Source organism: Nonomuraea sp. NPDC050451 (assembly GCF_044458585.1).
Genome location: NZ_JBITHZ010000008.1, coordinates 152,946 through 378,866, shown reverse-complemented (window position 1 = coordinate 378,866; position 225,921 = coordinate 152,946). Strand labels below are relative to the sequence as shown.

Sequence of the window (225,921 nt, the reverse complement as noted above, 5' to 3'; positions counted from 1 at the left end):
CGGCGTGCTCGGTCCCACGCTGCTCATCGCGGTCGGCATCGGGCTGACCTTCCCCACGCTCATGGCCGTGGCGACCGCCGACGTACCCGAGGGTGACGCGGGGATCGTCGGCGGCCTGGCCAACACCGCCAGCCAGGTAGGCGGATCGATCGGGCTGGCGGTGCTCGCGACGGCCGCCGGCACCAGAGCCGCGTCGGAGGCCGCCGGGAGTTCCCCGGCCGACGCCCTCGCCGCCGGCTACGACCTGGTCTTCCTCCTGGCGGCCGGGCTCGGGCTGGCCATCGCGGTGGTCAGCTTGCTGCTGCCACGGCACCGGCGCAGCTGACCGCCGATGCTGTCGCGGGCGATCGAGATCCGCGCCGGGGCCGCATGGGCATGCTTGCGCGCCCTGGACAGACGTCGAGATCGGCTGATGCCGTGCAGCCGGCGGTGCAGCGCCGCGGGATGACTGGAATGCGTGTGGGCGGAAGCGGAGTTAACGTGTAATCCTGTAAGCAAAGGAGTGCACGATGGCGGATCCACTCGACGCTTACTCGCGCGTCGTCTCGTCCGTGGCGGCCGAGTTGCTGCCGAAAGTGGCCAGCGTGCGGGCCGGCCAGGGCAGCGGTTCCGCGGTGGTGTTCACCGCCGACGGGTTCCTGCTGACCAACGCGCATGTGATCGGCAACTCCCGGGCCGGCACCGTGGCCTTCGCCGACGGGAGCTCGGGAGACTTCACCGTGGTGGGCCGGGATCCGCTGTCGGATCTGGCAGTGATCAGGGCCCAGACGGCCACGCCCGCGACGGCGACGCTCGGTGACAGCGACGAACTGGTCGTGGGGCAGCTCGTCGTGGCCGTGGGCAATCCGCTCGGGCTGGCCGGTTCGGTGACGGCCGGGGTGGTGTCGGGGCTCGGACGGTCGTTGCCCGCGCGCAGCGGCTCGGCCGTACGGCTCATCGAGGACGTGATCCAGACCGACGCCGCGCTCAATCCGGGGAACTCCGGCGGCGCCCTGGCCGACTCGCAGGCGCGGGTGGTCGGGATCAACACCGCGGTGGCCGGGGTGGGCGTGGGGCTCGCCGTGCCCATGAACGCCACGACCCGATCCATCATCGCCGCCCTGATCAGGGACGGGCGGGTACGGCGGGCGTTCCTGGGGCTGGTGACCTCGCCCGCGCCGCTGCCCGAGTCGCTGCGACAGCGGACCGGGCAGGCGGGAGCGCTGCGCGTGGTGGAGGTGGTGCCGGGCTCGCCCGCCCAGCGGGCCGGGTTGCGCTCCGGCGACCTGGTGTTGAGCGCGGGGCGCCACCCGGTGGGGGACGCGCAGAGCCTGCAGCGGCTGATGTTCGCCGACGCCATCGGGCAGCCGTTACCGATCACCGTCCATAGGAATGGCGCGTTGGTCGATGTCATCGCGGAGCCGGTGGAGCTCACCGGCTCCGGTGTCTGACCCCGCCAACGGAGGTCAGGGAGCCCAGCGGTGCGCCCGGAGGCACCGACCAGCGCGGGTGCGGCGGGCGGCGCCACCGGGTCGAGGCGCGGCCGGAGCCGGCCCGCCCGAGACCGGAGCCGGGGCGGGCTAGCTGGGGGTCGGGTCCGGCGGGAGGGCGGCTGAGGCCGGCGGCGGTCCGTCCGGTGCCGGGGAGGGCGAGTCGGCGGGTGGGCGTTGGGGGCGGACGTAGGTGCCGTCGCGGCGGGCCAGGAGTTCGGCGAGGAGAGCGTCCCACTTCTCCCCCACCGCGTCCACGTCGTACGTGAGCGCCGTCTCCAGCGCCCCCGCCGCCAGGTCCCGCCTCAGCTGCTCGTCCTCGATCACCCGGATGATCGAGGAGGCCAGGTTGGCGTTGGTCCGCGGCTTGACCAGCAGCCCGTCGACCTCGTTGGTGATCATCTCCTTGGGCCCGTGCGGGCTGTTGAAGCTGACGATCGCCAGCCCTTTGCCCATCGCCTCCAGGATCGTCATCGGGAAGCCCTCGTGACGCGAGCTGAGCACGAAGACGGACGCCTTCTCCAGCTCCGCCCCCACGTCGGACGTGGGTCCGGGCAGCTCGACCTTGCCCTGCAGCCCCGCCTCCACGATCTGCTGGGCGAGGTTCTCCTCCTGGGGCCCCGCGCCGAAGATGCGCAGCGTCCAGTCGGGATGGGCGGCGGCGACCGTCTCCCAGGCGGTGATGAGCCGGTGGAAGCCCTTGATGCGCGTCATCCGGCCGACCGCGATGGCGACCTTGGCGTCCAGCTTGGAGATGCCGCCCGTCATCGGCGGCACGGCGTTGGGGATGCGCGCCAGCTTCTTCGGCTTCTTCGGCAGCGTCTCACGGTAGTCGCGCAGGTCGGCCTTGGTGAGCGTGACCAGGGCGTCGAGGCGGCGGTAGCGCCACTTGATCAGCTCCTGCATCGGCTCGGCCTGGGTGCGGAGCGCCACGTGTTCCTGCCCGATCGTGATGACGTTGGGCAGCGCTAACTGGGCCACCGCCAGGTTGAGCCCGGGGCGGGTGGCCATCAGCACGCCGGTGTCGAGCGAGCGGATGTAGCGGGCCAGCTTGAGGTCGGTCCACAGGTTGAAGCGGTGGTAGGCCGACTCCTCCTTGGGGATGATCCGGCTCGGCATCTTCGACAGCATCGCGCGCAGCGGATCGGCGCTGGGGTTGAGCCGGTCGTCGAGGAAACGGAACTTCACCCGCGGGTCGATGGGGAAGAACGGCTCCTCGGCCTCCTTCAGGATGCTCACGATCTCGACGTCGTGCTCCTTGGCCAGGTAGCTGGCCAGGTTGAACACGGTCCGGATCGTGCCTCCCATCCCGTACGCGTGCAGCAGCAGAATGCGGATCTGCCGCGTCGAAGGCGGCGGCGCGTTGAGCATTTTGCGCCGGTTGTACCCCCGATACAGCCGGCGCACCGCCGACTTGCCCTTGCGTGCCAATGCGCGCACCTGACAGATCCCCCTTTGTCGCCCGGAAGAAGTCTCAACACACATGGCCGGTGACGAGGAATCTCGCCACCGGCCTATTGTCCCGCTTCGGTGGAGTGCACGTGTTCATCCCCAATGCGCTTTCCCCACCTATGATCCTTAGACGCCCGTAACCTCACTAAGGTTGCATGCGCGGCCGATGCCGGGGATCGGGAGTGTGCGGCGGACGCTCGGCCAGCAGCTCCAGCGCGGCGTCGATGGCCCGCTCGAGCTGCGTGTCCACGCCTCTGGCGTAGTCCTGCGGAGTGATGTCGACCTCGATGTCGGGATCGGTGCCGTAGTTCTCGACCTGCCAGCCGACGTCGTCGAAGGCGAAGGAGAATTCGGGCTGCGTCGTCACCGTGCCGTCGGCGAGCTGGTGACGCGGCCAGATGCCGATGACGCCGCCCCAGGTGCGCTTGCCGACCAGCGGCCCCAGCTTCAGCACCTTGAAGGTGTGGCTGAAGATGTCGCCGTCGGAGCCCGCCCACTCGTTGGCGATCGCCACCAGCGGCCCGCGCGGCGACTCCGGCGGGTAGGGCTCCGGGTCGCCCCACCGCGGGTAGTCGTAGCCGAGCCGCCGCCTGGCCAGCTTCTCCATCAGCAGCGCCGACACGTGACCGCCGCCGTTGAAGCGCACGTCCACGATGAGCGCCTGCCGGTCGTACTCGGCCAGGAGCCCGCGGTGGAACTCCCCGAACCCGTCGGGCCCCATGTCGGGCACGTGCAGGTAGCCCACCCGGCCGCCGGAGCGCTGGTGGCACTCGGCGCGGTTGAGGTTGACCCAGTCGCGGTAGCGGGCCGGCCGCTCGTCGGAGAGGGCGCGCACGGTGACGGTGAACACCTGATCCTCCCGCCGCAGCGTCAGCTCGACCTCCTCGCCGGCCTGGTTGACCAGGCGCTCGTTCGGGGTCGCGGCCGCGCCTATGGGGGCGCCGTTGATGGCCAGGACCGCGTCCCCCGTACATACGTCGACACCGAGCCGGTTCAGCGGCGAGGTCGCCTCCGGATCCCACGGGTCACCGGTCACGATGGAGCGGATGTGGTAGACGCCGTCGCGGTAGTCCCAGTCGATGCCCAGCTTGCCCTGGGTGTAGTCGGGCCCTGGACGGTATTCGCCGCCGCTCTCGAAGGCGTGGCTCGTGGCGAGCTCGCCGTGCAGCTCCCACAGCAGGTCGGAGAACTCGCCCCGGGTCGTGACCCGCTCGACCAGCGGCCGGTAGCGGTCGTAGACGGCCGGCCAGTCGATGCCTGCCATGTCCTCGCTCCAGAAGTTCTCCAGCTGCAGCCGCCACGCCTCCCGGAACATCTGCCGCCACTCCGCCTCGGGGCAGACCGACACCTTGATCCGCGACAGGTCGATCCACCCGCTCTCGCGCCCCGGCGCCTCCTCGTCCTCGGGCGGCTCGTTCGCCTTGACCACGCGCAGCCTGGAGTCCGCGCGGTAGAGCAGCGTCTTGTGGTCGCGGCCCAGCTCGAAGTCGGTGACGCCGTCGGCGAAGTGCACCTTCTTGCCCTTGGCGAAGTCGAACAGGTGCAGCGAGCTCTCGCCTTCGAGCGGGCTGGTCAGGATCAGCGCCTTGCCCTTGAGCCCGGCCACCCTCTCGTAGCGGCCCTCGGGCAGCGGGAACTGGGTGACGCGCCGGGTCAGCCCGTCGACGTCGACCTGCAGCTGCTCCGGCTCGTCGCCGTCCTCCTCGTCCTCCCCCAGGGGTCGTTGCACGGGAACGAACGGGTCGGGCGCGTCGGCCTGCAGCGCCACCGCGTACGGGCGCGTGCCCAGCGGGAAGCCCAGGTCGTGCTGGAGCTGGTCGTAGACCGGCGAGAAGGTGCGCTGGCCGATGAAGTAGAGGTAGCGGCCCTGCGGGTCGAACGCCGGCATCGAGTCCTGCAGCACCGGCTCCGTGGCCTGCAGCGTCCGCCCGGTCTCGGGGTGGTGCAGCTTGATCGCGCTGGACTGCGCGTTGAGCGGGCTCGAGTACGCCAGCCACCGGCCGTCGTGCGACCAGGCCGGGTCCTCGGGCGAGCCGTGCGGGTTGGCCTCCACCAGCACCGGCCGCCCGGTGGCCAGGTCGAGCAGGTGCAGCTCGTGGCGGTGGTTGACGACGGCCACCCGGTCGTGGGCCGGGTCGGGGACGAGCGCGATGATCCGCCCCAGCCTGGCCACCTCCGTGCCGCCGCCGCCCTCGTGGCCTTCGAGGACGACCAGCCGCTCCTCGTCGCGGTCGTCGCTGGCCGCCGCGATCAGCCGGGTGCCGTCGTTGAGCCAGGTCAGGAACCGGTAGCGGACGCCGTCGGGCGAGCCGTGCTGGGTCACCGGCCCCTCCCAGTCGGCCATCGCGTACGCCTTGCCGCGCGCGGTGACGGCCAGCGCGCTGCCGTCGGGGCTGAGCGTGGCGCCGTCGAGGTAGTCGGCGGGGTCGACGAACCTGCGGTTGCGCTGCGTCCTGGAGCTGGCCAGCACCACGTCCAGCTTGCGGGCGGGCTCGCCGGGGTCGAGCAGGTAGAGGTCGGCGCCGGCGTGGTAGACCAGCCGGTGCCCGTCGCCCGACAGGTTGCGCGCGTAGTAGTCGTCGTGGTGGGTGTGCTTGCGCAGGTCCTGGCCGTCGGGGGCGCACGAGTAGACGTTGCCGACGCCCTCGTGGTCGGAGATGAAGCAGACCCGGCCGCCGCTCCAGCAGGGCGAGGCCAGATTTCCCGGCAGCCTGATCAGCCGCCGGAACTCGCCGTCGCCGCGCGGGTCGATCCACAGGTCGCCGACGGTGCCGCCGCGGTAGCGCTTCCACCGCGCCGGGTCGGCGGTGTTGCGGCCGAGCACGATCATGCCTTCGGGCCCGTACGCGATCGAGTTGGCCGGCCCGTACGGGAGCCGCTCCGGGACCCCGCCGGGCGCGACGCGGTGCAGCCAATTGCGGTGCTCGAACGGCTGGGCCGCGTCGCTGGCGTACAGGATGCGGCCTTCGGGGTCCCAGCCGGTGACCGTGCAGCGCGCGCCGTGGAAGGTGACCCGGCGGGCGGCGCCGCCGTCGGACGGCATGACGTACACCTCTTCCGGGCCCTCCTCGCTGCCGACGAACGCGAGCTGGTCGCCGCGCGGCGAGATGCGCGGATAGCCCGCCTCGGCGAGCCCCGCGGTCAGCCGGAAGGCCCGCCCGCCCTTGGCGGACACCATCCACAGGTCGTCCTCGGCCGCGAAGACGACCACGTCCTGGAAGACGGCGGGAAAGCGCAGGTAGCCGGACATGAGAGCCACTCCTGGTCGAGCCGACAGCCGAGGGCGCGCGCCCCCGGCTGTCAGATCACATCACCCGGGTCAGACAATTCGCCACAGCTGCCCGGCCGTCCCGACCGGCGGTCAGAATTCTCCCCCCGCGACCGCCCGGTCGTCCGCCCGGGCAACCGGACCACCGCTGCCCCGTCCGGGTCATTCCTCGTCAGAGGTCGACTTGCGGGTCTCCCGCTTCGTCTCCTTGGCCTGCCTGCTGGTCTTGATGGACTGCTTCTTCGACTTGCCGGACTTGGCGGCGGGTTTCTTCTTCGTGTCTGCCATGGGATTCCCCCCTGTACGGACATGCACCCCGGAATGGTGCACTGTGCCACTTAATACCCACCTAAGGCAGAAATCCGACATTCCACCTATCGAGCGGGCCGATCACCGGCCGGCGCGGACCACCAGACGCCTTCCCCGTGCGACAGCCCCGGCAGCCGCCGCTCGAACTCGTGCACCGCCGCCGCCGGGATCTCCCCCTCCAGCACCCAGGTGTCGCCGCGCCTGGCGGTGTCGTGCAGCTCACCGCCCAGCGCGGCGAGCCTGGCGGTGACCGCGCTGAACGTCTCCAGCGGCACCTCCAGCTCGAACCGGTGGCACGGCTCGTACACGGTCGTGCCCGCCAGGCGCAGCGCCCGCATGAGCACGATCGGGGCACGGCCGCGGAAGTCGGCCGCGACCGTGATGGGCGGGGCGTAGCCGGTCCTGGTCACCGTGACGAGCACGTCGGTGACCGGCCAGCCGTGCGGGCCCTCGCCCAGGGCCTGGCGCACGCTCTCCTCGATGGCCCGGTGGTAGGCCAGCGGCAGCGAGCCGAGATCGACCTCCAGCCGGTAGCCGACGCCGGAGCCCTTCGGGCCCGGCTCGACGCGCAGGCCCACGGTGGCCATGAACTCGTTGCGGCCCTGGCGCTGGATCTCCTCGACGACCTCCGCGGCGCCCGACGGGCGCTCGAAGTAGACGGGCCGGCTCGGCTCGAAGAGCGACTCGACGCCGAAGTCCCTGGCCAGGGTCTCGCCGATGACCTCTTTCTGCACCTCCCCGTACAGCAGGACCGAGGTCTCGCCGCCGGCCAGGGTCCGGGTGGCGATCAGCGGATCCTGCTCGGCCAGCGTGAGCAGCGCGGCGTGCAGGCGCGGCTCCTGGCCGGGGACGCGGGGCCGTACCACGGTCTCCAGGCTGGGCGGGGTGAAATGGGCCTGGTGCGCCGGCCCGGGCTCCCCCAGGTGGTCGCCGACGCGGATCTCGGGCACGCCCCAGACCTTGACGATGTCGCCGGCCACCGCCTGCCGCCGTTCGGGGGAGCCCGCGACGGCCAGCGCGGTCAGCCTGCCGTCGTAGGAGTGCCGCCCCCGGTGGAAGGCGAGGTGCTCGCGCGCCCGCAGCGCGCCCGCGCGTACCCGCAGGTAGGCCGCCTTCTCCCCGGACGGGGCACGCTCGATCGCGAACACCGTCGCCCGCGCCCCCTCCCCCGGGTCCCCTGCCGGCTGGGTCACGGCGGGCAGCAGGTGGACGGCGTCGAGCAGCTCGCCGACGCCCTGCCCGGTCAGCGCCGAGCCGAACAGCACCGGATGCGCTTCCCCGGCGGCGCACTGCCGCGCCAGCGCCGCGCGTACCTGGCCGGAGTCGGGCGTCTTGCCCTCGACGAGCAGCTCCAGCAGCCCGTCGTCCCGCTCGGCCAGCACCTCGGCCGCCGCCTCTGGCGAGGCGACGCCGGCGGTGACGGCCGCCTTGGAGCCGAGGTACCGCACGGTGTTGAGGGCGACGCAGTACGGCGAGAGCCGCCGCCGCATGTCGGCCAGCAGCTCCCGCTCCCTGGCCCCCGTCCGGTCGATCTTGTTGACGAAGATCAGCGTGGGCAGGCGCAGCTTGCGCAGCGTCTTCATCAGGACCCGCGTGTGCGGCTGCACGCCCTCGACGGCCGACAGCACCAGCACGGCGCCGTCGAGCACGCCGAGCGCGCGCATGGACGGGAACAAGCTGCGGCAGGGCACTCCGCTCGGGTAGGGTGAGTCGCGGTCGAACATGTGAGTGACAACCAAGCTCACGAGTGAGGCCAAGGTACTCACCGCCGGAAGGGCGGAGCTCGCGTCACCCAGAACGGGTTTGCGGGCCGGGGCGTGGAAACCCGCGAACGCGGGGCCGGAAGGTGAACCGCCAAGCAACAGCGTCGCGACCGTGCGCATAGCCGCACGGTTGGGACGGCTGGAATCCCCCGGATTCATCCGTGGGGAGCGCTTCAAGTTCAGGATGTGCACGGTGCTGGAAGTCCTCGGGAACTCTCGTGCCAATGGGGCGCTGGGAGATTCCGGGGCACCGCATCTCATGCTCCTGATCGTCGGCGGGCAGTTGCCGGGCCATCCTGCCATCGCGGGAGCGGCACCGGCGAACCATTTACAGAGCCTGTGCCAGGGCCACCCCGCAGTAGGCCGCGCCCAGCCCGGCCACCACGCTGGCCGCCGCATTGGCCACCGCGTGGAAGCGCGCGCCCTCCTCCATCAATCGCACCGTCTCGTACCCGAACGTCGAGTACGTGGTCAGCGCCCCGCAGAACCCGGTGCCCGCCAGCGCCATCACCCCGCCGGCGGCGGGCAGCGCGGCCAGGAAGCCCAGCAGCGCCGAGCCGGCCACGTTCACGGTCAGCGTCCCCCACGGGAACACCGTGTCGTGCCGCGCCTGCACGGCCCGGTCCGCGAGATAGCGCAGCGGCGCGCCGAGCGCCGCCCCGAGGACGATGAGCAGCACCGTCATCGCACGCCCGCCAGCATCCTGGCGATCCGCCTGGTCAGCCACATGCCCGTCACCACGGCGGCCAGCGCCGCCACCAGCGTGACCGCCAGGTAGACCAGCCCCGTCAGCGCCGCCCCCGCCGCGACCGCCCGCTGGATGTCCACCGCGTACGTGGAGAACGTCGTGTACCCGCCCAGCACCCCCACCCCCAGGAACGGCCGCGCGAGGCGGTGCGCCGGCCGCACCTCCGTGATCACCACCATGAGCACGCCGATCAGCAGGCACCCGGACACGTTGACGAGGAACGTCGCCCAGGGGAAGTCCGCCGGCCCGGACGGCAGCGCCGACTGCAGGCCGTAGCGCCCGAGCGCGCCCAGTGCGCCCCCGGCCGCGATCGCGGCGAGCACGGGCCAGTGCAGCTCAGCGCGCTGTGCCGGGATGTGGAGATCGACGTCCGGGTCGATCGGACGATCAGTCACATAACCCTCCCCGTGTCAAAACACCGGATGCCGGGAATTTCTCTAGACAACCTTTGATGTTCGGAGGCCTGCTTGAGTACGAAGGACGCCATCGCCCTTCTAGCGGGAGCCATCATCGTCGTTTCCTTCGTCGGGGGCGCCAAGACCTCTCCGGCCACCGCCACCAGCCCCCTGGGCAACGCCAGCGGGACCCGGCCCGGCCTGGCACCCATCATCTCGAACGCCGACAAGGCCAGAGCACGCGACCTCATCAAACGCGTGCGCGTCAAGGGGCTCGGCCCCAACACCGGCTACGAGCGCACCCGGTACGGCGACAACTGGGCCGACACCGCGACCGGGGTGCCGTACGCGCGCAACGGCTGCCGCACCCGCGACGACCTGCTGGCCCGCGACGGCAGGAACGTGAAGTACCGGGCGGGCTCCAGTTGCGAGGTCGTCTCCATGGAGCTGAGCGACCCCTATACCGGCAGGACCATCCACTGGCACAAGGACAACCCGGACGAGGTGCAGGTCGACCACGTGGTGCCGCTGAACTACGCCTGGCGCATGGGGGCGCCGCGCTGGCGGATGTCCAAGCGGCTCGACTTCGCCAACGACCCGCTGAACCTGCTGCCCGTGGCCGGCTACGCCAACGAGCAGAAGGACGCCTCCGGCCCGGCGAGCTGGTTACCGTCGCAGCGGCGCGTCCGCTGCGCGTACGTCACCCGCTTCGCGCAGGTCGCGCTCAAGTACAACGTGCCCGTCACCCCGGCGGACAAGAGGATGATGCTGACCCAGTGCCGCTGACCGGGCCGCTGAGGGGGCGGGCTAGCGCGGGTCGGCCCAGGTGAAGCCGTGCTCGAACGTCTGCTCGGCCAGGACCTGCTGTCCGTCGATGTTCGGGTGGAAGTAGTCCCACTTGCTGACGTGGTCGAGCGTGAACGGGTAGGAGAACACCGCGCCCCCGTCGGTGCGGCACCCGGGCCCGAAGCCGGCGCACGCCTGGGCCGCCGCGCGGTTGTAGGCCATGACCCGCGCCCGCACCCGCTGGCGGCGTTCGACGTCGGCGCGCTTGGTCGAGGTCGGCTTGGCGAGCATGGTCTGGCAGATGTGGCCGGCCGTCCAGAACGTGCGGGCGAGCGGGGTGGTCCTGCCCACCTGCCACAGCCGCCGCAGGTCGGGGATGCTGGCGATGAACACCCGGGCCGCGGGCATGCCGGCCCGCAGTTCGGCAAGGGCCGCGTCGATCCGCTGCCGGTACGTCTCGACGGGCGTCATGGCCTGCTCGGTGCGCACGCACGCGTCCTGGGCGCCGATCAGGATCGTGACGTAGTCGGCCTTGGCCTCGACGGCCTTGCGCACCTGGCCGAGCAGGTCGGCGCTGGTGGCGCCGGGGACGGCGAAGGTGAGGTTGTGCTTCTGGAGCGTTCCAGACATGGCCGACAGGCGGAGGTAGTGGCTGTTCACCTCGCGGTTGTCGCCGGAGGACCACGAGCGTGGGGTGCAGGAGACGTAAAAGCCGCAGGCGTTGAAGCCGGTGGAGATGGAGTCGCCGAGCGCGGCCATGATCTCGGGGACGGACTGGGGCGCGGCGGCCTGCGCCGGACCTGTGGCGGAGACGAGGAGCATTGCGGCGAGGACTGAGCCCAGGCGACCGATCATGGACCCAAGGTAGGAAGCGGATCGGCGACCGGCCATGACGTACGCGCCAGGTCTGTGATTTCAGGACCGACTTCATATCGCCGCTTGACAGCCCGGACCCGATCGGGATGGGGTAAATGCAGCTCAACGTCTGGTTTTATCCGGGTTCGTTGACCGTAACCTCGCATTCACGGGGGTCTGAGTCGAACGTGTTCAGTTCCCGCATAGAGTGTCTTGGGTGAGTGTCGCGCTCGGAACAACCCGCCCGCTACCGGTTCGCACCACCCCTGTCGGCGACCCGGGCGACCTGCTGGCATCCCTGCCCAGGACCGCTCCCTACGCCTGGGTCAGGAACGGCGAGGGCCTCGTCGGCTGGGGACAGGCCGCGCGGGTGGCCGTACCCCCGGGCCCGGGCCGGTTCGCCTGGGCCCGCCAGTGGCTGGCCACGGTGTTCGGCGACGCCCACGTCGACGACGCCGTCCGCACCCCCGGCTCCGGCCCGGTCGCGTTCGGCAGCTTCACCTTCGACGAGGACGCCCACGGCTCCGTCCTCGTCGTCCCGCGCGCCGTGCTGGCCCGCCGCGACGGCCACGCCTGGCTCACCACGATCGGCGACGCGCCGCTGGAGACGTTCTCCCCCATCCGCGACCCGGGCCGCATCAGCTACGGCGACGGCAGCCTGAGCGCCCCCGAGTGGGAGCACGTCGTGGCCAGCGCCGCCAAGCGCATCCGCGAGGGCGAGCTGGAGAAGGTCGTGCTGGCGCGCGACCTGGTCGCCACCGCCGAGCGGCCCATCGACGTGCGCCTGCTGCTCACGCGGCTGGCCCAGCGCTATCCCGAGTGCTACACGTTCTCGGTCGCGGGGCTGGTGGGGGCCACGCCCGAGCTGCTGATCAGGCGTACGGGCCAGGAGATCGAGTCGCTCGTGCTGGCCGGCACCACCCCGCGCGGCACCGGCCCGGCCGACGACCTCGCCCGCGGGGCCGCGCTGCTCGCCTCGCCGAAGGACCGGCACGAGCACGAGTGCGCCATCGCCTCGGTCCGCCAGACGCTCGCCCCGCTCTGCGCCTCGCTGGAGACGCCGGACGAACCCGAGCTGCTGATGCTGCCCAACGTCCAGCACCTGGCCAGCCACGTCACCGGGCGGCTGGCCGACGGGGCCTCCGTCCTCGACGTGGTCGCCGCCATGCACCCGACGGCCGCCGTCGGCGGCACCCCCACCCCCACCGCGATCAAGGTCATCCGCGAGCTGGAGGGCATGGACCGGGCCGGCTACGCCGGGCCCGTCGGGTGGATCGACGCCCACGGCGACGGCGAGTGGGGCATCGCGCTGCGCTCGGGGCTCGTGCAGGGCCGCCGGGCCCGCCTGTTCGCGGGCGGCGGCATCATGGGCGACTCCGACCCGGCGGCCGAGCTGGCCGAGGCCCAGGCCAAGTTCAGGGTCATGCAGTACGCGCTGGAGGGCTGATCAGCCGGGGACGTGGATCTCCTCGCCCACGTCCACGCGCGCCCGCCCGGCCGTCAGCGTCGCCAACCAGTCCGCGAACGGCGCCACCTCGTCCTCGCCCACGGAGACGGCGAAGGTGACCTCGCCCGCGTACGTCACCTCGCGCACCGGGTGGCGCGAGGCCCGCAGGTCGTTCTCCACCCGCCCGGCCTGGTCGTGGGCCACCGCGACGCGCACGACCCTGGCCGGCACCATCCGCACCGGCTCGGCCCGGTCGAGCGTCTCGGTCACGGCGGAACCGTAGGCGCGTACCAGCCCGCCCGCCCCCAGCAGGGTGCCGCCGAAATAGCGGGTCACCACCGCCACCACGTCGCTGAACCCCCTGCCCACCAGGGCCTGCACCATCGGCGTGCCCGCCGTGCCGCCCGGCTCGCCGTCGTCGTCGCCCTTCTGGACGCGCTGCCCGATGACGTATGCGGTGCAGTTGTGGGTGGCGCCGGGATGCTTCTGCCGCCGCTCGCCGATGAACGCGACCGCCTCCTCGACGCTGCGCGCGGGCGCCAGCGCGCAGATGAACCGGGAGCGCTTCGCCTCCGTCTCGTGCTCGACGACGGAGGTGAGGGTCAGGTACGGCGCAGGCACATTCGACAGGTTATGCCCTTGCCGGACGAACTCCGGAAGCTACCATCTCGTCATTCCATCAGGACCTACGGGAGGGTCTCATGGACACTGTGAACCACCTCATGCCCTTCGTCTCCTCGGCGATCGACGCCTACGGCGTGAGCGTGCTGGCCAAGACCCGCGAGCTGGCCGCCGACACGGCCGTGGCCCGGGGCACCCGCATCCTGCAACGGGTCTTCGGTCGCGGTGACGCCGCGTCCAGACAGGTGATCGAGACGGTGGCGAGCGCCAAGCCGGACGACGAGCCGAGCCGCGCGGCGTTGAGAATGGCCATCATGGAGGCGTTCCGTGCCGACCCGCACCTGGCGCGCGAGGTCGCGGCCATGTTGCCCAGGATGGCGGGTGGCATGATCGTCACAGGGGACAACGCCCCCGTCCTCTAGCGTGAAGGAGGGACGTCCTTGCCCAGCGAAGGCGGGAGCAGGCTGCTGGCCGTCAGCGATCTGCACGTCGGCTACGAGGACAATCGGGCCATCGTCCAGGAGCTGAAACCGGCCGACCCCGGAGACTGGCTGCTGGTCGCGGGCGACGTCGGCGAACGGCTGGAGGACATCGCCTGGGCGCTGGGCCTGCTGGCCGCGCGGTTCGAGCGGGTCGTATGGGTGCCGGGCAACCACGAGCTGTGGACCCCGCCGGGGGACCCGCCGGAGCTGCGGGGCGCGGCCCGCTACGACCACCTCGTCGCCATGTGCCGCGACCTGGGCGTTGTGACGCCGGAGGACGACTATCCGGTGTGGGAGGGAGCCGGCGGGCCGGTCCGGATCGTGCCCCTGTTCCTGCTCTACGACTACACGTTCCTGCCGGCGGGCCACCGCACCAAGGCGAGCGCGCTCGCGTACGCGCACAGCACCGGCGTGGTCTGCACCGACGAGTATCTTCTGCACCCCGACCCGTACCCGAGCCGCGAGGCGTGGTGCCGGGCCCGGGTGGAGCTGACCAGGAGGCGGCTGGCCGGGCTGGACGACGTGCCGCTGGTCTTCGTGAACCACTATCCGCTGGTACGCGAGCCGACCGACATCCTGCGCTACCCGGAGTTCGCCCAGTGGTGCGGCACGACCGCCACCAGGGACTGGCACACCCGTTACCCGACCGCGGCCATGATCTACGGCCACCTCCACATCCCCCGCGTCACCTGGTACGACGGCGTGCGCTTCGAGGAGGTGTCGCTCGGCTACCCCAGGGAGTGGCGGCGCAGGCCGGGCGGCCGCAAGCTCCTGCGCGATGTGATCGTCACCTGAAGGCGCCCGCCCGCGCGGGCAGGCGCCTCCCCCGGTCACCAGCCGCGGGTGAGCCTCACCCCGGAGCCGGCCTTGCGCGGCACCCCGATGGCGTCGATCAGGTTGCCGCCGGTGACGACGGACATCGACTTACCGTCGCCGTCGCCCTTGTTCAGCAGCATCCCGGTCTCCTGCTTGGTGCCGTGGCCCAGGATGGTGTTGCCGGTGACCGCCGCGTGCCCGGCGCCGTAGTTGACGGCGTCCAGCGCGAGGTAGACGAAGCTCACGTCGGCAGGCAGCGGGCCGGTGGCGGCGTACTTGCGCTCCGGCGGCGGCGAGCCCTGCCGGCGGGCCTCGCGCAGCTCGGCCAGCGCGTTCGGCGGCGGCAGGAACTTGTGGATCCGGTTGTCGGTGATCGTCGTGTTGGCGTCGCCCTGCAGGTCGCAGCGGATGCCGTAGTACGTCTGCTTCGCGGTGCTCTCGGCGCCGAAGTCCTCGATGTAGTTGTTGTCGATCGAGGTGCCGAAGCAGCGGTGGGCGTCGATGGCGTTCTTCGGCGTCGCGTACAGGTGCAGGTCGCTGAACGTCCATCCGGCGGCGTTGTCGCTCTCGATGGCGTTCGTGCCGCTGAAGCCGATCCAGGAGCGCTGCAGCGTCCAGTCGGTGACGGAGTTGCCCGGGTCGACGACGCGCAGCCCGGCCTCGGCGGCGCCCTCGATGTAGACGTCGCTGATGACGCTGTTGACCATCGTGTTCTTGAGCAGCGTGCCGTTCTGCGACGGGTTGCTGATGCGGATGCCGTCGGACGGCGTGCCGTAGATGTCGACGTCGTACACGCGGGTGTTCCAGGAGCGCAGCAGCAGCCCCACGGTGCCCTTGTTGTTGTCGCGGTTGCCGTCGATCGTGAGCCGCTCGACGCGGACCGTCTCGCCGCTCGTGTCGGTGTTCTTCACCCAGCCCTCGGAGGCGAGCACCGCGGGCAGGTTGGCGCCGTCCGCCTGCTTGAGCACCGCCCCGGCCTTGGCGTCGCCACGGTACGTGCGCCGGTCGAGGAGGCTGATCGTGGCGTTGATCAGGCACGGGCCCTTGATGACGATCTCGTCGCCCTCGTGGGAGGAGTCGATCGCGGCCTGCAGCGTCTTGGCGTCGTCGGCGCTGTTGGCACAGGTCGCCTCGACCCGGGCGGCCTCGGCGGGCGTCACCGGCATGAGCACGGCGGCCCCGGCGGCGGTCGCGGCGAGCGCGGCGCCGCCGGCGAGCAGGCGAATAGGTAAATGACGCAATGTAGTTCCCCTTGTCAGAACAGTGGCACATGAGCCACTGCAGCCCCGTTCGTCCCGTGACGATCATTGTCACCGACCGAGGCCTCGTCGGCGGTCTTTTTCCGTGAACCGGAAACCGCAAACACTTCTTCGCGAAGAAGTGTTTGCGAAGAAGTGTTTGCGGTTTAGGCTTCGTGCCATGACGCCATCCCCCGACAACGTGGTCGTCCTCGACGCCAAGGGCCTGCGCGCGCTCGCCCACCCCCTGCGGGTGCAGCTCGTCGACCTGCTGCGCAAGCATGGCCCGTCCACCGCCACCCGCCTGGCCGAACGCCTGGGGGTGAACTCGGGCACGGCCAGCTACCACCTGCGCAGGCTCGGCGCCGCCGGGTTCGTGGAGGAGGACACCGAACGCGGCAACGCGCGGGAGCGCTGGTGGCGCTCGGTCCACCGGACGACCCGGCTCACCGACGACGACGGGCTGTCCGAGCGCGAGCCGGAGGCGGTGCTGACGTACATGCAGTCCATCGCCGCCCTCTACAACCTGCGCACCCAGCAGGCGCTCAACGAGCTGCAGACCATGCCGACGCCGTGGCGCGGCGTGTTCGACCTCAGCTCCATCCCGTTCCGCCTCACCGTGGAGGAGGCGCGGCGGCTGCGCGCGGACCTGACGGAGCTCTTCGCGCGCTACCGGCGCGACGGCGACGAGGCGCCGGCGGACGCGGTCCGGGTCTACCTGATGACGCAGGTCATCCCCGAGCTGGACACCCCCGAGGAGCCGTGATGGAGCCGCGCAGGTCCTTACGGCCGATGGCCGGGGTGCTGACGGCCATCGCCGTGTCGATGACGGGGACGCGGGTGTCGGCCATCGCGCTGCCCTGGTTCGTGCTGACGACCACCGGCAGCGCGGTGTGGACGGGGCTGGTGGCGTTCGCGGAGATGGCTCCGTACGTGCTGGTCAAGGCCCTGACGGGACCGCTCGTGGACCGGGCGGGGCCGCGCCGGATCTCGTGGGTCGCCGACGTCGTGAGCGCCTCGGCCGCCGCCGCGATGGTCGTGCTGCACGCGCTCGGCCTGCTCGCGCTGGGCGTGATCGTCGCGCTGGTGGCGGTGATCGGCGCGGCCCGCGGGCCGGGCGACCTGGCCAAGGAGATCATGATCCCGGAGGCGGCCGAACGTGGGCGGGTGCCGCTGGAGCGGGCCACCGGGCTGATGGGCGTGACGGAGCGGCTGGCCACGACCGTGGGACCGGGGGCGGGCGGCGCGATGGTGGCGCTGCTCGGCCCGCTGTCCGGCCTGGGCGTCAGCGCCGGCCTGTTCGCGCTCGGATCGGCGGTCGTGGCCGTGGCGCTGCCGCGCGGCCTCGGGCACCGCGCCCCCGCGCACGAAGAGGAGGAGGGCTACTGGCGGCGGTTCGGCCAGGGCTTCACGTTCCTGCGCGGCGAGCCGCTGCTGCTCGCGATGATCGTCATGGTCACCGCCACGAACCTGCTGGACGCGGCCTGGAGCCAGGTGCTCGCTCCCGTGTGGGCCAAGGAGTCCGGCCACGGCCCCGCCGTCCTCGGGCTGATCGTCAGCGTGATAGGGCTGACCGCCGTCGGGGGCAGCCTGGTGGCCGCCGCGGCGGCGCACCGGATGCGGCGCAGGCCGGTGTTCTTCGTGGCGTTCCTGCTCGGCGGGCCGCCGAAGTTCCTCATCCTGGCCGTGGACGTGCCGGTGTGGGGGCTGGTGGCCGCGTCCGTGGTGATCGGGTTCAGCGCCGGCTTCCTGAACCCGATCCTGGGCGCGATCTCGTACGAGCGCGTGCCCCGGCACCTCCTGGGCCGGGTGGGCGCCATTCAGGGCGCGGTGATGTGGGCCGGCATCCCGCTGGGCGGGCTGCTGGGCGGGGCGGCGGTGACGGCGGCCGGCCTGGCGCCGGTGCTGCTGTCGTGCGGGATCGCCTACGCGCTCGTCACGAGCCTGACCGGGCTGCGTCCCGAGTGGCGCGAGATGGACCGGCTGCGCGGCCACGGCCCGCCCGCCGTACCGGCGCCAGAGGGCAGCGCCGGTACGGCGGGCCGTTCAAGCGGGTGATCAGCGGGTGATCAGCGGGTGATCAGGCCCTGGGTCAGGTCGGTGGCCGTGGCCGCGTGGGAGCGGCGGTCGGCGGGGCCGTAGCCGCCGCCACCGCCCGACTCGCAGCGCAGCACGTCCCCCGCCGTGACCGGCAGCGCGTTCGCCTTGAGCATCTCGCGGGCGTCCGGGGTGCCCGGGTTGAGGGTGACGCGCGGCGGCACGCCCGGCTCGCCGCCGGCCAGGCCCCAGGCCGGGGTGACCGAGCGCTCGAACCAGAGCGACAGCGAGGTGTCCCCGCAGAACTCGTACTCGCGCACCACCCCGTTCCCGCCCCGCCACTGCCCGGCCCCGCCGGTGTCGGGGCGGATCTCGTAGCGGCGCACCCGGACCGGGAACAGCGTCTCCAGCACCTCGATGGGCATGTCCCGCAGCGCGCCGTTGACGTTGTTGATCAGGCACGTCTCGCCGTCGCCGCCGTCCCAGGCGCCCCAGCCGCCGACCGTGGCCTCCTGGGAGACGTACAGCTTGCCGGTACGCGGGTCCGTGCCGGTGAACTGCACGATCATCGAGTCCCCGTACGAGGCCGCGGCCGCCTTGTCCGGCAGCACCGGCGCCAGCGCCTTGACCACCAGGTCGATGAGCAGCCCCAGGTGCGAGTAGTAGTACTGGCAGGCGGCGGGCGACTCGGCGGCCAGCATGGAGCCGGGCCGGGTCTCGACCGACAGCGGGCGGAACGAGCCGCCGTTCAGCGGCACGTCGCCCGAGACCAGCAGCTTGTAGCCGACGCGTACGGCGGCCACGGCCTGCGCCGCGCCGCAGTTGACCGGGCCGAGCGCCTGGTCGGCGCAGTCGGTCAGGTCGACGTGCATCGACTCGCCCGACACCGCGACCGTGACGCTGACCGGCAGCGGGGTGCCGAGGTCGATGCCGTCGTTGTCGAGGAAGCCGGAGGCCTCGTAGACGCCGTCGGGGATGGCCGCGATGGCCGCGCGTTCCATGCGCTCGGTCTGGGCGAAGATCTCGTCGCGGGCGGCCAGCACCGTGTCCAGGCCCCACCGGGACACGATCTCCTTCAGCCGCCGCTGGCCCGTCATGGCGCAGCTCACCTGGGCGCGCAGGTCGCCGAGTGTGGCGTGCGGGAAGCGTACGTTGCGGGCGATCACCTCGTGCAGGTCGCGGCAGGGCGCGCCGCCCGCGTACACCTTGGCCGGGCCCATCCGCAGGCCCTCCTGGAAGATCGACGTGGAGTCCATGGAGCCGCCGGGGTCCTTGGAGCCGACGTCCAGCCAGTGCGCCCGCGACGCCGCGAACCCGGCCAGCTCCCCCTCCACGAAGATCGGCCCGTAGACCGTGACGTCGTTGAGATGGGTGCCGCCGATGTAGGAGTCGTTGAGCACCCACACGTCGCCCTCCTGCCAGGCCTCCCGCCCGTACAGGCGCTCGGTCTCGCGGGTGCACACCTCCAGGTTGCCCAGGAAGATCGGCAGCCCGGACGACTGGCCGAGCACGTTGTGGTCACGGTCCAGCAGCGCGACCGCGCAGTCCTTGGCCTCGTAGATGACGGGGGTGTAGGAGCTGCGGATGAGGGTGGTGTTCATGTCCTCGGCCGCCTGCAGCAGCGCGCAGCGGATGATCTCCGTGGTGACGGGGTCGATCAAAGGTTCACCTTCACGATGAGAAAGCCGTTGGGGTCCACAGTGGCCACGCAGCCGGGCGGGATGACCGTCGTCGCGGTCTCCTCGACCACGATCGCGGGCCCGGCCAGCTCGCCGTCGAGGCTGGAGCGCCGCAGCACCGGGGTGCTGTGCACGGCCCCGTCGAAGATCACATCCCGTACGTACGCCGCCCGCTCCCCGGGGCCCTCCTGCGCGGTCGGGGCGGTGCGCGGGAACGAGCCGAGCCCGGTGCTGCGCAGCATGACGAACTCCACCGGCGCCTCCGGGGTGGCGTGCCCGTAGCGGCTGGTGTGCGCCTCGGCGTAGCGGGCCGCGATCGTCTCGAGGAATCCGGGCTCGGCGGGCTCGGCGGCGTCGCGCAGCGGGATGGTCAGCGTGTAGTCCTGGCCCTCGTAGCGCATGTCCACGGCGTGCTCGACCCGGCGCCGGTCGTCGGGAACGCCCTGGGTGGAGAGCGCCGCCAGGGCGTCTTCCTCCAAGGTCACGAAATTTTGGGACATGTCGGGGGCGTCGAGCGTGTCCTGCGACCGGAAGTACGGATGCGTCAGATCCCGGCGTACGTCGGCCTCCAGCATCCCCCACGCCGAGAACGCCCCGGGGAAGCGCGGCACCACCACCTCGGAGATCCCCAGCTCGCGCGCGATGAACACGGCGTGCATCGCCCCCGCGCCCCCGAACGCCACCAGCGCGAACTCCCGCGGCTCGATCCCGTGCTCCACGGTCAGCGTGCGGATCGCCTGCGCCATCTTGGCGTTGGCCACGTCGCAGATCCCCTCGGCCAGCAGCAGCGGGTCCATGTCCAGCTCGTCGGCCAGCGTGGCCACCGCCGTACCGGCCGCCTCCACGTCCAGCGCCATCAGCCCGCCCGCGAACCAGGCCGGGTCCACCCGGCCGAGCGCCACGTTCGCGTCGGTCACCGTGGCCCGGGTGCCGCCCCTGCCGTAGCAGGCCGGTCCGGGCACGGCCCCGGCCGACTCGGGCCCGACCCGCAGCGCGCCCGCCTCGGCGTACGCGATCGAGCCGCCGCCCGCGCCGATCGTGTGCAGGTTCACGATGGGCATGAGGACCGGGTAGCCCTCGATGCGGGCCTCGGCGCTGACGTCCGGCCGCCCGTTCACCACGAGCGACACGTCGAACGACGTCCCGCCCATGTCGATGCAGATCGCGTTCTCCCTGTCCATGAACCGGGCCGCCGCGACCCCGCCCATCGTGCCGCCCACCGGCCCGGACAGCAGCGTCTGCAACGGCCTGCGCATCGCGTACGAGGCGTTCACCAGCCCGCCCGACGACTGCATCACGTGCACCGGCACCGCCAGGCCCCGCTCGGCGAAGCGCCGCTCGATCCTGGCCAGGTAGCGTCGCACCACGGGCCCGGTGTACGCCTCCAGCACCGCCGACGAGGTCCGCTCGTACTCGCGCCACTCCCGCGCCACCTCATGGGAGAGCACGACCAGCACGTCGTCGCCCAGCTCCTCGCGCAGGATCTCGCCGGCCCGCAGCTCGTGCGCCGGGTTCGCGTAGGAGAACAGCAGGCACACGGCCACCGCGTCGAACCCCTCCTCCCGCGCGCGCCGCCCCGCCGCCCGCACCGACTCCTCGTCGAGCGGCACGAGTTCGCGCCCCAGGTAGTCGAGCCGGCCGCCGGCCTCCATGACGTCCTCGCGCGGGACCAGCGGCGCGGGCTTGCGGTAACGCAGGTCGAACATGCGGTCGCGGTTGCCCCTGGCGATCTGGTAGACGTCCCTGCCGCCCTGACCGGCCAGCAGCAGCACCCGGGCGCCCTTGCGCTCCAGCAGCGCGTTGAGCCCCTGCGTGGTGCCGTGCACGAAGAACGAGATCTCGGCCGGGTCGTCGACGACCCGGCCCAGCGCGGCGAACACCCCCTCGGCCAGGTCTCCCGGAGTGGTGGGCGCCTTCGAGGCGGTGACCGTCCCGCTGCGTTCGTCGTAGCAGACGACGTCGGTGAAGGTGCCGCCGATGTCCATGGCGACGCGATAGCTCATGCGCTGCACCGTACGCCGACGGGACCACCGCCCGCATGTGCGGCCCGCACAGGGCAGGACCCCTTCCAGTGCATCCCGCACGCCCGGCGGGCTGTAAGAGTGGGGCGGCGGCAGGATCAGCGGAGGAGGACGTGGCAGGCGAGTTGCAGAGCCAGGCGGGTGGCGGGGTCGTCCAGCTCGAAGCCCGCGGACTTGATGCGCTCCAGGCGGGTCGTGATCGTGTTGCGGTGCACGCCCAGCCGTTCGGCCGCCTTCAGCGCGCCGCCCTCGTCCAGGACCGCGGCCAGCGTCTCCAGCAGCGTGCCGTCCTTGTCGACCGCCAGCAGCGGCCGCAGCACGACGGTGGCCGGGGTGCGCAGGACGCCGGTGGGCAGCGCGCCCAGCAGCTCGGCGGGCCCCATCCGATCCGCGCGCGCCACCGTGCCCGGTCCCGCCACGAACGCCGCCGCCTCGGCTCCCAGCAGCGACTCCTCCACCGACCGCAGTCCCTCCACGGGCGCGCCCACCCCGGCGGCGCACGGCCAGGGCATCGTCCGCAGGCAGCGATGGAGGCGTTCGGCGAGCTCGCCGGGGTCCAGCGCCGACCATCCCGCCCAGCCCTCGCCGCGCGGCAGCACGGGCACCCGGCCCACGGCCGCGGCGATGAGCGTCCCGGCCAGCGCGGCGTCGCCCGCCTCCGCCGTCGGCCGGACCTGATAGGCGGTCAGCGCGCCCTCGACGGGCCAGCCCAGCGCGATCGCCTCCGCCCTCGCCCCGCCCTCCTCCGGCTCCCCTGGCTCCCGGGGCTCCCGGGGCTCCTGCTCGGCGTCGGCGAGCAGGCGTTCGGCGAGGGCGCGTTGAAGGGCGAAGTCGCGGGAGGCCCGCAGCCGATCCTGCGCGGCCCAGGCGGCCAGCGGGGCCACCGCCAGCCTCAGCACGGTACGCACGGCCGCCGGCCATCCTGGCGACCGGGACGACCCGCCGGCCACGAGCGTGCCCAGCACGCCGCCGTCCAGATCGGGCACCTCCACCTCGGCCGACCACCGAGCCCCCGCCCCACCACCGGCCCGGGCACTCCCCTCGGACCGGGCGCTCACGTCCGGCCGGGATCCCGCGTCGGACCGGGCACTGACGTCCGACCGGGGCCCGGCGTCGGACCGGGTGCCGACGTCGGACCGGGCGCCGGCCAGGTGGCGGCCGTACCGGTCGATGAGGGTGACCGAGGTGCCGGGCAGCTCGGCGTTCAGGACACCCAGCACGCGACGGGCCGAGGGCCCCGCCTCGGCCAGGCGGGTGGCGCAGCGGGCCACGAGCTGGGTGCGGGCCGCCTCCGGGCGGGCGGCCGCCGAGGCGACCCGGACCGCGACGATCAGCGGATCCTCGTCCACGAAGATCAGCGTGACGCCGAGCCGTTCCGCCAGCACCTCGCCGGAGCCCTCGCTCAGCCCGCCCGCCGGCGCGATCACGCACGCCGCCGCCTGCTCCCACGCCCGGCGGGTGGCCATCTCGACCGCCCACCCGCCGCTGGCCGCCGTCCCGATCAGGACCACCGCCGTGTGCGGCGCCACGGTCCCGAACACCGACAGCTCGTCCACGATCCGCACCTGGTGCACGGGGTTCTCGCCCGAGCCGTACATCCTGGCACCGGCCAGCGGCCCGGCGTTGACCAGCTCGGCCACCGTGACCGGCGCCTCCCACCCCGCGCGCGGCCCCGTCACAGCGGGATCCCGAACGCGTGCAGCCCGCCCAACCTCTGCCCCCGATCCGTGTGCCACACCGGCGCGGCCTTCACGACCATGACGTCCACCTCCAGGCCGGGCACCGCCTTGTCGACGTCCACGACCATCCCGTCGGCCGTGGAGATCATGCAGATCTGGTCCGGCGTCATCGCCACCGCGGCCCCGTCGGCCAGCGCGAGCACGATCTCGTTGTGGGCCTCCAGCCGTACCAGCCGGCGCAGCCCCTCCGTCTCCTGCACCACGATGCTCGACGGCAGCGACGGCAGCGACACGTCGGCGCCGTGCCCGGTGCTGCCCTCCACCGCCAGGATCCGCCCCCTGCACAGGGTGCGCACGCCGAACGGCGCCGCGGCCGAGCGGGGCGCCCCGGGCTCGCCCGCCCGCAGCAGCAGGCTCACCGTCCCGGGCACGAGCACCCGCGCCAGGTCGCCGGCCGCCATCGGGTAGCAGGCCGCCACCGCCCATCCGCCGACCGACAGCACGACGGGGCGCATCAGCTCCTCAACCCGGTCGCCGGCCGTCTCCAGCAGCACCAGCTCGCCCGATCCGCCCGCCAGCGCCACTGGCGCCGGGCTCATCCCGCCCAGCGCGTACGTCGTCTGCTCCAGCAGCGGGAACACCCGCCCCGTGCCGTCGCCGTCCACCAGCGGCACGCCCAGCTGGGCCGCCGCGATGAGCGGGACGAGGGCGTTCTCGGCGGCCAGGTTGAGCGCGACCACGGCCCCGGCCCGCTCCCCCAGCCTGCGCTCCAGCGCCCGCACGGCACGGGCGGGCTCGTCGCCCCTGGGCAGCTGCTCCCCCAGCGCGGTCGTGGACCCGACCAGGCTGACGGCCACGCACAACGTTTCCGGCGCCAGTTCCTCGGCCGTCACCAGCTCGACGCCCGGCCCGATCAGCGAGCCCGCCCAGTCGAGGGTGAGGGTGTGCGCCGACTCCGCCGCCCCGGTCGCGAACATCCGCGCCCCGGCCGAAAGCCGCGCGAGGCCGTCCTCGTCGATCACCACGGCTCGCCTCCCCACCGGCTCATGGCATCGTCCCCTCGGCCTTCACCCGCACCCGGTAGAGCCCGTCCGGCAGGTACGACAGCGGGTTCACGGTCGTCTCCGCGATCCTGGCCGACCCCGGCAGGGCGCCCGCGCTGACCACGCGGGTGAGCGCCTCGTCCCTGGCGTCCTGGAGCACCCGGTCCAGCTCCGCCCGCCCCCGCGCCTGCACGATCCGCTCCACCTGCGCCTCCGGCCGCCCGATCGCCGCCCCGTACGCCGCCGCCACCTCCTCGGGCACGCCGGGGAGCACCACCCGCCCGCGCGCCAGGCTCGCCGTCCCGCCCAGGTCGCAGGCCAGCGGGTAGCGCCGGAAGTAGTGGGCCGACACCAGCCCGCCGCCCGACCTGGCGAAGAACACCGGCACCCCCGGCAGCTCCCTGGCCGCCTCGTCGGCGATCCGCACCGCCTCGGGGCCGAGCGCCGCGTTGCGGATCGTGGCCTCCTCGCGCTCGCGCAGCCCCGGATGGCCGAACTCGTACGACAGCGTGATCCGCGCCTCCGGCACCTCGGCCGCGATGATCGCCGCCACGGCCAGCTCGTGGTCGGCCAGCATGGGGGAGCCGGTCGCGGTCACCGCGAAATCGGTCAGCCCGCACGTGGCGGCGAAGCGCCGGACCGCCTCGGTGTCCAGCGGCGCCAGCACGCGCCCGGTGAGGCTGTGGCCGCCGCGCACGATCGTGGCCGTCCCGGAGCCGACGCGCGGGCGCAGCGCCTCGGGGCACGGCCCGCCCACCCGGATCGCCGCCACCGGAGCGGTGGGCACGTCGCCCAGGTCCACGGCCACGCAGGCGCGCGCCGCCGCGCGGGCGGCGACGCGGGTCACCGGCCACTCGGGCGCGCCGTCCCTGACGGCCACCAGCACCGGCGACGGCCGTACGAGGGCGACGCCGAGGATCACTCCAGCTCGCGTCCTTCGGTCTCCGGCAGCGGCACGGCCAGCAGCGCCGTGGCCACCATGAACGCGTTGATGATCAGCATGGTAGCGGTGAACCCGGTGGCGTGGGCCAGCAGCGCCCCCACCGCCGACGGCGCCACCGTGGTGGCCACGAGCTGCGCGGCCGTGGCCCACGAGTAGCCGGTGCCGCGCAGGGCGGTCGGGTAGAACTCGCCGTTCCAGGTGTTCCAGACGCCCCAGGCGCCGAGGCTGAAGAACGACAGCACGAAGTTGCCGAGGTACAGGCCGGTGGTCGAGGAGGCGGTGGCGAACCAGAGCCCGCCGAGCACCGCCGCCACGACGTAGACGAGGAACACCTTCTTGCGGCCGAACCGGCCGGTCAGCAGCGAGGCGCTCACGTACCCGGGGATCATCATCAGCGCGCTCAGCGCCGCGAAGCCGAGCGAGGCCGACAGCGTCAGCCCCTTCTGCTGCAGCAGCGTCGGCAGCCACGTCTGCAGGCCCCAGTAGCCCCAGTTGAAGACGAAGTTCAGCAGCAGCATGACCACGGTGATCCGGGCGAGGCCGCCGCGGAACAGATCGAGCGGCCGTCCCACCCGCTCGCTCGCCACGGTGAACCTGGCGTCGGCGTCGGGGCTGCCCAGCGCGCGCAGCACCGCGCGCGCCTCCTCCTGGCGGCCCCGGGCGGCCAGCCAGTACGGCGACTCCGGCACCCACGCCCGGATCGCGAACGCCCACAGTCCCGCCGCCGCGCTGGCGATCACCACGACGTGCCAGCCCAGGCCGCCCAGCGTCATCGACGCCCCGATCGCGGCCAGCATGCCGATCGGCCACCCGATCGACAGGTAGACCGCCGCCCGCCCGCGCGAGCGGGTCGGCAGCAGCTCCAGGAAGTAGGGGAAGGTGATCGTGTAGACGCCGGCCAGCGCCAGCCCGGAGGCCACCCGCAGCGTCACCAGCACCGCCATGTTCGGCGCGAACGCCGAGGCGAGCGCGATCACCCCGTAGGCCAGCAGCGACCAGAACGCGACCGGCTTGCGCCCGGCGCGGTCGGCCACCGGCCCCCACACCAGCACGCCGGGGATCATGCCGAAGGCGACCGCCGACAGCACGACGCCGACGCCGGCCTCGTCGATCCCGAAGGCGGTGCCGAGGTCGCCGGAGACGTAGACGAGGGCGAGCTGCTCCCACGACTCGATGACGAACGCGATGAACAGCGCGAGCGCGATGAGCACGTGCCTGCGGGTGAACGGCATCCGATCGAATGCCGCGCCGATGGGGATCGTTCGGGAGTCGACGGCGGTCATGGAAGCTCCTCGGAGGGGGGCGCTGAATATGGCCGCACCATAAAGCCGCCCTCGTCCGGCGGCCCTGTGCATGCCGCACTGGCGGGCCGCACGATCTGTGCGGCCCGCCCTGCGTCACGGGCTGGCTGCGTAATAACGGCCCAGGGGGAACCGCCGCGGGCGCGTAGATCAAGACTCGATCCACCGCCGCAGCATGCTCGTGGCCAGTGTCATGGCCGTCTTGCAGGCGTTCGTGTCGCGCAGCTTGTCGAGCATGACGAAGTCGTGCACGATGCCGGCCATCCGCACCGCCGTCACGTCGATGCCCAGCTCGCGCAGCCGCGCCGCGTACAGCTCGCCCTCGTCGCGCAGCACGTCGGCCTCGCCCGTGATGATCAGCGCGGGCGGCATGCCGCGCAGCTCCTCCGAGCGGGCCCGCAGCGGCGAGGCGTGACTCTCGGCCCGCTGGGAGGGCTCGGGTGTGTACTGGTCCCAGAACCATTTCATGCCGTCGCGGTTGAGGTAGTAGCCGGAGGCGAACTGCCGGTACGACTCGGTGTCGAAGCTCGCGTCCGTGACCGGGTAGAACAGGCACTGCCCGCGCAGCTGCACGAAATTGAGCTTCCTGGCCATCATGGTCAGCACGGTCGCCATGTTGCCGCCGACCGAGTCCCCGCACACCGCCATCCGTGTCGGGTCCAGCTCCTTCTCCTTGCCGTGCTCCGACACCCAGCGGGCCGCGACGTAGTTCTGCTGGATCTGCGTGGGGTACTTCGCCTCGGGAGCGCGGTCGTACTCCGGGAAGACGACGGCGGCGCCGCAGCGCACGGACAGCTCCCGCACCAGCCGGTCATGGGTGTGGGCGGAGCCGAACACCCAGCCCGCGCCGTGGATGTAGAAGATGACGGGCATGGTCCCCGTGGCGCCCTTGGGCTTGACGATCCGTACCGGCACCAGGCCGGTCGGGCCGCCCTGGACCTGGATCCACTCCTCGTCGATCTCCGGCTTGGGCACGTCCGGGCCGGACTGGAGCCGCTCCAGCGCCTCGCGACCCTCCTCGGGCGGCAGCTCGTAGATGAACGGGCGCCGGGCGGTGGCGTCGGCGAACTCCTGCGCCGCCGGCTCCAGGACGACCCGCTTGATCATTGTGGTCACGATGACCCCCAGGTGAATGTCACGCCGAGGGATTTGTGCCTATTCGCACCTCCAGCCCACCGCCCAAAATCGTCAAATTCCCCCCAAAACGGTTACTCCCGTTGCAGCTCGTGCGCCAGCTCCTCCAGCTCCGCCCCGCCCGCCATGAGCGCGGTCAGCTCCTGCGTGGTGATGTCGGCCTTGCCGTACTCGCCCAGGCTGGCGCCCCGGTTGAGCAGCAGGAACCGGTCGCCCACCGGGTAGGCGTGGTGGGGGTTGTGGGTGATGAAGACCACGCCGAGCCCCCGGTCGCGGGCCCTGGCGATGTACCGCAGCACCACCCCGGCCTGCTTGACCCCCAGCGCGGAGGTGGGCTCGTCGAGGATGAGGACGCGGGCGCCGAAGTAGACGGCCCTGGCGATGGCCACCGACTGCCGCTCGCCGCCGGACAGCGTGCCGACCGGCTGGTCCACGTCGCGGATGTCGATGCCCATGGCCCGCAGCTCCTCGCGGGCGACCTTCCTGGCCTTGGCCACGTCGAAGGCCAGGCCCTTCTTCGGCTCAGAGCCGAGGAAGAAGTTCCGCCAGACCGACATGAGCGGGATCATCGCCAGGTCCTGGTAGACGGTCGCGATGCCGCGGTCGAGCGCGTCGCGGGGGCTGGCGAAGCGCACCTCCTGGCCGTCCACCAGCAGCGTGCCGACGTCGTGCTGGTGCACCCCGGCGAGGATCTTGATGAGCGTGGACTTGCCGGCGCCGTTGTCGCCGAGCACGCAGGTCACCTGGCCGGCCCGCACGCCCAGCGACACGTCGCGCAGCGCCAGCACCGAACCGAACGTCTTGCCGATGCCCCTGGTCTCCAGGATCAATGCTTCACCTCCTCGGCGTACCGCCTGACCAGGCGGTTGGCCAGCGTCGCCAGCAGCAGCATCGCGCCCAGGAAGAACTTGAACCAGTCGGCGTTCCAGCCCAGGAACACGATGCCCTTGTCGGCCATGCCGAAGATGACCGCTCCGATGGCGGCCCCGATCGCGGAGCCGTACCCGCCGGTGAGCAGGCAGCCGCCGATGACGGCGGCGATGATGTAGATGAACTCCTGGCCGATGCCGATGTTGGCCTGCACGGAGGTGTAGCGCAGCGCGAGGATCGAGCCGACCAGCCACGCGGCGAACGCCGTCGTCATGAACAGCGCGATCTTCGTACGGGCGGCGGCCACGCCGACCGCGCGGGCGGCCTGCTCGTTGCCGCCCACCGCGAAGATCCAGTTTCCGGCCCTGGAACGCATGAGCACCCAGGTCGCCACGGCGGTCACCAGGATCCACCACAGGATCGCCACCCGGAACGAGGTCCCGCCGATCTGGATCGTCCCGGCGAAGATCGCGTTCGCGGCCTCGAAGCCGGAGGCCCTGCGCAGGCCGCTGACCTGCACCGTCCCGGTGATGGCCTTGGTGACGCCGAGGTTGACGCCCTGCAGCATGAGGAACGTGCCCAGCGTGACGATGAAGCTGGGCAGCCTGGTCCTGGTGACGACCAGGCCGTTGGCGAACCCGATGGCCAGCGCCACGACCAGCCCGACGAGCATCGCCGCCCACACGCTGAACCCGTAGCGGGTGGCCAGCGTGACCAGGATCAGCCCGCTCGTACCGGTCAGCACACCGGCCGACAGGTCGAACTCGCCGCCGATCATGAGCAGCGCCACGGCGACGGCCATGATGCCGAGCGTGGCGGCCGGGTCGAGCCAGTTCGCGATGCCGTCCAGCGACCGGAACACCGGCGACTGGGAGGCGAAGAACACGAACACCACGACCAGCCCGACCACCGCGCCCAGCTCGGGCCGGATCAGCAGCCGGCGGGCCAGGCCGACGTCGGCGACCCGCTCGTCGGCCGCCAGGGTCATCGAGTGCCCGCCTCGGCCAGCTTGGCCACCTGCTCGGCGTTGTCCTTGGTCACGAAGCCCGGCCCGGTGTTGACGGGCAGGCCGCCGCCGACGGTGTTGAGGTTGTTCTTGTACAGGTTGAGGAACGTGATCGGCAGGTAGCCCTGCAGGTACTGCTGCTGGTCCACGGCGAACAGGATCTCCCCGTCCTTGATCGCGCTCACCACGTCGCCCGACAGGTCGAACGTGGCCAGCTTGGCCTGCGAGCCCGAGTCCTTGATGGCGTCCCTGGCGGCGATCGCGACGGCCGGGTTGAGCGCCAGCACGCCGTTGACCTGCTTGTCCGACTGCAGCTTGGCGGTGACCTTGGAGGTGACGTCGGCCAGGTTGCTCACGTCGACCTGCAGCCGCTCGACCGTGCCGCCCAGCGTCTGCTCGGCGCCCTTGCAGCGCTGGTCGAGGCCGACGTTGCCGGCCTCGTGGATGACGCACAGCAGCTTGGTGACGCCGGCGGCCTTGAGCTGCTCGCCCGCGCCGCGCCCGGCCACGTCCTCCGACTGCCCGACGTGCGTGATGGCGCCCAACGCCTTGGAGGAGTCGGCGCCCGAGTTGATGGTGACCACCGGGATCTTCGCCGCGACGGCCTTGCCGATGGCCTCCTTGAGCGCGTCGGGGTTGGCCATGGAGACCACGATGCCGTCCACCTTCTCCGAGACGGCCTGGTCGATGAGCTGCGACTGCTTGGCGGGGTCACCGTCGCCCTGGTAGGTGACCTTCACGCCGTACTGTTTGCCCGCGGCCTCGGCGCCGTTCTTGACCACGTCCCAGAAGGAGTCGCCGGCGGCTCCGTGGGTGATGACGGCGAAGCCGGCGCTCGCGGCGGCCGGGGCGGCGGCGGAGCTCGCGCCCGAGCTCGCGGCTGTGGCGCTCTGCGCGCTCTGCCCTCCGGAGGAGGAGCATCCGGTCACGGCGAGCGCGCCCAGCAGGGCCAGCACGATCGGGGTACGTCTCATAGGACACCTCCAAGACCAACGGGCTCGCCCTGGTTCTACCTCAATATCATTTCTATGTATAGACATGCGGACTTGTTCCACAGTAGAACGGAACCTTACGTTCCGATATACTGAAGGGTATGACGAGCGCACCCATGAGTGGCCGCAAGGCGCAGGCCGCCCGCAACGACGAGTTGATCCTGCTGGCGGCGCGGGCGGTCTTCACCGCCGACCCCGGCGCCCCCATCGCGGCCGTGGCCGAGAAGGCGGGCGTCGGGATCAGCGCGCTTTACCGCCGCTATCCCAGCAAGGAGGCGCTGCTGCAGAAGCTGTGCGGCGACGGTCTCAAGCTCTACATCGAGATAACCGAGCGGTCGATGGCCCAGGAAGGCGACCCGTGGGAGGCGTTCGCCGCCTACATGCGCGGCATCGTGGACGCCGACACCAACTCCCTGACGATCAAGCTGGCGGGCACGTTCACGCCGACCGAGGAGCTGGGCCGAGACGCGGTCCGGGCCTCGTCCCTGGCCACCGAGGCGCACCGCCGCGCGGTGGAGGCCGGCGTGCTGCGGCCGGACGTGACCACGGCGGACATCGCGCTGCTGTTCGAGCAGCTGGCCTCGATCAAGCTCGGCGACGAGGAGCGCACCGCGCAGCTGCGCCACCGCTACCTGGCGCTCGTGATGGACTCGCTGCGGATGCCGCCGGCGCACCGGGAGCTGCCGGGCCCTCCCCCCGTGGACGAGGAGCTGTCGGTGCGCTGGTACCCGTCCTAGTCCTCCGGGCCGGCCAGGCGGCGGGCCAGCGCCACGGTGCGGCGGGCCCGGGCGACGATGGGGGCGTCCACGAAGCGGCCGTCGGGCAGCGCGACCGCCCCGAGGCCCGCGCGCTCGGCCCGCTCGGCCGCCTCGACGATCTCCGCGGCCCTGGCCGTCTCCTCCTCCGAGGGGCGGAACGCCCGCCTGATCACGGGGATCTGGCGGGGGTGGATGGCGGTCCTGCCGAACATGCCGAGCCCGCGGCCCGCCAGGCAGGAGGCCAGGAGGCCGGCCTCGTCCTTGACGTTCGGGTAGACGGCCATGGGCACCGGCGGCAGGCCGGCCGCCGCCGCGGCCAGCACCACCTGGAGCCGCAGGTGGTCCATGGCCCGCTCGTCGGTGATGGCCAGCTCGGCGGCCAGGTCCTGCTCGCCGAGCGCGACGCCGGCGACCTTCGGGTGCGCCGCGATCTCGCGCGCCGCGACGATCCCGGCCGCCGACTCCAGCAGCGCGTACGCCGGAGCGCCGGCGATCGCGTCGAGCACGGCCACGGACTCGACCTTGGGCAGCCGCACGGCGTCGGCGAGCTCCCCGACGGCTTCGAGGTCGGCCAGCCCGCGCCCGGTGGCCAGGTCGTTGACCCGCACGTGCACGTGCGCCGCCCCCTCGGCGTCCCGGCGGGCGCGCAGGTAGGCGACGGCGTTGGCGCGGGCCTCGTTCTTGCGGGCGGGCACGACCGCGTCCTCGAGGTCGATGATGACGACGTCCGCCCCGGAGGCGACGGCCTTGTCGAAGCGCTCGGGCCGGTCGCCGGGCACGTACAGCCAGGTGACGGTCACGCGATCACGCCCTCTTCGCGCAGGGCGGCGATCGCCTCGCCGGAGTAGTCGAGCTCCGCCAGCACCTCGTCGGTGTCGCGCCCGAGCCGCCGTCCCGGCCAGCGGATCTCGCCGGGCGTGTCCGACAGGCGGAACAGCACGTTCTGCAGGGTGACCGAGCCGAGCTCCTCGTCCGGCACCTCCACGAACGTCTGCAGCGCCGCGTACTGCGGGTCCTCGGCGATGTCGGAGACGTCGTAGATGGGAGCGACCGCGGCCTGCGCCTCCTCGAAGCGGGCGATGACCTCGTCGGCGTCCCGCTCGGCGATCCAGGACGCGACGGCCTCGTCCAGCTCGTCCACGTGCTGCACGCGCCCGCTCCCGCTGGCGAACCACGGCTGCTCCACCAGGTCGGGCCGCCCCACCAGGGTGACCACCCGCTCGGCGACGGGCTGGGCGCTGGTGGAGATGGCCAGCCACCGCCCGTCACGCGTCCGGTACGTGTTGCGCGGCGCGTTGCTGCTGGAGCGGTTGCCGGTGCGGCGCGGCACGACGCCCAGCGCCTTGTACGCGGTCATCTGCGGCCCCAGGATGCCCAGGATCGGCTCGATGATCGCCAGGTCGATGACCTGCCCCCGCCCGCTCTGCTCCCTGGCGCGCAGGGCCACCATGATCGCGTACGACATGGCCAGGCCCGCGATGCCGTCGGCGAGGGCCAGCGGCGGCAGCGTGGGCGGCCCGTCGGGCTGCCCGGTCATGGCCGCGAACCCGCTCATGGCCTCGGCCAGCGTCCCGAACCCCGGCTGCTTGGCCATCGGCCCGAACTGCCCGAACCCGGTCATCCGCGCCACGATCAGCCGCGGGTTGAGCTCGAGCAGGTCTTCGGGGGCGAGGTTCCAGCGTTCGAGGGTGCCGGGGCGGAAGTTCTCGATCAGCACGTCGGACCGCTCGACCAGGCGGCGCAGGATCTCCTGGCCCTCGGCCCGCGACAGGTCCACGGCCGCGGTGCGCTTGTTGCGCGCGAGCGTCTTCCACCACAGCCCCACGCCGTCCAGGGACGCGCCGTGTCCCCGCGAGGGGTCGCCGCGCCGGGGGTGCTCGATCTTGATCACGTCGGCGCCGAAGTCGCCCAGCATCATCGCGGCGGAGGGACCGGCGAACAGGGTCGCCGCGTCGATGACCCGCAGGTCGGCGAGGCTCGTCATAGGTATGTAACTTATAAGAAATATGTCATAGGTCAATCTATAGAAAAATGGTGACATGTCGCCTACGGAGCCGCGGCCGCCGATGAGCAAGGCCGAGTACGTCTACAGCGTGCTGCTCGACGAGATCCGCACCGCGCGGATCCCGGGCGGCACGGCGCTGCGGGCCGGGGAGGTGGCCCGCCGGCTGGGCGTGTCGGTCACCCCGGTGCGCGAGGCGCTGCGCAGGCTGGAGAAGGACCGGCTGATCAGCTACGAGGCGCATCACGGCGCGACCGTCGTCGACCTGGGCGACGAGGCCCTGGCCGAGTACTACGGCCTGCGCGCGGTGGTCGAGGGCCTCGGCGCGCGGCTGGCTGCGGGCAGGATCACCCCGGAGGAGCTGGCCGGGCTGCGCGAGCTGCACGCGTCGATGGCCGAGGACGCCGCGCACGGCAGGCACGAGCGGCTCGGGGAGCAGAGCAGGCGATTCCACCTGCGCATCGTGGACATCGGCGGCCCGGCCTTCCTGGGCGCGCACGCCAGGTCGGTGCGCAACAGCTTCCCGGTGCCCGCCGAGGCGTCGCTGTGGCTGGACGAGGCCCAGGTGCGGGCCCAGCTCGAAGCGCACGAGGGCATCCTGGCCGCGCTGGCGTCCGGCGACGCCGAGGCCGCGGAACGCATCATGATCGACCACGTGCGCCAGGCCGGGGATTACCGGCAACAGCACTGACCAAATACGTACGTCACGGTCGCCGATGACAAAAATCAGCGTTCGGCCCTGCTCTATTGCAACTCGATTACAGCTGTTGCACGATGGCCACTCAAGTGGTCTGGCACCTGAGGGGGCAGGGACTGTGGCGGACGCGTGGATACTGCATCCCGACTACCGGACCCCTCCGGTCCCCACAGGCGCAGGCCTCGTCCCGGGTCCCTGGCGGCATCCCGACGGCGGCCAGATCATGAACGGCACCTACGAGCGGCCTCTCCCCCGCCGGCAGGTCGAGGTCGTCACCATCTGGTACGGCTACGCGCTCAGCCACTGGAGCGGGCCGCGCATGCCGCGTTTCAGCAGCCCGCTGGTCTCGGCCTGGAACCCCGTGCTGGCCCAGGGGCTGGCCGTGGACCCGGACTCCCCCTCGCCGTACCACGACGAGCTGTGGTGTGACCGGTGGATCGCCGACGCCCTGCTGTACGGGCGCAAGCCGTACGGGGCGTTCACGCTGCCCGCGACCGAGGCGCTGCGCTGGTTCGCCAAGAGCGGCGGCACCGGCCTCGTCTACCACGCGGAGCCTGTGGGCGGGCTGATCAGGGTCGTGGCCGGCACGGCGGAGCGCTACGCGCAGCTGTTCGACCTGGACGCGCTGATCTCCGACTACCGCGGCGCACTGCCGCCCGAGCTGGCCGAGCGGGAGGTCGCGGCGCTGGAGGCGCACCGCGGCCACTCCCCCGCGCTGCACTACATCCTCAGCGAGAACGGCGAGGCCCGCTTCGCCCAGGCGCCGCTGGCGGTCCGCGGCCTCACCCTCGGATACCCTCCACGGGAGACCGCCGCCCGCATCGCCGCCGCGGCCCTGTCGTGACCGCACCCACCGCCGGAGCCACCCTGTGACCGCGAGACCCATGCCGGGCGTCAAAGGCGTCCTGTTCGACCTGGACGGCACGCTGCTCGACCACCGGAGCGCCGCCGACGCCGCGATCACGGCCTGGGTGACGGCGTACTCTCCCGGCCACCCGCGCCTGGACGAGGTGGCCGCGCTCTGGGCCGCCCTGGAGGGTCCGCACCTGGCGATGTGGCAGGCGGGCGAGTGCACCGTGCAGGAGCAGCGGCGCCGCCGCCTGAGCGCGCTCTGCCTGGAGCTGGCCGTGCCGGCGCCCGGCGACCTCGACTCGGCCTACGCCGACTTCGGCGAACGCTACCGGCAGGGCTGGACCGCCTACCCGGACGCGGCGGGGGCGGTGGCGGAGCTGGGCGGGTTCGCGCTCGGGGTGCTGACGAACGGCGCGCAGCCGATGCAGGAGGCGAAGGTCCGCGCGATCGGGCTGGCCGACCTGGTCGGGCCGGTGCTGACGGGCGAGGTGCTGGGCGGCCACTTCAAGCCGTCACCCGCCTCCTACACCGGTGCCGCCGCGGCGCTCGGGCTGGCACCGGAGCAGGTGCTGCTGGTGGGCGACGACGTCGACAAGGACGTGACGGGGCCGGCGGCGACCGGGATGCGCTCGGTCTGGCTCGACCGGCTCGGGGTCGAGCCGCCACCCGCCGGCTTCCCGCGCATCACCTCACTGACCGAGCTCCCGCGGCTGCTCCGCTAGCGCCCCTATCGGGGCGCCAGCTCGGCCAGCACCGAGCCGTCCAGGTCGAAACCGCCCACATGCGCCAGGTAGGACCCCTGCGCCAGCGGGTCGCCGAGGTAGACCCCGCCCGCCTGGCGCACCAGCAGCGCCCCCGCGGCCACGTCCCAAGGATGGGCGCGGGTGCCGTAGGCGGCGTCCGACCACCCGGCGGCGACGTGCGCGAGCTTGAGCGCGGCGCTGCCCGGCTTGCGCACGGCCGAGAAGGACTCCAGGAACCGGCCGTAGCGGCGCAGCGCCTCCTCACCGTCCGCCTCCAGGTCCGCGGGCGTCGGATAGCTCGACAGCAGCATCGCCTCCCGGTCTCTCGTGGCTCCGGCGCTCTTCAGCGGCGTGCCGTTGCACCAGGCGCCCTCGGTGGAGGCGCTGAACTCGTCCTCGCGCACGGGGTCGTACACCACGCCGGCGACCAGTTCGCCGCGCGCGGCGACGGCGATGGACACGCAGAAGAACGGCAGCCCGGCGGCGAAGTTGGCGGTGCCGTCGATGGGGTCGATGTACCAGACGAGGTCGCCGGAGCCGGTCGTGCCGCCCTCCTCACCAACGATCACGCTCTCGGGCACGCGGGCGGTGATGACCGCGCGGATGGTCTCCTCGGCGGCGCGGTCGTGCTCGGTCACCGGGTCGTGGAAGTCGCGTTTGGTGGACACCTCGGGCCGGGACCTGAAGGCCTTGCGCAGCCGGGGCCCCACGGCTCTGGCCGCCTCGGTGGCGATGTCCAGCAGGTGCGTCACGTCCATCTTCACTCCAGAAGCAGGGGAAAGGGCATCATGACCCTCTATGCCCACTTCCTCCGCCCTCAGTTGTTTGTCAGGACATTCTGACCTGCGTTAAGCTGATCAGCATGACCGCGAATCTCGCCATCGACCTGGACCGATCCAGTCCCGTGCCGCTCTACTTCCAGGTGGCCGAGCAGATCGCCGAGGCCATCCGGCGAGGGGACCTGGCGCCCGGCTCCCGGCTGGACAACGAGATCCTACTGGCCGACAAGCTGGGCCTGTCGCGGCCCACGATCCGCCAGGCCATCCAGTATCTCGTGGACAAGGGCCTGCTGGTGCGCAAGCGCGGCGTCGGCACCCAGGTCGTCCACGGGCAGGTCAAGCGCTCGGTGGAGCTGACGAGCCTCTACGACGACCTGCGCAGGGCGGGCCAGGAGCCGGCCACGCAGGTGCTGGCGCTGGAGCCGCGCCCCGTCGAGGAGGAGGTCGCCGGCATCCTGGGCGTGGAGGCGGGCACGGAGATCCTCTATCTCGAGCGCCTGCGGTTCGCCGCCGGGGAGCCCCTGGCGGTGCTGCACAACTGGCTTCCGCTCGGCCTGGCCCAGCTCACCGCCGCCGACCTTGAGGGCCGCGGCCTGTACGAGCTGCTGCGCGCCGCGGGCGTGCGGATGCGGGTCGCCAACCAGCGGATCGGCGCGCGGGCCGCCACCCAGGCCGAGGCCAGGCTCCTGGAGGAGCGCCGCGGCGCGCCGCTGCTGACCATGATCCGCACCACCTACGACGACCAGGGCCGGGCCGTCGAGCACGGCTCACACGTCTACCGGGCCTCGCACTACTCCCTCGAGGTCACCCTCATCGAGCGCTGAGGCGGCCCGCCGCTTCAGATAGAGCGTGGTGCAGATCCCGAACACCACGGCCACCACGAGCCCCACCCACGAAAAGCCCTTCAGCCACTTCTCGGCGACGAGCCCGAGATAGAAGATCACCGTGGTGGTGCCGCCCGCCCAAACGATCCCGCCGAGCACGTTGGCGACGGCGAACTTCCAGTACGGCATGCGCAGCGCCCCCGCCAGCGGCCCGGCCAGGATGCGCAGCAGCGCGATGAACCGCCCGACGAAGACCGTCCACACCCCGAACCGCTGGAAATACCCTTCGGCCTTGGCGACGTGCCGCGGCCCGAAATGTTTGGGGAAGCGCCGTCCGAGCCGGTCGAACAGGGGCGCGCCGCCCCTGCGCCCGATCGCGTACCCGGCGGAGTCCCCCAGGATGGCCCCGGCGCTCGCGCACGCACCGACCCAGAAGGGGTGCACCACGCCCTTGGAGGCCAGGATCGAGGCGCTGACCAGGACGATCTCGCCGGGGAGCGGGATGCCGAGGCTCTCGAACCCGATCACCAACGCGACCATGGCGTAGAGCCAGCCGGCCGGGATCGCCTGCAACCATTCGTCGATATGCACGCGCGCAACCCTAGCGCCGTCACATCACCACAAGACCCGCGATCGAGGACCTTCCTTCCGCCCCGGACGGTCAGCGTTCGCTGTCGAGCATGGACATCTGCGCCTCGGCGTACCGCGAGCCGGCGGCGGCGCCCTCGGGGACGGCCGCCTCGATGGCCGCCAGGTCCTCGGCGGTCAGTTTCACGTCCAGGGCACCCAGGGCCTCGGCCAGCCGCTCGCGCCGCCGCGCCCCGATGAGCGGGACGATCTCCTCGCCCCGGGCCAGCACCCAGGCGATGGCCAGCTGCGCGACCGTGACCCCCTTGGCCTCGGCGAGCCTGCGCAGCGCCGCCACCAGCGTGAGGTTGTGCGCCAGGTTGTCGCCGGAGAAGCGCGGGCTGACGGCGCGGAAGTCGCCGGCGCCCAGCTCGCGGTCCTCGGACCAGTGCCCGCTGAGCAGCCCCCTGGACAGCACCCCGTACGCGGTCACGCCGATGCCCAGCTCACGGCAGGCGGGCAGGATGTCCCGCTCGATCCCCCTGGACAGCAGCGAGTATTCGAGCTGAACGTCGGCGATCGGGTGGACGGCGTGGGCCCGCCGGATGGTCTCGGCCCCGGCCTCGGACAGCCCGACGTGCCGCACGCGCCCCTTCGCGACCTCCTCGGCGATGGCGCCGACGGTCTCCTCGATCGGCACGTGCGGGTCGACCCGAGCGATCCGGTAGACGTCCACGTGGTCGGTGCCGAGGCGGCGCAGGGTGTAGGCGAGCGAGGTCTTGACGGCCGCGGGGCTGCCGTCGTAGCCGAGCCAGTTGCCGTCGTAGTCGCGCTGCGCCCCGAACTTCACGCTGATCCGCACGTCGTCCCGCGAGCGGCCGTCGAGCGCCTGGCGGATGAGCAGCTCGTTGTGGCCCATGCCGTAGAAGTCGCCGGTGTCGAGCAGCGTGATGCCGGCGTCGAGGGCGGCGTGGATGGTGGCGATGGACTCGGACGTGTCGGCCGGCCCGTAGAAGTCGGACATGCCCATGCAGCCCAGCCCGAGGTCGGACACGACGGGTCCGCCGGTTCCCAGAGTTCTCATACAGCCAGTATGCCTATTGGGCTGACAGATTTCAATTTTTGTCAGCCCGTACGAGTCGCTCGGCGTCGGCCCGCGAGGCCACGCGGACGAAGTCGAGGTGCGCGTTGGCCGGATCGGCGGCGGCCCGCCGGTAGCGCTCCCGCAGGACGGCGTGCTGGTGCCAGGCGAACCGGACGACCGATTCGTCCTTGTCGAGGAGGAAGCGGAAGGATTCCCTGTTGCCGTTCCACAGCTCGGCGCCGGTGGCCATCCGGCGCAGGGTCCTGGCCAGGAGCCGGCGCATGACCACCGGCCTGGGCAGGTCGATCCAGACCACGGTGTCGGCCCGCGACCACACCAGGTCGCGCACGGCGGAGTAGTTGCCGTCGACCACCCACCCGTCGCCCGCCGTGAACGCGTCGACCTCGGCCCTGAACTCCTCCGGCGGGCGCGGCGTCCACCCGGCCATGTGGAAGACGGAGTCGAGCTCCAGCCACGGCACCCCCAGCCGCCCGGACAGCGCCGCCGCCAGCGTCGACTTCCCCGACCCGGAGTTGCCCACCACGGACACACGTTTCATCCGCCACAATCTAAGCGCACCTGGGGCTGGCCGCAGCGCTTCGACGGGCTTGTTACATGCTGAGGTCCCCCGTCTCCATATAGATCTCATCGACCACCTCCACCTGGGCGTGGAATCCGTGCTCCCCGGTACGGGAGACACCCAGGTCGAAGGCCCCCTCCGCCGTGTCGCCCGCCACGAGCCGCCGCCGGGGCGTGTCCACCCGGCCGAACGTCACCGGCACCGGACGCTCGAAGTCCGCGGGCGGCTCTCCGGTGACGCCGGGCTCGTGGCGCACGGTCCCGGTGACCAGGCGGACGGCGAGGATCTGGTCGAAGTCGGGGCGGGCGGTGATCTCGTGAGCGAGGTGCAGTCCGCCCGCACGGCCGAAGCACAGGTAGCTCAGCGGCGCCTTGTCGTCGTGCCGCGCGGCCGGGTCGAGCCGCCGGAAGAAGAAGACCCGCTTGATCCGCGCCGTGACGTCCTCGGCGATCGGGGTGCCGCCGCGCTCGAAGTGCCCCCGGAAGACGGTGCCCCGCACCGAGGTCCGCACCGGGCCGCCGTGGGGGTCGAGCTCCAGGATGTCGAACGGGTCCGGCACGAACGTGCGCAGGTCGTCGACCTTACGCACCACCTCGCGCACGTCGTCGCGGAAGTCGACCTGCATGAGCACCTGGAAGCGGTGCGCCGGGATGTTGAACATCGGCAGGTGCGAGAAGTAGAGCGGGTCGTCGCCGAAGAGCAGCATTCCGTGGACGTCGAACGTCTCGGGCTGGTCCCGGTCGTGGCCCTGGTCATGGCCCTGGTCATGGTGCGCGTGCATCGTCGCCTCCGGTTCTCCGCTGGGACACCCAGTACAGCCCCGGCGGTGCGATGAACGCCTGAGTACGTGCTACTCAATTCCCCGCGTGTAATCGGCGCTCAAGTGGCGTGCAATCCGCCCGGCGTACAACGGCATCCGGCAGATCGGCAGACACGCCTGCGGCGGGCGGGAAGAGGGCAGGAAACGATGGGCACGGGACTGTGGATGTCGATGGCGATCACGGGGGCGACGATGCTGATCCTGGCGTGCGTCGGGCTGCCGTTCCTGATCGCCTCCTGGAACGGCCGGCAGCTCCTGGCCACCGGCATCGCCGCGCAGGCGGTGATCGAGTCGATGACCGACACCGGCGTGACGGTCAACGGGCAGCCGCTCGTCAGCTTCGTCCTGGGGGTGCGGATGCAGGACGGGCAGGTGCACCAGGTCACGCACCGGCAGTCGCTGCCGCGCCTGCCCATGGGCATGATCGTGCCCGGCGCGGTGGTGCCGGTCAAGGTGGATCCGCAGCGGCTCGACCGGGTGCGCATCGACTGGGCGTCCTGGCGCCCCGCCCCCTACGGCGCGTAGGCGCCGAGCACCAGAGCGACCCGTCCGGTGGTTTCCGGACGGGTTACGTTCTTTTTTCCATCCGGTCCTAACCCTTGGCAACTTACCTCCCAGACACCTAAGGTTCAGTGCAATGCCACACATTACTGGGAAGGTTCATGACGTCCAAGCAGGTCAGGCCCCTGGCCGGCGCCGTACGCACCACCGCAGGGGCCGTTCGGCCGCTGTCCGGAGTACGCATCACCGGCGGACTGCTGCATGACTGGCAGCGCCGCAACCGCAGGGCCACAATCCCCCACACCATCGAACAGCTCCGCGCGGCGGGCAACGTCGCCAACCTGAGCCGCCTCCTGGAGGACGACCCCGCCCCCTACCGGGGCCGGTACCCGTTCCTCGACACCGACCTGTACAAGACCCTCGAAGGTCTGGCGTACGAGCTCGGCGACGGAGACACCTCGGCCGGGGAGTTCTTCGACGAGGTGGTCGGCCTGCTGGAACGCGTCCAGGCCGCCGACGGCTACCTCAACTCCTTCTTCCAGGACCCCGCTGCCGCCAAGAAGCCGTGGGAGGACCTGGCCTGGGGGCACGAGCTGTACAACCTGGGCCACCTCATCCAGGCGGCCGTGGCCGCCAACCGGCGGATGGGCGACGACCGGCTGCTGCGCGTGGCCTCGCGCTTCGCCGACCTGGCGGCGGACCGGTTCAGGGAGACGGGTGTCTGCGGCCATCCCGAGGTGGAGATGGCGCTGGTCGAGCTGTACAGGGAGACGGGCGAGCGCCGCTACCTGACGCTGGCGGCGACGTTCGTCGACCGCAGGGGCACGGGGCAGATGGAGCACCGCATCTTCCCCGGCGAGTACTTCCAGGACCACGTGCCCTTCCGCGAGCTCCCGTCGGTGACCGGCCACGCGGTGCGCATGGCCTACCTGGCGGCCGGCGCGGCCGACGTCTTCCTGGAGACCGGCGACCTCTCGCTGTTCGAGGCGCTGGAGCGGCTCTGGGACGACATGGTGGCGACCAAGCTGTACGTCAGCGGCGGCCTGGGCAGCCGCCACTCCGACGAGGCGATCGGCGACCGGTACGAGCTGCCGTCCGAGCGCGCCTACAGCGAGACCTGCGCGGCCATCGGCGTCATGCAGTGGGCGTGGCGGATGTTCCTGGCCGGCGGCGACGCGAAATACCTCGACGTGTTCGAGCGCGTGCTCTACAACGCCTACGCCGTGGGCCTGTCGGCCGACGGCACGGCGTTCTTCTACGACAACCCGCTGCAGCGCCGCCCCGACCACGCGCAGCGCAGCGGTTCGGAGGCGGGCGGCGAGCCGCTGCGCCGCGCCTGGTTCACCTGCCCGTGCTGCCCGCCCAACATCGTGCGGTGGATGGCCCAGCTCGCCGACTATGTGGCGGCCGAGCGGGACGGCGCCGTGCTGATCGCCTCCTACACGCAGGCCACGATCCGGACCGCCGAGCTGGAGCTGGCGATGGAGACGGCCTACCCGTGGGACGGTGACGTGCGCATCGCCGTCGAGCGGGCGCCGGACGGCCCGTACGGGCTGGTGCTGCGCGTCCCCGGCTGGGCCCGGGACGTGACGGTCACCGTCAACGGCGAGCCCTGTGACGCGGCGCCGCAGTCCGGCGGCTGGGTCACCCTGCACCGCGCGTGGTCGCCGGGCGACGAGGTGCGCCTCACCCTGCCCATGCCGGTCCGGGCGCACGGCTCGCACCCCTACCTGGACGCCACCAGGAGCGCTCTCAGCCTGGCCCGGGGGCCGCTCGTGTACTGCGTCGAGCAGCACGACAGCCCGCAGGCCGCCGTCGACGACCTGCTCGTCGGGGCCCACGACGTTCTCAACGCGCACATCGAGCGCCGCGACGCGGCCGTCGTGCTGCGTCTGGAGGCGGACGCGGCTCCCCCGCCCTCCGCCGAGCTCTATCCCGAGCTCCCTCTGCACGAGGCGCTCCCGGAGACGAGGGTCGTGGCGACCTTCGTCCCCTACTTCCTGTGGGGCAACCGCGGCCCCCAAGCCATGCGGGTCTGGGTCAGGACCCCCTGGACCAACGGAAAGAAGGCATCATGATGAGGAGATCGGCGGCGCTCGCGAGCGTCACCATGACCACCGTGCTGGCGCTCACCGCATGTGGCGGGGGCGGCGGCGCGGCGACCCCCGGCACGGGCTCGGGCACGGGAGCGTCGGGCGGGCCGGGCGCGCCCGCCGCGACGGGCGGCACCGTGCACATCCTGAACAAGGCGGACTTCTCCCATCTGGACCCGGTGCGCGGCTTCGACGGTGGAGTGAACAACTTCTACCGGCTCATCTACCGAGGGCTGACGATGTTCGGCGCGGGTCCGGGCGCCGAGGGCACGAAGATCGTGCCCGACCTGGCGACCGACACGGGCACGCCGTCGGACGGCGGCAAGACGTGGACGTTCAAGCTCAAGGACAACCTGTTCTTCGAGGACGGTTCGCCGATCAACAGCGAGGCCGTGAAGTTCGGCTTCTCGCGCACGTTCGACCCGGAGGCCGGGATCGGCTCGCCGTACGGGAAGCTGCTGCTGGACGCGCCGAAGGACTACAAGGGCCCGTACCTGGACGGCGACCTGAAGACCATCGAGACGCCCGACGACAAGACGGTCGTCTTCCACCTGAAGAAGCCCTTCGCCGACTTCCCGAGCGCGCTGGCGCTGGCCAACTTCACGCCCTTCCCCAAGGGCACGGGGGCGGGCGCGGCGTTCGACACCAAGCCGATCGCGAGCGGGCCGTACAAGGTGGCGAGCTACCAGCGCGGCGTGTCGCTGAAGCTGGAGCGCAACCCGCAGTGGAAGCGTGAGACCGACAGCGTCCGGGCGGCCAAGCCGGACGCGTTCGAGTGGACGTTCGGCCTCGACGCGGCCACCATCGACGAGCGCATGCTGGCCGGGCAGGGCACCGACGCCGACGCCATCGGCCCGTCGATCCAGGCGGCGACCGTGGCGCGGGTGCAGGCGCCGCAGATCAAGCAGCGCACGCTGTCCGGGCTCAACGGCTGCACCACGTACATGGGCCTGAACACCACCAAGAAGCCCCTGGACGACGTGCGGGTGCGCCAGGCGATCAACTACGCGATCAACAAGGACACCGTGGTCGCGGGCATGGGCGGTGGCGCCCTGGCCGCCAAGGGCACCTCGATCCAGCCGCCCACGGTCGCGGGCCGGGTGGACTACGACCCGTACCCGTACAACCCCGAGCAGGCCAAGAAGCTGCTGGCCGAGGCCGGCCAGGCGGACGGGTTCACCCTGACGCTCGACACCCGGCCGGACCCGAAGATGGCGGCGGTGGCCGTGGCGATCCAGGACGCGCTCAAGCAGGTGAAGATCGAAGTCAAGATCAACAACATCGACACCTCGACGTACTACGAGGTCATCGGCACGCCGGCGCAGCAGCACGACGCCGCCGTCACCGGCTGGTGCCCCGACTGGGCCTCCGGCGCGACGTTCCTGCCCCCGCTGTTCGACGGCCGCAACATCACCGCCAAGGGCAACGCCAACCTCGCGCAGATCAACGACAAGGGCATCAACCAGCGGATCGACGAGATCGCCGCGATGACGGACGTGCAGGCGGCCAACGCGGCCTACGGCGAGCTGGACAAGCAGATCATGAAGGAGGCGCCGGTCGTCCCGCTGGCCTACGAGAAGCTCATCCTCCTGGTCGGCTCGAACATCGCGGGCGCCTACCAGTCCAACTCCTTCTCCGGCGGCATCGACCTGATCTCCGTCGGCCTGGCGAAGCCGACGAAGTAGATGGCCGTCGTCGCTTACTCCCCGAGCTCGTCGAGGGCGCGGGTCACGAGCGCGCTGCTGCGCGACAAGGGCGCGGTGCTGAGCACCGCGTTCCTCGCGCTGATCGTGCTGATGGCGATCTGCGCGCCGCTGATCAGCGCGATCACCGGCCACGGCCCGAACGACTTCGACACCGCCGCCGTCGACACCGACCTGGGCGGGGTGCCGCGCGGGTCGCTCGGCGGCATCAGCGCCGACCACCTGCTGGGCGTCGAGCCGCAGAACGGCCGCGACATCCTGGCCCGCATCGCGTACGGGGCGCGCGTCTCGCTGCTGATCGCGGCCTCCGCCACGGCACTGACGACCCTGCTGGGCGTGGTGCTGGGCATGCTGGCCGGGTTCTACCAGGGCTGGGTGGACCAGGTGATCTGCCGGGTCATGGACTTCCTCATGGCCTTCCCGGCGCTCATCTTCATGATCGCGATCCTGTCGTCGCTGCCGCAGGGGAACCGGCCGGTGCTGCTGGTCCTGGTGATCAGCTTCTTCGGCTGGCCGTACCTGGCGCGGGTGGTGCGCGGGCAGACGATGACGCTGGTGAACAGGGAGTTCGTGGAGGCCGCCCGCGCGTCGGGCGCCTCCACGGGCGCGCTGGTGTTCAAGGAGATCCTGCCGAACCTGCGCAGCTCGCTGATCGTGATGACCACCCTGGCCGTGCCCGGCTACGTCGGCACCGAGGCGGGGCTGTCGTTCCTCGGCGTCGGCGTGACGCCGCCGACGCCGTCGTGGGGCCAGATGATCGCGAGTTCGGTCGGCTGGTACGCCGTCGATCCGATGTACTTCGTGATCCCCGGCAGCCTCCTGTTCCTCACCGTGCTGTCGCTGACGGTGCTCGGCGACCGGCTGCGCGCCACGCTCGATGCCGGGGAGGCCTCATGATGGCGCGTTACATCGCCGGGCGGCTCGGCGGGGTGCTGCTGATCCTCTTCCTGGTGTGCCTGTTCACGTTCATCATCTTCTTCACGCTCCAGCCCGACCCGGCGGTGATGATCTGCGGGAAGACGTGCACGCAGGAGCGCATCGACCAGATCCACGCCGTGCTGGGCCTGGACGAGCCGTTGCTGACGCAGTTCTTCGGCTTCCTCTTCGGCATCTTCGCCGGACGCGACTACGGCGAGGGCGCGAACCTGGTGCACTGCGCCGCCCCGTGCCTGGGCTACAGCTTCCAGACCGGCCAGTCCGTGTGGGACATGGTGGTCGAGCGGCTGCCGGTCAGCGCCACGGTCGCGATCGGGGCCGCGGTGCTGTGGCTGCTCATCGGGATCGTCGCCGGCCTGGTCAGCGCGGTGAAGGAGGGCACCTGGTGGGACCGCACGGCCATGGGCCTGGCGCTGGGCGGCTCCAGCGTCCCCAACTACGTGCTGGCGCTGGCGCTGCAGTACGTGCTGGTCGTGCAACTGCAGGTGCTGCCGTTCCCGCAGGCCGTGGCGTTCGCCGACGATCCGGTGGTGTGGTTCCAGTCGTACCTGATGCCATGGGTCGTGCTGGCCACCGTCTACGCCTGCCTCTACGCCCGGCTCACCAGGGCGAACGTGATCGACACCCTCGCCGAGAACTTCATGCGCACGGCCCGGTCCAAGGGACTGAGCCCGGCCCTGACCCTGCGCAGGCACGCCCTGCGCCCGGCGCTGACGCCCATCGCCACCATCTTCGGCATGGACTTCGCCGCGCTGCTGGGCGGCGCGCTGATCACCGAGACGGTGTTCGGGCTGAACGGGGTCGGCAAGATGGCCGCCGACTCCATCACCAAGAACGACCAGCCGGTGATCATGGCGGTGACGCTGCTGGCGGCGTTCTTCGTGGTGGTCGGGAACGTGGTGATCGACCTCGTCTACACGAGGCTGGACCCGAGAGTGAGGATCACGGCGAAATGAGCGACCTGCTTGTCGTGGAGGACCTCACCGTCACCTTCCCCACCACGCGCGGTCCGGTGGACGTGGTCAAGGGCGTGTCCTTCACGATCGGACGGGACGAGACGGTCGGGATCGTCGGCGAGTCCGGATCGGGCAAGTCCATGACCAGCCTGGCGGTCATGGGGCTGCTGCCCAAGGGCGCCAGGACCAGCGGGAGCATCCGGCTGGACGGCACGGAGCTGCTCGGCCGGCCCGACCGGGACCTGCGGCGGTTGCGCGGCGACCAGATGTCGATGATCTTCCAGGACCCGCTGTCGTCCCTGAACCCGTACTACACGGTCGGCCTGCAGATCGAGGAGATGTACCGCGCCCACCGCGGCGGCTCGCGCGGCGCGGCCAGGAAGGTCGCGATCGAGGCGCTCGATCAGGTGGGCCTGCCGGAGCCGGAGCGGCGGGTGGACTACTACCCGCACCAGTTCTCCGGCGGGCAGCGGCAGCGCATCATGATCGCCATGGCTCTGGTGTGCTCCCCCGCGCTGCTGATCGCCGACGAGCCGACCACGGCCCTGGACGTGACCGTGCAGGCGCAGATCCTGAAGCTGCTGGCCGGCCTGCGGCAGGAGCGCGGCATGGGCATGGTGTTCATCACGCACGACCTGGCCGTGATCAGCTCGATCGCGACCCGCGTGCTGGTGATGCGGCAGGGCGAGCAGGTCGAGTACGGCACGGCCGAGCAGGTCTTCGCCGAGCCGCGCCACGACTACACCCGGATGCTGCTGGAGAGCATCCCGCGCATCGACGATCCAGTAGACGGTGAGGTGATCGCATGACGCTGCTGCGGGCCAAGGACCTGACCAAGCGGTTCGTCTCGCGCGGCCCGCTGGGCGCCAAGGCCGAGTTCACGGCGGTCGACCAGGTCAGCTTCGAGGTGCGGCTCGGCGAGACGCTGGCCGTGGTCGGCGAGTCCGGCAGCGGCAAGTCGACGACCGCCCGCATGATCGCCAAGCTGATGGACCCGAGCGAGGGCACGCTGGAGTTCGACGGCGAGGACGTCACCCACGCCAAGGGGGCGGCGCTGGCCCGCTTCCGCGCCAACGTCCAGGTCGTCTTCCAGGACCCGTTCTCCTCGCTCAACCCCCGCCACACGGTGGAGCGGATCCTGATGGCGCCGCTCGACTACCAGGGCATCGCGCCCGACGGCGGCCGGCGGGCGCACGCCAAGGAGCTGATGGAGCGGGTCGGGCTGAACCCCGACCACTCGCTGCGCTACCCCGCTCAGTTCTCCGGCGGGCAGGCGCAGCGCATCGGCATCGCCCGCGCGCTGGCCGTCAACCCCAAGCTGGTGATCTGCGACGAGGCCGTCTCGGCGCTGGACGTCTCGGTGCAGGCTCAGGTGATCGAGCTGCTGCGGCGGCTGCAGCGCGAGAGCGGCTTCAGCTACGTGTTCATCGCCCACGACCTGGCCGTCGTCCGGCAGATCGCGCAGCGGGTCGCGGTGATGAGCAAGGGGAAGATCGTCGAACTGGGGGACGCCGAGCAGGTCTTCGGCGAGCCCCGGCATGATTACACGCGTACGCTGCTGGCGGCCATCCCGCGCATCAACCCGGAGTGGGACCGCCGCAGGAGGGAGAAGCTGTGATCACCGCGACCTACACGATCCCCGGGATGCGGGTACGCGACCACGTCGTGGAGGTGCCGCTCGACTGGTCGGACCCCGAGGCCACGATCAGGGTCTTCGCCAGGGAGCTCGTGGACCCCACCCGGGACGGCGACGACCTGCCGTGCCTGCTCTACCTGCAGGGCGGCCCCGGCGGCAAGGGGCCGCGCCCCGTCGGCACGTCGGGCTGGCTCGGCAGGGCGCTGGAGACGTACCGGGTGATCCTGCTCGACCAGCGGGGCACCGGCCGCAGCTCGCGGATCGACGGGCGGGTGATGAGCGCGCTCGACGCGCAGGAGGGCGCCGACTACCTGGCCCGCTTCCGCGCGGACTCGATCGTGGCCGACGCCGAGCACCTGCGCAAGACCGTCTTCGGCGGGCGGCGCTGGTCGACGCTCGGGCAGAGCTACGGCGGCTTCCTGACGATGACGTACCTGTCGCAGGCGCCCGAGGGCCTGAGCGCCTGCTACGTGGCGGGCGGGCTGCCCTCCCTGGACCCCGACGCGTCGGAGGTCTACCGGCGCACCTATCCCCGGGTCGCGGCCAAGAACGCCGAGTTCTACCGCCGCTACCCGCACCACGCCGAGACGGCGGCCCGGCTGGCCGACCGGCTGGCCTACGGCGACGTGCTGCTGCCCGACGGCGACACGCTCACCGTGCGGCGGCTGCAGTCGCTGGGGATCGACTTCGGCATGAAGCCGGGCTACGAGCGCATGCACTGGCTGCTCGACGAATCCGCCGAGCTGCCGGAGACGTTCCTGCACCAGGTGCTGGCCCGCTCCTCCTACGCCGACAACCCGCTGTTCGCCGCGCTGCAGGAGAGCATCTATGGCTCCGGTCCCGGCGCGACCGCCTGGGCGGCGCAGCGCGAGCGCGCCAACCACCCCGCCTTCGCCGAGGACGCCCGGCCGCTGCTGTTCACCGGCGAGATGATCTACCCCTGGATGTTCGCGGAGATCCGCGCGCTGCGCCCCTTCCGCGCCGCCGTCGACCTGCTCGCCGAGCGGGCCGAGTGGCCGGCGCTGTACGACCTGGACCGCCTGGCCGCCAACGAGGTGCCGGTGGCGGCGGCCGTCTACTTCGACGACATGTACGTCGACTCGGGGCTGCAGCTGGACACCGCCTCCAGGGTGGGCAACACGCAGGCCTGGGTCACCAACGAGTACGAGCACGACGGCATCGGCGAGGAACGCGTCTTCGCCCGCCTGACCGGACTGGTGCGCGACATAGGAGGAGGAATCACCAGTGAGTGACGGCAAACCCCCCAAGCTGACAGAGGTCCCCGCGTTCCTCGAGTTCATCGCCCAGGGCTGGGACGCCCCCGCCCGCACCCCCGACCTCGTGCCCGGGGCGGTCGAGGCGGCCGCCGCGCACCGCGAGCGCCTGGCCGCCGCGCTGCCCGGCAGGACCGTGGTGGTGAAGGCGGGCCGGGCGCCGGTACGCAGCAACGACACCGCCTACGACTTCCGCGTCGACAGCGACTTCTACTGGCTCACCGGCTGCGCCGTGGAGAACGCCGTGGCCGTGATCGCGGACGGCGCCGCCACCCTCTACCTGCCGCCGCCCGCCCGCCCCGGCGAGCTCGGCTTCTTCGCCGACGCCGCGTACGGGGAGCTGTGGGTGGGCCCGTCCCCGTCCCTCGCCGAGTGGTCGGCGGCGCTCGGGGTCGCGGTGCGGCCGCTGTCGGAGTTCACGGACACGTCCGAACCGGTGGAGGAGCTCCCCCGGGTGCTGGCCGAGCTGCGCATGATCAAGGACGAGTGGGAGATCGGCCAGCTGCGCGAATCCGTGGACCGTACGGTCGAGGGCTTCGCGGCCGTGCTGGCCGAGGTCCCGACGGCGATCGAGGGGGCGGGCGAGCGGTGGCTGCAGGGCACGTTCGACCGCTACGCCAGGGCGTACGGCAACGGCCCCGGCTACGCCACCATCGTCGGCAGCGGCCCCCACGCCCCCACCCTGCACTGGGTGCGCTGCGACGGGCCCGTCCTGCCGGACCAGCTGCTGCTGCTCGACATGGGCGTGGAGGTCCGCAGCCACTACACCGCCGACGTCACCCGCACCTTCCCCACCTCCGGCGCCTTCTCCCCCGCCCAGCGGCAGGTGCACGACCTGGTGGAGAAGGCGCACCGGGCGGGTCTGGCGGCGGTCGGCCCCGGCCGGCGCTTCACCGACTTCCACCACGCGGCGATGGAGGTCATCGCGCGCGGGCTGGACGACTGGGGCCTGCTGCCGGTCTCGGTGGACGAGGCCCTGTCCGACGCCGGCCAGCACCACCGCCGCTACCTGATCTGCGGCATCGGCCACCACCTGGGCCTGGACGTGCACGACTGCGCCCAGTCCCGCCCGGAGGCCTACCAGGGGGCCGTCATGGCACCGGGCATGGTGCTCACCGTCGAGCCCGGCCTGTACTTCCACGCCCACGACCTCACGGTCCCGCCGGAGCTGCGCGGGGTGGGGGTGCGGATCGAGGACGACCTGCTGGTGACGCCGTCCGGCGCCGAGGTCCTCTCGGACGCCCTCCCCATCGACGCCCCGGGCCTGGAACGCTGGGCCAAGGAGCACACGGCCTGACCCACACGGGTTCTTCCGGCACCACCCCACACAGCGCCGGAAGAACCCGCCCGGCCCGCCTCCCAAGACCCAGGGGCGGGCCACCCAAGCACTCACCACCCGACCACGGGCGCCCCAGGTGCGCGCCTCCCGGTGCCATCCGTTGAGCGCCCCTCCAGACCCCGGCCTCGCGCCGGCCAAGAAGGGGCGCGCCGTCATGAGCCGCCCCTCCAAGCGCCGCGTCGGCGAGGCGTGGTGCGGCGCAGCCCGGCGCAACACGCGCGCCCGAGGAGCCGATCCGCCCACCGCCCAGGCGTGGTGCCGGTGCGGGGTCAGCCCAAGCAGCTGTACCGGGGCGGCGGGATCGTCCCAAGCCGCTGTAGCGGGCGAGCGGGTCAGGGTGAGCTGCTGTAGCGGGCCTGGCGGGCGGTGGCGGTGAGGGCCGCTGCCCGGGCCGCCTCCGTAGGCGTGAACGGCAGCTCCGGACGCCGGACCAGCAGCGCCCGATCCGGATTCACCGAGATCACCATCGTCGTGTTCAGCTCGGCCCCCTCGTCCACCGTGTCACCCGGCCGCCGCCACTCCACCTCCGGCACCCGCAACAGCTCCGCCATGGCCTCAGGCAGCCGGTCCGGATCCGCGCTCACCCGCTGAGCCAGCACCAGAGCCTGAACCCCGGGATCGGTGAGGTCCTTGACCTGCGCGGGCACGATCACGACGTCATGCCCGCCCGCCTCCGCCAGCGCCCCCGCCAGCGCCTCCAGCGCCAGCCCCGGCGGCGCCTCGATGACGAACTCGTCCAGCGCGTCACACCCCGCGGGCGTGATCGCGCTGCTCCCGGTCGGCGCGATGTGCAGCGCCAGGATGTTGCAGCCCAGCCGCCCGAACGCCCCCGCCACCGCGGCCAGCCGCCCCGGCCGCTCCACCACCCGCATGCGGATGCGCCACAGCACCATGGCCGCCCCCGCGCCCTCCTCCACGGGCAGCGCGGGGACCTTGCGTACGGGGCGGTGGCCCATCCGCTTGTGGACCGCCGCCCCCACGATCAACGCCGCCCCCAGCCCGACCATCACCACCGGACCCGGTTCGCGGTGGCCGAGCAGGGTCGCGAGCAGGTGCGCCAGGCCGACCGCGAGGAACAGCGCGGCCAGCTCGACGATCTCTCTCCGCCAGGAGCGCCGATTGCCGTTGATCACCTTGGGTGCTTGAGTCTGGGGCGTATCGCTCATGCACCCAAGTGTGTGCGGGGCGTGTTTCGTGATCACGAACGCCACGGTTGCGGCGGCATTAAACCGCTCTAACCGCATGACCCGTTCATGACAGGGGCCTTACACCCGTTCGACCTCGAAGACCAGCGCCGACTCGGCCCGCAGCACGGGAGCGGGCAGCCCCAGCTCGCCCAGGACCGCGCCGCTCAGCCGTACCGGACTCGAGGTCCATTCCGGCAGCCCGGCCGCGCGGGGCTTGGGGCCCGCGACCCGCACCTCGTACGTCGCCGCCGGGTCGAGCCCGGGCAGCCGCAGCGGCGCGGGCCCGATCGAGACCCTGGAGGTGAGCTGGACGAACGCGAACACCCCGCGCTCGGGCAGCACCGCCCCGTGCAGCAGCGCCGACGGGTCCGGGTGGTCGGCCCGCACCACCCGTCCGGCGTGCAGCGTCGGCCGCAACCGCTTGTGCAGGGCGATCCACTCGGCCAGCTCCTCCAGCTCCGCCTGGCTCGCCGAGGTCAGGTCCCACTCCACGCCCATGTGCCCGAACAGCGCCGTCGCCGCGCGGAAGGCCAGCGGCAGCGACCGGCCCGTGCTGTGGTCCTGCGGCGCGCCGACGTGGCTGCCCATCCGCTCCGGCGGCACGAGCAGCCCGGTCCAGCGCTGGATCGCCTGCCGGTCGAGCGCGTCGTTGCAGTCGGACGTCCACACCCGGTCGGTACGCGCCAGGACGCCGTAGTCGATGCGGGCGCCGCCCGACGAGCACGACTCGATCTCCAGCTCGGGGTGGCGGGCCCGCAGCTCGTCCAGCAGCCGGTACGCGGCCAGCGTCTGCGCGTGCACCCCGGGCACCCCGTCGTGCACCGGCTCGGCGATGTCACGGTTGTGGTCCCACTTGATGTAGTCGAGCTCGTACTCGCTCACCAGGCTGTCCAGGCGCTCCAGCAGATAGTCGTACGCCTCGGGCCTGGCCAGGTCGAGCACCTGCTGGTTGCGCTGCGGCGGCGGCATGCGCCCGGCCTGCCCGAGGACCCAGTCGGGGTGCGCGCGCAGCAGGTCGGAGTCCGGGTTGACCATCTCCGGCTCGAACCACAGCCCGAACTGCATGCCGAGCTTGCGCACGTGCTCGGCGAGGGGGTTCAGGCCGTCCGGCCAGACGCCCTCGTCGACGTACCAGTCGCCGAGCCCGGCCCGGTCGTGGCGGCGGTGGCGGAACCAGCCGTCGTCGAGCACGAACCGCTCGATCCCCGCCGCCGCGGCCTTGTCGGCCAGCTCCAGCAGCCGGTCGAGGCCGTGGTCGAAGTAGGTGGCCTCCCAGTTGTTCAGCGTGACCGGGCGTACCCCCAGCGGGAGGGCGGCGCGCAGGTGGTCGTGCAGCCGCGTGCTCGCCTCGTCCAGCCCGCCGCCCGACCAGGTGAAGTACACCAGCGGCGTGCGGTAGCTCTCCCCCTCGGCCAGCACGATCTCGCCGGGCTCCAGCAGCTCGCCCGCCGCCACCAGCGCCGGGCCCTCCGCCAGCCGCTCGGCGTAGTGGACGTGGTTGCCGCTCCAGCCCGCGTGCACCCCCCACACCTCGCCGCCCCGGAACCCGAATCCCGCGGTCCCGGCCACCAGCAGCCCCGTGCCGTCGTGCCCGGTCCGGCCGCGCCGGTTCTCCCGCGACCACACGCCGTACCCGAACTCCGTGCGCTGCGGCACCTTCTCCAGCGCCCACCGCCCGGTGAAGTCCAGCAGCTCGCCGGCGCGCGCCGGCACCGGCAGCGCGCAGATCAGCCCCTCCAGCCGGTACGGGGTGACGGCGGCGTTCGTGAGCGTGTGCCGCATCGTCACCAGGCCGCCGGCGTCCATGGCCAGCTCGCTGACCAGCTCCAGACCGGCGCGGGCGTCGGAGGCCGCAAGGGTGATCGTGCCGCCCTGGCCGGGCGTCGCGTCCGCGTCGATCCGGTCGAGCGTCCAGCGCACCGGCCAGTGTTCGCCGTCCCGGCCGCCCGACAGGCCCGGCCTGCCGTACCAGCTGTCCCCCTGGGCGGGCAGCAGCGGCGGCGCGGCGGTGAGGGAGGCCAGCGCGGGCGTCAGGTCGGCGCCGGTCGCGGACCCGAGGTCGGCGCCGAAGTGGCGCACGCGCGGCAGCCCGGGTCCCGCGGCGTCCAGCACCAGGGCGGCCCCCGCGGCGGAGAGGATGAGGGGTGACAAGTCAGGCTCCTCGTTCAGCTCAGCGTTACGACGCGAACCTACAGGAACAGGACACTTGCCTCGATCATGGGGCGGCCCCTCCGGGGCGGGAGCCGGAGGGGCCGCGAGGGGGGTGGGCGTCAGACGGAGATCCGTCCGGCGCCGGCGCCCGCGGTGACGACGGACTTGACGTTGGAGGCGGTGTCGAGCGAGTAGGAGTAGGGGATCGAGCCGACGCTGCCGCCGCTCTGGCCGCTGCCGGAGTTGACGAAGTGGTTGTTGCGCGCGACCAGCGTGCCGGGGCCGGAGTCACCCTCGCCCAGGTGGAACGGGTCCTCGGTGTTCTCGAAGTAGTTGCCCTCGACGAGCACGCCCGCGCCCTCGGTGGAGGCCACGCCGTAGCTGCCGACGCTGCCGTAGTAGTTGTTGTAGACGTGCACCGGGTTGCCGAACCGCACGCGCGGGTGACGCTGGTTGGTGCCGTCGAACCAGTTGTGGTGGTACGTCACGCGCAGGTGACCGCGGTCCTCGCCGCCGTTGTCGTCGCTGTGACCGAGCAGCATGGTCTTGTCGTGGTTGAAGAACTTGTTCCACGAGACGGTGACGTAGTCGCTGGCCCGCTTGATGTCGATGGCGCCGTCGTTGCCGTGGCTCAACGAGTTGTGGTCGAGCCACACCCGGGTCGAGTACTGGACGTTGATGGCGTCGTCGCCCCAGTCACGGAAGGTGAGGTTGCGGACGATCACGTTCGAGGCCTGGGAGATGTTGAACCCGCAGCCCACGATCGTCGCGCCCGAGTTGCCGAGCACGGTCTTGTTGGAGGTCACCTTCAGCATGCCCGAGCAGGAGATCGTGCCCGACACCCGGATCACCGAGGCGCCGCTCGCCGACAGCGCGCTGGTCAGGGAGGAGGCGCTGTTGACGGTGACCGGCGAGGCGTTGCCGCCGCCCGTCGTGCCGCCGCCCTGCGTGGCCCAGCCGACCAGCCCGTTCGCGTTGCCCGGGGGCGTCGTCGGCGGCGGGTCGGTGGGCGGGTTGGTCGGGTTGCTGCCGGCGGGGACGAGCCGCCACTGCTTGGTGGCCACGGAGTCGCAGGAGTTCTGCTGTACCAGGGCGCCGGAGGCGGTCGAGTTGTCCTTGATGTTGAGGCACTTGCCGCCGTTGGCGTTGACGATCCTGACGGTGGCGCCCGACTCGGGCAGCGTCCACGTCTGCGACGAGGCGCCCGAGCAGCTCTCCTGCTGCACGGCCTTGCCCGCGGAGGTGCTGGCGTCCTGCACGCCCGCGCACTTGCCGCTGTGGGCGGCCTTGAGGGTGTAGCCGCTGCCGCCGGCGGCCAGGTTCCAGGTCTGAGCGGCGCTGCCGCAGCCGCTCTGGGTGAGCTGGACCCCGTCGGACGTGCTGGATCCCGGCACGGTGAGGCACAGGCCGCTGCCGTTGTTCACCACCGTGTACGCCCCCGGCGCGGGGGCCGCTGCCGCCGCGGAGGCCACCGCGACGACTGCCGTGCCCGTCAGGCCGATGACGCCCGCGATGACCGCCGCCGTTCTGCCGTTGATTCTCTGTCGCACGATTCAGCTCCTTGCTGGCCCGGCAGGCCGCTCACGGCCTGCGACGTGTCCCCCCAGCGAGAATCCGTTCACATATGTGGCTGCCATACGTGTGACCGAACACGCCACAACATAGGTAAGCGCTTTCCCACTGTCAATCGGCGCTGAAACTTTCACATAGTGGGACACTGACCTGCGGATACGTGCCGGGTCGTGCGTTCCCGGCGACTCCGCGTAGCGGGCCGTCAGGCGGGCTCGGGCGCGCCGCCGAGCACGATGCGCAGGTCCTCCTGCGTGGGCGGCTTCGTCCAGGTGAGCCCCGGCCCGCCGGCGGCGATCAGGCGTGGCGCGACCTCGCTCAGCAACTCCCCGGCCGTCGCCTCGGGCCGCTCCCCCCGGGCCTCCCGGTACAGCTCGAGCACCCTGGCCAGGTCGAGCATCATCGTGTTGGACTCACGCACGGTGACCTGCAACGCTCCAATGACCGGGTCGGCCGACCAGGGGCACTCGCCGGACACGGCCTCGCGCACCGCCTCGGCGAAGGCGGCCCGGTCCATGCCGTCCACCTCGCCGTCCAGCCAGTCCTCGCGCAGGTGCAGCACCCCCGGCCGCTCCACCGCCCCGAGGTGCGCGATCAGGGCCACGACGGTGCCCTGCGGATCGTGCAGCGCGGCGTCCCCCCGGGCCGCGAAGGCGTCGGCGAGCAGGTGCAGCGAGATCAGCCGGGGCGGCTCGTACGTCGTGAGCACCCCCAGCCTGCCGCCCACCCGCAGCGGGTAGGCCCGCAGACCTTCCATGAACGCGGGCTCGGCCTCCGCCGGAATCCCCAGATCCATGTCCGCCTCGACCGTATTGCCGGCGACACGGCCGACCGGGTCACGGCGGAACCACCAGACCATCGCCCCCACGACAATGGCGGCCAGCACTGCGACTGCGATCCACACGATGTTGTTTGCTTTCCCCTCGTACCTGACAGCGGTAGCAGCGTAGTGTGCTCCGACCGGATGAATGCACAAATTTCTGCAAATGTGTCAGCCGCCTCCGCAGGATCGTGTATACCCGGGCGGCTGACAGAATTGGAAAGGTGACAGATGGCATCCTGACACCGGACCAGATCCTCGCCGCGGCCCAGGACGTCCTGCGCCGATACGGTCCGGCCAAGGCCACGGTCGTCGACGTCGCCCGTGCGCTCGGCGTCAGCCATGGCAGCGTCTACCGGCACTTCCCCAGCAAGACGGCCCTGCGCGAGGCCGTCACCCAGCGCTGGCTCGACGAGGCGCACGCCGAGCTGGCCACCGTGCCGGCCTCCGAGGCCCCGGCGAGCGTGCGGCTGCGCGAATGGCTGGGCGCGTTGTTCCGCTCCAAGCGCAGGCGGGCGCTGGACGACCCCGAGCTGTTCGCCACGTACGTGGCGCTGGTGAGCGAGTCCAGCCAGGTCGTCGAGCGGCACGTCGCCGACCTGGTCGGCCAGATCAGGCAGATCGTGGACGCCGGGCTCGCGCGGGGCGAGTTCGCCGCCCCCGACCCCGCCGCCGCGGCCCGAGCCGTCTTCGACGCCGCGGTACGCTTCCACAACCCCGCGCACGCCGCCGAATGGAGCCGGCCGGGTATCGAGGATGACTTCACCGCTTTGTGTGATCTCATCCTTCGCGGGCTGGAAGTCCGCTGATGGTGTGATGTTTTTACATCTGGTAACCGGAATTGTTATCCCGGTGGATTAGTACTGTCCACCCGCATCACCGTTCAGCCCTGAACAGACATGTACACTCGGTGCCGAACACTGTCGCTCTCAGTGACGCCGTCATGGCAACAGGTGCCCAACGCAAGGGCTGGCCCGCGCAACTGGCAGGAGGTTCCCGGCCCTGACAGAGCGCGGAGCCGATTCATGGAGCCACTACACCTGATCACCACCCGCCGCAACGGAACCCTGACCGTCAGCGTGTCCGGCGAGCTCGACATCGCCACCACAGAGCTCCTGCGCGCCCACCTGCTCGACCTGCTGCAGGAGGCGGGACGCGCCCGGCACAAGCAGGGCGCGCTGGTCATCGAGGTGAGCCGGCTGTCCTTCATCGACGCCGCCGGGCTCGGCATCCTCGTCTGCGCCCACAACCAGGCCCGGGCCCAGCAGACCCCGCTGCGCCTCACGGGCGTCCCGCCCGCCCTGCGGCGGCTGCTGCGCATCACCGGCCTGGAGGGGCGCCTCACCTGAACCCCCGCCACCTGTAGGTTGGCAGGCGTGATTCAGGTTCCCGATCAGATACCCCTGAAGCTGGAGGACGGGTTCGAACGCGTCAGGCGGGAGCTCGACCTGCCGGACGACTTCCCCCGCGCCGTGCTCGACGAGGCCGCGTGGGTGGCGCGGGTGCCGCGGCTCGACGCCGAGGACCTGTCCGACGTGCCGTTCGTCACCATCGACCCGCCCGGCTCGATGGACCTCGACCAGGCCGTCCACCTCGAGCGGCTGCGCGCCGGCTACCGCGTCTGGTACGCGATCGCCGACGTCGGCGCGTTCGTACGGCCGGGCGGCCCCATCGACGCCGAGGCCCGCACCAGGGGCGAGACCGTCTACCTGCCCGCGGGCAAGGTGCCGCTGCACCCCAAGGTCCTGTCGGAGGACGCGGCCAGCCTGCTGCCCGGCGCGCTGCGGCCGGCCGCGGTCTGGCGCATCGACCTCGACGCCGATGGCCGCATGGTCGGCGCCGACGTGCAGCGCGCGCTCGTCCGCAGCCGCGAGCGCCTCGACTACGCCTATGTGCAGGCGGCCGTCGACACCGGCACCGCCGACGGCGTCCTGGGGCTGCTGGCCGAGATCGGCCGCCTGCGGCTGGCCCTCGAACGCGAGCGCGGCGGCGTCACCCTGCCCACCCCCGAGCAGGAGGTGGTCGCCGACGGCGACGGCGCCTACCGGCTGGAGTTCCGGCTGCCGCTGCCCGCCGAGGCGTGGAACGCGCAGATCTCCCTGCTGACCGGCATGGCCGCGGCCTCGATGATGCTCGACGCCGAGATCGGCATCCTGCGCGTGCTGCCCCGGCCGCACGCCGACGACCTGGCGAAGGTCCGCAGGGTGGCCCAGGCGCTGGAGGTCCCCTGGCCCGACGGGGCCGCCTACGGCGCCGTGGTGCACGACCTGGACCCCAAGAACCCGCAGCAGGCGGCGTTCCTGCACGAGTCGAAGGTGCTGCTGCGCGGCGCGGGCTACGTGGCCTTCGACGGCGCGCCGCCCAAGCTGGCCGAGCACGCGGCGGTGGCGGCGCCGTACGCGCACGTCACGGCGCCCCTGCGGCGCCTGGTCGACCGGTACGCGACCGAGGTGTGCCTGGCGGTCGCGGCGGGCGTGCCGGTGCCGTTCGACATCCGGGCGGGCCTGGCGGCCCTGCCCGCCATCATGGGCTCGACCGGACGGCGCGCCGGGGCGGTGGAGCGGGCGTGCGTGGACCTGGTGGAGGCGTTCCTGCTGCGGGAGCGGATCGGGCAGGCGTTCGACGCGGTGGTGATCGACGTGGACGAGCGCCGCGGGGGCGGCCAGGTGCAGCTCGTCGACCCGGCCGTGATCGCCCGCTGCGACGGCCCGCTCCCCCTCGGCGAGCAGGTCACGGTACGCCTGACGCAGGCGGACCCCGCCACCCGCGAGGTCCGCTTCAGCCTGGCGACGTGAACCCCGGGCAACGTGAACCCCGGGCGACGTGAACCCCGGGCGACCTGCGGGGCCGCGCACGGCATGCTCCGTGCGCGGCCCCGCAGTGGCGTCATTTCTTCAGCAGACTCCACCCGGCGCCCACACCCATGAGGTGGAGCGCGACGCAGAGCAGCCCGGCGGTGCCGAGCGTGGCGACCGTGACTACGCTGCCGACCGCGAGGCCGGCGATCTCGAAGACGAGGGCGAGCACGAACAGCAGTGCGGCGACAAGGGCGAACATGTGGTGGCTACCTCCGAACGGGGCCGGCCGGACTACCGAGGGGCGGGCCTCGGCGAGTGCGTCCGAGGATGTCTCTGACATGGGGATTTCCAGCACGATCGGCTGAAAAACTGCCCCTAAGGTGACGTTCCGTGAACGAATGACGACACCGCTTTGACCGGCCGGTCAGTCTCTCGTCATGGGGCTCAGGCCGCTTTCACCCGCATCCCGTCGCAGATCACGTCCACCATGCGCACCGCCGCCCCTCTGGCCCGCGCCCTGCGCTCGGCCACCAGGCACCCGCGCAGCAGATCCAGCACGTCCTCCCCTGACAGATCCCCGCGCGCCGCCCCGGCCCGCTGCGCCCTGACCAGTAATCGGGCGACGGCCCTGCCGAGATCGTCCTGCAACGAGACCCTCATCCCGGCCCCGCTGTCCAGCATGTCGCACAATGCCTGGTTACTCGACGCCTGCTCGACCACCTTGGCGAACCAGGCGAAGAACGCCTTCCCAGGGTCCTCCGCCGTGGCCAGCGCGCGGGCGTCGGCCACGAACCGCTCGATCCGGCCCAGCAGCACCGCCTCGAACAGCGCCTCCTTGGTCGGGAAGTGCCGGTAGACGGTGCCCACCCCGAACCCGGCCCGCCGCGCGATCTCGTCGAAGGAGATCGTCAGGCCGTCACTGGCCAGGGCCTCCTGCGCGATCTGCAGCACCCGCTCCCGGTTCCGCCGGGCGTCGGCCCGCAACGGCCGGGCCGAGCTGTGGTCGTCGCCCATGAACGAACCTGCCTTCAACAACCGGAGGGATCTCTCCGATTCTATCGACCACCCCTCCGCCCCCGCACCCCTCCCGATCACTCTCACCCGCCCGGCGAGCACGGGCGGGCGCACCCGGCGACGGCCCGCACGGACACGAGGCGAGCGGCCCCCTCCCCCGATCGTCGGTCGTATGGTGCGCCACCGTCCGCCCGCTCCAACAGCCGGCGCCGCCGGCACCGGACAGCAGAACACCCGCCCCCGAAAGGGCGGGTGCTCAAGGGCGGGGCGGTCAGGGGGGTGTGGTTCGGCGGTCGGTCAGGGAGGGGTGGTCCGGGGTCAGTGGGCGCGGGTGGGCGTGGGCGAAGCGCTTGAGGCGGATGCGCTCCTCCCTCGGCACGGGCGACAGCTCCACGATGCGCGCCCCCTCCGGCACGAACCGCAGGTCGTGCGTGATGAGGAGCGTCGTCCGTCCGGCCATGAGCCGCAGGAGCGGCTTCATCACCTGCGCGGCCGTGGCCTCGTCCAGCCCCGTCATGGGCTCGTCGAGCACCAGCACCGGCGCGTCCCGCAGGACCGCCCTGGCGATGGCGATCCGCTGCCGCTGGCCGCCGGACAGGAGCCGCCCCCGCTGCCCCACCGGCGTGTCGTAGCCCTGCGGCAGGAGTTCGGCGAACTCGTGCACCCCCGCCGCCTCCGCCGCCTTGATGATCTCCTCCGGTGAGGCGTCGGGGCGGCCGTAGGCGATGTTGTCGCGTACGGACGCCGAGAACAGCAGCGTCTCCTGGTGCAGGATCGTGATGTTCTCGCGCAGCGACTGCCGCGTCAGGCGCCGGATGTCGGCCCCGTCCAGCAGGATGCGGCCCGCTTCCGGGTCGTAGAACCGCAGCATCAGCTTGGCCAGCGTGGACTTGCCCACCCCACTGGGCCCCGTGAGGACGATGACCTTGCCGGGCGAGGCGGTGAACGTCACGTCCCGCAGCACCTGCCGCCCCCGCCTCGGGTACGTGAAGGTGACCCGGTCGAACTCGACCAGACCCCGGCTCCTCCCGGCGGGCACGGCGTCCTGAGCGTCGGTGACGGCGGGCCTGACCTTCAGGATCTCGACGACCCGGTCGGACCCGGCCGCCGCCTCGGACACCGTCAGCATCAGCTCTCCCAGCGCCTGGACCGCCGGATACAGCAGTGCCAGGTACGCGGCGAAGGCCAGCAGGCCGCCCAGGGTCAGCCGGCCCGCGGCGATCTCCCACGCGCCGAACCCGAGGATGACGATCAGGCAGACGGTCTCGATGACCTGGACGGTGGGCCCGTACAGGCCGGACAGCCAGGCCTGCGCCATGTTGGCGCGCAGCCACATGCCGCCCTCGCGGTGCAGGCGGCCCGACTCGGCCTCCTGCCGGTTGTAGGCCTGCACGAGCGGCTGGTTGGCCAGCCCCTCCTCCAGGACGCTGTTCATGGCGCCGTTGCTGTAGCGCTCCCGGGCCGCGGCGGTTCTGAACCTGCCCGCGAACACCTTGGACACCACCAGGAACAGCGGGATCAGCGCCATCGTGACCAGGGCGAGGTCCCAGCGGATGAAGAAGGCCGCCCCGGCGAAGAACACCACGCTGGCCGCCGTGGTGAGCGCCTTGACCAGCCCGGATCCCACGAGTTCCTCGATGGCCTCGATGTCGTCGGTCAGCCGGGCCATCAGGTCGCCGAGGCGCCGGTTCTCCGAGAAGTCCGGCGCGAGCGTCTGCAGGTGCGCGTAGACGCGGTCGCGCAGGGCCAGCAGGAACCGTTCGGCGCCCAGCGCGGTGGCGTACGTCGCCGCGAAGGACGTCACCCCAGCGATCGCGGCGAGCCCGAGCCAGGTGACCGCCGGGACCCAGAACTCGCCCAACTGCCGGGTGGTCAGCACCTCGTCGGTGATGTGGCCGAACAGGCGGATCGCGGCGACCTCGCAGAGCGCGGCCACGACGGCGAACACGACGCCGGCCGCGAATAGGCGGCGCAACCCGCGGGTGTCCGGCCAGAACTCGCGAAAAGTGCGGCGAATGGAAATCGCCGGGGCGAGTTCGCGGCCGGAGACAGTCAATGAGAGCCGGCGGCCAGGCCACCGGCTCTCACGGGAGCGGTTTACCACCCCCACCACCAGCGCCGGGAGCGGCAGCGCCAACCGCGCCAACCACAACGCCAGCGCCTACGGCGTCGGCAGCAACCCTGCTGGAAGTCCATCCTGGTGAGCTGAGTACCAGCCATGATTCCTCCCCCGTTTGCTGACTTGCACAAATCGCACGTTAGCACCCGAAATACGACAAAGCACGAGATATCGCCCAATTTAAAAGGAACTTGACCGGCGACACCGCCCGACAAAGGCCGTTGCTCGCGGCCGTTAAATCAAGCGTAAATAAAAAGAACCGCTAATTCGGGTAACGGCAATCCCAAAGGATGCTGCTCAGAACTGGTTCCAAGGTGTAGGCCACCCGATACTTTGGTCCGATGGATCGGACGTCTGCGCCGGGGACCATGGGCGCATGGCATTCATCGGCGTCATCCTCATGATCCAGGGCTTCGGCGGCCTCATCGCCGATCACTTCTTCGGCAAGAACTTCGGCCTGCTGCACCTGGTGCTCGACGGCACCGCCCTGACCGTCGTGAGCGCCGTGGTGGGCGTCGCGGGCCTGTTCCTGACGATCGGCGCGATCAGCAAGGACTCCTAGCGGCCGCACCCCCGGGACCCGCCCTCCGAAGAGGGCGGGTCGGACCTTTCGGACAGGTCAGGTGAGCGAGGAGTAGGCCACCACGCCGCGCCGCATCGCGTCGACCGCCTTGCCGGCCGTCTGCTTGATCTTGCTGCCGGGCGGGGCCGCGTTACCGAGCTGACCGAGCAGGTCCATCAGCTGCTTGACCCACCGTACGAAGTCACCGGCCGCCAGCTCGTTGCCGTTAACCCCGTCCCGCAGGACGGCGTCCAGGCTGTGCCCCTTCGTCCACCGGAACGCCGCCCACGCGAACGCCAGATCCGGCTCCCTGATCGTGGACAGCCCATGGTCGGACTCGATGCCCTCCAGCTCCCCCCACAGCCGGATCATCGACGTCAGCGCCTCCTGCGTCCGCCCGGCGGGCACCTTCGGGCGGCGCGCGTCATCGGAGACCCGCGACTCGAACACCAGCGCCGACACGCACGCCGCCAGCTCGGCCGGGTCGAGCTCCTCCCACAGCCCCTTGCGTAGCGACTCGGCGGTCAGCAGGTCAAGCTCGGTGTAGATGCGGCCCAGCCGGCGGCCCTCGTCGGTGACGGCCTCGCCCTCGAGGTAGCCGAGCTGCTCCAGCACCGAGCAGATGCGGTCGAACGTGCGCGAGATGACGTGCGAGCGCCCCTCGACCCGGCGGCGCAGCCCCTCGGTCTCGCGCAGCAGCTTGTAGTAGCGCTCCGCCCAGCGGGCGTGGTCCTCACGCTCGTCGCAGCCGTGGCACGGGTGCTGGCGGATGAGCCGGCGCAGCTCGTTGACCTCGTCGTCCTCCACCGTGTGGTCGCGCGCCCTGGCCGGCTTGCCCAGATCGCGGTCGCCGAGCTTGGCCAGCAGCGTGGAGACGAGGTTGGCGCGCTCCTTGGGCGAGCGGCCGTTGAAGTTCTTCGGGATGCGCAGCTTCTCCAGCGGCTCGACCGGCACGGGGAAGTCCGCCGGGTCGAGCTTCTTGACCTGCTTACCGATCGTCAGCACCAGCGGGCTCGGCCCTTGACCGCGCGGGTTGCGGCCGGGATCGAGCACGATCGCCAGCCCCGCACGGCGCCCGCCCGGCACCCGGATGACGTCACCCGGCTGCAGCGCCTCCAGCGACCGCACGGCGGCCGCACGGCGCGCGGCGCCGCGCTGCCTGGCCAGCTCGGCCTCACGATCGGAGAGCCTGCGGCGTAGCGCCGCGTATTCGGGGAAGTCTCCCAGGTGGCACGTCATGGCCTCCTGGTAGCCCTCCAGCGCCTCCTCGTGCTTGCGCAGCTGCTTGGCCAGACCGACGACCGCCCGGTCTGCCTGGAACTGCGCGAACGACTCCTCCAGCAGCGTCCGGGCCCGCTCCCGGCCGAACTGCCCGACGAGGTTGACCGCCATGTTGTACGACGGCTGGAAGCTCGACCGCAGCGGATACGTACGCGTGCCGGCCAGCCCCGCCACCGACAGCGGATCCATGCCCTGCTGCCACAGCACCACCGCATGACCCTCGACGTCGATGCCGCGCCGCCCCGCCCGCCCGGTCAGCTGGGTGTACTCGCCCGGCGTGAGGTCGGCGTGGGTCTCGCCGTTCCACTTGTCGAGCTTCTCGATCACCACGCTGCGGGCCGGCATGTTGATGCCCAGGGCGAGCGTCTCCGTCGCGAACACGGCCTTGACCAGCCCGCGCGTGAACAGCTCCTCCACGACCTCCTTGAAGGCCGGCAGCATGCCCGCGTGGTGCGAGGCCAGCCCGCGCTCCAGGCAGTCACGCCACTCCAGGTAGCCCAGGACGGCCAGGTCCTCGTCCGGGAGGTGCGCCGTGCGCTCGTCGACGAGCTGCCTGATCTCGTGCCGCTCGCGGTCCGTCGTAAGCCGGATCCCGGCGTACAGGCACTGCTGGACGGCGGCGTCGCACCCGGCGCGGGAGAAGATGAACGTGATCGCCGGCAGCAGCCCCTCGGCGTCGAGCTTCTCGATCACCTGCACCCGGTCCGGCGGGCGCGAACGCTGCGGCCTGCCGTAGCCGCGCCTGCCCCGCCCCGCCGTCAGCCGCTCGGCGTCGCGCGTCACCCGCATCAGCGTGGGGTTGACGCGCGGGGTCAGGTCGTCGTTCACGAACATGTCGTAGAGGCGGTTGCCGACCATCATGTGCTGCCACAGCGGCACCGGACGGTGCTCGTCCACGATCACCGTGGTGTCGCCGCGCACCTCGCCCAGCCACTCGCCGAACTCCTCGGCGTTGCTGACCGTCGCCGACAGCGCCACCAGCCGCACCGACTCCGGCAGATGGATGATCACCTCTTCCCACACCGCGCCACGGAAGCGGTCGGCGAGGTAGTGGACCTCGTCCATGACCACGAACCCGAGCCCCGCCAGGGTCGCCGACCCGGCGTAGAGCATGTTGCGCAGCACCTCGGTGGTCATGACGACGATGGGGGCCTCGCCGTTGACGCTGTTGTCGCCGGTCAGCAGGCCGACCTTGGCGGTGCCGTAGCGCTTGACCAGGTCGTTGTACTTCTGGTTGGACAGCGCCTTGATGGGGGTGGTGTAGAAGCATTTCTGGCCCTGCTCCAAGGCCAGGTGGACGGCGAACTCGCCCACCACCGTCTTGCCCGACCCCGTGGGCGCCGCCACCAGCACGCCGTCTCCGGCCTCCAGGGCGCGGCAGGCGTCTAGCTGGAAGTCGTCCAGCTCGAAGTCGTAGAGACCTCGGAACGATCTCACCGCGGCCCCGTCGTCCCCATGTCTCTGACGGAAGGCCGCATAGCGTTCCGCTGGCGTTGTCATACCCGCCAGCCTACCGAAATCGCCTTTCCGGTCGGTCCCACAGTAGTCCGGCCGGTCCTTTCCGGAGCCGCCGTCGCTCTCGACGGGAGCTCAGCAGGCGGCCGACCGGGCGCCTTTACATTGTAGATTTCAAACGATGACCCGTAACGCCCCCGGGCGCACCTCGCAGTGGACCGGCGCCGGGCCCACGCGTTCGCCGTCGGCGTAGGCGACGACGTCCGTGTCGCCCGGCATGGCCTCCAGCCGCACGCTCCGCACCCGCCGTACCGACACCGCCGGATGCCCGACGTGCGTCCCCCGGTAGACGCTCGGGAAGACCCGCAGGAACTCGGCCTTGGACACCGCGTCCAGCATCATCACGTCCAGCAGCCCGTCGTCGGGCCGCGCGTCGGGGCACACCCGCATCCCCGCCCCGTACGAGTGCGTGTTGGCCACCGCCACCAGCATGGCCTCGCGTTCGATCACTTCCCCGTCGTCGAGGGTCACCCGGAACGGGATCGGCCGGAACGAGCGCAGCTCCTCCACCGTCGCCACCACGTACCGGGCCATCCCCGGCGGCCACGTCTTCCGGTTGGCCCGCTCGTTGACCCGCGAGTCGAACCCGCAGCACATCACCCCCGCGAACAGCTCGTCCGCCTGCCCGGCCCGGATCCGGGCGACGTCCACGAGGCGCGACTTCATGCGCAGCACGGCGCGGGCGGCCGCGACGGGGTCGCCGCAGGGCACGCCGAGCGCGGCCGCGATGTCGTTGCCGGTGCCGGCGGGGATGATGCCGAGCGGCACGTCGGTGCCGGCCACGGCCTGCACGGCCAGGTGCACGAGCCCGTCGCCGCCGAAGGCCACGAGCGCGTCGGGGCGCTCGGCCACGGCGGTGCAGGCACGTGCGAGGGCGTCGGCGGCGTCGTCGCCGACGATCACCGACAGCTCGGCCCCGCCGGCACGCAGCCGGCGCGCCACGGGCTCGAGCAGGCGCAGCGTACGGCCGCCGCGGGCGGCGGGGTTGACGAGCAGGGCGAGTTGAGGGGACACGCCCGGAACTTATCGCCTATCGCGTGGAACCGGAATCCTCCCCGGGGCGCTCGTCGTCGAGCGGAGCGGAGTCCTCCAGCAGCGGGGAGGCCTCGTCGTCGGACAGGTGGGAGAAGTCCTCGGTGGCGGGCATGCGCTTCTCGCGTACGTACATGAAGAACTCGGCCAGGAAGTACAGCACGATCATGGGTGCGGCCAGCGCCATCATCGTCACCGGATCGCCGCCGGGCGTGATGATCGCGCCGAAGACGAACATGGCGAAGACCACCCAGCGGCGGTTCTTCTTGACCGTGGCGTGGGAGAGCACGCCGATGACGTTCAGGAACACGAGCAGCAGCGGCAACTCGAACGAGATGCCGAAGATCACGAGCATGATCAGCACGTAGCTGACGTACTCGTCGATCTGGATGATGGCCACGGTGTCGCTCGGCGCGAACCCGAGCAGGATGGCCAGACTGGTGTCCATGATCACGTACGCCAGGACGGCGCCGATCAGGAACAGCGGGATCGCCAGCCCGAGGAAGGCGATCGAATAGCGCTTCTCGTTGCGGTAGAGGGCGGGGGTGACGAAGGCCCAGACCTGGTAGAGCCAGACGGGCGAGGCCACGACGACGCCCACCATCGCCGAGACCTTCAACGTCAGGAAGAACGACTGGAAGATGCCGCCATAGGTCAGCGTGCACTCGCCGACACGCAGCTGCTGGGCCTGCGGCGTCTCGCAGAAGGGCTCCTTGATGAACGCCCAGACCGGATCGAAGAAGATCCATCCGATGATGATGCCCACGACGACGGCGGCGGCCGCGATGAGCAACCTGTTGCGCAGCTCGCGCAGGTGCTCCATGAGGGGCATGCGGCCCTCGGGGTCGTGGTCGGGTGCCGGCTGGCTCGACCGTTTGAGCAGCGCCATCTAGCAGTCCAGGTGAGAAGGAGGGATGGGGTCAGACGCGCTTGTCCGCCTGGGGGGCGGCGCTGGCGCGCAGCCTGGCGGCCTGCTCCTCGAGCTGCCTGGCCTGCTCCTCCGCGGAGAGCGGGGCGGCCTGGATCTGCGGGGGCTGCGCCGGCTGCTGGGGCTGCGGCTGAGCCGGGGCCTGCGCCTGCACCGTGAGGGAGTCGTCGTCGTCCTCACGAAGCTTGGCCGTCTCGGACTTGAAGATGCGCAGAGACCTGCCGACGCCGCGGGCCATCTCGGGGAGCTTCTTCGCACCGAACAGCATGACGAGCACCAGTGCGATGATCAGAATTTCGCCGATTCCGAGTTGCGACATGAAATGCCCTTTTCTAGCGAGTGCCTGTTTCAGCCACGATCGTACGCTGCCTGGGGCGTGGTCTCACCCCCCTGGCCCGCCAATCTGGCCCGCCGCGGCTCAAGCTGGGCCGTCGCCTCGGCGATTTCCCTCTTCAGAGTACGTGCCGCCACGACGACGCGGGCACCCGCGACCCCGACCACACCGAGCCCCGCCACGCACAGCCCGCCCGCCACGTAGATCCACGTCATGACCGGTGAGCGTACAGGGCCAGGGCCCGCTCGGCCTCCTGCCGGACGGTCTCGGCCATCTCAGGAGGTGAGACGACCCGGCCGGTGTCGCCCAGGCGCAGCGCCAGCTTGAGGATCCAGTCCTCGTCGCGGGCCCGCAGCGACACCCGCAGCCGCCCCTCGCCCAGCTCGGTGACCTGCTCGCACGGGTAGTACTCGGCCACCCACCGCCCGGCGGCGCTGAGCTCCAGCTCGACCAGCTCGTCGGTGGGCGAGGGCCGGAAGACGCCCCGGGTGACGTCGATGGGCTCGGCCTCGGCCGGCGGGTCGGCGGGCACGTCGAGCACCTCCACGCCGAGCATCCGATCCAGCCTGAACAGCCGCATCGCCTCGGCCCGGTAGCACCAGCCCTCCAGGTAGGTGCGGCCGTCGACGACCACGACCCGCATGGGGTCGACCTCGCGCGGCGTCACCTCGTCGCGCCCGGGCACGTAGTAGCGCAGCGACAGCCGGCGGCCCCTGGTGAGCCCCTCGCGCACGCGCGGCAGCGCGTCGGGGGCGGCGTCCACGTCGACCGCGAGCTGGCTGCTGAGGGTGGCGGCGCCCTCTCCGGCGGCCTGCTCGAGCTTGGCCGTCACGCGGGGCAGCGCGTCGCCCGGCACCTCGTTGGCCGGCAGGGCCAGCTCGGGGGTCGCGGCCAGCATGCGCAGGGCGACCAGCAGCGCGCTGGCCTCGTCGATGCCCAGCCGCAGCGGCCTGGCGATGGTCTCGGCGTTGTCGATGATGATCTCGCCGCCGTCCCAGGAGACGTCGATGAGGTCGCCGGGGGTGTGGCCGGGCAGGCCGCACATCCACACCAGCTGCAGGTCGTCGATGAGCTGCTTCTCGCTCAGCCCGAACACCGCGGCCACCTCGTCGACCTGCGCCCCCGGGTGGGACATCAGGTACGGCACCAGCGCCAGCAGCCTGGGCAGCCGGTCGGCCGACCCGCTCATCGCCGCTCCTCGCCGCGTCCCGTGCTCACCGCTGTCATGCCATTGCCCCCTTCAGTCGGCGGATGACGGCCTCGCGGGCGTCCGGCGGCTCGACGACCTCCACGTCGGCGCCGAGGCTGGCCATCCAGCCGGCCAGGCGTTCGGGGTCGGTGAAGGGCAGCTCGGCCTCGTCCCACCCGCCGTCGCCCGTGCGCACGGCCGAGGCAAGCTGCCGCAGCCCCTCGCACGTGCCCTGGCGTACGCGCACGACGGCCATCCGCTCGTCCGTCGAGTCGTCGGGAAAGCCGACCATACCCCGAAGATCGACCCCTTCGGGCACCTCGACCGCGCCGGGCCTGCCGATGACGGTGACCTGGCCGGTGACGCGGCTGAGCCGGAAGACGCGCGGCGCCTGCCGGTCGCGGTCGAACCCGGCCACGTACCAGCGGCCGTTGCGGCTGACCACGCCCCACGGCTCGACGGTGCGGGCGCGCACGCTCTCGCTGCCGGCGCTGCGGTAGTCGAAGCGCACCACGCGCCGGTCGCGCACGGCGTCCCACAGCGCGGGGAAGGCCGGGTCGCGGGTGTCCACGCGCAGCTCCAGAGCGCCCCCGCCCATGGACGCGCCTACGGGCCGGTCGGTGGCCACGCCGCCGGCGCGCAGCTTCAGCAGCGCCCCCGAGGCGGCCTCGGCCAGGCTGGCCCGCTGCCACACCTGCGCGGCCAGGCCGAGCACGGCGGCCTCGTCGGGCTCCAGGGTGATCTCCGGCAGCTCGTACGACTCGCGCTCGATCCGGTAGCCCGGCTCGTCCTCCCAGGGGTCGCGCACCACGTCGATGGGGATGCCGATCTCGCGGAGCTCGTTCTTGTCACGCTCGAACATGCGCTGGAACGCCTCGTCGCCATCGCGGTCGTAGCCGGGGACGGCCTGGCGGATCTGCTCGGCCGACAATGGCCGCCGGGTGGCGAGCAGGCAGATCACGAGATTGAGCAACCGTTCGGTCTTCCGGCGCGACATCTGCCTCACTCCTCCTCCATCGACGCTACCCTGCCCCCGTGATCAGATGGCGCAAGGGCGAGGTTGTACGGATCCGACGCGAGTGGCCGGGAGCGGTGGAGCTGGACGTCGCCGTCCCCGAGGGGGAGTGCCGGGCGCTGGCCTATCCGCCGTTGGTCGGGCGCCCGGAACCCGGCGACGAGGTGCTGCTCAACACGACGGCACTCGCGATGGGTCTCGGTACGGGAGGTTACGCCATGGTGGTGGCCGTCCCGAACCGTTTGCCGCAAGATCCCGCCGGTCCGGGCCACCTGGTGAAGGCCCGCTACACGCCGCTGCAGGCCACGGTGCTGGGCGCCGACGAGCAGGACTCCCCGCATCATGACAGATTGCGCGAGGCCGACTCCCTCGACGGGATGCCGGTGGTGGTGGCCGACCTGCACTCGGCGCTGGCGCCGATCCTGTGCGGCCTGTACGCCGACCGGCCCGGCACGCGGGTGGCGTACGTGATGCAGGACGGCGGCGCGCTGCCGGTGTGGTTCTCGATGGCGGCGGCCCGGCTGCGGGAGATCGGCTGGCTGGCGGGCGTGGTGACGGTCGGGCAGTCGTTCGGCGGCGACGTGGAGGCGGTCACCGTCCACACCGGGCTGCTGGCGGCCCGGCACGTGCTGGAGGCCGACGTGGCGATCGTCGCCCAGGGCCCCGGCAACCTGGGCACGGGCACCAGATGGGGCTTCTCCGGGGTGTCGGCCGGCGAGGCGGTGAACGCGGCGGGCGTGCTCCGCGGCCGTCCGGTGGCGGCGCTGCGGGTCAGCGAGGGCGACCGGCGCGAGCGCCACTACGGGGTCTCGCACCACTCGCTGACCGCCTACGGCCGGGTCGCCCTGACGCCCGCCGACGTGCCGGTGCCGCAGCTGCCCGGGGAGTTCGGCGAGCGGGTCAGGGACCAGTCCGAGCTGCTGGCCGTCCGGCACCGCCTGGTGCCGGTGCCGGTGGAGGGCCTGCACGAGGCGCTGCGCGGGTCACCGGTGCGCCTGTCGACGATGGGCAGGGGCCTGGAGGAGGACCTGGCCTACTTCGTGGCCTCGGCGGCGGCGGGCAGGCTGGCGGCCTCGCTGCTGTCGTAGGAGTCCTTGAACGTGAACGCCTCGGGGCTGGGCCCCTCCGCCCTGAGGCGCTCCAGCCGCGCCATGCCCTCGGCCAGCGACGGGATGTGACCCTCGGGGATCCACCACATCACCATGTACGGCTCCGCCATGCGCAGGAACCACTCCCTGCGCCGGCGCAGCACGTCCAGATGGGCGCTGCGGTAGACGTAGTTCCACAGGGTGTCCAGCGACTCCCACACCGAGAAGTTGATCAGCAGGTGGTCGCCGTAGTCGTGGATGACGGTGGCGGTGGGGTCGGCCTCGCTCTCCTTGAGCCGCCACACGAACCCGGGGGCCTCGTCGGCGAGGGTGTTGACGGGCTCGAGGAGGGCGACGAACTCGGCGAGCTCCTGACTGTCGATGGGCGCGCGCAGATGGGCGATGTTCAGCTCAGCGAGATGCATGACGCTCAGCACACCACCCCTTCGCCTTCTATGTCAATCCTCATTTGTTTTAGAGAGGGAGACGCAGCACTCCCCCGGCCGCGGATCGAGCCTGGCCCTGCCCGGCTCGTCGCCGAGCCCTTCGAGCAGCCCCTGGCACAGGGCCAGGTTCATGGAGCACACCAGCAGCGGCTGCTCCTCGGCCAGCACGTGGAAGGGGCAGTTGCGCAACCGCAGCGCGCCGCCCTCCTCATAAGGCTCGTAGCCGCGCTCCTTGAGCACCTGCTCGACGGGCTCGCCGGCGTGCCCCTTGGCCAGCCGGGCCCCGGCCTCGCGCGCCGCCCGCTCGGCCCGCTCCTCGGCGCCGAGCGCGTCGACGACCTCGGCCAGGACGGAGGCGAGCGCGGCGTAGTCGCGCGGCGGCAGGCTCACCGCCCGCTCGCCCCTGGCGCGGCGGTAGACCTTGGCGGGCCGGCCGCTGCCCGGCCCCTTCTTCTCCTGCTGCCGGAAGCTGCTCTCGAGCAGCCCGGCCTCGACGAGCTTGTCGAGGTGGTGGCCGGCGAGGGTCCTGGAGACGCCCGCGGCCTCGGCCGCCTCTCCCCTGCCCACGTCGCCGCCGCGGGCCGCGACGGCCGCGTACAGGCTGCGGCGTACGGGGTCGTGCAGGAGGGCCAGCGCGTCGAGGTCGTCGCTACTCACAACGGGAGTCTATGAAAGCTTCCGCTCCACGTGCTTGTACGTGCACGCGCGGCTGGCGTTGGACGGGACGTTGCCGTACCTGCGCCAGCACGCCCCCTTCTTGATCACCCAGATGTCGACCGACTCGGGCGCGTGGTAACGGCGGTAGGCGGCCTTGGCGTTCTTCAGCACGCGGGCGGCCACGGCCTTCGCCTCGGTCTTGTTGGAGGCGGAGGTGTTCACCCACGTCGCGCCGGCGTCGCCGCCGACCACGCAGGGCTTCTTGACGCCCTTGCAGAAGGGCGGGTCATCGGCGGCGGAGGCGGCCGTGGCCCCGCCGAGGAGGACGGCTAAGGCGGAGGCGATGACCAGGAAAGTGCGGATCATGAGGAACATCCTGCCTCAATACGCGGCGATGACATCCACGACGTAGACGAGCGTGTCGGTGCCCGTGATGGCGTGGGCGGGGTCACCGGCGGGGCCGTACCCGTACGAGGGCGGGACGACCATCAGGACCCGGCTGCCGACGGGCACCCCGACCAGCGCCGCCTCCCAGCCCTTGGGCACGCCGCCGTCGCCGATCCTGAACGCCTTCGGGCGGCCGCTCGTCCAGGTGGCCTCGAAGACACGGCGGCGGCCCCAGATCGCGCCCTCGTACTGGGCGACCACGAGCTGCCCCGCCCGCGTGGGGCGCCCCTTGCCCCTGGCCAGCACCTTGGCCTCGAACGCGGCCGGCGGGGCGGTGGCGGGCACCCGCAGCCCGGGCGGGGAACCGGCGGTGACGGCCACGCCCGCCAGCGAGCCGCCGCCCGCCTCGACGGAGGCGCCCTTGGGGTGGGCGGCGAGGATGTCGACGACGTAGACCAGCTCGTCGCCGGGGCCGACGCCGGGCGGCAGGCGGGCGCCACGGCGCCGCTCGGGCGGCACGGCGGCCAGGACCCTGCTGCCGACCCTGCGGCCCCGCAGCGCTTCGTCCAGCCCCGGCGGCAGCTCCCCCAGCGGGAACGCGGCCGGGGTGCCGCGGTCGAAGGTGGAGTCGACCACGCGGTTGTCCCTGCCGTCCCAGACGTGCGCGGTGTACTGGACGATCACCGTGTCGTCCGCGCCGAGCCGGGCGCCGTCGCCGGTCGCCAGCTCCTCCACCCGCAGCCCGGCCGCGGGGCCGCCCGTGAAGGTGATCGTCGGCCTGGCCCCGAACGGGCCGTCCACCGTCATGCCGAGGTCGCGCGCCACACCGCCCGAGCAGCCGGCCAGCAGGACGAGGACCGGCAGTAACGCGGCGGTACGGCGGCGCATCGGTCCTCCCATGCGGCGGGACTGGGCGTGGCGATGCTACCGCGCCCAGCCCTGGGCCCGGTCCGCGGGCGGACCGGGCGCGGGTGGCTCAGGAGGCGCCGAGGATGTCCACCACGAACACGAGGGTGCTCTTGGCGGGGATGCCCTGCTGCGCCTGGTCCCCGTAGGCCAGGTCCGGCGGGATGCTCATCACGACGCGGCTGCCGACGGGCACCCCGGCCAGGCCCTGCTGCCAGCCCTTGATGACCCCCGACAGCGGGAACTCGGCCGGCTGGCCCCGCTCCCAGCTGGAGTCGAACTGCTTGTCGGTGCCCCACAGCTTGCCCGTGTAGTGGACGGTGAGCGTCTGGCTCGCCTCCACCTTCGGGCCGGTGCCCTCGATGAGGGTCTTGACGACGAGCTTGTCCGACGGCTTGTCGTCGGTCTTCGTGGTCAGCGTGGGCGCCTTGTCGCCGCCCGGGCTGACGACCTTGACGCCCTTGAGGCTCTCGCCGGTCTCCTTGCCGGTGGCGGCCTTCAGCGGCGGCGGCTGGGTGCCGACGATGTCGATCACGAACACCTTGGTCGGCTCGGCCGGCTGCTGCGTGGCCTGCTGCTGGGGAACGGTGTCGTTGGCGAGCACGGCCAGCAGCCGCCCGCCGTGCTTGACCTTGGTGAAGCCCTCCTGCAGCACCTGCGGGATCTGCTGGTCGACCGCGATCGTCTCCGGCTTCTTGGTGTCGTAGGAGGAGCCCTGGACCGCGTTGCCCTTGCCGTCCCAGTTGTAGACGGTGAGGTTGACGATCACGCGGTCACCGGCCTTGATCCCGTCACCGGTGCCCGGCTGGATCACCTCGTACGACGACTTGGCGGCGGGCGTGCCGGAGGGGAAGGTCACCGTGGGCTTGGCGCCCACGTCACCGGTGACCTTGACCCCCGACCCGGCGCCGGTGGCGCCGGTGCTCGCACCGTTGTCGGAGCCGCAGGCGGCGGCGAACAGGATCAGTGGCACGGCGGCCATTACGGCCAGAGCGCGGCGCATGGGTTTCCCTCGGGAAGACGGCAGATTCGCGTCACCCTACCCGAGATCCAGGTAGGCCCGAGGTAAACGACGCGCTACATCCCGGCTATGAGCTTGTCCACCCTCTCGTCCACACTGCGGAACGGGTCCTTGCACAGCACCGTGCGCTGCGCCTGGTCGTTCAGCTTGAGATGCACCCAGTCGACGGTGAAGTCGCGCCGCTTCTCCTGCGCCTTGCGGATGAACTCGCCACGCAGCCGCGCCCTGGTCGTCTGCGGCGGCACCGACTTGGCCTCGAAGATCTTCAGGTCGGACGCCACCCGCTCCACCGAGCCGCGCTTCTGCAGCAGGTAGAACAGGCCGCGCTTACGGTGCACGTCGTGGTAGGCCAGGTCGAGCTGGGCCACCCTGGGCGAGGACAGCGGCAGGTCGTACTTCTTCCGGTAACGCTCGATGAGCTGGTATTTCGTCACCCAGTCGATCTCCCGCGAGACCAGGTCGAGGTTGCCGGTGTCGACCGCGTTCAGCGTGCGCTCCCACAGCTCCAGCACCCGGTGGGCGATGGCGTCGCCGCCGCGGCGGTCGACGAAGTCCTTCGCCTTGGACAGGTATTCCTGCTGGATCTCCAGGCTGGAGGCCTCGCGCCCGTTGGCCAGGCGCACCCTGCGGCGGCCGGTCATGTCGTGGGAGACCTCGCGGATGGCCCTGATCGGGTTTTCCAGCGACAGGTCCCGCATCACCGTGCCCGACTCGATCATGCGCAGCACCAGGTCGGTGGCGCCGACCTTGAGCAGCATCGTGGTCTCGCTCATGTTGGAGTCGCCGACGATGACGTGCAGGCGGCGGAACCGCTCGGCGTCGGCGTGCGGCTCGTCGCGGGTGTTGATGATGGGCCGCGACCGGGTCGTGGCGCTGGAGACGCCCTCCCAGATGTGCTCGGCCCGCTGAGAGACGCAATAGACGGCGCCGCGCGGCGTCTGCAGGACCTTGCCGGCCCCGCAGACGATCTGCCGCGTCACCAGGAACGGGATCAGCACGTCCGCCAGCCGCCCGAACTCCCCGTGCCTGCCGACCAGGTAGTTCTCGTGGCAGCCGTAGGAGTTGCCGGCTGAGTCCGTGTTGTTCTTGAACAGATAGATGTCACCCGCGATGCCCTCTTCGCGAAGCCGTTTCTCGGCGTCGACCAGCAGGCCCTCGAGTATGCGCTCGCCCGCCTTGTCGTGGGTGACGAGCTCGATGACGTTGTCACACTCGGGTGTTGCGTATTCAGGATGGCTGCCTACGTCGAGGTAGAGACGCGCGCCGTTGCGGAGGAAGACGTTGCTCGATCGGCCCCAGGACACGACCCGCCGGAACAAGTAGCGCGCGACCTCGTCGGGCGACAGCCTGCGCTGCCCCCTGAACGTGCAGGTCACGCCGTACTCGTTCTCCAGCCCGAAGATGCGACGATCCATCACCTCACACTATGCCCATGGATCCGCGAGCGGGAGAGATCTTCCAGGTGTTTTCCCACCCGGCCCTCTGCGATCTCTCCTTCATCCCCTTTGTCCCGCGCCCGCCCCCACGGGGCGCGGGTCCCGTTTTCCCGCGTTTCCAGGGGCTGTAGCGTCAGGGCGTCCAGATCTCCTGGACCTGGACGATCTTCCCCTTGTAGACGGTGATGAGCGCGGGCTTGCCGTCCCGCTTCATCAGCACCGACCTGGGGCAGCGCTTGTTGCCCAGCCCGGTGCTCCGGTTGATCGTCATGGCGCCCTCGGACTTCGCGCAGCCGACCGCCGACAGGTAGACCACGTCCTTGGCGACGGGCGAGGCGTACGCCATGGCGTCGCCCTCGGGCGGGCTCACGAAGTAGCCCTCCGTCTCGGTGCCCTTCTTCCACTTGATCGGCTCGTACTCGGCCACGTCACCGCGGATCTCGGTGATCCGGCCGCGCAGGATGCCGTCGTGGCGGGAGTGGATGCCCTTGGTGAAGTCGTGCTTCGGGTCGGCCTGGAAGCTCGTGCCGAAGGGCTTGGGCGCCTTGAACTTGGGGAACGCGGCGGCGTACCCGGAGGACGCGCCGGCCGCCGCGGGGGCGGCGTGGGCGGCCACGCCGGAGCTCAGCACCACGGCCGCGGCGGCACCGGCCACCAGGAGGCCACGCATGGGAATGTTCACGGATTTTGAGATCCGAGATCACCCCCTGAAGTTCACTCCAACCCCAGTGATACAAATCACACCCCCCCTACACCACACTTTCCTCACCACCCCTAAACCCCCTCAGCCACCCCTCATCCGCACGACCGCCGCCCACGCAGCACCGCAGGCCCGCCCACCGCAGCACGGCAGGCCCGCCGCCCATGCACCCGCCCACGCCCTCCCCGCCACGCCAACGGCCACACGCCCTCGCCGCCCGCGCCCACGCCATCGCTGCGCCGCCACCCGCCGGGCTCCTCGCCATCCACCGCCACACGCCCGCTGCCGTGTCGCGCGACCGCCGCACGCCCACAGTCGAAGAGCGCGGCGCCTGAGGCCCGGAAGGCGACGCCGGGCCCGCAGTGGGAAACCGAGATGACGGCCGAGCCCCCCGTAGGGTGCCTTCCGCGTGGCGAGCCCCCGTACCGGGCAGACGAAAAACCCGCCAGGCGCCGCCGTAGCGGCCCCTGGCGGGTTCGAAAAGGGTGGACGGCTACAGCGGCGACGAGCCGTCGTCCACGTCGCCTTCAGGCCCCGTGGGAGGCGGGGTGTCCTCGGAGGAGGGCTTGGCCGCGGGCGGCGGGGTGGTGGACGGGGGCGGGGTGGTGGTCTGGGCCAGCAGGCGCTCCAGGCGGGCGCCCGTGAGCCGCAGGAACTTGCGGTGCTCCCGGTTGCGGTCGAGGACCGCCACCTCGAGCTGCGCCACCGGCGGCCGCTCGCCGCCCGGCTCGGTGAGCGCCGTCAGCGCCACCTCCAGCGCGTCGGCCAGCGACATCGACTCGCGGTAGCGCTCCTTGAGCCGCGTGGACACCGCGTCCGCCTGGCCGCCCATGGCCGCGAAGCCGTGCTCGTCGAAGACCGACCCGTCGAAGGTGAGCCGGTAGATCGCGTCGCCGTCCTTGGTCTCGCCGACCTCGGCGACCACGACCTCCACCTCCAGCGACTTGATCGACTCGGTGAAGATGCGGCCCAGGTTGGAGGCGTACAGGTTGGCCAGGCCGCGCCCGGTCACGTCGGAGCGGTCGTAGGTGTAGCCGTTGATGTCGGCGTAGCGGATGCCGCCGAGCCGCAGCTCCTCGAACTCGTTGTAACGGCCCACGGCCGCGAACCCGATGCGGTCGTAGATCTCGCTGATCTTGTGCAGTGCCCGCGACGGGTTGGGCGCGACGAACAGGATGCCGTCGACGTACTGCAGCACGACGACGGAGCGGCCCCGCGCGATGCCCTTGCGCGCGTAGTCGGCCTTGTCCCGCATGATCTGCTCAGGGGACGCATATCCAAAAGGCATGGACACGTGCGGTGGTCCTTTCTAGCGCAGCGGGGCGATGGGGCCGTCGGGCGAGATCAGGCGGGCTTCGAGCATCTGCTCCACGTAGTCGGAGACCTGCTCCTCGCTCAGCCTGCGGAAGCCGTCGGCGTCGATCACCGAGACGATCGGCCAGATCTTCCTGGTGACGTCGGGCCCGCCGGTCGCCGAGTCGTCGTCGGCGGCGTCGTAAAGGGCCTGGATGAGGGTCATCACCATGTCGTCGGCCGACGCGCTGTCGCGGTAGAGCTTCTTCAGCGACCCGCGCGCGAAGATCGAGCCGGAGCCGATCGCGTCGAACCTCTCCCGCTCGTACGGCCCGCCCGCGACGTCGTAGCTGAAGATGCGCCCCTCGTCCTTGTCGGGGTCGTAGGCGGAGAACAGCGGCACCACCACCAGCCCCTGCATCGCCATCGGGAGGTTGCCCCTGATCATGGTGGCCAGCCGGTTGGCCTTGCCCGCCACCGACATGGTGCGGCCCTCGAGCTTCTCGTAGTGCTCCAGCTCCACCCGGAACAGCCGGGCGAACTCGATGCCGGTGCTGGCCGTGCCCGCGATGCCCATGCACGAGTAGTCGTCGGTGCGGAAGACCTTCTCCACATCGCGCTGGGAGATGATGTTGCCCGACGTCGCCCGCCGGTCGCCCGCCATGATCACGCCACCGGCGAAGGTGGCGGCCACGATCGTCGTCGCGTGCGGGACCTGGTCGCCGATCGGCGTGGCCAGCACCTCATTCCGCTGCGGCAGCAAATCAGGCGCATACGAGCTGACAAACTCCGTGAACGAGGAACTTCCGGTGTTGCGGAAAAGCTGGTTGACCAAGCCGGCGGGCAGATCCCTGTGCGATGCCACGCGACTCCCTCCAAACGTCAGTGTTCCTAGGGCGACCCTACTCATGTTGCGTTGTTGTCTGCACTTCCCACGATCAGCTCACGGCGAACCCGCGTGATCACACGCCGCCCCGTTCCGTGTTCAGATCGTTTCTTTACGGCTCCCTGCGGCCATGCGACCGTCGGTATGTCTGCACGTCCTGAACAGGAGGCCGACATGCGATTCCCCAGCCGACCTGCGGTGATCGCCACCCTGGCCGCCCTCGCCCTCACGTCCTGCGGCACCGGCGCGGACTCCGGCGCGGGCAGCGTCTCCCTGACGATCGCCGCCAACTCCATCTCCGGCGGCAAGAACTCCGAGTCCGCCGACTGGATCAAGCGGTGGGTCATCCCCGAGTTCGAGAGGACGCACCGCGACGTCAAGGTGCTCTTCCAGCCCAGCGGCGTCGACGACGAGCAGTACAAGACCAAGATCGCGCTCGACCTCAAGTCCAGGACGGGCGCCGACGTGATCGACATCGACGGCATCTGGGTCGGCGAGTTCGCCCAGGCCGGCTACATCAAGCCGCTGCCGGAGGTCGGCGGCGCCACCGTCGAGCAGTGGGAGGGCTGGTCGCAGATCCCGCAGGCCGTGCAGAGCCTGGGCATCTTCGACGGCAGGAAGTACGGCCTGCCGCAGGGCACCGACGGCCGCGTCCTGTTCTACAACAAGACCCTGTTCGCCAAGGCCGGCCTGCCCGACCCGTGGCAGCCCAAGAGCTGGCAGGACATCATCGACGCCGGCACCAGGCTCAAGGCCGCCGGCGTGCCCGTCCCCATCCAGATCGACGCCGGCACCGCCATGGGCGAGGCCACGACCATGCAGGGCGTGCTCCCCCTGCTCGCCGGCGCCGGATCCGAGATCTACGCCGGCGACGAGTGGACCGGCGCCTCCCGGTCGCTCAAGGACGTGCTCGGCTTCTACCGGCAGATCTACGGCGGCAGCGGCCTCGGCGACCCCAGACTCCAGCAGGAGGCCAAGGGCCGCGACAAGTCCTTCGCCCAGTTCGCCGCCGGCAAGATCGGCATCCTGGCCGAGAGCGACTACTTCTGGCGCTCCGTCGTCGAACCCCGGGCCGGCGTCGCCCCCATGAAGGACCGCGACCAGGTCGTCGGCTACGCCAAGATCCCCGCCGAGCGGCCCGGCGCCGGCATCCGCGGCCAGGACTTCGTCAGCATGTCCGGCGGCGCCGTCCGCGTGCTCAACCCGTACTCCAAGAACCCCAGGCTCGCCTGGGACCTGCTCGCCTTCATGCACTCGGCGGCGGCCACGAAGTCGCAGCTGGCCGGGCAGGCGCGCATCAGCTCGCGCGCCGACGTCAACGACGAGGTGCTCACCGCCGACCCGATGCTGAAGTTCGTCGCCGACGAGGTGCTGCCCATCACCGCCTACCGCCCCGGCCTGGCCGTCTACCCGCAGGTGTCGGCCGCGCTCCAGGAGGCCACCGCCGCCGTCGTCAGCGGCAAGAGCCCCGACGAGGCCGCCGCCGCGTACCAGGCGAAGCTGGAGGGCCTCGTCGGCGGCCCGTCGCACGTCGGCGGCTGAATCCATGGGCCGTGAGGGAGCGCCTGTGTCTGGACCCCGGCGACCGAACCGCGATCCGAAGGATCGCCATGAACACTGACGCCGCGGGGCTGGGCAAGAGCCGGGCGGTCGCGTTCGTGCTGCCCGCCCTCGTCCTCATCGCCGTCTTCCTGATCTTCCCCGCGCTGTGGACCGTCTACCTCGGGCTCACCGACTACCGCCTCACCGGCCTGGCCGCCGCCGAACCGCGGGTCGTCGGGCTCGGCAACTACGCCGCCGCGCTGTCCGACCCCCGCTTCCTCACCTCGCTGTGGCTCACCGTCCTGTACGTGGGAGGCTCGGCGATCATCGGCCAGGCGGGGCTCGGCTTCGCCCTGGCCTGGATCCTGCGCACCCGCGGCGGCCCCCTGCGCCGGGCCGTCGAGGGCGTGGTGCTGCTGTCGTGGATCCTGCCCAGCGCCGTCGTCGGATTCCTGTGGTTCGCGCTGCTCGACCGCGACGACGGCACCCTGAACGCGCTGCTGCACACTCCCGGGTTCGCCTGGCTGCTGGACTATCCGCTGCTGTCGATCATCGTCTTCAACGTGTGGCGCGGCACCGCGTTCTCCATGATGCTGTACGCGGCCGCCCTCGAGAACGTGCCGCCCTCCCACCTCGAGACCGCCCGGCTGGCCGGGGCGAGCGTCCCCCAGCAGCTGCGCGACGTCGTACTCCCCCGCATCAGACGCCACATCCTGACGAACCTGCTGCTCATCAGCCTGTGGACGTTCAACGACTTCACGCCGTTCGTGCTCACCGGCGGCGGCCCCGAAGGGCGATCGGAGATCCTGCCCCTGTACGTCTACCGCGTCGCGCTGCGCGACGGCCAGCTCGGCGCCGGGGCGGCCATCTCGTTCCTCATCCTGCTGGTCAACCTCGTCTTCGCGCTGGCGTACCTGCGGCTGCTGCGCGGCCGGCGGCGCGAGGCCCCGGCGGCGGGAGGGCCGCACGCATGATCCGCCACACCCTCGGCAGGCTCGCGGCCACCGTCTTCATCGCCGTCGTGCTGGCCTTCTTCACGCTCCCCATGCTCTGGCTGGCCGGCGCCCCGTTCGACGACACCCCGACGATCACCACCTCCGTCCCCGAGTTCACGCTGCGCAACTTCGCCGCCATCCTCGACAACCCGTACGCGCTCGGCTCCATCCGCAACTCCCTCATCCAGGCGGGCGGCGCCGCCGCGCTCGTCGTCGTCCTGGCCGCGCTGGCCGCCTACGCCCTGTCGCGCGTCCGCGTGCCCGGCCGGGACGCGCTGCTCTACCTGCTCCTGCTGCTGTCGTCGGTCGTCACCGGCACCGCCGCCATGGTGCCCATCTTCGAACTGGCCACCCGGCTCGGCCTCATCGACACCCACCTCGGGGTCGTCCTCGTCGTCTCCAGCGGGCTGCTGCCCGCCGCGATCTTCATCCTCAAGGACTTCATGGACGAGACGCCCACCTCGTACGAGGAGTCCGCCCGCGTCTTCGGCGCCTCTCCCCTGCAGATCCTGCGCCACATCGTGATCCCGCTCGTCCGCCCCGGCCTGGCCACCATCGCCGTGTGGGCGCTGGCCGGTGTCTGGGGCGGCTTCCTGTTCCAGTTCATCCTGCTGCGCGACCCCGAGAAGGCGCCCGGCTCGGTCATCCTCTACACCCTCTACACCGAGGGCGGCGCGCCCAGGCTCGACCTGATCTCCACCTTCTCGCTGCTGTACTCGCTGCCGGTGGTGGCGATGTACCTGTTCGTCTCCCAGCGGTACGGCTTCCGCTTCCACGGAGGGATCAAGGCATGACCGAGGACGTCCTGTGATCCGCCTGCAGGGGCTGACGAAGGTCTTCCCCGGCGGGGTACGCGCCCTGGACGGCATCGACCTGACCGTCGCGGACGGCGAGTTCTTCGCCCTGCTGGGCCCGTCCGGCTGCGGCAAGACCACGCTGCTGCGCACCATCGCCGGCCTAGAAACCCCCACATCCGGAAATATCAGGATCGGCGAGACGGACGTCACCCGCCTCCCCCCAGGCTCCCGCGACCTCGCCATGGTCTTCCAGGACTACGCGATCTTCCCCCACATGGACGTCACCGCCAACATCGCCTACCCCCTCCGCATCAAGAAAGTCCCCCGCGCCCGGCGCACCGCCAAAGCCGCCGACGTCGCCGCCCGCCTCAGCCTCACCGAACTCCTCCACCGCCGCCCCTCCGAACTCTCCGGCGGCCAGCAGCAACGCGTCGCCCTCGCCCGCGCCATCGCCTGCCACCCCAGCGCCTTCCTCTTCGACGAACCCCTCTCCAACCTCGACGCCCGCCTCAGACTCGAAGCCCGCACCTTCCTCAAACGCCTCCAGCGCGACCTCGCCGTCACCACCGTCTTCGTCACCCACGACCAGGCCGAAGCCCTCGCACTCGCCGACCGCGTCGCCGTCATGTCCCACGGCCGCATGATCCAGATCGCCACCCCCGCCGAGATCTTCCACCGCCCCGCCACCACCTTCGTCGCCTCCTTCATCGGCTCCACCCCCATGAACCTCCTCCCCGCCGAGATCACCCCCACCGGACTCCACGTCGCCGGCGCCACCCTCCCCACCCCACCCGGCCTCACCCCCGGCGACCACATCACCTACGGCGTCCGCCCCGAATACACCGAACTGACCCCCGCCCACCGCCCCGACGCCTTCCCCGGAACCGTCTCCGTCCTGGAGAACCTCGGCACCCACACCCTCGTCACCCTCGAAACCCCCGGCACCCCCGCCGCCCTCATCCAAGCCGTCGTCCAAGAAGGCGAAGAACCACCCATCGGCACCCCCGCCTGGGCCGTCCCCCGCCGCGCCCTCATCTACCGCGACGACCGCCTCCACACCACCTCACGACATACTTGAGACCATGAGGGACTGGATCCTCCACGTCGACCTCGACCAGTTCATCGCCGCCGTCGAGATCCTGCGCCACCCCGAACTCCGCGGCAAACCCGTCGTCGTCGGCGGCTCAGGAGACCCCACCCAACCCCGCACCGTGGCCGCCACCGCCACCTACGAAGCCCGCGAACACGGCATCCACTCCGGCATGCCACTGCGCACCGCACTCAAACGCTGCCCCGAAGCGATCTTCCTGCCCAGCGACCCACCCGCCTACGAAGCCGCCTCCGCCCGCGTCATGGCCGTACTCCGCGAATTCCCCGTACGCGTCGAAATCTGGGGCTGGGACGAAGCCTTCCTCGGCGCCACCACCGACGACCCCGAAACCCTCGCCGCCACCATCCGCCAGACCGTACGCGAGCGCACCCAGCTGTCCTGCTCCATCGGCATCGGCGACAACAAACACCAGGCCAAACTCGCCTCCGGCCTCGCCAAACCCGCCGGGATCTACCGCCTCACCAGCGACAACTGGGCCGAGATCATGAACGACCGCCCCACCGACGCGCTCTGGGGCATCGGCGCCAAGATCTCCAAAAAACTCGCCGCCCTCGGCCTCCACACCGTCGCCCAACTAGCCGCCGCCGACCCAGCCCACCTCGCCCGCCACTTCGGCCCCACCAACGGCCCCTGGTACCGCTACCTCGCCCTCGGCAAAGGCGAAGCCGAAGTCGTCACCACACCCTGGATCGCCCGCGGCCACAGCCGCGAAACCACCTTCCAGCACGACCTCACCGACGAAACCGACATCGCCCACCACGTCGCCACCCTCGCCGCCCAGGTCGCCCACGACGCCCGCGAAGCCGGCCGCGACATCACCCGGGTATCGGTCAAGGTCCGCTTCACCCCGTTCCTCACCCGAACCCGCCAGTCAAAACTCCCCGCCCCCACCACGGACCCGGCCACCATCCAGCAGGCGGCCCTCACCGTCCTCACCCGCTTCGATCTCAACCGCCCGGTCCGCCTCCTGGGCGTCGCCGTCGACTACACCCTCCCCAACCCCGATCAGCCCACCCTCGACACCGTCGAATAGAACTCGCCCCGAAGCCTTTCCTCGGCCTCGACCAACTCCCGAAGCTCCTCCTCCGAAACCTCGACCTCGTCGAACTCCTCGACGGTCGCCTCCACATAAGAAAGCGCCCGCCACACCACACCGGGATCGTCCCTGAACTGCCCGATCCCCGTATTGCACGGCAGACACAGCGCATACCGCACATCCCCGGTGCGATGACAATGGTCCACATGCTCGGGCGGCCGATCCCAGCACACCACACAAAGGCCATGCTGAGCCGAGATCATCCGCTCGACATCCTCATGCCGCACCTGATAACGCCGCGTCAGGTGATAACTCCGCGTCCGCGCCACGTCATCGGAGGCACGCTGCCGCGGGAGGACCACGAACTCGGGCCAGAGAATCTCCCCGTCCAGATAAAGGGCCGCCAACTCCAGCAACACCAGATTGTCGCCGAAGTGGCCGAGCCCGTTGTTGCAGTTGAAACAGAGAATGCCCCGGACCTGGCCGGTCGCGTGGCTGTGGTCGACGAACATGCCGGGGACGGCCCTGCAGATGGCGCAGAGCCCGCCCTGGTGGGCGAGCATGCGCTCGAAGTCGTCCTCGGTGATGCCATAACGGCGCTTCAGGTGGTAGTTGCGAGTGCTGCCATGATTCTTGATCCGCTCCTCCCGCATCACCGTGTTGTGACACGGCTTGCAGTAATTAGTGAGGCCCGACTTCAGCGCCCGGTTGCGCCCGAACTCCGTAACCGGCTTCACTTTCTCGCAACGAGGGCAGTATTTGTGCCCCTCGGGGACGTCCCTCACCTCTCGCACCGTTTTGCCTTGCTCGGCCATGCGCTTGCGATAGCTCTGAGTGGAACGCTTCCGGAAGCAGACCTTGCAATATCGCGCCAGCCCATCGGCCATGCGCTTATTGCGCCCGAACTCGGCGACCAGCTTGACCTCGCCGCAGTCCGGGCATCGCTTCATTCCGTCCGGCGTTTCCACCCGATTTACCCCCTTTGCGTGTCCGTTTTGCCCTACTCTCCGCCCTTTTGTACATAAGAGCGCACGAATTCCTCTGCGTTCTCTTCGAGAACTTCGTCGATTTCGTCCAGAATCGCGTCGACATCGTCCGTGAGCTTCTCCTGGCGCTCCTGAACGTCGGGCGTCGCCGAGGCCTCGGTCTCCTCGACTTCGCTCTCGCGCCGACCGGCCTGCTTCTGGCCTCCGGTGTCCTTGGTTGCCATGTCCTACCTCCGGTTGGGGGACTGCCTCTAGGCATATCTTCCCCGAACCGGGCGACATTTCGCGCCGATCGCCCAGCGATCTTGTCGGCTTGACTAGATAGCCAAACTATCCAACAATGGATCCACCTACACACGAGGAGGTTCCGATGTCCCCCGCATCCCTGAGCACGGCCGGTGTGCTCCTCATCACAGTCCCCGGGGTGGCCTTCGGCGGCGTCACCCTGTTGAAGTTCCTGATGCGCAACGTCCCCGGCTACCTGGACAACCCGGTCCGGCGTGGCCTGTGGCGGGCCGGGCACGCGCATGCGGGCGTGCTGGTGCTGTTCTCCCTGGTGGCGATGCTCTACGTGGACCAGGCGAGTCTGCCGGAGGGTGTGAAGGCCCTGACGCGGGGGTTGATCGTGGCCGCGCCGATCCTGATGCCGCTGGGTTTCTTCCTGTCGGTGGTGCGTCCGGGTGACACGAAGCCGAGCAGGTTGATCTGGTTGACGGTGGCGGGCGGGGCGTGCTTGGCGGTGGGCACGCTGACGCTGGGTGTGGGCCTGTTGTAGGGAGTGGACCGGTCCGCGGGGCCGGTCTGCTCCAAAAGGAGGTCAGTCGCCGCCGGTGAGGGCGGCGACGAGGTCGGCGGCGGTGCGGCAGCGGTCGAAGAGTTCGCCGACGTGGGCTTTGGTGCCGCGCAGTGGTTCGAGGGTGGGTACGCGCTGGAGTGATTCGCGGCCGGGGATGTCGAAGATGACGGAGTCCCAGGAGGCGGCGGCGACGGATTCGCTGTATTGGCGCAGGCAGCGGCCGCGGAAGTAGGCGCGGGTGTCGTTGGGCGGGTGTTCGACGGCGCGCTGGACTTCGTCTTCGGTGACGAGGCGTTGCATGCGTCCGCGGGCGACGAGGCGGTTGTAGAGGCCGCGGTCGGGGCGGATGTCGGAGTATTGGAGGTCGACGAGCTGGAGCCTGGGGTGGGACCAGGACAGGCCGTCGCGGGTGCGGTAGCCCTCGAGGAGTTCGAGTTTGGCGACCCAGTCGAGTTCGCGGGAGAGCTGCATGGGGTCTTCGGCGAGCCGGGTGAGGACGGACTCCCAGCGGTCGAGGATGTCCTTGTTCATCTCCTCTTGGGCGGTGCCTCGCTCTTCGACGTATTTGCGCGCTTGTTCGAGGTATTCCATCTGGAGCTGGATGGCGGTGAGCTTGCGGCCGTCGCGCATGGCGATCTCGTAGCGGCAGGTGGGGTCGTGGGAGACGGCCCGGAGGGCTTGTACGGGGTTTTCGACGGCGAGGTCGCGGGTGAGGAAGCCTTCTTCGATCATGGCGAGGACGAGGGCGGTGGAGCCCAGCTTCAAATATGTCGAGATTTCCGACATGTTGGCGTCGCCGATGATCACGTGCAGCCGCCGGTACTTCTCCGGGTCGGCGTGCGGCTCGTCGCGGGTGTTGATGATGGGCCGCTTGAGCGTGGTCTCGAGGCCGACCTCGACCTCGAAGAAGTCGGCGCGCTGGCTGATCTGGAAGCCTTCGCCGCGGGAGTCCTGGCCGATGCCGACCTTGCCGGCGCCGACGACGACCTGGCGGGAGACGAAGAAGGGCGTCAGGTGCCGGACGATGTCGGCGAAGGGGGTGGCGCGCCGCATGAGGTAGTTCTCGTGGCAGCCGTAGGAGGCGCCCTTGGCGTCGGTGTTGTTCTTGTAGAGCTGGATGGGCGCGTTGGAGGGGATGGCGGAGGCCCGGGTGGCGGCGTCGTACATGACGCGTTCGCCGGCCTTGTCCCAGATGACGGCTGCCCGGGGGTTGGTGCATTCGGGCGAGCTGTATTCGGGATGGGCGTGGTCGACGTAGAGCCGGGCGCCGTTGGTGAGGATGACGTTGGCGAGGCCGAGGTCCTCGTCGGTCAGCTGGCTGGGGTCGGCGACCTCTCTGGCCAGGTCGAAGCCGCGCGCGTCACGCAGTGGGTTCTCCTCCTCGAAGTCCCACCGGGCTCTGCGCGCCCGGGCCGCCGAGGCGGCCAGGTAGGCGTTCACGACCTGTGAGGAGGTCACCATCGCGTTGGCGCCTGGCTGGCCGGGTACGGAGATGCCGTACTCGGTCTCGATGCCCATCACCCGACGCACCGTCATGCAACACCCTCTGTTCGTCCGGATCTGCCTATCCGCCGTTTATATGCCCGAGCCTATGCCCTTCACAGTGCCCCAGGGTCACAGAGTTATGGCACCGACGCCTTTTCAACCTGTACGGCCGGAGCTGATGGGGTTTGCGTGGGTCTGCGGGGCTTGAGTAGCCGCTGGATGGGCCGTTCGGCAAAGGAGTACACGACATACGACAGCGCCACGGCCGTCAGGACGGTCGTGGTGGCGATGGCCCAGGGGGGCATGTGGCCGGTGAGCGCTGGGATGAGGGCCACCGCGACGACGCCATGGAACAGGTAAAGCGGGTATGTGATGCCGCCGAGCGCGGTGAGCGTCCTGGACGGTTTGAGCCGGATCAGCCCGAGGGCGGCGACGGCCATCACGGCGAAGATCAGCGTGATGGTGATGATCACGCTGACGTCGGTGACGGGCATGTTCTTGAACCCGACGTTGTCGACGCGCCGGTGGACCCGGTCGAGCGCGGAGCCGATCGACAGGGCGTACCCGCCGGCCACATAGAGCCACGGGAGCCAGGCGCTGCCGCGTTTGTGGATGAGGTAGAGGGACATGCCGGCGATGAAGTAGGGCGCGTAGTCGGGCATGACGATCTCGTTGACGATCTCGTTGCCGAGCCGGTCGGCGCCGAAGGCGGCCACCAGCCAGACGCCGGAGAAGATCAGGACGCGCCCGTACGTGACCCCGATGATCACGAGGATGGCCATCAGCAGGTAGAAGCGGAGCTCGGCCCAGAGCGACCAGTAGACCTGGCTGGCGTCGGTGACCTTGAACAACCGCTGGAACATGGTGGCGTTCACCAGGTAGTCGCCTGGTGAAAGTTTTGGGTCGAGCGCCTTGGCGCCGGTCAGCCCGTAGAGCGCCGCGGTGGCGCCGAGGCTGAGCCAGTACGCGGGATAGAGGCGGATCAGCCTGGAGTGGGCGAACCCGCCGAGACCGCGCCCCCACACGGTCATGAGGATGACGAACCCGCTGATGATGAAGAACAGCTCGACACCGAGGATGCCTAACCCCGCGAAGGGCGCCAGCGGCGGGAACAGCGCGGCGGGCCTGGCCCCCCAGACGGACGCGTACGCCACCAGGTAGTGGAAGGCGACGACGGCCAGGGCGGCGACGAAACGCAGGAGGTCGAGCTCGGCCAACCGGCCGTCCCCCCGAGCATGCTTGGGCCGGTTAGGTGCGTGCACGCCCTTTTGACGTCACCTGGATCACTTTGGTTCCACGGGTCCCTCCGTTCCCACCACCAGCGGGCGGGCGGCGTCGTCGAGCCCGAGCGCGTCGCGGGCCGCGGGCGTGAGGGCGAGCAGCCCGGCGGCTCCGGCGGCGCCGCACTCCGACAGGTGGACGCCGTGCCCGGCGAGGAGGCGGGCGGCGTCGGCCGCCTGGTCGTCGGTGATCGTCATGTAGAGGTCGGCGAGGTGGTTGAGCAGGTGGTGGGCGATGATGGAAGGCTCCAGGCAGTCGAGGCGGCCGAGGGTGGTGCGGCCGCCCTGGACACGTACGGGCTCGCCGGCCCGGGCGCTTTCGAGCAGGCAGGGCGCGCCTTCGGGCTCGACCACGACGATCTTGGGCTGCTCTCCCCAGCGGTCGCGCACGTAGGCGGCCCCGGCGGCGGCGAGCCCGCCGACGCCCGCCTGGACGAACACGTGGGTGGGCGCGCCCCCGCTGCCATGGGTCGCGCCGTGGGCCGCGCTGTGGCCGCCGGTCGCGGCCGAGGAGCCGTTGAGGCTGCCCGAATACGCCTCGAGGCCGGCGGGCGCTCCTGGGGGCGTGGCGGGGCCGACGGCGTGGGCGGTCTCCGAGAGGCCGGGGGGCAGGGCGCCGGGATCGGTGAGTTCGTCGAACAGGACGGTGTAGCCGCGCATGACGTCGAGCGGGATGCCGGTGTAGCCGTTCCAGGAGCTGTCGGAGACGAGCCGCCAGCCGTTCTGCTCGGCGGCCCGGATCGCGGCGGCCATGCTGGCCTCGTAGTCCTCGCCGCTGCGCCGCACCTCGGCGCCGAGCCCGCGCAGCCGCTGCGCGAACGCCTCGGGGACGCCTTCGCTGAGGTACACGACGCAGTCCACGCCGACCTCGGCGGCCCCGGAGGCGACGGAGATGCCGTGGTTGCCCGCGCTGGCGCACACGAACGGCGTGCCGCCGCCCTCGTGCTCGGCGAGCAGGTGCACGGCGTACGCGCCCCCGAGCGCCTTGAAGCTGCCGAGCCCCATGCGTTCGCTCTCGTCCTTGACGTGGACGGCTTCGGTCCCGGCCAGTCCGGGGACGGTGCGGACCGGCGTGGGCCGGTAGGAGGGGTGCCGGGCGAAGTGGGCGCGGGCCTGGCGGGCGTGCTCGGTCCCGATGAGCGCGCGGTCGTGCGCGGTGTACGGGGCGCGGGCGGCGTTGAGGTACTCCATGATCGCCATGCTAGGCGGGGCCGCCGCTCTCCCCCGGCCCGCCACTCCGCCACGATGAGAGCGCGATAAGAGCACGGTGGCAGGCGGTCAGGCGCGGTCGCGGGCGGCGGCGACGGCGGCCTGGCCGAGGCTGACGCCGCCGTCGCCGGGTGGCACGCGCACGTGCTTGAGCACCCGGAACCCGGCCGCGCGCAGCCGGGTCACGGTGCCCTCCAGCAGCAGCGCGTTCTGGAACATGCCGCCCGACAGCGCCACCGCCGTCAGCCCGGTGGCGTGGCGGAGGGTGTCGCAGGCGCGGGTGACGGCGTCGGCGAGGCCGTTGTGGAAGCGGCCGGCGATCGCGCGGGTGCAGGTCCCGGCCGCCAGGTCCGCGGCGGCGGCCCGGACGAGGTCGGCGCCGTCCACGACGAGCAGGTCCCCGTGGGTGATCCCGGCCTCGTACGTGCCGCGCTCGGCCGGGTCGGCGTGCTGTTCGAGCTCGATGGCGGCCTGCCCCGCGTAGGTGATCTTGTCGCGGACGCCGAGCAGCGCCGCGACGGCGTCGAAGAGGCGGGCCGCGCTGGAGGTCAGCGGGGAGCCGGGGGCGAGCCGGAGGGCGTCGGCCCAGGGGTTGCGGCGGGCCACGTCGAGGCCGGGGTGTTCGTCGCCGAGGTAGGCGGCGGTCATGCGCCAGGGCTGCCGGATCGCGGCGCTGCCGCCGGGCATGGGGACGTGGGCGAGGTGGCCGAGGCGTTCGAAGGAGGTCAGGTCGGCGCGCAGGAACTCGCCGCCCCACAGGGTGCCGTCGGGTCCGTGGCCGAGCCCGTCGAGGGCCACGCCGAGCACGGGCCCGGGGTCGCCGTTGTCGGCCAGGCAGGAGGCGATGTGGGCGTGGTGGTGCTGGACGCCGAGGAGTTCGGCGCCGTGGATCTCCATGGCGTGCCGGGTGGACAGGTAGCCGGGGTGCAGGTCGTGCGCCACGACCTCGGGCCGGATGCCGAACAGGCCGCAGAAGTGGTCGATGCTCTCGACGAACGACCGCAGCGTCTCGTGGTTCTCCAGGTTGCCGATGTGCTGGGAGACGAACGCGCGCCGTCCTTCGGCCAGGCAGAAGGTGCTTCTCAGCTCGGCGCCGCAGGCGAGCACCGGGCGGGGCGCGGGCCAGCGCATCGCGAGCGGTTCGGGGGCGTACCCGCGGGCCCGGCGCAGCACGGTCACCTCGCCCGCCATGGGCCGTACGACCGAGTCGTCGGCGCGTACGTGGATCGGGCGGTCGTGGATGAGGAAGGCGTCGGCGATGCCACTCAGGCGGGTCAGCGCGTCGTCGTCCTCGTAGGCGATGGGCTCGCCGGAGACGTTGCCGCCGGTGAGGACCATGGGTTCGGCGAGTTCGGCGAGCAGGAGGTGGTGCAGGGCCGTGTAGGGCAGCATGAGGCCGAGGCTGCGGGTGGCGGGCGCCACGGAGGCGGCGACGGGGGCGCCGGGCAGGCGGGGCAGCAGCACGATGGGCCGGGCGCGGCCGGTGAGCAGCCCGGCGGCGTGCTCGTCGATCTCGCACAGCCGCCGCGCCTGCGCCAGGTCGGCCGCCATGACGGCGAACGGCTGCTCCTCGCGGTGCTTGCGGCCGCGCAGCAGGGCGGCGGCCCGCTCGTCGGCGGCGGGCACGGCGAGGTGGAAGCCGCCGAGGCCCTTGACGGCGACGACGCGCCCGGCGCGCAGCAGGGTGACGGCGCCGGCGATGGGGTCGCCGCACAGCTCGGTGCCGCGGGCGTCGCGCAGCCGCAGCCGGGGCCCGCAGTCGGGGCAGCAGGTGGGCTGGGCGCGGTGGCGGCGGTTGCCGGGGTCGTGGTACTCGGCGGCGCACGCCTGGCACATGCCGAAGCCGGCCATGGTGGTCAGCGGCCGGTCGTACGGGACGCCGCGCACGATCGTGAAGCGGGGCCCGCAGTTGGCGCAGTTGATGAACGGGTAGCCGTGGCGGCGGTCGGCGGGATCGGCCAGCTCGCGCAGGCAGTCGTCGCAGGTGGCCCCGTCGGCGCGGACAAGGGGGCGCAGCGGGCCCGACGGGATGCCGGCGGCGATGGTGAAGCCGCTGTGGCCGGTGGGGCGGGCGCTGACGACGGTGACGCGTTCGATCTCGGACAGGGCGGGCGCGTCGCGTTCGAGCGCGGTCAGGAACTCCTCGACGCCCGCCAGGGCGCCTTCGACCTCGATGTGCACGCCGTCGACGTCGTTGTGCACCCGCCCGGCCAGGCCGAGGCGGCGGGCGAGCGAGTGGACGAAGGGACGGAAGCCGACGCCCTGGACGACGCCTTCGACGTGCACGTCTACTCGTTTGAGCGTGGTCATCAGCCCAGTGTGCGCCTGATCGGGCCGGCGTGCATGCGTATCGGCCGTGTCGCCCGCGGCGTGGTGCCGGCATGCGAACGGGAGGGCCGCGGCGGCCCTCCCGTCCGGGGGTTCTACAGGTACTGGCCGGTGTTGGCGACGGTGTCGATGGACCGGCCGGCTTCGGTGCCCTGCTTGCCGGAGACGAGCGTACGGATGTAGACGATCCGCTCACCCTTCTTGCCGGAGATGCGGGCCCAGTCGTCGGGGTTGGTGGTGTTGGGCAGGTCCTCGTTCTCGGAGAACTCGTCCACGCAGGCCGTGAGCAGGTGCTGCACCCGCAGGCCCTTCTGGCCGGTTTCGAGGAACTGCTTGATGGCCATCTTCTTGCCGCGGTCGACGATGTTCTGGATCATCGCGCCGGAGTTGAAGTCCTTGAAGTAGAGGACTTCCTTGTCGCCGTTGGCGTAGGTCACCTCGAGGAAGCGGTTTTCCTCGCTCTCGGTGTACATGCGCTCGACGACGCTCTGGATCATGCCCTGGATGGTGCCCTCGCGGGAGTCGGCGTGCTCCGTCAGGTCGTCCGGGTGCAGCGGCAGGTCGGCGATGAGGTACTTGGAGAAGATGTCCTTGGCCGCCTCGGCGTCCGGCCGCTCGATCTTGATCTTGACGTCCAGGCGGCCGGGCCGCAGGATCGCCGGGTCGATCATGTCCTCGCGGTTGGAGGCGCCGATGACGATGACGTTCTCCAGGCCCTCGACGCCGTCGATCTCCGACAGCAGCTGAGGGACGATGGTGTTCTCCACGTCGGAGGACACGCCGGAGCCTCGGGTGCGGAAGATCGAGTCCATCTCGTCGAAGAACACGATCACCGGGGTGCCCTCGGAGGCCTTCTCCCGGGCCCGCTGGAAGACCAGGCGGATGTGCCGCTCGGTCTCGCCGACGTACTTGTTGAGCAGCTCGGGGCCCTTGATGTTGAGGAAGAAGCTCTTGCCCGACTGGCCGGTCTTCTCCGCGACCTGCTTGGCCAGGGAGTTGGCGACCGCCTTGGCGATGAGCGTCTTGCCGCATCCGGGCGGCCCGTACAGCAGCACGCCCTTGGGGGGCCGGAGCTTGTGCTCGCGGAACAGGTCGGCGTGCAGGTAGGGCAGCTCGATGGCGTCCCTGATCTGCTCGATCTGCCTGCCGAGGCCGCCGATCTCCTCGTAGGAGATGTCGGGGACCTCCTCGAGGACGAGCTCTTCGACTTCGGACTTGGGTATGCGCTCGTAGACGTAGCCGGAGCGCGGCTCGAGCAGGAGCGAGTCGCCGGCCCTGATGGGCTGGCCGACCAGCGACTCGGCCAGTCGCACGACGCGCTCTTCGTCGGCGTGCGAGATGACCAGGGCGCGCTTGCCCTCGTCGAGCAGTTCTTTGAGCATGACGATCTCGCCGACCTCTTCGTAGCCGAGGGCTTCGACCACGTTGAGCGCTTCGTTGAGCATGACCTCCTGGCCACGCCGCAGCGAGTCGATGTCGACGGCAGGGCTGACGTTCACGCGGAGCTTGCGGCCGCCGGTGAACACCTCGATGGTGCCGTCTTCTCTGGCCTCGAGGAAGGTGCCGAAACCGGATGGCGGCTGCGCCAGCCGGTCGACCTCCTCCTTGAGGGCGACGATTTGGTCCCGGGCCTCCTTCAGTGTGGCGACCAGGCGTTCGTTCTGGCCGGTCACGGCCGCGAGATTCGCCTGTGCCTCATGGAGACGCTCTTCGAGGACCCTGGCCTGACGGGGTGACTCGGCCAGCTTCCGCCTCAGCGCGGTGATCTCCTCCTGGAGGAAGGAGACCTGTGTTGAAAGATCAGCGACCTCCCGTTCGCGCTGCGCGGCTCGAGCCTCAGCATCATCGCGAGCTGCCACGCCCCGTCACCTCCTTCCCAGTCGAGGGCGACTACTAAGGACCTTACCTATCTCGGGCCCCTCCGTAACCTGGCCGGGCAGTGTTCGTAGAGTGACATTCAGTATTCGGTGAATAATCCTCAATAGTGCGTTTAATACTCCCAGCACATGAACACGGCAATCTGTTCCCGTGTCACGCACCAACGCACCCTCGTGGCCAAATTGTCATAGTTCCTCGGTGGTCCCCTTCGGTCGACGGCGTCTCGGCGGGGGCGTCACTCCGTCCGCCATGCGGCGGGCGGAGACGAGGAATCCCGTGTGGCCGATCATCCGATGATCCGGTCTCACCGCGAGTCCTTCGACGTGCCAGTCGCGAACCAGGGTCTCCCACGCATGCGGCTCCGTGAAACACCCGTGATCGCGAATCGTCTCGACCGTCTTGGACAACTGCGTGGTCGTGGCGACGTAACAGCAGATCACGCCGCCCGGCGTGAGCGCCTTGGCGGCGGCGTCGACGCACTCCCACGGGGCGAGCATGTCGAGGATCACCCGGTCGACGTCGGCCTCGTCGATGGAGGCGACCAGGTCTCCGACGACCAGGCGCCAGTTGTCGTCCATGGGGCCGCCGAAGAACTTCTCCACGTTCTTGCTCGCCACGTCGGCGAACTCCTGGCGCCGCTCGTAGGAGGTGACGTGCCCGTCGGGGCCGACGGCTCGCAGCAGGAAGCACGTCAGCGCGCCGGAGCCGACGCCGGCCTCGATCACCCGCGCGCCCGGGAAGATGTCGGCCATGCCGACGATCATCGAGGCGTCCTTGGGGTAGATGACGGCCGCGCCGCGCGGCATGGCCAGCGTGTAGTCCTGCAGCAGGTGGCGGAAGGCGAGGTACTGGGTGCCTCCGGAGGAGCGCACGACGGAGCCCTCAGGCTGCCCGATCAGCTCGCTGTGCGGGATGGCGCCCTTGTGGGTGTGGAAGACGCCATCCTCTTTGAGCGTGATCGTGTGGCGTTTGTTCTTGGGGTCGGTGAGCTGCACCTGATCCCCCGCCCGGAAAGGCCCATGCCTGCGGAAACCCATGGCCGCAAGGTTATAGGGCTTTCGAGGGCGTCCGGACGCACGGTATCTATGGGGGATGCTTCCGCGCGACGTGATCTCCACCGGTCCCCTGATTCTCCGGCCTCCCGCGGAGGAGGACGTCGAGTCGATCGTGAAGGTGTGCAACGACCCGGTGACCGCCCGGTTCCTGCCGGCGTTGCCGTCGCCGTACCGGGTGGAGGACGCGCACGGCTTCCTGGAGAAGGCGGCGGCGAAGTGGGCGGGCGGCGGCGCGGAGTTCGTGATCACGCAGGACGGCGGCTACGTGGGCTCCATCGGGGTCGTGCAGCCCGATCAGTGGGGCGTGGCCTCGATCGGCTACATGGTGGCGCCGTGGGCCCGGGGCAGGAGCGTCGCGGCGACGGCGGCCAGGGCGGTCACCGACTGGCTGTTCGACCACGGGGTGCGCAGGGTGGAGCTGCAGGCCGCGGTGGAGAACGTGGCGAGCCTGCGGGTGGCCGTCAAGGCGGGCTTCCTCGAGGAGGGGCGCCGGCGGGACGCCAAGCGGCTGCGCGACGGCCGCTACGTCGACATGGTCACCTTCGCCCGGCTGGCGGGTGACGCGGTGGCGGCGGAGCCGTACCTGCCGTTCTTCGCCGACGGGGAGCTGTGCGACGGCGTGGTGCGGCTGGTGCCGCTGGCCGTGGAGGACGCCGGCGACTTCCACCGGATGCTGGCCGACCCGACCGTGGCGGCCTATCACTTCGGGCCGATGGGCACGCTGGAGGAGCACGAGCGGCGCTGCCGCTACACCGGCTACTGGTGGGTGTCGGGGCAGCGGATCGAGCTGGCCGTCAGGGACGCGGCCTCGGGGGCGTTCGCCGGGCACATCCAGCTGGCGCACGTCGTCCCTTCGCTGGGGCAGGCCATGGTGGGCTACTCGCTGGTGCCCGGGTTCCGGGGCAAGGGGTTCATGACGCGGGCGGTCAGGCTGCTGGTGGACTGGGCGTTCGCGAACACGGCGCTGCACCGGATCGTGGCCGGCACCGACGCGGGCAACGCGGCCTCGCACGCGGTGCTGGAGCGGGCCGGGTTCAGCCGGGAGGGCGTGCACCGGGGGCTGTTCGTCAAGGCGGACGGGACGCGGGTGGACGACGTGGCATGGTCGGTCCTGCGTCCCACGTGACGCCTGCGCGCCGGGAGGGGCCAGAAATCCCGATTTCCTGTTGAGGGCTAGTCAGGAGCCGCGTCGGGGGTGATAGTCAGGGCACCGCACTTCAGTTTCGCGCGATAGGGCCGCGCGATCTCTCCTCCCCCCGAGGGACCACCGCGATGTCATACAACCATGCCGATGCCGCCATGCGTGAACTCATCGCCTCGTTCTCCTGCCTGGAGGCCGCCGACCTGCTCGACCGGCTGGCGCGTACCGCCGCCGCCGTCACGGGCACGGCCTACGCGGGATTCGTGCGCGTGGACGCCCTGCGGCTCGAGGCCGACGCGATCCACACCCACGCCCCTCCCGGCGACCCCCAGCGCGTGCGCCGGTGGCTGGCCGAGTCGGGGGTGCTGAAGGAGCTGGCGACCGTGCCGGCGACGGTCCGGCTGGCGCGCGACGCCGCGGTGGGCGAGCCGGGCTTCCTGGCCACTCCCCTGCCGCTGGCGACGCGGGACCACACGTTCGTGTGGGTCGCCGGGCGGGGGTTCGGCGACGGGGACGAGCATCTGCTGAGCCGTTTCGCGACCGCCGCCGGGCGGGCGCTGGAGGCGGCGAGCGGGCTGGAGGCCGCGGTACGGCTGTTGCGGGGGGTACGGGCGTTCTGCCCGGCCCAGCCGCCGGGCCTCCCGGTTGGAGGCGACCGGATCCCTCGGTAAGGGACGACCAGTTGTCCGGCCGGATCGGGCGGGTAATGGCCGCTTCCCGCCCGCCCCATTTGTCGAAGATTTTGCTGATATTTGACTATTTATCAATAAATCATGGGCCTTTGCGGCCCATGGGAATCCGCACCGACCGCCCCTGCCGCCGGGAGCGGCCCGGGGTGCGGTCCCTGCCGCCGGACACGCGCTCCCGCGAACCGCCCTGGACGCGTTCCGACCGGAGGTGACGGCCGACGCGGCGTACCGGAAGGCCGACTGAGCGGCCCCCGCGGACGGCGCCGCGGCCGTCGCGCGCCTGGCGCACGTCTTGAGCGACGCCGGGTTCTGCGGCCCCCAGCGCGCCTCGATCGGCCCGTACGGGGCGGCTACGGCGACGTGCAGCGATGGCGGCTGGCACGGCGGTACGGGGCGCCCTCGGCGACCCGGTGGCGGCTGGCACGGCGGGACGCGGCGGCCACGGCGACGCGGTAGCGGCTGGCACGGCGGGACGCGGCGGCCTCGGCGACCCGGTGGCGGGCTGACGGCGGGACGCGGCGTCCTGCCGGGCCCGGCGATCGCGAGGACGTCCCTGATCGTCGGGAACGGCGGCTCCCCCGCACGTGCCGCTGACGCGTTCACCGGGCCGGGCGCCCGCAGCCGCACCGGCGGCGGCGTGCTGTTCACGGACGTCGTGAAGTGCCCCGCCGACGTCGGCGCCCTCGCGGCGGCGGCTCATGGAGACGGCCACGCGGCGGCGGCTCATGGAGACGGCCACGCGGCGGCGGCGCAGGGACCAGGCTGGGCGGCGCGCCCGCAGGTTCCTGGCGCTCCTGGGCGGCGCACGGGAACGCCCGCGGCCCCGGACCGGGGACGCGGGCGTTTCGGCGGACGGGTTATCCCCGGTGCGCCTCGAAGCGGAGCGTGCGGGAGACGCCGACCCGGACCGTCGTCCCGGGGGCGATGGTGACCGGCTCGTTCGGCGGGATGTCGTAGAAGTTGGGGTCACCCGGCGGCTGGATCTGGGTGCCGTTGACCGAGCCCAGGTCGACCAGGTTGACGTCCCACCCGTCGAGCGCCACCCGCAGGTGGCGGCGCGACACCGAGCCGTCCGGGCTGGTCACCTTGGCGGGCCTGGCGGTGCCGCCGGCCACCTCGGGCGCCCGCTCGGGGTCGCGGCCCAGCAGGTAGTCGCTCTCCAGCGGCAGCGCGGTGCCGTCGTCGAGGATGAGCACCCCGAGCGACGGGCGCGGCCCCTTGTAGGGGACGAGGGTGCGCTGCACCAGCGCGATGCCGCAGACCGCGCAGTAGGGCGAGCGGGGGTCGTTGAAGTGGTCGTTCTTGCAGTCGACGCCGTAGACCAGGGGCCGGTCGCCGTGGTCCTGCTGCTGCTCCTGCGGCGGCGGGCCCGGGTGGTCGAAGTGGTCGGGCGGGCCGAGCAGGGGCGGCGCGGGCTGGTCGAAGTGGTCGGACGGGCCGCCCAGGTGCTGCGGCATCGGCTGGTCGGCCACACCGTTGCCGGGGGGCGGCGGCTCGTCGTAGGAGGGGAACTGCTGCTGCTCCGGCAGCGGCGGCGGCTGCTCCTGCGGCGGCGGGAAGAAGGGAGCCGGCTGCTCCTGCGGCGTGTGGTAGGGCGGCGGGTCCTGGGGCGGGACGTACGGCGGCTGCTCCACCGGCGCGGGCTGCGGGCCCGACGGCGGCCCAGGCACGACCGGCGGCTGGTCGGCCAGCGGGTACGGCGGCCGCTCCACCGGCGCGGGCGGCTGCTGGACCAGGTCGGCCTCGAGGTGGAAGGCCGTGGCGGGCATCTCGCTGGTGAGCGGCCTGGACGGGGCGGGCGCCGAGGGCTGATCGGTGAGGTCGCCCACGAGGCCGCCGCCGTGCACCACGCCGCCGTCGAAGCGGACCGCGGGGTGCGGGGTGCCGGCGCCGGGCAGGCTCAGCTCGACCCGCTCGACGGGTCCGGTGACGAGCCGGTCGGCCCAGGTCAACGAGTCACTGCCGGCCAGCCGCGTCTCACCGCCCGGGGTGGCGATGGTGGCCGCGGCCGAGCCGCTGACCAGGACGGCCACGCCTTCTCCCACCCGGCCGGCGACGGCGCAGGTGGCGGGGTCGCCCGCCATGTTGGCCGCGAGCACCTGCGCGGCGCGGCGAGCCAGCGCCCTGCCGTCGCCGCCGGACGCGGCCGTCTCGCGCAGCGCGTCGAGCAGGTCGTCGGCGGCGGCCTCGCCGGCGTCGCACACCAGCAGCAGCCCGCCCGCGTAGGCGACCAGCCCGTTACCGGGAAGCGGACGCACCACTCCGAAGCCTTGGTCGGTCATGCGTCCTCCCTCATGACGACGGCGCTGCGCTGCTCATCGGTGCCCTCGCTGCGCTCGGTCACTCATTTCTCCTCCCCGGAAGCCGGCGAAATTACGGCACCCGCACTGCCGTGCTGGCCACCAGCCATACGCATACCCAGACGAAGAGGCCGTGTCGCGGCCGCGTCGTCTCGATTCGATGAACCGGTGGACCGCAACAAGCCCCTTAACTGTGCAAGTTTGGCCAAACAGAACACTATCGGCCAGTCGTCACATCGCAGTAACTGGCCGGAGTCGGCTCCTGCCGCCCGAAACTGCTGGACACGACCCTATCCATGGCCCGCCGCTTAAACGAGTGGGACAAATCAGACGCCCGTGAAAACCCGGTTCACGTCGGCCGTGGCGAGCACCCCGTAGATGTCGCCGCCCCGCTCCACCAGGAGATACTCGCTGCCCGGGGCCTCGCGCATGGCGTCGATGAGCGGCTCTCCCGTCAGGTCGGCCGCGAGCACCATGGCGGGCTCCAGGGACTTGGCGACCGAGCCGACGTTCACCCAGGGGCGGCGGTGCTCGGGGGTGGCCTGGACGGCGGCCTCGTTCACGATCGCCAGGGGCTCGCCGTCGTGGCCGACCACGACGAGGGCGCCCGCGTTGCGCTCGGCGGCCTGCCGCAGCGCCTCGGACAGCGGCGTCTCGGCGGTCACCGGGATCGCCCTGCGCGCCAGCGCGCGGGCGTTGACCTGCGGGATCCTGGCGCGGATCTTGGCCACGCGCAGCGACTGGCTCGCGCCGAGCCAGATGAACGACGCCAGCACGAACGGCCACAGCAGGTCCGTCGGGTCGATGTCCTGGCCGCTCTGCAGGGCCGTGGCGATCGGGAACACGACGAGCAGCACGGCCAGCACGCGGCCGCCCCAGGCGGCGACGATGGTGCCGGAGCTGGGGTTCTTGGTCAGCTTCCAGACGCCGGCGCGCAGCATCCGGCCGCCGTCCAGGGGCAGGCCGGGCAGCAGGTTGAACACGCCGACGATGAGGTTGGCCACCCAGAGCTGCCAGATGAGGACCTCGGGGATGCCGCCGCCGTTGATCACGTAGGTGTCGGCGGCCAGGCCGAGCCCGGCCAGGCCCAGCGACAGCGCCGGCCCCGCCGCGGCGACCAGGAACTCCTTGGCCGGCGTGGGCGGCTCCTTCTCGATCTCCGACACGCCGCCGAGCAGGTAGAGGGTGATCCTGCGCACCGGCAGGCCGTAGGCCTTGGCCAGCACGCTGTGGGCCAGCTCGTGCAGCAGCACCGACACGTACAGGAGCACCGCGAACACGAACGCGACCGCGTAGGCGGCGGCGCTGTCGAGTTCGGGCAGCATCTGGCGCACCCGGGGCCCGAACATCATGGTGATGAACGCGGCCACGATGAACCATGTCCATGAGACGTACACCGGAATGCCGAACGGCTTCCCCATCCGAAGACCGGAGAACTCCTGCCGCGGGCTCTGCTCGCTCACCGCACTCCTTGAACGTCCATTACGTGCTGTTGCTGCCTTGATGCTACGCGCCGGATCGGGTGATCCTCGTGGCGCGAGGGCTATTCTGTCGGGGTCTTGACCTAGAGTGCGGTGCATGACGTTGACCGAACCGGTGATCATCGGAGCTCTCTCCCCGTCCCGGGCGGGCGATTTCATGACATGTCCGCTGCTCTACCGCTTCCGGGTGATCGACCAGCTCCCCGAGAAGCCTTCGCAGGCGGCGGTGCGGGGCACGGTGGTGCACGCGGTCCTGGAGCGCCTCTACGACCTCCCGGCGCCGCGGCGCTCGGTCCAGGCGGCGCTGGAGCTCTTAGAGCCGCAGTGGCAGCGGCTGCTGGACGAGGATCCGCAGTACGCGCAGATGTTCGCCGACGAGGGCGAGCAGGCCGAGTGGCTGACGCAGGCGCGCGGCATGCTGGAGCGCTACTTCACGCTGGAGGACCCGACGCGGCTGGAGCCCGCCGAGCGCGAGCTCTACGTGGAGGCGGTCCTCGACGGTGGGCTGATGCTGCGCGGCTACGTCGACCGGCTCGACGTGGCGCCGACCGGCGAGGTCCGGGTGGTCGACTACAAGACGGGCAGCGCGCCGGGGCGCGACTTCGAGGCCAAGGCGCTGTTCCAGATGAAGTTCTACGCGCTGGTGCTGTGGCGGCTGCGCGGCCAGGTGCCTCGCCTGCTGCAGCTGGTCTACCTGGGCGGGCAGGGCGAGGTGCTGCGCTACGCCCCGGACGAGGCCGACCTGCTGGCCACCGAGCGCAAGGTGATGGCGCTGTGGACGGCGATCGAGCGGTCGCTGGAGTCCGGCGAGTGGCGTGCCCGCCGCAGCCGCCTGTGCGACTGGTGCGACCACCAGGCCCTGTGCCCGGAGTTCGGCGGCACCCCGCCACCGGTCCCCGCCCGCCAGCCGGGCGACACCACCCGCACCCACCGCCGCGCCGCCACCGACGAACTCTGACCCACCACCCAACGCACGCACCCGGGCGGGACACCGCGCAGCGCAGTGCCAACCCGGCGTTGGGTTGGGGGTGGGTTGCGGCCCTCGGCGAGCGCACCCGACACACGAGCCCGCAAGGCGGTGCCGGTGCCCTCGACAACAGGATGCCCAGCACGTGGACCGCGCAGACGATCGGCCGCATGCCCGGGATCGCGCCGCCCAGGGTCGCGCCATCACGGGATTCCCACGCGCGACGGCCCAGCCGCACGCACGGGGTCGCGCCGTCACGGAGTCGCCGAGCGCCGGTGCGGCGGCACGGTGTACGGCGCGACCCGGCGCTACGTGCACGGCGCTCAGCTCGGCACAGCGACGCGGGGCGGGGAGCCGGTGCGCTCTAAGCCGGCGAGCACACCGCCGGCCCCGCAGGCACGGGCGCACCACCAGCAACCCCGGCAGGCACGCGGGCACACCACTACTGGCCCCGCAGGTGCGCGGGCGCGGGCGCACCGCCGCCGACCCCCGCTCGGGCCGGGCGGCGGCGCTGTGCGGGGTTTGAGGTTGTATGGGCGGTAATCCTCCCGAGGGAGGAGGTTACGGGCTTTCACCTGGGCCTACAGTGAAGCGGTGCGCATAGACCGGACCACGTTCCACGACACGGTGCTCGCCGGGGTGGTGGCCGCGGCTTCGGTGGCGATGTTCGTGCTCTACGGCCCCGAGCACCTGGAGGCGCAGGGCGTGGCGGTGGACGGCATGCGCGCCCCCGACCCGCTGGGCGGGGTTCTGGTGGTGCTGGCGTGCGTGCCCGTGGCGGCGCGCAGGCGGTGGCCGCTGGCGGCGATGTGCGCCGAGCTGGTGCCCGAGACGCTGCTGACCGTGCTCGGCTACGGGACCGGGATCTCGGGGCTGGCCGGGCTGGTGCTGCTCTACTCGGTGGCCTCCTACCGCGGGCTGGCGATGGCGCTGGCGGGGCTGCTGATCTCGCTGGTGATGTACGTGCTGGGCGCCCTGGCGGGCCCGGTCAGGGCGACGAGTTGGAGCGAGCACGTCGTGGTGGCCGTGGTGCTGGTGGCGGTGTGGGGCGCGGGGCGGAGCCTGCGGTTGCGCCGGGCGTACCTGGATGAGCTCAAGGATCGGGCGGAGCGGCTGGAGCGGGCGCGCGCGGCCGACACGAGGGCGGCCCGCGCCGAGGAGCGCTCGAGGATCGCCCGCGAGCTGCACGACGTGGTGGCCCACCACGTCAGCGTGATGACCGTGCAGGCGGCCGCGGCGCGCAGGGTGCTGGCCTCCGATCCCGACCTGGCGCGCGAGGCGCTGTCGGCGATCGAGCACACCGGCCGGATGGCGATGACGGAGATGCGCAACATCGTCGGCGTCCTGCGTACCGACGCCCGCGCCGAGCTGGGCCCGCAGCCCGGCGTGCAGGATCTGCCCGCGCTGGTGGAGCAGATGCGCGAGGCGGGGCTGCCGACCCGGCTGATCGTGGAGGGCGAGCCGCGGCCGCTGCCCGCCGGGGTCGACCTGGCCGCCTTCAGGCTGGCCCAGGAGGGGCTGACGAACAGCCTGCGGCACGCCGGGGTGGGGGCCAAGGCCGTGGTGACGGTCCGCCACGACCCCCGCGAGCTGGACGTACGGGTGGAGGACGACGGGCTGGGCGCGGCCGAGGTGTCCGCGCGGTCAGGGCACGGTTTGGTGGGCATTCGCGAACGGGTCGCACTCTATGGTGGAATCCTCAACATCGGTCCGCTACCGGGGGGCGGTTTCGAAGTGCGGGCGAGGTTCCCGTTGAAGGACGGCCAATGACGATCAGAGTGCTGCTGGTGGACGACCAGCCGCTGCTGCGTACGGGATTCCGCCTGATTCTGGAGGCCGAGTCCGACATCACGGTGGTGGGGCAGGCGGGCGACGGCAAGGACGCCATGGAGCAGACGCGGGCGCTGCTGCCCGACGTGGTGCTGATGGACATTCGCATGCCGGGCGTCGACGGCATCGAGGCGACCCGCAGGATCGTGCGGGAGGCGGCGCCGACGGCGCACGTGCCGAAGGTGCTGGTGCTGACGACGTTCGACCTGGACGAGTACATCGTGGAGGCGCTGCGTTCGGGCGCGTCGGGGTTCCTGCTGAAGGATGTGCCGCCCGACGAGCTGGTGCAGGCGATCCGGGTGGTGGCGGCCGGCGACGCGATCGTGGCGCCGAGCGTGACGCGGCGGCTGCTCGACAGGTTCGCCAAGCGGCTGCCGTCGGCGTACGAGCAGCCCGCTCCGGCGCGGCTGGACCGGCTGACGGAGCGGGAGCTGGAGGTGCTGCGGCTGATCGCCAAGGGCATGTCCAACGCGGAGATCGCGGCCAAGCTCGTGGTCAGCGAGACGACGGTCAAGACCCACGTCGGCAACGTGCTGACCAAGCTGGGGCTGCGCGACCGCGTGCAGGCCGTGGTGCTGGCCTACGAGACCGGGCTGATCACGCCGGGCACGTACTCCTGAGACTGTGGGCGCGCCCGGCGGGCACGCCCACGGTCAGGACGCGGCGGCGGGGGTGGCCTCGACGGCCGAGGCGGGCGCGTTCTCCGGGAAGTGGCAGGCGACGCGGTGGCCGCTGGCCAGCTCCTCCAGCGGCGGCTCGACCGTCTTGCAGATCTCCTGCGCCTTCCAGCAGCGGGTGTGGAAGCGGCAGGCGGGCGGCGGGTTGAGCGGGCTGGGCACGTCGCCGGTCAGCCGGATGCGCTCGCGCTCCTTGCGCGCCTTGGGGTCGGGCACGGGCACGGCCGACAGCAGGGCGTTGGTGTACGGGTGCATCGGCGCGCTGTAGAGCCGCTTGCGGTCGCCGATCTCCACGATCTTGCCCAGGTACATGACGGCCACCCGGTCGCTGATGTGCCGCACGACCGACAGGTCGTGGGCGATCACGACGTAGGTGAGGTCCAGCTCGTTCTGCAGGTCTTCGAGCAGGTTGACGACCTGGGCCTGGATGGAGACGTCGAGCGCGGAGACCGGCTCGTCGGCGATGATCAGCTTGGGCTTGAGCGCGAGGGTGCGGGCGATGCCGATGCGCTGCCGCTGCCCGCCGGAGAACTCGTGCGGGTAGCGGTTGTAGTGCTCGGGGTTGAGCCCGACCAGGGCGAGGATGTCCTGGACGGCCCGCTTGACGCCGTGCTCGGTCTTGACGCCCTGGATGCGGAACGGCGCGCCGACGATGGTGCCGACCGTGTGGCGGGGGTTGAGCGACGAGTACGGGTCCTGGAAGATCATCTGCATGTCGCGGCGGAGCGGCCTCAGCTTGCCCTGCCCCATGTGCGTGATGTCCTCGCCCTCGAAGACCACCTTGCCGGCGGTGGGCTCGAGGAGCCGGGTGACCAGCCGGCCGGTGGTGGACTTGCCGCAGCCGGACTCCCCCACCAGGCCGAGCGTCTCGCCCTTGAACACGTCGAAGCTGATCCCGTCGACCGCCTTGACGGCGCCGACCTGCCGCTTGAGCAGGCCCTTCGTCACGGGGAAGTGCTTCTCCAGGCCCTGTACGGAAAGAAGCGGCTCGTTCTTGGGCTCGGTCACTGGGTCTCCAGCAGTGGCTTGATCTCGTTCTCCCACAGCTCCCGCCGCTCCGTCCGGTCCATGTGGCAGCGCACCAGGTGGCCGCCCTGGGTCTGGAGCAGGTCCGGGACCTCGGACTTGGCCTTGCCTCCGGTCCGCTCCACGTAGGGGCAGCGGGGGTGGAAGGCGCAGCCTCGCGGCACGTTGATCAGCGACGGCGGGGAGCCCTTGATCGGCAGCAGCCGTTCGGTGGGCTCCCGGTCGAGCCGGGGCATCGATCCCAGTAGACCCCATGTGTAGGGATGCTCGGGACGGTAGAAGATGTCGTCGGTGCTGCCGTACTCGATGCACTTGCCCGCGTACATGACCAGGATGTCGTTGGACAGCTCGGCCACCACGCCCAGGTCGTGGGTGATGATGATCAGCGCGGAGTTGAACTCGCGCTGCAGGTCGACCATGAGGTCGAGGATCTGGGCCTGCACGGTCACGTCGAGCGCGGTGGTGGGCTCGTCGGCGATGAGCAACTCGGGGTCGCACGACAGCGCCATGGCGATCATGGCGCGCTGGCGCATGCCGCCGGAGAACTCGTGCGGGTAGGAGTCGACGCGGCGCTGCGGCTCGGGGATGCCGACCCGGCCGAGCATGTCGATGGCGTGCTTCTTCGCCACGGCCTTGGTGACCTTGTGGTGGATGCGGTACGCCTCGATGATCTGGTCGCCGACCGTGTAGAAGGGGTGCATCGACGACAGCGGATCCTGGAAGATCATCGACATCTTCTTGCCGCGCAGCCCCCGCACGTGCTCCTGGGAGGCGCCGACGAGTTCCTCGCCGTCGAGCCAGATCTCCCCGGAGACGTTGGCGCCCTTGCCCTTGTGCAGGCCGAGGATGCCGAGGCTGGTGACCGACTTGCCGGAGCCGGACTCGCCGACGATGCCGAGCGTCTTGCCGCGTTCGAGGTCGAACGTCAGCCCGTCGACGGACTTGACCAGGCCGTCGTCGGTCGGGAAGTGGATCTTGAGGTCCTTGACCTGCAGGAAAGCGCTGCTGTGCTTGATGGTTCGCTCGCTCACGCCAGCCTCACCCTCGGGTCCACGACCGCGTAGAGCAGGTCGACGATCAGGTTGGCCACGATGATGAAGGCCGCCGCCACCAGGGTGACGCCCATGACCTGGGGCAGGTCGTTGCGCTCGATGGCGTCCCTGGCGTACTTGCCGATGCCGGGCAGCGAGAACGTGCTCTCGGTCAGCACCGCGCCGCCGAGCAGCAGGCCCAGGTCGAGGCCGAACATGGTCAGCACCGGGGTGAGCGTGGCTCTCAGCCCGTGTTTGAGCACCACGGCCCGCTCGGGCAGGCCCTTGGCTCTGGCCGTGCGTATGTAGTCCTCGGACATGGTTTCCAGCATGCCCGCCCTGGTGAGCCGGGCGTAGCCGGCGGCGTACAGGAAGGCGAGCGTGATCCAGGGCAGCATCAGGTTGTTGGCCCAGGTGAACGGGTCCTCGCTGAACGGCACCCAGTCGGCGACGTCGCCGACGAGGCCGAGCTGGTCGCGGAAGATGGCCAGCGACACGATGCCGGTGAAGAAGATCGGCAGCGACACGCCGGCCAGGGCGACGCCCATGGAGAGGCGGTCGAAGAAGCTGCCGCGCCGCAGCGCGGACACCACGCCGGTGGACACGCCGAAGACGACCCACACCACGGCCGCGCCGAGCGCCAATGACAGCGTGATCGGTATGCGGTCGAGCAGGTCGGGCAGGACGGGGTTCTGCGTGACGTACGAGTAGCCGAGGCAGGGCGCCGGGCACAGCTCGACGCCGGGACCGTAGTTGCGCTCCACGCCGACGAAGATGCCCTTGACGAACCGCCCGTACTGGACCAGGAGCGGGTCGTAGAACCCCAGCCGGATCGCCGTGTCGTGGATGACCTGCTCATTGGCGGCCTTGCCGACGTACCGAGAGGCGAGGTCGTCAGCGGACATCCCAGCGAGCCGAGGCACGAGGAAGAAGATGGCGAACGTCGTGATGCTCACCACGAAGAGCAGCATGACGGCCGCTATCAACCGTCTGAGAATGTATGTGAACACTGATCTCGGCCATGGCGGCCGGGCCTCGTGAGCCCGGCCGCCGGAGCCTTCACCTGCTTTCGACGTACGTGTCCGGCGGGGTCGCCTGACCGATTACTGGGTGCTCAGCGTGAGGTACTCGTACATGCCCCAGTTCTGGCTGACGAAGACGTTCTTCAGCGTCGGCGGCCGGTAGAACAGGCCGTGCGCCCAGACGTAGGGCAGGATGAACGCCGAGTCCATGACCTGCTTGTCGACCTGCGCCCAGATGGCGTTGCGCTTGGCGGCGTCGGTCTCAGCGGCCGCCTGGTCGATGAGCTCGTCGATCTTCGGGTCCTTGACGCTGAGGTTGGTGTTACCGGCGTCGCGGATGACACGGCTGTCGACGATCTGCTGGAAGAAGCCGAAGCCCTCGGGGTAGTCGGCGCCCCAGCCGTAGACCATGAGGCCGAGGTTGTTCTTCTTGGCGAAGTCGGGCTTGCCGGCGTACAGCTTGAAGTAGTCGCCCTGCGGGTAACCCTTGATCTCCAGCTTGATGCCGACGCGGCCGAGCGACTGCTGCAGCGACTCGGCGGTCAGCTTCTCGGCGGCGCGCTCGTTGCGGTAGGAGATGGTGGTGCTGAAGCCGTTGGGCTGGCCACAGGCCGCCAGCTCCTCCTTGGCCTTGGCGACGTCGCCGGTCGGGTTGGCCTCGACGCCGTACGGGTCGATCTTCTGGTAGCCGGTCATCTTCGACGGCATGAGGCTGAGCGCGACGTCTCCACCGGCGTCGGGGCCGCCGTAGGCGCCCTGGAGCGCGGAGCGGTCGGCCGCGTACATCACGGCCTTGCGGCAGTGGATGTTGTCGAACGGCTTGACGTCACCGTTGATGTTGGTGAACCAGGTCCGGTCGATCGCGGCCGAGTCGGCGTACTGCTTGACCTTCGGGTCCGTCAGAACCGTCTTGCGGGCGTTGGCCGCCACGCCGGTGCTGTTGATCTTGACGTCGATCTTGCCGGACAGCAGACGCTGGTCGAGGTCGTCCTCGTTCTGGCCGAGCAGCACCTCGACGGAGTCGTTGAGCTGCTTGCGGTTGGGGTCGGTGGCCGGGTCCCAGTTGGGGTTCTTGACGAGCTCGATGCGCTTGGTGAGCTCGTGCGACTTGAACATGTAGGGACCGGTCGAGACCGGGTGCTCCTTGTACTTCGAGCCGGTGTCCTTGGCCTCGGGCACGGGGGCCGTCTGCGGGAGCATGGCGAAGTAGTCGAAACCGCCGTACGCCTTCTTCAGGTGGAAGACGATGGTGGAGTCGTCGGGCGTCTCGACGGCCTTGAAGTCGTCAAGCTTGCCCTTCATCTTGTACGGGCCGGTGTAGCCCTGCACGTCGAGCCAGTCGTTGAAGTAGGTCGGGCCGCTGGGCAGGATGTCCTTGTCCAGCGAACGGGCCACGGCGTACTTGACGTCCTTCGACGTCACCGGGGTGCCGTCCTCGAACTTGATGCCCTTGCGCAGCTTGTACGTCCACGTCTTGCCGCCGTCGCTGGGCTTGCCCAGGTCCTCGGCCAGGTCGCCGACGAGCTGCAGGCCCTCCTCGCCCGGCACCGGCTTGAACATGGTCAGCGCGCGCGTGTAGAGGCGCGAGAAGTTCCACGCGTAGCCGTAGTACTGGTCACCCGGGTCGACGGAGTCGAAGTCGCCCGGCATGCCCATGTGCAGGGTGCCGCCGGTCTTCTCCGACGGGTTGACGACCTGCGTGACGCCCGCGTTGTACTGGCTCGCGGGCTTGTCGTCACTGCCGGTGCCGCTGGTGCTCTTGGCACCGCCACCGCCGCCACACGCCGAGACGACCACGGCGAGAGCGGCGGTCATCGCCACTGCCGACGCCTTTGATCTTGTCTTCATCGACCTGACACACCCCTTGTATCTAGGAGTTGAGAACTTGCTGAAAACTCACGAGGGCTATCGGGCCTTGGGGTCGAAGGCGTCCCTGAGGCCGTCACCGAGCAGGTTGAACGCCAGCACGGTGATGAAGATCGCGAGACCGGGGAAGATCATGAAGTTGGGCGCCACCTGGTAGTTGTGGACGGCGTCCGACAGCATGCCTCCCCACGTGGGAGTCGGCGGCCGCACACCCACGCCGAGGAACGACAGCGCGGCCTCGAACAGGATGTTCGAGGGGATCAGCAGCGTCGAGTAGACGAGGATCGGCGCCAGGAGGTTGGGCAGGACCTCCTTGAACAGGATGGTGTGGTTGCGCGCGCCCAGGCTCCTGGACGCGTCGACGAACTCCCGTTCGCGGAGGGACAGCGTCTGACCTCGGATGATGCGGCCGATATAGGGCCAGTTGAAGAACCCGATGATGAACACCAGCAGGCTGATCCTCAGCGTGTCGCCCGACAGGCCGAACGCCTTGTCGGGGATGACGCCGGCCAGCGCCAGCGCGAACACCAGCAGCGGGAAGGCCAGGAAGATGTCCATGAGGCGGCTGATGACGGTGTCGACCCAGCCGCCGAAGAAGCCGGCGATCATCCCGAGGACGGTGCCGAGGAACACGCACAGCAGGGTCGCGAAGAACGCGATCAGCAGCGAGATGCGGGCACCGTACAGGACGCGGCTGAACAGGTCGCGGCCCGAGTCGGGCTCCACGCCGAACAGGAAGTCGCTGCTGATGCCGCCGAAGGCGCCCAGCGGGGCCCCGATGGAGGGGTCGAGCTTCTCCCGGTGCCACTCGCCCGGCGGGTGCCCGAACCACGACACCAGAAGCGGGGCGAAGACGGCGATCAGGATGAGCAGCACGATGACGATGCCACCGGTCATCGCGATGCGGTCGCGCTTGAGGCGCATCCACGCGATCTGCCCCAGGGAACGTCCCCTGATGACCGAGGTCTCCGCCCCCTCAAGAACGGTCTCCGGCCCTGCTTCGATGGCCGATCCCGGAACATCGAGCGGTGCGGTCATGCCAGTAGCCCCCTGGATTCCAGACGACATCGTCCGTGTCGGCGCGGTCCCGGTCAGGGTAGTGCGCCCATGAGTGCGGGGTCCGCGCGTCGCGGCCCCAGGAGGCAGAATCTATGGCCTGAGCTGGTGTGACTAGTCCCTCTGTGCTCTATGTGGCTCAACTGTGATTGACCAGAAACTCATTCGTATCGATCTTGAGGAGAATGTCTACGAGTCGTCCCGGTTGCGTCTCGGAACTGTGACACAGCCGATTTCGGCCGTGGATTCAGCTGATGCCACGCTTTTTGAGCAGCGCCTCGATATCGGAGAAATCGTCCTCGGCCTTGGGAGTTTGCTTCGGAGCGACGGCGGGCTGCTGTGGTTTGGGGGCGGTTTTGTTCGCTGAGGGCTTAATCTCGGGAGCCTCTCCGGGGTTCTTCTTCCTGAAGCTCGCCAGCTTCCGCCCGCGCATGACACCCGAGGCGACGAACAGCACCGCCGACAGCCCCGCCACGGCGACACCCGCCCAGACGAAGGGGTTGAACACCAGGCCGGTGACGAACCCCACGATGGTCGTGCCCACGGTCCACAACATCTGCAGCGCGCCTGTCAGATAGGCCGCCGCCGGCAGCAGTGCCCATGCCGCGACCCGCATGCCCGAGGCCGCTCCCCTGCGCCTGAAGGCCAGGAAACTGAGCACCAGGCCCAGCAGGGTCAGTCCGGCGCACAACGGCAGCCAAACGGTCGGATTGAGCATCGCGCCACCCCTCGTATCGACTACATCTCCATCCTGGCACGCGAAACGCCACCCGCCCCTCCTCCGCAAGAACCACTTGCCCCTTAGGGGTCGGGGCCTCACCCCGGGGCCGACGGTCGCGGGCGGTCGCCGTGGTCAGCAACGTCCCGGCAGGACGGCATCACCACGGCCCGTCCCCGCCTCCCGGGGCTGATCGCACCGCGCCCCTGCAAGCCGAAGTACGGACGTCGCTGCCGCCACCCTTGCGCGGCTCGCGGATGGGCGGGTCAGCAGGATGTGCGAGGACCGGAGGCCGCTCCCTGGGACGCGGCGTTCGTCGCCCTGCCGACCGTAGAAGCGCCCTCTACCGGCATGACGTCGCCCTCGGGCCCTGGCTGGGCCTCAACGCTGCCGGACCGAACCCGGTGACGCGGAGCCCCCACCTCCCATACGGAGTTCGCCGTACGTTGCCCGATCTAGGCGCTTCCCACAGGAGATGAGGCGTCGCCAGCCTGCTTGGCGCACAGGTCCCGGATGGCGGTGACGTTCGGATGCCAGGGCCGAGCTCTCGGGCCGGTCAGGACGAGCCGGCGTTCCAGACTGGGTCTCGCAGCCGGAGGTGGTGGCCGGCAGCGGGTCTACCAGCAGATCAGCCAGCTCCTGATCTCGACAGGGGGAAGCTGCTCGCGGTCCTCGTCTCCCTGGGTCTTTCGCCCACACCGCCGCCGCCAGAGAGCCCATGCGCACGCTGGCCACGTGACCCACCACGCTTGCTCACTGGGCGGTGCCGCTGGCTTCGCAGGTTCTGTGCCGCCTCTCAGCACCGTGATGGACGCCCTCGCCGACAGCGCCTATGTCCGGCGCCGGTCTGCTGCCTACGGACTCGAAGCCATCGCGCGATCCGATCCGGAAGTCGCCCACGCGGCGCTTGAGGCCGCCCACACGAGCGCCGCAGTTGCAGGGCAGATCTGGGTGACCGTTCCGCCGACGACCGGGCACGGGTGTTGTCCGGTCTGTTGCGGCTGTGGTCAGGCTTGGGAGGGTGAGGGCGTATGGGGCGGGGTCAGAGCGTGATGAGGGCGCGGAGGTCGGCGACGGTGATGTGCTCCAGGGACGAGACCACCAGTCGGCCGGGGGCAGGGTCGATGGCCAGCAGGCTCGGAACGGCCACCACCGCGCAGCCCGCCGCCGTCGCGGCCGCCACGCCGTTGGGAGAGTCCTCCAGCACCACGCACCGCACCGGCTCCACCCCGAGCAGCCGCGCAGCCGTCAGGTAAGGCTCAGGGTCAGGCTTGGTACGCGTGACGTCGTCCGCCGTGACCACGACGTCGAACCGGTCACGCCCCACGCTCTTGAGCACCGCCTCCGCGATCTCCTTCAGCGACGAGGTGACCAGCCCCACGGGCACCCCCTCGTCCCGCAGCGCCTCGAGCAGCTCCAAGGCGCCCGGCATGACGTGGACGCCCGCCGTCAGCCGCCGCACCATCCCGCCGGTCATCCACTCCCGCACCATCTCGGCGGGTACGTCGGACCCCGACACGGCCAGCATGTAGTCGACCGTTCGCTCCATTGACCCGCCCACCAGGTGGACCTGGTGCTCGGGCGTCCACTGGGCGCCGAGCCTGGCCATCACGTCGGTCTCGATCTCCAGCCAGACCCGCTCGCTGTCGACCAGCAGGCCGTCCATGTCGAAGAAGACCGCTTCCATGCATCCCCCGATCGGTAGTGTTTGCCCGCCATTGTCCCTGTCCCGCCTGGCGCGCGGACAGGCCGCCCCCGGCACTGCCCTGTCCACTCGCCCAAGCCGCCCGCGTCACCCAGGCCGAAGCGACCTCCCGCAGGCATCGCCAGCCCTCAGCTCGCTTCCGGCCCAGCGCTACGGCAGCGCCGCACGAGTCACCTCGGCCAGGTGGCCTGTCCTGCCTCCCGTCCGGTGGGCGGCGGGTCGCTGGGAGCCAGGCGCTGGGCGTCCGTCCGCTGGTCGTCCGTCCACGGTCGTCCGTCCGCTGGGCAGTGAACGGCGAACCGGCTCGGTGCCGGGCGCCCCTCCCCGCCGCCAGTGAGCGCCGGTGGGATGGCGGGCCGGGGAGCCACCGTCCGCCCGCCGGGCGTGAGCGGCCGACGAGCGGGCGTGACCGACGAACGGGGTGCGGCCGGCACCCGGGTGCGGCCGACACCCAGGTGCGGCCAGCAGGCGGGTGCGGCCGACGAGCGGGTACGGGCAGCAGGCGGGCACGGGCAGGCGGGCGGATGTGGGTCAGACGTTGAAGTATTTGGCCTCGGGGTGGTGGGCGACCAGGGCCGAGGTGGCCTGCTCCGGGTGGAGCTGGAACTCCTCCGACAGCGACACCCCGATGCGCTCGGGATTGAGCAGCTCGAACAGCTGCTTCTGGTCCTCCAGGTTGGGGCAGGCCGGGTAGCCGAACGAGTAGCGGCAGCCCTGGATGTTGACCTTGAGCATGTCGTCGAGCGACTCCTCGCCGCCGATCGCCCACTCCGAGCGCACCCTGGCGTGCCAGTATTCGGCCAGCGCCTCGGTGAGCTGCACCGACAGGCCGTGGAGCTCGAGGTAGTCGCGGTAGGCGTCCTTGGCGAACAGCTCGGCCGTGGCCTCGGAGATCTTCGAGCCCATGGTGGCCACCTGGAAGCCGACCACGTCGACCTCGCCGGAGTCCTTGGCGCGGAAGAAGTCGGACAGGCACAGGTGGCGGTCGCGGCGTTGGCGCGGGAACGTGAAGCGGGTGCGCTCGCTGCCGTCGTCGTCGAGGATGATCAGCGAGTCGCCGTCGGAGACGCACGGGAAGTGGCCGTAGACGACGGCCGCCTCCAGCAGGCCCTCGGTCTGGATGCGGTCGAGCCACATGCGCAGCCGCGGCCGCCCCTCGAGCTCGACGAGCTCGTCGTAGTCGGGCCCCGAGCCGCCCCTGGTGGGCTTGAGCCCCCACTGGCCGAGGAACAGGGCGCGCTCGTCGAGGAAGGCGGCGTACTCGGTCAGGGAGATGCCCTTGACCACGCGGTCGCCGTAGAAGGGCACCGCGGGGATGGGGTTGTCGGCGGCCACGTCGGAGCGAGCGGGCAGCTCCTCGACGGGCGTGCGCTGCAGCACCGCGCCGGTCTTGACGCGCCGCTCGCGCAGCGGCGGCAGCGTCGCGCCTGCCACGCCGCGCTTGACGGCCATGAACGAGTCCATCAGCCGCAGCCCCTCGAACGCGTCGCGCGCGTAGCGCACCTCGCCCTCGAACAGCTCGGCCAGGTCCTGCTCGACGTAGGCGCGGGTCAGGGCGGCGCCGCCGAGCAGGACGGGGTATCTCTCGGACAGGCCCCTGGAGTTCATCTCCTCCAGGTTTTCCTTCATGATGACCGTCGACTTCACCAGCAGCCCCGACATGCCGATGACGTCGGCCTTCTGCTCGTCGGCGGCCTCGAGGATGGCCGAGACCGGCTGCTTGATGCCGAGGTTGACGACCTGGTAGCCGTTGTTGGACAGGATGATGTCGACGAGGTTCTTGCCGATGTCGTGCACGTCGCCCTTGACGGTGGCCAGCACGATGCGGCCCTTCGACTCGCCCTCGACCCGGTCCATGTGCGGCTCGAGGTGGGCGACGGCGGCCTTCATGACCTCGGCCGACTGCAGCACGAACGGCAGCTGCATCTGCCCGGACCCGAACAGCTCGCCGACCGTCTTCATGCCGTCGAGCAGCACGTCGTTGATGATCTCGAGGGCGGGCCGCTGCTCCAGCGCGGTGTCGAGGTCGGCCTCCAGGCCCTTGCGCTCGCCGTCGATGATGCGCCGCTTGAGCCGCTCCCACAGCGGCAGCGCGGCCAGCTCCTCGGCCTTGCCGGCGCGCAGGGCGGCCGCGTCGACGCCCTCGAACAGCTCCATGAACCGCTGCAGCGGGTCGTAGCCCTCGCGGCGGCGGTCGTAGACCATGTCGAGCGCGACCTGGCGCTGCTCGTCGGGGATGCGGGCCATCGGCAGGATCTTGGAGGCGTGCACGATGGCGGAGTCGAGCCCGGCGTTGACGCACTCGTTGAGGAACACCGAGTTGAGCACCATGCGGGCGGCCGGGTTGAGGCCGAAGCTGATGTTGGACAGGCCCAGCGTGGTCTGCACGCCCGGGTAGCGGCGCTTGAGCTCGCGGATGGCCTCGATGGTCTCCAGGCCGTCGCGCCTGGTCTCCTCCTGGCCGGTGGCGATGGGGAAGGTCAGGCAGTCGACGATGATGTCCTCGACCCGCATGCCCCAGTTGGTGGTCAGGTCCTCGACGAGGCGGCTGGCCACGCGTACCTTCCACTCGGCGGTGCGGGCCTGGCCCTCCTCGTCGATGGTGAGCGCGACGACGGCCGAGCCGTGCTCGCGTACGAGGCGCATGATCTTCTGGAAGCGGGAGTCGGGGCCGTCGCCGTCCTCGTAGTTGACGGAGTTGACCGCGGCGCGCCCGCCGAGCATCTCGAGACCGGCCTGCAGCACCGCGGGCTCGGTCGAGTCGAGCATGATCGGCAGCGTGGACGCGGTGGCGAACCGGAACGCCAGCTCCTTCATGTCGGCCACACCGTCGCGGCCGACGTAGTCGACGCACAGGTCGAGCATGTGGGCGCCGTCGCGGGCCTGGTCGCGGGCCGTCTCGACGCAGTCGTCCCAGTGGCCCGCCAGCATGGCCTCGCGGAAGGCCTTGGAGCCGTTGGTGTTGCAGCGCTCGCCGATGGCCAGGTAGGAGGTGTCCTGGCGGAACGGGACCGTCTGGTAGAGCGAGGACGCGCCCGGCTCGGGGTGCGGCCGGCGCGGCGCGACCTGCTTGCCGCGGACGCGCTCGACGACCTGGCGCAGGTGCTCGGGCGTGGTGCCGCAGCAGCCGCCGACCAGCGACAGGCCGTAGTCGCGGGTGAAGGTGCCGTGCGCGTCGGCCAGCTCCGGCGCGCTCAGCGGATAGTACGCGCCGTCGGCCGTCAGCACCGGCAGGCCGGCGTTGGGCATGCAGGAGAGCTTGAGCCGCGAGTGGCGGGCGAGATAGCGCAGGTGCTCGCTCATCTCGGCGGGGCCGGTCGCGCAGTTGAGGCCCACGACGTCGACGCCGAGCGGCTCGATCGCGGTCAGCGCGGCGCCGATCTCGGAGCCGAGCAGCATCGCGCCGTTGGTCTCGATGGTCACCTGCGCGATGATCGGGATGTCGCGGCCGGAGTCTTCGATGGCCCGCTTGGCGCCGATGACGGCGGCCTTGACCTGGAGCAGGTCCTGGCAGGTCTCGATGATCAGCGCGTCGGCGCCGCCCGCGATCAGGCCCGCGGCGTTGTCGCGGTAGGCGTCGCGCAGGACGGCGTACGGCAGGTGGCCGAGCGTCGGGAGCTTGGTGCCGGGGCCCATGGAGCCGAGCACGAAGCGCGGCTGGTCGGGCGTGGACCAGTGGTCGGCGGCCTCTCGGGCTATCCTGGCCCCCGCCTCGGAGTATTCGAAGACGCGGTCGGAGATGTCGTATTCGCCGAGGGCGGCGAGGTTGGCGCCGAACGTGTTGGTCTCGACGCAGTCGACGCCGACGGCGAAGTAGGCGTCGTGGACGCCGCGCACGATGTCGGGCCTGGTGACGTTGAGCACCTCGTTGCAGCCCTCGTGACCGTGGAAGTCGTCGAGCGTCGGGTCCTGGGCCTGGAGCATCGTGCCCATCGCCCCGTCGGCCACGATGACGCGCTGGGACAACACTTCTCGGAAGGACGGGGAGATGCTCATGGGGTAGAGCTTATCGGGTGCGCCTCGAGCCCTACTCGCAAGCGGCCCGTACGCCTGTTCGCTTCGAGCGGGAAATCGGGGCCTCCAGGAGCTGGAGCGTCCCGGTCTGCGGGACCTGGGCGAGCCTGAGGTGAGGGCCGGGCGCTATCGTACCGACTGTCAATTGAACGCCGCGTCCAATTGGGGGTCTCCGTGACCTACCGCACCGTGCTCGTCGGCACCGACGGCTCGGCCTCCTCCTTCCGCGCCGTTTCCGCGGCGGCGTCCCTGGCCGCGGCGACCGGCGCCACCCTGGTCCTGGCCTGTGCGTACCTGCCGATGCGGGAGAGCGAGCGCGTCGCGGCCGCCGACCGGCTGGGCGACCTCGCGTACAAGGTGAGCGGTTCCACCCCGGCCGACGACGCCCTGCGGGCGGCGCGCGGGCACGCTGTGGCGGCCGGCGCCTCCGACGTGGTCCTGGCCGCCGAGCAGGGGGATGCCGTGGACGTGCTCGTCTCGCTGGCCGCCCGGCACCGCGCTGACCTGCTGGTGGTGGGCAATCGCGGGCTCAACAGCCTGGCCGGGCGGCTGCTCGGCTCGGTGCCGTCCGCGGTCTCCCACCGCGCCGCCTGCGACGTCCTGATCGTCCACACGACCGACGGCCGCTGACCCGTCCCTTCCTCCCCATTACGCGCACGCGCGCGCGAGGGGCGAGGGGCATGGGCGGGCGTCACCGGCTTCCGTCGCAGGCACGTGCGCGCTGGGGCCCGACGGAAAGGCGCGGCAAGCGCGAGCCCCGGCTCCCGCGGTACCCGCCGGGCGCGAGGGTGGGCGTCGCGCAGGGAGCGAGGTGCCGTCGACGGCGCATAGGGCGGGGCAGCGCAGTGCGCCGCGGGGCGACACCTGGCACAGAGGGCGTGCGGCGAGGTGCTCGTGGCGGGGAGCGTGCCGCGGCGGTGCCCGTGGCCCGAGGGTGCGGTGCGGCATTCATGGCACGGCGGGCGCAGGTGGCGCGGTGCACGCTGCCCCGAGGACGTCGGTGGCGCGGTGCGCGGCCTCGGGACGTGGATGGCATAAGTCACGCGAAGATCACGTATGCGCCGCAGCGATAGATACGTGGCCACAGAGGGCATATCTGGCACATAGAACGGCAGATTGCACACAAGGCGCAGCAACCACAGAGGACGCAAGCCACGCAGAGGGCGCATCCGGCGCAGAGCGGGTGCGAGGAGGCGAAGGGCGCGAGGAGGCGAAGGGCGCGAGGAGAGGGAGTGGGTATGCGGGAGGCGATGAGCGGTGGAGTGCAGGAGCCCAGGGCGGGACCCAGGAGGCATAGGGGCGGCGCGGCTGCGGGGTGCGGGAGAGGTGCGGCGGTCCCAGAGGCGGGCAGCAGCAGAGGCGCCGGCGGTGCAAGAGGCGGGCAAGCGCAGAGGGGCCGGCCGTGCAGGAGGCGGGCAGGCGCGGAGGGACCGGCCGTGGTGGAAGCGGGTGGGTGCGGAGGGACCGGCCGTGGTGGAGGCGGGAGGGTGCGGGAGGGGGGAGGTAGGGATGCGTAGGGCATGGGAATGCGAGAGGCAGGCGGGTGTGGGAGTGCTGGAGGGGTTGCGGGTGCTGGAGGCGGGATAAGGGTGCAGGAGGTATCGGTGACGGCGGCGGTGAAGGGGTTTCGTACGGGTGGGGTGGCGGGCTGGGATGGGTGGTGGGGAGGCGCGGTGAAATGTTCGCCCGAGGGGACGTGGACGGCGCGTTCGCGCTTGAGAGGCGGGTTGCGCGTTCGCAGGGAGATCGGTGACGCCGAGTACTCCCGACCGCATAGGCTAAGCGAGACGATGGAGAGAGGAGGCGACACGTGATAGAGCTCGAAAGGCTCCCCGAGCTCGTAGACCCGGTGCTCATTGCCGCGTTCGAGGGGTGGAACGACGCGGGCGAGGCCTCAAGCGGTGTGATCGCCCATCTCGAGTCCGCCTGGAAGGCCGAGCCGCTGATCGCGCTCGACCCGGACGACTACTACGACTTCCAGGTCACCCGGCCCGTCGTGGAGATGGGCGAGGGGCTGACGCGTTCGATCGTGTGGCCGACGACGCGGCTGCTGCGCGCCCGCCCGCCGGGCCTGGAGCGCGATGTCGTGCTGCTGCGCGGCATCGAGCCCAACATGCGCTGGCGCTCGTTCTGCGCCGACATCATCGAGATCTGCCGGGAGCTGGGCATCGAGCTGGCCGTCATGCTGGGCGCGCTGCTCAACGACTCGCCGCACACCCGGCCCGTGCCCATTCTCGGGGGCGCGACGGACGAGGCGCTGGCCCGTTCGACGAACCTGGAGCTGAGCCGCTACGAAGGCCCGACCGGCATCGTCGGGGTGCTGCAGCACGCGTTCGGCGAGGCGGGGCTGGACGCGATTTCGCTGTGGGCGTCGGTGCCGCACTACGTCGCCCAGCCGCCCAACCCGAAGGCGACGCTCGCGCTGCTGCGCCGCCTGGAGGACGTGCTGGAGATCCCCATGCCCCTGGGCGACCTCGACGAGGAGGCCCGCGCGTGGGAGCGCGGCGTCGACGAGCTGGCCTCGCAGGACAGTGAGGTGGCCGAGTACGTCAAGGAGCTCGAGGAGCGCAAGGACGCCGCCGAGTTGCCCGAGGCCAGCGGCGACGCGATCGCGGCCGAGTTCGAGCGCTACCTGCGCCGCCGGGACCGGGATACTGACAGCTAACCCTCAGGGATAAAAACCGCGAAATTTTCGGGATTACGGGTAATAATCGGGGCCATACAAGATTGCATCAAGTTGGGGCTCCAGATTCAAACCGGATAAATCCAGAAAAATCCCTCGGCTTCGCGCCGTGTTGCCTACTCAACTAACCGCGCACGTTAGGCACGCCATGGCGACTTCCCATGTTGACCCGCACCAAAGAAGTCAGGACACCAGGCGCCGCATCCTCGAGATGGCCGTCTCCCTCCGGGAGGACCGCACCGGCGGCTCCGTGGACCACTTCCTCGCGCTGCTGCAGGACCGCCTTCCGTTCTGGCTGAGCATTCTTCACGATCTCTCCTATCGCATCGGAAAAGGGTGCGTAGCGGACAACCTTCTCCCCATTGCCCGAGCGGGCATTAATTACTACATCGACGTACAGAGTGCGGCACTTCCCGCCTTCACCTCGCCGACCGTGACGGTCCGCTTCCGCGAGGCCGTCCGCGACACAGGGCTGGGGCCGCGCACCGAAGTCGCGCCGCTGGCCGCGTACCTGGCGGCAGAGCAGCGCCTCGGCCGGATCGGGCCCGAGGTGGACCCGGAGGCCAGCGCGCGACTGCTGATCGCGGGCTGCTTCCACCGCGCCTATCTCGAGATGTTCGTCGGCGCCGACGCCGGACCGACACTGGAGGACAGCGCTCGCGAGATCGTCCGCGAGCTGCGCCTCGATCCCGTCCCCGCCTGACAGCGACAGCACCTCGGCCCCGCCCCCGCAGGCGGAGCCGAGGTGTTCGCATGCCCGGCCCCTTGCCAGGAGACTGAACATGCGTTTAGTGTGCTGAACATGTGTTCAGCGCATTCGGACCTGACCGCGCAGGCCAAGATCCGCGACGCGGCCATCGCCCACTTCGCCCGCGACGGCTTCCAGAAGACGAACCTGCGGGCCGTCGCCGCCACCGCGGGCGTGAGCGCCGCCCTGGTCATCCACCACTTCGGCAGCAAGGAGAAGCTCCGGGGCGTCTGCGACGACCATGTGCTCGGCGTGCTGGTACGGCGGGCGCACGAGGCCGGGACGCCCGGCCTGCTGGGCGAGTTCATGGCGAACCCGGAGGAGTACCAGCTCCAGGTGCGCTACATGGTCCGGGCGATCGAGGAGGACACCCCCGCCGCGGGCAGGTTCGTCGACACGCTGGTGGCCGAGTCGGAGACGATCCTGCGCGCCGGGATCGCCGAAGGTTCGGTGCGGCCGTCCTCGGACGTGCGGGCGCTGGCCGTGTTCACCGTGCTGACCAGCCTGGCCACGCTGACCATGGCGCCTCCCCTGACCCGCGCGCTCGGGTACGACCGCTTCGGCCCCGAGGTCCTGCGCCGGATGACGCTGCCCACGCTGGAGCTTTTCACCCACGGCCTGTACGCGGACGACGCGCCGCTGAAGGCGGCCCGGGCCGCCTGGGAGGCCACTCAAGAGAACAGGGAGGAATGACCGATGGCGACCGCGATTCCCGCTCTGACCCCGCTGCAGGAAACCCTGTGGCTGACGCTGTGCGGCAGGGCGCTCGACAACCGCCTGCCCCACCCCGTCCTGGGCGACCGGATGGCCGACGAGATCGTCCGCGAGGTCGGCTACGACTACGGCAAGCTCCGCATCCCCTCCTCCAGCGCGCTCTACATCGCGCACCGGGCCAGGAAGCTGGACGAGATCGCCCAGCGCTTCCTCGCCCGCCACCCCGACGCGATCGGCCTGGACCTGGGGGCCGGCCTCGACAGCCGGGCGCTGCGCATCGCCCCGCCGCCCACCGCCGAATGGCACGACGTCGACTTCCCCGAGGTCGTCGCCGCCCGGCGGCGGCTGCTGCCGGATCGCGCCAGGCCGCACGACATCGCCGCGGACGTCACCGACCCCGCGTGGCTGGACGGCCTGCCCTCCGACCGGCCGGCGGTGATCGTCGCCGACGGGCTGATCGCGTTCCTCCCGCTGGCGGAGATGATCGCGCTGGTCAACCGCCTCATCGACCACTTCCCCACCGGCGAGATCGCCTTCAACGGCTACAGCAGGTTCGCCGTGTGGGCCCAGAAGCGGGTCGCCGTCGGGAAGAACATCGCCGACATCTCCAGGTTCCCGGGCCTCGACGATCCCCGGGAGCCCGAACGCTGGCATCCCAGGCTGAAGCTGGTCAAGGAGATCCTGATGACGCGGGAGCCCGAGGTGGCCGAGTTCCCGACGTGGCTGCGGCTGATGAACCGCCTGACCGCCCCCAGCGCGGCGCTGTCGCGGAAGGGGAACGTGGTTCTCCACTACCGCTTCCAGGGTTAGACTGATTGTCAGTCGTACTGACGATCTGGAGAGCTGACCATGATTCTGATCACCGGCGGGCTGGGCTTCATCGGCACGCACACCGCCCAGGCCCTGCTCGACCTCGGCGAATCCTGCGTGCTCGTGCAGCGCAGGCCCGCCGTGCTGCCCGAGAGGTTCGCGAACGCGCCCGTCGTCGTCGAGCAGGCCGACCTCACCGACGAGGCGGCCCTCCTGGCCGTCGGCGAGCGGCACAAGATCACCGGCATCGTGCACCTCGCCGGCTCCATCCCGTGGCCGCCCGGCGCGTACCAGCCTCTGGAGGGCGCGGACAAGTCCGTCCGCAGCCTCCTGAACGTCTTCCGCGCCGCGAGCGAGTGGCAGGTGGCGCGGCTCGGCCTGGCCAGCACGATCGGCGTGTACGGCGGCGTCACCGGCGAGGGCGCACTCAGGGAGGACCTCCCCCTGCCGATGACCTCACCTCACCCGATCCCGGCGTTCAAGAAGATCGGCGAGCTGCTCGGCGACCATCTGGCCGGCGCCATGGATCTCGACGTGGTCCACTACCGCATCGGCGCCATCTGGGGCCCGCTCGGCCACACCCGGTCGCCGTTCTTCGCCGCGCCCCAGCTCGTGCACGCGGCCGCGCACGGCGTCGAGCCCGACCTGTCCGCGCTGCGCGCCGGCGCGTACGCGGAGGACGGCATCGACCTGTGCTACGTCAAGGACTGCGGCCGGGCCCTGGCCCTGCTCCAGCTCGCGGACCGGCTGGCGCACCGCACGTACAACGTGGCCTCCGGGAGGGCGACGACCAACGGCGAGGTCGCCGCGGCGATCAGGAAGCTCGTCCCCGACGCCCGGGTCGGCCTCCCGGAGGGACGCGACCCCGCCGCGCGGGACACCTGGCTCGACATCACCCGCCTGCGCGAGGACACGGGATACGAGCCCGCCTACGACACCGAGCGGGCGGTCGCCGACTACCTCGCCTGGCTGCGCGCCGGGAACGAGCGTTAGGCGGTCAGCCTCCCAGGGCGGCCAGCCGGCACACCGTACCGTCGATGACCTGGGTGTACACGGCCTCGGTCAGCTCGGCCACGCGCGGCCAGCCGTACCGCTCGCGGGCCCTGAGCGCCCCGGCGGCGGCGAGCTCCGCCCGCTTGCCCGGGTGGTCGAGCACGTCGCTCAGCGCCCTGGCCAGGGCGCGCGGGCGGCGCGGCGGCACCAGGACGCCGCAGCCGGCGACCGTGTCCAGGTGTCCCCCGACCGCCGAGGCCACGACGGGCACGCCGCACGCCATCGCCTCGATCGACACCATGCCGAACGGCTCGTACCAGGGCACCGCCACCAGGACGTCGGCCGAGCGCATGAGCGCCGGCACGTGCTCGCGGGGCACGCTGCCGATCACGTGGACCCGGCGTTCGAGCCCGTACGCCCGCGCCAGCTCGTACAGCCTGACCGCCTCCTCGTCGTCCTCGAGGCCGCCCGCGATCACCAGGTCGGCATCGGGGATCCGGCGCAGCGCCCTGATCACGGTGTCCACGCCCTTGCGCGGCACCAGCCTGCCGATGCTGAGGATCAGCTTGTCGCCCGTGCGCGGCGCCACCGGCCCGTCCGGGCGGAACACCGACAGGTCCACCCCGCACGGCACGACCGCGATGCGCCGCTCGGGGACGCCCATCGCGCGCAGTTCGGCCACCTCGTCGCCGCAGGTGGCCAGCACGGCGTCGGCGCGCCTGCCGATCGCGCGCTCGGTGTCGATCCGGTGGGCGGGGCTGGTGTCGGCGTCGCCCTGCCAGCGCCGCTTGACGGTGCCGAGCGCGTGGAACGTCTGCACCACCGGCACCCCCTCGGCCGCCTGCAGCGCCGCCTGCCCGCTCATCCAGAAGTGGGCGTGGACGACGTCCGGGGGGCTCGCGGCCCAGCGGTCGGCCAGGCGCTCGGTGAACTCGGCCATGTACGGGGGCAGCTCGTCCTTGGGGATCGGGACCGGCGGCCCGGCCGTGACGTACTCGACCGTGACGCCCGGCGCCATGGTCACCGACTCGGGCTGCCGCTCGGAGGTGCGCCGGGTGTGGACGACGATCGTGTGCCCGCGCCCGGCCAGCGCGCGGGCCAGTTCGGCGACGTGGACGTTCTGGCCGCCGGAGTCGACGCCGCCGACCGCCGCCAGCGGGTCCGCGTGCTCGGAGATGAGATCGACCTTCACTGCGTCAGCTCCCTTACTGCCTTGACCACCTGCTCGCTTGTCACGTGGGACAGGCACGGGTGCCCGGGCACCGGGCAGGCGCGCGCCCTGCTTGCGCGGCAGGGCGCCTCCTGGTCTCCGAGCAGCACCGTGGGCACGCCGTACGGGGCCCACCGCGCCGCGGGGACGACAGGGGCGAACAGGCTCACGACCGGCGTGCCGACCGCGGCGGCCAGGTGCGCGGGGCCGGTGTTGCCCGCCACGAGCACGCAGGCGCCGTCGATGACGGCGGCGAGTTCGGCGAATGTGGTCACACCGCCGAGATCGACGGCGACGTCACCGGCCACGTAGGCGGTGAGGTCACGTTCGTTGCCGGTCACGACGACCCGGTGTCCGTCCTGCACCAGCTCCCGTACGGTCCGCCGATGGCGTTCGGCCGGCCAGGTCCGCGCGGGGGCCGATGCCCCTGGGTGCACCACGACGTACGTGCCTTTGCTGCCGGCATCGGCGCCGGCACCAAGCAGGTGCCCCAAATCTCCGGTGATATCCGGCAATGGCCGCTGAACAGCGAGTTTGCCGTCATCGTTCTTCGGCAGCTCGAACCCGGCCGCCCTGGCGACCGCCAGCATCCGCTCCGCCTCGGGCACGTCGACGCTCTCGTCCACGACGTGCCGGACGTCCAGGAGCGAGCCGGGGTAGTCGTTGCTGATGGCGGTGATCCTGCGGACGCCGGCGAGCCTGAGCAGCAGGGCCAGCGGGAGCGCCGACTGGTGGAACGAGGTGAGGATCACCGCCTCGTCGATGCCCGCGAGCCTGCCGACCAGGTCGGCCGCCTGCCCCTTGGTGACGGGCGGCGGGGTGTGGTCGATCCACGGGGCCCGCCATTCGATCACCCGGTCCACGCCGGGCAGCAGCTCGGCGGCCGCGCTGCCGCCCGGACCGGCCAGGAAGACGAGCTCGCGGGCCAGCGTGCGCACGGCCCTGACGGCGGGCCCGGCCAGCAGCACGTCGCCGGCGCCGTCCAGCCGCGCCACCAGCACCCGGCCCCGGTCGTCCCGGCCGCGGTGGCTCACGGTGCGGACGGCGGTCCTCCTCGCCGACGCGCGCGACATGGTTCTCATCCTCCGACGCGGGGTCGTACCGCACAGCACCGCTCCCGGCATTCGACCGCTCGTCGCCGCCTGTGCGCGCGGGCACCAGGTGGCGGCCGGATCATGGAAGATCGCGTCGATGCCGAGAAACCTCACCGTTCCCCCTCACAGGCCGGGAACCGCTACCGAGAGGAGCGATGCTCAAACCTTCCCCACGGCATTGAGCTGCGCAAACAGGAGAAACGGCCTGGAGTTGGTCACGTTGAGTAGTTGTTTGCCTGGTTAGGCGCCGGGTAGCTGGCGGACACGCGACGGAGGTGGAAGGTGTTCGAAAAGCGACGTCCCGGCGCGGTGCTCTTCGACCGGGACGGGACCTTGATCAGGGACGTGCCGTACAACGGTGACCCGGACCTCGTCGAGCCCATGCCGGGCGCGGTGGAGGCGGTGGCCAGGCTCAGACGGGCCGAGGTGCCGGTGGCCGTGGTCACCAACCAGTCCGGCGTGGCCAAGGGCCTGCTGTCCCCGGACGACATGGACCAGGTGAACGCCCGGGTGGAGGAGTTGCTGGGCCCGTTCGACGCGTGGGCGATCTGCGTGCACGACGACGCCGACGGCTGCACCTGCCGCAAACCGGCGCCCGGGCTCGTGATCAGGGCCGCCGCCGTGCTGGACGTGAGCCCCCGCGACTGCGTGGTCGTGGGGGACATCGGCAGAGACATGGAGGCGGCCAGGGCCGCCGGGGCCAGGGGCATCCTGGTCCCCACTCCGCAGACCCGGCAGGAGGAGATCCTGGAGGCCGCCGAGGTCGCGGACGACCTGATCGACGTCGTCGACCTCGTGCTCAGCGACGCGGAGGCACCCGTGCCGGCCATCAGCGCGCCGTGGGCCCGAGCTCTGGGTTGGAGCCGCTGGTGAGCCGGCGGAGGTATGAGAGCAGGTCGACTGGGTAGGCGCGAGCAACATGATGATGCTCGACTGGACCCGCAGGGCCGCCTGCCTCGACCTGGACCCGGAATTGTTCTTCCCGATCTCGATGGAAGGGCCGAGCCAGTCGCAGGCCGAACGGGCCAAGCATGTGTGCGCCGGCTGCCCCGTACGTGAACCTTGCCTGGAGTACGCGCTGACCACGCGCCAGGCGCACGGCGTGTGGGGCGGCACCGACCCGCAGCAGCGCAGGGAGCTCGCCCTGCGCTCGGCCGCCTGACCGACCTCCCGGCTCAGCCGGGCAGTGCCGCCGCGAGGAAGCGCTCCCGCTCGGCCGCCTCCAGGTGGTCGCTGAACAGCACGCCATCGAGATGGTCGACCTCGTGCTGCAGCACCCTGGCCAGCACCCCCAGCGCGCGAACCGTCACAGGCTTGCCCAGCATGTCACGGCCACGCGCTGTGACCATGTAGGAACGTTCCAGTGGCCACCACACCCCGGGCGCCGACAGGCACGCCTCGTCGGCCGTGACCCGCCGCTCCGACAGCTCGAGGCGGGGGTTGACCAGATGGCCGGACTTACCGTCGTAGGAGTAGACCACCACCCGTACCGGCTCGCCCACCTGCGGCGCCGCCAGGCCCGCGCGGCCGGCGCCGGCGCGCATGGTGACGGTCAGCGCCTTGACCAGGCGCCGCAGCTCCCGGTCGAAGTCTTGGACCGGCTCCGCGACCGAACGCAGCACCGGATCGTCGAACGTGCGAATAGGCCGGACCGTCACCCGCAACTCCCCGATAGGCCACGTCGTCACCGTTGACGTTTCCCGTGACCGCGCCTCGCCAATCCCTGAGGACCCGCCTTGTAGCACAGCGGTAACAGAGGAGACCCGTGGGTGAAACCACCCGAAAGCAGTATCGGAGGGTGATCTCACTTGCGTCACACGTGCCTGTGATGCCTGGCCGGGTGCTCGGGGCCCGGCCAGGCATCTTCGACTACCTGGAGGTGCCGGCATGAGCGTGCTTGCCCTTGAGGGCGGGTCTTCCCCGGAGACGGCCCCCGACGCCCTGTCGGGCTTCACGGTCGGCGTGACCGCGACGAGGCGGCGCGAGGAGTTCGGCGCGCTGCTGGAGCGGCGCGGCGCCCGGGTGGTCAGCGCCCCCGCGATCCGGCTGGTCCCGCTGGCCGAGGACGCCGACCTGCTCGCCGCGACCCGGCTCAGCCTGGCGGGGCCGCTCGACGACGTGGTGGTCACCACCGGCGTCGGCTTCCGCGGGTGGATGGCCGCCGCCGAGGGCTGGGGCCTGTCGTCCGACCTGGGCGAGCACCTGGCGAACGCGCGTCTGCTGACCCGCGGCCCAAAGGCCCGGGGTGCGGTCCGCGCCGCCGGCCTCAACGACCACTGGACGCCCGCCACCGAATCGTGCCAGGAGGTCAAGCAGTACCTGCTCGACCAGGACCTGCGCGGGCGGCGCATCGCGGTGCAGCAGCATGGCGAGCCGCTCAGCGACTTCGTGGCGGACCTGCGCCAGGCGGGGGCCGAGGTGATCGAGATCCCGGTCTACCGGTGGCTGCCGTACCGCGACATCTCGCCGCTGCGCCGCCTCATCAGCCAGACGGTCTCCGGGGCGGTGGACGCGGTGGCCTTCACCAGCGCGCCCGCCGTGCACGCGATGCTGGGCGCGGCCCGCGCGGAAGGGCTGGAGGAGTCGCTGCTGTCGGCGTTCAGCGGGACGGTCGTGGCCGCCTGCGTCGGGCCCGTCACCGCCGAGCCGCTGACCTCGCGCGGCGTGCCCACACTTCAGCCCGAACGCTCCCGCCTCGGCGCGCTCGCCCGCGCCCTGGCCCGGCACCTGCCCGAGCACGGGGTGACCCGGCTCGTGGCGGGCGATCATCGGCTGGAGATCCGCGGCCACGCGGTGGTGGTGGACGGCGAGCTGCGCCCGCTGCCCCCGGCGCCGATGGCGGTGCTCAAGCGCCTGGCCGACAAGCCGGGTCACGTGGTGTCCCGCGCCGACCTGCGTACCGTGCTGCCCGGCAGCGTCGCCCGCGACTCGGCCGAGCACGCGGTGGAGATGGCGATCACGCGGCTGCGGCGGGCGCTCGGGCCGAGCGGGATCGTGGAGACGGTGGTCAAGCGCGGCTACCGGCTCGCCTGCCAGTACGAGGCGGGACAGTGATCGAACGTACGGCCACGCTCGTCCTGGCCGCGCACGGCACGCGGAGTGCCGCCGGGGAGTCGACCCTGTCGGCCCTGGCGGAGGCGGTCAGGAGGGCCCGTCCCGGGCACCGGGTCGAGCTGAGCTACCTCGAGATCAGCTCGCCCCTGCTGTCCGACGTGCTGCCCGCCGTCCGCGGGCCCGTGGTCGTCGTCCCGCTGCTGCTGGCGGGCGGCTACCACGCCCACATCGACCTGCCGGAGGTCATCGCCTCCCGCCGCCCCGACGCCGTGGTCGCCGGCTGGCTGGGGCCGCACCGGCTGCTGACCTCGGCGCTGGTCCGCAAGCTGGCGCGCGCCGGGCTGCGCGCCACGGACGCGGTGCTGCTCGGGGCCGCGGGCTCCTCCGACCCGTCCGCCCTCGCCGACGTCCGCGCCGCCGCCCACCGGCTTGCGGTACGCCTGGCCCGGCCGGTCACGGCCGCCTTCGCCTCGGCCGGGTCGCCGTCCCTGGAGGAGGCCATGGAACGGCTCGGCTCGACCCCGGCCGCCCGGGTGGCCATCGCCTCGTACGTGCTCGCGCCCGGCCACTTCCACGACCGGCTGGCGTCGGCGGGGGCGGGGCTGGTGAGCGATCCGCTCGGTCCGGACCCGGACGTGGCGGCCCTGATCTGGCACCGCTACGACACAGCCCTCACCAGGCGCCACACGCTCGCCCGGCGTTCACCCGGCCTGCACCGGGCGTCCCTGTAACGGAGGTTGCGGCTTTCGGCGGGGCCTGACCGGTTTTCGGCGCCCCGCCGTTCGCGTTGCGCGCCGTTCGACCCGGGAGCGCCGGCGAACCCGGCGCTCGTGGGACGGCGTCAGAGCGCGACGCCCAGGAGGGCGTCTGTGAGGTCGCGGACCAGGGCGGGGGCGTCGGGGTCGGGGCCGCCCTGGGTGAGGGCCTCGTCGGCCCAGGCGTCGATGGCGGTCAGGGCGGCCGCGGAGTCGAGGTCGTCGGCCATCCGGGCGCGTACCGTGGCCAGCAGCTCGTCGGCGCGCGGCCCCGAGGGCAGGGCGACCGCCGCGCGCCACCGCGCCAGCCGCCGCTCGGCGTCGGCCATCATGGACGGGACGTACTCCCAGTCCGCGCGGTAGTGCTGGGCCAGCAGCACCAGCCGGATCGCCATCGGTTCGTGGGCCACCCGCAGCCTGGACACGAACACCAGGTTGCCCTTGGACTTCGACATCTTCTCGCCGTCCAGCGCCACCATGCCCGCGTGCGTGTAGAACTTGGCGAACGGCCACTCGCCGGTGAGGGCGTGTCCCTCGGAGGCGCCGCACTCGTGGTGCGGGAAGATCAGGTCCGAGCCGCCGCCCGCCACGTCGTAGCCGCCCCCCAGGCTGTCCAGGGCGATCGCGGTGCACTCGATGTGCCATCCGGGCCGCCCTCGGCCCAGAGGGGAGTCCCAGGCGGGCTCTCCGGGGCGCTCGGCCCGCCACAGCAGCCAGTCGAGGGGGTGCCGCTTGCCCGCCCGATCGGGGTCGCCTCCGCGTTCGGCGAACAGGGCCAGCATCTGCGCCTCGTCGTAGCCGGACACCTGGCCGAACTTGGGCGCGTCGGACACGCTGAAGTAGACGTCGCCGTCCAGGGCGTACGTGACGCCCTTGGCGGACAGCCTGGAGATCAGCTCGGCCACCCGGCCGACGACCTCGGTGACGCCCACGTACTCGCGGGGCGGCAGGATCCGCAGCGCCTCCATGTCGCCGCGGAAGAGCTCGATCTCCCGCTCGGCCAGCTCCCGCCAGTCGATCCCGGTCTGCTCGGCCCGCTCCAGCAGCGGGTCGTCCACGTCGGTCGCGTTCTGCGTGTAGTGGACCTCGTGGCCCGCGTCACGCCACATCCGGCCGACGAGATCGAAGGCGTGGTAGGTGTTGGCGTGGCCGAGGTGGGTGGCGTCATAGGGGGTGATGCCGCAGACGTACATCCTGGCGGTCGGCCCCGGATCGCTCTGCCTCACCTGCTTGGCCGAGGTGTCATAGAGACTCAGCGGAATGCTCTCACCTGGGAGCTTTGGAACGTTCTGGGCAGCCCACGATCTCATGTGTTTGAGCCTATCTGTCCCGATCAGCGGTCAGGTCAGTGAACTCGTACGTCACGTCCTGCGGCGAGAGTGAGACCTCCATCACCGACAGGGAGGCGAAGACCCGGCCGTCGGGGCGCTCGTGCCGGACGATGAGCGCGCCGGGGTCGGCGGACGGCTCCGCCTTGATGAGCTCGCTCCAGGTCTCGCTCTCGAACCTGGGCAGGTACACGACGACCCGTTCGCTCGCCGGATCGAGGCCCGTGTTCACGATCATGCTGATCCCGTCGGGCAGGTCGGTGGTGGTCAGCCGGTCGCCGTCCCAGCTGAACATGCGGATCCGCGCCAGGTCGGCGAGCACCAGGTGGAAGGGGTCGTAGCGGGTCAGGTCGGGGCCGGGCGGCCCGCCCGTGAACGCGGCCCGCAGTGCCAGGTCGCCGCGCGAGAGCCGGTCCGTCTCCGGCGCGGGCCGGCCGTGCCCGTTGAGCAGCGCGGCGGCGCGGCGGGCCGCCGGGTTGACGGCCAGCCAGGTGCCGCCGGCCTTGAGGTCGCGCCCGCCGACCACGCCCGGATATTCCGGCCAGTGCTCGCCCGGCGCCTCCCACGGGCGGTCGGTGAACTCGTCTCTGACGCCCATGAGGGTGAGCGTCCGCCCGGGTTTCACGATCAGCGTGCACATGGGGCAAAGGGTAATAAACGGGCTTCGGCCGCCGACGGGAGGGGGGCGGGCCCTGACGGGCCCGGGAACGGTTCAGATCGGGGGCCAGGGGATGGCGGGCCAGCCCTCGGAGGGGTACGGGTGCACGCCGGTGTCGAGCAGCCGCCTGACGCGCTGCCAGGTGGCCTCGACCTCCTCCAGGCTCAGCAGCTCGCGCAGCCTGCGCCCGAGGGAGCCGGACTCGATGTCGCGCTCCAGTTTGGCCAGCACGGCCACCGCCTCGCGGGCGAGGGGCTTGCCGCGCCACTGCCAGAGCACGGTACGCAGCTTGTCCTCGACGGAGAAGCAGACCCCGTGATCGACCCCGTAGACGTGCCCCGTGGGCAGCGGCAGCAGGTGGCCGCCCTTGCGGTCGGCGTTGTTGACCACCGCGTCGAACACCGCCATCCGGCGCACCAGCGGGTTTCGGCTCTTGACCAGCCGCTGGAGGTCGATCTCGCGCTCGGTGTCGATCCACAGCTGGACCATGCCGGGCCCGAAGGGGCCGTCGCGGTAGACGGTGGGCGGCACGATGTTCCAGCCGGTCGCCTGCGAGACCTCGAACGCGGCCACCTCCCGGGCGGCCAGCGTGCCGTCGGGGAAGTCCCACAGCGGGCGCTCGCCGCGTACCGGCTTGTAGACGCAGGCGGCCGAGCGGGAGCCCAGCTTGACCGAGCAGTAGAGCGTCATGTTGGTGGCCTCGACGAGGCGGCCGGCCACCTCCAGCCGGCCGTCGCGCAGCAGCGCGAGAGCCTCATCCTCCTGCATGGACGGCGGTTGCCGGGACGGCTTGACGGCCGGTTCGCTCTCCGGAGCGGTCATGAAGCCGCCTCACCCCCGCGATATCCGTTGAGGCGTACGCAGACGTGCCCGGAAGCGTCGAGCGGCTGTCCGCACAGCGGGCACGGCGGTCGGCCCGCGGCGACGATCTCGAGGGCCCGCCGGGTGAAGGCGCGAGCGGCTCCCGCGCTGATGCGCACGCGCAGCACCGCGGGGTCGGCGTCCTCGACGTCGTCCTCGTCGACGACCTCCTGCGCCTCGATCACCACTTGCGACTTCTCCGCGTCCCAGGCCAGCGCCATGGTGCCCACCCGGAAGTCCTCCGAGAGGGGCACGTCGAGCGGCGCGTCGTCGGCCAGGTCGGCCGGGGCCAGCGCGGGCACGTGCGCGGTGCCCCCGCTCAGGCGCAGCACCTCGTCCAGCAACTCGTCGAGCCTGCCCGCGAGGGCGGCGACCTGCAACTTCTCCAGCGCCACCGTGGTCAGTCTGCCCTCGGCCCTGGCCTGCAGAAAAAAGGCGCGCGCGCCCGGCTGCCCCAGGGCACCGGCGACGAACCTCTCTGGTGGGTCGTAGTCGAAGACCGGCATACGCTGACCTTACGTGGTTCCGGGTCCGCCGCCGACGGCGGCATCGCTCCCGGTGATGTTTTCTCCCCCGTCTTTCTCCTCCGAATCCTCGGGAAGCCGCAATTCCCCCATATCGTTGACCCTGAGAACAAAGGGTCGCAGGGGGGCATAGCGAATGATGGTGAGGGCCGCAGGATCGGCTGTTATCCGCTGAAAGTGATCGAGATGCAGGCCCAGAGCGTCCGCGACGATCGATTTGATCACGTCGCCGTGGCTGCAAACCAGGTAGACAGCCTTCTCCCCCAGGCGTTGATTCCACTCCCGGACCGCCGAGACCGCCCGGTGTTGCATACCGGCCAGGGACTCCCCTTCCGGAAATGTCACCGCACTGGGGTGCGCCTGCACCACCTGCCACAGCGGCTCCTTGGCGAGCTCCTTGAGCGGGCGGCCGGTCCAGCCGCCGTAGCCGCACTCGATGAAGCGGTCGTCGACGAGGACGTCCATCCCCCGCCCGTCGGCGACCGCGTGGGCCGTTTCCCGGCAGCGTTCGAGCGGGCTGGAGACGACGGCGTCCAGCCTGACGCCCGCGACGCGGGCGGCCAGCGCCGCGGCCTGCGCCCGGCCGGCCTCGCTCAGATGCACCCCCGGCGTACGTCCGGCCAGCACCGGGCCGGTGAGGTCCGTCAGCCCGTGGCGGGCCAAAAGCAGCGTGGTCACTCCGCAAGTGTCGCAGGCGTGGATCACAACATCTCATCGTGGGCCGCCGCTGCCGCCTCAACCGCGAGCAACAGTGGTGCGGCAGCCCGATGAGCAGGTTTCTTGTTGGTAACCTGGCGGGATCATGGAGCAGCGCTATGTCGGCCACAGCGGCCTGTCGGTGTCCCGGCTGGGGCTCGGCACGATGACCTGGGGGCGTGACACCGACGCCGACGAGGCGGCCGCCCAGCTCCGCACGTTCCTGGACGCGGGCGGCAATCTCGTCGACACGGCCGACGTCTACACCGGTGGCGACTCCGAGCGGCTGCTGGGCCGGATGCTGCGCGACTCGGTGCCGCGTTCGGAGCTGGTGATCTCCACCAAGGCCGTGGTGACGCCGACCGGCCGCCGGCCGCGCGACGCCTCCAGGCGCCACCTGATCGCCGCGGTCGACGACTCGCTCAACCGGCTCGGGCTCGACTACGTCGACCTGTGGCAGCTGCACACGTACGACGCCGAGGTGCCGCTGGAGGAGACCCTGGCCGCGCTCGACGCGATCGTCTCCTCCGGGCGGGCGGTCTACGCCGGCGTGTGCGACTACACCGGCTGGCAGCTGGCCGTCGCGGCGGTCACCCAGAAGATGATCCCCGGCCGCATCCCGATCACCTCGGCGCAGGCCGAATACTCGCTGCTGGCCCGCGAGCCCGAACGCGAGCTGCTGCCCGCCGCCGCCGAGCTGGGCGTGGGCGTGCTGGCCTGGTCGCCGCTGGGCCGCGGGGTGCTGACCGGGAAATACCGCACCGGCATCCCGGCCGACTCCCGGGCCGCCACCCCGCACTTCGCCGACTTCGTCCGGCCGTATCTGGATGAGCGCAGCCGCAGCGTCGTCGAGTCGGTCATGACCGCCGCCGACGGGCTCGGCGTCTCACCGCTGGCGGTCGCCCTGTCCTGGGTCCGCGATCAGCCGGGGATCTCCTCGGCCATCGTCGGAGCCCGTACGCACGCGCAGCTCACGGGGGCCCTGACGGCCGAGGACGTGGTGCTGCCCATAGAGATCCGAGAGGCCCTCGATGACGTGTCGTCACTCGACTGACCCCTCGCCCCAGGAACGAGAGACCCCCTCGCGTATCACTAGTCGATACCGAATCGCAACTTTACCTGCCAAACGCCTGCGTCTCATGTCCGATGTCCATAAAGATTTTCCCCGGAAGCGACGCAGGAGGGGACGGATGGGGAGCAGGACCGCGATCTCGGTTGGAGTTCTCGCGGTGGCGCTGGTGGCCGTCCCGGGGGCCGCGACGGCCGCGACGGCCGACGCGCAGGACTGCACACGCGACGGGGGCCTGCTCTCAGGGGTGACCAACACACTGTGCGACGTGGTGAGCACGCTCACCGGCACGGTCGACACCTTAACCGGCGGGACGACCGAAAAAGTGACGGACGGCGTGACCGACACCACCGACGAGGTGCTCGGCAGGGTCGGAGAGGCGGTGCCGACCACCAAGTCCACGCCCACCACCAAGTCCTCGCCGTCGCCCGCCACCTCCACGACGGGGCAGGACGACCCCTCGAGCAGCGCCTGCCAGCCGGGGCTCGCCTGCGCGGACGGGGAGGCCACGCAGAAGCTCTCCCCCTCGCCCTCCCCCTCGCGCACGTCGCGGCCCCGCGAATGGGGCGTGGAGTCCCTGCCCAGCAGGAGGCCCACCGCGCCGGAGCAGCGGCCGCAGACCGTGGACACGGGGCGGCCGGTGGTCGAGAAGGAGACGAAGGTCGACACGGACGAGCCGCGGGTGGACCTGCTGTGGCCCAATCCGTTCGCCCATGAGCTGACCCTGCCGATGCAGGACAAGCGGGTCGTACGGCCCAGCCCGCCCGCCTCGGACGTGCTGGGGACGGCGCTGACGATCGCGCTGCTGGGGTCGGCGGTGCTGGCCACGCGGATCGTCCAGCAGCGGCGGCAGCGCACGGAGCCGGTGGAGTCGATCCCCTTCGAACCGGCGCGCGCCGGCAGCGGCAGTGGCACCGGGAACGGCCGTCATCGCCTGGCCTGACCGGCCGGGAACGAAGAAGCGGGGCCCCGCGACCCGCGAGACCCCGCACTGACCTCTGATCAGGCGCCTACGGCCCTCTGATCAGGCGCCGACGGCGTGGACACCGCCGTCCACGTGGACGATGTCGCCGGTCGTCGCCGGGAACCAGTCCGACATGAGAGCCACGCAGGCCTTGGCCGCCGGAATCGTGTCCGACAGGTCCCAGCCCAGCGGGGCCTTCTCCGGCCAGCTGTCCTCGAACTCCTTGAAGCCGGGGATCGACTTGGCCGCCATGGTGCGCAGCGGACCGGCCGCCACCAGGTTGACGCGGATGTTGTGCTGCCCCAGGTCACGGGCGAGATAGCGGCTGCACGACTCCAGGCCCGCCTTGGCCACGCCCATCCAGTCGTAGACGGGCCACGCCTTCGTGGCGTCGAAGTCGAGGCCCACGACCGCCCCGCCCTCCTTCATGAGGGGCAGGCAGGCCACGGCGAGCGACTTGAACGAGTAGGTCGACACGTGCAGGGCCGTGGCGACGTCCTCCCACGTGGTGTTGAGGAAGTTGCCGCCCAGCGCCGTCTGCGGGGCGAAGCCGATCGAGTGGACCACGCCGTCGAGGCCGTCCACGTGCTCGCCCACCCGCGCCGCGAGCGTGTCGAGGTGCTCGTTGTTCTGGACGTCGAGCTCCAGCACCGGCGCCGGCGCCGGCAGCCGCTTGGCGATGCGCTCGACCAGGCTCAGCCGGCCGAACCCGGTGAGCACCACCGTGGCGCCCTCCTCCTGGGCCAGCTTGGCCACCGAGAACGCGATCGAGGCGTCGGTGAGCACGCCGGTCACGAGGATCCGCTTGCCTTCGAGAATTCCCACGTCAGTGCCCCATTCCGAGTCCGCCGTCGACCGGGATCACGGCCCCGGTGATGTAAGAGGCGTCGTCGCCGGCCAGGAAGCGTACGACGCGTGCCACCTCCTCGGGCGCCGCCTGGCGGCCGAGGGGGATGCGCGAGACGATCGCCTCCTGGTCGAGGTCGGCCGTCATGTCGGTGGCCACGAAACCGGGCGCGACCACGTTGACCGTGATGTTGCGCGAGCCGTACTCGCGGGCCAGGGAGCGGGCGAAGCCGACCAGCCCGGCCTTGGAGGCGGCGTAGTTGGCCTGGCCGGCCTGGCCGGTCAGGCCGACCACGGAGGAGATGAGGATGATCCGGCCGCGCTTGAGCTTCATCATCGGGCGGATGGCCCGCTTGGCCACGCGGTAGGCGCCCGTCAGGTTGGCGTCGATGACGTCGGTGAAGGTGTCTTCCTTCATCATCGCCAGCAGCGTGTCCTTGGTGATGCCGGCGTTGGAGACGAGGACCTCGACCGGGCCCTGCTCCGCCTCGACCTTGTCGAACGCGGCCTCGACGTCGGCCATGCCGGTGACGTCGCAGCGCACGCCGAACAGGCCCTCGGGCGGCTCCCCCGATCGGTAGGTGACCGCGACGGCGTCGCCGGCCGCGGCGAGTTCACGGGCGATCGCGAGGCCTATGCCGCGATTGCCTCCGGTGACGAGTACAGAGCGTGCCATGGCACCAGACGCTATCTCCTACCGGCGGGTATCCGGTTGTCCGGGTGGCACAAGATCACAGGGTTAGGATCGTGGACATGCGCCAGATCGATCCCGACTTCCTGGAGCTGCCGCTGCGGCAGCTGGCGGACGCCGCCCTGCAACGCGCCCGCGAACTCGGCGCCGAACACGCCGACTTCCGGCTCGAACGCGTCAGGGCCGAGACTCTCAGCCTTTATGACGCCCGGCTCGAAGGCGCCATGGACGCCGACGACCTCGGCTACGCCGTGCGCGTCGTCAAGGGCGGCACGTGGGGGTTCGCGGCCGGCATCCGACTGACGCCGGAGGCCGCCGCGGCCGTGGCCGAGCAGGCGGTGCGGGTGGCGGAGGTGAGCGCCCCGATCAACCGGGAGCCCATCGAGCTGGCGCCCGAGCCGGTGCACGCCGAGGCCGTGTGGGTGTCGGCGTACGACGTCGACCCGTTCGAGGTCTCCTCGGCCGACAAGGTGAGCCTGCTGGCCGACTGGTCGGCCGGCCTGCTGAAGGGCGCCGACCACGTGTCGGCGCGGCTGCTGCAGGTCAAGGAGCAGAAGTTCTACGCCGACACGGCCGGCACGGTCACCACGCAGCAGCGGGTGCGGGTGCATCCCAAGCTCAACGCGATGAAGGCGCACGAGAGCGGCTTCGACGACATGTCGACGCTCGCGCCGCCGGTCGGGCGCGGGTACGAATACCTGACGGGCACGGGCTGGGACTGGCAGGGCGAGCTGGCCAGGCTGCCCGAGTTGCTGGCGGAGAAGCTGGCGGCGCCCTCCGTCGAGGCGGGCGACTACGACCTGGTCATCGACCCGTCCAACCTGTGGCTGACGATCCACGAGTCGATCGGCCACGCGACCGAGCTGGACCGGGCGCTCGGCTACGAGGCGGCGTACGCGGGCACCAGCTTCGCCACGTTCGACCAGCTGGGCGAGCTGGTCTACGGCTCGCCGCTGATGAACGTGACCGGCGACCGCACGGTCACGCACGGCCTGTCCACGATCGGCTACGACGACGAGGGCGTGCAGGGGCAGAGCTTCGACATTGTCAAGGACGGGATCCTGGTCGGCTACCAGCTCGACCGGCGGATGGCCCTGATGAAGGGGCTCGGGCGGTCCAACGGGTGCGCGTTCGCCGACTCGCCTGGGCACATGCCGATCCAGCGCATGGCCAACGTGTCGCTGGCGCCCGCGCCTGACGGCCCCTCCACCGACGAGCTGATCTCGGGCGTGGAGCGGGGCGTCTACATCGTCGGCGACAAGAGCTGGTCGATCGACATGCAGCGCTACAACTTCCAGTTCACCGGGCAGCGGGCGTACAAGATCTCCCACGGGAAGCTGGCCGGGCAGGTCAGGGACTTCGCCTACCAGGCGACCACGACGGACTTCTGGCAGTCGATGGAGGCCGTCGGCGGGCCGCAGACGTACGTGCTCGGGGGCGCCTTCAACTGCGGCAAGGGCCAGCCGGGTCAGGTCGCGCCGGTCAGCCACGGCTGCCCGTCGGCGCTGTTCAGGGGCGTGCGGATCCTCAACACCGTTCAGGAGGGTGGCAAGTGAACGAGCGGAGCGAGCGAACCCGTAAGCACGGATTCTCGGAGAGCCGGTCCGGCTTGCCGGTCCAGACCTCTCCGCAGGAGATGGTCGAGAGGGCCCTGGAGCTCTCGGCGAACGACGACTGCGTGGTGCTGGTGGACGAGGGGTCCACGGCCAACCTGCGGTTCGCGGGCAACACGCTCACCACCAACGGCGTCGCCCGCTCCTCCCGGCTGACCGTGATCTCGATCGCGGGGGAGGGTGTCGGGGTCGTGTCGCGAGCCGCCGTACGCGACGATCAGCTCGCGGACGTGGTGGCGGCGGCCGACGCGGCCGCGCGGGAGGCCCAGCCCGCCGAGGACGCCCGCGCCCTCGTCGAGGGCGTGCCGGCGTCGCCGCACTGGGGCTCGGCCGTGGAGCCGACCGACATCGGGGTGTTCGAGGGGTTCGCGCCCGCGCTCGGCGACGCGTTCTCGGCGGCGGAGGCGGGCGGCAGGAAGCTGTACGGGTTCGCGGAGCACTCGCTGACCTCGATGTTCCTCGGCACGTCGACGGGCCTGCGGCTGCGGCACGACCAGCCGACCGGGCGCCTGGAGCTCAACGCCAAGTCGGCCGACCTGAAGCGCTCGGCGTGGACGGGCGTGTCCACCGAGGACTTCACGGACGTGGACGTCGCGGCGCTCGACTCCTCGCTGGCGCAGCGGCTGGAGTGGGCCAAGACCCGGGTCGACCTGCCGGCCGGGCGTTACGAGACGCTGCTGCCGCCGAGCGCGGTGGCCGACCTGATGATCTACCTGTTCTGGTCGGCGGGGGCCAGGGACGCGCTCGACGGGCGCTCGGTGTTCTCCAAGCCCGGCGGCGGCACGCGGGTGGGCGAGCGGCTGGGCACGCTGCCCGTCACGCTGTCGAGCGACCCGTCAGCGCCGGGCATCGCGTGCGCGCCGTTCGTCACGGCGCACGCCTCCAGCCGGGAGAGCTCGGTATTCGACAACGGGTTGCAGCTGGGGCCGACCGACTGGATCAAGGACGGGCGTCTGGAGGCCCTGCTGCAGACCCGCTACTCGGCGGAGCTGAGCGGCCTGCCGGTGACGCCCGGAATCAGCAACCTGATCATGTCGGGCCCCGAGGGCGGCCGGTCCATGGAGGAGATGATCGCCTCCACGGAGCATGGGCTCCTCGTCACCTGCCTGTGGTACATCCGCGAGGTCGACCCGCAGACGCTGCTGGTGACCGGGCTGACGCGGGACGGCGTCTACCTGGTCGAGCACGGGGAGGTCGTGGGCGAGGTCAACAACTTCCGCTTCAACGAGAGCCCGGTCGACCTGCTCGGGCGCTTGACGGAGGTGGGCGCGGGCGGGCGCACGCTGCCCCGGGAGTGGAACGACTACTTCCAGCGCACGATCATGCCGGCGGTGCGGGTGCCCGACTTCAACATGTCGACGGTCAGCCAGGCCAGCTGACCTTCCCGGCGGCCGCGCCCATCTCGGGCGCGGCCCTCGTGATCAGCGGGGGCCCAGGAGGGCGCCCAGGGCGTGGCTGAGAGCCTCGCCGAGGGTCTTGGTGCACGCCTCGTAGCCTTCGTACGGGCCCCCGTACGGGTCGTACACCTCGAGCACCCGCCGCACGTCGCGCCGCTCGGCGGCCGACTCGACGATCGCCCGCGCCCGCTCGGCCGTGTCCGACCGGTAACGGCGGTGCCCCGCCCCGGCCGCCAGTTGGGCGAACTCCGGCAGCGTGAACGTCTTGCGCTCCGCCGCAGGGTCGATCCCGACGGCCACGGCCCGGTGCCCGGCCTCCATCGTCAGCAGCAGATCGGCCGAGCTGACCAGGTCGAGGTCCAGCATCCGGGCACGGTGCGCCCGGCCGTCCAGGCCCAGCCGGTGCAGGGCCGTGATCGCGTGGGGGGCCATCGGCTGGCCGACCAGCGCATGAACCCCCGCGCTCCCCGTCACCACGGGCAGGTGCGCGGAGTTGAGCATCGCCTCGGCGATCACCTGCGCCATGGCGGAACGGCAGATGTTCGCCGTGCACACCAGCAGGATCCGGAACTCAACACTCACACCGGCCAATCTAACCTCTCGCCTCCGGCGAGGGGCGGCGGGACGGCCCTCCGATCCTCCGGGCTCCCCCGGGGCCTGCACGGCCCCCTACGGCCGCCAGAGAGCCGTACACGGCCCGCGAGGTGTCCTGGAGGTCAGGCGTCCTCGAGGCGGAAGCCCACCTTCATGCCGACCTGGAAGTGCGCGACCTCTCCCGCGTCGAGGTATCCGCGGATCTCCGTCACCTCGAACCAGTCGAGGTGACGCAGCGTCTGCGAGGCCCGCCTGATGCCGTTGCGGATGGCCTCGTCGACGCTCTCCCCCGACGTTCCGACGATCTCGGTGACCCGGTACGTTCGATCCGTCATCTCCACATCCTCCTTACTCAAAGGCCATGATCGCATGACCCCTGTTCCCGCACCGGGGCGCTGTCGCCCCCTGCCTGTTCCAGGTCTACGGTGGAAGACATGAAGGGGTGGCGCAGGAGAGCAGACGTCCACCAGGTCACGGACGCCAAGCCGTCGCTGTCGGACGACATCCGCAAGCGCGAGATCGGCTACCTCATCAAGATGGGCATCCGGACGATCTGCCTGATCCTGGCGGTCGTGGTGCCGGTGCCGTGGCCGTACCGGCTGCTGTTCATCGCGGCGGCTGTCTTTTTGCCATACATAGCCGTAATCGGGGCCAATGAGAGAGGGAAGCCTGCCCCTCCGCCTACCTTTGACACCCCTGAAGCTAACCAAACCGAGATACCGCTGCATCGACGCGAGATCGGGTCGTGACTAAGTCTTGACGCATCCCACGGGTTGTAGGTGTACGCTTTAGGCAAGCGCTCCGGTCCCCCGTCGGAGTGCTGGTGCCGGCGTTCCGGGCCCCCGTCGGAACGCCGATGACGCGGCGCCGGGTGGTTTGCCCCCGTAACCACCCGGCGTCGCCTTTTTCCTGGTGAAGCTATTGATCAGCTTGGCGATGCCGGCCGCAGTCGGATAGGGCCGCTTTCCCGAAACCGTTTGCACTCCCTCCCGCCTCGTTATTCACAGGAAATCTTCAGGCGGGAGGGCGGCTTGACTTCAAGAGTTCGTTCGAGTGTCAGCTGTCTGTCAGCGTCTCCGCTGTGGCCTGTCCCCAGTTCTTCGCCAATGTGATCAGTTTCGCCACCGCGTCGTCGGGGGCGGTCCCGGCTCCCTGGGCGAGGCCGAGCAGATACGCCGTCAGGGGCGCGGCCGGTCTGGCCACGCCGTGGGCGACCTCCTTGGTGAGGTCGAGTATCAGGTCGCGGTCCACGGTGGCCGGGTCGATGCCCAGCTCCTTGCAGGCCAGTGCGGTCCATTCGTTGAGCACGTTCATGCGAGCCTCCTCCAGGTCGTCCATTGTGTCGCAGTCGAACCACGGCCTTCCCGGCAGCGCCAGCCGTACGGCTGTGAGGGGGCCGAGCAGGCCCTTGAGCGAGCGGCCCTGGTAGGCGGCGAGGGCCCGCTTGAGCCGGGCCGTCGGCCACACCCCGGCCAGCCACTGCTCCCGTCCCCCGTCATCCACCATCACCACCCCACCGACCGTCCCTTTCTCGGACGCCCGCTGCCGGGCATCTCCGGCCGCTGACGGCACGGCACTCCCCGCCGCCGTCCCAGCGGCGTCCTGAGACACCGGCCAGGGCGCTTGGCTGGGCATCGACGGCCCCGCCGCGCCCTCGGACGCTGACCGCGCCACGCCGCCGGGCGCCGCCTCTACGACGTCGCCGGGCGTCGGGATCACGACATTGCCAGACACCGGCCGCGCCGTCGCACCGGCCGTCGGGCGTGCGGCGTTGCCGGCCGTCGGGCGTGTCGCAGCGGTGTCCGTCTGGGGCGTCGGCTTTTCCCCTGTGGCGGTCGCCGGAGCCGGGTCGGCGGCGTTGAGGGGCGCCGGCTCTGCGGCTTCGGCATGCGTCTGGGGTGCTGGGGGTCCGGCTGGGCTGGTCGGTGGGTGGTTTGTGGCGGCGTTCAGGAGGGCCGTGACGTGGGGGGCGGTGATGAACGGCAGGTCGCCCGCCAGGAGGACCACCCATGGGGCGGTGACCTCGTTCAGTCCGGCCGTCAGGGCCGGGACGGGGCCGCTTCTCGGCGGGTCCTCACGGACGAACACCACTCCGGGGATCGGGCGCTCGGGGCCGACGACGATCGTCGTGCGGGCGTCCGCGACGGCCGTCACCACGTGCTCGACCAGGGATCTGCCGCCCACGGTGAGGCCGGGCTTGTCCGCCCCGCCGAGCCGTCGCGCCTCTCCCCCGGCCAGGATCACCGCGTCGAAGGCCACCTGACCCGGGCTCTCGGCCGAGGGCGCCACCTGGTCAGCCGCCGATGGCGGACATGGGACGAGCGGGCTGGAGGAAGGACGGGTCGTCGATGCCGTGGCCGGCGCGCTTGCGTGCCACGGCGGCGATCCAGCGTTCGGCCAGTTCCTCGTCGGAGGCCCCCTCGCGCATGCGCGTCTTGAGGTCGGACTCCTCCCTCGCGAAGAGGCAGTTGCGTACCTGGCCGTCGGCGGTGAGCCGTACGCGGTCGCAGGACCCGCAGAACGGGCGCGTCACCGACCCGATCACCCCGACCCGGGCGGGACCCCCGTCCACGAGGAACCGCTCGGCCGGCGCGCTGCCGCGCTCCTCCAGGTCGTCCGCCGTGAGGTCGAACGCGCTCGACAACCGGTCGAGGATCTCGTCGGCGTTGACCATGCCCTCGCGGGTCCAGCCGTGCTGGGCGTCGAGGGGCATCTGTTCGATGAAGCGCAGCTCGTAGCCCTGGTCGAGGCACCACCGCAGCAGCGGTACGGCCTCGTGGTCGTTGATGTCGCGCATGAGCACCGCGTTGACCTTGACGGGACGCAGGCCCGCGTCGTCGGCGGCGGCGAGGCCGGCGATCACGTCGGCGTGCCTGTCCCGGTGGGCGAGCCGCTTGAACGTGTCGCGATCGAGCGTGTCGAGCGAGACGTTGACCCGGTCGAGCCCGGCGGCGGCCAGCGGCGCGGCCAGCCGGGCAAGCCCGATGCCGTTGGTGGTCAGCGAGACCTGCGGCCTGGGGGTCAGGGCGGCGGTGCGGGCGACGATGTCGACCAGCTCCCGCCTGATGAGGGGTTCGCCGCCGGTGTAGCGGACTTCGGTGATGCCCAGGCGTTCGACGCCTATGGTCACGAGGCGGACGATCTCGTCGGCGGTGAGGAGCTGCGCGTTGGGGAGCCAGTCGAGGCCTTCTGGGGGCATGCAGTACGTACAGCGCAGGTTGCACTTGTCCGTGAGGGACACCCGCAGATCCGTCGCCACCCGTCCGAACGAGTCTCGCAACATGGGGCGTCACCTCCTGTTCGTTCGCCAGAGGGCCAGACTACGACGCCTGTTGGGCGACGCTCAAAATCACTCCTTCACCGCACGACAACGTTTTGCCGCCTAGATCGATTCCACACAGCCAGGCCGAAGCCGCGTCTCTGTGTTCACCCCGCCGCCTCGTACCAGGCCTCGCGGGCGTGCATCAGGTCGGCCAGGTGGTTTCTCGACCACTCGCAGCCCGCGTTCATGGGCTCGATGAGGCTGCGGCCGAGGTCGGTCAGCTCGTACTCGACGCGCGGCGGGATCTCGTCGTACGCGGTGCGGGTGAGAAAGCCGTCGCGCTCCATGGCGCGCAGGGACTCCGTGAGGACCTTCGGGGTGATGCCGCGCAGCGTGACCTGGAGCTCCTTGAAGCGACGTGGGCCCGACTCCAGGCAACGGATCAGCTTCGCGGTCCACTTGTCGCCGATGCGGATCGGCGCGGCTACCGGAGGGCATCCGGTGAACATGTCCGGATCGAGTGGCTCGGCCATCCCGACATCGTAGGTAACTATCGTTGCGGAAAGCGACGTCTCACCCTTTACCGTCTCGGCGAGTGGCCGGTCCGAAGAGGCCGGCCCAGGCAGAAGGGGCGTGGTGAAGGTGAGCAAGATCGTCGTTTTCGGTGCCGGTGGCCGGGCCGGGGTGCGGGTGGTCGCGGAGGCGGCCGGGCGGGGGCACGAGGTGACAGCCGTCGTCCGGGATCCCGGGAAGTATGCGGGTGTGTTCCCCGAGCCGGGTGCGTCCGGGGCGGGTTCCCCCACGGGGCGGGTGCGGGTGGTGGCTGGGGATGTCACCGACCCGGCCGGCGTGGCGGAGGTCGCGGCGGGGCACGACGCGGCCGTTCAGGTGGCGGCTCGGCTGGACATGTCGTCGGAGGAGTTCTACACGGCTGCGGCCCGGGCGCTGGTCGGCGGGCTGGGCAAGGCCGGGGTGTCCCGGCTGGTGGCGGTCGGGATCGGGAGCCTGCTGGAGGTCTCTCCGGGGGTCCGGCTCGTGGACACGCCGGACTTCCCGGCGGAGGCGCGGGCGTTCTCGCTGGGGCATGCGGCGGAGTTGGAGGTGTTCGAGGGGTCGGGGCTCGACTGGGTGGTGCTCGCGCCGCCGCCTGTGTTCCTCGATGAGTCGGCGTCGCGGACCGGGCGTTATCGGATCGGGGGTGGGGAGGTGCCGGCGTTGGAGCCTGCGTTCTCGTTCGCCGATCTGGGGGTGGCGGTGGTGGACGAGGTCGAACGGCCCCGGCATCACCGCGTCCAGGTTGCCGTGTCGTACTAGACACCGCCGGTTCCCGCACTTCCGGGACGTCTCGTCACCACGCCGCCGCTTTCGGAACGCGCCTGGTGGTGCCCTGGTGGTAGGGCGTCCTGGAAGCCGCGAGCGATGGAGCGCCCTGGGGACGTAAGGCACGGGGCACGCCACGCTTGGGCGCGAGCGGCACTGGGCGCGGGCGGCACTGGGCGACTGCGATGGTCGTGGGGCATGCGGGGCGTGGCAGCGGGGCGCGGGGCGCGGAGGCGAGCGGCGCGGAGGCGAGCGGCGCTGGACGTACGGCGTGCGACGTGCCGAGCGCATTGGACGTGGGGGCGTGGCAGGCAGGGCCCACTGGAAGTGAGGCGCGCGGGACCCGAGACCCCACGGGATCTGGGGTGCGCAGGACCTGGGGTACATGGAACCTGAGGCGCACGGGACCCGGGGTGCACGGGACCCGGGGTGCGCGGAACCTGGGGGCTTGGGAGTGGGCCCGGGTTGTGGTGGTGGGGGTCGCGGTGTTGGGAGGAAGGGGTGGGAATGGGAAACGCCCGGCCGGAGAGGCCGGGCGTTTCGGGGTGGATCAGCGGCGGCCGACGACCTTGACCCAGTCCTTGCCCTCCGCCGGGGAGAGCGAGCGGGAGCCCTCGAAGACCGCGCGCCACGTACCCGACGTGCGGGCGGGAACCCGCGTCGAGAAGTAGCCCTTGCCACTGGTCCTGATGGTGTCCACGTACTCCCAGCGGCCGCTGCCGTCAGGCTGGAAGAGGATCACGATCCGCTTCCAGGCCAGACGGTGCCAGCGCTCCGAGTCCTTGCAGTAGTCGGCGTTGTGCACCGAGACGAGGCCACTGATGTAGTCCTCGTCGCACTGCACGGAGAGCTTGCCCTCGAGAGTGATGGGCCGGCCCCGCCATGCGGGCTCGGGGTTCGCGTCGAACTGCAGGCTCGTGTAGCCCGCGACATCCGGGTCCAGGCCCGGGTCCGGGTCCGCGAGCGCGGGCGAGGCGGCGGTCGCCACCATCGTCGCGCCCAGGGCGGCAGCCGCCAGGCCGGCGGCTAGACGTCGCATCTTCAAAATGGAATTCCTTCCCCGTCTCGAACGCGGCCCCAAGACGGGGCCACGTCAACGCCAATGACGCGTAAGGGTAAGGAAAAGTTGTGGTAAAGCTGATCACAATTCCGCAACGGCGGTTTAAGGCCGTGCTATAGGCATCTTTTCGGCTATTGCGTAATTTGTCGGGACTTGGAGGCGTCTGAGGCGTAGTGTCCTGTTCCGGGGTAGCGGACGCGCCAGAAGCCCCCTGAACGGCCCGTGACCGTCGCCTCGAAGGTCCCCGAGGCGTCCGTCGTCGTCTGCCCTATCCGCTCCCAGGCCGAGGCCTCGTCGCCGCGCCACAGGATCTCCAGCCGCTGCCTGGCGAACGGGCCGTAGTCGGTGTAGCCGCGCGGGTCCACCCGCCTGAGCGAGCCGCGCAGGCGTACCAGGTCCGAGCCTTCGAGCTTGTCCGCCCGCACCGACGAGAGCTTCGTGTCCCGCCTGAACTGGAACGACGCGTACTCGGTGACCGTCGTCCCGCCCGCTCCCCTGGCGGTGGCGCTGATCGTCCAGGTGCCGGTCGGGTAGTAGCGGTTCAGCTGCTTGTCGGGGAGGAAGCGCCAGGTCTCCCAGCCGTTCGCCATGCGGGCCGGCGGGCCGGATCCCGGTCCCGCGGTGCGCCAGGTCAGCTGCGGAAGGGTTCCCTCCAGAGCGTCCTCGGCCGCCTGCGGTGCTTGCGCCGCTTTCTGGCCGAGGGATAGGGCCTGGCCGGGTGCCGAAGCGGGAGCGGGTGCCTGAGCGGGAGCGAGTGCTGGTGCGGATGCTTGAGCGGGAGCGAGTGCTGGTGCGGGTGCCTGAGCGGGTGCTGGTGCGGGTGCCTGAGCAGGAGCGGGTGCCGGTGCCTGGGCGGGTGCCGGCGCTGCGGGCTGGGCGCCCGGTCGAGGTTGGTTGTGCGGTGCGGGGCGGGCATTCGGTGCTGGGCGGGCGCCCGGTCGTGGCTGGTTCGGCGGTGCCGGGCGGGCAATCGGTGCGGGGCGGGCGACCGGTGCCGGCCGGGGCGCGGTGCCCGGGGCGGGGCGGGTGCCGGCGGAGCCGCTGGTGGGGGCGGGGCCCACCGAGCCGGTGTCGGGGGCGGGCGCCGGGGCCGGAGCCGGCGCCGGGATCGGTAGCTTGTCGGTCAGTACGGGGCCGGGCGGAGCGCCGGGTTCGACTTTGACGGTGATGCCGTCCTTGCCGCGCGCGCCTTTGGCGACGACGTCGACCACCAGGCGTACGGAGTCGTTCGCCCCCACGATGGGCTCGGCCGGACGGACGGTGATCGCGCGGATGGCGGGCTCGGTCGCGACCGGAGGCGCGGGCACGGTGAGCGGCCCGGCCGCGAGCGAGACGAGAAGAAGGCTTCTGGTCATGATCGAGACGGTAGGAACCGCCCGGTAATGGCCAGGACCTCGACACACGCCACGAATGGCAAAACCGGGATCAGCCGGAGCAGGCGCGAACCCCGCCGAAAGCGGCCCAGCGAAAGCGGCCTCCCGGAAGTGGCCGACCGGAAGTGGCCGACCGGAAGTGGCCGACCGGAAGTGACCGACCGGAAGTGACCGACCGGAAGTGACCGACCGGAAGCCGACCGCCGGAAGCCGGCCGCCGCAAGAGCGAGGTCCGCGCCGGAAGCGGGCCTAACGTGGCCCGCTGTAGAGGCCCTCGATGACGTCGGCGTACTTGGCGTGGATGATCCGCCGCTTGAGCTTCAGGCTCGGGGTGAGCTCCTCGGTCTCGGCCGTCCACTCGGTGCCGAGCAGCGCCCACTTCTTCACCTGCTGCACCCTGGCCAGCTTGGCGTTGGCGCCCTCGACCGCCGTCTCCACCTCCTTGATGACCTCCGGGTGCTCGGCCAGCTCCGCCAGCGAGGCGAACGCGATGCCGCGCGCCTGCGCCCACCCCGGCGCCACCTCCCCGTCGAGCGTCAGCAGGGCCACCGGGTGCGGCCGGTTGTCGCCGTAGGCGAGGGCCTGGCCGATGAGCATGTGCTCCTTGAGGTGGTTCTCGATCTCGGCCGGGGAGATGTTCTCGCCGCCCGCCGTGATGATCAGCTCCTTCTTCCGGTCGACCACCCGGTAGAAGCCGTCCTCGTCGACCGTGCCGATGTCGCCGGTGTGCAGCCAGCCGCCGTCGTCGACGAGCTCCGCCGTGGCCTCGGGCCGGTTGACGTAGCCGCGGGTGTTGAGCGGGCTGCGGGTGAGGATCTCGCCGTCCTCGGCGATGCGGATCTCGACGCCGGGCTCGGCCCTGCCGACGGTGCCCAGGCGGTAGCAGGAGGGGCTGTTGCCGGTGAACGCGCCGGTCGTCTCCGTCATGCCGTACACGTCGATGACCTTGAGCCCGAGCCCGGCGTAGAAGTGCTGCACCTCGGCGGGCAGCGGCGCGGCGCCCGTGGCGGTCCACTCGGCGCGGTCGAAGCCGATCATGCCGCGGATGATCGACAGCAGGGACGCGTCCGCCTGTTCGTAGGCCGCCTGGATCTCGGGGGTGATCGTGCGCCCGTACTGGCCGGCCTCCACGTACGCGGCGCCCGCGCGCATCGCCTGGCGCACGGCGGCCTGCTGCTCCTCCGGCTGGGTGGCGAGCACGGCGAGCAGGCGGGCCATCATCTTCTCCCACACGCGCGGCACCCCGAAGAACATCATCGGCCTGACCTGCCCCAGCGTCGCCCCCAGGTTGGCCAGGTCGGTGCAGAAGTGCACGTGGGAGACCTTGACCAGGGGCAGGTAGAGGCTGAGGATGCGCTCGGCGATGTGCGCGTACGTGAGGTAGGAGATCTGCGTGCCGCGGACGGGCAGGCTCGTGATGCGGTCGGTGGCGGCGACCTCGTAGAAGACGTTCGCGTGGGTGAGGGGGACGCCCTTGGGCATGCCGGTGGTGCCCGAGGTGTAGAGGACGGTGACCACGTCGTCGGGGGTGACCGCGCTCATGCGGGTCTCGACCTCGGCCGGGTCGGCGGCCAGACGCGTGCGGCCCAGCTCCAGGAAGTCCTCCCACGACATGAACCGCTCGTCCGCGGGCGCCCCCTCCAACATGATGATCTTGCGGAGCCCGTCCAGCCGGGACAGGACGGGCTGCCAGCGGGCCAGCTCGGCCGGGCCGCCCAGCACCGCGTACCTGGCGGCCACGTCTCCGGCCACGAACGCGATCTGGTCGGGCGCGAACGTCGAGTACACCGTGCACCCGACCCCGCCGGCGTGCACGGCCCCGAGGTCGGCGAGCACGTGCTCGCTGCGGTTGACCATCATCACCGCCACCGACTCCCCGGGGCGCAGCCCGAGCGCGGTGAATCCGGCGGCGATCTCCAGGACCCGCTGCCGCGCCTGCGCGTAGGTCAGCGTGGTCCAGCCGTCGCCCTCGGGATCGGAGTAGGCGGGGGCGTCGGGGTGCTGCTCGGCGGCGTGCCTGAGCTGTTCGCAGACGGTACGGCCGGCGATCTGCCGCTCGATCTCGGCCCGGACTTCGAGGACTTCGGCCATGGCGCGCGCCTCCAGTCAGTGGTCACTTGCGTGAGTTGGCCTGCATCGCACCACACCTAAGGGGTAGCGGCAAGAGCTTGCGGAGAAAGACCTGCGTCCGTCACGTAAAGTAATCGACCGGGTGCACAGAGAGGGCGGCACATGACCGGCAGGACGTTCTTCGGGCATCCCTGGGGGCTGGCCACGCTGTTCGGCACCGAGATGTGGGAGCGGTTCAGCTGGTACGGGCTGCGGGCGATCCTCGCCACGTTCCTGGCCGCGTCGCCGGTGCAGCACGGCCTGGGCCTTTCGGACGAGACGGCGCAGGCGGTCGTGGGCGTCTACGGCGCGCTCATCTACCTGGTGGCGCTGCCCGGCGGGTGGATCGCGGACCGGATCCTGGGGCCGCGCAGGTCGGTGTTCTGGGGCGGGTTCGTCATCATGCTGGGGCACATCAGCATGGCCGTCCCGGTGTCGTCGCCGTTCTTCGTGTGGCTGGGCCTGCTGCTGATCATCGCCGGCACCGGCCTGCTCAAGCCGAACATCTCCGTCATGGTCGGACGGCTCTACCCGGAGGAGGACGACGGGCGCAGGGACGCCGGGTTCTCGCTGTTCTACCTGGGCATCAACCTGGGCGCCTTCTTCGCGCCCATCGTCGTCGGCTGGCTGGCCAACGGCGACCGGTGGCACCTGGGGTTCGGCGCGGCGGCCGTCGGGATGGCGCTCGGCCTGATCCAGTACGTCTGGGGCGGCCACAACCTGCGGGGCATCGGCGAGCGGCCGGTCCACGTGGAGCACCGCCGGTTCTGGCCGGTGGCCGGGATCGCCGCGGCGGCGACGGCGATCGCGCTGGGCGCCTGGGCGGCGACCGGCACGCTCACGATCGACCGGCTCACCGTGGCGATCACCGTGGTCATCCTCGTCGTGCCGGTGGCGTACTTCTCCTACATCCTGCTCGGCAGCCACGACCTGACCGAGGACGAGCGAATCCGGATGAAGGCCTACATCTGGCTGTTCGTGGCCGCGTCCGTCTTCTGGATGCTCTACGACCTGGCGCCGAGCAAGCTGCTGTTCTTCGCCAGGGACCACACCGAGCTGTCGCTGTTCGGCATCCCGATCCAGCCGGCCACGACGCAGTCGTTCAACCCGCTGTTCATCATGATCTTCGTGCCGGTCTTCGCGGCGCTGTGGGTGAAGCTCGGGACGCGGGTGAGCACGCCGCAGAAGTTCGGGTTCGCGCTGGTCATGGTGGGGTTGAGCTTCGTGGTGATGGCCGTCGCGGCGGCGCTGGCGGGGCCCCGCAAGGTGTCGGTGTGGTGGCTGGTGCTCGTCTATCTCATCCAGGTGTTCGGTGAGCTGTCGCTGAGCCCGGTCGGGCTGTCGGTGACGGCGAAGCTGGCGCCCGAGGCGTTCAAGGGGCAGATGCTCGGGGTCTGGTTCATCGCGGTGTCGGTGGGCGACGCGGTCGGCGGGCAGACGGGGCGGCTCGGCCGGGTGCTGTCCGACCCGATGTACTACCTGGTCCTGGCGGCGATGGCGGTCGTGGCGGGGCTCGCGCTGTTCATGTTCACCCGGAAGTTGCGGGGGATGATGGCCGAGCATCACGAATCGGTCATACGGTAAATATTCCGACGTGTCTGAAATCCTCGACCTGATCGGCATCTTCGTCTTCGCGTTGACGGGCGCGCTCATGGGCGTGCGCAAACGGCTCGACGTGGTCGGGATGGTGGTGCTGGCCGAGATGACCGCCCTGGGCGGCGGCGTCGTACGCGACCTGATCCTCAACGTCCGGCCCGCCGCCTTCCAGAGCCTCGGGTACGTGCTGGTGCCGGTGGCCGCGACGGTGATCGTGTTCTTCTGGCATCCGCACGTGGCGCGGGTGATGCCGCTCATCCTGGTGCTCGACGCGGCGGGGCTGGGGCTGTTCTGCGCGGTGGGGACGGAGAAGGCCCTGGAGTACGGCCTCGCCCCGCTGCACGCGGCGCTGCTGGGGGTGGTGACGGGCATCGGCGGGGGCATGCTGCGCGACGTGCTGGCCGGGGAGATCCCGACGCTGCTGTACGACCGTCAGCTGTACGCGGTGCCCGCGCTGCTGGGGTCGGGGGTGATGGCGGCGCTGTCGGCGTACGGGCTGCACGGCTGGCCGGCCACGCTGGCGGCGGCGGTGCTGGCGTTCGGGCTGCGCTTCCTGGCGATGCGTCGCAAATGGCGCGCGCCCCTGGCACGGGGCTCCGGGGAGTGACTCTCAGACCATCGCGATGAGCGCGTCCACCGGGCGGCGGGGGCCGGTGGGTCCGTGGTCGCGGGCGGCGCGGATGCGGGTGATCGCTTCCGTCAGGACCTGGGGCGGCTGGGTGTAGGGCAGGCGGAGGTAGCTCTCCAGGGTGCCCTCCAGGCCGAACCAGGGGCCGGGCGCGAGGCGTACGCCGTGGTGGGCGGCCGCCTCCGCGAGCGGCGTGGCACCCGGGCCGTTCAGGCGCACCCACAGGGTGCCGCCGCCGCGCGGCACCGTGAATGTCCACTCGGGCAGGTGCTCGCGCAGCCCCGACACCAGCGCGTCGCGTGAGGCGCGCAGCGTGCGGCGGCGCTCGGCGCGCGTCTCCTCCAGCCGGTCGAACAGCCGCGCCACCACGAGCTGTTCCAGCACCGGGCTGGCGATGTCGACGGCCGCCCGGAACATGGCCAGCCGGCGCGCCAGCGCGGCGGTGGTGCGGACCCAGCCGATGCGCAGCCCGCCCCACCACAGCTTGGAGGCCGAGCCGATGCTGATCACCCGGCTGTCGGTGTCGAACGCCGCCGCCGGCGACGTCCGGGGCACCTCGTCCAGCGTCAGCTCCGACCAGGTCTCGTCCACCAGCAGCACCGTGTCGGTGCGCCGGGCCGCGCCCACGACGGCGGCGCGGGTGGCGTCGTCCATGAGGGCGCCGGTCGGGTTCTGGAAGTCGGGCATGAGGTAGGCCAGCCGCGCCCCCGACTGGCGCATGGCCCCCGCCAGCAGATCGGCCTGCCAGCCCTCGTGCGAGATGCCGACCGGGACGATCCTGGCGCCGCGCTGCCGGGCCACGTCGATGGCGTGCGGGTACGTCGGCGACTCCACGAGCACCGGGTCGCCCGCGCCGACGAGCAGGCCGAGCACGAGCTGGATGGCGTGCTGGGAGCCGGTCGTGACGAGGATCTGCTCGGGCCGGGTGGCCAGGCCCCTGGCGGTGTAGTGGGCGGCGATGCGCTCCCTGAGCACGGGCAGGCCGATGGGGTCGTAGCCGTTGCCCATGCCGTACCTGGGCAGGTCGTCCACCGCCTCCAGCATCGCCTGCCGCAGGGCCGACGGCGCGGGCGGGGCGGCGCACTGGAGCTGCACGAGGCCGTCGCCGTCGGTGCTGAGCCACGGATTGTCGGCCGTGGTGGCCGGGTCGGGCAGGGCGGTCCAGCTGCCGGAGCCCTGGCGGCTGTCCAGGTAGCCGCGCTCGCGGAGCAGGTCGTAGGCCGAGGTCACGGTGGTGCGGCTGACCTTGAGGGTCTCGGCCAGGTGGCGTTCGGCGGGCATGCGGACGCGTACCGGGATCTGGCCGTCCATGATGAGGGCGCGCACGCCGTCGGCGAGCGCGCGGTAGTACGGACGCGCCGCCGGGTCGATCTTGATGAGCCGCGCCACCTGGGCCGCCGACAGATGCCTCATAAGGCCACTTTTCGCGATTGGCCCTGTTTTGGCAAGTCGGTGGCATGCCAATCTGTGGCCACTATGAGTGAAGCGACCGTCCCCCGGCTCAGTTCGTCCCTTCCCGCCCGCCTCGTCAGGCTGTACGGCGGGCTCGCCCTGTACGGCGCCGGCATCGGCCTCCAGGTCGAGTCCGGGCTGGGCAACGACCCGTGGGACGTGTTCCACCAGGGCCTGGGCCTGCGGACCGGCCTGTCCATCGGGACCGTCATCATCGGCATCGGTGCCCTGGTGCTGCTGCTGTGGATCCCGCTGAAGCAGAAGCCCGGACTGGGCACGGTCAGCAACGTCGTCTTCCTGGGCCTGTTCGCCGACGGCGCGATCTTCCTGCTGCCCACCCCGTCGCACGTGATCCTGCAGGGCCTGTACGTGGCGCTCGGCGTCGTCGCCATCGCCCTGGCCACCGTGCTCTACATCGGCGCCGGGATGGGCCCGGGCCCGCGTGACGGCATCATGACCGGGCTGATGCGGCTCGGCCTGTCGGTGCGGCTGGGCCGCTTCCTCATCGAAGTCACGGTCCTGGCCGCCGGCTGGCTGCTCGGCGGCACCGTGGGCGTGGGGACGCTGGTGTTCGCGCTGGCCATCGGGCCGTTGACCCAGCTGTTCACCCGCTGGTTCCCCCTGACGTGATCCCGTGACCGGGACCGGGCATGACGCGACATGATCGGACCCGCTCACGGGATCACCCCTCATCCGAGTAGCGTCTAGGCATGCGGATCGAGGACTACGCCCTCATCGGGGACATGCAGTCGGCGGCTCTCGTGGGCCGGGACGGTTCGATCGACTGGCTGTGCCTGCCCAGGTTCGACTCACCCTCCTGTTTCGCGTCGCTGCTCGGCAGCGAGCGCAACGGCCACTGGTGGCTCGGCCCCACGGGCCGCAGACCGGCCACCCGGCGGCGCTACCGGCCCGAGACGCTCATCCTGGAGAGCGAGTGGGACACCCCGACGGGCACGGTCCGGGTGATCGACTTCATGCCGCCGCGCGACCGCAACCCCGACGTCGTGCGCATCGTGGAGGGCGTCTCCGGGAGCGTGGAGATGTCCACGCAGCTGCGGGTGCGCTTCGACTACGGCCGGATCGTGCCGTGGGTGCGCCAGAGCGACGGCCACCTGCAGGCCATCGGCGGCCCCGACTCGGTGTGGCTGCACTCTCCCGTGCCGCTGAAGGGCGGCGACTACGCCCACCGGGCCACGTTCACGATCAAGGAGGGCGACCGGCTGCCGTTCGTCTTCACCTGGCACCCCTCGCACGAGCCGATGCCGGCGCAGATCGACGCCGAGACCCAGCTGAGCGAGAGCGAGGCCATGTGGGCGGAGTGGGTCGCGCGGTGCACCTACCAGGGCCCGTACCGGGACGCCGTGGTGCGCTCGCTGATCACGCTCAAGGGCCTCACCTACGCCCCCACCGGCGGCATCGTCGCCGCGCCCACCACGTCGCTCCCCGAGGACGTGGGCGGGGTGCGCAACTGGGACTACCGCTTCTGCTGGCTGCGCGACGCGACGATGACGCTCGACGCGCTGATCAGCTCCGGCTACCTGGAGGAGGCCGCCGACTGGCGCGCGTGGCTGCTGCGGGCCATCGCGGGCCGGCCCCAGGACCTGCAGATCATGTACGGCGTCGCGGGCGAGCGCCGGCTGCCCGAGCTGCGCCTCGACTGGCTCGACGGCTACGAGGACTCCCGGCCCGTCCGCATCGGGAACGAGGCGGTCAAGCAGCTCCAGCTCGACGTGTACGGCGAGGTGATGAACTGCCTGTTCGTCTCGCGCACGCGCGGCCTGTCACCCGACGACCGGGCGTGGACCATCCAGCGGGAGCTCCTCGACTACGTGGAGGACCACTGGGACGAGCCCGACGAGGGCCTGTGGGAGGTGCGCGGGCCCCGGCGGCACTTCGTGCACTCGAAGGTGATGTGCTGGGCGGCGCTGGACCGGGCGGTCAAGTACGTGGAGCGGTTCGGCCGCACCGGCCCGGTCGACAAGTGGCGCACGCTGCGCGACGTCGTCCACGCCGAGATCCTCTCGAAGGGCTACGACGCGCGGCGCAACACCTTCACGCAGTCGTACGGGTCGTCGGAGCTGGACGCGTCGCTGCTGATGATCCCCATGGTCGGCTTCCTGCCGGCCGACGACCCCCGGGTGGTGGGGACGGTGGCGGCCATCGAGAAGGAGCTCATGTCGGACGGGTTCGTGCTGCGCTACCCGCTGGCCGAGGACAACGACGTGGACGGCCTGACCGGCGGGGAGGGCGCCTTCCTGGCGTGCAGCTTCTGGCTGGTGGAGGTGATGGCGATGCAGGGCCGCAAGGAGGAGGCGAAGACCCTGTTCGAGCGGCTGCTGGGGCTGCGCAACGACGTGGGGCTGCTGGCCGAGGAGTACGACCCCCGCTACAGCCGGCTGGTCGGCAACTTCCCGCAGGCCTTCAGCCACGTCCCCCTGATCCACGCCGCCCGCGCCCTGTCGTAGCGGGTCCTACGGGCCGGTGAGGCGGCGTTCGCCGGCCGTGGTGATCACGAACACCTGCCAGTTGTAGTAGGCGTAGTAGTTCCTCGGGTCGCGCTTCATCTGGCGGGCGTGCAGGAGGATGGCGTTCACGTACGCCCGGGAATGGTTGTAGGCGTACAGCGCCCGCCGATAGTCGCGGGGCGCCCCCGAGGCGCGCAGGTAGTTGGCGGCGCCCATGACGGCGTCGCGCGGGTCCTGCACGTCGCCGCCCATGCCGTACGCCTTCCAGGTCCCGGGCATGAACTGCATGGGCCCCTGGGCGCCGACGTGGCTGTCCGACTTCACCCGGCCGAACTTGGTCTCCGCCATCATCACCGCCGCCAGCACCTCCCACTCCACCCCGAACTTGCGTTCGGCCTTCTTGAAGTGGCCGAGCAGCTCGGCGGCGGGCCGGGCGGGCTGGACCTTGAACGTGGCCGAGGGCTTGATCGGGTGGGCCAGGGAGAGCAGCCCGCGGATGGCGGCCGTGTTGTCCTGGGCCTGGGCGGCCAGCCCGGACGGCAGGCGCGCGAAGGCCCGGGCGGCGAGCTCGGGGTGGCGGGCGGTGTAGCGGTAGACGCGCTGCTGGTGCAGGGCCAGGAGCTCGACGTCGCGGGGCGGCTTGCCGGTCTTCGGCCAGGCGTCGATCGCGGCGTTGAGGGCGGCGCTGGTCCCCTTGAGCGCGGCGGCCAGCCGGGCCGGGTCGCCGGGGATCTTCTGGTCGGGCGCGGGCAGCGTCACGTCCGCCTGCGGGGTGGACGTGGACGGGCCCGGCGAGGGTTGCCGTCCGGCCGCTGAGGCCGCCGGGGCCGGGTCGCCGCAGGCGGCCGTGCCGAGGAGAGCGGCGAGCGCCATCGCGGCCAGGGCACGGGCGGGGCGGCGGTGATGATCGTGGCGTTCCTCCATGGTCGGCCAACCTACCGGCTGCGGCCCGCCTCCGGCGCCAGGCGGGGCTCGGACACGCGCCCGACGCCGGTCAGGGCTCGGACACGCGCCCGGCGCCGGTCGGGGCCGCACCCAGCCTGAACTACCGGCGCCGCTGGTCGGGGCCGCTCGCCCGCAGGGCCCGGGGTGAGGCGCCCAGCTCGCGTCTGCAGGCCTTGTTGAACGCCTGCAGGTCCGGGATGCCCACCGCCGCGGCTATCGCCGGGATCGCCAGGGTCGACTCGCGCAGCAGGTGCAGCGCGCGGGACAGCCTCCTGCGGCGGATGTACGCGACCACCGTGTGTCCCGTCTGGGCGCGGAACAGCCGGGTGAGGTGGTTGTGCGACACTCCGGCGGCGCGGGCGATGCCGGGGACGGTCAGCGGCGCGGCGAGGTCGGCGTCGATGTACTCGATGGCGGCCGCCACGACGGCGTGCGCGCTGCCGGCGACGGGCAGGTTCGCGATCCGCCAGAGCACGGTCCACACCTCGGCCGACGCCCTGGCCCTGGTGTCGGGGACCGCCGCGATGGCCTGCCGCAGCGAGGCGGCGATGAGCGGCGCCTGGTCCCCCGCGTCCCGCATGACGGGCACGACCCGCCGTTCGTCGCCGCCGGGCAGCCTGAAGTGCGCGTACAGGTGCTCCGACCTGCCCCGGTAGTGGTAGTGGACCTCGGCGCCGGGCGGGATCAGGCTGACGTGGCCGGGTTTGATCGCGTGCACGGTGCCGTCGAGCACCAGCTCGGCGGTGTACCCGTACAGGTGGAGCTGCCACAGGTCGGGCAGCCGGAAGACGTCGTGGGCGCTGACCACGCCGTGCACGGCCGCCCCGGCGCCGGCGACGGCCGGCGGGTCGGAGAGCGTGATCGTCACCTGCCGCACAGGGATCTGTTCTATCGCAGCGGGGGAAAATGGACCAGTAGTTGATGATTACAACCCACGACATAGCGGGTGTCCGGTTCTAACTTCGAGGCATGCGAACCACTTTGCTGACCTCCGCGCAGGTCGCCGGATTCGTGGCCGCCGGCTATCTGCGGCTCGACGGGATCGTTCCGGACGAGCTCAACGACCAGGCGATCGACGTGCTGGAGACGGGCATCCCGCGCCCGCCGTACGGCACCCCGGTCACCCAGGCCTACCCCGAGGGATCGTTCGCCCGCCGGCTGATCGAGCTGCCCGCCGTCGCGGGCGCGCTGCACTCCCTCGTCGGCCCCGACCCGACCGTCGACCACCACGCCGTGCACGTACGCGAGCCGCACAACGGCCACGCCCAGCCGCTGCACGCCGACGCCATCATCGACACCCGCATGGACGCCTTCGACGTGCAGCTCATGTACTACCCGCGCGAGGTGACGGCGGACATGGGCGGCACCCTCGTGGTGCCGGGCAGCCACCTGCGCCGGATCAACGAGAGCGACACCGGTCGCTACCAGAACCTGCGCGGCCAGACCCGGCTCACCTGCCCCGCCGGGACCGTGATGCTGCTCCACCACGGCATCTGGCACGGCGGGCGGCGCAACGACAGCGACGTCCGCAGGTACATGTTCAAGATCCGCTTCAACCCGACCGTGCCGCAGGTGCGGCTCTGGGACACCTCCGACCTGGACGATCCTGCCGTCGCGGCCGAGCTGGACCGGCGTTTCCCCTGGTACGAGCAGGCGACCGGGCGGTTGGAGGTCCACAACCGGGTGCGGATGTGGCGGACCCTGACCAACGATCCGTCGTTCGACGTCGAATACTGGACGACTCGCGTGAACAACCGCCCCGGGAGGGTCGCATGAAGCAGCAGGTGCTCGTTCTCTACTTGGCCACCTCCGCGCTCGACGCCCAGGTGGTGGGCTGGTCGCGCTACGACGGCACCGGGCGCACCGAACCGACGGCCGGTGACGGTGACGAGCCGCCGTACGAGACGGGCGTGGAGGCGTTGCGCGACGGGTGGCGGCTGTTCCAGGCGTCTCAGCTCATCCCGCCGTATCCCGGGCACGAATATGACACGTCGTTCATGAAGCACGAATTCTTCTTCGAGAAAATGTCGTAAACCAGGACGTACGGCCTTATCGTGTGATCGCCCGATCTGGCCCGAGGAAGGAGCGGGATGCCGGACCTGCGCCCGCTCCGGCCGGGCGATCCCGAGCGGATCGGCTCGTACCGGCTCGTCGGCGTGCTCGGCTCCGGTGGACAGGGCGTGGTCTACCGGGGCGTCGGCGACGACGGGCGCGAGGTCGCCGTCAAGGTCCTGCACCTCGCCCACGACGAGGACGTCACCAAGAGCTTCCTGCGTGAGGTGGAGGCGGCGCGGCGGGTGGCCGCCTTCTGCACGGCCGCGGTGCTGGACGCCGGGATGGCGGACGAGCGGCCGTACATCGTGAGCGAGTACGTGGCAGGGGACACGCTCCAGGCCCTGGTCCGGGCGTCGGGGCCGCGGTCGGGCGGGGCGCTGGACCGGCTGGCCATCTCCACGCTGACCGCCCTGGCGGCCATCCACCAGGCGGGGATCGTGCACCGGGACTTCAAGCCGGGCAACGTGCTGATGGGGCCGGACGGGCCGATCGTCATCGACTTCGGGATCGCGAAGGCACTGGACGCGACGACCCGGACGTCGGTGCCGGTGGGGACGCCCGCGTACATGTCGCCGGAGCAGTTCAGGGGCGAGCGGGTGGGGCCGGCGTCGGACGTGTTCAGCTGGGCGGGGACGATGGTGTTCGCGGCCACCGGGCGCACGCCTTTCGCCGGTGACACGCTGGCGGCAGTGGTGAACAGCGTCCTGAGCGGCCCCCCGGACCTCACGGGCGTGCCGCCGCACCTGCTGGGCACGATCCTGGTCTGCCTGTCCAAGGACCCGTCCACCCGCCCGGACCCGACGACCCTGCTCCGGCAACTCATCCGCCAGGCCGGCCCGACGGCCCGCGTCCCCGGCATGGGAACCCCTCCCGCCACCCCACCCACCGATACCGGCCCACCCGGCGGGGCGGCACAGCCTGGCATGGCTCCCCCGCCCGCCGGCGCTGCGCACGCCGCCCCTGCTGCTCCACCACCCGGAACCGCACAACCCACCCCCGGAGCCCCGGCCGCCGGTGCGGCACAGCCCGTCGCCGCCTGGGCGCCGCCCGCTGGAGCGGTCCCGTCCGGTCCGGCTCCTTCGGGGACGGCGCCTCCGCCCGGTGGGGCGGCGCACGCCGGACCTCCGCCTCCTCCCCTGGGAGTGCGGCCCCTTTCTGGCTCGTCAGGCGTGCGGACGGAACCCCCTGCCGGGAATGCCGTTCCGACGGGACCCAATGCCGGGAGCGGGCCGGTGGCGGATGCGGATACGGAGACCGGACGGAGTCGCTCGGTCAGCCGGCGGGCCGTGTTCGGCGGGGCCGCAGCGGCGGCGGCCGCCCTCGCGGTGTCCGCCTTCACCATCTTCCGCCCGAGCAACAACCTCCTCCACCCGGACGGCCGGCGCACGGACCAGCCGCCCAGCGGAAGCCCGTCCCCCAGCACCGCGTCCCCGACACCGACACCGACACCGTCCACCGAGCCCTTCGGGACGCAGGTCGCGGCTTCCGCGCCCCTGCCCAAGGCGGACGGCACGATCGCGGCGCTCGCCGCCGCGGGGAGCACCGTCGTGTGCGGGACCGCCAAGGGGGCGGTGTTCGCGTGGGACCTGGGCCATGCGCCCACCCGGCTCGGGGACGGCGGGGCCGCGACGACGGACATGGCCATCGGCGATGTCGGCGGCACGCCGGTGACGGCCTCCGGGCACGCCGACGGGCGGATGCGGCTGTGGAGCCTGACCGGCGAGAGCCTCGCCTCGCGCAAGGTGAGCGACCCTGTCATCGCGGTCACCGTCACGGGCGCGGGCAGGGCGGTGGCGGTGTCGCAGAAGTACGACTCCATGAAGGACCTCCGCAGCGTCGTACGGCTGTGGGACATCTCCACCGGCAAGCAGATCGGCCCCGCGATCACCGACCACTTCCAGGGCGTCAGAGGGCTGGCGTTCGGCCGGCTGGGCAAGGACGACGTGCTTGTCACGGGCGACGGCGGGGAGCGGGTCCGGGTGTGGCGGCTGTCGAACGGGAGGATGACGCACTCGTTCGACACCGGTGAGATCGGCGGGATCGAGCGGCTGGCCTGCGGCGAGATCAAGGGCAAGCCCGTCCTCGTCTCGACCCACCTGGACGCCACCCTGCGCGTGTACGACCTGGCCACGGGCAAGCGCAGGAAGAAGTGGGAGTTCAGCGACCAGAGCCCGGACGACCGGGGCACCACGGCTCTCGTCGCGGGACGGCTGGGGGACGTGCCCATCGCCGTCGTCGTCCACGGCCAGTGGAACGACGACGTCATCGTCCGCGTCTGGAACCTCGACGACGGCGACACCATCGGCGTGCTCGGGCCGGGCCCCGGAGGGTCGATCCCCATGGCGGCGCTCGCCGAGCAGGGCGGCCACCCGGTGGTCGCCGGCACAACCGAGGACCGCACCCTCCGCACCTGGAGCCTCGGCCCCGCCTGATCCCCACCGGCACCGGAAGGACACGGCCCAGGTGCCCACCTGGGATGCCGCCAAACGCGCCGCAACGTTGCGCCGGACACCGCCGCACTCCCTCCCGCCGCACCGGCGCCCCAACCTCCGGCGGGCCCGCACGCTGAGCGCCCGTCGTACCGGTGTCGCCGGTCTCCGGTGGGTGCGCGAGGTCGATACGCAGGGCAGGGCAGGACGGGACGGACCGGTGCGCGCGGCGGACCGGTGCGCGCGGCCGGTGGGAAGAGCGGGTGGGAAGGGCGGTCGTTGTGTGGGCGGGTGGGCGTGGGTGCCCGGCTCGGGTGCCGAAGCCGGGCCGGGCACTCGCCCCTACGGGGTGGTGAGTCGGCTGATGAGGGCTTGGGCGTCGCGGGTCAGGATGGTGCGGGACGTGGAGTCGGGGACGTTGGCGCGCTTTTCGGCGGCCCTGATGAAGCGCTTCAGCGCGTCGATCGCATGCCCCGGCCTGCCGCGCTTCTCGTGCCACTCCGCCGCGTCGAGCTGTTCCAGCAGCTCCCGGGCCCCCTTGGCCGTTACCGTGTGCGCCTTCCTGAAGTGCGCGATCAGCGCGCGCACGTCGGCGTACGAGGTCGAGGTCGCGAACGTGACGGTCGAGGTCACCGTCCGCCCCGCCCGGTCCGTCGCCGTGGCGACGAGGGAGTGGTCGCCGAGGGGCAGGGTCCAGAGGCGTACGGGGGCGCCCGAGGGGACCGGGGTTCCGTCGAGCTTGGCCGTGGTGCCCTCCACGCCCGAGACCGCGTCCGTCGCCGTGAGGACCGGGGTGACGGTGCCCGAGTCGCCGTACGGCTTGGCCTCCACGCCGGTGACGGCCAGCGCCGGGTCCGATTTGTCGATCTTGACGGTGACCGTACCGACCTGGGACACGTTGCCGCCGTTGTCGGTGGCCCGGTAGCGGACCTCCTTGGCGCCCTCCGCGCTAAGGGTCACCGGGTTGGCGGCGTTCGCCCAGGTGGTGCCTCCGTCGAGGGAGTACTGGCGACCGGCCACCGTGCCGTTGTCGGTCGCGGTGACGTTGAGCGTGACGTTGCGGGTGTACCAGCCGTTCGCCCCGTCGGGAGAGGCCGGGTTGAGCGTAGCGGTGACGGTGGGCGGGCTGGTGTCCGCGACGCCCCCGCCCTGGAACGTGAGCGCGTCCACGTCCACGCCGCCGGTCGAGGTGACGTACAGCCGGCCGGTTCCCGCGGGCGGGTCGGCGAGCGCGGTGGTGATCGTCTGCCAGCCGTCCCCCGGCGGGATCGTGACCGTCGCGAACGGCGCGGCGGTGGGCGACTTCCAGCGCAGGGAGAGCGTGCCCGCGCCCGAGGCCCTGGTCTGGACCCCGGTGATGCCGGCGAAGTTGACCGGGTCGTAGGCGAGCCAGTCCCCCGCGTCGAACGAGGTGATCTTGAACTTGCCCGACGCCCCGTCGTCGGCGGTCCTGGTCACGCCGCTGCTCTCGTCGGCGTGCTCGGCCTGCATCAGCTTCGGGTTGAGGGTGAGCGCGGCCTCGCCGAGCGCGCCGGGGATGCCGTTGGCGCCGTTGTCGCGGTAGCTCACGACGACCACGCCGTAGATGTTCTCCGTCTCGCCGTGTTCGGGCGCGTTCGCGGGCGTCGGCCAGGCGCCGGCGCAGCCGGTGCCGGTGGTCTCGGGGTGGGCGTGCACGTCATGCCCGAGGCCGAACGTCCACTGCATGCGCGAGCACACCGGGCTGTCGCCGTCCTCGGCGTCATGCACGGCGATCTTGTACGGCACCGCGTTCCCCCAGTCGAAAAACCCTCCGTCCGGCGGCGTCTGGACGCTGACCTCGGGCGCGGTGTTGCCGACGGTGATCTCGGCCGAGGTGAGGCCCGCCCGGCCGCCGGAGTCGGTGACGCGCAGCCGCGCCACGTACTGCCCCAGCTCGGTGTAGGTGTGCGTGGCCGTCGCCCCGGTGGCGTCGAACGTGCCGTCCCCGTCGAAGTCCCACTCGTACGTCAGCGTCCCCGGCTCGGTGTCCCTGGACGACGACGCGTCGAAGGCGACCGTGAGCGGCGCCTGGCCGCTGGACGTCCGGTCCATGGTCATTTTGGCCTGGGGCGTCTTGTTGTCCGGGGTGTAGTCGATCCGGTAGAGCCCGGCGTCGGGGTTGGCGCGGAAGAACCCGTCGCCGTACTCCAGCACGTACAGCGACCCGTCGGGCCCGAACTCGATGTCCATCGGGCTGTCGGTGATGGGCTGCGCGGCGTTCCTCAGCTCGGCGTTGGGCAGGAAGTGCTCCAGCTTGGTGACCGGCCCGTCCGGGTACGTCACGGTGAACGCCGCCAGGTAGTCCTGCGAGAACTCGGCGAAGAACGCCTTGCCGTCCCAGTACGCGGGCAGCTTGCCGGGCGCCGGGTTGTCCGGGTCGTAGTGGTAGATCGGCCCGCCCATCGGCCCCTGGCCGCCCTGCGGGTCGAAGTCCACGAGCCCGGCCCACTCGGCCGGCTGGTGGGTGTTGTTGTCGCCGTAGTAGAGGTCGGCGGGGACGGCCGGCGGGAGCCGGTCGATGCCGGTGTTCCAGCGCGAGGTGTTCAGCGGCCCCGCCGCGCAGTCGAACCACGGACCCGGCCGGGCGGTCTCGAAGTCCCAGTCGTTGTAGTTGAAGTTGTCGCCCGTGCAGTACGGCCAGCCGCTGTTCATGGGCCTGGCGAGCGGGGTGATGTTCCACTCGACGTAGCCGAGCGGGCCCCGGTTCGGGTCGGGGGTGCCGGCGTCGGGGCCGTAGTCGGCCCACGACAGGGTGCCCGTCTCCGGGTCCACGTCCATCCGGAACGGGTTGCGCACCCCGGTCACGAAGATCTCCGGCCGCGTCTTGTCCGTGCCCGGCGCGAACAGGTTGCCCTGGGGGATCGTGTACGTGCCGTCGTCCGCGACCTTGATCCGCAGGATCTTGCCGCGCAGGTCGTTGCTGCTGCCCGCGCCGCGCCGGGAGTCGAAGCCCGGGTTCATGCCGGGGGCGTCGTTGTTGGGCGCGTACCCGTTGGCTCCCGGCGCGCCCGCCGGGGTGTTGTCGCCGGTGGCGAGGTAGAGGTTGCCGTCGGCGTCCCAGTCCACGTCGCCGGCCACGTGGCAGCACTGCCCGCGCTGCGTCTCGATCTTGATGATGACCTGCTCGGTGGACAGGTCGAGCGCGTTGCCGGTCCACTTGAAGCGGGAGAGCTGGTTGTAGCCCTTCCACTGGTTCCAGTACGTCTCGTCGGCCCCGGCGGGCAGCGAGTTGGGCGCCGAACCGGCCGGGGTCGTCTCCGGGTACGGCGCCGACATGGTCTTGGGCGCGTAGAAGAGGTAGACCCAGTGGTTCTCGCTGAAGCGGGGGTCGAGGGAGACCGTCTGCAGGCCGTCCTCGGAGTTGTTGTAGACCGGGACGGTGTTGACGATCTTCGTGACGCCGCTGGCCGGGTCGGTCAGCCGGATGTCGCCGTTGCGCGCGGTGTGCAGGACCCGCCGGTCGGGCAGGACGGCCAGGTCGATCGGCTCGCCCACGTTCTTGGTCAGCGTGATCTTCTCGTAGCTCGACCACTCGGTGGCCGGTTCGTGCGCCTGGGCGGGGCCGGGTAAGACGAGTGCGGTGGCGGCCAGGAAGAAGCCGCCGAGCACCGCGAGGGTACGCTGCATGGTGATGCCGCTCCTAGGACGAGGAGTGTCATGGTCCGGGCCGCCACGCCTGCCGCTGCAACGGCAGGGATCGCGTGGCGGTCCGGCCTTGGTGGGGTCAGCCGCGCAGGGCGGCCATGTTGCGGTAGCTGAGCTCGGCGTACTGCAGCGACTGGCCCGGGTCCGTGCCGGGCGCGTTGTCCTGCTCGTACATCGGGTTGTGCAGCCCTCTGGACCGGAGCCGGCCGAAGAAGCGGGCGTAGTCGATGTCCCCGGCGCCGAACGGCACCATGTCGTAGCCGTTGGCGGTGGCCGGGTTGGAGCTGCCGTCCTTGGCGTGGAACAGCGGGAACCGCTTCTCCTGCGCCAGCACGGTGGCGAGCGGGTCGAAGACGTCGGTCTGCGCCGAGCCGTCGGGCGCGGTGTACGTACGGTGCTTGAACTGGGCCACGTGCGCCCAGAAGATGTCCATCTCGAAGTAGACCCGCCTGGGGTCGCTGATCCTGAAGAAGTACTCCAGCTTGCGGACGCCCGAGGAGCGGGTGGGCCGGCCCTGGTCGTCCAGCGGGCCGCTGTCGAGCAGGAACGCGTACGCCGCGTCGTGGTTGTGCGTGTAGAGCTTGACCCCGGCCCGGCAGGCGAGCTCGCCGAGCGCGTTCCACTTCTCCGCCGCCACGTCCCAGTCGGCCTTGTACGCGCTGCCCGTCGGGTCGGCGCCGGTGCCCACGTGGTCCAGGCCGAGGATGTTCGCGATCTCCAGCACCTGCTTGAACCGGTCGAGGTCGGCGGTGCTCAGCGGCCACGAGGCCGGGATGAAGCCGTGGTTGCCCTCGGCCCGCAGCCCGTTGTCGTCGAGCCAGGTGCGCAGCAGCCGGGCGCCCTCGACGGTCTCCAGGTTGGCGCCGCCCTCCGCGTTGGCGTGCTGCCGGTACCCGGCGAACTCGACCTGCTTGTAGCCGATGCGCGCGAGCGCCTCGAACACGCGGCGGAAGCCGGACGGCAGCGTGGTGGACGCCGGGTCGCGGCCGATCGCGTCGCGGACGGTGTAGAGGATGATGCCGCGCTTGCCCGGCGGGATCAGCGGCCGGTTCCACCCGCCCTGGGCCTGCACGGGGTCGGCGGCGGCCGGCGGGGCGAGGGGGACGGCGGCCGCGGCGGCGATGCCGGTGGTGGCCGCGAGTAAGCGGCGGCGGCTCAGGCCGAACGTGCGGCGAAGCGCCTCTTCCTGCTCATGGAGCTGGCTCACGCGTGTTTCCCTTTCTCGAGGGACGCGTGCGCCGACCACGTCACGGCGAAACTGTGCCCGGCTCCACGAGCATGCCACCGCGCGGGGAGCCTGCGACGATCAATTGTTACTACGCCGCACAGACGCGGTCAATGGTGCCCGAAAGCCTGATCGATGGCGTCCGGTGCGAGCACGTGGTCGACGACCATGACGGCGGCTCCGACGACGCCCGCCCGGTCGCCGAGCCGGCTCGACCTGATGCCGAGATGCTGGGTGGCCAGCGGGAGCGACCGGCTGTAGATCGTCTCCCTGACCCCCGCCAGCACCTGCTCGCCCGCCTCGGCGACGTCCCCGCCGATGACGATGAGCGAGGGGTTGAAGAAGTTGACGATCGAGGCCATCACGGCGCCGACCTCGCGGCCGGCCTGCCTGACGAGCCGCGTCGCGCGCAGGTCGCCCGCGCGCATCAGCGTCACCACGTCGCGGCTGCCGTGCGCCTCGATCCCGGCGGCGCGCAGCTGCGCGGCCATGGACGCGCCGCCCGCGACCGCCTCCAGGCAGCCGGTGTTGCCGCACCGGCAGGGCACCTCGGACGCCGGGACCCGGATGTGGCCGACGTCCCCCGCGGCGCCCTGCGCGCCCCGGTGCAGCCGGCCGCCGGAGATGATGCCGCAGCCGATCCCGGTGCCGATCTTGATGAAGATCAGGTGGTCGACCTCGGGCCCGGCGGCCCAGTGCTCGCCGAGCGCCATGATGTTCACGTCGTTGTCGGCCAGCACCGGCGCGCCGAGCCGCCCGCCGAGCCATCCGGGCACGTCGAAGCCGTCCCAGCCGGGCATGATCGGCGGGTTCACCGGCCGTCCCGACGCGTGCTCCACCGGTCCGGGCAGCCCGACGCCGACCCCGCACACCTGATCGAGGTCGTATCCGGCGCCGGCCAGCAGCTCGCGGAAGGCGGTGGCGACCCACTCCAGCGTGCGCTCGGGCCCCCGGTCGACGGGCAGCTCGGCGGCCCGTTCGGCGAGCACGGTCATGCCGAGGTCGAGCACGGCCAGGCGGGCGTGGGTGGCGCCCAGGTCGGCGGCGAGCACCACCCGCGCGCCCTCGTTGAACGCGAACACCGCCGCCGGGCGGCCCCCGGAGGAGATCGAGTCGTCGGCGGCCACCACCCAGCTCCCGGCGAGCAGCCCGTCGAGCCGCTGCGACACGGTGGATCTGGACAGGCCGGTGAGCTGGGCCAGCTCGCCGCGGGTGCGTGCCCGCCCGTCCCGGAGGATCGCCAGCAGCGCCCCCGCTCCGGTGCTCTGGCCGTTGGATCCCGTTGGCATGGGCACTAGCTTACTTCGATGGTCGACCGACTTATGTTGACAGAAACGAAAAGTCCGATCTATCGTCGCGAAATATGCCGGACATATGTGGGCAACCACCCAGATTTCGCGAGATCGTCCGGCAATTCCCGAGCTCCGGCCCGGGATCAACGCTCCACACCTGGAGGATTCGGTCCGGCCCTCGCCCGCAGTCGCGCCGAGACGCGGGCCCTGAAGGGATGCCACCCGGCCGGATCCTCCACAGGGCCTGGTTCCGGCAATCCGGAAACCAGTGTTTCGGGCCCAGAATGCGAACCAGGCGCGGGAGCGCTCCCAACCCTACCAGGTCCCACTTGAGCTGCATTAACGTCCATAAATCCAGAAATTTGCCCAATTGAGGGACAGCGCCAGGCAGGCGCAATCGCGCCGAGAGCGGGGGCTTGACACCGCAGGCAGGCCCGCTCGCACCTATTCGTGAGTAAAACGTTCCATATTTCCAGAGACTTTGAAGTATGGCGGATGAACTGGGCTTTTGTCTCTTCACTACGGTTAGTCAAAAGGCCAGACAATTCCGGCAGGTCCGATATTTGGTATTGAGGCCACCATTGCGCACATAGCTGCCATACTGCGTTTGGGAGCGCTCCCGCGAGCGCGTTCCCCCATGACGCCCCTCCACGAGGACCGGCAGTGAACCATCCCGACCCCCTGCTCGACGCCCGGCGCCCATGGGCCGCGCACATCTGGTGGATCGCCCTGGCCATCGGGGCGGCCGGCTTCGCCTTCGTCTGGCTGGCCACCCCGCACGCCCGTGAGATCGGCGCCGCCTGGCAGCTCGTGGCCAAGCTGCTCGCCTTCGCCTTCCTGTGCTGCGCGATCGCGTTCTTCCCGTGGGTGTCGCCGCGCCTGCACTGGCTGCTGTACGCCCCGTTCGTCTTCCTGACCGGCTATCTGATCCCCCGGATCAGCTGGTTCTACTACGGCGACGGCGCGCGGGCGTACGGCGACAGCTTCTACACCCATCTCTACCTGCTGCTCTACCCGGGGATCGTGCTCACCGCCGCCGCCGCGTACCGGATCGGCGGCGGCTCCCCCGGCCGCTGCCTGAAGATCATGGCCACGGGGGTGCTGATCGTGTTCTCGGGCTTCCTGGACGTGATGTGGCAGGTGGTCAACCCGGTGCCGATCCCCGAGCGCATCGACGCCCCGCACATCAACCTGTTCACCGGCGGGCCGATCACGTTCGGCGCGGCGATCTGGTTCACGCTGGCGCACGTCCCCGTGATCGTGGGCGTCAACCTGCTTCCCCTTGACCGCTGGATCGCGCGCCTGACGGGAGCCGGCGCGGACGCCACCCGGAGGAGGTGACCCTTGCCGAACGCGCCTGCCGCGGCGCCCCTCATCGAGATCTCGGTGGCGGCGCCCGCGTACAACGAGGCGGACAACATCGCGGCCGCGGTGACGGAATGGCGTGACTACCTGGAGCGGAATCCGGCGGTCGGCGCCTGGGAGATCGTCGTGTGCGACGACGGCAGCGCCGACGCGACCGGGAAGATCCTGGAGGACCTGCGGGCGCGGTGCCCGCAGCTCGTCGTCGTCACGTTCGAGCGCAACCGGGGCGCGGGGGCCGCCATCGCGGCCGCGATCGCGCGTACCCGGATGGACTGGGTCGTGCTGCTGGACTCCGACGGCCAGTTCCCGATCGCGAACCTGGACCGGTTCATCGAGCGCATCCGGGCCGGGGCGGGGCTCGCGTTCTCGGGCGCCCGGATCAGGAAGGCCGACAGCCTGCCGTACCGGTGGGGGTCGGCGGCCAGCGGCGCGGTCAGCAATCTGCTGCACCGCACCCGCTACCGCGACTTCAATTCGATCTTCAAGGTGGTGCGCGGGCCGCTGTTCCGCGCGCTGCCGCTGGAGTCGGCCGGGATGAACTGCTCGACCGAGATCACGGCCCGCGTCGCCGAGCTCGGCCACGCGTGGGTGGAGCTGCCGATCGAGCACCGCGAGCGGGGCGGCGGCAGCCGGGGCTGGCGGTTCTGGCGGGGGGCGCGCGACCGGGCCCTGTTCGTCGGTTATCTCGGGCTGCGCCACTGGCTGCTGCGGCGCGGCGTGCTGCGGGTCCCCGCGGGCCACGAGGAGGTCCGGTGAGGGTCGCCATGTTCAGCGGCGGGCGGGGCGCGGCGGGGACAGCCCGCGCCCTGCTGCGGATGCCGGGGCTGGAGCTGTCCCTGCTGATCAACGGGTACGACAACGGGCTGTCCACCGGCGCGCTGCGCCGCTACCTGCCCGGCATGCTCGGCCCTTCGGACTTCCGCAAGAACCTCCTGCTCCACCTGGACGCCGGCGACCCCCGGCGCGAGCTGCTCGAACGCCGCCTGCCGGCCGGGACCACGGCCGCGGACCTGGCGCGGCTGGCCGACGGGCCGCTGGACTACCGGATCGCGCGGGAGCTGCGGGTGTTCGCCGGGCGGCTGCGCGCCGAGCCGGACGGGCTCGACCTGGCCGGCTGCGCGCTGGGCAACCTGGTGCTCGCGGGGGCGTACCTGCGGCTGGGCGAGGACTTCAACGCCGCGGTACGCGCGTGCGCGCACACGTTCGGGTCACCGGCGCGGCTGCTCAACGTGACGGGCGGCGAGAACGCGTTCCTGGTCGCGCTCAAGGAGGACGGGCGGGTGCTGGCCGACGAGGCCGACATCGTCGGGCCGCAGGACGCGGTGGCCATCACCGGGCTGTTCCTGCTGCGCGATCCACCGGCCGGCCCGGCCGAGCTCTCCGGGCCGCCGGAGCGCGTGCGGGAGCTGATCGCGCGGCGTGCCGCCAGGGTCACGCCCAACCCCGAGGCGCTGGCGGCGGTCCGGGACAGCGACCTCATCGTGTACGGCCCGGGCACGCCGCATTCCTCGCTGCTGCCCAGCTATCTGACGCCGGGGCTGGCCGGGGCGATCGCGGAGAGCCGGGCCGCGGCCAGGGTGTTCGTCGTCAACCTCGGTGGAGATCACGACATCCAGGGGCTGACGGCCACCGACCTGGTGGATCGCACGCTGGCGTACCTGGGGGACCCGGGCAACGAGCGGCGCACGGTCACGCACGTGCTGAGCCGCCGGGGCGGGTCCGATGGGCCTGCCGTGCCGCGCGGGGTCGTGGAGCGGGGCTGCTGGGCGGGGGCGCGCTGGATCGGCGCGGACCTCGAGGACGCCGAGCGTCCCGGCACGCACGACGGCCCGCGCACCGCCGAGGCGCTGCGGGCCGTGCTCGGCGAGATCCCGCTGGCACGGGCCGGATGAACCGCCCCACCGGCGCGGCCGGCGCCGTGGAGAGGGCCACCGCTCAAGCGAGCCCGGCGAGCGCCGCCCGGGGAGCCGCCGTCCAGGGGTCCGCCGGTGGGGCGGGGGTGCCGCTCGCGGAGGTGGTGGCCGGGCGGCGGGTGTGGCTGTGCGATCTCGACGGGACGCTCGTGGACTCCTTCCCCGCGCACGAGGCCGCGTTCCGGCAGGCCGTCGCCGAGCTCGCCCCGGCCGCCCTCCCGTCCTTCCGGTACGCCGCCCACGCGGGGGCGAGCACCGCCGAGGTCGCCGCGCTCCTCACCGGGGACCGGGACGTGGCGGTCCGGCTGGCGCGGCGCAAGCAGGGGCTCTACCGGGAGTTCGTCGCGGCGGGCCGGGTCCGGCCGTTCCCGGGGGCGCGCCGGCTGCTCGATCGGCTGGCGGCGGAGGGACGGGTGGCGTACCTGGTGACCAGCGGCAGCCGGGAGTCGGTGGAGCGGGTGCTGGCGGGCTCGTCGCTGGGAGCGTGCTTCCGCGACGTGCTCACCGCCGACGACGTGCCGGTGAGCAAGCCGGACCCGGAGTTCTACGGCCTGGCCTGCCGCCGCTGGGGCGTCGATCCGGCCGAGGCCGTCGCGCTGGAGGACTCCGTCCACGGGGTGGCCTCCGCCGTCGGCGCCGGTCTGGCGACGCTGCACGTCCACACCACCGAGCCCGCCCCCGGAGCGGTCGCGGTACGCGGGTTGGAGGACATCGTGGCGCTGCTGGAGGACGAGTGAGCATTTGTGTGGTGATTCCGGCCGCCGGGCGGGGGACGCGGCTGGGCCAGGGCATCCCGAAGATCATGATCGAGGTGGCCGAGGGCGTCACCGTGTGGCACCTGCTGCTGCGGCGGCTGCGCCCGTGGACGCGGCATGTGCACGTCGTCGTCTCCCCCGACGGCGAGGGCCCGTTCCGGGAGCTCGCCGCCGGGGAGATCGCCGCGGGCGAGGTGTCGGTGAGCGTGCAGGAGCGGCCGACCGGCATGGGGGACGCGATCTTCGGCGCCGCCGCGCACTGGGCGGCGTACGAGACGATCCTGGTGGTCTGGGGCGATCAGGCGAACCTCTCCCCCGCGACCGTGCGCGACGTCCTGGCCGCCCACCCGGGCGAGGGGCTGACGCTGCCGCTGGTGCCGATGGCCGATCCGTATGTGGAGTACGAGCTGGACGGGGACGGGCTCGTACGCGTGCGGCAGTCCCGCGAGGGCGACGAGTGCCGTCCCGGCGGGCTCAGCGACGTCGGCGTGTTCTGCCTGGCCACCGGCGGGCTGCGGCAGGCGTGGGAGCGGTACGCGGCCGGGGCGGCGGCGGGCGCGGCCACCGGCGAGGTGAACTTCCTGCCCTTCCTGACGCATCTGTCTCGGGCCGAGGGCCGGCCGGTGACCGTCGTGCCGGTGGCGGACCCGGACGAGGCGCGCGGCATCAACACCCCGGAGGACCTGGAGTTCGCGCGGCGGGCGTACCAGCGGTGCGGCTCCTGAAGGCCCGCACGGCGCGCCTGCGCCCGGTGGCGGGGCCGACGCTGGTGAGCACGGTGGCCAGCGGCACGGCGGCGGCGACCACGCTGGTCATCGCGCGGGGCGCGGGGGCGAGCGCGTTCGGCCAGTTCACGGTGGTGCTGTCGATCGCGCTGATCGTCACCGTCGGGATGCTGACGAGCCTGCACTACGTGATGCTGCAGGAGCTGCCCAGGGCCGAGCCGGGGCGGCGGGCCGAGCTGGTGGCGACGGCGCTGCCGGCCACGCTGGCGGTCAGCGCCGGGCTGGCCGCGCTGGGCCTGCTGGCGGCGCCGCTGCTCACGGCCGCGCTGAACGTGGACACGCGCACGCTCGCCTTCGGGCTGGCGCTGGCGGTGTCGATGACGGTGAACCAGCTCACCGAGAGCTTCCTGCGCGGGCTGAAGCGCTTCGCCTTCGTGGCGGGGCTCAAGCTGGCGATCGCGATCGTGTACCTGGGCGCCGCCGCGTACTGCCTGCTGGCGCTCGGGGTCAGGCAGGCCGAGCCGTACCTGGTCGCGCTGATCGCCACGAACGTGGCGTTCGCCGTGGCGGCGCTGGCGGCGGTGCGGGTGCGGCCGCGCCTCTGGTCGGCGCGGCTGGCCCGGTCGCTGTACCGGCACGGCATGTACGTGACCGTCATCGCCGCGCTCACCGGCGTGCTCTTCGGCGTCGACGTGATCTTCCTGAACCACTGGGCGGGCCCGGCCGACGTCGGCGTGTACTCGGTCTACAACGGCTTCCCCAAGCGGCTGCTGGGCGTGGTGTTCACCGACGGGGTCGGGCTGGTGCTGCTGCCGGTGATGGCCACCGCGGACAAGCCGCTGCTGATGCGGCGGATCGCCCGGCTGGTCCCGGCGGTCGCCGGGGTCACGGCGGTGTTCTCGTTCGCCGCGAGCACGGTGTTCTTCCGGGTGATGGGCGGCGAGTACCCGTACTCGCTGGGCCTGATGGCGCTGTCGGGGCTGGGCATCGGCGCGCACACGGCGTTCAACCTGTACTCGGTCGCCCTGTCCATGGACGGGGTGCGCGGGGCCAAGGTGCTCATCGGCTGCCTGGCCGCGGGGACGCCGCCCGCCCTGGCCACGCTGGCGGCCTGCATCCGCTGGCAGGGGCTGGCGGGCGGGCTCGCCGGCTTCGCGCTGGCCAACCTCGTCCTGCTGGCCGTCGTGGCCGTGGCGGCCGCCCGCGTCTACCGGAGCTCCCCATGAGAATCGCCTGCGTCGTCAACCAGTTCCCGCCGAACGTCACCGCCGGGCTGGGCAGGTACGCCGAGCTGATCACCCCGTACCTGGCCCGCGGCCACGAGCTGACGGTGTACACGCCGAACGACGGCCGCCTGCCGGTGGACGAGATCGTGGACGGCGTCCGCGTGCACCGGCCGCGCGGCTCGCTGCTCAGGGGGCGGCGGCTCAACCGCACCAGGCGCTCGGAGTTCCTGCTGCTCGCGTTGAACGTCGTGGTCAGCAACTGGCGCTACTTCCTGCGGCTGCGCCGCCGCCGGGAGCGGCCCGACCTGGTCGCCGTGCACGACTCGACGAACTTCCTGGCGGGCCTGCTCTGCCACTACGTGCTGCGGCTGCCGGTGGTCTTCCACGTGCACACCACGGAGTACGGCGTCGCGCCGCAGCGCAGCATCTCGGACCCGCTGAAAGTGTTCGCGGCGCTGGAGAGGTGGCTGGCCCGCGTCGCCCGGCGGGTGGTGGTGGCCACGCCGGAGGTGCGCGACCAGCTCGTGGCCGCCGGCTGGGGCCGGACGCCCATCGACGTGGTGCCGCTGGGCGGGACGTACGAGGCGGTGCTCCCGACGCTGGACCGGGACGCGCTGCGGGCCGGGGCAGCGGCCCTGCGCGGGCGGCTGGGGCTGCCGGAAGGGGATCCGGTGCTGCTGTTCGTGGGCAGGATCGAGCGGCAGAAGGGCGTCTACCAGCTGCTGGAGGCGATGCGGGCGGCGGCCGGAGCGGTGCCGGGGCTGCGGCTGGTGATCGTCGGTGAGGGGGACGTCGAGGGCGTCGAGCGGATCGTCGCCTCGACGGGACTGCGTGGGCGGGTGCTGGTCCCGGGGCGGTTCGCCGGCGGGCGGGAGCTGCTGGAGTACTACGAGCTGGCCGCGGCGTGCGTGTTCCCGTCGCTGTTCGAGCCGTTCGGGCTCGTGGCGACCGAGGCGATGGCGATGGGCCGGGCGACGATCCTTGGCGACGGCTTCTCCCTGGTCTTCCTCGGCGCCGACCCGGACCGGCCCGCGGCGTACTTCGTGCGGGCGAGCGAGCCCGCCGACATCGCGCGGGGCGTGATCGAGGTGATGTCCGACGCGGCGCTGCGCCGGGGGCTGGCCGAGCGGGGCGAGCGGTTCGTCCGGGAGAGCCTCAGCTGGTCGCGCGCCGCCTCCGAGACGGCGCAGGTCTACCGGACGGCCGTGAAGGTCAGGCGGGAGCCCCGCTGACCACGCGGGCCGGACGCCCGGGTCAGGCGGGAGTTCCCCTGAGCACGCGCAGGGAGCCCACTGCCAGGCCGGTGACGAGCACCACGTGGACCGCCAGGTGGACGGCCATGAAGTAGGCGGTGAAGGCCGTCCCCCGCTCCCGGTGCACGAACCGCAGCAGCCGCGGATCGGCCACCACGAACCACCCCACCAGCGCGACCGGCACCGCGAGCAGGCCCGGATGCACCAGCCCCAAAGGCAGGGACGCCAGCGCGAGCGCGCAGGCGAGGATGCCGGCCCGGCTGTTGGCGTTCTCCGGCTTGGCCGCGCCGCGCCTGGCCGTGGCCAGGGCGAGCGGGATCAGCGGCAGCGCGCGCCGCCACTGTTCGGCGAGCACCGGCAGGAACCGGTGCCCCTCGTCGTGGCGGCCCATCACCGCGTCGGTCAGCAGGATCCTGGTGCGGACGGCCAGGCGGCTGCTGTACTCCACGTCCTCGCTGTCGCGCAGGCCCTCGTCGAGCCGGCCCGCCTCCAGCCACACCGAGCGGCGGATCGCGGCGAGCGCGAACACGACGCTGTTGACCTCGCCGAGGTGCCTGCGCCGCCAGTGGACCTGGTGGAGCAGGCGATACCACTCGACGGGACCGTCGTCGATGAGGGGCTCGGTGTCGTAGACGCCGTGGACGCAGCCGACGCCGGGATCCTCCTCCAGGATCCGGACGGCATTGGCGACCGCGTCCGGGCGTAACGCCACGTCGCTGTCGAGGAAGAAGATCACGTCGCCGGTGGTGCTCTCCACCCCGGCGTTCCTGGCCGCCGAGACGCCGCGGTTGGCGGGGAGCCGCACGACCCGGCAGCCCAGCTCCTCGGCGATGGCCGGGGAGCCGTCGCCGCTGGCGTCGTCCACCACGACGATCTCGTCGGGCGGCCGGGTCTGGGACAGCGCCGACTCCAGGCACAGGCGCAGGGTCCTGGCCGCGTTGTAGCACGGCACGATCAGGGAAACTCTCGTCACGGGGGCCGCCCTTCGCGAGTCCTGGGACCTCCATGATCTCGCGGCCGGCCCCCGCGGCGCATCATCTCAACCGGCCTCCCACAGGTCGCAGTTGTGCTCGGCGAGCATCGTGGCCAGCGGGACCGGCGTGGACCGGCCGCCCGCCCGCAGCGACATGACGGGGGAGGTCCGGTCGAAGGCCGGCCAGCGCGCGGAGTACGCGGCCCGCGGCTGCCCGGAGATCGTGAACGACCCCCAGTAGTGCACCATGTCGCGGGCCAGCCGCCGCTCCGAGGCGTCGAACGTCGGCGCGATCGGGGTGCCGTTGTCGAAGCTCGGCCACAGGTAGGCCAGCTCGGCGGCGTGCCCCGCGCCCCACTCGTAGCCGACCGGCTCGGGGGTCAGGCCGGGGCCGGTGCGGTGGTCGAAGCGGTAGCCGTACACCCGGGTGTGGGCGGACAGGGCCTCGATGAAGCGCAGCGTCGGGCAGCCGCCGAGGCCGGCCAGGAAGCCGGAGTCGGTGAAGACGGCCGCCGCCAGGTACGCCGAGGTGAACTGGTCGGACTGCGCCGGCCACGGATACCTGGCCAGCACGGCGTCGGCGCGGTCGGGGAAGAGGCCGCGGACCCAGCCCTCGTACTGCTCCTGGGTCCAGCCGCGGGCGCCCTGCAGGAACGTGCGGCCCTCGTCGCGGTTGGCGCCGACGATCAGGGGGACGCGCTGGAAGCGGCCCGCCCGCACGGCGGTGTCGGGGTTCTCCGGCAGGGCGGGCGTGCCGTACAGGAACGAGGCGAACTGCGGCCCGTCGACCAGCCTGGCCGCGCTCAGCCCGCGCAGGCAGGCCAGGTCGGAGCAGCCGAGCGTGGTGGCGATGGAGGTGCCGGCCTGCTCGCCGTCCGCGTACGGGCGGCTGGTGCAGGACCCGCTCTGGATGATCGCGCGAGCGAACAGCCCGGCCGAGGCGGGCGAGGTGAGGTTGGCGCAGACGGAGAAGCCGCCGGCCGACTCTCCGTCGATGGTGACCTGGCGGGGGTCGCCGCCGAACGCGGCGATGTTGCGGTGCACCCAGCGCAGCGCGGCCTGCTGGTCGAGCAGGCCGTAGTTGCCGGACGTGCCCGCCTCCGCGGCCAGCAGCGGGTGGGCCAGGTAGCCGAACACGCCGAGCCGGTAGTTGACGCTCACCACGACGACGTTCTCGAGCTGGGCGATCAGGGTGCCGTCGTGCTGGTTGGCCGAGCCGTTCTGCAGGCCGCCGCCGTGGATCCAGAAGAGCACGGGCAGCCGCTGCCCGGCCTTCGTGCCGGCGGGACGGAACACGTTGAGGTAGAGGCAGTCCTCGGTCTCGGAGCGGGGGCCGTTGGAGCTCGCGGCGGCCGGGCAGCGGTTGCCCCACTCGGACGCGTCGCGCACGCCCTGCCAGGCGGGCGCCGGCCGGGGTGCCCGCCAGCGCAGCTCGCCGACGGGCGGAGCGGCGTACGGGAGGGCGAGGAAGCGGTCGACGCCGTCCGCGCGGGCCCCGCGTACCAGGCCGGTGTCGGTGCGCGCCACGGGCCGATCTCCGGGCCGATCACCTGGCCGATCACCGCCCGACGCGACGGCGGGCACCGGGACGGCGGCGGCCAGGGCCGCCGCGGCGAGCGCGATCAGTAATCGTCTCATCGGACTGTTACCTCCTGACGTAGACGCAGGTCCCTGGAGGAGGACCCGACGTGGACGGTACGGCGGCCCCCCGCGAGGGTCCATCGGCCATCCGACCAGTACTGCAGTGCGCGCAGCGGCACCGTCACGGTGACGCGGCGCCGCTCGCCGGGCGACAGCCGCACCCGGGCGAACCCGGCGAGCGCGCGGGGCGGCATCGGGACCGGCGGGCTCGGCGGCGGGCCGAGATACACCTGCGGCACCTCCACCCCGGCGCGCCGGCCGGTGTTGGCGACCGTGAAGGACACGCTGAGCCCGCCGGCCGCGGCCCCCACCGACAGTCCGCCGTACTGGAAGCGGGTGTAGGACAGGCCGTGCCCGAAGGGGAACAGCGGCTCGATGCCGTGCGCGTCGTAGTGCCGGTAGCCGACGAGCACGCCCTCGCTGTAGTCCGCGACGCCGTCCACGCCCGGGTAGCGCTGGGGCTGCGCGGTGGGCATGTCCTCGGCCCGCCCGGGGAACGTCACCGGCAGCTTGCCGCCCGGGCTGGCGCCGCCGAGCAGGAGCGTGGCGGTGGCGTCGGCGCCCTCCTGGCCCGGGTACCACATCTGCAGGATCGAGCACACGCCCCGCACCCACGGCATGAGCACCGGGTCGCCGGTGTTGAGCACGACCGCGGTGCGGGCGTTGGCGGCGGCGACGGCCTCGATGACCGGGTCCTGGCCGTTCGGGAGGGCGAGGGCGGCGCGGTCGGCGCCCTCGGTGCCCTCGTTGAAGGCGAACACGAGCGCCGCCCGCGCCCCCTTGGCCAGCGCGGCGGCCTCCCGCAGCACCTCCTGCCGGCGCTGCGGGGTGACCCAGGCCAGCCTGACCTGCAGCGGCGTGCCCGCGACGCCGGTGGCCGCGACGGTGACGGGCTTGGCCACCCCGGCTTGGAGCCGGACGGTCGTCCCGGCGTTCGTCAGGCCGCCGGAGGTCGCGATGAGGCTGCTGTTGCCGCCGATGAGGGCGCCGACCGAGCCGATCCTGACGCCGTCGAGGGTCAGCGAGATCGAGCCGTTGAACGACGGCACCCCGCCCGCGCCCTGGATGCGCAGGTCGTAGTCGCCGGTCGCGGGCGCGGTGAGCGTGCCCGTCCAGGTCCACGACGAGCCGGCGGGCAGGGCGTCCGCGCCGGTGTGGTCGACCTGGGCGGCGGCCTGCGGGGTGCCGCCCTGCTGGGCACGCTGGAGCACCAGCGCGGAGGCGGGCACCGGGACTCCTTCCAGGTCCACGCCCGTGGCCCAGCGGATGCGGCTGCCCGCGCCGGCCTGGCGGCGCAGGGCGGTCAGCGGGCTCTCGGCGCCGGCGGGAATCACCCTGGCGCTGCCTCCGCCGCCCACCAGGGGGCCGGCCGCGGTGGGGCCGATGACGGCCAGGTCGGTCAGGTCGGCGCGGCCCAGCGGCAGGAGGTCCTGTTCGTTGCGCAGCAGCACGGCGCCGGCCAGCGCGATCTCCTTCGCGGTGCGGGCGCCGCCCGCCGGGTCCGGGGAGGGCCGCGGCCGGCCGCCGCCGAGCAGGCCGAACCGGTCGAGCTGGACGAGGACGCGGCGCACCGCGGTGTCCACCGCCGACTCGGCCAGCTGCCCGGAGGCGACGGCGGCGGCCAGGCCCCCGTAGTTGACGCCGAAGGGCATCTCCATGTCCATCCCGGCGGTGAGCGAGGGCGCGCCGCTGTGCGTGGCGAACCAGTCGGACATGACCCAGCCGCCGAAGTGCCATTCGTCGCGCAGGATCCCGGTCAGCAGGTGCGGATGCTCGGCGGCGTACACGCCGTTGACGTGGTTGTAGGCGGCCATGACCGCGCCCACGCCCGCCTGCACGGCGGCCTCGAAGGCCGGCAGGTAGATCTCACGCAGGGTCCGCTCGTCCACCTTGACGTCGATCGTCTGGCGGGCGTTCTCGAAGTTGTTGGCCGCGTAGTGCTTGACCGTGGCGATGAGGCCCTCGCCCTGGATGCCGCGGATCTCGCCGGCGACGAGCGCGGCGGCCAGCAGCGGGTCCTCCCCGAGCGTCTCGAAGTTCCGGCCGGCCTGCGGCACCCGGACGATGTTCGTCATCGGCGACAGCAGGACGTCCATGCCCAGCGCGCGGCCCTCCCTGCCGATGACCGCGCCGAACCGCCGGGCGAGGTCGGCCGCGAACGTCGAGGCGAGCGCCACCGGCGCGGGCAGGGCGGTGGCACTGGCCGTGACGCGCACCCCGGCGGGCCCGTCGGCCAGCCGGATCTCGGGGATGCCGAGGCGGGGCACGCCGGGCACGTACCCGGCCTGGCCCTTGGAGGCGGGGTCGGTGCCGCCGTGCAGCAACGAGATCTTCTCCTCCAGAGTCAGCTGCCGCAGGAGCGCGTCGACGTCGGTGCGGCGGACGGTCCACTGCGAGGGTGCGACGGCCGCCGCCATGGCGGCCGCGCCGAGCAGCCGGGCCGCGTCGCGGCGGGTCAGCGACGGGTTGAGCGCTTCAGCCATCAGATTCGCGCGGAGGGTACTTCGACCTTCAGTCCAGAGCGGAATCCGCGCTTCCTCCCTTCAAGTTTTGTCGGTGCCGAGCGATAGCGTTGATCCATCGGGTTGATCGCGAGGAGGTGGGCATGCGCAGGTCGTTCAAGTTCCTGCTGCGCCCCACCAGCAAGCAGGCAGCGATGCTGGCCCAGTGCTTGGAGGATCATCGCCAGCTGTACAATGCCGCGCTCGAACACCGCCGCATCGCCTACAGCAAGGCAGGTATCACGGTTCTCTATGGCGACCAGTCGGGGGAGTTGAAGGAGATCCGCGCGGCGGACCCGGATGGGCAGGGCCGCTGGTCGGCGGGCTCGCAGCAGCAGACGCTGCGGCGCTTGGACAAGGCGTTCGCCGCATTCTTCCGTCGCGTCAAAGCCGGGCAGAAGGCGGGCTATCCGCGTTTTAAGGGCAACGGCAGGTTCAACACGATCGAGTGGCCCGCGAGGAAGAACGGCGCTACATGGGACTCGGTTCCGCATGAGACGCAGACGCGTGTCTACCTGCTCGGAATAGGCCACGTGCGCGTCCACCAGCACCGAACCGTACGCGGAAAGGTGAAGACGATCAGCATCAAGCGGGAGGCGTCCCGCTGGTACGTCATCCTTTCCTGTGCCGACGTGGCCACCGACTCTCTGCCTGACACAGGCGCGGCAGTGGGCATCGACATGGGCGTGGCATGGTTGGTTACCACCTCTGACGGTGCTCATGTGGCCAACCAGCGCCACCTTGGCGCGGCAGCCGACCGGCTTGCCACCGCTCAGCGTGTCCTCACAAGGAAGCGGCGGGGTTCCAATCGGCGTCGTGTGGCTGCGGCCCGCGTCTCCGCGCTGCATGCCAAGGTTCGGCGGCAACGTCTGGACGGCGCGCACAAGGCAGCGCTGGCACTGGTTCGCGACTATGACGTGATCGTGCATGAGGACTTGCAGATCGCAAACATGACCAAGCGGGCAGCACCCAAGCCGGATGGCTCTGGTGGATACCTTCCCAATGGCGGTTCCGCCAAGTCCGGCTTGAACCGTTCGATGCTGGACGCGGGTTGGGGGGTGTTCCTGACGATCCTCGCGTACAAGGCTGAAAGCGCCGGTCGAGAGCTGGTTGCAGTAAACCCTGCCGAAACCTCCCGCACCTGTGCCCGGTGCGGGCATTGTGCAAAGGAGAACCGCATCGCCCAAGCCGAATTCCGATGTCAGCGATGCGGCCACGAGGCGCACGCCGATGTGAATGCGGCGATCAACATCTTGAGGGCAGGGCTTGCCCTTCGCGAAGTCGCGGAAGCGGCCTAGCGAGAAGCCGTTCCCTTCTGGGAGCGGAGGAGTCACGTGAACAGCTCCTTCGAGGAGGGACCGGATTTCCAGAGCGCTGTTCAGTTCGGTTCTGCATTACCCATAGCAGCAGACCCGAGGGCTCGGCAGGCTGGATCCGCGGGCAACGGCGGTTCACTTTGCTGCAAAGACATAAAGGTGAACATCGTGGGTGAGGAGTCCGCCCCCTGGATGCGACGGCCCCGCAGTCCACCGCGGCATCCGCCCTCCGGCAAAGAGCGGACGAACGGACGATGATCAAAAGCGCGTCTACCACAACGACGCGGTAGGCGTGGGCGGGGAACTTCTCGGCACACGCTATGAGGGTCGGCGCGCAGCCGGGCGCGCTCGTGCCTGCCGTCGTCAGCGCCGCCCGCGGGCTGTCGCGCTGGCTGCGGTCGCACCCGGAGCGGCCCTGACGGGGTTGCCTTTCCCGGGTGTTGTGTGATGTGGTGCGGCTCGCTTTCCTCAATCGCTCTGGAGGCTTGGCCGTGCCGTTCATAGTGGATCTGACCAGCGGGAACGTGGAGAAGGAGCATCACCCGGGCGAGCTCGGCGGGTCCGTGCTCGGGCTGCGGCTGATGGCCGGGCGCACGCCCGCGGGGCTTGATCCGTACGATCCGCGGGCGCTGCTGTACGTGGCGGCCGGGGTGCTCGGCGGTACGGCGGCGCCGGGGCTGGCCAAGGCGGTGTTCCTGGCGAAGTCGCCGCTGACGGGAGTGGCCGGGGAGTCCCACGCGCTCGGACCGTTCGCGGCGGGCCTGCGCGGGGCGGGCGCCAAGGCGCTGGCCGTCACGGGGCGGGCCGCGCGGCTGTCCTACCTGCTCGTCCAGGACGGAGAGGTGTCCCTGCACGACGCCTCGGAGCTGCGCGGGCTGGGCACGGCGGCGGCGACGGACGCGCTGCGGGCGCGGCACGGCCAGCGCGCGCACGTGGCGGCGATCGGGCCGGCCGGGGAGAACCTCGTGCGGTACGCGAGCGTGGTGACCGACTACGCCTACGCCGCCGGGCGCTACGGGCTCGGCGCCGTCCTCGGGGCCAAGAATCTCAAGGCCGTCGTGTGCGTGGGCGAGGCCCCGGCGCAGGTCGCCGACCCTGGGGCGATCGCCGGGCTGGCCGCCTATTACCGCGACGCGCTGGCCACGAACCCGCTGGCGGCGATCCAGGCCGGGATGCCCGGGTTCGCCGGATGGGTGGGCGATCCGCCCGCCCCCGGATACGCCGCGGTGCGCAACTTCTCGGTGACCGGCGCGCACGGGCTGCGGGTGCCTGCCGCGGGTGACTACGACGGGCGCGCGGTGGCGACCACCGGGGCCTGCCCCGGCTGCCCCAACGACTGCCTCAAGGTGTACGCGCCCCCGGGGCTCGCCGAGCGGCGGACCGGTGGCCTGGGGCAGGAGGCGTTCCTGTCGCTCGGGTGGAACCTCGGGATCGACGACCTCGACACCGTGCTGGCCGCCAACGCCCGCTGCAACGACCTCGGGCTGGATCCGGTCTCCCTCGGCGGGACGCTCGCGTTCGCCATGGAGTGCGCCGAGCGTGGCCTGCTCCCCGGCGGGCCCGCGTTCGGCGACGCGGCGGCGCTGCCCGGGCTGATCGACGACGTCGCGGCGCGCACGGGCGAAATGGGCGACCTGCTGGCCGAGGGCGCGGCGCGGGCGGCCGCGAAGCTCGGTCCTGCCGCGGCCCCGTACGCCATGACCGTCAAGGGCGCCGAGCTGCCCTGCTTCGACCCCCGTATCCAGCCGGGCATCGGCCTCGGGTACGCGATCGCCCCCGGCGGACCGCGCTACGACGCGCTGGAGCACGACCTCGACTTCGACCCCGTGGCCGGTCTCGCCTACAGCTTCGGCGAGGCCCGGCGGATCGGGGCGGAGCCCGCGCCGGTCGCCGGGCTCGACGCCGAGCGGGGCCGGCGCACCGCCCGGCTGCTGCGGCTGTGGAGCGGGCTCGACGCGCTCAACCTGTGCGTCTTCGCCTCCTCCCCCACCCGCCCACTGACCCTCGACCACCTGAGCGCCCTGGTCACCGCCGTCCTCGGGCGGGAGTTCACCCTGGACGACCTGCTGGCGGCCGGTCAGGCGCGGCTCGACGAGATGCGCGCGTACGCGATCCGCGAGGGCGGCGGGCCCGACGAGCTGCCGGCCCGGATGCACGAGGAGCCCGTCACGGCGGGACCCCACGAGGCCGCGGTGCTGGACCGCGCGTCGTTCGAGCTCGCCCGCGCCGCCTTCTACGAGGAGCTCGGCTGGCGCTGATTTCCCGATCATCCTCTTGTCTGGTTTGTGCCGTTCGAGTTATGTTCTGGTCAATCGTTTGAACGAAAGACGGGAGACCATCGGGGATGGCTGTCACGATCGACCTGGGCGGGCGGACGGCGCTCGTCACGGGCGGCGCGGGAGGGCTCGGGTTCGCGTGCGCCCGCGCGCTGGCCGACGCCGGAGCGGACGTCGTGCTCTCCGACCTGGAGGGCCCGCGGCTGAGCGAGGCGGCGGCCGAGCTGGGCGCCGAGGCGCGGCCGGCCGACCTCACCGACCGGGCCCAGGCGGCGGCGCTGGCGGGCGCCCGCGACCGGATCGACGTGCTGGTGAACTGCGCCGGGGTCATGCGCACCACCCCGCTGCTCGACATCGAGCCCGGCGAGTGGCTGCGGATCGTGGACGTCAACCTCAACGCCACGTTCTGGCTCACCCAGGCGGTCGGGCGCGCGATGGCCGAGCGGGGCAGCGGCTCGATCGTGACGCTGGCCTCGGTGGCGGCCCGCTCGGGCCGCCCGAACGCGGCCCACTACTCCGCCACCAAGACGGCCCTGCTCTCCCTGACGAAGTCCGCGGCCGAGGCGCTGGCCCCCGTGCGGGTGAACGCGGTGTGCCCCGGCGTCTTCCTCACCCCCATGTGGGACGAGATCATCGCCGACCGCGACCGGCGCTTCGGCCGCGACGCGGGCGCCGGCTACCTGAAGGAGGTCAGCGAGCGTTCCCCGCTGCGCCGCCCCGGCCGTCCCGAGGAGGTCGCGTCCGCGGTGCTGTTCCTGGCCAGCGACCTGGCGTCGTTCGTGACGGGCCAGGCACTCAACGTCGACGGCGGACTGGAGATGAACTGACCGTGCGCCAGACGTTCAAGCTGCTGCCCGAGCTGTTCGGCGACGGCACGATGGCCGAGATCTTCTCGGCCGAGCGGACCGTGCTCGCCTGGCTGCGCACGGAGGCCGCGCTGGCCCGCGCCCAGGCCGGGGAGGGCGTGATCTCCGAGGCCGACGCGCGGGCCATCGAGGCGGCCTGCGTGCCCGCCAGCATCGACGTCCAGCGCCTCTGGGAGGAGGCGGTCAACGTGGGCTACCCGATCCTGCCCCTCGTGCGCATGATCGCCGCCGCGCTCCCCGAGGGGCCGAACGGCCGCGTCCACTACGGCGCGACCACGCAGGACATCATGGACACCGGCCTGGCCCTGCAGATGGGCGAGGCCCTCGACCACCTGCGGGGGCTGCTCGGCTCGTTCGGCGGCGCGCTGGCCCGGCTGGTGGCCGAGCACGCCGGCACCGTCATCGCCGCCCGCACGCACGCCCAGCAGGCGGTGCCCACGACGTTCGGGGCGAAGATGGCGGTGCTGCTGGCGGAGGTGACGCGCCAGCGCGACCGGGTGGGCGACGCGGCGCGGCAGGTGCGGGTCGTGTCGCTGTTCGGCGCGGGCGGCACGTCCGCCGCGATGGGCGAGCGCTCCAGCCAGGTGCGCGAGCGCGTGGCCGGCGTGCTCGGCCTCGGCACCACCGAGGTGCCCTGGCACGTGGCCAGGGACGGCGTCGCCGAGTTCGGCGTGACCTGCGCGAGTCTGGCGGCCACCGCGGCCCGCTTCGCCCGCGAGGTCGTGGACCTGTCCAGGACCGAGGTCGGCGAGGTGCGCGAGGCAGGCGGGCACCACCGCGGCGCGTCGTCCACGATGCCGCAGAAGGCCAACCCGATCGGCTGCGAGGCCGTCATCGGCATGTCCGGCACGGCGGGCGCGCTCAGCTCGGGCCTGTTCCGGGCGATGGAGGCCGGCCACGAGCGGGCCGCCGGCGAGTGGCAGGTCGAGTGGTACGTGGTGCCGCTCCTGGCCGAGCTGGCCGCGGGCGCGCTGGCCACGGCGGCCGAGGTCGCCGCCGGGCTGCGGGTCTACCCGGAGGCCATGCGGGCCAACCTGGGCGCCGAGGGCGGGCTGATCATGGCGGAGGCGTACATGATGCGGCTGGCCCCGGCGCTGGGCCGGGAACGGGCGCACGACCTGGTCTACAAGGCGGCGCACGAGGCCCGCGAGCGCGGGCGGGCCCTGGCCGACGCGCTGCGCGACGTGGCGGGGCCGGACGATCTGGCGAGCCTGGGCGCGCTGCCCATCCCGCCCGAGTCCTACATCGGCGACGCCGAGGCGATCTGCGCCGCGGCCCTGGACGCCTGGGGAGATGAGCGAGGATGAGTGAGAGACGGCTCGCGGACCTGCTGGCCATGTGGCGGATCCGCGCGTTCGAGGAGAAGGTGCGCGACCTGCGCGCGGAAGGGCCGATCGTCGGCTCGGTGCACTTGTGCATCGGGCAGGAGGCCGTCCCGGTGGGCGCGTGCGACGGGCTGGAGCCGCACGACGCGCTGTTCGCGACCTACCGCGGCCACGGCTGGGCGCTGGCCAGGGGCGTGCCGGCGGAGGCGCTGTTCGCCGAGCTGACGGGCCGGGCGACCGGCGTGAACGGCGGGCGGGGCGGCTCGGCGTACTTCACCGCGGCCGAGTACGGCTTCCACGGCGAGAACTCGATCGTGGGCGCGGGCGCGCCGATCGCGTGCGGGGCGGCGCTGGCCGGCCGGCACGACGGCTCGAACCGGGTGGCCGTGAGCGTCTTCGGCGACGGCGCGATGAACCAGGGCGCGGTGCACGAGGCGATGAACTTCGCCGCCGCGTTCTCCCTGCCCGTGGTGTTCGTCTGCGAGAACAACCGCTACTCCGAGCTGACCCCCATCGCCGACATGGTGCGCAACCCGCGCCTGGCCGACCGCGCCGCCGCGTACGGGATGCCGGGGCACCGCGTCGACGGCAACGACGTGGAGGCCGTGCGCTTCCACGTGCGCGACGCGCTGGAGGTGGCCCGCGAGGGCGGCGGGCCGACGCTGCTGGAGTGCATGACCGAGCGCCTGGTCGGCCACTACATCGGCGACGCGGAGACCTACCGGCAGCCCGGCGAGCTGGAGCGGATCGGCAGGCGGGAGCCCATCGCCCGGCTGCGCGAGGGCCTGCTCGCCGACGGCGTGCCGGCCGCCGACCTGGACGCCGTAGAGCGCGGGGCGCGGGCCGAGATGGCCTCCGCCGCCGAGCGCGCGCTGGCCGCGCCCCTCGCCGACCCCGCCACCGCAAGGGAGCACCTGTATGCCTGACCTGTCCTACGGCGAGGCCGTGAACGCGGCCCTGCACCGCCTCATGGAGGAGCTGCCGGAGACGCTGGTGTACGGCGAGGACGTCGGCGTGCCCGGCGGCGTGTTCGGCGTGACCAGGGGCCTGCGCAAGCAGTACGGCGAGCGCGTGTTCGACACCCCGATCAGCGAGTCGGCGATCCTCGGCAGCGCGGTGGGCGCGGCGATGTTCGGCCGCCGCCCGATCGTCGAGATCATGTGGGCCGACTTCTCCCTGGTGGCGCTGGACCAGATCGTCAACCAGGCGGCCAACGTCCGCTACGTGTCGGGCGGGCGGCTGCGGGCCCCGCTGACCATCCGCACCCAGCAGGGCAACGCGCCGGGCGCGTGCGCGCAGCACTCGCAGTGCCTGGAGGCGCTGTTCCTGCACGTGCCGGGCCTGCGGGTGTGCATGCCGAGCACGCCGCAGGACGCCTACGACCTGCTGGTGACGGCCGTGCACGGCGACGACCCGGTCCTGGTGATCGAGAACCGCACGCTGTACTTCGGCCCTAAGGAGCCGGTCAGGACGGACGGGCCGGTCCAGCCGATGGGCGGGGCGCGCACCCGCCGCGCGGGCTCCGACGTCACGCTCGTCACCTGGGGCGCGATGACGCACCGGGTGCTGGAGGCGGCCGAGGCCCTGGCCCGGGAGGGGGTCGAGGCCGAGGTGCTGGAGACGCCGTGGCTCAACCCGTTCGGCACCGAGGCCGTGATCGGGAGCGCGCGCCGCACCCGCAGGCTGGCGGTCGTCCACGAGGCGAACGTCACCGGCGGCTTCGGCGCCGAGGTCGTCGCCCGCATCGCGGGCGCGGGGGTGGGGCTGGCCGCGCCGCCGATCCGGATCGGCGCGCCCGACGTGCGGATGCCCGCCGCGCCGGTCCTCGCGCAGGCCCTGGTCCCCGACGCCGCGCGGATCGCTCGCGAGGTCAGGCGTTTGACCATAGGAGGAGAGGCACCGCGATGAGAGGCGTCTGGCACTTCTCCTTCACGGTCTCCGACCTCGACAGGTCCGTGGAGTTCTACCGCGACCTGCTCGGGTTCGCGCTGGTGCACCGGCAGGAGCAGGACAACGACTACACCCGCAGGCTCGTCGGCTACCCCGACGCCGTGCTGCGCGTGGCCCAGCTCGCCGTGCCCGGCCAGCCCCGCGGCGTCTCCACGCACGACCTGGAGCTGGTGGAGTACGTACGGCCGAAGGGCGTCCCGCGCGACCCGGCCCGCCACCTGCCGGGCGCCGCGCACCTGGCGCTCACCGTCGAGGACGCCCCGGCCGAGCACGCCCGGCTGTCGGCGGCCGGGGTGCGCTTCGTCAACCCGCCCGAGGCGATCACCGCGGGGGTGAACCGGGGCGGCTACGCCTGCTACTTCCTCGACCCCGACGACATCACCCTGGAGCTCGTACAACCGCCGGACAACCCCTAATATGTGCACGCTCAAACGATTGATCACATGAGGAGGCTGGATGACCGTCGTCGACGCCCACCAGCACTTCTGGAACCTGGAGACGGGCTCGTACCCGTGGCTGACGCCGGAGCACGGGCCGATCCACCGCACGTTCGAGCCTGCGGAGCTCATCCCCCAGCTCGCGGCGGCGGGGGTCGGCCGCACGGTGCTGGTGCAGTCGATGGACTCCTACGCCGACACCGACGCCATGCTCGCGCAGGCCGGCGCGCACGACTTCATCGGCGCGGTGGTGGGGTGGGTGCCGCTGCACCGGCCCGATGAGGCGGCCGGGGCGCTGGAGCGGTACCGGCGGCATCCCAGGTTCGCGGGGGTGCGGCATCTCATCCACGACGAACCCGACCCCGACTGGGTGCTCCAGGACCCGGTGATCGAGGGGCTCGGGCTGCTGGCCGCGGCCGGGCTGCCGTTCGACGTGGTGGCGGTGCTGCCGCGGCACCTGGAGCACGTGCCGGTGCTGGCCGAGCGGGTGCCCGGGCTGCGGATGGTGATCGACCACTTGGCCAAGCCGCCGATCAAGGAGAAGGGCTGGGAGCCGTGGGCGTCCCTGCTCGCCCGCGCGGCCGAGTGCCCGGACGTGTACGCCAAGGTGTCCGGCCTCAACACGGCGGCCGACGCCGCGACGTGGACGGCCGGGGACCTGCGCCCCTACGTGGAGCACGCGCTGGAGGTGTTCGGCCCCGGGCGGCTGATGTTCGGCAGCGACTGGCCGGTGGCGCTGCTCGCCGGCGACTACGCGAAGGTGTGGCGCGAGACGAACGCCCTGCTGTCGGGTATGCCGGGATTGTCGGCCGCCGATCGCGCGGCCGTCCTCGGCGGCACCGCGACCCGCTTCTACGGCCTCCAGGAGGCGCCATGACCCGCACCCGCCACGCCCGGGAGGCCGCCGCGTGATCGACGTGTTCGCGCCCATCGCCGCCGCGGCCGACCTGTCCATCCCGGCCGCGCACCGGCTGCCCGTCGCCGTCGTCGGCGCGGGGGCCATCGTGGACGTGGCCCACCTGCCCGCCTACCGGCAGGCCGGGCTGGAGGTGACCGGCCTGTACGACCTCGACGCCCGCCGCGCCGCCGAGGTGGCCCGGCGGCACGGGATCCCCCGGACGTACGGCTCGCTCGACGAGCTGCTGGCCGACGAGCGCGCGGCCGTGGTGGACATCGCCGTCGCGCCCGGCGCGCAGCCCGGCATCGCGCGGGCGGCACTGGCGGCGGGCAAGCACCTGCTGTGCCAGAAGCCGTTCGCCCCCGACGTGGCGACCGGCCGGGGCATCGTCGACCTGGCGGCGGCCAGCGGCCTGAAGGTGGCGGTCAACCAGCAGCTCCGCTTCGACGAGGGCATCGCCGCCGCCCGGGCCATGGTGCGCGCGGGCTGGATCGGCGAGCCGACGGCGATGACGTTCACCGTGAACATCCTCACCGACTGGAGCGCCTGGGACTGGCTCGTCACCACCGACCGGCTGGAGATCGTCTACCACTCCATCCACTACCTGGACGCCATCCGCTCGATCCTGGGCGACCCCGAGCTGGTCTTCTGCACCGGCAGCCGGACGCCGGGCCAGCTCGCCCAGGGCGAGACGCGCACGATGAGCACGCTGGTCTACCCGGGTGACCTGCGGGCGCTCGTGCACGTCACGCACGAGAACCGCACGGGCGACCAGGAGGCGTCCTTCCGCGTCGACGGCACGGAGGGCGCGATCAAGGGCACGCTCGGCCTGCTGTACGACTACCCGCACGGCCGCCCCGACACCCTGGCGGTCAACAGCCGCGCGCTGCCGACGGACGGCTGGCTGCCGTACCCGGTGACCAGACGGTGGCTGCCGGACGCGGTGGCCGGGCCGATGGGCTCGCTGCTGCGGGCCGTCGCTGAGGGCGGCGAGCCGGAGACGTCCGGCGCGGACAACCTCGGCACGCTGCGCCTGCTCGACGCGCTCTACCGCTCGATGGACACCGGCGAGAGCGTACGCTGCCGCCCGGCGGACAGGGGAGGATCGTCGTCATGAAGCGTTCCCGGGTCACGCTGGCCGACGTCGCCGCGGTCGCCAAGGTCGACCGGGCGGTCGTCTCCCGCGTCGCCAACAAGGACCCCACACTCAACATCCGGCCGGAGACGCGCGAGCGGGTGCTGGCGGCGATCGAGGAGCTCGGCTACCGGCCCAACGTGGCAGCGCGGAGCCTGCGCACGTCACGGGCGCACATGTTCGGCCTGTTCATCCCCGACTTCGCCAACCCGGTCTACGCGGAGATCATCAAGGGCGCGGAGGCGGAGGCGGCCTCGCAGGGCTACGTGCTGGTCACCGGCAGCGCGTCGGGCGCGGCGCTGGGCGACTACATGGACCGGATCGGGCAGGGCCGCATCGACGGCCTGCTGCTGGCCGGGACCGGCGACGAGTCGGGGCTCATCGCGCAGCTCGACCGGGCCGCCATCCCGTGGCTCATGCTCAACAACCGCAGCAGGAGCGTCAAGCGCTACGTCATCCTCGACGACGCGGGGGCCGCCGCGCTGGCGGTGGAGCACCTCGTACGCCTGGGCCACCGCCGCATCGCCCACCTCGCGGGCCCGTCGCGCTCCGACACGGCCACGCGCAGGTCGGCGGGGTACTCGGCGGCGATGCGCGAGGCCGGGCTGCCGGAGGGGCCGATCGTGGCCGCCGACTACACGCCGGCGGGCGGGGCGGCGGCGATGGCCCGGCTGCTGGCCGCCCCCGAGCGGCCGACGGCGGTGTTCGTCGCCAACGTGGCCTCGGCCATCGGGGCGATGGAGGGCGTGCGCGCGGCCGGGCTGGAGATTCCGCGGGACGTCTCGATCGTCGCGGTGCACGACCTGGAGCTGGCCGGCTACCTCAATCCGGCGCTCACGACGGTGCGCATGCCGCTGGGCGAGCTGGGCCGGCGCGGCGTGACCCTGCTGGCCGGCCTGAAACCGGACGACACGGTGGCCGAGGTCCTGGCCGGGCCGATCGAGCTGATCCAGCGCCGATCCACCGCTCCCCCGCCGTGAGCCGTCAGGCGTCACGAGGTTCCGGCCGGTCCTGCTGCGTGAGGTGCTCGGCCGGCAGGTAGGTCGCCAGGCCGAGCAGGCGCAGGCCACGCGACAGATACCGCAGGATCGCCACTTCAAGCCCCATACCGGCCGACGGTAGGGAGGGCCGCTCGAGTCCGGCTATAGTCGCAGCCCCTAGGTTCGCAGACGTGGAGATCATCGAGATCGTTTTCCCCGAGGCGCTCGTCGCGCCGCGGCGGCTCCGTCCGTCCGCGAGCAAGCTGGAGCCGCCGGCTCCTGGACAGGTCCAGATCGGCGTGGAGGCGGCCGGGGTGTCGTTCGACGACATGCTCATGCGCCGCGGCACCTTCCCCGGGCAGCCCCGCTTCCCCTTCGTGCCGGGGCGCGACGTCGCCGGGACCGTCGTCCGGGAGGGGCCGGGCGTGACCGGCTGGGCCGGCCGGCGCGTGGCGGCGATCGTCGAGCACGGAGGCTGGGCCACGGGCGTGAACGTGCCCGCCGCGGCCGTCGTGCCCGTCCCCGACGGCCTGACCTTCGTTGAGGCCGTCTCGCTCGGCTACGCCGCCGCGCTCGCCCGGCGCATGGTGCACGACCTGGCCGGGGTCGGGGCGGGCCAGACCGTCGTCGTGCCGGGGGCGCCCGGCTGGGTGGGCACCTCGCTCGTCCAGCTCGCCGGGCTGGCCGGGGCGCGGGTCGTCGGGGTGTCGAGCACGCGGCAGCTCGCCGAGTGCGCGGACCTGGAGTTCGAGCCGGTCGACCACTGGACCGAGGACGTGCCGGCCAGGGTGGCCGCGTACGCGCCCGACGGGGTGGACGCCGTCTTCGACACCATCGGCGGCCCGAACCTGGCCGAGTCCCTGAGCATGCTCAAGCCCGGGGGCGTGCTGGTCTCCTACGGCAACTGGGCGACCCGCGACCAGCCGCGCGGCACGCACCTGGCCGACCTGGAGCGGCTGGCGGACCCGCGCGTGGTGCCGGCGTCCACCGGACTTGGGCCCGACGACCTCGCGCGCGTTTTCGCGCTCGCCGCCGAGGGCCGGTTGAGGCCGTTCGTGGCAGGTCCGTACGCGTTCGGCGAGGCGGGCAGGGCCCTGGAGGACTTCGAGAACGGCGGGCTCGTGGGCCGGGTCGTGCTCCACCGAGACTCCAGCGACCACCCGTAACGTCCGCCGCATGACGACACGTTTCACCTCATTCGACGGCACCGAGCTCGCCTACGAGACCCTGGGCGACGGCCCGCCGCTGCTGCTCGTACCCGGCGGCCCCAGGGCGTCGGCGTACCTGGAGGACCTGGGCGGGCTCGGCGCCACCAGGACGCTCATCCGCTACGACGCCCGCGGCACCGGCGAGTCGGACGTCCCCGGGGACCCGGCCACGTACGCCTACCCGTCGCTGGCCGACGACGTTGAGGCGCTGCGCGCCGAGCTCGGCCTGGAGCGGCTCGACCTGCTCGCCCACTCCAGCGGCACGGTCGTCGCGCTGGCCTATGCCGCCGCCCGGCCCGAGCGAGTGGCGCGGCTCGTGCTGGTCGGCCCGGGGCCCGACCTGTTCGGGGCGGGTGGCGAGGACATCGCGGACATCCTCGCCAAGCGGGCCGACGCGCCCTGGTACGACGAGGTCTCGGCGGCGGCCCGCGAGCTGGTGACCCTCGGGCCGGGCGCGGACCCCGAGCGCGTCTTCGACGTGCTCAGCCGCTACACCCCGGCCGGATACGGCGAGTGGGACGAGCGGCAGCGCGAGCACGCGGCCGCCCAGCTGAAGGGCTTCTCGCTGACCGCCTGGTCCGGGTTCTGGGCGGCGGGCACCGGCCCGGAGGCCGTGCTCGGACGGCTGTCCGAGGTGAGCGGGCCGGTGCTGGTGGTGACCGGGGAGCGTGACGGGCTGACGGGCGTCGTGGCCGGTGACGTCGCCGCCGGGTACTTCCCCGACGCCCGCCACATCACGCTCGGCGGCGCGGGCCACTTCCCGTGGGTGGATCGGCCCGGGCAGTTCGCCGCCGCCGTCGAGGGTTTCCTCGCCGCCGTTCAGCCGGCCGGGTCGAAGGCCTCCACCTCGGTGAGCGGGTAGACGGTGAACTTCAGGTGCGGGCTGATCGGATTGCTGTAAAGGGCGTCGAGCAGTTCCTCGTGAGAGGAGACGTCGAAGATGTTCAGCCCGCCCGACTCGCCCACCCGCACCCAGCTGTGAATGATCACACCCTTGTCGATCAGGCCTTTCATGTACGCGAAGCCCTCGGGCAGCCGTCGCATGAACTCGTCGGCGCTGATCCCGGTCGGTGTGGCGTCGTTGATGACGGCGAACAGGGCCATCTGCAACCTCGTTTCCTGTGGGGGCTTTCCTACGAACGAGGGTGCAGATGGCCGGTCGAGCGGCTCTAGAGCGTGGCTGGATCCGCCCGCGGGGCCAGGTCGAACGCCTCGGCCAGCAGCCGGTAGCAGCGCAGCCGGTCGCCGTGGTCGTGGATCATGTTCATCGCGATCAGCTCCGTCACGCCGAGCTGGTCGCGCAGGCTCTCGATGATCCCGCGCACGTGCTCGGGCGCGCCGGCGAAGTAGCGCGGCCACTCGGTGACCTCCCCCGCCAGCGGGTGCGGCCCGCGCGCCAGCTCGGCCGCGGCCTCCTCCGCCGAGGGGATGGCGCGGATGTCGCCGGCGAACAGCCTCCTGCGCACCAGCAGGTGGCTGGCCAGCAGTCGCTGTGCCTGGGCCTCGGTGTCGCCGACGTACACCCCCACGCCCACGATGAGCCGCGGGTGCGGCCCCGCGAAGGTCTTGGTGTACGCCTCGACGGCCGCGCGCGTGGACTCCGGGTTGATGAAGTGCGCGTACGCGTACGGCAGCCCGAGGCGGGCGGCGAAGACGGCGCTGCGCACGCTCGAACCGAGCAGCCACACGGGAGGCACGGACGGCACCCGCGGCATCACGGTGATCGGCGTCTGCCCGCCGGAGAAGTCCTCGTGCAGGTAGGCCAGCAGCGCCGCCAGCTTGTCGTCGAAGTCGTCGACACCGCGCGGGTCGTCCCAGCGCATGGCCCGCGCCTCGGCGGGGCTGGCGCCGCCGGCGCGGCCGATGCCCAGGTCGATGCGGCCGGGATGGAGCGCCTCCAGCACGCGGAACACCTCGGCCACCTTGAGCGGGCTGTAGTAGGGCAGCAGGACGCCGCCCGAGCCGACCCTGATGCCGGACGTCTCGGCCGCGATCCGGGGGATCAGGACCTCGGGGGCGGGACCGGCGTGGGAGGGGATGCCGTGGTGCTCGGCGACCCAGTAGCGCTCGTAGCCGAGCCGGTCGGCCAGGCGGGCCAGCTCGATCGTGTTGTGCAGGGCCTGGGCGGGAGCGGTGCCCTCCGCCACGGTGGACTGGTCGAGCACGGACAGTTTCAACCGTCGACTCCTCGGAGTGTGCGGGCGAGCAGGGCAGCGGTGTTGCGGGCGAGCGGGAACCCGGGACCCACGGTCCCGTTCGCCCGCAACAGCCTGGTGAGCCGGGCGGTGATGAGCATCAGCCGGAACCCGGCGAAGACCTCGTAATAGGGAAGATTGCGGACGGGGCGGCCGGACAGCTTCTCGTACCGGGCGACGGTCTCCTCGCGGCCCGGCAGGCCGGGCAGGCGCTCGGCGCCGATGCCCTCGCTGAGGTGCCGGTCCAGGTACAGGAACCAGGCCAGGTCGGACTCCGGGTCGCCGAGCGAGGTCATCTCCCAGTCCAGCACGGCGGCGGGCCGCCCCGAGGCGGCGAAGATCATGTTCCCGAGCCGGGCGTCACCCCACAGCAGGCTGGGGGCGGGCGGCGCGGGAGGCCGGTGCCCGCGCAGCCAGGCCAGCGCGTGGCCGGCCAGGTCGGGCTCGGCGCCGAAGAAGTCGAGGTGCCGCTCGTAGTGGTCGAGCTGCCGTTCCAGGTCGCTCGCGCCCCGGCCCGGCTGCGCGGCGAAGCCCAGGCCGGAGGCGTCGAGACGGTGCACCCGCCACAGCGTCTCGACGCCCGCCCACCACAGCCGGGCCCTGTCCTCCTCCGGCAGGTCGGCGACCCAGCCCTCCCGGTGGTAGGAGGGCAGGTCGGCCGGGGTCCGGCCGTCGACGTGGTCCATGACGAAGAACGGCCCGTCGAGCACGGCGGGGTCGTCCTCGTACCCGTGGACGGCGGGCACCGGCACGCCTGAGCCGTCGCCGAGCAGCTTCATGAGCCGGAACTCGACGTCCAGCCTGGCCCGCGGATACAGGCGGTGGCCCGGCCCGGCCACGCGGGCGACGAGCCGCCGCCGATCCCCGCCGGCCCAGGACGCCTCGAAGATCAGCGTCTCGGTGGAGAAGCCGGAGCCGGGGATCGAGACGGGGCCCACGTCGGGCCTGCCCGGCAGCCACGCGCGCAGCCGCGCCCGGGTCAGCTCGGGATCACGCTGGTGAGGGACTGGCATCGGGTGATTCCGCCGGTTGAGGGGGCGGCGCGGCCGGCAGCCCGGCCGTCCGCGGCATGAGCAGGGAGGTCAGCACCGCCAGCACCGCGAAGCCGCCGCCGATGAGGAACGCCGTGCCGTAGCCGTCGACCAGGGCCTGCGCCGAGGCGCCCGAACGGGTGGCGGCGATGGTGGCCAGCACGGCGAGCCCCACGGCGCCGCCCACCTGGCGGGTGGTGTTGATCATGCCGGAGGCGAGGCCGGTCTCGCGCGGCTCGACGCCGGTCATGGCCGCGAAGCCGATCGGCATCATGGCCACGCCGGTGCCGAAGGTGACCAGCATCATCGGCACGAGCAGGTGCGTCACGAACGAGCCCTGCACCGGGATGAACGACAGCCACACCAGCCCGGCCACGACGAGCACCGGCCCGAAGATCACCAGCGGGCGCAGCCCGGCCTTCTTCATCAGCGCGGGGCCGCTGTAGGCGCCGATCGTCATCACCGCCGCCCCGGGCAGGAAGGCCAGGCCCGCGGCGAGCGGGGTGTAGTGCAGCACGTTCTGCATGTAGAGGGACAGGAAGTAGAAGTGGGCGATGACGGCGCAGCCGAGCCAGAACATCGTCAGGTTGGCCACGGTCACCGACCGGGTCCTGAAGAAGCGCAGCGGCATCAGCGGCTCGCGGGCCACCCGCTCCTCGTGGAAGAGGAACCAGCCCAGCAGCACCACGCCGCCGATCAGCGGGATCAGCGTGCCGGCCGCGCCCCAGCCCTCGCCGGTGGTGTTCACGACCCCGTACGCCACCGCGATCAGCCCGGCGGTGACCAGCAGCGAGCCCAGCAGGTCCAGGCGCGGCCGCTCCCCCTCGGCCCGGCTTTCCCCCAGCAGCAGGTACGCCGCCACGATGGCGAGCACGCCGATCGGCACGTTCACCCAGAGGATCCAGCGCCAGTCGATGAGGTCGGTGAGCACGCCGCCGAGCACGGACCCGAGCGCCGCGCCGCCGCCGGCGACCGCGCTCCACGCGGCCATGGCCTTGGCCCGCGCGCCGTCGGTGAAGGTCGTGGTGACGAGGGTGAGGGTGGCGGGCGACAGGATGGCGCCGCCCAGGCCCTGGACCGAGCGGGCGATCACCAGGACGGCGGGGTCCTGGGCGACCGCGCCGGCCAGGCTGGCCAGCGTGAACAGGGCCAGCCCCGCGACGAACACGCGGCGGCGGCCGAACAGGTCGGCGGCCCGGCCGCCCAGCAGCAGGAATCCGCAGTAGGTCAGGGCGTAGGAGTTGACCACCCACTGCAGGCCGACCTCGGAGAAGCCCAGGTCGGCGCGGATGGCGGGTAAGGCGACGTTCACGATCGAGACGTCGAGCACCACCATGAGCTGGCCGAGGCAGAGCAGCGTCAGCACGGCCCATCCCGGTGCGTGCTTTGGCACGGACATGACGGAGTGCACCTCCATAATTTGGACTACTAGTCCAAAGTATTAGTCAGTTGCGTCCAAGCCGTCAACGGACCTCTCCCCTCTCCGGGGCCAGGGCTAGATCAGGCTGTAGATCGCCGGCGGAGTCTCGGCGACGGGAGCCTCCAGGCAGGGGTCGGCGGACAGCACCGCCTCGTGCAGGCGCTGCAACGGCGGCGACGGGCTGAGCCCGAGTTCGTCGGCCAGCACCCGGCGGATCCGGTGGAAGACCTGCAGGGCGTCGACCTGGCGCCCCGAGCGGTAGAGGGCCAGCATGAACTGCGCGTGCAGGCTCTCGTGCAGCGGCTGGCGGCGGGTCAGCACGCTGAGCTCACTGAGCAGTTCCTGGTGCCGGCCGAGCCGCAGGTCCGCCTCGATGCGCTGCTGGAGCACGCCGAGCCGGCTCTCCTCGAGCCCGGCGAGCTGGATGTTGAGCAACGGCCCCGGTTGCACGTCCGACAGCGCCGAGCCGCGCCAGAGCGACAGGGCTCCGCGCAGCACGCGCGCCGCCGTCCGGTCGTCCCCCACGGCCAGCGCGGTCTGGCCCTGGCGGACCTTGTCGTTGTAGATCGCGAGGTCCAGTTCGCCTTCGCGGGTCACGATGCCGTACCCGCGGTCGCGGGTGATCAGCCGCTCGGTGCTCGCCAGGCACGGCGCGGCGCCGGTGCGCAGGAAGCGCCGTAATTGCATGACGTACGTCTGCAGAGTGGCCACGGCGCTGGCGGGCGGGTCATATTCCCACAGCTCCTCGACGCATTCCGAGACAGAAACGAGCTGATTGGCGTTGAGCAGTAAGAGGGCCAGGAGTTTGCGCTGTTTCGGCGCGGTCGGCATGCTCGCCGCCTCGTCCGCCGAAATGAAAAGAGGGCCCAGAATTCCGAAACGCACGATGCTCTCCCCGTGTGTGCGCGGCGCGATTGAGAATGGCGGCCATCGCTCCCGGAGTCGCTCGCACATCGTTACCCCGAGTGCAGCTAGCACGCATGATATGACATTAGCCCGTAATACCTACATGTCAAGTAGGAAATATTTCCTCTATGTTACTCAGCGATATCGGGGGGTGACGGAGTCCGGGCGGCTCTAAGACACGGGTTAATGTGCTTGATTATTCAATTTTGCGCGCGGTATGCGCGCAGAAAGAGGTCGGCTGCCGACCGTGACAGTTTCTCCATCTGCTCCTCGGTGAGGGGCTGGGCCCCGTAGTTCGACTGCTGCTGGCCCGGGAACGACAGCAGCGCGACGAAATGCGATGCGGCTTCCTCCGGGTCGGGCACGTCGAGGACGCCTTGGACAGTGAGCAGGGCCAGGCGCAGGGTCAGCCACTCGACGACCCTGGGGATCGTCCCCCTGCCCTGGCCGCCTCCCCCGCACCTGTCGTTGAGCTCCGGATGCCGGGCGGCCTCGGCGATCAGCAGGCGGCGCATCGCGGAGATGCGCTCGTCGAGGACCACCCGCAGCAGCTCGGTGCCCAGCGTGGTGAGGTCGCGCTTGAGATGCTCCGGGGAGCGCAGCAGGGAGTCGTCGACCACCGACTGCGCGTCGGCCTCCGCCCTGGCCGCCTCGACCACGGCCAGGAAGAGCCGCTGCTTGTCGCCGAAGTGGTTGTAGACCGTCTGCTTCGACACGCCCGCGTCCGCCGCGATCTTGTCGATGCTCGCGCCGCCGTATCCTTCCTGGATGAAGGCCTCCTGCGCCGCCCGCATCACCGCGGCCCGCTTGGCGGGCAACCCCCTCGGAACCTCGCCGCCCACGGTCCCTCCCTGCTCGCGTTATAGACTCCCTAGTCTAACTGAATAGGCGGTTTGTATAAATAAACTACCTCGCGGCGGGCAGCACGTGCGCGGCGAACAACCTCAGAGTTCGCTCGGACTCCGCCGGCGGCGGATTGCCGGAGATCACCTGCAGGCTGATCGACACGTCGCCGAACCTGCCGCGGATCCCCGCGAGCGTGGCCAGCACCTCGTCCGGGTCGCCGACCAGCACCTTCCCCTCGGCGAGCTGGCGGCCGAAGTCGCTGGAGGCCACCTTCTCGGCGATCTTCTCGTAGCCCCGGTAGCCCTCGCTGCGGGTGGTCGCCCACGAGGCCACCGCCTCGGCCATGACCTGGTTGGTGCGCTCGCTGTAGACGCGCCCGAGCCGCCTGGCCTCGGCCGAGTCCTCGGCGAGGTAGCAGTTGTAGGTCATCTGGACCGGCCCCTGGCCCTCGTGGCCCGCCTCGGCCCACGCCTTGCGGTAGAGGGTCAGGAGCTCCTGCACGGCCTCCGGCTTGTGGATGGAGGGCACCATCATCAGTCCGTAACCCTTCTCCCCCGCCGCCACGCACGACTCGGGCGAGATGGCCGTGGCCACCAGGATCGGCGGCCTGGGCCGCTGGTGCGGCCTGGGCAGCAGCGTGACCGGGCCGAACCGGTGGAACCGGCCCTCGAAGACCACGTCCTCCTCCGACCACAGCCGCCGGCACGCCTCGACGCCCTCGTCGAACCGCGGCCTGCTCTCGTCCAGGGGGATCTCGAACGCCTCGAACTCCTCCGGCAGGAACGCCCGGCCGAACCCCACGTCGAGCCGGCCGCCCGAGAGGTTGTCCAGCATGGCCAGCTTGCCCGCCAGCTTCACCGGATGCGTGAACGCGGGGATCACCGCGCCCGTGACCAGCCGGATCCGGCTCGTCCGCGCCGCCACCGCGGCCAGGAACGTCACCGGGTCGGGGCTGTATCCGCCGTAGCGGGCGAAGTAGTGCTCGATGGTCTTGACGTGGTCGAACCCGAGCTCCTCCGCCAGCGACGCCAGGCGTAGCGCCTCCTCGAAGTACCGGGCCGCGCTCTTGTCGGCGGGGCCCACCGTGGGGAAGAAATTGACGCCGAATCTCACAACAGACTCCTGTACTCGCCGTTCCGGTACACCAGGGGCGGCCGGTCGTGGACGTCGCCGGACTCGACCAGTCCCAGCAGGATCCAGTGGTCGCCGGCCTCGATGACCTCGACGAGGCGGCAGCCGGCGTGCGCGACCACGTCCTGCGCCAGCAGCGGGGCGCCGTTCGCGGGCGAGGGCGTCCAGCGCAGGCCCGCGAACTTGTCCTCGCCCTTGCCCGCGAACCTGGCCGCCAGCTCGTGGCGGCCCTCGGCCAGGAAGTTGACCGCGAACGCGCCCGAGCGGCGCAGCGCGGGCAGCGAGCGGGCCTGGCGGTCCACGCAGACCAGCAGGAGAGGCGGGCGCAGCGAGACCGCGGTGACGGCGTTGCAGGTCAGGCCGCGCGGGACGGAGTCGCGGTCCAGGACGGTCACCACGGCCACCGCCGTCGGCAGCGCCCCGAAGATCGCCCTGAACCGGCCCGCGTCCACCCCCGCGCCCGCCTCGCCGTAACGCCCCGCCGCACCCGCACCGTCGGACGGCACACCCACCCCTTCGGACGGCACACCCGCCCTTCCGGACGGCGCGCGCCTCCCATCGGCAGGGCGGCCCCTCCCCTTGGCGAGGCGGCTCGTCCCCTCGGAGGACCCGCGCGCGCCGTTGGGCGAGGCCTCCGTGCCATGGGAAACCGCGCCGAGCGGCCCGGCGTCGTGGGGAGCCGCCCCCGATGACAGGGCGGCTCGGGGGTCGGGGCCGTGGGGAGCCGCGTCCGGCGGAAGGGGGGTGCGGGGGTCGGGGCCGTGGCGGGCGGCGTGGCCGATCGTCATCGGGGCGCCTTCCTGGCCACGACGAGCGTGCTCGACGGGGTGAGCGGCCCGGCCGTGACCGAGGCGAACCCCGCCTCGAACAGCCACCCGCGCAGGTCGGCCACCGGGTACTCGGCGCCCCCGTCCGACCAGACCAGCATGTTGAGGCTGGCCAGCGCGACCGGCAGCCGGGGCCGCCGCTCGTCGGTCATCGGGTCGTAGACGAACACCTGCCCGCCCGGCCGCAGCGCGTCGAACGCCTTGCTCAGCAGCTCGCGGCGGCGCTCCACCGGCCAGTTGTGCAGCACGTGCCCGAAGATCAGCGCGTCCGCCTCCGGCAGCGGGTCGGCGAAGAAGTCGCCGGCCACGAAGCGCACCTGCTCGCCGAGCCCCAGCGACGCCATGTGCGCGTCGAACGCGGGCCGAAGCGCGGGCAGGTCGAACACGCTCGCCTCCAGCCCGGGATGGGCCCGTACGAGCTGGGCGGCCAGGTTGCCGCGGGCGCCGCCCACGTCCACGAACGAGCCGAGCCTGCGCCAGCCGCCCAGCCGGGCGAGGGCCGCGCCGATGGGCCGGTTCAGCACGTCCATGGCCGCCAGGAAGCCGTCCCGCTCGGCCGGGTCGGTGTAGAGGGAGCCGTACGGGTCGCCGGGCCGGACGGGCCGGCCGGTGCGCAGGCTCCCGGTGAGTTCGCGCCAGGCGGGATGCAGCACGCCGTCCAGGAACGACAGGAACCCGCCCAGGTAGTCGGGCCGCCCGGCCACCAGGTACGCCTCGGCCGCCTCCGCCGGACGGTAGCGGCCCGACTCGCGTACCAGCAGGTCGAGCGCCACCAGCGCGGACAGCAGGTCGCGGGTGGCGGGCGGGTGCAGCCCGAGCTTGCCCGCCAGCTCGTCCGCGGACAGCGGCTCGGCGGACAGCGCGCCGAACACGCCCAGTTCGACCGCCGAGAACAGCACCTGTGCCGCGCGGACGCCCGACGCGACCCGCAGCACCGCCTCGGGACCGCTCACGAGTCCGTCCCCCGATCATCCCGGACGCTGTCGAAGTTGTCGTGGTGGACGAACCGGTAGGCGACCAGCCAGCTGTCTCCGTCGGGCACCAGCACGTCCTCGCAGAACGTGCTCAGGTGCAGCGACGCCTCGCCGCCCACCGGGGTGTCCACGACGATGGCGTAGTAGCGGGCGCGCACGGTGCCGTCGCCGCCGTGGTCCACGCTCAGCATGCCGAGCCAGTGCCGCCGGGTCAGGCCCCGACGCCTGATCACGCCGACGTGGTGGGTCATGCGCTCGGCGAGCACGGCGCGGCCCTTGCGGCCCTCGGGCCTGGTGTCCTGGGCGAACACCCCGTCCTCGGTGAACGTGGCGGCCCAGCCGGCGGAGTCGCCCTCGTCGAGGAGCTGCATCTGCCGGTTGAGGAAGTGGTGGACGGACTGGAAGTGCTCGTGGGCGGGGCGGGCGGTGGTCAGTGACTGCTGGGTCATCACAGGTTCCTCTCCGCGTGGTCCTTGGCGTGGCGCATGGTGGTGGCGCTGTTGTGGCTGAGCGCGTCGCGTACGTACTCGCGGGCGTCGGCGATGCCGGCGGCCGGGCCGAGCACGGGGGCGATGGCGTCGGGGTTGAGCACGACGGTGTGCCGGGAGGTGACCGTGGAGCCGGTCTCGGTGTCGGCGAAGCGCCATTCGCCGGTGTGCACGGTCAGCAGCTTCGGCAGGCGCAGCTGCTTGTAGACGATCCTGCCGGTGGGGAAGACCAGCCTGATCGACTCGGTGGTGTGGGTGGAGCCGTCCGGCGCGAGGGTGTCCATGGCCAGGCGCTGCACGCCGGGCGCGGGCTCGGTGAGCTCGACCCTGGCCACGTGCGGGAGCCGGTCGGGCCAGTGCTCGGCCTCGTCGATGAACGCGTACAGGTCCCTGGCCTTGCCCGACACCTCGACGGTGTCCTCGAACGACATCGTCAGCTCGTCGGACCGGGCATGCTCGGCCCGGCCCTTCAGCGCCGACAGCTCGGCCTGGCTGTTGCGGTCGACGGCCTCCTCGATCCAGGCCACGTGGGCGTCGCTGACCGCCTGGTAGTCGTGCTCCAGGGTGATCGCGGTCAGGCCGTCGCCGACCGGCCTGATCACCCAGGTGCCTCCCATGGCGGCCACCGGATGCTGCGACACCTCCTGCCGGAAGTGGATGCGCAGCGCCTCCGGGTCGAGGCGGCGGCGGGAGGTCCACTTCTTGACCTCGCCGTTGGCCGTCGCCCAGATCCTGATCCGCTCCTCCTGCCCGTCGCGCCCCACGACCTCGGCGTGCACGGTCGGCGGGAACACCGCGGGCCAGGCCGCCACGTCCGCGACCAGCTCGTACACCCTCGAGGCCGGGGCGGCCACGGTGATCTCGTGGACGGCGTGATGTGTTGTCGCCACTGCTTTCTCCTAGTAGTTGCCGAGTCCGCCGCAGACGTTGATCGCCTGGGCGGTGATCGGGGCGGCCGCGTCCGTGACCAGGTAGCCGACCATGGCCGCCACCTCGTCCGGCTCCGAGTAGCGGCCGAGCGGGATCTTCGCGTTGAACCGCTCCAGCACGTCGTCCTCGGTGGTGTGCCACACCTCGGCGTAGCCGCGCCGGACCCGGGCCGCCATGGGGGTCTCGACGTAGCCGGGGCAGACCGCGTTGACCGTGATGCCGGTCTTGGCCAGCTCCAGGCCGAGCGCCTTGGTGAAACCGACGACGCCGTGCTTGGAGGCCGAGTACGGCGCGCCGAGCACGACGCCCTGTTTGCCGCCGGTCGAGGCGATGTTGACGATCCGCCCCCAACCGCGCTCGCGCATACCGCCCTCCTTGAGCACGGCGCGCGAGACCCAGAACACGCTGTCGAGGTTGGTGCGGATGACGTCGAGCCACATCTCGTCGGCGATGTCGGCGGTGGGCCCGCCGCCGCTGCGGCCCGCGTTGTTGACCACGATGCCGATGGGGCCGTACCGGGCGACGGCGGCCCTGACGAACTCGCCCACGGACGCGGGGTCGCGCACGTCGGCGGCGACGCCGTCCACCTCGTGGCCCTGCTCGCGCAGATCCTTGACGGTGAGCGCGACCGTGTCCGCGCTGCGCGCGCAGATGAACACCGGATGGCCCTGCGCCGCCAGGAACCGGGCGACGGCCAGCCCGATGCCGCTGGTCGCGCCGGTCACCACGGCGGGGATTGCCTTGGACATGGAACCTCCCTAAGCGGCCCGGTCCCGGGCCATGAGATCGTCGACGAAACGCGTCGTGTGCTCGCCGCTGACGAACTCGGGGCTGGCCAGCAGCCGCCGCAGCAGCGGGATCGTGGTGGCGACGCCGGCGCCCTCCACCTTGAACTCGGCCAGCGCCCGGTCGGCGCGGGCGATGGCCTCGTCCCTGGTGGGCGCCCAGGCCACGAGCTTGGCGATCAGCGGGTCGTACGCGGCGGGCACGGTGCCGCCCTGCACGAACCCGGAGTCCACCCGGATGCCGGGGCCGCCGGGCGGGCGGAACGTACGCAGCGCGCCCGGAGTGGGGCGGAACCCGGCGTCGGGGTCCTCGGCGTTGACCCGGCACTCGATGGCCGCGCCGCGCGGCGCCACGTCCGCCTGCGCGAAGGCCAGCGGCTCGCCGGAGGCGACCAGGATCTGCTGCCTGACCAGGTCGATCCCGGTGAGCATCTCGGTGACCGGGTGCTCGACCTGGATCCTGGCGTTGAACTCCATGAACGCGACCGCGCCCGAGCCGTCCACGAGGAACTCCATCGTGCCCGCGCCGGTGTAGCCGACCGCGCGGGCGCCGGCCACCGCGTACGCGCCGAGCTCCTCCCGCAGCCCGCCGGGCAGGCGCGGCGAGGGCGACTCCTCGACCAGCTTCTGGTTGCGACGCTGCAACGAGCAGTCGCGCTCGCCCAGGTGCACCGCCCCGCCGTGGCCGTCGCAGAGCACCTGCACCTCGACGTGCCTGGTACGGGTCAGGTAGCGCTCGACGTACACCTCGCCGTTGCCGAACACCTGCCTGGCCAGCGCGGTCGTCTCCCGGTACGCCTGCCGCAGCCCGGCCCGGTCGGCCGCGACCGCGATGCCCCGGCCGCCCCCGCCCGCCGCGGCCTTGACGACGACCGGGTAGCCGATCGCGGCGGCGACCTCCTCGGCCTCGGCGACGCCGGAGACCGTGCCGTCGCTGCCGGGCAGCACCGGCAGGCCGGCGGCCGCCATCAGCGCCCTGACCTCGGCCTTGTCGCCGAGCGAGGCCATCACGTCCGGGCGCGGCCCGATGAACACCAGGCCGTGGTCGGCGCACACCTGGGCGAAGTCGGGGTCCTCCGACAGGAACCCGTAGCCGGGGTGGACGGCCTCCGCGCCGGTGCGCAGCGCCGCCTCGATCAGCGAGGGCATGTAGAGATAGCTGCGGCGGGCGGGCGGCGGGCCGATGAGCACGGCCTCGTCGGCGAACTCCACGACCGGCGAGTCACGGTCGGCGGTGGAGTAGACGGCGATCACCCTGATGCCCATCTCGCGGCAGGTGCGGGCCACCCGCAGGGCGATCTCGCCGCGGTTGGCGATCAGCACGCTGGAGACGGTCATGGCAGCTCCGTGCGGAGCAGCACGAGCTGCTGCCCGAACTCGACCGGGGTGCCGTTCTCCACGAGCACCTCGACCACCTCGCCCGGGCGGGGGGCGGCGATGGGGTTCATCAGCTTCATCGCCTCGACGACGCCGAGCGTCTGCCCCTCCTCCACCCGGTCCCCGGGCTTCACGTACGGCTCCGCGCCCGGCTCGGGGGCGACGTAGAAGGTGCCGACGACCGGGGCGACCGCTGCCTCGAAACCCGCCTCGAAGCCCGGCTCGCCCGGCGCCTGGTCCGGCTCCCGCGGCTGGTCGGGGGCCTCGGTCCTGGCCCAGGTGAGCTCCACCTCGTAGTCGCCCGTCCGCAGGGACACGCTGGCCAGCGGCCCGGGCAGGGAGCGCACCAGGCTGGTCAGCTCGCAGGACAGCTCGCCGAGCGTCGGCCGTTCCCGCTGCTCGCCGCTCATGACGCCTCTCCCAGCGACCCGGTCATGACGCCGCTCCCAGCCTGCGGAAGCGGTCGTGGCGCTGGCGGCGGAGCTCGTCGGGTGTCCAACCGCGCAGCTCCGCCAGCGCCGCCCGGACGGCCGCGCCGAGCCGGGCGGACGCCTCGGCGCCGTCGGCCTGCGCGCCGCCGGGCGGCTCGGGCACGATCGCGTCGGCCACGCCGAGCCGTACCAGCTCGGCGGCGCCGACCCGGAGCGCGGCGGCCATCTCGGGGCCCCTGGACGGGTCGCCGTACAGGATGGTCGAGCAGCTCTCCGGGCTGATCACCGAGTAGCAGGCGTTCTCCAGCATCAGCACCCGGTTGGCCACCGCGAGGGCGAGCGCGCCGCCGCTGCCGCCCTCGCCGGTGACGGCCGCGACCACGGGCACGCCCAGCTCGGACATGACGGCGATCGACTCGGCCACCGCCCACGCCTGGCCGCGCTGCTCCGCGCCGACGCCGGGCGCGGCGCCCTGCGTGTCCACGAACGTCACCACCGGCAGGCCGAGGCGGTCGGCGAGCGCCATGAGCCGGGCCGCCTTGCGGTAGCCCTCGGGCTGCGGCATGCCGAAGTTGCGGGCCACCAGCTCGGCCGTGTCGTGGCCCTTCTGGTGGCCGATCAGCATGACTCCGGTGCCGCCGAGCGAGCCGATGCCGCCCACGACGGCCGGGTCGTCCCCGTACGCGCGGTCGCCGTGCAGCTCGACGAAGTCGTCGCAGATGCGGTGGATGTGGTCCAGGGCGGTCGGCCTGGCGATGTCCCTGGCCAGCCGGAGCGTCTCCCACGGATCACCGGCGCCCGCCGGCGCCCCGGGTGCGGGCACCGGCAGGGCGGCGTCCGGTGGGGCGGGCTCCGGTGGGACCGGGTCGAGCAGGGCCAGGAGCCGGGCCAGCAGCGGGCGGATGGCCTCGCGCGACTCGACGCGGTCGACGAGCCCGCGGGCGGACAGGTCCGCCGCGCTCTGGAAGCCCTCCGGCAGCGCCTCGCGGGTGGCCGCCGCGATGACCCGCGGCCCGGCGAACCCGATCCTGGCGCCCCGCTCGGCCACCAGCACGTCGGCCAGCGTCGCGAACGACGCCGTCACACCCCCGAACGTGGGGTCGGTCAGCACGCACACCGACAGCACCCCCGCCTTGCGCAGCCGCCGCATCGCCCGCGCCGTCTTGGCCAGCTGCATGAGCGACAGCGCGCCCTCCTGCATGCGCGCCCCGCCCGAGGCCGCCACGACCACCAGCGGCACGCGGGACGACAGCGCCTCCTCCGCCGCGGCCGTCACCGCCTCGCCCACGGCGGTGCCCATGCTGCCGCCCATGAAGGTGAAGTCCATGGCGGCCACGATCACCGGGCGCCCGCCGATCGCCGCCCGGCCGACGCACGCCGCGTCCTCCCTGCCGGTACGGCGGCGGGCCCGCGCGAGCTGATCGCGGTAGCCGGCGAAGTCCAGCGGGTCGTCCGGCCCGGCCCGGTAGACCAGGGGCGCGAACGACGCCGGATCCACCAGCAGCCGCAGCCGGTCGGCCGCGCCGACGCGGTGATGGTGCCCGCAGTCGGGGCAGACGCGCTGCGCCCGTTCCAGCCGCGGGCCGTACACCGTCGAGCCGCACCCGCCGCACTGCTCCCAGTGCCCGGCTCTGACCTCGGCTTCCACGCTCATGGAGCCGCCACGGCCGCGTTGATCTGGGCGAGGAACTCGCGCGGGGTGTCGGCGCCGGCGATGTCGTCGCCGACCTTCACCCCGAAGTCGCGCTCGATCAGGCTGGCCGTCTCCAGCAGGGCGATGGAGTCGTAGCCCAGCTCCTCGAACCTGACGTCGACGATGTCGCCGTCCAGGTCCGCCACGTCACTGTCGCCCGCGGCCACCCGCAGCAGGCGCTTGAGGTCGTCGATCGTCAGATCGCGCTCGGGCATCCTATGTTCCTTTCTCGTATGTCATGAGTACGTGCGCACGATCACGGCCGAGGTGAATCCCCCGTGCCCCCTGGCCAGCACCAGCGCCGTCCGCAGCGCCGCGGGCCTGGCCGTGCCCGTGACGAGGTCCAGGTCCAGCCCGGGGGCCGGCGCGGTGACGTTCACGGTGGGCGGGATGACCTGGTCGCGCAGCGCCAGCAGGGCGGTGGCCAGGTCCAGCGCGGCGCCGCCCGAGTAGAGGCGGCCGGTCATCGTCTTGGGCACGGTCACGGGGACGCCACACGGCCCGAACACCGCGGCCAGCGCCTCGGCCTCCGCGCGGTCGGCCGCGGCCATTGCCGCCCCGTCGGCGAACACCACGTCCACGCCGGGCTCCCCCGCGTCGGCCAGGGCCTGCTCGATGACCCGGCGCAGCACCGGCGGCCGCCCCGTGCCCGGGGGCGGGTCGAAGCCGGCGGCGTATCCGGCGATCTCGCCGTACGGGCGCGCGCCGGCCCGGGCGGCGTCCTCGAGCAGCAGGATCGCCCCGCCCTCGCCCGGCACGTGCCCGGATGCCGCCGCGTCGAAGGGCAGGTACGCCCGCGCGGGGTCGTCCGAGACCGACACCCGGCCGCCGGCGAGCTGGGCGACCCACCCCCACGGGCACAGGGCCGAGTCCACGCCGCCCGTGAGCACGGCCCGACCGCCCTTGCGCAGTTGCCGCCTGGCCTGCGCGACCGCGTCCAGGCCGCCCGCCTGGTCGGTGACGATCACGCCGCTCGGCCCGCGCAGCCCGTGCCTGATGGAGATCTGGCCGGTGTTCACCGCGTAGAACCAGGCGAACGACTGGTACGCGCTGACGTGCTCGGGGCCGCGGCTCCACAGCTTCTCCAGCTCGCGGTGCCCGAAGTCGAATCCGCCGGAGGCGGCCGCCGTGACCACGCCGATCCCGTACTCCGGCAGCGCCGACGGGTCGAGCCCGGCCTCGGTCAGCGCCCAGTCCGAGGCGACCAGCGCCAGCCGGGTCATGTGGTCGGTCTGCGGCAGCAGCCGCCCCGGCAGGTGCGCGGCCGGGTCGAAGCCGCGTACCTCGCCGGCCAGCCGGGCGGGGTACTGCCCCGGGTCGAAGCGGGTGATCCTGCCGATCCCGCCGCGCCCTTCCAGGGTCGCCGCCCAGTACGCCTCGGTGCCCAGGCCGTTCGGCGCGACCACGCCGAGCCCCGTGACGACGGCGTGGACCGGGCGCTCCGGAGCCGCGGCGGTCATCTGGTGAGCACCATGGCGCTCTGGAACCCGCCGAAGCCACTGCCCACCGACACCACCACGTCGGTCTCGTGGTCGCGGGCGGTCAGCGGCACGTAGTCGAGGTCGCATTCGGGGTCGGGCTCGTGCAGGTTCGCCGTGGGCGGCACCACCCCGTGCTGGATGGCCAGCACGCACGCCGCGATCTCGATCGACCCGATGGCGCCGAGCGAGTGGCCGATCATCGACTTGATCGAGCTCATCGGGGTGGCGCGGGCGTGGTGGCCGAGGGCGAGCTTGACGGCGGCGGTCTCGTGGCGGTCGTTCTGCCGGGTGCCGGAGCCGTGCGCGTTGACGTAGTCGACGTCGCCCGGGTCGAGCCGGGCCTCGTCGAGCGCCGAGCCGATCGCCGCGGCCATCTCCCGGCCGTCGGGGCGCAGCCCGGTCATGTGGTACGCGTTGCACCGCGAGGCGAACCCGGCGATCTCGGCCAGGATCCGCGCGCCCCTGCGCATCGCCGGCTCCCGCTCCTCCAGCACGAACACGGCCGCCCCCTCACCGAGCACGAACCCGTTGCGGGTGCGGTCGAAGGGCCGGGAGGCGTGCTCGGGGTCGTCGTTGCGCGGCGTGGTCGCCTTGATCGCGTCGAAGCAGGCGAGCGTGATGGGCGAGATGGGCGCGTCGGTGGCGCCGGCGACCATGACGTCCGCCGAGCCCTCCCTGATCAGCTCGGCCGCGTGCCCGACCGCGTCCAGGCCGGAGGTGCAGCCGGTGGAGACCACGGCCGCCGGGCCCTCGGCGCCGACCGCCCAGGCCACCTCGGCGGCCAGCGAGCCCGGCACCAGGTAGTCGTAGAGGTGGGGCACGGCGTAGTCGTGGTCGACCAGCCGCTTCCTGCCGCCGTCGCTGACGACGACGTACTCACGCTCCAGACTCATCGTGCAGCCCACGGCGCTGCCGACCGTCACGCCCGTCCTGGCCGGGTCGGCGGCGGACAGGTCGATGCCGCTGCCCGCCACCGCGTCGCGGGCGGCGACCACGGCGAACTGGGCCGCCCGGTCCATCCTGCGCGTCTCCTGCGGGGTCAGGCCGTGGCCCGCCGGGTCGAAGTCGGCCTCGGCGGCCACCCGCGAGCGGAAAGGGGAGGCGTCGAACCCCGTGATGAGCCGTGTCGCGGTACGCCCGTCCGTGAGCAGCTGCCAGAACGCCTTGACCCCGATCCCGCCGGGGGCTATCACTCCCATGCCGGTCACCACGACCCTGCGGCGCGTACTCGTCACGTCCTTCCGCCCTTCCGTTCTTCCGGGTATGTCTGGCCATGCTCGGCAAGGGCGCTGGAGCCGAACTGGAGTTCTCCTGGACCGCGCTATACCGAGACTCCAGCCGGGTCGGCGAGGGTCGCCGGCATGGTCGTCTTCGTGAACAAGCTCACGCTCAACGGCTCCGCGCGGGAGCTGGAGGAGATCTACGCGGGGGTCGCGGCGTTCTTCGCGGCGCAGCCGGGGTTCGTGTCCTACCAGTTCCTGCGCTCCGAGAGCGATCCGGACGTCTACATCAACATCGCGACCTGGACGGACGAGGAGTCGTTCCGCCGGGCCACCCGGCAGGAGGCGTTCCGCGTGGCCACCCGGGTGGGCAGGGTGTCGACCGGCGATCCGCACCTGTGCTCGGTGGTGCTGTCGGGCCAGGCCCCTTCGTGACGCCGTACCTGCGGGAGGTGGCCGACGGCGTGCACGCGTACGTGCAGCCGGACGGCGGCTGGTGCGTGAGCAACGCCGCCGTGCTGACCGGCGGGGGCACCGTCCTGATCGACACGGCCGCCACCGAGGCGCGCGCCAGGGGCCTGCGCACCGCCGTCGAGGCGCTCACGCCGGAGCCCGTGCGGCTGCTGGTCAACACCCATCACCACGGCGACCACACGTTCGGCAACGGGCTCTTCCCCGAGGCCACGATCGTGGCGCACGAGCTGGCCAGGGCCGAGATGGCGGCCAAGGGCGGCGCGCTGCGGGCGGTGTGGCCGCAGGTGGACTGGGGGGACGTGCCGCCCGCCCTGCCCGACGTGACCTTCGCCGACCGGCTCACCCTGCGGCTGGCGGACCGGACCGTCGAGCTGCTGCACGTCGGGCCCGCGCACACCACCAACGACGTGGTCGCCTGGCTGCCGGACTCGCGGGTGCTGGTGGCGGGCGACGTCGTGCTGTCGGGGTGCACGCCGTTCGTGCTGATGGGGTCGCTGGACGGGTCGCTGGCGGCCGTCCGGCGGCTGCGGTCGCTGGAGCCCGCCGTGGTGGTGTGCGGGCACGGGCCGGTGTGCGGGCCCGAGGTGTTCGACGTGGCGGAGGACTACCTGCTGTGGGTGCGGGAGCTGGCCACCAAGGGGATTGAGGCCGGTCTGGCCCCGCTGGAGCTGGCCAGGGAGTCGGGCCCGGGGCGCTTCGGCGACCTGCGCGACCCGGAGCGGCTGGTGGCCAACCTGCACCGGGCCTACCAGGAGGCGGGCGGCGGGCCGCCCGGCGCGTACCTGCCCTCCGCCCCCGTCTTCGCCGAGATGGTGGCGCTGAACGGCGGCCCGCTCACCTGCCGGGCGTAGCCGCGCCCGCGCCGAAGTGCCCAGCGCCGAAATGCTGTGTGGCCCACTCGCGGAAGGTGCGGGCGGGGCGGCCGGTCAGCTCGGCGACCGTGGGGTCCACCCTGGCGCGCACGGCGAGGTCGGCGTTCGCGCGGCCGGCCAGCACGGCGTCGGCGGTCTCCGGCGGCATGTGCCGCAGCAGCTGCTCCCTGGCCCGCTCGACCGGCAGTTCCTCGAAGCGCAGCGGCCGGCCGAGCACCTCGCCGATGACCCGCACCTGATCGCGCGGCGTGAGCGCCTGCGGCCCGGTGATCGGGTACACGGCCCCGTCGTGCCCGCCGCCCAGCAGGACGGCCGCCGCCACCGCGGCCACGTCCCCCGGGTGCACCACCGACGAGGGCAGGTCACCGTACGGCGCCCGCACGACACCCGCCGCCGCGATGGCCGGGGCCCACTGCAGGGCGTTCGACATGAAGCCGTTCGGCCGCAGGATCGTCCAGCGCAGTCCCGACTCGCGGACCGCCCGCTCGCCCTCGAGGTGCCAGCCCGCCAGCACCCCGGCCGTGCGCTCCTCGACGGCCAGCGACGACAGCTGCACGACGTGCGCGACGCCCGCGGCCCGCGCCGCCCGGACCAGCGCCCGGTCGTGCTCGGCCCGCCGGTGCCCGACCCCGGTCAGGAACACCGAGGTCACCCCGTCCAGGGCGGGCGGCAGCGTGGCCGGGTCGCCGAGATCGCCTCTCACCACCTCGACGTCCTCCGGGAGGCCGGCCCGCGCCGGGTCCCGGGTCAGCGCCCGGGTCTTGACCCCCGAGCGGCGCAGCTCCGCCAGCACCTCGCGGCCGATGGTCCCTGTCGCTCCAATCACCATGATCATGCGTTCCAGCGTGGCCGGGCACGCTATAGAGCGGCTCGAGCGGGCCTTCCTACGCTGCCCGCCATGAGGCTGAAAGACAAGATCGCCGTCGTGACCGGGGGCACGCGCGGGCTCGGCAAGGCCGTGGCCGACGCGTTCGCCGCCGAGGGCTGCCACGTCGTCCGCGCCGCCAGAACCGGGGTCGCCAGAACCGGTCCCGGTGAGGACGGCGCGTTCCATCCGGTGGACGTGCGCGATCCCGAGTCGGTGCGGGCGCTGATGGCCGGGGTGGCGGACCGGTTCGGGGGGCTGGACATCGTGGTGGCCAACGCCGGGGTCAGCCGTCCGGGACCGGTGCGCGCGCTGACGGCCGACGACTGGGCCGACGTCGTGGGGACGAACCTCACCGGCGTGTTCACCTGCGTGTCCGCCGCGCTGCCGTACCTGGAGAAGTCGCCCGCCGGGCGGATCATCACGATGTCGTCGGCGCTGGGGACCCGGCCGGTGCCGGGCGCCTCGGCGTACGCGGCCTCGAAGGCGGGCGTCGAGATGCTCACCCGCGTGCTCGCGCTGGAGGCGGCGGCGTCGGGCGTCACCGTGAACTGCCTGTCTCCCGGCTTCATCGACGCGGGGATGGGACGCCTGCTGGCGGCCAACGAGCAGGTGTGGCCGCGGTACCGGGCCGCGCTCGCCTCGGGGCGGATGGGGACGGCGGAGGAGGTGGCGGCCGCGGCCGTGTTCCTGGCGGGCGCGGACTCCTCGTACGTCAACGGGCACGTGCTGGAGGTCAACGGCGGCCTGCGCTGGTGACCTCCGCCGGGTCGTTCTCCAGCCCGGCTCCAGCGGCGCTCCAGCGCCGGTCCCGACGATCGGTCCACTGCCCGCCCCGACCTCTCCCGGAGGACGTTCCATGAGGCTGGTCGCCCGCGTCGTCTCCTCTCTCGTCGTGCTCGCCGTGCTCGTTCCGCTCGCCGTGGCCTGCGGCGCCGGCTCGCGGCCCGCGCCCTCGGCGGGCGCCGGGTTCAGCTTCGCGCTCAACACCGAGCCGAGCTGCCTCGACCCGCACGTCAGCATCGCCGACGCCACCGCGCTCATCCAGCGCGGCGTCGTCGACTCGCTGGTCTCCCAGGACGCCTCCGGCGGCCTGCACCCGTGGCTGGCCCGCTCGTGGCAGGTCTCCAAGGACCTCAAGGAGTACACCTTCGACCTGCGCACCGACGTCACCTTCCACGACGGCGCCAAGCTCGACGCCGCGGCCGTGAAGGCCAACTTCGATCGCATCGTCGCCAGGACCACCAAGTCGCAGTACGCGAACGTGCTGCTGGGCCCCTACCGGGACAGCGTCGTGGTGGACGACCACACCGTGCGGGTCAGGTTCACCGAGCCGTTCCAGCCGTTCCTCCAGGCGGCGAGCACCGCCTACCTGGGCATCCAGTCGCCGAAGGGCGCCGAGGGGCCGCGGTGCGCCAAGGTCGTGGGCTCGGGACCGTTCGTCTTCGACTCCTACGCCCGGCAGAAGAGCGTGACCCTGCGCCGCAACCCCGCCTACCGGTGGGGTCCCGAGACCGCCGGGCACACGGGGCCCGCGCACCTGGAGACGCTGACGTTCCGGTTCCTGCCGGAGAACGCCACCCGGATCGGCGCGCTCACCAGCGGGCAGGTGGACGGCATCGCGGCCGTGCCCACGCCGAGCGTGGCCGCCGTCGAGGCCAACCAGGGCCTGCGCCTCCTCCGCACGCCCTCGCAGGGCGCCGTCTACGGCGTGTACCTCAACTCCAGCTCCGGCGTCTTCGCCGACGCCCGCGTCCGCGACGCCTTCCGCAGGTCCATCGACGTGGATCTGCTGGTGCGCACCACGCATTTCGGTGTCTACCAGCGCGCGTGGAGCATCCTCTCTCCCACCACCCCGTTCTACGACAAGTCCGTGGAGAACTCCTGGACGTACGACCCCGCGCGCGCCGCCGAGCTGCTCGACGAGGCCGGATGGACGGCCAGGGACGCCCAGGGCTACCGGACCAAGGACGGAGCCCGCCTGACCGTGCGCTGGCCGACCACCCAGGCGCAGGAGAGCGCCGACCAGCGTGGCATCCTCGCCCAGGGCATCCAGGCGGCGGTGAAGAAGGCCGGGTTCGAGCTCGTGCGCGACAGCGTGCAGAACGGGCAGCTGTTCGGGCTGGTGCAGGACGGCGACTACGACCTGTACGACATGGCCTGGTCGCGCGCCGACCCGGACATCCTGCGCGGTTTCCTGCACTCGAAGAGCCTGCCGATGGCCGGTGAGAACATCGCCCGCGTCGACGACCGCGACGTGGACTCCTGGGTGGTCGGCGCCGGCCGCACGAGCGACGAGGCGGCCAGGCGCTCCTTCTACGCCAAGGCCCAGCGGTGGGCCGTGGACCAGGCCGTGGTTGTCCCGCTCTATGTGCCCGCGCAGCTCGTCGCGGTGTCGAAGGCGGTCGAAGGGCTCACCTCCGACCCGGCGGGCTTCCCGCACTTCTACGACGTACGGCTGACCCGATGAGGCGCGGACTCAAGCCGCGGCAGGGCGTCGCGCGCCTGGTCGCCGGGTGGCTCGCGCGGGCGGCGGGCGTGCTGCTCGGGGCGGCCACGCTGGCCTTCGCCGCGATGCACCTGATCCCGGGCGACCCGGCCAGGGCGATCGTCGGCAGCGCCCCCGCCACCGACCAGACCATGGCGGCCATCCGCGCCGAGATGGGGCTCGACCTGCCGCTCGCCGAGCAGTACCTGCGCTATCTCGGCCGCCTGGCCCGCGGCGACCTGGGCCGCTCGTTCCAGATCGAGCGGCCGGTGGCCGAGGTGCTGGGCGAGCAGGTCTGGCCGACCGTGCAGCTGGCCGTCTGCGCCATCGGGCTGGCGCTGGCCGGAGCACTCGCGGTGGCGGTGCTCACCGCGGGCCGCCGGGTGCGCGGCGCGGTCGCGCTGGCCGAGCTGGTGGCGCTGTCCACGCCGACGTTCTGGTTCGGCCTGGTGCTGCTGTCGGTGTTCTCGTTCCAGCTGGGGCTGCTGCCGGTGGGCGACGGCGGCCCGGCGTCGCTGGTGCTGCCGGCGGTCGCGCTGGCGGTGCCGCTCGGCGCGGTGCTCACGCAGGTGCTGCGCGAGGGCCTGGAACAGGCGCTGGAGCAGCCGTTCGCCACCACCGCGCGGGCCCGGGGCGCGGGCGAGGCGGCCGTGCGGCTCAGGCACGCGCTGCGGCACGCGCTGATCCCGATGGTCACCCTGTCCGGCTGGATGCTGGGCGGGCTGTTCGGCGGGGCGGTGCTGGTGGAGACCGTGTTCGCGCGGCAGGGCCTGGGGCGCGTCACGCTCGCCGCCGTGGTCGGCCGCGACTTTCCCGTCGTCATCGCCGTGGTCATGCTGTCGGCCCTGGTGTTCGTGGTGGTGAACACGGCGGTGGACGTGGCGTACCTGGTGATCGACCCCCGGCTGCGGTCCACATGAGGGCGGCGGCCGCGCTGGTGCCGGCGACGCTGGTGCTGGTGGCGCTGACGCTGGCGGCGCTCTGGCCGGGGCTGTTCACCGCGTACTCGCCGACCGAGGTGGACCCGGCGCTCGCGCTGCGCCCGCCCGGCGAGGGGCACCTGCTCGGCACGGACCAGCTCGGGCGCGACGTGTGGGCGCGGATCCTGTACGGCACGCGGCTGTCGCTGTCCACCGGCCTGGCGGCCACGGCGCTGGCGGTCGCCGCCGGGACCTGCGCGGGCCTGCTGGCGGCGCTCGGCGGGCGAGCCGCGGACCAGACGATCATGCGGACGGCCGACGTGCTGCTCGCCCTGCCCGGGATGCTGCTGGCCCTCCTCGTGATCACCGTCCTGGGGCCGGGGCAGGGCAGCGCGCTGATCGCCATCGCCGTGGCCGAGGTGCCGGGGTACGCCCGGATGATCCGCTCCCGGGCGCTCGTGGTGCGCCGGGCCGAGTACGTGGACGCCGCGGTCGTGCTCGGCCTCCCCCACCGGTCGGTCGTCGCCCGGCACATCCTCCCCAACTCGCTGAGCCCGCTCCTCGTGCTGGCCACCCTGGGCACGGGCACCGCGATCCTGGCCGGCTCGGCGCTCAGCTTCCTCGGGCTCGGCGTCCGGCCGCCGCAGCCGGAGTGGGGCGCGCTGCTCGCCGAGGGCCGGGAGTTCCTGGCCACGGCGTGGTGGCTGGCGTTCTTCCCCGGCCTGGCGATCACGGTGACGGTCATCGCGGTGAACGTGGCAGGCCGCCACCTCCGGCTCCGCTTCGAAGGACGGCACCGATGACACCCGCTGCGAAGCTGCTCGACGTCGAGGACCTGCGCGTGTCCTTCCGCGGCGGCGTGGCGGTGGAGGGCGTCTCCTTCTCCATCGCGCCCGGGGAGTGCCTGGCCCTGGTCGGCGAGTCCGGGTCGGGCAAGAGCGTCACCGCCCGCGCCCTGGTCGGCCTGGCGGGCAGGGGCGCGCGGGTCCGCGCCGCCCGGCTCTCGCTCGACGGCCAGGACCTGCGCGGCCACCGCTCCAAGGACTGGCGGCGGCTGCGCGGCAGGCGGATCGGGCTGGTCCTGCAGGACGCGCTGACCGCGCTCGACCCCCTGCGCACGGTCGGCGCGGAGGTGGCCGAGGGGCTGCGGGCCCACCGCCTGGCCCCGCGCGGCGAGGTGGCCGAGCGGGTGACCGAGCTCCTGGCCGCGGCCGGCGTGCCGAACCCCGCCGAACGCCGCCGCAAGTACCCGCACCAGCTCTCCGGCGGGCTGCGCCAGCGGGCGCTCATCGCGGGCGCCCTCGCGGCCGGGCCGGACCTGCTGATCGCCGACGAGCCGACCACCGCGCTCGACGTGAGCGTGCAGGCCCGGATCCTCGACCTGCTGGCCGAACGCCGGGCCGCGGGCACCGCGCTGCTGCTGATCAGCCACGATCTGGCGGTGGTCGCCAGGCTCGCCGACCGGATCGCGGTCATGCGGGCGGGCCGGATCGTCGAGCTGGGGCCGGCCCGCGAGGTGCTGTCGCGGCCGGAGCACCCGTACACGCGCGAGCTCCTGGCCGCCGTGCCGAGCGCCGCGCCGCGGCCGGCCCGCGCGTTCCCGGGCCCCGCCGTGCTGTCGGTACGGGAGGTCGGCAAGCGCTTCGCCGACGGCACGACGGCGCTGGAGGGCGTGTCGCTGGACGTGTCGCCCGGGGAGATCGTCGGCCTGGTCGGGGAGTCGGGCTCGGGCAAGACGACGCTGGCCCGCGTCGCGCTCGGCCTGCTGGCCCCGGACGGCGGCGAGGTGCTGCTCGGCGGCGAGCCGTGGAGCGGCCTGTCCGAGCGCGAGCGCCGCCCGCTCCGGCACCGCGTGGGCGTGGTCTGGCAGGACCCGCTCAGCTCGCTCGACCCCCGCTACACGGTCGCCAAGACCGTCGGCGAGGCCGTCGCCGCCGCCCGGAGAGCCTTCGGCACGCCCGGGGAGGCCCGCACCGCCGCCTCGACGGCCACCCGCGCGGCCGGGCGGGTGGAGGAGCTGCTGGCGATGGTGGGGCTCGGGCCCGAGCTGTCGCGCCGCCGGCCGCACCAGCTGTCGGGCGGGCAGCGCCAGCGCGTCGCCATCGCCCGCGCGCTGGCGGCCGGACCGTCGCTGCTGATCTGCGACGAGCCGGTCTCGGCCCTCGACGTGTCGATCCAGGCGCAGGTGCTCGACCTGCTGCTGACACTGCGGGACGAGCTCGGCCTGGCGATGCTGTTCATCTCCCACGACCTGGCCGTCATCCGGCAGGTCAGCGATCGGGTGGCGGTCATGCGCGCGGGCCGGGTGGTGGAGAGCGGCCACGCGGCCGACGTCTTCGCCGCGCCCCGGCACGCGTACACGCGCGAGCTGCTCCGCGCGGTCCCCGCCGTGACGCCACCGGCCCTGGGCCCGGCCCCGGGCGGCGGTGACGCCCTGCACGCGGGCACGTGATTTAGGACGCCCGATTTCACCCCATTGACAGCCCCGCAAACCGCGTCCTACGTTGTGCGAAACGTTTCGACCCAGCGGATCGGCAGTGGATGTCTTCGATACGTGACGTGGCCGAGCGGGCGCGGGTCGCGGTGAGCACCGTGTCCGCCGCGCTCAACGGCACCCGCCCGGTGGCGGCGGCCACCCGGCGGCGGATCGAGCAGGCGGCGGCCGAGCTGGGATACCGCCCGAGCCTGCTGGCCCGCGGCCTGCAGAGCAAGCGCACCCACATCCTGGCCCTGCTGTACCCCACCCCGCGCAGCGGTTTCGGGCTGACGGAGATGCAGTTCGCCACCGGCGCCGCGGAGGCGGCCCGCGAGCTGGGCTACCACCTGCTGCTCTCCCCCGAGCACGCCGACCCGGTCGAGGAGCTGCGCCACATCACCGGGCTGGGGCTGGTGGACGGCGTGCTGCTGATGGAGGTCGGGCTGGACGACGAGCGCACGGAGTTCCTCCTGGAGGCGGGCGTGCCGTTCAGCATGATCGGGCGGACCCGCGACCCGGGCTCGATCGACTACGCCGACATCGACTTCGCGGCCACGGCCGCGGACGCCGTGGCACACGTGGCCGGGCTCGGGCACCGCAAGCTGGCCTTCTTCAACCTCTCGGCCGACCGGCACGCGGCGCGGTACGGGCCCGCGATCCGGGCCGGGGCGGAGTTCGCCGAGGCCGCCCGCGCGGCCGGGATCGGCTACGTCGACGACTTCCGGCCCGGCTCGGCCGACGAGGGCCGGCAGGCGTTCGAGCGGCTGATCACCGCGCATCCCGACGCGACGGCGCTGGCGGTGATGGGCGACCACGCGGCGGTCGGGGTGATCGCGGCCGTGGCGGCGCGCGGCTGGCGGATCCCCGAGGACCTGACGTTGCTGCTGGTGCTGTCGTCGGCGCGGGTCGCCGAGATGTTCCACCCCAGGCTCACCACGATGGAGCCGCCGAGCGCCGAGCTGGGCGGTCTCGGCGCCCGCATGCTCATCGGCCGTTTGGAGGGCGACGGTCCCCCCGCGCAGCGGCTGCTGCCCTGCCGCCTCGTGGTCGGCGACAGCTCCGCACCACCCCCCGAAGGAGTCAGATCATGACGCTCGGCACGCACACCCTCACCACCGGGCGCGGGCTGCTGTTCGGCGGCGACTACAACCCCGAGCAGTGGCCGGAGCACGTGTGGGCCGAGGACGCCGAGCTGATGCGGGCCGCCGGGGTCAACCTCGTCACGGTCGGCGTCTTCAGCTGGGCGCGCATCGAGCCGGAGCCGGGCAAGCGGGACTTCGCCTGGCTGGACCGGGTACTCGACCTCATGGGCGAGGCCGGGATCGCGGTGGACCTGGCCACCCCCACCGCCTCGCCGCCCCCGTGGCTGGGGCACCGCTGGCCGGAGACCCTGCCGGTCGACGAGGCCGGGCACCGCCTCTGGTACGGCTCGCGCAACCAGTTCTGCCCGTCGTCCCCCGTCTACCGGGAGCGGGCGCTGGCGATCGTCAACGACCTGGCCGACCGGTACGCGGGCCATCCGGCCCTGGCGCTGTGGCACGTCGGCAACGAGTACGGCCAGGTCTGCCACTGCGACGACTCCGCACAGGCGTTCCGCGCCTGGCTGCGGGAGCGCTACGGCGACCTGGACACGCTCAACGAGGCGTGGGGCACCACGTTCTGGAGCCAGCGCTACAGCGACTGGGCCGAGATCCTCACCCCGCGCCGCGCCCCCTACATCGTCAACCCCTCGCAGCAGCTCGATTTCTGGCGCTTCTGCTCCGACGCGCTGCTCGCCCACTTCCGCGCCGAACGCGACCTCCTCCGCGCCAAGACCCCGGACATCCCGGTCACCACCAACTTCATGGGCTTGTTCAAGCCGGTCGACTACTGGTCGTGGGCGGACGAGGAGGACATCGTCTCCAACGACCACTACCCCGACCCGGCGGACCCGCTCGCGCCCGCCCGCACGGCCCTCACGCACGACCTCATGCGCGGCCTGGCCAAGGGCAGGCCGTGGCTGCTGATGGAGCAGGCCGCCGGCGCGGTCAACTGGCGCCCGCACAACCCGCCCAAACCGCCCGGCCGGCTCAGGCTGGAGTCGCTGCAGGCGCTCGCCCGCGGCGCGGACGGGCTGTGCTACTTCCAGTGGCGGGCCTCCCGGTTCGGCGCCGAGCGCTTCCACTCCGCGATGGTGCCGCACGCGGGGCCGGACACCCGCCTGCACGCCGAGATCCGCGCGCACGGCCGCGAGCTGCGCGAACTGGCCTCCGTGGCGGGGCGGCCGGTGCCCGCGCGGGTGGCGATGGTGTTCGACTGGGCGAGCTGGTGGGCGCTGGAGGAGCGCGGGCGGCCGAGCGACCGCCTCAACGCGACCGACCAGCTCTTCGCCTACTACCTGCCGTTCTGGGAGCGCGGCGTGACCGTCGACCTGGTGCCACCCTCGGCCGACCTGCGGGGCTACGCCCTGGTCGTGATCCCGAACCTGTTCCTCATCAGCGACGAGGACGCCGCGGCCGTGACCGCCTACGTGCGCGGCGGCGGGGTCCTGGTCGTGGGCCCGTTCTCGGGGATCGTGGACGAGCGGGCGCACGTGCGTACCGGACGGTTCCCCGCGCCGCTGCGCGAGGTGCTCGGCGCGTCCGGCGAGGAATGGCGGCCCGCGGACGGCCCCGTGCGCTGCCGGTGGGCCGGCGGGGAGGAGTTCGCCGCGCACACCTGGACCGAGCTGGTCGCCGCGGAGGGCGCCGAGACGGTGGCCGAGTTCGCGGAGGGGTTCGCGGAGGGGGTCGCGGAGGGGGTCGCCGGGGGCGGGCCCGCGGTGCTGCGGCACCGGGCCGGGCAGGGCGTCGCCTGGTACGTGGCGACGATGCCCGAGCCGGACGCGCTCGGCGAGCTGGCCGCGCGGGCGCTGGCCGACGCGGGCGTGGCGGGCGTCCTGCCGGACCTGCCGCCCGGGGTCGAGGCGGTACGCCGCGGCGAGGTGCTGTTCCTGCTCAACCACGGCACGGGGACGGCACGCGTGGCGCTCCCCCACCCGGCCACCGACCTGCTGACCGGATCCGCCGCGGACGGCCAGATCACGCTGGCGCCCCAGGCGGTCGCGGCCCTCGTTCAAGGAGCGGCATGAAGTTCAAGGACGGCTACTGGCGGCTGCGTCCCGGCGTGCGGGCCGACTACGCCGCGGCGGCGCACGACGTGACCGCCGAGGCCGGCTCGCTGCGGATCCTGGCCCCGGCCAGGCCCATCACCCACCGGGGATACACGATCGACGGGCCGGTGCTGCGGGTGGACCTGTCGTCCCCGATGCCGGACGTGATCCGCGTCCGGACGGTGCACTTCGCCGGATCCGTCCCCGACTCCCCGGTCTTCGAGGTGCGCGACGACGCCCCGGACGTGGACCTCGCCGTGGACGCCGAGCAGGCCGGCCTGACCAGCGGCGCGCTCACCGTACGGGTGCGCAGGGACGCCCCGTGGGAGATGACCTTCAGCGCGGGCGGGCGCGAGCTGACCCGCAGCGCCGGCAGGAGCCTGGGTGTCATGCGCGACCCCGGCGACCGGCACTTCATGGTCGAGCAGCTCGGCCTCGGCGCCGGGGAGCTCGTGTACGGGCTGGGCGAGCGCTTCGGCCCCCTGGTGCGCAACGGGCAGTCCGTCGACATCTGGAACGAGGACGGCGGCACCAGCAGCGACCTGGCCTACAAGAACATCCCCTTCTACCTGACCAACCGCGGCTACGGCGTGTTCGTCAACCATCCCGGCCGGGTGTCGTTCGAGGTCGGCTCGGAGTCGGTGTCGCGGGTCCAGTTCAGCGCCGAGGGCCACGACCTGGAGTACCTCGTCATCCACGGGCCCACGCCCAAGGACATCCTGCGCCGCTACACGGCGCTGACCGGCCGCCCGGCGCTGCCGCCCGCCTGGTCGTTCGGGCTGTGGCTGTCCACGTCGTTCACCACCGACTACGACGAGGCGACGGTGGCCTCGTTCGTGGACGGGATGGCCGAGCGGGACCTGCCGCTGAGCGTGTTCCACTTCGACTGCTTCTGGATGCGGCGCTACCGGTGGTGCGACTTCGAGTGGGACCCGGAGGTGTTCCCCGATCCCGAGGGCATGATCCGGCGGCTCAAGGAGCGGGGGCTGCGCGTCTGCCTGTGGATCAACCCGTACATCGGGCAGGCGTCGGCGCTGTTCGACGAGGGGGCCGCCGCAGGTCACCTGCTGCGGCGGCCGGACGGGACGGTCTGGCAGGACGACCACTGGCAGGCGGGCCGGGCGCTGGTGGACTTCACCTCCCCGGCCGCCAGGGAGTGGTACGCGGGCAAGCTGCGCGGGCTGCTCGACATGGGGGTGGACGCGTTCAAGACCGACTTCGGCGAGCGCATCCCGACCGACGTCGCCTACGCCGACGGCGCCGATCCCGAGCGCATGCACAACTACTACACGCTGCTCTACAACGAGACCGTGCACCGGGTGCTGGCGGAGCGGGGCGCGCCCGTGCTGTTCGCCCGCTCGGCCACGGTGGGCGGGCAGCGGCTGCCGGTGCACTGGGGCGGCGACTGCGAGTCGACGTTCGAGGCGATGGCCGAGTCGCTGCGCGGCGGGCTGTCCCTGGGGCTGGCCGGGTTCGGGTTCTGGAGCCACGACATCGGCGGGTTCGAGGGGCGGCCCGATCCGGCCGTGTTCAAGCGGTGGGTGGCGTTCGGGCTGCTGTCGTCGCACAGCAGGCTGCACGGCAGCAGCTCGTACCGGGTGCCGTGGCAGTTCGACGAGGAGTCGGTCGACGTGCTGCGGTCGTTCACGCGGCTGAAGGCGCGGCTGATGCCCTACCTGTACGGCGCCGCCGCCGAGGCCGCGGCCGAGGGGCTGCCGATGATGCGGGCCATGCAGCTGGAGTTCCCCGGGGACCGGGGCTGCGACCATCTGGACGCCCAGTACATGCTCGGGCCCGACCTGCTGGTGGCGCCGGTCATGTCGGCCGATGGCGACATTTCGTATTACGTTCCGGAGGGAACCTGGACCCGGCTGCTGGACGGCGAGACCGTCAGCGGCCCGGGATGGCGTACCGAACGGCACGGGTTCGACAGCCTGCCGCTGCTCGTGCGGCCCGGCGCGGTGCTGCCGACGGGCGCCCGCGAGGACCGGCCCGACTACGACTACGCCGACGGCGTCACCCTGAACGTCTACCGGCCGGCCGACGGCGCCCGCCGCACCGTCACCGTGCCCTCCCCCTACGGTGGCGCCGGCGCCGTGTTCGAGGTCTCCCGCACGGGTGACCGCGTCAGCGCCCGGCGCGTGGCGGGCACGCCCGTCCGCTGGAGCCTGCGGCTCCACGGCGGACCCCAGACTTCGGACGGCCCGCAGGTCACCGCGGAGCCCGGCACCGACGACATCGAGATCACCCTGTGAGGAGCAGCATGACCGCCTTCCCCGAGAACTTCCTGTGGGGCACCGCCACCGCCGCCTACCAGGTCGAGGGCGCCTGGAACGAGGACGGCCGCGGCCCGTCGATCTGGGACACCTTCTCCCACACCCCCGGACTGGTGACCAACGGCGACACCGGCGACGTGGCCTGCGACCACTACCACCGGCTGGAGGAGGACCTGGACATCCTCTCCGGCCTGGGCGTGGGCGCCTACCGGTTCTCGATCTCCTGGCCGCGCGTGCTGCCGGGCGGCCGGGCCAACCAGCCGGGCCTCGACTTCTACTCGCGGCTGGTCGACGGGCTGCTCGCCCGCGGCATCGCCCCCGTCGCCACCCTCTACCACTGGGACCTGCCGCAGGAGCTGGAGGACGCGGGCGGCTGGCCCAACCGCGACACCGCCTACCGCTTCGCCGAGTACGCCGACCTCATGGGCCGCACGCTCGGCGACCGCGTCCGCACCTGGATCACCCTGAACGAGCCGTGGTGCTCGGCCTACCTCGGCTACGCCTCCGGCGTGCACGCCCCCGCCAGGACCGAGCCCGCCGCCGCCCTGGCCGCCGTCCACCACCTGAACCTGGGCCACGGCCTGGCCGTCCAGGCGCTGCGCGCGGTCGCCGACCCGGCCGCCCAGATGTCGGTCACGCTCAACCTGCACCACGTGCGCGGCGTGTCCGGGCAGGACGCCGACGCCGTACGGCGCGTGGACGCGCTGGCCAACCGGGCCTTCCTCGGCCCCATGCTCGAGGGCGCCTACCCGCGCGACCTCATCGCCGACACCGCCGCCGTGACCGACTGGTCGTTCGTTCGCGACGGCGACGAGGCCGCCGCGTGCCAGCCGCTGGACGTGCTCGGGGTCAACTACTACAACCCGACGCTGGTCCGCCAGTGGGACGGATCCAGCGAGCGGGCGACCGCCGACGGGCACCAGGACGGGGCCGCGTCGCCGTGGATCGCGTGCGACGACGTCGAGTTCGTCCCCCAGCCGGGCCCGTACACCGAGATGGGCTGGAACATCGACGAGACCGGCCTGACCGAGCTGCTGCTGCGGCTGCACCGCGACTACCCGTCCATGCCCATGATGATCACCGAGAACGGCGCGGCCTTCGCCGACGTCGTCGACCCCGACGGCCGGATCAGGGACGAGCAGCGCGTCGACTACCTGCACCGTCACCTGTCCGCCGTGGCCGAGGCGATCTCGGCGGGAGCCGACGTGCGCGGGTACTTCGTGTGGTCGCTGATGGACAACTTCGAGTGGGCGCACGGGTACGCCAAGCGGTTCGGCATCGTGCGGGTGGACCCGGACACGCGCGAGCGCACCTGGAAGGACAGCGCCCACTGGTACCGCGACGTGGTCGCCACCGGCAAGCTGCCCGCCTAGCCAAGGTTTGCGGGCCCCTAGGGTTTGCGGGCGACGCCGCCGACGAAGGTGTGGTACGTGATGCCCGGCGTGGCGCGGTCGTCGGGGCCCGGGCGCCACTCGGGCAGCGGCACCAGGCCGGGCTCCAGCAGTTCGAGACCGTCGAAGTAGGCGAGGATCTCCTCGCGGGTGCGCCACCGGCCGGTGCCGAGGCGCTCGTTGAAGATCTGCTCCGCCTCGTACGCCTGCTTCGACACCTCGGGGTGCGCCTCGCCCGGGTTGTGGAAGTGCGAGATCACCACGTGGCTGCCCGGGGCGAGCGGCCCGATGAGCGCGGCCGCGACGCCGGCCGGGTCCTCGTCGTCGCCCAGGTGGTGCAGGATCCCGAACATCAGCAGCCCGACCGGCTCGCTGAAGTCGATCAGCGAGCGGGTCTTCTGGTCGTCGAGGATCTTCTCCGGCTCGCGGGCGTCGGCCTCGACGATCGTGGTGCTGGCGTCCACGGCGAGCAGGGCGCGGCCGTGGACGAGCACGATCGGGTCGTGGTCCACGTAGACGACCCGGGAGTGCGGCGCCACCGCCTGGGCGATCTCGTGGACGTTGCCCTGCGTCGGCAGGCCGGAGCCGATGTCCAGGAACTGGCGGATGCCTGCCTCGGCCGCCAGGAAGTGGACCGTGCGCCGCAGGAACTCCCGGTTGGCCTTGGCCGCCTCGGGGGCGTCGGGCGCGACCTTGAGAGCGGCCGCCGCCACCTGGCGGTCGATCTCGTAATTGTCCTTGCCGCCGAGCATGTAGTCATAGACGCGGGAGACACTGGGCTTGCCGGTGTCGATCCCGCGAGGCGCGCGCTCCTGCTCGCTCTCGGGCACTGTCGGCTCCTTGGTCGGATGGGTGGAGCCATGATCCTAATTGGCAAGCCCTGATTTATGCCGATATTTCGTGACGCAACAGGCGGGCGGCTTCGGCCATCGCCCGCATCTTGCCCTCGGCCGACTCACGGGGCAGATATTTCATCCCGCAGTCGGTCGCGATGACGATCCGGTCGGGCGGCACGTACTCGAACGCCCTGCGCACCCGCCCGGCCACCACCTCGACCGGCTCGACCTCCGGCGTGGACAGGTCGATCACGCTGAGGATGACCGTCTTGTCCTTGAGGTCGGACAGCACGCCGAGGTCCAGCCCTACTGCGCGGTCTCGATCGACACCTGCCGCACCGGGCATCCGGCCAGCTCGGGCAGGAACGAGTACGCCTCCGGCCGCTCGTGGATGATGGCGGCGTACCCGAAGCAGATGTGCACCGCCGTCGTGCCGGTCACGCCGTCGAGGGCGGCGTTGAGCGCGGCCAGCCCGTAGGCGCGCGCGGCCTCGGGCCTGGCCTGCATGTACGGCTCGTCGATCTGCACGATGTCGGCCCCGGCGGCGAACAGGTCGCGGATCTCGGCGTTGACCGCCGCCGCGTAGTCCATCGCGGCGGCCTCGGCGTCCGGGTAGTGGTCGTTCTGCGCCTGCTGGCTCATGGTGAACGGCCCCGGCACCGTGATCTTGACCGGGCGATCGG

The 225,921-nt window shown here is 71.9% G+C and carries 209 protein-coding genes (2 of these 209 running past the window's edge); 92 read left to right on the top strand and 117 right to left on the bottom strand.

The genetic code is table 11. The annotated features are described in order from the left end of the window. Together ACIBI9_RS26705 and ACIBI9_RS26700 are read left to right on the top strand one after the other, a co-directional pair. On the top strand, positions 1 to 325 hold the final stretch of the coding sequence (locus ACIBI9_RS26705) for an MFS transporter (protein WP_397225368.1). The gene continues 1,106 nt to the left of window position 1, outside the view; 325 of the gene's 1,431 nt are visible here — the last part of the coding sequence; the start codon falls outside the window, past its left edge; its stop codon occupies positions 323 to 325. 184 nt (positions 326 to 509) lie between these two features. Continuing rightward, a complete protein-coding gene (locus ACIBI9_RS26700; RefSeq protein ID WP_397225366.1) occupies positions 510 to 1,430 on the top strand; it encodes a S1C family serine protease in 921 nt (306 codons plus the stop codon). A 129-nt stretch (positions 1,431 to 1,559) separates the two neighbouring features. Here ACIBI9_RS26700 and ACIBI9_RS26695 read toward each other — a convergent pair whose 3' ends face one another. The 6 genes from ACIBI9_RS26695 to crcB (ACIBI9_RS26670) all read right to left on the bottom strand — a co-directional run bounded on the left by ACIBI9_RS26695 (position 1,560) and on the right by crcB (ACIBI9_RS26670) (position 9,404). Then, positions 1,560 to 2,909 (bottom strand): glycosyltransferase family 4 protein, encoded by a 1,350-nt coding sequence (locus ACIBI9_RS26695; protein ID WP_397225364.1) that lies wholly within the window; start codon positions 2,907 to 2,909, stop codon positions 1,560 to 1,562. Between the two features lie 157 nt (positions 2,910 to 3,066). Next, on the bottom strand, positions 3,067 to 6,171 hold the full coding sequence (locus ACIBI9_RS26690) for a PDZ domain-containing protein (protein WP_397225362.1): 3,105 nt from the start codon (positions 6,169 to 6,171) through the stop codon (positions 3,067 to 3,069). 180 nt (positions 6,172 to 6,351) lie between these two features. Then, complete coding sequence (locus ACIBI9_RS26685; protein WP_394496676.1) at positions 6,352 to 6,477, bottom strand: hypothetical protein; 126 nt, start codon at positions 6,475 to 6,477, stop codon at positions 6,352 to 6,354. A gap of 86 nt (positions 6,478 to 6,563) precedes the next feature. Next, positions 6,564 to 8,243 carry a GTP-binding protein gene (locus tag ACIBI9_RS26680; RefSeq protein ID WP_397225360.1) on the bottom strand — a complete coding sequence of 560 codons (1,680 nt, stop codon included), beginning with the start codon at positions 8,241 to 8,243 and terminating at the stop codon, positions 6,564 to 6,566. Positions 8,244 to 8,589: 346 nt separating this feature from the next. Further along, positions 8,590 to 8,946, bottom strand: coding sequence for a fluoride efflux transporter CrcB (gene crcB / locus ACIBI9_RS26675; protein WP_397225358.1), 357 nt, complete (start codon positions 8,944 to 8,946; stop codon positions 8,590 to 8,592). Then, positions 8,943 to 9,404, bottom strand: coding sequence for a fluoride efflux transporter CrcB (gene crcB, locus ACIBI9_RS26670; protein ID WP_397225356.1), 462 nt, complete (start codon positions 9,402 to 9,404; stop codon positions 8,943 to 8,945). The genes crcB (ACIBI9_RS26675) and crcB (ACIBI9_RS26670) overlap by 4 nt, the downstream gene beginning before the upstream one ends. Positions 9,405 to 9,476: 72 nt before the next feature. Between crcB (ACIBI9_RS26670) and ACIBI9_RS26665 the strand changes: the two genes are divergently transcribed. Then, positions 9,477 to 10,190, top strand: a complete 714-nt coding sequence (locus ACIBI9_RS26665) for an HNH endonuclease family protein (protein ID WP_397225354.1) — start codon at positions 9,477 to 9,479, stop codon at positions 10,188 to 10,190. A gap of 21 nt (positions 10,191 to 10,211) precedes the next feature. On the opposite strand, the gene ACIBI9_RS26660 is transcribed toward ACIBI9_RS26665, so the two are convergent. Then, positions 10,212 to 11,045 (bottom strand): GDSL-type esterase/lipase family protein, encoded by an 834-nt coding sequence (locus ACIBI9_RS26660; protein ID WP_397225352.1) that lies wholly within the window; start codon positions 11,043 to 11,045, stop codon positions 10,212 to 10,214. Between the two features lie 217 nt (positions 11,046 to 11,262). Here ACIBI9_RS26660 and ACIBI9_RS26655 point away from each other — a divergent pair, with 217 nt between their 5' ends. After that, positions 11,263 to 12,492, top strand: coding sequence for an isochorismate synthase MenF (locus ACIBI9_RS26655; RefSeq protein WP_397225350.1), 1,230 nt, complete (start codon positions 11,263 to 11,265; stop codon positions 12,490 to 12,492). On the opposite strand, the gene ACIBI9_RS26650 is transcribed toward ACIBI9_RS26655, so the two are convergent. Next, positions 12,493 to 13,113, bottom strand: a complete 621-nt coding sequence (locus ACIBI9_RS26650) for a YigZ family protein (protein ID WP_397225348.1) — start codon at positions 13,111 to 13,113, stop codon at positions 12,493 to 12,495. Positions 13,114 to 13,193: 80 nt separating this feature from the next. Here ACIBI9_RS26650 and ACIBI9_RS26645 point away from each other — a divergent pair, with 80 nt between their 5' ends. Together ACIBI9_RS26645 and ACIBI9_RS26640 are read left to right on the top strand one after the other, a co-directional pair. Continuing rightward, the gene (locus ACIBI9_RS26645) at positions 13,194 to 13,535 is read left to right on the top strand and encodes a hypothetical protein (RefSeq protein WP_397225346.1); all 342 of its coding nucleotides are present in this window, start codon (positions 13,194 to 13,196) and stop codon (positions 13,533 to 13,535) included. 18 nt (positions 13,536 to 13,553) lie between these two features. Further along, entirely contained in the window at positions 13,554 to 14,390 is an 837-nt protein-coding gene (locus ACIBI9_RS26640) for a metallophosphoesterase family protein (protein WP_397225344.1), read from the top strand. Positions 14,391 to 14,425: 35 nt separating this feature from the next. Here the strand turns inward: ACIBI9_RS26640 and ACIBI9_RS26635 are convergent, their stop codons facing one another. Next, positions 14,426 to 15,652, bottom strand: a complete 1,227-nt coding sequence (locus tag ACIBI9_RS26635) for a hypothetical protein (protein ID WP_397225342.1) — start codon at positions 15,650 to 15,652, stop codon at positions 14,426 to 14,428. Between the two features lie 178 nt (positions 15,653 to 15,830). Here ACIBI9_RS26635 and ACIBI9_RS26630 point away from each other — a divergent pair, with 178 nt between their 5' ends. After that, on the top strand, positions 15,831 to 16,415 hold the full coding sequence (locus ACIBI9_RS26630; RefSeq protein WP_397225340.1) for an ArsR/SmtB family transcription factor: 585 nt from the start codon (positions 15,831 to 15,833) through the stop codon (positions 16,413 to 16,415). Beyond that, positions 16,415 to 17,707, top strand: a complete 1,293-nt coding sequence (locus tag ACIBI9_RS26625; RefSeq protein WP_397225338.1) for an MFS transporter — start codon at positions 16,415 to 16,417, stop codon at positions 17,705 to 17,707. The genes ACIBI9_RS26630 and ACIBI9_RS26625 overlap by 1 nt, the downstream gene beginning before the upstream one ends. A gap of 11 nt (positions 17,708 to 17,718) precedes the next feature. Here ACIBI9_RS26625 and ACIBI9_RS26620 read toward each other — a convergent pair whose 3' ends face one another. The 10 genes from ACIBI9_RS26620 to ACIBI9_RS26575 form a co-directional block, all read right to left on the bottom strand. Beyond that, positions 17,719 to 19,347 carry a hydantoinase B/oxoprolinase family protein gene (locus ACIBI9_RS26620; protein ID WP_397225336.1) on the bottom strand — a complete coding sequence of 543 codons (1,629 nt, stop codon included), beginning with the start codon at positions 19,345 to 19,347 and terminating at the stop codon, positions 17,719 to 17,721. Continuing rightward, a complete protein-coding gene (locus tag ACIBI9_RS26615; RefSeq protein WP_397225334.1) occupies positions 19,344 to 21,368 on the bottom strand; it encodes a hydantoinase/oxoprolinase family protein in 2,025 nt (674 codons plus the stop codon). The genes ACIBI9_RS26620 and ACIBI9_RS26615 overlap by 4 nt, the downstream gene beginning before the upstream one ends. Before the next feature lie 116 nt (positions 21,369 to 21,484). After that, complete coding sequence (locus tag ACIBI9_RS26610) at positions 21,485 to 23,065, bottom strand: PucR family transcriptional regulator (RefSeq protein ID WP_397225332.1); 1,581 nt, start codon at positions 23,063 to 23,065, stop codon at positions 21,485 to 21,487. After that, complete coding sequence (locus tag ACIBI9_RS26605; protein WP_397225330.1) at positions 23,062 to 24,090, bottom strand: DUF917 domain-containing protein; 1,029 nt, start codon at positions 24,088 to 24,090, stop codon at positions 23,062 to 23,064. The genes ACIBI9_RS26610 and ACIBI9_RS26605 overlap by 4 nt, the downstream gene beginning before the upstream one ends. A gap of 19 nt (positions 24,091 to 24,109) precedes the next feature. Then, entirely contained in the window at positions 24,110 to 25,030 is a 921-nt protein-coding gene (locus ACIBI9_RS26600; protein ID WP_397225328.1) for a hypothetical protein, read from the bottom strand. Next, positions 25,027 to 26,334 carry an MFS transporter gene (locus ACIBI9_RS26595; RefSeq protein ID WP_397225326.1) on the bottom strand — a complete coding sequence of 436 codons (1,308 nt, stop codon included), beginning with the start codon at positions 26,332 to 26,334 and terminating at the stop codon, positions 25,027 to 25,029. Before ACIBI9_RS26595 ends, ACIBI9_RS26600 begins: the two co-directional genes overlap by 4 nt. 168 nt (positions 26,335 to 26,502) lie before the next feature. Beyond that, on the bottom strand, positions 26,503 to 27,459 hold the full coding sequence (locus ACIBI9_RS26590) for an alpha/beta hydrolase (protein ID WP_397225324.1): 957 nt from the start codon (positions 27,457 to 27,459) through the stop codon (positions 26,503 to 26,505). 101 nt (positions 27,460 to 27,560) lie between these two features. Further along, complete coding sequence (locus tag ACIBI9_RS26585) at positions 27,561 to 28,316, bottom strand: ATP-binding cassette domain-containing protein (protein ID WP_397225322.1); 756 nt, start codon at positions 28,314 to 28,316, stop codon at positions 27,561 to 27,563. After that, positions 28,313 to 29,344 (bottom strand): ABC transporter permease, encoded by a 1,032-nt coding sequence (locus ACIBI9_RS26580; protein WP_397225320.1) that lies wholly within the window; start codon positions 29,342 to 29,344, stop codon positions 28,313 to 28,315. The genes ACIBI9_RS26585 and ACIBI9_RS26580 overlap by 4 nt, the downstream gene beginning before the upstream one ends. Further along, positions 29,341 to 30,336: a sugar ABC transporter substrate-binding protein gene (locus tag ACIBI9_RS26575; RefSeq protein ID WP_397225318.1), complete on the bottom strand. Its 996-nt coding sequence runs from the start codon at positions 30,334 to 30,336 to the stop codon at positions 29,341 to 29,343. The genes ACIBI9_RS26580 and ACIBI9_RS26575 overlap by 4 nt, the downstream gene beginning before the upstream one ends. Before the next feature lie 119 nt (positions 30,337 to 30,455). On the opposite strand from ACIBI9_RS26575, the gene ACIBI9_RS26570 reads away from it, so the two are divergent. After that, positions 30,456 to 31,091: a TetR/AcrR family transcriptional regulator gene (locus ACIBI9_RS26570; protein WP_397225316.1), complete on the top strand. Its 636-nt coding sequence runs from the start codon at positions 30,456 to 30,458 to the stop codon at positions 31,089 to 31,091. Here ACIBI9_RS26570 and ACIBI9_RS26565 read toward each other — a convergent pair. Both ACIBI9_RS26565 and ACIBI9_RS26560 read right to left on the bottom strand, forming a co-directional pair. Next, the gene (locus ACIBI9_RS26565) at positions 31,088 to 31,912 is read right to left on the bottom strand and encodes an HpcH/HpaI aldolase/citrate lyase family protein (RefSeq protein WP_397225314.1); all 825 of its coding nucleotides are present in this window, start codon (positions 31,910 to 31,912) and stop codon (positions 31,088 to 31,090) included. The two genes, ACIBI9_RS26570 and ACIBI9_RS26565, sit on opposite strands and share 4 nt — an antisense overlap. Next, positions 31,909 to 33,096 (bottom strand): CaiB/BaiF CoA transferase family protein, encoded by a 1,188-nt coding sequence (locus ACIBI9_RS26560; RefSeq protein ID WP_397225312.1) that lies wholly within the window; start codon positions 33,094 to 33,096, stop codon positions 31,909 to 31,911. Before ACIBI9_RS26560 ends, ACIBI9_RS26565 begins: the two co-directional genes overlap by 4 nt. Positions 33,097 to 33,151: 55 nt before the next feature. Here ACIBI9_RS26560 and ACIBI9_RS26555 point away from each other — a divergent pair, with 55 nt between their 5' ends. From ACIBI9_RS26555 to ACIBI9_RS26545, 3 genes are all read left to right on the top strand, one after another. Next, a complete protein-coding gene (locus ACIBI9_RS26555) occupies positions 33,152 to 33,805 on the top strand; it encodes a GntR family transcriptional regulator (RefSeq protein ID WP_397225310.1) in 654 nt (217 codons plus the stop codon). A 229-nt stretch (positions 33,806 to 34,034) separates the two neighbouring features. After that, positions 34,035 to 34,655: a hypothetical protein gene (locus tag ACIBI9_RS26550; RefSeq protein ID WP_397225309.1), complete on the top strand. Its 621-nt coding sequence runs from the start codon at positions 34,035 to 34,037 to the stop codon at positions 34,653 to 34,655. A gap of 25 nt (positions 34,656 to 34,680) precedes the next feature. Continuing rightward, complete coding sequence (locus ACIBI9_RS26545) at positions 34,681 to 35,385, top strand: HAD family hydrolase (RefSeq protein ID WP_397225307.1); 705 nt, start codon at positions 34,681 to 34,683, stop codon at positions 35,383 to 35,385. Positions 35,386 to 35,390: 5 nt separating this feature from the next. On the opposite strand, the gene ACIBI9_RS26540 is transcribed toward ACIBI9_RS26545, so the two are convergent. After that, positions 35,391 to 36,164 (bottom strand): inositol monophosphatase family protein, encoded by a 774-nt coding sequence (locus ACIBI9_RS26540; RefSeq protein ID WP_397225305.1) that lies wholly within the window; start codon positions 36,162 to 36,164, stop codon positions 35,391 to 35,393. A gap of 104 nt (positions 36,165 to 36,268) precedes the next feature. Here ACIBI9_RS26540 and ACIBI9_RS26535 point away from each other — a divergent pair, with 104 nt between their 5' ends. Beyond that, on the top strand, positions 36,269 to 37,009 hold the full coding sequence (locus ACIBI9_RS26535; protein ID WP_397225303.1) for a GntR family transcriptional regulator: 741 nt from the start codon (positions 36,269 to 36,271) through the stop codon (positions 37,007 to 37,009). Here ACIBI9_RS26535 and ACIBI9_RS26530 read toward each other — a convergent pair. The 4 genes from ACIBI9_RS26530 to ACIBI9_RS26515 all read right to left on the bottom strand — a co-directional run bounded on the left by ACIBI9_RS26530 (position 36,953) and on the right by ACIBI9_RS26515 (position 40,021). Beyond that, positions 36,953 to 37,600 carry a DedA family protein gene (locus ACIBI9_RS26530; RefSeq protein WP_397225301.1) on the bottom strand — a complete coding sequence of 216 codons (648 nt, stop codon included), beginning with the start codon at positions 37,598 to 37,600 and terminating at the stop codon, positions 36,953 to 36,955. The two genes, ACIBI9_RS26535 and ACIBI9_RS26530, sit on opposite strands and share 57 nt — an antisense overlap. A gap of 70 nt (positions 37,601 to 37,670) precedes the next feature. Next, a complete protein-coding gene (locus tag ACIBI9_RS26525; RefSeq protein ID WP_397225299.1) occupies positions 37,671 to 38,660 on the bottom strand; it encodes an aldo/keto reductase in 990 nt (329 codons plus the stop codon). Positions 38,661 to 38,691: 31 nt separating this feature from the next. Further along, positions 38,692 to 39,219 (bottom strand): hypothetical protein, encoded by a 528-nt coding sequence (locus ACIBI9_RS26520; RefSeq protein WP_397225297.1) that lies wholly within the window; start codon positions 39,217 to 39,219, stop codon positions 38,692 to 38,694. Positions 39,220 to 39,271: 52 nt separating this feature from the next. Then, complete coding sequence (locus ACIBI9_RS26515) at positions 39,272 to 40,021, bottom strand: hypothetical protein (protein WP_397225295.1); 750 nt, start codon at positions 40,019 to 40,021, stop codon at positions 39,272 to 39,274. A 186-nt stretch (positions 40,022 to 40,207) separates the two neighbouring features. Here ACIBI9_RS26515 and ACIBI9_RS26510 point away from each other — a divergent pair, with 186 nt between their 5' ends. The 9 genes from ACIBI9_RS26510 to ACIBI9_RS26470 all read left to right on the top strand — a co-directional run bounded on the left by ACIBI9_RS26510 (position 40,208) and on the right by ACIBI9_RS26470 (position 50,456). Continuing rightward, positions 40,208 to 40,585, top strand: coding sequence for a hypothetical protein (locus ACIBI9_RS26510; RefSeq protein ID WP_397225293.1), 378 nt, complete (start codon positions 40,208 to 40,210; stop codon positions 40,583 to 40,585). Between the two features lie 137 nt (positions 40,586 to 40,722). Further along, positions 40,723 to 42,639 carry a glycoside hydrolase family 127 protein gene (locus tag ACIBI9_RS26505; protein WP_397225291.1) on the top strand — a complete coding sequence of 639 codons (1,917 nt, stop codon included), beginning with the start codon at positions 40,723 to 40,725 and terminating at the stop codon, positions 42,637 to 42,639. Next, entirely contained in the window at positions 42,636 to 44,339 is a 1,704-nt protein-coding gene (locus tag ACIBI9_RS26500) for an ABC transporter substrate-binding protein (protein WP_397225289.1), read from the top strand. The genes ACIBI9_RS26505 and ACIBI9_RS26500 overlap by 4 nt, the downstream gene beginning before the upstream one ends. Next, positions 44,340 to 45,254 carry an ABC transporter permease gene (locus ACIBI9_RS26495; RefSeq protein WP_397225287.1) on the top strand — a complete coding sequence of 305 codons (915 nt, stop codon included), beginning with the start codon at positions 44,340 to 44,342 and terminating at the stop codon, positions 45,252 to 45,254. Next, positions 45,251 to 46,249 (top strand): ABC transporter permease, encoded by a 999-nt coding sequence (locus ACIBI9_RS26490; RefSeq protein WP_397225285.1) that lies wholly within the window; start codon positions 45,251 to 45,253, stop codon positions 46,247 to 46,249. The genes ACIBI9_RS26495 and ACIBI9_RS26490 overlap by 4 nt, the downstream gene beginning before the upstream one ends. Continuing rightward, the gene (locus tag ACIBI9_RS26485) at positions 46,246 to 47,058 is read left to right on the top strand and encodes an ABC transporter ATP-binding protein (RefSeq protein ID WP_397225283.1); all 813 of its coding nucleotides are present in this window, start codon (positions 46,246 to 46,248) and stop codon (positions 47,056 to 47,058) included. The genes ACIBI9_RS26490 and ACIBI9_RS26485 overlap by 4 nt, the downstream gene beginning before the upstream one ends. Then, complete coding sequence (locus tag ACIBI9_RS26480; protein WP_319719703.1) at positions 47,055 to 47,867, top strand: ATP-binding cassette domain-containing protein; 813 nt, start codon at positions 47,055 to 47,057, stop codon at positions 47,865 to 47,867. Before ACIBI9_RS26485 ends, ACIBI9_RS26480 begins: the two co-directional genes overlap by 4 nt. Beyond that, a complete protein-coding gene (locus tag ACIBI9_RS26475; protein WP_397225280.1) occupies positions 47,864 to 49,138 on the top strand; it encodes an alpha/beta fold hydrolase in 1,275 nt (424 codons plus the stop codon). The genes ACIBI9_RS26480 and ACIBI9_RS26475 overlap by 4 nt, the downstream gene beginning before the upstream one ends. Beyond that, positions 49,131 to 50,456, top strand: coding sequence for an aminopeptidase P family protein (locus ACIBI9_RS26470; RefSeq protein WP_397225278.1), 1,326 nt, complete (start codon positions 49,131 to 49,133; stop codon positions 50,454 to 50,456). The genes ACIBI9_RS26475 and ACIBI9_RS26470 overlap by 8 nt, the downstream gene beginning before the upstream one ends. 374 nt (positions 50,457 to 50,830) lie before the next feature. On the opposite strand, the gene ACIBI9_RS26465 is transcribed toward ACIBI9_RS26470, so the two are convergent. The 4 genes from ACIBI9_RS26465 to ACIBI9_RS26450 form a co-directional block, all read right to left on the bottom strand. Further along, positions 50,831 to 51,664 (bottom strand): ACT domain-containing protein, encoded by an 834-nt coding sequence (locus ACIBI9_RS26465; protein WP_397225276.1) that lies wholly within the window; start codon positions 51,662 to 51,664, stop codon positions 50,831 to 50,833. Between the two features lie 99 nt (positions 51,665 to 51,763). After that, a complete protein-coding gene (locus ACIBI9_RS26460; RefSeq protein WP_397225274.1) occupies positions 51,764 to 53,836 on the bottom strand; it encodes an alpha-galactosidase in 2,073 nt (690 codons plus the stop codon). A gap of 119 nt (positions 53,837 to 53,955) precedes the next feature. Further along, positions 53,956 to 55,386 (bottom strand): RICIN domain-containing protein, encoded by a 1,431-nt coding sequence (locus tag ACIBI9_RS26455; protein WP_397225272.1) that lies wholly within the window; start codon positions 55,384 to 55,386, stop codon positions 53,956 to 53,958. A 224-nt stretch (positions 55,387 to 55,610) separates the two neighbouring features. Next, on the bottom strand, positions 55,611 to 56,309 hold the full coding sequence (locus tag ACIBI9_RS26450) for a hypothetical protein (protein WP_397225270.1): 699 nt from the start codon (positions 56,307 to 56,309) through the stop codon (positions 55,611 to 55,613). A 140-nt stretch (positions 56,310 to 56,449) separates the two neighbouring features. Here ACIBI9_RS26450 and ACIBI9_RS26445 point away from each other — a divergent pair, with 140 nt between their 5' ends. From ACIBI9_RS26445 to ACIBI9_RS26435, 3 genes are all read left to right on the top strand, one after another. Next, on the top strand, positions 56,450 to 57,034 hold the full coding sequence (locus ACIBI9_RS26445; protein ID WP_397225268.1) for a TetR/AcrR family transcriptional regulator: 585 nt from the start codon (positions 56,450 to 56,452) through the stop codon (positions 57,032 to 57,034). A 216-nt stretch (positions 57,035 to 57,250) separates the two neighbouring features. Further along, positions 57,251 to 57,574 (top strand): STAS domain-containing protein, encoded by a 324-nt coding sequence (locus ACIBI9_RS26440; RefSeq protein WP_397225266.1) that lies wholly within the window; start codon positions 57,251 to 57,253, stop codon positions 57,572 to 57,574. A gap of 27 nt (positions 57,575 to 57,601) precedes the next feature. Beyond that, entirely contained in the window at positions 57,602 to 59,020 is a 1,419-nt protein-coding gene (locus tag ACIBI9_RS26435) for an RNB domain-containing ribonuclease (protein ID WP_397225264.1), read from the top strand. Between the two features lie 91 nt (positions 59,021 to 59,111). Here ACIBI9_RS26435 and ACIBI9_RS26430 read toward each other — a convergent pair whose 3' ends face one another. From ACIBI9_RS26430 to ACIBI9_RS26420, 3 genes are all read right to left on the bottom strand, one after another. Next, positions 59,112 to 59,282 carry a hypothetical protein gene (locus tag ACIBI9_RS26430; protein WP_350731913.1) on the bottom strand — a complete coding sequence of 57 codons (171 nt, stop codon included), beginning with the start codon at positions 59,280 to 59,282 and terminating at the stop codon, positions 59,112 to 59,114. Positions 59,283 to 59,467: 185 nt separating this feature from the next. Further along, positions 59,468 to 60,037 (bottom strand): TetR/AcrR family transcriptional regulator, encoded by a 570-nt coding sequence (locus ACIBI9_RS26425; protein ID WP_397225262.1) that lies wholly within the window; start codon positions 60,035 to 60,037, stop codon positions 59,468 to 59,470. A gap of 271 nt (positions 60,038 to 60,308) precedes the next feature. Continuing rightward, positions 60,309 to 62,012: an ABC transporter ATP-binding protein gene (locus tag ACIBI9_RS26420; RefSeq protein WP_397225260.1), complete on the bottom strand. Its 1,704-nt coding sequence runs from the start codon at positions 62,010 to 62,012 to the stop codon at positions 60,309 to 60,311. 520 nt (positions 62,013 to 62,532) lie between these two features. On the opposite strand from ACIBI9_RS26420, the gene ACIBI9_RS26415 reads away from it, so the two are divergent. Then, on the top strand, positions 62,533 to 62,718 hold the full coding sequence (locus ACIBI9_RS26415; protein ID WP_397225258.1) for a hypothetical protein: 186 nt from the start codon (positions 62,533 to 62,535) through the stop codon (positions 62,716 to 62,718). 57 nt (positions 62,719 to 62,775) lie between these two features. Here ACIBI9_RS26415 and ACIBI9_RS26410 read toward each other — a convergent pair whose 3' ends face one another. The 7 genes from ACIBI9_RS26410 to ACIBI9_RS26380 all read right to left on the bottom strand — a co-directional run bounded on the left by ACIBI9_RS26410 (position 62,776) and on the right by ACIBI9_RS26380 (position 69,994). Then, the gene (locus ACIBI9_RS26410) at positions 62,776 to 65,499 is read right to left on the bottom strand and encodes a DEAD/DEAH box helicase (RefSeq protein ID WP_397225256.1); all 2,724 of its coding nucleotides are present in this window, start codon (positions 65,497 to 65,499) and stop codon (positions 62,776 to 62,778) included. 129 nt (positions 65,500 to 65,628) lie between these two features. Continuing rightward, a complete protein-coding gene (locus ACIBI9_RS26405; RefSeq protein ID WP_397225254.1) occupies positions 65,629 to 66,528 on the bottom strand; it encodes a diacylglycerol/lipid kinase family protein in 900 nt (299 codons plus the stop codon). Positions 66,529 to 66,544: 16 nt separating this feature from the next. Beyond that, positions 66,545 to 67,435, bottom strand: a complete 891-nt coding sequence (gene tatC, locus ACIBI9_RS26400) for a twin-arginine translocase subunit TatC (protein ID WP_397225252.1) — start codon at positions 67,433 to 67,435, stop codon at positions 66,545 to 66,547. Positions 67,436 to 67,466: 31 nt separating this feature from the next. Beyond that, positions 67,467 to 67,793, bottom strand: a complete 327-nt coding sequence (tatA, locus tag ACIBI9_RS26395; protein WP_397225250.1) for a Sec-independent protein translocase subunit TatA — start codon at positions 67,791 to 67,793, stop codon at positions 67,467 to 67,469. A 29-nt stretch (positions 67,794 to 67,822) separates the two neighbouring features. After that, positions 67,823 to 68,023: a hypothetical protein gene (locus ACIBI9_RS26390; protein ID WP_366317017.1), complete on the bottom strand. Its 201-nt coding sequence runs from the start codon at positions 68,021 to 68,023 to the stop codon at positions 67,823 to 67,825. Then, positions 68,020 to 68,997 (bottom strand): helix-turn-helix transcriptional regulator, encoded by a 978-nt coding sequence (locus ACIBI9_RS26385; RefSeq protein ID WP_397225248.1) that lies wholly within the window; start codon positions 68,995 to 68,997, stop codon positions 68,020 to 68,022. Before ACIBI9_RS26385 ends, ACIBI9_RS26390 begins: the two co-directional genes overlap by 4 nt. A 34-nt stretch (positions 68,998 to 69,031) precedes the next feature. Then, positions 69,032 to 69,994 (bottom strand): helix-turn-helix transcriptional regulator, encoded by a 963-nt coding sequence (locus ACIBI9_RS26380; protein ID WP_397225246.1) that lies wholly within the window; start codon positions 69,992 to 69,994, stop codon positions 69,032 to 69,034. A gap of 38 nt (positions 69,995 to 70,032) precedes the next feature. On the opposite strand from ACIBI9_RS26380, the gene ACIBI9_RS26375 reads away from it, so the two are divergent. Continuing rightward, a complete protein-coding gene (locus ACIBI9_RS26375) occupies positions 70,033 to 71,100 on the top strand; it encodes a DUF3866 family protein (protein ID WP_397225244.1) in 1,068 nt (355 codons plus the stop codon). Here ACIBI9_RS26375 and ACIBI9_RS26370 read toward each other — a convergent pair. From ACIBI9_RS26370 to prcB, 9 genes are all read right to left on the bottom strand, one after another. Next, the gene (locus tag ACIBI9_RS26370; RefSeq protein WP_397225242.1) at positions 71,046 to 71,525 is read right to left on the bottom strand and encodes a DUF3291 domain-containing protein; all 480 of its coding nucleotides are present in this window, start codon (positions 71,523 to 71,525) and stop codon (positions 71,046 to 71,048) included. The two genes, ACIBI9_RS26375 and ACIBI9_RS26370, sit on opposite strands and share 55 nt — an antisense overlap. 33 nt (positions 71,526 to 71,558) lie before the next feature. Continuing rightward, a complete protein-coding gene (locus ACIBI9_RS26365; protein WP_397225240.1) occupies positions 71,559 to 72,203 on the bottom strand; it encodes a helix-turn-helix transcriptional regulator in 645 nt (214 codons plus the stop codon). Between the two features lie 9 nt (positions 72,204 to 72,212). Beyond that, positions 72,213 to 72,569 carry a hypothetical protein gene (locus tag ACIBI9_RS26360; protein WP_397225238.1) on the bottom strand — a complete coding sequence of 119 codons (357 nt, stop codon included), beginning with the start codon at positions 72,567 to 72,569 and terminating at the stop codon, positions 72,213 to 72,215. Positions 72,570 to 72,584: 15 nt separating this feature from the next. Then, positions 72,585 to 73,478 (bottom strand): FKBP-type peptidyl-prolyl cis-trans isomerase, encoded by an 894-nt coding sequence (locus tag ACIBI9_RS26355; protein ID WP_397225236.1) that lies wholly within the window; start codon positions 73,476 to 73,478, stop codon positions 72,585 to 72,587. An 88-nt stretch (positions 73,479 to 73,566) separates the two neighbouring features. Further along, positions 73,567 to 74,499: an FKBP-type peptidyl-prolyl cis-trans isomerase gene (locus ACIBI9_RS26350; protein ID WP_397225234.1), complete on the bottom strand. Its 933-nt coding sequence runs from the start codon at positions 74,497 to 74,499 to the stop codon at positions 73,567 to 73,569. Positions 74,500 to 74,573: 74 nt separating this feature from the next. Further along, a complete protein-coding gene (pafA, locus tag ACIBI9_RS26345; RefSeq protein ID WP_357812676.1) occupies positions 74,574 to 75,932 on the bottom strand; it encodes a Pup--protein ligase in 1,359 nt (452 codons plus the stop codon). 154 nt (positions 75,933 to 76,086) lie between these two features. Next, positions 76,087 to 76,623: a hypothetical protein gene (locus ACIBI9_RS26340; RefSeq protein WP_397225232.1), complete on the bottom strand. Its 537-nt coding sequence runs from the start codon at positions 76,621 to 76,623 to the stop codon at positions 76,087 to 76,089. Between the two features lie 523 nt (positions 76,624 to 77,146). Continuing rightward, positions 77,147 to 77,941, bottom strand: a complete 795-nt coding sequence (gene prcA, locus ACIBI9_RS26335) for a proteasome subunit alpha (RefSeq protein ID WP_397225230.1) — start codon at positions 77,939 to 77,941, stop codon at positions 77,147 to 77,149. Between the two features lie 21 nt (positions 77,942 to 77,962). Beyond that, positions 77,963 to 78,811: a proteasome subunit beta gene (gene prcB / locus ACIBI9_RS26330; RefSeq protein ID WP_397225228.1), complete on the bottom strand. Its 849-nt coding sequence runs from the start codon at positions 78,809 to 78,811 to the stop codon at positions 77,963 to 77,965. Between the two features lie 195 nt (positions 78,812 to 79,006). On the opposite strand from prcB, the gene ACIBI9_RS26325 reads away from it, so the two are divergent. From ACIBI9_RS26325 to ACIBI9_RS26305, 5 genes are all read left to right on the top strand, one after another. Next, the gene (locus ACIBI9_RS26325) at positions 79,007 to 80,374 is read left to right on the top strand and encodes an extracellular solute-binding protein (protein WP_397225226.1); all 1,368 of its coding nucleotides are present in this window, start codon (positions 79,007 to 79,009) and stop codon (positions 80,372 to 80,374) included. A gap of 68 nt (positions 80,375 to 80,442) precedes the next feature. Beyond that, positions 80,443 to 81,348 carry a carbohydrate ABC transporter permease gene (locus ACIBI9_RS26320; protein WP_397225224.1) on the top strand — a complete coding sequence of 302 codons (906 nt, stop codon included), beginning with the start codon at positions 80,443 to 80,445 and terminating at the stop codon, positions 81,346 to 81,348. After that, on the top strand, positions 81,345 to 82,163 hold the full coding sequence (locus ACIBI9_RS26315; protein ID WP_397225222.1) for a carbohydrate ABC transporter permease: 819 nt from the start codon (positions 81,345 to 81,347) through the stop codon (positions 82,161 to 82,163). Before ACIBI9_RS26320 ends, ACIBI9_RS26315 begins: the two co-directional genes overlap by 4 nt. A gap of 13 nt (positions 82,164 to 82,176) precedes the next feature. Next, complete coding sequence (locus ACIBI9_RS26310) at positions 82,177 to 83,244, top strand: ABC transporter ATP-binding protein (RefSeq protein ID WP_397225220.1); 1,068 nt, start codon at positions 82,177 to 82,179, stop codon at positions 83,242 to 83,244. Between the two features lie 4 nt (positions 83,245 to 83,248). After that, positions 83,249 to 84,310, top strand: a complete 1,062-nt coding sequence (locus tag ACIBI9_RS26305; RefSeq protein ID WP_397225218.1) for a DNA polymerase IV — start codon at positions 83,249 to 83,251, stop codon at positions 84,308 to 84,310. Here the strand turns inward: ACIBI9_RS26305 and ACIBI9_RS26300 are convergent. Together ACIBI9_RS26300 and ACIBI9_RS26295 are read right to left on the bottom strand one after the other, a co-directional pair. After that, entirely contained in the window at positions 84,283 to 85,281 is a 999-nt protein-coding gene (locus ACIBI9_RS26300) for an endonuclease VII domain-containing protein (protein ID WP_397225216.1), read from the bottom strand. The genes ACIBI9_RS26305 and ACIBI9_RS26300 overlap by 28 nt on opposite strands. Positions 85,282 to 85,313: 32 nt before the next feature. Then, positions 85,314 to 85,523 (bottom strand): ubiquitin-like protein Pup, encoded by a 210-nt coding sequence (locus ACIBI9_RS26295; RefSeq protein ID WP_185076845.1) that lies wholly within the window; start codon positions 85,521 to 85,523, stop codon positions 85,314 to 85,316. Between the two features lie 146 nt (positions 85,524 to 85,669). On the opposite strand from ACIBI9_RS26295, the gene ACIBI9_RS26290 reads away from it, so the two are divergent. Beyond that, positions 85,670 to 86,074 (top strand): hypothetical protein, encoded by a 405-nt coding sequence (locus ACIBI9_RS26290; RefSeq protein ID WP_397225214.1) that lies wholly within the window; start codon positions 85,670 to 85,672, stop codon positions 86,072 to 86,074. A 42-nt stretch (positions 86,075 to 86,116) separates the two neighbouring features. Here ACIBI9_RS26290 and dop read toward each other — a convergent pair whose 3' ends face one another. The 6 genes from dop to ACIBI9_RS26260 all read right to left on the bottom strand — a co-directional run bounded on the left by dop (position 86,117) and on the right by ACIBI9_RS26260 (position 95,312). After that, positions 86,117 to 87,631 (bottom strand): depupylase/deamidase Dop, encoded by a 1,515-nt coding sequence (gene dop / locus ACIBI9_RS26285; RefSeq protein ID WP_397225212.1) that lies wholly within the window; start codon positions 87,629 to 87,631, stop codon positions 86,117 to 86,119. Positions 87,632 to 87,717: 86 nt separating this feature from the next. Continuing rightward, complete coding sequence (locus ACIBI9_RS26280; RefSeq protein ID WP_397225210.1) at positions 87,718 to 88,797, bottom strand: acyltransferase family protein; 1,080 nt, start codon at positions 88,795 to 88,797, stop codon at positions 87,718 to 87,720. Positions 88,798 to 88,863: 66 nt separating this feature from the next. After that, positions 88,864 to 90,051, bottom strand: a complete 1,188-nt coding sequence (locus ACIBI9_RS26275; RefSeq protein WP_397225208.1) for a pyridoxal-phosphate dependent enzyme — start codon at positions 90,049 to 90,051, stop codon at positions 88,864 to 88,866. An 87-nt stretch (positions 90,052 to 90,138) separates the two neighbouring features. After that, the gene (gene hypF / locus ACIBI9_RS26270) at positions 90,139 to 92,379 is read right to left on the bottom strand and encodes a carbamoyltransferase HypF (RefSeq protein WP_397225206.1); all 2,241 of its coding nucleotides are present in this window, start codon (positions 92,377 to 92,379) and stop codon (positions 90,139 to 90,141) included. 113 nt (positions 92,380 to 92,492) lie between these two features. Then, entirely contained in the window at positions 92,493 to 94,256 is a 1,764-nt protein-coding gene (gene arc, locus ACIBI9_RS26265; RefSeq protein ID WP_192785568.1) for a proteasome ATPase, read from the bottom strand. Between the two features lie 204 nt (positions 94,257 to 94,460). Further along, on the bottom strand, positions 94,461 to 95,312 hold the full coding sequence (locus ACIBI9_RS26260) for a tRNA (adenine-N1)-methyltransferase (RefSeq protein WP_397225204.1): 852 nt from the start codon (positions 95,310 to 95,312) through the stop codon (positions 94,461 to 94,463). 55 nt (positions 95,313 to 95,367) lie between these two features. On the opposite strand from ACIBI9_RS26260, the gene ACIBI9_RS26255 reads away from it, so the two are divergent. The 3 genes from ACIBI9_RS26255 (at position 95,368) to ACIBI9_RS26245 (ending at position 97,666) form a co-directional block, all read left to right on the top strand. Beyond that, positions 95,368 to 96,456 (top strand): GNAT family N-acetyltransferase, encoded by a 1,089-nt coding sequence (locus tag ACIBI9_RS26255; RefSeq protein WP_397225202.1) that lies wholly within the window; start codon positions 95,368 to 95,370, stop codon positions 96,454 to 96,456. A gap of 146 nt (positions 96,457 to 96,602) precedes the next feature. Then, the gene (locus ACIBI9_RS26250; protein ID WP_397225200.1) at positions 96,603 to 97,142 is read left to right on the top strand and encodes a hypothetical protein; all 540 of its coding nucleotides are present in this window, start codon (positions 96,603 to 96,605) and stop codon (positions 97,140 to 97,142) included. 386 nt (positions 97,143 to 97,528) lie between these two features. Next, positions 97,529 to 97,666 carry a hypothetical protein gene (locus ACIBI9_RS26245; RefSeq protein WP_397225198.1) on the top strand — a complete coding sequence of 46 codons (138 nt, stop codon included), beginning with the start codon at positions 97,529 to 97,531 and terminating at the stop codon, positions 97,664 to 97,666. A 351-nt stretch (positions 97,667 to 98,017) separates the two neighbouring features. On the opposite strand, the gene ACIBI9_RS26240 is transcribed toward ACIBI9_RS26245, so the two are convergent. After that, a complete protein-coding gene (locus ACIBI9_RS26240; RefSeq protein ID WP_397225196.1) occupies positions 98,018 to 99,442 on the bottom strand; it encodes an FHA domain-containing protein in 1,425 nt (474 codons plus the stop codon). Between the two features lie 344 nt (positions 99,443 to 99,786). Beyond that, on the bottom strand, positions 99,787 to 100,923 hold the full coding sequence (locus tag ACIBI9_RS26235; RefSeq protein WP_397225194.1) for a site-2 protease family protein: 1,137 nt from the start codon (positions 100,921 to 100,923) through the stop codon (positions 99,787 to 99,789). Positions 100,924 to 101,038: 115 nt separating this feature from the next. Here ACIBI9_RS26235 and ACIBI9_RS26230 point away from each other — a divergent pair, with 115 nt between their 5' ends. From ACIBI9_RS26230 to ACIBI9_RS26220, 3 genes are all read left to right on the top strand, one after another. Further along, entirely contained in the window at positions 101,039 to 101,899 is an 861-nt protein-coding gene (locus ACIBI9_RS26230; RefSeq protein ID WP_397225192.1) for a RecB family exonuclease, read from the top strand. A gap of 603 nt (positions 101,900 to 102,502) precedes the next feature. Beyond that, positions 102,503 to 103,678, top strand: coding sequence for a sensor histidine kinase (locus ACIBI9_RS26225; RefSeq protein WP_397225190.1), 1,176 nt, complete (start codon positions 102,503 to 102,505; stop codon positions 103,676 to 103,678). Next, a complete protein-coding gene (locus ACIBI9_RS26220; RefSeq protein WP_185076857.1) occupies positions 103,675 to 104,358 on the top strand; it encodes a response regulator transcription factor in 684 nt (227 codons plus the stop codon). The genes ACIBI9_RS26225 and ACIBI9_RS26220 overlap by 4 nt, the downstream gene beginning before the upstream one ends. 33 nt (positions 104,359 to 104,391) lie before the next feature. Here the strand turns inward: ACIBI9_RS26220 and ACIBI9_RS26215 are convergent, their stop codons facing one another. The 8 genes from ACIBI9_RS26215 to metH all read right to left on the bottom strand — a co-directional run bounded on the left by ACIBI9_RS26215 (position 104,392) and on the right by metH (position 116,835). Then, positions 104,392 to 105,423: an ABC transporter ATP-binding protein gene (locus ACIBI9_RS26215; protein ID WP_397225188.1), complete on the bottom strand. Its 1,032-nt coding sequence runs from the start codon at positions 105,421 to 105,423 to the stop codon at positions 104,392 to 104,394. Next, positions 105,420 to 106,472 carry an ABC transporter ATP-binding protein gene (locus tag ACIBI9_RS26210; RefSeq protein ID WP_397225186.1) on the bottom strand — a complete coding sequence of 351 codons (1,053 nt, stop codon included), beginning with the start codon at positions 106,470 to 106,472 and terminating at the stop codon, positions 105,420 to 105,422. The genes ACIBI9_RS26215 and ACIBI9_RS26210 overlap by 4 nt, the downstream gene beginning before the upstream one ends. Next, complete coding sequence (locus ACIBI9_RS26205; RefSeq protein ID WP_397225184.1) at positions 106,469 to 107,482, bottom strand: ABC transporter permease; 1,014 nt, start codon at positions 107,480 to 107,482, stop codon at positions 106,469 to 106,471. The genes ACIBI9_RS26210 and ACIBI9_RS26205 overlap by 4 nt, the downstream gene beginning before the upstream one ends. 93 nt (positions 107,483 to 107,575) lie before the next feature. Then, positions 107,576 to 109,342, bottom strand: coding sequence for an ABC transporter substrate-binding protein (locus ACIBI9_RS26200; protein WP_397225182.1), 1,767 nt, complete (start codon positions 109,340 to 109,342; stop codon positions 107,576 to 107,578). Positions 109,343 to 109,399: 57 nt separating this feature from the next. Then, entirely contained in the window at positions 109,400 to 110,398 is a 999-nt protein-coding gene (locus tag ACIBI9_RS26195; protein WP_397225180.1) for an ABC transporter permease, read from the bottom strand. A 265-nt stretch (positions 110,399 to 110,663) separates the two neighbouring features. Continuing rightward, positions 110,664 to 111,134 (bottom strand): cellulose synthase, encoded by a 471-nt coding sequence (locus ACIBI9_RS26190; protein ID WP_397225179.1) that lies wholly within the window; start codon positions 111,132 to 111,134, stop codon positions 110,664 to 110,666. Between the two features lie 1,042 nt (positions 111,135 to 112,176). Then, positions 112,177 to 112,821 carry an HAD family hydrolase gene (locus ACIBI9_RS26185; RefSeq protein WP_397225177.1) on the bottom strand — a complete coding sequence of 215 codons (645 nt, stop codon included), beginning with the start codon at positions 112,819 to 112,821 and terminating at the stop codon, positions 112,177 to 112,179. Positions 112,822 to 113,370: 549 nt separating this feature from the next. Continuing rightward, positions 113,371 to 116,835: a methionine synthase gene (metH, locus tag ACIBI9_RS26180; protein WP_397225175.1), complete on the bottom strand. Its 3,465-nt coding sequence runs from the start codon at positions 116,833 to 116,835 to the stop codon at positions 113,371 to 113,373. 192 nt (positions 116,836 to 117,027) lie between these two features. Here metH and ACIBI9_RS26175 point away from each other — a divergent pair, with 192 nt between their 5' ends. From ACIBI9_RS26175 to ACIBI9_RS26150, 6 genes are all read left to right on the top strand, one after another. Then, on the top strand, positions 117,028 to 117,483 hold the full coding sequence (locus ACIBI9_RS26175; protein ID WP_397225173.1) for a universal stress protein: 456 nt from the start codon (positions 117,028 to 117,030) through the stop codon (positions 117,481 to 117,483). Positions 117,484 to 118,663: 1,180 nt separating this feature from the next. Beyond that, positions 118,664 to 119,518 carry a PAC2 family protein gene (locus ACIBI9_RS26170; RefSeq protein WP_350735337.1) on the top strand — a complete coding sequence of 285 codons (855 nt, stop codon included), beginning with the start codon at positions 118,664 to 118,666 and terminating at the stop codon, positions 119,516 to 119,518. Between the two features lie 229 nt (positions 119,519 to 119,747). Next, positions 119,748 to 120,239 carry a hypothetical protein gene (locus ACIBI9_RS26165; protein WP_397225171.1) on the top strand — a complete coding sequence of 164 codons (492 nt, stop codon included), beginning with the start codon at positions 119,748 to 119,750 and terminating at the stop codon, positions 120,237 to 120,239. Positions 120,240 to 120,338: 99 nt separating this feature from the next. Then, positions 120,339 to 120,977, top strand: coding sequence for a TetR family transcriptional regulator (locus tag ACIBI9_RS26160; protein ID WP_397225169.1), 639 nt, complete (start codon positions 120,339 to 120,341; stop codon positions 120,975 to 120,977). Between the two features lie 3 nt (positions 120,978 to 120,980). Beyond that, positions 120,981 to 121,808: a class I SAM-dependent methyltransferase gene (locus ACIBI9_RS26155; RefSeq protein ID WP_397225167.1), complete on the top strand. Its 828-nt coding sequence runs from the start codon at positions 120,981 to 120,983 to the stop codon at positions 121,806 to 121,808. 39 nt (positions 121,809 to 121,847) lie between these two features. Next, positions 121,848 to 122,801, top strand: coding sequence for an NAD-dependent epimerase/dehydratase family protein (locus tag ACIBI9_RS26150; RefSeq protein ID WP_397225165.1), 954 nt, complete (start codon positions 121,848 to 121,850; stop codon positions 122,799 to 122,801). Between the two features lie 4 nt (positions 122,802 to 122,805). On the opposite strand, the gene ACIBI9_RS26145 is transcribed toward ACIBI9_RS26150, so the two are convergent. After that, entirely contained in the window at positions 122,806 to 123,993 is a 1,188-nt protein-coding gene (locus ACIBI9_RS26145) for a glycosyltransferase (RefSeq protein ID WP_397225164.1), read from the bottom strand. After that, positions 123,990 to 125,084, bottom strand: a complete 1,095-nt coding sequence (locus ACIBI9_RS26140) for a glycosyltransferase family 9 protein (RefSeq protein WP_397225162.1) — start codon at positions 125,082 to 125,084, stop codon at positions 123,990 to 123,992. Before ACIBI9_RS26140 ends, ACIBI9_RS26145 begins: the two co-directional genes overlap by 4 nt. 303 nt (positions 125,085 to 125,387) lie before the next feature. Here ACIBI9_RS26140 and ACIBI9_RS26135 point away from each other — a divergent pair, with 303 nt between their 5' ends. Next, the gene (locus ACIBI9_RS26135) at positions 125,388 to 125,978 is read left to right on the top strand and encodes a D-glycero-alpha-D-manno-heptose-1,7-bisphosphate 7-phosphatase (RefSeq protein ID WP_397225160.1); all 591 of its coding nucleotides are present in this window, start codon (positions 125,388 to 125,390) and stop codon (positions 125,976 to 125,978) included. Between the two features lie 46 nt (positions 125,979 to 126,024). Then, on the top strand, positions 126,025 to 126,267 hold the full coding sequence (locus ACIBI9_RS26130; RefSeq protein WP_397225158.1) for a WhiB family transcriptional regulator: 243 nt from the start codon (positions 126,025 to 126,027) through the stop codon (positions 126,265 to 126,267). Between the two features lie 13 nt (positions 126,268 to 126,280). Here the strand turns inward: ACIBI9_RS26130 and ACIBI9_RS26125 are convergent, their stop codons facing one another. Further along, positions 126,281 to 126,793 carry a peptide deformylase gene (locus ACIBI9_RS26125; RefSeq protein WP_397225156.1) on the bottom strand — a complete coding sequence of 171 codons (513 nt, stop codon included), beginning with the start codon at positions 126,791 to 126,793 and terminating at the stop codon, positions 126,281 to 126,283. Between the two features lie 199 nt (positions 126,794 to 126,992). Between ACIBI9_RS26125 and ACIBI9_RS26120 the strand changes: the two genes are divergently transcribed. Both ACIBI9_RS26120 and ACIBI9_RS26115 read left to right on the top strand, forming a co-directional pair. Continuing rightward, on the top strand, positions 126,993 to 128,159 hold the full coding sequence (locus ACIBI9_RS26120; protein WP_397225154.1) for a uroporphyrinogen-III synthase: 1,167 nt from the start codon (positions 126,993 to 126,995) through the stop codon (positions 128,157 to 128,159). Continuing rightward, positions 128,156 to 128,890 (top strand): sirohydrochlorin chelatase, encoded by a 735-nt coding sequence (locus ACIBI9_RS26115; protein WP_397225152.1) that lies wholly within the window; start codon positions 128,156 to 128,158, stop codon positions 128,888 to 128,890. The genes ACIBI9_RS26120 and ACIBI9_RS26115 overlap by 4 nt, the downstream gene beginning before the upstream one ends. A gap of 110 nt (positions 128,891 to 129,000) precedes the next feature. On the opposite strand, the gene mshC is transcribed toward ACIBI9_RS26115, so the two are convergent. The 5 genes from mshC to ACIBI9_RS26090 all read right to left on the bottom strand — a co-directional run bounded on the left by mshC (position 129,001) and on the right by ACIBI9_RS26090 (position 132,963). Then, on the bottom strand, positions 129,001 to 130,224 hold the full coding sequence (mshC, locus tag ACIBI9_RS26110) for a cysteine--1-D-myo-inosityl 2-amino-2-deoxy-alpha-D-glucopyranoside ligase (RefSeq protein WP_397225150.1): 1,224 nt from the start codon (positions 130,222 to 130,224) through the stop codon (positions 129,001 to 129,003). 10 nt (positions 130,225 to 130,234) lie between these two features. After that, positions 130,235 to 130,882 carry an NRDE family protein gene (locus tag ACIBI9_RS26105; RefSeq protein ID WP_397225148.1) on the bottom strand — a complete coding sequence of 216 codons (648 nt, stop codon included), beginning with the start codon at positions 130,880 to 130,882 and terminating at the stop codon, positions 130,235 to 130,237. A 72-nt stretch (positions 130,883 to 130,954) separates the two neighbouring features. Next, complete coding sequence (locus ACIBI9_RS26100; protein WP_364841798.1) at positions 130,955 to 131,722, bottom strand: SCO1664 family protein; 768 nt, start codon at positions 131,720 to 131,722, stop codon at positions 130,955 to 130,957. Continuing rightward, on the bottom strand, positions 131,719 to 132,267 hold the full coding sequence (locus tag ACIBI9_RS26095; RefSeq protein ID WP_397225146.1) for a DUF3090 domain-containing protein: 549 nt from the start codon (positions 132,265 to 132,267) through the stop codon (positions 131,719 to 131,721). The genes ACIBI9_RS26100 and ACIBI9_RS26095 overlap by 4 nt, the downstream gene beginning before the upstream one ends. Positions 132,268 to 132,276: 9 nt before the next feature. Continuing rightward, a complete protein-coding gene (locus ACIBI9_RS26090) occupies positions 132,277 to 132,963 on the bottom strand; it encodes an MSMEG_4193 family putative phosphomutase (RefSeq protein WP_397225144.1) in 687 nt (228 codons plus the stop codon). A gap of 124 nt (positions 132,964 to 133,087) precedes the next feature. On the opposite strand from ACIBI9_RS26090, the gene ACIBI9_RS26085 reads away from it, so the two are divergent. Beyond that, a complete protein-coding gene (locus tag ACIBI9_RS26085; protein WP_397225142.1) occupies positions 133,088 to 134,035 on the top strand; it encodes an aldo/keto reductase in 948 nt (315 codons plus the stop codon). A 136-nt stretch (positions 134,036 to 134,171) separates the two neighbouring features. Then, on the top strand, positions 134,172 to 134,993 hold the full coding sequence (locus tag ACIBI9_RS26080) for a hypothetical protein (protein WP_397225140.1): 822 nt from the start codon (positions 134,172 to 134,174) through the stop codon (positions 134,991 to 134,993). An 81-nt stretch (positions 134,994 to 135,074) separates the two neighbouring features. On the opposite strand, the gene fabI is transcribed toward ACIBI9_RS26080, so the two are convergent. Further along, a complete protein-coding gene (fabI, locus tag ACIBI9_RS26075) occupies positions 135,075 to 135,839 on the bottom strand; it encodes an enoyl-ACP reductase FabI (protein ID WP_397225138.1) in 765 nt (254 codons plus the stop codon). Between the two features lies 1 nt (position 135,840). Continuing rightward, positions 135,841 to 136,536 (bottom strand): beta-ketoacyl-ACP reductase, encoded by a 696-nt coding sequence (locus ACIBI9_RS26070; protein WP_397225136.1) that lies wholly within the window; start codon positions 136,534 to 136,536, stop codon positions 135,841 to 135,843. A gap of 77 nt (positions 136,537 to 136,613) precedes the next feature. Here ACIBI9_RS26070 and ACIBI9_RS26065 point away from each other — a divergent pair, with 77 nt between their 5' ends. Next, positions 136,614 to 138,107 (top strand): TldD/PmbA family protein, encoded by a 1,494-nt coding sequence (locus ACIBI9_RS26065; RefSeq protein WP_397225134.1) that lies wholly within the window; start codon positions 136,614 to 136,616, stop codon positions 138,105 to 138,107. A gap of 80 nt (positions 138,108 to 138,187) precedes the next feature. After that, positions 138,188 to 139,543 carry a metallopeptidase TldD-related protein gene (locus ACIBI9_RS26060; protein ID WP_397225132.1) on the top strand — a complete coding sequence of 452 codons (1,356 nt, stop codon included), beginning with the start codon at positions 138,188 to 138,190 and terminating at the stop codon, positions 139,541 to 139,543. Positions 139,544 to 139,585: 42 nt separating this feature from the next. Here ACIBI9_RS26060 and ACIBI9_RS26055 read toward each other — a convergent pair whose 3' ends face one another. Together ACIBI9_RS26055 and ACIBI9_RS26050 are read right to left on the bottom strand one after the other, a co-directional pair. Beyond that, positions 139,586 to 140,143: a hypothetical protein gene (locus tag ACIBI9_RS26055; protein WP_397225130.1), complete on the bottom strand. Its 558-nt coding sequence runs from the start codon at positions 140,141 to 140,143 to the stop codon at positions 139,586 to 139,588. Positions 140,144 to 140,277: 134 nt separating this feature from the next. Continuing rightward, positions 140,278 to 140,490 carry a dodecin gene (locus tag ACIBI9_RS26050; protein ID WP_185076887.1) on the bottom strand — a complete coding sequence of 71 codons (213 nt, stop codon included), beginning with the start codon at positions 140,488 to 140,490 and terminating at the stop codon, positions 140,278 to 140,280. 99 nt (positions 140,491 to 140,589) lie between these two features. Here ACIBI9_RS26050 and ACIBI9_RS26045 point away from each other — a divergent pair, with 99 nt between their 5' ends. Further along, on the top strand, positions 140,590 to 140,904 hold the full coding sequence (locus ACIBI9_RS26045) for a DUF3099 domain-containing protein (RefSeq protein ID WP_397225127.1): 315 nt from the start codon (positions 140,590 to 140,592) through the stop codon (positions 140,902 to 140,904). Positions 140,905 to 141,211: 307 nt separating this feature from the next. On the opposite strand, the gene ACIBI9_RS26040 is transcribed toward ACIBI9_RS26045, so the two are convergent. The 3 genes from ACIBI9_RS26040 to ACIBI9_RS26030 all read right to left on the bottom strand — a co-directional run bounded on the left by ACIBI9_RS26040 (position 141,212) and on the right by ACIBI9_RS26030 (position 143,950). Beyond that, positions 141,212 to 142,414, bottom strand: a complete 1,203-nt coding sequence (locus ACIBI9_RS26040) for an NTP transferase domain-containing protein (RefSeq protein WP_397225125.1) — start codon at positions 142,412 to 142,414, stop codon at positions 141,212 to 141,214. Between the two features lie 34 nt (positions 142,415 to 142,448). Next, a complete protein-coding gene (moaA, locus tag ACIBI9_RS26035) occupies positions 142,449 to 143,438 on the bottom strand; it encodes a GTP 3',8-cyclase MoaA (RefSeq protein ID WP_397225123.1) in 990 nt (329 codons plus the stop codon). A 143-nt stretch (positions 143,439 to 143,581) separates the two neighbouring features. After that, positions 143,582 to 143,950 carry a winged helix-turn-helix transcriptional regulator gene (locus ACIBI9_RS26030; protein WP_397225121.1) on the bottom strand — a complete coding sequence of 123 codons (369 nt, stop codon included), beginning with the start codon at positions 143,948 to 143,950 and terminating at the stop codon, positions 143,582 to 143,584. A gap of 109 nt (positions 143,951 to 144,059) precedes the next feature. On the opposite strand from ACIBI9_RS26030, the gene ACIBI9_RS26025 reads away from it, so the two are divergent. Then, positions 144,060 to 144,731, top strand: coding sequence for an NAD(P)-dependent oxidoreductase (locus ACIBI9_RS26025; protein WP_397225119.1), 672 nt, complete (start codon positions 144,060 to 144,062; stop codon positions 144,729 to 144,731). Positions 144,732 to 145,287: 556 nt separating this feature from the next. On the opposite strand, the gene ACIBI9_RS26020 is transcribed toward ACIBI9_RS26025, so the two are convergent. The 3 genes from ACIBI9_RS26020 to ACIBI9_RS26010 form a co-directional block, all read right to left on the bottom strand. Beyond that, positions 145,288 to 145,776, bottom strand: coding sequence for a hypothetical protein (locus ACIBI9_RS26020; RefSeq protein ID WP_394496466.1), 489 nt, complete (start codon positions 145,774 to 145,776; stop codon positions 145,288 to 145,290). Positions 145,777 to 145,928: 152 nt separating this feature from the next. After that, the gene (locus tag ACIBI9_RS26015; protein WP_397225117.1) at positions 145,929 to 147,152 is read right to left on the bottom strand and encodes a hypothetical protein; all 1,224 of its coding nucleotides are present in this window, start codon (positions 147,150 to 147,152) and stop codon (positions 145,929 to 145,931) included. A 267-nt stretch (positions 147,153 to 147,419) separates the two neighbouring features. Continuing rightward, complete coding sequence (locus tag ACIBI9_RS26010) at positions 147,420 to 149,261, bottom strand: AMP-dependent synthetase/ligase (protein WP_397225115.1); 1,842 nt, start codon at positions 149,259 to 149,261, stop codon at positions 147,420 to 147,422. Positions 149,262 to 149,402: 141 nt separating this feature from the next. On the opposite strand from ACIBI9_RS26010, the gene ACIBI9_RS26005 reads away from it, so the two are divergent. Together ACIBI9_RS26005 and ACIBI9_RS26000 are read left to right on the top strand one after the other, a co-directional pair. Further along, entirely contained in the window at positions 149,403 to 150,863 is a 1,461-nt protein-coding gene (locus ACIBI9_RS26005) for a peptide MFS transporter (protein ID WP_397225113.1), read from the top strand. Between the two features lie 10 nt (positions 150,864 to 150,873). Next, positions 150,874 to 151,482, top strand: a complete 609-nt coding sequence (locus ACIBI9_RS26000) for a trimeric intracellular cation channel family protein (RefSeq protein WP_397225111.1) — start codon at positions 150,874 to 150,876, stop codon at positions 151,480 to 151,482. A gap of 3 nt (positions 151,483 to 151,485) precedes the next feature. Here the strand turns inward: ACIBI9_RS26000 and ACIBI9_RS25995 are convergent, their stop codons facing one another. Then, complete coding sequence (locus tag ACIBI9_RS25995) at positions 151,486 to 152,916, bottom strand: PLP-dependent aminotransferase family protein (protein WP_397225109.1); 1,431 nt, start codon at positions 152,914 to 152,916, stop codon at positions 151,486 to 151,488. 63 nt (positions 152,917 to 152,979) lie between these two features. Here ACIBI9_RS25995 and ACIBI9_RS25990 point away from each other — a divergent pair, with 63 nt between their 5' ends. Further along, on the top strand, positions 152,980 to 153,585 hold the full coding sequence (locus ACIBI9_RS25990) for a YitT family protein (protein ID WP_397225107.1): 606 nt from the start codon (positions 152,980 to 152,982) through the stop codon (positions 153,583 to 153,585). Positions 153,586 to 153,665: 80 nt separating this feature from the next. Then, a complete protein-coding gene (locus ACIBI9_RS25985; protein ID WP_397225105.1) occupies positions 153,666 to 155,420 on the top strand; it encodes a glycoside hydrolase family 15 protein in 1,755 nt (584 codons plus the stop codon). A gap of 6 nt (positions 155,421 to 155,426) precedes the next feature. Here ACIBI9_RS25985 and ACIBI9_RS25980 read toward each other — a convergent pair whose 3' ends face one another. Together ACIBI9_RS25980 and ACIBI9_RS25975 are read right to left on the bottom strand one after the other, a co-directional pair. Further along, positions 155,427 to 156,344, bottom strand: coding sequence for a transglycosylase SLT domain-containing protein (locus tag ACIBI9_RS25980; protein WP_397225103.1), 918 nt, complete (start codon positions 156,342 to 156,344; stop codon positions 155,427 to 155,429). 121 nt (positions 156,345 to 156,465) lie between these two features. Beyond that, complete coding sequence (locus ACIBI9_RS25975; protein ID WP_397225101.1) at positions 156,466 to 157,242, bottom strand: helix-turn-helix domain-containing protein; 777 nt, start codon at positions 157,240 to 157,242, stop codon at positions 156,466 to 156,468. A gap of 92 nt (positions 157,243 to 157,334) precedes the next feature. Here ACIBI9_RS25975 and ACIBI9_RS25970 point away from each other — a divergent pair, with 92 nt between their 5' ends. Genes ACIBI9_RS25970 through ACIBI9_RS25960 form a run of 3 tightly spaced genes read left to right on the top strand, consistent with a single transcriptional unit; the run spans position 157,335 to position 160,852 of the window. Further along, complete coding sequence (locus ACIBI9_RS25970; RefSeq protein ID WP_397225099.1) at positions 157,335 to 158,141, top strand: phytanoyl-CoA dioxygenase family protein; 807 nt, start codon at positions 157,335 to 157,337, stop codon at positions 158,139 to 158,141. After that, positions 158,138 to 158,398, top strand: a complete 261-nt coding sequence (locus ACIBI9_RS25965; protein ID WP_350735260.1) for a hypothetical protein — start codon at positions 158,138 to 158,140, stop codon at positions 158,396 to 158,398. Before ACIBI9_RS25970 ends, ACIBI9_RS25965 begins: the two co-directional genes overlap by 4 nt. 57 nt (positions 158,399 to 158,455) lie before the next feature. Beyond that, positions 158,456 to 160,852 carry a WD40 repeat domain-containing serine/threonine protein kinase gene (locus ACIBI9_RS25960; protein ID WP_397225097.1) on the top strand — a complete coding sequence of 799 codons (2,397 nt, stop codon included), beginning with the start codon at positions 158,456 to 158,458 and terminating at the stop codon, positions 160,850 to 160,852. Between the two features lie 339 nt (positions 160,853 to 161,191). On the opposite strand, the gene ACIBI9_RS25955 is transcribed toward ACIBI9_RS25960, so the two are convergent. From ACIBI9_RS25955 to ACIBI9_RS25945, 3 genes are all read right to left on the bottom strand, one after another. Further along, on the bottom strand, positions 161,192 to 164,497 hold the full coding sequence (locus tag ACIBI9_RS25955) for a PQQ-dependent sugar dehydrogenase (RefSeq protein ID WP_397225095.1): 3,306 nt from the start codon (positions 164,495 to 164,497) through the stop codon (positions 161,192 to 161,194). Positions 164,498 to 164,594: 97 nt separating this feature from the next. Continuing rightward, complete coding sequence (locus tag ACIBI9_RS25950; protein ID WP_397225093.1) at positions 164,595 to 165,722, bottom strand: sugar phosphate isomerase/epimerase family protein; 1,128 nt, start codon at positions 165,720 to 165,722, stop codon at positions 164,595 to 164,597. A gap of 128 nt (positions 165,723 to 165,850) precedes the next feature. Then, the gene (locus ACIBI9_RS25945; RefSeq protein WP_397225091.1) at positions 165,851 to 167,029 is read right to left on the bottom strand and encodes an ROK family protein; all 1,179 of its coding nucleotides are present in this window, start codon (positions 167,027 to 167,029) and stop codon (positions 165,851 to 165,853) included. 666 nt (positions 167,030 to 167,695) lie between these two features. Here ACIBI9_RS25945 and ACIBI9_RS25940 point away from each other — a divergent pair. Genes ACIBI9_RS25940 through ACIBI9_RS25910 form a run of 7 tightly spaced genes read left to right on the top strand, consistent with a single transcriptional unit; the run spans position 167,696 to position 174,248 of the window. After that, complete coding sequence (locus tag ACIBI9_RS25940) at positions 167,696 to 168,373, top strand: hypothetical protein (protein WP_397225090.1); 678 nt, start codon at positions 167,696 to 167,698, stop codon at positions 168,371 to 168,373. 3 nt (positions 168,374 to 168,376) lie between these two features. Then, entirely contained in the window at positions 168,377 to 169,153 is a 777-nt protein-coding gene (locus ACIBI9_RS25935; RefSeq protein WP_397225088.1) for a glycosyltransferase family 2 protein, read from the top strand. Then, positions 169,150 to 170,289, top strand: a complete 1,140-nt coding sequence (locus ACIBI9_RS25930; RefSeq protein ID WP_397225086.1) for a 2-phospho-L-lactate transferase CofD family protein — start codon at positions 169,150 to 169,152, stop codon at positions 170,287 to 170,289. The genes ACIBI9_RS25935 and ACIBI9_RS25930 overlap by 4 nt, the downstream gene beginning before the upstream one ends. Continuing rightward, positions 170,286 to 171,047 carry an HAD family hydrolase gene (locus tag ACIBI9_RS25925; RefSeq protein ID WP_397225084.1) on the top strand — a complete coding sequence of 254 codons (762 nt, stop codon included), beginning with the start codon at positions 170,286 to 170,288 and terminating at the stop codon, positions 171,045 to 171,047. Before ACIBI9_RS25930 ends, ACIBI9_RS25925 begins: the two co-directional genes overlap by 4 nt. Next, positions 171,044 to 171,790, top strand: coding sequence for an NTP transferase domain-containing protein (locus ACIBI9_RS25920; protein ID WP_397225082.1), 747 nt, complete (start codon positions 171,044 to 171,046; stop codon positions 171,788 to 171,790). Before ACIBI9_RS25925 ends, ACIBI9_RS25920 begins: the two co-directional genes overlap by 4 nt. Beyond that, positions 171,778 to 173,016 (top strand): lipopolysaccharide biosynthesis protein, encoded by a 1,239-nt coding sequence (locus tag ACIBI9_RS25915; RefSeq protein WP_397225080.1) that lies wholly within the window; start codon positions 171,778 to 171,780, stop codon positions 173,014 to 173,016. The genes ACIBI9_RS25920 and ACIBI9_RS25915 overlap by 13 nt, the downstream gene beginning before the upstream one ends. Further along, entirely contained in the window at positions 173,013 to 174,248 is a 1,236-nt protein-coding gene (locus ACIBI9_RS25910) for a glycosyltransferase family 4 protein (RefSeq protein ID WP_397225078.1), read from the top strand. The genes ACIBI9_RS25915 and ACIBI9_RS25910 overlap by 4 nt, the downstream gene beginning before the upstream one ends. Before the next feature lie 22 nt (positions 174,249 to 174,270). On the opposite strand, the gene ACIBI9_RS25905 is transcribed toward ACIBI9_RS25910, so the two are convergent. The 3 genes from ACIBI9_RS25905 to ACIBI9_RS25895 form a co-directional block, all read right to left on the bottom strand. Continuing rightward, on the bottom strand, positions 174,271 to 175,242 hold the full coding sequence (locus ACIBI9_RS25905; RefSeq protein ID WP_397225076.1) for a glycosyltransferase family 2 protein: 972 nt from the start codon (positions 175,240 to 175,242) through the stop codon (positions 174,271 to 174,273). 66 nt (positions 175,243 to 175,308) lie between these two features. Next, positions 175,309 to 176,880, bottom strand: coding sequence for a carboxylesterase/lipase family protein (locus ACIBI9_RS25900; RefSeq protein ID WP_397225074.1), 1,572 nt, complete (start codon positions 176,878 to 176,880; stop codon positions 175,309 to 175,311). Continuing rightward, positions 176,877 to 179,366, bottom strand: coding sequence for a beta-glucosidase (locus ACIBI9_RS25895; protein WP_397225072.1), 2,490 nt, complete (start codon positions 179,364 to 179,366; stop codon positions 176,877 to 176,879). Before ACIBI9_RS25895 ends, ACIBI9_RS25900 begins: the two co-directional genes overlap by 4 nt. A gap of 122 nt (positions 179,367 to 179,488) precedes the next feature. Between ACIBI9_RS25895 and ACIBI9_RS25890 the strand changes: the two genes are divergently transcribed. The 10 genes from ACIBI9_RS25890 to ACIBI9_RS25845 all read left to right on the top strand — a co-directional run bounded on the left by ACIBI9_RS25890 (position 179,489) and on the right by ACIBI9_RS25845 (position 190,567). Then, a complete protein-coding gene (locus tag ACIBI9_RS25890) occupies positions 179,489 to 180,682 on the top strand; it encodes an RNA-guided endonuclease InsQ/TnpB family protein (protein WP_397225070.1) in 1,194 nt (397 codons plus the stop codon). A 509-nt stretch (positions 180,683 to 181,191) separates the two neighbouring features. Next, a complete protein-coding gene (locus ACIBI9_RS25885) occupies positions 181,192 to 182,958 on the top strand; it encodes an aldehyde ferredoxin oxidoreductase C-terminal domain-containing protein (protein ID WP_397225068.1) in 1,767 nt (588 codons plus the stop codon). 86 nt (positions 182,959 to 183,044) lie between these two features. Continuing rightward, complete coding sequence (locus tag ACIBI9_RS25880; RefSeq protein ID WP_397225066.1) at positions 183,045 to 183,803, top strand: SDR family NAD(P)-dependent oxidoreductase; 759 nt, start codon at positions 183,045 to 183,047, stop codon at positions 183,801 to 183,803. Positions 183,804 to 183,805: 2 nt separating this feature from the next. Continuing rightward, a complete protein-coding gene (locus tag ACIBI9_RS25875; RefSeq protein ID WP_397225064.1) occupies positions 183,806 to 185,149 on the top strand; it encodes an adenylosuccinate lyase family protein in 1,344 nt (447 codons plus the stop codon). Beyond that, the gene (locus tag ACIBI9_RS25870) at positions 185,146 to 186,093 is read left to right on the top strand and encodes a thiamine pyrophosphate-dependent dehydrogenase E1 component subunit alpha (RefSeq protein WP_397225062.1); all 948 of its coding nucleotides are present in this window, start codon (positions 185,146 to 185,148) and stop codon (positions 186,091 to 186,093) included. Before ACIBI9_RS25875 ends, ACIBI9_RS25870 begins: the two co-directional genes overlap by 4 nt. Beyond that, positions 186,086 to 187,075: an alpha-ketoacid dehydrogenase subunit beta gene (locus ACIBI9_RS25865; protein WP_397225060.1), complete on the top strand. Its 990-nt coding sequence runs from the start codon at positions 186,086 to 186,088 to the stop codon at positions 187,073 to 187,075. The genes ACIBI9_RS25870 and ACIBI9_RS25865 overlap by 8 nt, the downstream gene beginning before the upstream one ends. After that, positions 187,072 to 187,533: a VOC family protein gene (locus ACIBI9_RS25860; RefSeq protein ID WP_397225058.1), complete on the top strand. Its 462-nt coding sequence runs from the start codon at positions 187,072 to 187,074 to the stop codon at positions 187,531 to 187,533. The genes ACIBI9_RS25865 and ACIBI9_RS25860 overlap by 4 nt, the downstream gene beginning before the upstream one ends. 40 nt (positions 187,534 to 187,573) lie before the next feature. Then, positions 187,574 to 188,431, top strand: coding sequence for an amidohydrolase family protein (locus ACIBI9_RS25855; protein ID WP_397225056.1), 858 nt, complete (start codon positions 187,574 to 187,576; stop codon positions 188,429 to 188,431). A 31-nt stretch (positions 188,432 to 188,462) separates the two neighbouring features. Continuing rightward, positions 188,463 to 189,569, top strand: coding sequence for a Gfo/Idh/MocA family protein (locus ACIBI9_RS25850; RefSeq protein WP_397225054.1), 1,107 nt, complete (start codon positions 188,463 to 188,465; stop codon positions 189,567 to 189,569). Beyond that, positions 189,566 to 190,567, top strand: coding sequence for a LacI family DNA-binding transcriptional regulator (locus tag ACIBI9_RS25845; RefSeq protein WP_397225052.1), 1,002 nt, complete (start codon positions 189,566 to 189,568; stop codon positions 190,565 to 190,567). The genes ACIBI9_RS25850 and ACIBI9_RS25845 overlap by 4 nt, the downstream gene beginning before the upstream one ends. Before the next feature lie 4 nt (positions 190,568 to 190,571). Here ACIBI9_RS25845 and ACIBI9_RS25840 read toward each other — a convergent pair whose 3' ends face one another. Next, positions 190,572 to 190,694: a hypothetical protein gene (locus tag ACIBI9_RS25840; RefSeq protein WP_397225050.1), complete on the bottom strand. Its 123-nt coding sequence runs from the start codon at positions 190,692 to 190,694 to the stop codon at positions 190,572 to 190,574. 64 nt (positions 190,695 to 190,758) lie between these two features. Between ACIBI9_RS25840 and ACIBI9_RS25835 the strand changes: the two genes are divergently transcribed. Together ACIBI9_RS25835 and ACIBI9_RS25830 are read left to right on the top strand one after the other, a co-directional pair. Continuing rightward, positions 190,759 to 191,733 carry a zinc-binding alcohol dehydrogenase family protein gene (locus ACIBI9_RS25835; RefSeq protein ID WP_397225048.1) on the top strand — a complete coding sequence of 325 codons (975 nt, stop codon included), beginning with the start codon at positions 190,759 to 190,761 and terminating at the stop codon, positions 191,731 to 191,733. Between the two features lie 10 nt (positions 191,734 to 191,743). Beyond that, positions 191,744 to 192,637: an alpha/beta fold hydrolase gene (locus ACIBI9_RS25830; RefSeq protein WP_397225046.1), complete on the top strand. Its 894-nt coding sequence runs from the start codon at positions 191,744 to 191,746 to the stop codon at positions 192,635 to 192,637. On the opposite strand, the gene ACIBI9_RS25825 is transcribed toward ACIBI9_RS25830, so the two are convergent. From ACIBI9_RS25825 to ACIBI9_RS25740, 18 genes are all read right to left on the bottom strand, one after another. Then, positions 192,595 to 192,879 carry a muconolactone Delta-isomerase gene (locus ACIBI9_RS25825; RefSeq protein WP_397225044.1) on the bottom strand — a complete coding sequence of 95 codons (285 nt, stop codon included), beginning with the start codon at positions 192,877 to 192,879 and terminating at the stop codon, positions 192,595 to 192,597. The two genes, ACIBI9_RS25830 and ACIBI9_RS25825, sit on opposite strands and share 43 nt — an antisense overlap. A 65-nt stretch (positions 192,880 to 192,944) precedes the next feature. Continuing rightward, entirely contained in the window at positions 192,945 to 193,952 is a 1,008-nt protein-coding gene (locus ACIBI9_RS25820) for an LLM class flavin-dependent oxidoreductase (protein WP_397225042.1), read from the bottom strand. After that, the gene (locus tag ACIBI9_RS25815) at positions 193,949 to 194,983 is read right to left on the bottom strand and encodes a phosphotransferase family protein (protein WP_397225040.1); all 1,035 of its coding nucleotides are present in this window, start codon (positions 194,981 to 194,983) and stop codon (positions 193,949 to 193,951) included. The genes ACIBI9_RS25820 and ACIBI9_RS25815 overlap by 4 nt, the downstream gene beginning before the upstream one ends. Then, positions 194,961 to 196,400 (bottom strand): DHA2 family efflux MFS transporter permease subunit, encoded by a 1,440-nt coding sequence (locus tag ACIBI9_RS25810; RefSeq protein WP_397225038.1) that lies wholly within the window; start codon positions 196,398 to 196,400, stop codon positions 194,961 to 194,963. The genes ACIBI9_RS25815 and ACIBI9_RS25810 overlap by 23 nt, the downstream gene beginning before the upstream one ends. 96 nt (positions 196,401 to 196,496) lie before the next feature. Beyond that, a complete protein-coding gene (locus tag ACIBI9_RS25805; RefSeq protein ID WP_397225036.1) occupies positions 196,497 to 197,306 on the bottom strand; it encodes a BTAD domain-containing putative transcriptional regulator in 810 nt (269 codons plus the stop codon). Between the two features lie 221 nt (positions 197,307 to 197,527). Then, on the bottom strand, positions 197,528 to 198,169 hold the full coding sequence (locus ACIBI9_RS25800) for a TetR/AcrR family transcriptional regulator (protein ID WP_397225034.1): 642 nt from the start codon (positions 198,167 to 198,169) through the stop codon (positions 197,528 to 197,530). Between the two features lie 64 nt (positions 198,170 to 198,233). Further along, entirely contained in the window at positions 198,234 to 199,286 is a 1,053-nt protein-coding gene (locus ACIBI9_RS25795; RefSeq protein WP_397225032.1) for an LLM class flavin-dependent oxidoreductase, read from the bottom strand. Further along, the gene (locus ACIBI9_RS25790; protein WP_397225030.1) at positions 199,283 to 200,092 is read right to left on the bottom strand and encodes a flavin reductase family protein; all 810 of its coding nucleotides are present in this window, start codon (positions 200,090 to 200,092) and stop codon (positions 199,283 to 199,285) included. Before ACIBI9_RS25790 ends, ACIBI9_RS25795 begins: the two co-directional genes overlap by 4 nt. Beyond that, positions 200,089 to 201,084, bottom strand: coding sequence for a methyltransferase (locus tag ACIBI9_RS25785; RefSeq protein ID WP_397225028.1), 996 nt, complete (start codon positions 201,082 to 201,084; stop codon positions 200,089 to 200,091). The genes ACIBI9_RS25790 and ACIBI9_RS25785 overlap by 4 nt, the downstream gene beginning before the upstream one ends. Next, the gene (locus ACIBI9_RS25780) at positions 201,081 to 201,554 is read right to left on the bottom strand and encodes a nuclear transport factor 2 family protein (RefSeq protein WP_397225026.1); all 474 of its coding nucleotides are present in this window, start codon (positions 201,552 to 201,554) and stop codon (positions 201,081 to 201,083) included. The genes ACIBI9_RS25785 and ACIBI9_RS25780 overlap by 4 nt, the downstream gene beginning before the upstream one ends. Then, on the bottom strand, positions 201,554 to 202,483 hold the full coding sequence (locus ACIBI9_RS25775) for an aromatase/cyclase (protein WP_397225024.1): 930 nt from the start codon (positions 202,481 to 202,483) through the stop codon (positions 201,554 to 201,556). Before ACIBI9_RS25775 ends, ACIBI9_RS25780 begins: the two co-directional genes overlap by 1 nt. Before the next feature lie 9 nt (positions 202,484 to 202,492). Continuing rightward, positions 202,493 to 203,272, bottom strand: coding sequence for an SDR family NAD(P)-dependent oxidoreductase (locus ACIBI9_RS25770; protein ID WP_397225022.1), 780 nt, complete (start codon positions 203,270 to 203,272; stop codon positions 202,493 to 202,495). A 9-nt stretch (positions 203,273 to 203,281) separates the two neighbouring features. After that, positions 203,282 to 204,646 carry an acetyl/propionyl/methylcrotonyl-CoA carboxylase subunit alpha gene (locus tag ACIBI9_RS25765; protein WP_397225020.1) on the bottom strand — a complete coding sequence of 455 codons (1,365 nt, stop codon included), beginning with the start codon at positions 204,644 to 204,646 and terminating at the stop codon, positions 203,282 to 203,284. Next, positions 204,643 to 205,095 (bottom strand): acetyl-CoA carboxylase biotin carboxyl carrier protein, encoded by a 453-nt coding sequence (locus ACIBI9_RS25760; RefSeq protein WP_397225018.1) that lies wholly within the window; start codon positions 205,093 to 205,095, stop codon positions 204,643 to 204,645. Before ACIBI9_RS25760 ends, ACIBI9_RS25765 begins: the two co-directional genes overlap by 4 nt. 22 nt (positions 205,096 to 205,117) lie before the next feature. Continuing rightward, on the bottom strand, positions 205,118 to 206,770 hold the full coding sequence (locus ACIBI9_RS25755) for an acetyl-CoA carboxylase carboxyltransferase subunit alpha (protein ID WP_397225016.1): 1,653 nt from the start codon (positions 206,768 to 206,770) through the stop codon (positions 205,118 to 205,120). Continuing rightward, the gene (locus ACIBI9_RS25750; protein WP_397225014.1) at positions 206,767 to 207,024 is read right to left on the bottom strand and encodes an acyl carrier protein; all 258 of its coding nucleotides are present in this window, start codon (positions 207,022 to 207,024) and stop codon (positions 206,767 to 206,769) included. Before ACIBI9_RS25750 ends, ACIBI9_RS25755 begins: the two co-directional genes overlap by 4 nt. Before the next feature lie 21 nt (positions 207,025 to 207,045). Beyond that, entirely contained in the window at positions 207,046 to 208,269 is a 1,224-nt protein-coding gene (locus ACIBI9_RS25745; RefSeq protein ID WP_397225012.1) for a ketosynthase chain-length factor, read from the bottom strand. Further along, positions 208,266 to 209,525, bottom strand: coding sequence for a beta-ketoacyl-[acyl-carrier-protein] synthase family protein (locus ACIBI9_RS25740; protein ID WP_397225010.1), 1,260 nt, complete (start codon positions 209,523 to 209,525; stop codon positions 208,266 to 208,268). The genes ACIBI9_RS25745 and ACIBI9_RS25740 overlap by 4 nt, the downstream gene beginning before the upstream one ends. 126 nt (positions 209,526 to 209,651) lie before the next feature. Here ACIBI9_RS25740 and ACIBI9_RS25735 point away from each other — a divergent pair, with 126 nt between their 5' ends. Both ACIBI9_RS25735 and ACIBI9_RS25730 read left to right on the top strand, forming a co-directional pair. Further along, a complete protein-coding gene (locus tag ACIBI9_RS25735) occupies positions 209,652 to 209,945 on the top strand; it encodes an antibiotic biosynthesis monooxygenase family protein (RefSeq protein WP_397225008.1) in 294 nt (97 codons plus the stop codon). After that, positions 209,942 to 210,835 carry an MBL fold metallo-hydrolase gene (locus ACIBI9_RS25730; RefSeq protein ID WP_397225006.1) on the top strand — a complete coding sequence of 298 codons (894 nt, stop codon included), beginning with the start codon at positions 209,942 to 209,944 and terminating at the stop codon, positions 210,833 to 210,835. Before ACIBI9_RS25735 ends, ACIBI9_RS25730 begins: the two co-directional genes overlap by 4 nt. On the opposite strand, the gene ACIBI9_RS25725 is transcribed toward ACIBI9_RS25730, so the two are convergent. Then, entirely contained in the window at positions 210,819 to 211,691 is an 873-nt protein-coding gene (locus ACIBI9_RS25725) for an NAD(P)H-binding protein (RefSeq protein WP_397225004.1), read from the bottom strand. The genes ACIBI9_RS25730 and ACIBI9_RS25725 overlap by 17 nt on opposite strands. Before the next feature lie 63 nt (positions 211,692 to 211,754). Between ACIBI9_RS25725 and ACIBI9_RS25720 the strand changes: the two genes are divergently transcribed. The 9 genes from ACIBI9_RS25720 to ACIBI9_RS25680 all read left to right on the top strand — a co-directional run bounded on the left by ACIBI9_RS25720 (position 211,755) and on the right by ACIBI9_RS25680 (position 224,384). Then, positions 211,755 to 212,480, top strand: a complete 726-nt coding sequence (locus ACIBI9_RS25720; protein ID WP_397225002.1) for an SDR family NAD(P)-dependent oxidoreductase — start codon at positions 211,755 to 211,757, stop codon at positions 212,478 to 212,480. A gap of 100 nt (positions 212,481 to 212,580) precedes the next feature. Further along, positions 212,581 to 214,191 (top strand): ABC transporter substrate-binding protein, encoded by a 1,611-nt coding sequence (locus ACIBI9_RS25715; RefSeq protein WP_397225000.1) that lies wholly within the window; start codon positions 212,581 to 212,583, stop codon positions 214,189 to 214,191. After that, positions 214,188 to 215,129, top strand: coding sequence for an ABC transporter permease (locus ACIBI9_RS25710; protein WP_397224998.1), 942 nt, complete (start codon positions 214,188 to 214,190; stop codon positions 215,127 to 215,129). Before ACIBI9_RS25715 ends, ACIBI9_RS25710 begins: the two co-directional genes overlap by 4 nt. Next, positions 215,126 to 215,932: an ABC transporter permease gene (locus ACIBI9_RS25705; RefSeq protein ID WP_397224996.1), complete on the top strand. Its 807-nt coding sequence runs from the start codon at positions 215,126 to 215,128 to the stop codon at positions 215,930 to 215,932. Before ACIBI9_RS25710 ends, ACIBI9_RS25705 begins: the two co-directional genes overlap by 4 nt. Then, the gene (locus tag ACIBI9_RS25700) at positions 215,929 to 217,581 is read left to right on the top strand and encodes a dipeptide ABC transporter ATP-binding protein (RefSeq protein ID WP_397224994.1); all 1,653 of its coding nucleotides are present in this window, start codon (positions 215,929 to 215,931) and stop codon (positions 217,579 to 217,581) included. The genes ACIBI9_RS25705 and ACIBI9_RS25700 overlap by 4 nt, the downstream gene beginning before the upstream one ends. A gap of 89 nt (positions 217,582 to 217,670) precedes the next feature. Continuing rightward, positions 217,671 to 218,696: a LacI family DNA-binding transcriptional regulator gene (locus tag ACIBI9_RS25695; RefSeq protein WP_397224992.1), complete on the top strand. Its 1,026-nt coding sequence runs from the start codon at positions 217,671 to 217,673 to the stop codon at positions 218,694 to 218,696. Beyond that, positions 218,693 to 220,714, top strand: coding sequence for a beta-galactosidase (locus ACIBI9_RS25690; protein WP_397224990.1), 2,022 nt, complete (start codon positions 218,693 to 218,695; stop codon positions 220,712 to 220,714). The genes ACIBI9_RS25695 and ACIBI9_RS25690 overlap by 4 nt, the downstream gene beginning before the upstream one ends. Beyond that, positions 220,711 to 222,990: an alpha-xylosidase gene (gene yicI, locus ACIBI9_RS25685; RefSeq protein ID WP_397224988.1), complete on the top strand. Its 2,280-nt coding sequence runs from the start codon at positions 220,711 to 220,713 to the stop codon at positions 222,988 to 222,990. Before ACIBI9_RS25690 ends, yicI begins: the two co-directional genes overlap by 4 nt. An 8-nt stretch (positions 222,991 to 222,998) precedes the next feature. Next, entirely contained in the window at positions 222,999 to 224,384 is a 1,386-nt protein-coding gene (locus ACIBI9_RS25680) for a GH1 family beta-glucosidase (RefSeq protein WP_397224986.1), read from the top strand. 17 nt (positions 224,385 to 224,401) lie between these two features. Here ACIBI9_RS25680 and ACIBI9_RS25675 read toward each other — a convergent pair whose 3' ends face one another. The 3 genes in view from ACIBI9_RS25675 to ACIBI9_RS25665 are tightly spaced (at most 55 nt apart) and all read right to left on the bottom strand, a layout consistent with a single transcriptional unit that may run on beyond the window. Further along, positions 224,402 to 225,232, bottom strand: coding sequence for an SAM-dependent methyltransferase (locus ACIBI9_RS25675; protein WP_397224984.1), 831 nt, complete (start codon positions 225,230 to 225,232; stop codon positions 224,402 to 224,404). Positions 225,233 to 225,287: 55 nt separating this feature from the next. Further along, a complete protein-coding gene (locus tag ACIBI9_RS25670; protein ID WP_397224982.1) occupies positions 225,288 to 225,530 on the bottom strand; it encodes a hypothetical protein in 243 nt (80 codons plus the stop codon). Between the two features lie 14 nt (positions 225,531 to 225,544). Further along, a protein-coding gene (locus tag ACIBI9_RS25665) for a hypothetical protein (RefSeq protein WP_397225419.1) crosses the window boundary here: on the bottom strand, positions 225,545 to 225,921 show its 3' portion. The gene runs 13 nt beyond the window's last position; only the last 377 of its 390 coding nucleotides appear in the window; its start codon lies beyond the right edge, outside the window; it ends in the stop codon at positions 225,545 to 225,547.

Bases quoted from the DNA above. Each gene is read 5' to 3' on its own strand.
- ACIBI9_RS25965 (WP_350735260.1), top strand. From the start codon at position 158,138: ATGAAGCAGCAGGTGCTCGTTCTCTACTTGGCCACCTCCGCGCTCGAC.
- ACIBI9_RS26615 (WP_397225334.1), bottom strand. From the start codon at position 21,368: ATGAGCTATCGCGTCGCCATGGACATCGGCGGCACCTTCACCGACGTC.
- mshC (WP_397225150.1), bottom strand. From the start codon at position 130,224: ATGAGATCGTGGGCTGCCCAGAACGTTCCAAAGCTCCCAGGTGAGAGC.
- ACIBI9_RS26535 (WP_397225303.1), top strand. From the start codon at position 36,269: ATGACCGCGAATCTCGCCATCGACCTGGACCGATCCAGTCCCGTGCCG.
- ACIBI9_RS26515 (WP_397225295.1), bottom strand. From the start codon at position 40,021: ATGCACGCGCACCATGACCAGGGCCATGACCAGGGCCACGACCGGGAC.
- ACIBI9_RS26015 (WP_397225117.1), bottom strand. From the start codon at position 147,152: ATGACCAGAAGCCTTCTTCTCGTCTCGCTCGCGGCCGGGCCGCTCACC.
- ACIBI9_RS26505 (WP_397225291.1), top strand. From the start codon at position 40,723: ATGACGTCCAAGCAGGTCAGGCCCCTGGCCGGCGCCGTACGCACCACC.
- ACIBI9_RS25880 (WP_397225066.1), top strand. From the start codon at position 183,045: ATGGCTGTCACGATCGACCTGGGCGGGCGGACGGCGCTCGTCACGGGC.
- ACIBI9_RS25735 (WP_397225008.1), top strand. From the start codon at position 209,652: ATGGTCGTCTTCGTGAACAAGCTCACGCTCAACGGCTCCGCGCGGGAG.
- ACIBI9_RS25680 (WP_397224986.1), top strand. From the start codon at position 222,999: ATGACCGCCTTCCCCGAGAACTTCCTGTGGGGCACCGCCACCGCCGCC.
- ACIBI9_RS26595 (WP_397225326.1), bottom strand. From the start codon at position 26,334: ATGACCGCCGTCGACTCCCGAACGATCCCCATCGGCGCGGCATTCGAT.
- ACIBI9_RS26540 (WP_397225305.1), bottom strand. From the start codon at position 36,164: ATGGACGTGACGCACCTGCTGGACATCGCCACCGAGGCGGCCAGAGCC.
- ACIBI9_RS26305 (WP_397225218.1), top strand. From the start codon at position 83,249: ATGAGGGACTGGATCCTCCACGTCGACCTCGACCAGTTCATCGCCGCC.
- ACIBI9_RS26070 (WP_397225136.1), bottom strand. From the start codon at position 136,536: ATGGCACGCTCTGTACTCGTCACCGGAGGCAATCGCGGCATAGGCCTC.
- ACIBI9_RS26065 (WP_397225134.1), top strand. From the start codon at position 136,614: ATGCGCCAGATCGATCCCGACTTCCTGGAGCTGCCGCTGCGGCAGCTG.
- ACIBI9_RS26700 (WP_397225366.1), top strand. From the start codon at position 510: ATGGCGGATCCACTCGACGCTTACTCGCGCGTCGTCTCGTCCGTGGCG.
- ACIBI9_RS25720 (WP_397225002.1), top strand. From the start codon at position 211,755: ATGAGGCTGAAAGACAAGATCGCCGTCGTGACCGGGGGCACGCGCGGG.
- ACIBI9_RS26290 (WP_397225214.1), top strand. From the start codon at position 85,670: ATGTCCCCCGCATCCCTGAGCACGGCCGGTGTGCTCCTCATCACAGTC.
- ACIBI9_RS26045 (WP_397225127.1), top strand. From the start codon at position 140,590: ATGAAGGGGTGGCGCAGGAGAGCAGACGTCCACCAGGTCACGGACGCC.
- ACIBI9_RS25900 (WP_397225074.1), bottom strand. From the start codon at position 176,880: ATGAGACGATTACTGATCGCGCTCGCCGCGGCGGCCCTGGCCGCCGCC.
- ACIBI9_RS25895 (WP_397225072.1), bottom strand. From the start codon at position 179,366: ATGGCTGAAGCGCTCAACCCGTCGCTGACCCGCCGCGACGCGGCCCGG.
- ACIBI9_RS26060 (WP_397225132.1), top strand. From the start codon at position 138,188: ATGGTCGAGAGGGCCCTGGAGCTCTCGGCGAACGACGACTGCGTGGTG.
- ACIBI9_RS26325 (WP_397225226.1), top strand. From the start codon at position 79,007: ATGCGATTCCCCAGCCGACCTGCGGTGATCGCCACCCTGGCCGCCCTC.
- ACIBI9_RS26350 (WP_397225234.1), bottom strand. From the start codon at position 74,499: ATGCGCCGCGCTCTGGCCGTAATGGCCGCCGTGCCACTGATCCTGTTC.
- ACIBI9_RS25695 (WP_397224992.1), top strand. From the start codon at position 217,671: ATGTCTTCGATACGTGACGTGGCCGAGCGGGCGCGGGTCGCGGTGAGC.
- dop (WP_397225212.1), bottom strand. From the start codon at position 87,631: ATGACGGTGCGTCGGGTGATGGGCATCGAGACCGAGTACGGCATCTCC.
- ACIBI9_RS26430 (WP_350731913.1), bottom strand. From the start codon at position 59,282: ATGTTCGCCCTTGTCGCCGCACTGCTGTTCGTGCTCGCCCTCGTCTTC.
- ACIBI9_RS25825 (WP_397225044.1), bottom strand. From the start codon at position 192,879: ATGGCCCTGTTCGCCGTCATCAACGACGCCACACCGACCGGGATCAGC.
- ACIBI9_RS26165 (WP_397225171.1), top strand. From the start codon at position 119,748: ATGGCCGTCTCCCTCCGGGAGGACCGCACCGGCGGCTCCGTGGACCAC.
- ACIBI9_RS26425 (WP_397225262.1), bottom strand. From the start codon at position 60,037: ATGGGCGACGACCACAGCTCGGCCCGGCCGTTGCGGGCCGACGCCCGG.
- ACIBI9_RS25870 (WP_397225062.1), top strand. From the start codon at position 185,146: ATGAGTGAGAGACGGCTCGCGGACCTGCTGGCCATGTGGCGGATCCGC.
- ACIBI9_RS26385 (WP_397225248.1), bottom strand. From the start codon at position 68,997: ATGAGCGGGTCGGCCGACCGGCTGCCCAGGCTGCTGGCGCTGGTGCCG.
- ACIBI9_RS26230 (WP_397225192.1), top strand. From the start codon at position 101,039: ATGACGTTGACCGAACCGGTGATCATCGGAGCTCTCTCCCCGTCCCGG.
- ACIBI9_RS25980 (WP_397225103.1), bottom strand. From the start codon at position 156,344: ATGGAGGAACGCCACGATCATCACCGCCGCCCCGCCCGTGCCCTGGCC.
- ACIBI9_RS26630 (WP_397225340.1), top strand. From the start codon at position 15,831: ATGACGCCATCCCCCGACAACGTGGTCGTCCTCGACGCCAAGGGCCTG.
- ACIBI9_RS26155 (WP_397225167.1), top strand. From the start codon at position 120,981: ATGGCGACCGCGATTCCCGCTCTGACCCCGCTGCAGGAAACCCTGTGG.
- tatC (WP_397225252.1), bottom strand. From the start codon at position 67,435: ATGGCGCTGCTCAAACGGTCGAGCCAGCCGGCACCCGACCACGACCCC.
- ACIBI9_RS26295 (WP_185076845.1), bottom strand. From the start codon at position 85,523: ATGGCAACCAAGGACACCGGAGGCCAGAAGCAGGCCGGTCGGCGCGAG.
- ACIBI9_RS25945 (WP_397225091.1), bottom strand. From the start codon at position 167,029: ATGCCAACGGGATCCAACGGCCAGAGCACCGGAGCGGGGGCGCTGCTG.
- ACIBI9_RS25985 (WP_397225105.1), top strand. From the start codon at position 153,666: ATGCGGATCGAGGACTACGCCCTCATCGGGGACATGCAGTCGGCGGCT.
- ACIBI9_RS26570 (WP_397225316.1), top strand. From the start codon at position 30,456: ATGACGAGCGCACCCATGAGTGGCCGCAAGGCGCAGGCCGCCCGCAAC.
- ACIBI9_RS26355 (WP_397225236.1), bottom strand. From the start codon at position 73,478: ATGCGCCGCCGTACCGCCGCGTTACTGCCGGTCCTCGTCCTGCTGGCC.
- ACIBI9_RS26500 (WP_397225289.1), top strand. From the start codon at position 42,636: ATGATGAGGAGATCGGCGGCGCTCGCGAGCGTCACCATGACCACCGTG.
- ACIBI9_RS26120 (WP_397225154.1), top strand. From the start codon at position 126,993: ATGAGCGTGCTTGCCCTTGAGGGCGGGTCTTCCCCGGAGACGGCCCCC.
- ACIBI9_RS25960 (WP_397225097.1), top strand. From the start codon at position 158,456: ATGCCGGACCTGCGCCCGCTCCGGCCGGGCGATCCCGAGCGGATCGGC.
- ACIBI9_RS26410 (WP_397225256.1), bottom strand. From the start codon at position 65,499: ATGACAACGCCAGCGGAACGCTATGCGGCCTTCCGTCAGAGACATGGG.
- ACIBI9_RS26550 (WP_397225309.1), top strand. From the start codon at position 34,035: ATGAACGGCACCTACGAGCGGCCTCTCCCCCGCCGGCAGGTCGAGGTC.
- ACIBI9_RS26190 (WP_397225179.1), bottom strand. From the start codon at position 111,134: ATGCTCAATCCGACCGTTTGGCTGCCGTTGTGCGCCGGACTGACCCTG.
- ACIBI9_RS26525 (WP_397225299.1), bottom strand. From the start codon at position 38,660: ATGAGAACTCTGGGAACCGGCGGACCCGTCGTGTCCGACCTCGGGCTG.
- ACIBI9_RS26085 (WP_397225142.1), top strand. From the start codon at position 133,088: ATGGAGCAGCGCTATGTCGGCCACAGCGGCCTGTCGGTGTCCCGGCTG.
- ACIBI9_RS26030 (WP_397225121.1), bottom strand. From the start codon at position 143,950: ATGGCCGAGCCACTCGATCCGGACATGTTCACCGGATGCCCTCCGGTA.
- ACIBI9_RS25860 (WP_397225058.1), top strand. From the start codon at position 187,072: ATGAGAGGCGTCTGGCACTTCTCCTTCACGGTCTCCGACCTCGACAGG.
- prcA (WP_397225230.1), bottom strand. From the start codon at position 77,941: ATGCCTTTTGGATATGCGTCCCCTGAGCAGATCATGCGGGACAAGGCC.
- ACIBI9_RS26685 (WP_394496676.1), bottom strand. From the start codon at position 6,477: ATGGCAGACACGAAGAAGAAACCCGCCGCCAAGTCCGGCAAGTCGAAG.
- ACIBI9_RS25925 (WP_397225084.1), top strand. From the start codon at position 170,286: ATGAACCGCCCCACCGGCGCGGCCGGCGCCGTGGAGAGGGCCACCGCT.
- ACIBI9_RS26415 (WP_397225258.1), top strand. From the start codon at position 62,533: ATGGCATTCATCGGCGTCATCCTCATGATCCAGGGCTTCGGCGGCCTC.
- ACIBI9_RS26690 (WP_397225362.1), bottom strand. From the start codon at position 6,171: ATGTCCGGCTACCTGCGCTTTCCCGCCGTCTTCCAGGACGTGGTCGTC.
- ACIBI9_RS25955 (WP_397225095.1), bottom strand. From the start codon at position 164,497: ATGCAGCGTACCCTCGCGGTGCTCGGCGGCTTCTTCCTGGCCGCCACC.
- ACIBI9_RS25780 (WP_397225026.1), bottom strand. From the start codon at position 201,554: ATGACCCAGCAGTCACTGACCACCGCCCGCCCCGCCCACGAGCACTTC.
- ACIBI9_RS25755 (WP_397225016.1), bottom strand. From the start codon at position 206,770: ATGAGCGTGGAAGCCGAGGTCAGAGCCGGGCACTGGGAGCAGTGCGGC.
- ACIBI9_RS25840 (WP_397225050.1), bottom strand. From the start codon at position 190,694: ATGGGGCTTGAAGTGGCGATCCTGCGGTATCTGTCGCGTGGCCTGCGC.
- hypF (WP_397225206.1), bottom strand. From the start codon at position 92,379: ATGACCACGCTCAAACGAGTAGACGTGCACGTCGAAGGCGTCGTCCAG.
- ACIBI9_RS25705 (WP_397224996.1), top strand. From the start codon at position 215,126: ATGAGGGCGGCGGCCGCGCTGGTGCCGGCGACGCTGGTGCTGGTGGCG.
- ACIBI9_RS26645 (WP_397225346.1), top strand. From the start codon at position 13,194: ATGGACACTGTGAACCACCTCATGCCCTTCGTCTCCTCGGCGATCGAC.
- ACIBI9_RS25855 (WP_397225056.1), top strand. From the start codon at position 187,574: ATGACCGTCGTCGACGCCCACCAGCACTTCTGGAACCTGGAGACGGGC.
- ACIBI9_RS25990 (WP_397225107.1), top strand. From the start codon at position 152,980: ATGAGTGAAGCGACCGTCCCCCGGCTCAGTTCGTCCCTTCCCGCCCGC.
- ACIBI9_RS26590 (WP_397225324.1), bottom strand. From the start codon at position 27,459: ATGATCAAGCGGGTCGTCCTGGAGCCGGCGGCGCAGGAGTTCGCCGAC.
- ACIBI9_RS26320 (WP_397225224.1), top strand. From the start codon at position 80,443: ATGAACACTGACGCCGCGGGGCTGGGCAAGAGCCGGGCGGTCGCGTTC.
- ACIBI9_RS26390 (WP_366317017.1), bottom strand. From the start codon at position 68,023: ATGACGTGGATCTACGTGGCGGGCGGGCTGTGCGTGGCGGGGCTCGGT.
- ACIBI9_RS25810 (WP_397225038.1), bottom strand. From the start codon at position 196,400: ATGTCCGTGCCAAAGCACGCACCGGGATGGGCCGTGCTGACGCTGCTC.
- ACIBI9_RS26020 (WP_394496466.1), bottom strand. From the start codon at position 145,776: ATGCGACGTCTAGCCGCCGGCCTGGCGGCTGCCGCCCTGGGCGCGACG.
- ACIBI9_RS26660 (WP_397225352.1), bottom strand. From the start codon at position 11,045: ATGATCGGTCGCCTGGGCTCAGTCCTCGCCGCAATGCTCCTCGTCTCC.
- ACIBI9_RS26465 (WP_397225276.1), bottom strand. From the start codon at position 51,664: ATGAGCGATACGCCCCAGACTCAAGCACCCAAGGTGATCAACGGCAAT.
- ACIBI9_RS26105 (WP_397225148.1), bottom strand. From the start codon at position 130,882: ATGTGCACGCTGATCGTGAAACCCGGGCGGACGCTCACCCTCATGGGC.
- tatA (WP_397225250.1), bottom strand. From the start codon at position 67,793: ATGTCGCAACTCGGAATCGGCGAAATTCTGATCATCGCACTGGTGCTC.
- ACIBI9_RS26485 (WP_397225283.1), top strand. From the start codon at position 46,246: ATGAGCGACCTGCTTGTCGTGGAGGACCTCACCGTCACCTTCCCCACC.
- ACIBI9_RS25790 (WP_397225030.1), bottom strand. From the start codon at position 200,092: ATGACGATCGGCCACGCCGCCCGCCACGGCCCCGACCCCCGCACCCCC.
- ACIBI9_RS26080 (WP_397225140.1), top strand. From the start codon at position 134,172: ATGGGGAGCAGGACCGCGATCTCGGTTGGAGTTCTCGCGGTGGCGCTG.
- ACIBI9_RS26560 (WP_397225312.1), bottom strand. From the start codon at position 33,096: ATGACGAGCCTCGCCGACCTGCGGGTCATCGACGCGGCGACCCTGTTC.
- ACIBI9_RS25690 (WP_397224990.1), top strand. From the start codon at position 218,693: ATGACGCTCGGCACGCACACCCTCACCACCGGGCGCGGGCTGCTGTTC.
- ACIBI9_RS25815 (WP_397225040.1), bottom strand. From the start codon at position 194,983: ATGCCAGTCCCTCACCAGCGTGATCCCGAGCTGACCCGGGCGCGGCTG.
- ACIBI9_RS26520 (WP_397225297.1), bottom strand. From the start codon at position 39,219: ATGAAACGTGTGTCCGTGGTGGGCAACTCCGGGTCGGGGAAGTCGACG.
- ACIBI9_RS25995 (WP_397225109.1), bottom strand. From the start codon at position 152,916: ATGAGGCATCTGTCGGCGGCCCAGGTGGCGCGGCTCATCAAGATCGAC.
- ACIBI9_RS25710 (WP_397224998.1), top strand. From the start codon at position 214,188: ATGAGGCGCGGACTCAAGCCGCGGCAGGGCGTCGCGCGCCTGGTCGCC.
- ACIBI9_RS26005 (WP_397225113.1), top strand. From the start codon at position 149,403: ATGACCGGCAGGACGTTCTTCGGGCATCCCTGGGGGCTGGCCACGCTG.
- ACIBI9_RS26050 (WP_185076887.1), bottom strand. From the start codon at position 140,490: ATGACGGATCGAACGTACCGGGTCACCGAGATCGTCGGAACGTCGGGG.
- ACIBI9_RS26340 (WP_397225232.1), bottom strand. From the start codon at position 76,623: ATGCGTGGCCTCCTGGTGGCCGGTGCCGCCGCGGCCGTGGTGCTGAGC.
- metH (WP_397225175.1), bottom strand. From the start codon at position 116,835: ATGAGCATCTCCCCGTCCTTCCGAGAAGTGTTGTCCCAGCGCGTCATC.
- ACIBI9_RS26010 (WP_397225115.1), bottom strand. From the start codon at position 149,261: ATGGCCGAAGTCCTCGAAGTCCGGGCCGAGATCGAGCGGCAGATCGCC.
- ACIBI9_RS26555 (WP_397225310.1), top strand. From the start codon at position 33,152: ATGTCGCCTACGGAGCCGCGGCCGCCGATGAGCAAGGCCGAGTACGTC.
- ACIBI9_RS26220 (WP_185076857.1), top strand. From the start codon at position 103,675: ATGACGATCAGAGTGCTGCTGGTGGACGACCAGCCGCTGCTGCGTACG.
- ACIBI9_RS26150 (WP_397225165.1), top strand. From the start codon at position 121,848: ATGATTCTGATCACCGGCGGGCTGGGCTTCATCGGCACGCACACCGCC.
- ACIBI9_RS26360 (WP_397225238.1), bottom strand. From the start codon at position 72,569: ATGATCCGCACTTTCCTGGTCATCGCCTCCGCCTTAGCCGTCCTCCTC.
- ACIBI9_RS25725 (WP_397225004.1), bottom strand. From the start codon at position 211,691: ATGATCATGGTGATTGGAGCGACAGGGACCATCGGCCGCGAGGTGCTG.
- ACIBI9_RS25865 (WP_397225060.1), top strand. From the start codon at position 186,086: ATGCCTGACCTGTCCTACGGCGAGGCCGTGAACGCGGCCCTGCACCGC.
- ACIBI9_RS25750 (WP_397225014.1), bottom strand. From the start codon at position 207,024: ATGCCCGAGCGCGATCTGACGATCGACGACCTCAAGCGCCTGCTGCGG.
- ACIBI9_RS25765 (WP_397225020.1), bottom strand. From the start codon at position 204,646: ATGACCGTCTCCAGCGTGCTGATCGCCAACCGCGGCGAGATCGCCCTG.
- ACIBI9_RS26625 (WP_397225338.1), top strand. From the start codon at position 16,415: ATGGAGCCGCGCAGGTCCTTACGGCCGATGGCCGGGGTGCTGACGGCC.
- ACIBI9_RS25760 (WP_397225018.1), bottom strand. From the start codon at position 205,095: ATGAGCGGCGAGCAGCGGGAACGGCCGACGCTCGGCGAGCTGTCCTGC.
- ACIBI9_RS26130 (WP_397225158.1), top strand. From the start codon at position 126,025: ATGATGATGCTCGACTGGACCCGCAGGGCCGCCTGCCTCGACCTGGAC.
- ACIBI9_RS25910 (WP_397225078.1), top strand. From the start codon at position 173,013: ATGAGAATCGCCTGCGTCGTCAACCAGTTCCCGCCGAACGTCACCGCC.
- ACIBI9_RS26255 (WP_397225202.1), top strand. From the start codon at position 95,368: ATGCTTCCGCGCGACGTGATCTCCACCGGTCCCCTGATTCTCCGGCCT.
- pafA (WP_357812676.1), bottom strand. From the start codon at position 75,932: ATGGATCGTCGCATCTTCGGGCTGGAGAACGAGTACGGCGTGACCTGC.
- ACIBI9_RS26185 (WP_397225177.1), bottom strand. From the start codon at position 112,821: ATGGAAGCGGTCTTCTTCGACATGGACGGCCTGCTGGTCGACAGCGAG.
- ACIBI9_RS26315 (WP_397225222.1), top strand. From the start codon at position 81,345: ATGATCCGCCACACCCTCGGCAGGCTCGCGGCCACCGTCTTCATCGCC.
- ACIBI9_RS25845 (WP_397225052.1), top strand. From the start codon at position 189,566: ATGAAGCGTTCCCGGGTCACGCTGGCCGACGTCGCCGCGGTCGCCAAG.
- ACIBI9_RS26140 (WP_397225162.1), bottom strand. From the start codon at position 125,084: ATGTCGCGCGCGTCGGCGAGGAGGACCGCCGTCCGCACCGTGAGCCAC.
- ACIBI9_RS25700 (WP_397224994.1), top strand. From the start codon at position 215,929: ATGACACCCGCTGCGAAGCTGCTCGACGTCGAGGACCTGCGCGTGTCC.
- ACIBI9_RS26440 (WP_397225266.1), top strand. From the start codon at position 57,251: ATGGAGCCACTACACCTGATCACCACCCGCCGCAACGGAACCCTGACC.
- ACIBI9_RS26095 (WP_397225146.1), bottom strand. From the start codon at position 132,267: ATGCCGGTCTTCGACTACGACCCACCAGAGAGGTTCGTCGCCGGTGCC.
- ACIBI9_RS26510 (WP_397225293.1), top strand. From the start codon at position 40,208: ATGGGCACGGGACTGTGGATGTCGATGGCGATCACGGGGGCGACGATG.
- ACIBI9_RS26480 (WP_319719703.1), top strand. From the start codon at position 47,055: ATGACGCTGCTGCGGGCCAAGGACCTGACCAAGCGGTTCGTCTCGCGC.
- ACIBI9_RS26260 (WP_397225204.1), bottom strand. From the start codon at position 95,312: ATGGGTTTCCGCAGGCATGGGCCTTTCCGGGCGGGGGATCAGGTGCAG.
- ACIBI9_RS26160 (WP_397225169.1), top strand. From the start codon at position 120,339: ATGTGTTCAGCGCATTCGGACCTGACCGCGCAGGCCAAGATCCGCGAC.
- ACIBI9_RS26245 (WP_397225198.1), top strand. From the start codon at position 97,529: ATGGCGGCTGGCACGGCGGTACGGGGCGCCCTCGGCGACCCGGTGGCG.
- ACIBI9_RS25715 (WP_397225000.1), top strand. From the start codon at position 212,581: ATGAGGCTGGTCGCCCGCGTCGTCTCCTCTCTCGTCGTGCTCGCCGTG.
- ACIBI9_RS26370 (WP_397225242.1), bottom strand. From the start codon at position 71,525: ATGCATCTCGCTGAGCTGAACATCGCCCATCTGCGCGCGCCCATCGAC.
- ACIBI9_RS25745 (WP_397225012.1), bottom strand. From the start codon at position 208,269: ATGACCGCCGCGGCTCCGGAGCGCCCGGTCCACGCCGTCGTCACGGGG.
- ACIBI9_RS26100 (WP_364841798.1), bottom strand. From the start codon at position 131,722: ATGACCGCTCCGGAGAGCGAACCGGCCGTCAAGCCGTCCCGGCAACCG.
- moaA (WP_397225123.1), bottom strand. From the start codon at position 143,438: ATGTTGCGAGACTCGTTCGGACGGGTGGCGACGGATCTGCGGGTGTCC.
- ACIBI9_RS26250 (WP_397225200.1), top strand. From the start codon at position 96,603: ATGTCATACAACCATGCCGATGCCGCCATGCGTGAACTCATCGCCTCG.
- ACIBI9_RS26275 (WP_397225208.1), bottom strand. From the start codon at position 90,051: ATGGAGTACCTCAACGCCGCCCGCGCCCCGTACACCGCGCACGACCGC.
- ACIBI9_RS26580 (WP_397225320.1), bottom strand. From the start codon at position 29,344: ATGACCCTGGCGGCCGACGAGCGGGTCGCCGACGTCGGCCTGGCCCGC.
- ACIBI9_RS26195 (WP_397225180.1), bottom strand. From the start codon at position 110,398: ATGACCGCACCGCTCGATGTTCCGGGATCGGCCATCGAAGCAGGGCCG.
- ACIBI9_RS25770 (WP_397225022.1), bottom strand. From the start codon at position 203,272: ATGTCCAAGGCAATCCCCGCCGTGGTGACCGGCGCGACCAGCGGCATC.
- ACIBI9_RS25970 (WP_397225099.1), top strand. From the start codon at position 157,335: ATGCGAACCACTTTGCTGACCTCCGCGCAGGTCGCCGGATTCGTGGCC.
- ACIBI9_RS26240 (WP_397225196.1), bottom strand. From the start codon at position 99,442: ATGACCGACCAAGGCTTCGGAGTGGTGCGTCCGCTTCCCGGTAACGGG.
- ACIBI9_RS26490 (WP_397225285.1), top strand. From the start codon at position 45,251: ATGATGGCGCGTTACATCGCCGGGCGGCTCGGCGGGGTGCTGCTGATC.
- ACIBI9_RS26575 (WP_397225318.1), bottom strand. From the start codon at position 30,336: ATGAGACGTACCCCGATCGTGCTGGCCCTGCTGGGCGCGCTCGCCGTG.
- yicI (WP_397224988.1), top strand. From the start codon at position 220,711: ATGAAGTTCAAGGACGGCTACTGGCGGCTGCGTCCCGGCGTGCGGGCC.
- crcB (WP_397225358.1), bottom strand. From the start codon at position 8,946: ATGACGGTGCTGCTCATCGTCCTCGGGGCGGCGCTCGGCGCGCCGCTG.
- ACIBI9_RS26495 (WP_397225287.1), top strand. From the start codon at position 44,340: ATGGCCGTCGTCGCTTACTCCCCGAGCTCGTCGAGGGCGCGGGTCACG.
- ACIBI9_RS26200 (WP_397225182.1), bottom strand. From the start codon at position 109,342: ATGAAGACAAGATCAAAGGCGTCGGCAGTGGCGATGACCGCCGCTCTC.
- ACIBI9_RS26380 (WP_397225246.1), bottom strand. From the start codon at position 69,994: ATGTCGCGCCGGAAGACCGAACGGTTGCTCAATCTCGTGATCTGCCTG.
- ACIBI9_RS25890 (WP_397225070.1), top strand. From the start codon at position 179,489: ATGCGCAGGTCGTTCAAGTTCCTGCTGCGCCCCACCAGCAAGCAGGCA.
- ACIBI9_RS25830 (WP_397225046.1), top strand. From the start codon at position 191,744: ATGACGACACGTTTCACCTCATTCGACGGCACCGAGCTCGCCTACGAG.